Origin of the sequence: Microbacterium sp. NPDC077184 (assembly GCF_040687055.1) — a bacterium.
GTDB lineage: Bacteria > Actinomycetota > Actinomycetes > Actinomycetales > Microbacteriaceae > Microbacterium.
In genome coordinates this window covers 1-230686 of the sequence record NZ_JBFBMM010000003.1, presented here as the reverse complement: position 1 = coordinate 230686, position 230686 = coordinate 1, and the positions used below count along the sequence as shown (strand labels likewise).

Below are 230686 nucleotides of genomic sequence, written 5' to 3'. Positions count from 1 at the left end.
GCTGAGCGTCTGCGTGCACGTCACGACGTTCGTCATCGTGAAGGCGTTGGCCCCCTCCGTGAGGGTGGCGGTGTACGGCAGAGAGGCGTTGACGTCCTTCCCCGCCGCGCGCGTGAGCGCCTTCGAGGTGAGGACGCAGCCCGGGAGGGCTGTGCGGTCGATCGTGACGGTCTCATCGAGGGCGACGGTCGCGCCCGTCGTGTAGCCGGTCGAGGCGACCCCCCACTGCGCGGGCTGACCGCCGACGGTCGGCGCCGCCGACAGGCCCGCGGGCAGAGCCGCCGCGCCGGGCTCCGCCGGCTGGCGGTAGGTCCCGATCACGGCGCCCGACGAGTCCTTGACCTGCCAGACCTTGTCGATCGTGACCGACGCCTCCTTCTTCTTCTCGGTGTTGGTGAAGACGCAGGAGAGCTTCTCGGATGCCGTCGACAACCCGGTGATCGTGACGCTCTTGCCGTCGACGACCGTCTGGTCCTGGAGGGCCCCGGCGCCGATCGCGCACTGGACCTTGGTGAGCGTCCATCCGGACTGCGCCGTCTCGGTGAGCGTGACGGAGGCGGACTGTCCCGTGGGCTGGGTGAACCGCAGCGTCCAGTCGGCCGTGCCGTTGACTCCCGCGGTCGTGGTCTGGGTGGCGGTGCCCTGAAGGGTGCCGTCACCGGCGGTCTTCGCGGCGGTGAAGGCCCACCCGCCTGCCGTGGTGGTGGTCTTGCCCGCGGCGTCGACCGTGGTCTTGCTGACCTCGATCGGCAGCTGGCAGGTCGCCGCCTGCACGATCTGGGCGAGCTGCTTCTTCACGTCGTCCCAGCTGGCGGTCTGGAAGTAGTCCGACCCGAGGGTCTCCCCCGACACCGCGCGCAGGTTGGCTCCCGCGCCGGTGATGCCGTTGCCGACACCCACCGCGACGACGCGTGTGCCGGCGTTCTTGAGCGCGTTGGCCGCGTACAGCGGGGCCTCGAGAGAGCGCAGGGTCACGTCGAAGGAGCTGACGGAGGAACCGTTCAAGATGTAGTTCGGTGCGCCGTCGGTGATGAACAGCACCTGGTCGTAGTCGTGCGTGCCGTTGACGCTCTGGATCGTGGACAGCGCGGCATCCCAGTTCGTGGCGTTCTGCGATCCGCCGGGACGGCTGGTGGGGATCAAGGAGGCGTAGTTCGACGGCAGCAGCGCGGGACCCGTCGAGCCGTAGTGCCAGCCGTTGCCGTTGGTGCTCGCGTTGGTGCCGAACCCGAGGATCGACACCTCCGCGTTCGCGTTGCGGAGGAGCTCCAGGACTCCGCCGCTGCTGACCAGCGCGTTCCGGAACTGCGTCCACTGCGTGGAGGTGATGGATGCCGACTGGTCCAGGACCAGCGAGATGCGGAGGCGTTCGGGCTCGCACTTGGCCGCGACCACCGGGTTCTTCCAGGAGTTCGCGACGGCGCCGAAGGACGCGCCCTGGGACGTGGTGATGCTGTTCCCCAGCTCGCTCGAGGAGATCTGGGTTCCACCGTTGGTGGTGGTGGACGTCATCGGCAGGGTGATCGACGCGTTCGCGGCGACGGCAGTCGTGAGGCCGACGAGGTACTGACGGGAGGTCGGCCCCTGGTAGCTGCCGAGGAGGAGCTGCGGGTTGATGTACGTCTTCGCGGCGTCGGAACCGGCGACGGGCGCCTCCTCCACAACCCAGAAGCGCTTGCCCTTGTTCGCGCCGCCCGCGTCGGGGATGGTGATGGTGCATGCACCGCCGGCGGTGACGGTGCAGGTGTAGTCGGTCGAAGCCTGCGGGCCGGCCGCGTAGCTCGTGTAGGTCCACAGGCGGAACTGCGCACCGACGGTTCCCGCGTAGTCGCTGCCGATCGTCTCGGCGACGTTCCCTCCGAGAGAGGTGGGGTCGGCCAGGGCGCGCTTGCGGACGGTGACGCTCATCGAGGAGGTCGTCACGGTCATCGGCGCAACGGTCTGCGTGGTGACGCTAGACGACCGGAACGCGCGCGCCGGCGCCGTCGGCGTCGCTTCGGGTGTCGACACCGGCGTCTCGGTCGCGGTGGGAACGACCTGGTCGGTCGGCTCGGGCGTCACCGTCGCGGCATCCGTCGGCGCCGTGGTCTCCGTCGCGGAAGGCGTCGGAGTCGGCGTGACGTCCGCCGCGATCGCCGGCGCGGCGCCGACGACGACGAGCGCCGCGATCACCGCACCGGCGACCGAGGTGAGCGCCGTGCGCGTCCTCGAACGTCGACGCTTCATCGAGCGTCGGTTTTCGGCGCGCGTCGCACCATCGCTGATCTGCATGAGCCCCCCAGTGGCACAGGCATACAGAACGGCCCCATCCTGCGCCTCTCGGGTATGTGACGCAGGTCCGTTCAGGGATCACCATGCGGCCCCATCCCGCGATGCCTTCGGGTGGCGTCGCGGGTCCGCATCGCGGTGATCCAACGGGAACGCTACCGGACGATCGGACGTCGTATCCAAAGGTCCCCTGCCCTTTTCGCCTAAGGGTTTCTCAGTTTTCTCAAGATTCCGAGACCGGTTCCACAGATCAGCCCTCCCGGCACGACGAAGGCCCCCGGGGATTCCCCGGGGGCCTTCGTGCGGAACGGATCCTTACTTGAGGATCTTCGTGACCGTGCCGGCACCGACGGTGCGGCCACCCTCACGGATGGCGAAGCCGAGGCCGTCTTCCATGGCGATGGGCTGGATCAGCTCGACCGTCATGTCGGTGGTGTCGCCGGGCATGACCATCTCGGTGCCCTCGGGCAGCGAGATGACGCCGGTGACGTCGGTGGTGCGGAAGTAGAACTGCGGGCGGTAGTTCGTGAAGAACGGGTTGTGGCGACCGCCCTCCTCCTTGGACAGGATGTACGCCGTGCCCTCGAAGTTGGTGTGCGGGGTGACCGAACCGGGCTTCACAACGACCTGGCCGCGCTCGACGTCGTCGCGCTTGAGACCACGAAGGAGCAGACCACAGTTCTCGCCGGCCCACGCCTCGTCGAGCTGCTTGTGGAACATCTCGATACCGGTGACCGTGGTCTTCTGCGTCGGGCGGATGCCGACGATCTCGACCTCGGAGTTGATGGCGAGGGTTCCACGCTCGGCGCGGCCGGTGACGACGGTGCCACGACCGGTGATCGTGAAGACGTCCTCGATGGGCATGAGGAACGGCTTGTCCTTGTCACGCACCGGGTCCGGGATGGACTCGTCAGCGGCGTCCATGAGGTCCAGGATCGACTGAACCCACTTCTCGTCGCCCTCGAGAGCCTTCAGGCCCGAGACGCGGATGACCGGAGCGTCGTCGCCGGGGAAGCCCTGGCTGGACAGCAGCTCACGGACCTCGAGCTCGACGAGCTCCAGGATCTCCTCGTCGTCGACCATGTCGGCCTTGTTCAGCGCGACCATCAGGTACGGCACGCCGACCTGCTTGGCGAGCAGGACGTGCTCACGCGTCTGCGCCATCGGGCCGTCGGTGGCGGCGACCACGAGGATCGCGCCGTCCATCTGAGCGGCACCGGTGATCATGTTCTTGATGTAGTCGGCGTGACCGGGGGCGTCGACGTGTGCGTAGTGACGCTTGGGGGTCTCGTACTCGACGTGCGAGATGTTGATCGTGATGCCGCGCTGGCGCTCCTCGGGAGCCGAGTCGATCGACGCGAAGTCACGCTGCACGTTGGTGGCCGACGGGAACTTGTCGGCGAGCACCTTCGAGATCGCTGCGGTGAGCGTGGTCTTGCCGTGGTCGACGTGACCGATCGTTCCGATGTTCACGTGCGGCTTGGTCCGCTCGAACTTGGCCTTAGCCACTGGGTCCTCCTAGGACAGTCGTGTAGATCCTCCGGGCACTGGATTGCGACCGGTCTTCTACGGGATTGGTTTCCACCCTAGTGGGTGGGGGTCGTGCTGATTCTGTGAAGTTATGAGGCCCGGATGCCGGGGCTTGCGTCCCGGCATCCGGAAGTGTTACTCGCCCTTGTTCTTCTGGACGATCTCGTCGGCGACGTTACGCGGCACCTCGGCGTAGGAGTCGAACTCCATCGAGTAGACCGCACGGCCCGAGGTCTTCGAGCGCAGGTCGCCGATGTAGCCGAACATCTCCGACAGGGGGACGTTGGCCCGGACGACCTTGACGCCGGCGGCATCCTCCATCGACTGGATCTGTCCGCGGCGGCTGTTCAGGTCGCCGATGACGTCACCCATGTACTCCTCCGGAGTACGCACCTCGACGGCCATGATCGGCTCGAGGATGACGGGGTTCGCGCGGCGGATGGCCTCCTTGAAGCCCATCGAACCGGCGATCTTGAACGCCATCTCGGACGAGTCGACGTCGTGCGAGGCGCCGTCGAGCAGGATCGCCTTCACGCCCACCATGGGGTAGCCGGCGAGCACGCCGACGTTCATGGCGTCCTGGAAGCCCTGGTCGGTGGGCCCGATGTATTCGCGGGGGATGCGACCACCGGTGACCTTGTTCTCGAACTCGTAGATCTTGTCCGCCGTGACCTCGAGGGGCTCGATGGTGAACTGGATCTTCGCGAACTGGCCGGAACCACCGGTCTGCTTCTTGTGCGTGTAGTCGTGCTTCTCGACGCTCTTGCGGATCGTCTCGCGGTAGGCGACCTGGGGCTTTCCGACGTTCGCCTCGACCTTGAACTCGCGCTTCATGCGGTCGACCAGGATGTCGAGGTGGAGCTCGCCCATGCCCTTGATGACGGTCTGACCCGTCTCGGCGTTCTGCTCGACGCGGAACGTCGGGTCCTCTTCCGCGAGCTTCTGGATCGCGAGACCCAGCTTCTCCTGGTCGGCCTTGGTCTTGGGCTCGATGGCGACCTCGATGACCGGCTCGGGGAAGGTCATCGACTCCAGGACCACCTGGTTGTTGCTGTCGGACAGCGTGTCACCGGTGGTGGTGTCCTTCAGGCCGATGACGGCGTAGATGTGACCCGCCGTGACGGAGTCGACCGGCATCTCCTTGTTGGCGTGCATCTGGAAGATCTTCCCGATGCGCTCCTTCTTGCCCTTGGTCGCGTTGACGACCTGGGCGCCGGAGTCGAGGTGACCCGAGTAGACGCGGATGTAGGTGAGGCGACCGAAGAACGGGTGCGTCACGATCTTGAACGCAAGAGCCGCGAAGGGCTCCTCACGGTCGGCGTGGCGCTCGATGACGATCTCTTCGTTCTTCGGGTCCTTCGCCTCGATCGCCGGGACGTCCAGCGGGGAGGGGAGGTAGTCCACGACCGCGTCGAGCATGGGCTGCACGCCGCGGTTCTTGAACGCCGAGCCGCACAGCACGGGGTAGACCTCGCTGGCGATCGTCATCTTGCGGATGGCGCCCTTGATCTCCTCGTGGGTGAGCTCTTCGCCGCCGAAGTACTTCTCGAGGAGTGCGTCGTCGGACTCGGCGACGGTCTCGAGGAGCTTCTCGCGGTACTCGTTCGCCTTGTCGAGGAGGTCGGCCGGGATCTCCTGGATCTCGTACTTCGCCCCCATGGTGACATCACCCTTGGCGTCGCCGGGCCAGACCAGGGCGCGCATGTAGACGAGGTCGATGACGCCGACGAAGTCGTTCTCGGCGCCGATCGGGATCTGCAGCACGAGCGGCTTGGCCTTGAGACGGTTCACGATCGTGTCGACCGTGAAGTAGAAGTCCGCGCCCAGCTTGTCCATCTTGTTGACGAAGCAGATGCGGGGGACGTCGTACTTGTCCGCCTGACGCCACACGGTCTCGGACTGGGGCTCGACGCCCTCCTTGCCGTCGAAGACGGCGACGGCGCCGTCGAGCACGCGGAGCGAGCGCTCCACCTCGACGGTGAAGTCGACGTGACCGGGGGTGTCGATGATGTTGATCTGGTTCTTTTCCCAGAAGCAGGTGACGGCGGCGGAGGTGATCGTGATGCCACGCTCCTGCTCCTGCTCCATCCAGTCGGTGGTGGCGGCGCCGTCGTGGGTCTCGCCGATCTTGTGGTTGACGCCCGTGTAGAACAGGATGCGCTCGGTCGTCGTCGTCTTTCCGGCATCGATGTGCGCCATGATGCCGATGTTGCGGACCTTGTTGAGGTCGGTGAGCACTTCTTGTGCCACGGGGTGTCTTCCTTACCTTGGTGTCGGACTGTGCCGGCCGGAGGGTTCGCCTCCGGCCGGCGACAGGGGTGCTGTTACCAGCGGTAGTGCGCGAAGGCGCGGTTCGACTCGGCCATCTTGTGGGTGTCCTCGCGGCGCTTGACCGCGGCTCCCAGGCCGTTCGAGGCGTCGAGGATCTCGTTCTGCAGACGCTCGGTCATCGTCTTCTCACGACGGCCCTTGGCGTAGCTCACGAGCCAGCGCAGCGCGAGGGTGTTCGCACGGTGCGGCTTGACCTCGACCGGCACCTGGTAGGTCGAGCCACCGACGCGGCGGGACTTGACCTCGAGGGTCGGGCGGACGTTGTCGAGCGCCTTCTTGAGCGTGGCGACGGCATCCTGGCCGTTCTTCGTCTCGACGCCCTGCAGGGCGTTGTAGACGATCGACTCGGCGAGCGACTTCTTGCCGTCGACGAGGATCTTGTTCACGAGCTGGGTGACGATGGGGGCACCGTACACCGGGTCGTTGACGACGGGGCGCTTGGGCGCGGGTCCTTTACGAGGCATCTGACTCAGCCCTTCTTCGCGCCGTAGCGGCTGCGCGCCTGCTTGCGGTTCTTGACAGCCTGGGTGTCCAGGGCTCCACGGACGATCTTGTAGCGGACACCCGGGAGGTCCTTCACACGGCCGCCGCGGACGAGCACGAGCGAGTGCTCCTGCAGGTTGTGACCCTCACCGGGGATGTACGCGGTGACCTCGGTGCCGTTGCGGAGCTTCACACGGGCGACCTTGCGCATCGCCGAGTTCGGCTTCTTCGGGGTGGTGGTGTACACACGGGTGCAGACACCCGCCTGCTGCGGGTTCGCCTTCAGCGCCGGCGCCTTGGTCTTGGTGACCTTCGGCGAACGGCCCTTGCGAACCAACTGCTGAATGGTTGGCACGTTCTCTCCTTGTCGGCTGCGCGGGAATCCTCCCGCGCAGGGTGCTGCACGGTGACAGCGGTGTGGTTTCACCACAGATCCACCCGGTGCGCGACGGAATCGGCGCGCGTCGTATCGGTGGATATGCCGTGGGGGTGGCCTGTTCGCAGACCGGTCCCGGTCGTGAGGCTCTGCGGCCGGCATCCGCGCCGGTGGCACGGCGGACGGCGCGCAACGCGCACACCCGCTCAATGATACGCATCCAGCGCGGGGCGGGCAAACGCGGGCGGCGAGTACTCAGCCGAGGGTCAGCAAGACGACGGCGGCCGTCCCGGCCGCGACGACGGCCACCACCACGAGTGCGACCGCGAGGATCAGGCGGCGGCGAGCACGACGACGACGCTGCTCCGACGCCGCGGTGTCGACGACGGGTTGGAGCGGATGCCGCTCGGGCGCCGTGCGTTCGACGAACGCCGTGCGGACGGGGCGCGCGCGATAGACCTCCGCGGGGGCGTTCGACGACGGGGCCGAACCGCGGGTCGGCGCCGGCGCGGCGGGAGCGGGATCGAGGACCCGACGCGCCGACCGCGCGGTCTCCTCCGACACCGGGGCGGCTGCGGGTGCACCGCCTCGGCGGGCGGCGATCCGCGTGTCCTCCGCGGGCGGTTCCGTGGGAAGATCCGCGGCGGCCCGGCGGGACGCCACCTCGGTCCGCTCGTCGATGTCCGGAAGCGGGGCCTCGCGCCCGCGGCGGGTGGCGATCTCGGTGGCCTCGATGTCCGCCGCGGCCGACGACCGGCGGCCGGGCGCCGTCCGCTCCTCGGGCAGATCGCTCACGCGTCGCTCCATACGAGCCGGATCTCGGCGTCGCCGAGGAGGAAGCGATCACCCGCCTCGATCTCCTCGCCGGGGGTCGCCTCGACCTCGGTGCCCATGAGGGTGGCGAAGACGACGCCGTTCGTCGAGCCGAGATCGGTGATGTACCAGCGATCCTGGCGGAGGACCAGACGGGCATGGGTCTTGGAGACGGTGCCGTCGTCGATCGCGATCAGCTGGGCGCGCGGGTAGGCGGCATCCGGAGCCGGGCGCCGACCGAGCAGGACGGTGTCGGACGCGATCGTCACGGGCGTCCCACGCGGGGGCACGAGGGACCACTGCGTGCGGCGGCGCCGGGCGATGATCGTCTCGTCGGCGGGCTCGTCGGGGATCTCGGGCCGCACGTGCAGCGCCGAGACCGAGGTGCGCGCCGACCGCGGCGCACCCGCGTCGGGGGCACCGACGATCGCGGAGACCTCGCCCGACAGCTCCGGGAAGGAGTCGGATGCCGGCAGACGAGACCGCCGCGGCGCCCAGGGCTCATCGGAGCCGTCATCCGATCCACCGTCCGATGCGGCGGGCAGGCGCGTCACCGGCGGGGAGGCCGGCGGGGGGACGGGGGCGCCCGGCGCAGGGCCGGCGGGAACGGGGGCGGGGGCGTCGGTGACGGCACCCGTGACCTCCCCGGTGAACTCGTCGTTCGCGGAGATCGCGAACCCCTCCCAGGGCTTGCGGGAGACCGCCTCCGGCTCGGGCTCCGGAGCGGGCGCGGGCTCCGGCTCGAACTCCGGGTCGGGCTCCGGCGCCGGGGCGGGGACGGGCTCGGGTTCCGGAGCGGAAACGTCCACGCGGGCAGGCTCCGGCTCCGGCGCCCGCTCAGGCCGCGCCGTCGGCGCGAACGTCGGCGGCAGCGGTTCGACGGGACCGGTCAGCCATGCGATGAGGGGATCCGCCGCGGCCGGATCGACCGGCTCCTCCACGCGGGTCCGCGACACCGGGATCGCCGCGGTCGGCGCCGCCGCTTCGACGGGGTCGGGCTCCGGTTCGACGACCGGTTCCGGCTCCGGCTCCGGCTCGGGCTCGGGCTCGGGCTCGGGTTCCGGCTGCGGCTCCGGTTCCACGAACGGCTCCGGATCGAACGCGGGCTCGGGCTCGGGCGCGACCTGCGCCTCCGGTTCCGGGGTGGCCACGGGCTGCCACCACGCCGCAGCCGCGGGACGCCCGACCTCGGTCGCCCCGTCCACCGCGTCCTCTCGATCCGCGCGCTGCGGAGCCGGGAACGGCCACGGCTCGACCTCGGGGAGCGGAGCGGACGCATCCGCGTCGACTCCGCGGGAGGCGGCATCCGGAGCGGGGAAGAGCGGGCGCTCCTCGGGGCGCGGGGTACGCCGCGGCCCGACCGGAACGGCGTGCTCGGCGGCGCCGAGCCAGCGGGCCGAGCCGAAACCGACCACCGACGCCCACACCGGGAAGAGGAACGCCCCGAGGACGGTGATGCCCGCGGGGAGGCCGAAGTCGATCCCGATGCGGTAGCAGGCGACGATGATCGCGACCCAGACGAAGATCGGGCCGACCGGGAACAGCAGCCACAGCAACAGCAGCCAGCCCGACATCCCCGCCAGGCGCAGCAGCACGACCTGGTTGAGGATCGGCACCCAGGCCTGCCAGCCGGGTCGTCCGGTCTTGCGGAACACCGCCGCGAGCGCGACGGCAGTCCACACGTAGACGGCGACGCCCACGACGAGGGTGATCATGCCGAGGACGACGGCGGTGGAGTCTGCGGTGGCGTTCATGATGCCTGACGCGCGGGTATCGGGTCCCGGCGTCTCCCCCTCTCGGAATCTCGTGCACCCGCATCGGGTGAGACCTGACGCACGAATGACCTCAACGATACGGTCCGCACGATCCGGCGCCAGACGCCGCCCTCGCGCATGAGGTGTCGGCGTTCCTCGTCGACGGTCTCCCAGTACCGGGTGGTCTCGGCCGGCGTCGGCTCACCACCGGAGAAGGCGGCACGATCGGCCGCGACCGCGAGCTCGTCTCCGTGCGGAGTGCCCCAGCGGGACGCGAGCTCGGAGCGGGTCAGGATGCCGGGGGCCGAGCGACCCGCGTCGACGGCCGCGTCGACGTACTCCTCCCAGCCGCCGGCGATGCGCGCCGCTCCGTCGGGGGCGCGGCGTCGTGCGCGACGACGCGCGGCCTTGGCGCCGAGGACGAGGGCGAAGGGCCCCAGGAGCAGGAGGAGGACGAGGAGGATCAGCCCCGCCACGCGGAGCACCGGCCACAGCCACGACAGGTCGGTGCCGGTCGCCTCCTCGTCGCGATCCTCCGAGGCGGAGTCCTCCTGCACCGGGTCGGGCGGCACGACGTCTTCGACGGCGTCGGGGAGAACGTCGGTGACGACCTCCGGGTCCCGCTGCTCGGTGACGTCGAGGCTCGGCGACTGGGCGTACTGAGGGCTGGCGTCCAACGCCACCCATGCGCCACCGGCATCCTGCACCTCCACCCACGCCGCGAGGTCACCCGCACGACAGACTCCGTCCTCGCACGCGCTGAGCCCGGCGGGGGCGCTGAGGCGCGTGCCGACCACGACCCGCGACGGGAAGCCGAGCTCCTGGGCGATGAGGGCGGCGGCGACGGCGAACTGCTCGTCGTCGCCGACGGCGGCGACGAAGTTGCCCGACGCCTGCGCCCGCGGATCGTCCTCGCGCTCGAGCAGACGGGTGAACATCTGATCCACGCGGGCGAGCGAGTGTCCCGACGTGCTGGGCTGGAAGCGGTAGTCCCCCAGCTCCGCGGCCCAGGCGGGCTGCTCTTCGCCCACCGTGAGGGCGTGGCTGAGGTAGCCGCGCTCGCGGAGGAGCGTCACGAGCTGTTCCAGGGCCGCCCCGTCTTCGCCGACGCGATGCCGCTCGACCCAGGTGCGCAGGCTCTCCGGCGCCTCGACGGCAGCGGATGCCGTGCCGGGCGCGACCGCCGCGCCGGCCTCCGGTGGGGTGGGTTCGACGGCGCGGAGACGGTACCGATCTCCGTCTTCCCAGCCGCCCTCGACGGTCTGCACGGCCGCGTCCGCGTCCGAGCTGTAGTAGAACCGATCGGCGAGCGCCACCGCGCGCGGGCCCTGGAACTCGGCCTCGACCAGTCGGCCGACCGACGGCATCCAGATCCCGGGAAGTTCGCCGACGACGATCGCGGCTTCGACCTCGGCCCCCTCCCCCGCTGCGCGCACCGCGGGCACCCGGACGAAGCGCGACGGGGCGCCGGAGCCGGTGCGGAAGACTTCGCCGTCGTAGGTGTCGAGGACGGCGAGACGCACGCGTTCGGGCGCGGCGCCGCCTGTCTCGACGGTGAAGAGGACGTCGTCGATGCGCTCGTCGGCGAAGAGGGCGCGGTACTCCGCGAGCGGACTCGTCGCGGCGGTGAGGGAGATCTCCGGCCCGACCGCCCACCGGAGGGTCTGCCGTTCGGAACCTGCCGCGGTCATCGGCACGACGGCGCCGGCGATGACGACCGCTCCCGCGAGCATCGCGGCGCCGAGCGCCGTGCGGCGGCGGTCCGACCCACGGGCGCGACGCCCGACCTGCACGTCGCCGGACTCGGCGGCGCGGGCGAGGGCCCGCACCCGCTCGTGGTGCGTGCGCCACGCGAGCCAGGCGAAGCACACGAGAAGACCGGCGAGCCCCAGCGCACTCTCGCGGGGAGCACCGAGGGTGAGGGGGCCGAGCGTGAGCGGCGCGCTCACGACGGTCCGTCCGAAGAACAACCCGAAGCCGAGCATGACGAGGCCGACGGGCACGGCGAGGAGGGCCGGACGCCCCTCCCGCCACGACAGGCGGAGGAGCGCGACGGTGCCCACGAGGAAGACGACCAGTGCGGGGACGAGCAGGTTCCGATAGTCGCCCACGGGGAGGTCGACGGTGAGGAGGTCCTTCCACGCCAGGACGAGACCGGTCCCGAGCTCGCCCAGACCCCGGAGGAGCTCGGCGGGACCGCCGAGGCGTCCCGGGACGGCGAGCGGCACGCCGAGGACGAGGAGGGCACCGGCGGTGACGGCGGCCGTCGCGGCGAAGCGCCACCGCAGCAGCGCGGTCCCGATCGCGATGCCGGCGGCCGCCAGCGCGCAGACGGCCACGAGGATCGCGAAGGCGGACCCGGCGTAGATGGGCCACGCGGCGATCGCGGCGAGCACGACGATCGCCGCCGAGAAGACGGAGCCGGCCACGACGGCAGCCCGCGCCGTGGTCGTCGCGCGGCGGCTCATGAGGTCGCTCCGCGCAGGAGCAGACCCGCGAGATCGTCGAGCGTGCCGACGGTGAGGACCGTCAACCCCGTCAGGGCCCGCATGCGCGGGTGCGCGCGCTCGTCGCAGACCACCGCGACCACCGCGGTGTCGACCGGGAACGCCAGCGCCGCCTTCTGCAGCGCGGCGAGCGGCACCGTCGAGCCGGTCACGAGCACGGCGACGGACAGGCGCTCCTCGCTCTCGGCGGTGAGGCGGCAGACGTCGCCGATGGCCATCGTGCTCTCGAGCATCTCCACGCCGCTGAAGCCGTCGAGCATCGGACGGGGAGCGGATGCCGGCACGCGGCGGATCGCGCGGAGGCGCCCGCGGACGACCCGGGGGATCTCGGATCCGGTCACCACCGCGACGTCGCGCGCATCCCGGATCGCACGGAGTCCGAGCGACGCGGCGCACGACACCGCCAGCTCGTATTCGTCGGCGTCGACGTACTCGCTGCGCGCGGCGGAGAGGATGACCGCCATGCGGGAGCGGCGCGACTCCTCGTACTGGCGCACCATGAGGCGGCCGGTCTTGGCCGTGGAGGCCCAGTGGATGTGACGGCGCGAATCGCCGGGGGCGTACTCGCGGATCGCGTGGAAGGACATGTCCGCGTCGACGAGGCGTCGCGTGGGGCTCCCCTCGAGATCGCGGATGAGACCGGCACTGGTGGAGGGGAGGGCGACGGTGCGGGGGTGGACGTAGATCTCGTGGACGTCCTCGAACGCGTGCTCGCGGCGGAGGAGGGCGAGCGGGTCGGCCCGCACCGTGGTGGCGGGTCCGACGGTGACGACGCCGCGGCGGAGGCCGGGGAGCGACAGCTCCTGGGCGACCTCGTTGCCGGGGCGGAGGAACGGCACCCCGACTTCGACCAGACCCTGCCCGACGGGGACGTCGATGCGCCCGGGGAGGGCGGCACGCGCCGCGACGTTGCGCACCACGACACGGCCTGCCACCCCGGTCCCGGCGACGACCCGCTCGTGCGCGAGGTCGAGGTCGACCGCGTACGAGCGGGCGCCGAACAGGAAGGGGATCGCCACGATCAGCAGCACGAGGGCGGCGACCCCGGCGATCATCCACTCGACGTACCCGAAGCGGATGCCGAGCACGAGGCCCGCGGTCGCGGCGACGAGCATGAGCGCCCCGGCCGGGCGGACGGTGCGACCGAGCCACGCCGCGGCGCGGCGGAGTGCGCGGACGGTCGTCCGCCACGCCGCCGCCGCCCACACCGCCGCCCGCAGGAGCGCGCGATCGCGCCCGCTGACCGCGGAGGTCGCGGTCAGCTCGCCGCGACCGGTGGTGCCGGTGGCGGCCGAGGTGCGGGTGAGGCGGGACTCGGTGAGACTCATACGGCCTCTCGGCGACGGGGCGGTGCGACATCCAGCAGCACCTGCCCGACGACGGCCTCCTGCGTGACGCCGTCGAACTCGGCCTCGGCCTGGAGGATGAGGCGGTGCGAGAGCACCGCGACGGCGAGCGCCTTGACGTCGTCGGGGGTGGCGTAGGTGCGCCCCTGCGCCGCGGCACGGGTGCGGACGGCGCGAGTGAGGGCGAGGGCGCCGCGGATGCTGACCCCCAGGCGCACCTCGTCGGCGGCGCGCGTGGCGTCCACGAGACGGGCGATGTAGTCCAGCACCAGCGCGTCGACGTAGACCTCGGCGGCGAGATCGGCCATGCCCGCGAGCACCTGCGGGGTGACGATCGGGGTGAGCTCGGAGGTGTCGATCGCCGCACCGTCGAGGATCCGGACGGTGGCCGCGTGGTCGGGGTAGCCGAGGGAGGTGCGCATCATGAAGCGGTCCAGCTGCGCCTCGGGGAGTCGATAGGTTCCCGCCTGCTCGACGGGGTTCTGCGTGGCGAGGACGAGGAACGGTTCGCCGACGGGGCGCGTGACGCCGTCGATGGTGACGCGGCCCTCCTCCATGACCTCCAGCAGCGCCGACTGGGTCTTCGGGCTCGCACGGTTGATCTCGTCCGCGAGCACGATGTTGGCGAACACGGGCCCGGCGTGGAACTCGAACACGCCCTGCTTCTGGTCGTAGACGCTGATGCCCGTGATGTCGCCGGGGAGGAGGTCGGGGGTGAACTGGATGCGGGTGTTCGTGCCCTGCACCGACTGCCCCATGGCCCGCGCGAGGGAGGTCTTGCCGGTGCCGGGGACGTCTTCCAGCAGCACGTGACCGTCGCTCAGCATCGCGGTGAGCACGAGCTCGACGACGTGGCGCTTGCCCAGCACCGCCCGCTCGACGTTGTCGGCGAGCTGAGAGAAGGTCTGCGCGAACCAGGTCGCCTGCTCCTGCGTGATCGTCATGTTTCCTCGTCCTGCGTCGTGTGGGTCGTCGGGGCGGTCGGGAGGGCGGATGCCGCTCAGGGGTTCGGTGCGGGTTCGGCCGGAGGTGGGGGCGGGGGCGCCTCGGTCGGGGTGCAGTTCGCCGTCACGGTGCCGGTGGCGTTCTGCAGGCCCCAACCCTGGGCACTCCAGTCGACGGTCACGGTCGTCTCCATGCGCGTCGCGGCATACGGGACGACCCAGCTGTCGGCGGTGCGCTCGAGCCTCGCGCCGGAGGCGTCGAAGAAGCGCAGGTCGGCGTTGCTGAAGGTCACCGCGGCGCGACCGCCGCCGGGGGCGTTGGAGGAGTCCCACGTCCGCCCGAGCTCTCCGCCGCCGACGCAGGAGGAGATCCCCCACGTCGCCTGCACCTGGTAGGGCGCGCTGCCGGAGCGCGGGGTGACCCGCGCCCAGTCGCTCGCCGTGCCCCAGAACTCGTGGACGTAGCGCACCGCGATCTCGGGGTCGGCGCCGAAGCGCTGACTCGGAAAGCCGCCGAACTCGACGCGGTTGCGGTTGGGCACGCGCTCGTCGGAGGTCGGCTCCGCGCGGATCAGCCATTCCGCCCGCTGATCGGCGACATTCGGGGTCGGATCGACGGCGAAGGTGTAGCCGCGCGGGGCGCGGCCGGACTGCTGCGCGCGGACGGAGGCCGTCGCCTCGGTGCGGCCGAACTCCCGGTCGTCGAACACCGACTCAACGCAGGTGACGAAGCGGTACTCCTCGCCGTCGGTGAGGCCGGGGAAGGACGCGGTGGCGCCGTCGGATTCGGTCTCGCAGCGCTCGCCCTCGCGGACGATGCCGTAGCGGAGCGACGACCCGTCGCCGTTGAGGCGCGCGGTCGCCCGCGCGGTCACGGTCGAGGTCCCGTCGCCGTCGGAGACCGAGTCCAGCACCAGCTGGGCATCCAACGGGGCCCCGACGCCGTTGCCGGAGACCGTGATCGACCCGCCCGACGGGCTGCCGCCGAGGCCGGGCGGGAGGTCGAAGCGCGAGAACGGCGTGATGCTGATCGGCGAGGTCGTGTTCGTGCCGATCCGGTAGCTGCCGACCTCGACGCGCGTCTGGCCGCGGCGGACGTTGAGTCGCTGGGTCTCGCCCGCGGGGCTCGTGATCTCGAGGTAACCGGTCTCGTTCGGGTCGACGCCGTCGATGACGAGCGAGACGACGTTCCCCGAGCCGTCGCGGGTCTGCACGGGGGCGACCTGGACCTGACCGGGGGCATTGGGGGCGGCATACGCCCACGCGGTGGTGCGCACCCCCGAGCGCGATTCGCCGACGGCGTTGACCGCCACGGCGTCGTACTGACGCTGCTCGCCGTTCGGCGCCGGGATCGAGGGGCAGACACCGTCGCTCGAGCACTGCGCGACGACCGCGCCGCCGCTGCGGACGACGAACCCGCTGAGCCCCGGGTAGGCCGACCGCGAGGCACCGGGGTCGATGCGGAGGGTGACCGAGCCGTTCTCGAAGCCGACCTGTCCGATGCTCGCGGGCGCCTTGGGGTAGCCCTGCAGGTCCAGCAGCAGACGGCCTTCGCGGTCGCCTGCCGTGGCGCGGCCCTGGGCGTCGCGCACGGTGAAGGCCGCCGAGCAGGTGGCGCCCGGGGCATCCGCACTCCACGAGGCCGTCACCGCCGTGGCGGAGGCGACCGAGAAGCTCACGCCGATGCACTCGCCGGTCGGGCGGACACCGGTGAGCTCGAGCGGGGTGCGCGGCAGCGGGTTGACCTCGCCCGAGGCGCCTACGACCGAGATGCTGCACGACGAGCCGGCGGCCTGCGAGCACTGCTGCGCGACCGATCCGCCGCGCGGCAGGGTCGAGGGCGCCGCCCCGACGCGCAGGATGAGGCGGCCGGGCGCGGTCTCGGCGTGGCTCGGCACGGTGACGACGGCCGCCTCGTCGCGACCGGGCACGGCGTCGTCCTTGCCGGTGACGGTGACGGTGCTCCCCGCGAGCGAGACGTCGAACGAGACCCCGCCGTAGTCGAGGGCGTACCGGATGCCGTCCCAGTCCTCGCGAAGCTGCCACGTGGTGAGGGTCCGCAGGTCGAAGGTCGCCGTCTCCCCCGGGCCGACCGTGAGCGAGCCCGCGCGCAGCTCCGGCTGCGGATCGAGGGCGATGACGATGATCGGCACGGAGAGATAGGAGAAGTCCTCGGTCCCGGCGAGGCGCACCGGCACGCGGCAGGAATCCGACCACGGGGCGCCCGCCCCGGCGTCGTAGCGGATGCGGGTGCCGCCCTCGAGCGAGCAGACCGCCTCTCCGCGGGCGCCGGACGCACGGATGTCGGACCCGATCTCGACCGTGCTGCCGCGGGGACGGGCGACGAGGTCGGCCATGTCGAAGACGACCGACTCCAGCTCGTTCACCTCGGGCGGGACGGCGCCGGCCCGGAGGGCCAGGGTCAGATCGGCGTCGCCCGGGACGCGGAGGAACGCGTAGGTCTCGATCTCGCCGGACGCCCCCTCCCCCGAGACGCGGAACGGGATCAGGCGGGTGCGCTCGGGCAGCTCGCCGCGCAGGCGCGTACCGGCGACGTCGACGTCGTCGATGTCGCCCCACAGGGCCACGTCGAGGTCGCCGACGTCGCCCGACGCCCAGGTCGCCTTCCCGTCGAGGACGTCCACGCCCTCGACGAAGTCCTCGCGCGTCTCGGCCGTGAGGACCGTGTCGGACACGATCGGGTAGTCCGGCACGCTCTCGCGCACCACACGCACCACGATCCGCCCGCGCGCGGTGTTGCCCGAGCTCGACTCGAGGTCGTAGAGGAACGACATCGTGGCGGGCTCGGTCCCCGCCTCGATCTCCAGCGATGTGTCGTCGCGGGAGAGGATGCGCTCGGCCAGCCGCGTGTACTCGGCGGTGACCGCGCCGTCGGCATCCGTCTCGGGGAGATCCGGCCGCACGTCGGTGAGGGTCAGGGTGCCGAGGGTGGGATCGACGTCGTTCGCGAGCGGGGAGACGCGGATGCTGTTGCCCTCGCCCGCCTGGACCTGCACGTAGTCGGTGTAGGTGATCGGGCTGGGATTGGTCTGTCCGTCGAGGACACCCACGCGCACCGTCCCCTCGCCCGTGGCCCCGAAGGCGTCCACGACGCGATAGCGGAAGGTGACCTGGCCGCGATCGCCGGGGACGCTGGTGTAGACGATGCCCGCCCCGTCGGCGGCGATCGTGGCCGCGCCGCGCTCGGGCTGCTCGAGGATCCGGTCGAGGGTCACCCCGTCGCCGTCGGGGTCGACGCCGAAGCCGTCGAAGTCGATGCGGGTCGTCTGACCGCTGAGGACCCGGCCCTCGAGGGTGTCGGCCACCGGCGGGCGGTTCGCCTCCTCGTCGAGGACGCGCACGCGCACCGTGGCGTCGTCGGCGAGGGAGGGGGCGCCGGTCGTGTAGACGGAGTAGGTGATCGTGTAGTCGCCCGGCTCCTGCGGCGCGAGGTAGCGCACGACATCGGACGACGCGAAGGCGAGCGCGTCGGGAGACGACGAGACGACGGATGCCGGGTTCAGCGTCGGACGCCCGCCGGCCGGGGCGACGTCGTTGGCGAGGACGGGGATGTCGATCTGCGCTCCGGCCCGCACGACGACGCGGTCGTCGACCGCGATGGGTGCGAGCTCGGGCGCCGGCGGGAGGAGGTAGACCGTCGCCTCGCCCTCGACGCTCGCCCCCTGGTCCTCGGTGCCGTCGCTGACGACGTAGCGGACCGTGCCGAGCCGGCCCGGCTCGCCGGACGCCGTCGAGCCGGAGACCCGCAGCTGGTTCTGGCCGACCGCGTCGACCGAGAGCACCGCGCCCGGGTCGGCGGCGGTGGTGACGTCGCTGAGGAGGAGCACCCGGCGCGTGGGGTTGGAGACCGCCGCGAAGATGTCGAGGGTCGCGTCCTCCTGCGGGTGGACGAAGGCCACGACCGGGGAGGTCGCCAGCTCCGCCGGCGCGTCGGCGGGCAGGAGCGTGATGCGGGTCGTGCCGGTGGCCTCGGTGGAGCCGTCGGTGACGGTGAAGTCGACGCGGTACGTGCCGGGCTCGCGCGCGGTGACGTCGAAGCCGGTCGTTCCGCCCGTGACCGTCGCCGTCGCCGCGGCGTCGTCGAGGACGCGCACGGACTCCAGCGACAGCGACCCCGTCGTCCCGGAGACGTGCGGGGCGACGTCGACGTTGATCGCGCCGCCGACGACGTCGCGGACCGCGAAGGACTCCACGGCGAGGCGCGGCTGGGGCGAGACGCGGACGACGAGCTGACGCTCGGTGGTGTTGCCGGCGGTGTCCGACACGGTGACGGCGAGGTCGATGAGCTGCTCTCCGCCCGCGCCGTCGTCGGAGTGCTGGTAGACGACGTCACCCGACGGCGTCGCGGCGACGCTGCCGATGCCCGACCGGTTGACGACGGAGAGGAGGAGGAGCGGGTCGGACTCGGGGTCGACCCAGCCGGGGAGGATCGGGACGGTGACGGTGCCGCCGCGCGCGACCTCCGGCGCCGGCCACTCGACGAGGCACCGCTCCACGCCGCACCAGACGGGGGCCGAATCCGTCTCCTCGCCCACCACGGTGAGCGTGACCGTCGTCGGCTCGGAGGCGAGACCATCCGCGGTGGTGCCGTCGGTCACGCGGTAGGTGAAGGTGGCCGATCCGGTCGCGCCCGGTTCGGTGCGGACGGCGAGTCGCTGCGCGTCGTCCGTGACGGTGACGGTGCCGAATCCGGGGTCGAGGCCCGTGACGGAGGTCGGATCGATGCTGAGGACGTCCTCGTTCGGATCGTGGTCGTTCATCAGCACCGGGAGGGTCGACAGACTCCCCGCCCGCACGCCGAACGCGTCGGCTTCGGCGACCGGCGGCTTCGGGTCCAGCTGCACCGGCAGCTGCTCCTCGGCGGGCACGGCATCCGGATCCACCCGATCGTCGAGCGACCAGTTCTGACTCGACGGCACGAGCTGCCCGTCGGGGACGGTCCACGCCCACCCCGAGCGCGTCTCGTTCAGGATGATCGATCCCCCGCCGTCGACGAACACCGGCCGGCGCTCATCGCCGAGCGACTCGCCGCCGTAGTCGAGCGTGCGGGGCTCGGCATCCGATCCCCAGAGGATGCCGGTGCCCGTCCCTTCGGGAAGCCACGCGGCGTACACCTCGCCGTCCCGCTGGATGGGCCGGGCCGGGATGCCGAGGACGGTCGCCCCGGTGCCGAAGGCGATGTCGGCGCCGGACCCGTCCGGCGCGACGCGCACGAGCGCCGTTTCGGTGGCGACATAGATCTCCTCCGCCGTGGACGAGGGCTCGGCGACCGTCATCGCCCCGGTGGCGGGAAGCGGCGGCGCATCCTCGGCGTCGCGGAGCCACATGCGGCCGGACTCGCCGTCCACCACCGCCCACGTGTCGCCGGCGGCGGTGACCGCCGGGGCGGCGATCTCGTCGATCTCCAGGGCGTCGCGCCCGCGCACCTCGCTCCGGCCGATGTCGTAGCGCAGCACCGAGGCATCCGCGCGGGAGTAGGCGAACAGCACGCCGCGGTCGTCGATCGCGACGGCGTCGGCGGTGTAGGCCGCGGCATCCTCGTCGGTGGAGGGGAACGGGTCGAGCGCGCGAGGCTGCTCCCCGCCGAGGATGCCGACGTAGACGGTGCCGGAATCGGTGAGGTACGCCACCCGGTCTCCGGAGGCCGCGACGTCGATCGTGCCGGGAGGCGTGGAATCGGAGGCCCGGAGGGCCTCTTCATCGAGATCGGCGGGAAGGGCCTCGTCGATGCGGGTGATCTTGCTGAAGGAGTCGCTGAAGAGGTAGACCCCGGCGGGAGAGGAGACCACCGCATCGGGATTGCTGATGCTCCGGACGGTGTCGAGCTCGCCGACCGCGGTGTTCACGCGCGCGTAGCGGCGACCGTCACCGGTCTGCAACGCCCACACCGACGTCGACGCCTCGGGGGTCTCCTGCGCGTCGAGGCCCGGCCACACCACGGCGATCCCCAGGACGAGGGCTCCGGCGGCGACACTCGCGGCGAGGGCGGCGATCGTGCGGCGGCGCATCAGAACACCCCCACGGCCCACAGGGCCCCGATGACCGCGCCGACGGCGACGACGAACGACAGACCCGCCGCGATCCACGGCACGGCCGTGCTCGCGCGCGGCCCCCGCGCGACCGGGGAGGAGATGTCGGTGTCCTCGTCACGCGCGAGGGAGGTGACGTCCGCGCCCGGCCGGCGCTTTCGGCGGTCGTCGCGCTCGAGCTGCGAGCGCACCGGGCCGCGGAGGGAGGAGTCGGCGAAGTCCACCGGCGCCCCGGCGGGAGCCCACTCCTCGTCGGGGATCTCCAGGCGGGTGATCGACAGACCGAGCTCGGCCTGCACCCGCTGGAGCGCCTCGGCGAACGCGCGGGCCGAGTCGAACCGCTTGCCGGGGTCGCGCGCCATCGCCGTCGCGAGCGCCACCTGGAGCGAGGCCGGCACATCCGTCCGGGGGATGTCGGTGTATGCCGCCCGGGCGATCCGGCGACGCAGCTGCTCCTTGGTGTTCTGCCCGCGTTCTCGACGCTCGAACGGGCTGTGCCCCGCCAGCAGCGAGTAGACCGTCGCGCCGAGGCTCCACACCTCGCTCGAGATCGTCCCGGCGGTCTGCTCGGCGATCACCTCGGGTGCGCTCCACGGGATCGACATGGCCAGCACCTCCTCGGCCTCCCGCCGCAGGAGCGAGGAGGAGATGCCGAAGTCGGCGAGGACCGGAGCTCCGAAGGTCGTGATGAGGATGTTGCTGGGCTTCACATCGCGGTGCACGAGGCCGGCACGGTGGGCGGACTCCAGCGCACCCGCCATCCGCACTCCGGTGGAGAGGACCTCCTCGACCGGGAGCCGCTCGAGTCGGTAGCGCTGCGCGAGCGAGCCGGGGCAGTACTCCATGACGATGTAGGGACGACCGTCGGCGGAGATCCCCGCCTGGTAGACGGTGACGATCGCGGGGTGCGCCGACAGGTGGGCGAGCACGTCCGCCTCGGCGTTGAACATGCGGCGCAGTTCCGGGTCGCGGACGTCACTCGGCATGACCTTCACCGCGACGTTGCGGCGCGGCATGTCCTGCTCGTAGAGGAAGACGTCGGCGAATCCGCCGGAACCGAGGGGGCGGACGTAGGTCAGTCCCGGCAGGATCGGGGGCGCGGACGGAAGGCGTGTGGACACGTCACCTCCTCGCTCGGACGCCCGCCGGCGCGCGGAACCACTCGCCGGGGAAACCCGGACATGCTAACAAACCGCGCCCGCGGGTACGCCGACCCGATCGCGGGCCCGTCACGTGGGCGGGTCGCGCGGGTCGAAGGGCGCGTCGAGCGAGCGGGTGAGCTCGTCGAGCATCGCGGCGATCTGGGGCTCGACGTACTGCGTGACCGCCGCCTGCACGCGCACGCGGTGGTGCAGGAGGATCGTGCAGACCTCCCGCCCGACCATGTTGGCGTAATCGTCGGCGAGGGAGACCTCCTGCCGCAGCGCCGCCTTCGCCTCATCGGTGAGCGGAGGGAGGGCCGGGATGTGGGCATCCACCTCCTCCGCAAGCCCCGCGATGGTGAAGAGGAACGGGGCGCCCGGCTGCGGCTCGGGGTCCATCGGCAGCCCCTCGAACTCGGGCTCGAGCCCTTCGGAGGGGAGGTAGGTGCGCGCGCGGTTGCGGGCGGCCTGCTGGTCGAGCTCGGCCTGCAGCATCGGCAGGTTCTGTGCGGTGTATTCCGCGACGGAGCGGTCGACGATCGTCTTCACGCGTGTGGAGAGCCCGTGCTGCACCCCGTGCGGAACGTCGGCGCCGAGTCCCACGGCCGAGAGCACCGGCGAGCCGAAGCAGCGCCGACAGGGGGCGACGCGTCCACGGTGCGTGGCAGGTTCCCAGCGCGGCAACCACGCCAACCAGGCGTCCACGGCCTGGCTGACCTGCGTCTCGAGCGAGCGCTCCACCGTTCCACGGTAGCCCTTCGGGCGTGTCATCCGCGGGATTCCGGGCTTCGGCGCGCTCTCACTCCTCGTCTTGCTCCCGCTCCCACGACCATCGGGCACGTCCGCCGTGGGTGCGCACCATCGCAATGCCCGCCACAGCCGCGAGCAGGGCGGATGCCGCGACCGCGAGCCCGAACGCTCCGGTGACGTGGCGGAGGACGACCGCGGTGGCGACCCCGAGCTCGCCGCCGACGATGAGGATGCCGAGCGCCGCCCCGAGGGGGTAGGTGAGGAAGCAGGCCAAGGCCGTCCACAGCGCCGAGACGTAGCGCGGCTGGGGACGGCGGAGCCCCGGGCGAAGCGTGAGGAGGAAGGCGAGCGTCGTCCCCGCCATCGCGAGGATGCCGGGGATCTGGCCGAGCCCGGGCTCGGCGATCACACTCTCATCGAGGAGGAGGCTCGTCATCCCGAGCGCGAACACCGCCAGGGCGAAGAACGTCGCCGTCGACAGAACCAGGGCCAGCCGAGGGCTCATCGGCCCCGGCTGACCCTGGTCTCGGTCGTGTGCGGAGGTCACGCGCGGACCAGCTGCGGTCCTGCCTCGAGCGTCCGCTCGTACTCCCGCTGCGCCTCGACGTTGAGCTCCGTGACACGGCGGCCGCGCGCGGCCACCCATGCGCCGAACCAGATCGTCAGCTCGCGGCCGATGATGAACGCCGCGATCGCGCCCGGTGCGAGCAGCTGCTCCTCGACGAGGGCCGCGCCCTCGCGGGCGGTGAGCATCCAGAACGGCGCCTGGAAGAGCTGACCGAGGATGTGCCCGGCGTAGGCTGCGGCGCCGACCAGGAGTCCGAAGATGACCCACTGTCCCCAGCGACCGCGGTTGATGATCGCGCCGAGGAGCCAGAAGGCGACGAAGAAGACGACGGTGGGGACCCAGAGGGACCACGTGCCGAGCATCGCGAGCGCTTCGGTGCCGATGTTCTCTCCGCTGATCTCGCCCGCGATCGCGCGGAAGCCGATCCACGCGCCGAGGTACAGCACGGCGAAGGCGAGCGCGGCGAGGAGGCCGATCGCCCCGGCGGCAGCGCGGTTGCCCCGGGGGCGGGGCGCCTCGGGGGCCTGGACGAAGATCGGCTGCGGCGCGAACGCGGTCGTGGCGGCGCCCGCACCGATGCCGGCGGCTCCGGCTGCGGCGGCTCCGGTGCCGTAGGCCGGCTCGCTCGCGGTGACCGCGGGGGCGTCCCGGTCGGTCGCGGCCTCGTACGCGGTGGTCGCCGCGGCGGAGTCGTGCGCCGCGGAGGAGTCATGCGCGGTCGAGTCGTGGGCGGGCGCGGTGGCTGCCGGGACGTCCTCGTGCGCGGCGGGCGTCGCGGCCGGGGTGTCGTACGACAGCGACGCCGCCTCCGGCGAATCCCACGGGTCGGGCTCGGCGGCGGGCGCCGTCGCGGCGGGCTCGGCATCCGTCGAAGCGGGCGAGTGCGCGTCGGCGGGTGCGGCGTCGCCGATGGCGGGGTCCTGGTGGACGACGGGCGGAGCGGATGCCGCGGCCTCGGCTTCGGCCAGGCCTTCGTTGGCGCGACCGACGACGTCACCGTCGGCCGTGGTCGGCTCCTCGACCGGCTCGCCGTAGGACGACTTGGGGTCACTCATCGACAGCACTCCTCACGCGGGTTCGGTTCCGCCTCTGCAGGCTAGCCTCTGGTACCGCCCGACCCGGGGAGGCGTGCCGCGTCCGGGGATGTCGGCGCGCCGCGCGCGGCGGACGCATTGTTAAGGTGTGGTGATGGAGACCTCCCCCGCACGCATCGTCGCGTCCGCGGCATCCGTGCTCGTCGTGCTGACGCTCGTGGCGTGCGCACCGGAGCCCGACGACTCCGCGACGCTCGGTCCGACACCGTCGGACACGCCGACGCCCATCGTGACGCTCACCCCCGACGCGACCCCGACGCCGCTCGCGCAGATCCCCGACGACTGCCGGACCATGCTCACCGAGACCGTGCTCTCGCAGCTCGAAGACATCCCCCTGAACGACCCCGAGGCGGGCGTGTCGACCGGGCCGCGACCCGACGGGTCGCTCGTGTGCCTGTGGCGCGACCCGGGCGCCGACACGACCTTCCTGCAGACGACGATCAGCGGCCTCGCGCGCGGACCGGCGCTGGACCTCCTCAACGACCTCGCCGACGAGCAGGGCTTCACCTGCTACACGCCCGAGGGCGGCACCCGCTGCGAGAAGACGTGGGAGAACGAGACGTATCCCGTCACCGACGGCCGGACACTCTTCTGGCGCGACGGCATCCTCATCGACACGACGTTCTCGAACCTGGCGCCGTCCGGATACACCTCGGCGATCATCGCCGGAATCTGGGGCTGAGCGTCCGGTGGCCGGACGGGTCACCATCCCCAGATGTGCTTCTCCAGCCGGGCGTCGAACTCCTCGGGGTACGCCCCGTCGGCGGAGGTGACGATCCACAGGCCGTCCCGGACGATGTGGTGCTCACTCGCCCCCGCCTCGCCGGCCGCGCTCCCGCGGTCGCAGCGGAGCGCGTCGTCTGCGCGGACGCACGTGAAGCCCTGACCGCGCAGCGCGGCGTCGACGAGACCGGCGGCGTCCTCGCCCACGCGGGTGAACGCGGTCGTGATGGCCCCGGCATCCGATCTCCAGGCGCACGTGACGACGGCGTCCGGGCCGACCGCGTCGACGAGGGCGTCGGCGCCGGTCGGCGGGGCATCCGTGCTCTGGTCGAGCAGCGACCCGCCCCGCCAGGTGAGCTCGCTCCAGAGACTGTCGGGATAGGCGGCGCGGCAGTCGACACCGCCCTCGGCGAGCGCACGGCGCACCTCGCCGTCTTCGCGGTCGAGGGCAGCGGCCTGGCGGGCGCTCGCGTCGCGGAGGGTGTCTCCCACCCAGGCGATCGAGACCGGGATCATCGGCGCGGCCAGCCACACCAGGGCCCCCACCACCGCCGCGCAGAGGATGCCGACCGGCACCGCGATCCAGCGGTTGCGTCCCGCGACCCGCGCCATCATCCGCCCTCCCGAACGTCCTCCCCCACGGTACGCGCGGCACCCGGCCGAGCGACGCGCGGCACGCGCGACGAAGGCGTGGCGCACGCGCGAAGTTATCCACAGGGGGTCCGGCACCGCGTGCCGATGCGTCTAGGATCGCGTCTCATGCGCCCGTGCGCCGGTGGTTTTACCTGTTGGACACACGAGCGTAAGAATCCGTGCGTTTCGCGAGCCTACGTTCACACAATCGCGCTGATTCAGCCGTCATCGAAACCTGTGTTCTGACACCGAGGAGATCCATGTCCGTCCCACCCCGCTCCGGGAGGCGATCGCTCCTCGCGACCGTCGTCGCCGCAGCCCTCGCCGCCGCCGGCACGCTTGCGCCGCTGCCGGCCGTAGCCGCCGAGGGCTCCCGCGTCCTCATCAACGAGGTGTACTTCAAGGGAGGCAGCGCCAACGCCGCCTTCTCGAGCAAGTTCATCGAGCTCTACAACGACAGCGACGTGGCCCAGAGCCTCGACGGCTGGTCGGTGCAGTACCGGCCCGCGGATCGCGCCGACGGAACCGCACCGTCCAGCGTCGTCGCGCTCTCCGGTGAGATCGCCGCGAACGACTACTTCCTGATCGGGTTCGCGGGCAACGGTGCGAACGGCGCGGCGCTGCCGACGCCGGACCTCTCGATCTCGCTGAACCCCTCGGGCACGAACGGCGTGATCTGGCTGGCGTCGACCACGACCGGGCTCGGCCTGCCGACCGGCGACATCGCCGCCGCAGAGAACGTCGTGGACCTCCTCGGCTACGGCACCGGGAACACCTTCGAGGGCGCCGCCGCCCCCGTCACGGGAAACAACTCTGTTCCCAACTCCCTCGCCCGGACCGGCTTCGTCGACACCGGTGACAACGCCGCGGACTTCAGCCACCCGGCCACGATCACGCCCCAGGCCTCGGCATCCGTCACCCCCGACCCGGAGCCCACCCCGGATCCGACCGGCGACCCCGAGCCCACCGGAGAGCCCACGCCCACCGGTGAGCCGACGGAGCCCGGAACGCCCGTGCTGACCCCGATCCGCGAGATCCAGGGCACCGGCGCCGCGAGCCCCCTCGTCGGCTCGACCGTCACCACGCGCGGTGTCGTCACCGCCGCCTACACCACCGGCGGCTACAACGGCTTCACCATCCAGACCCCCGGCACCGGCGGCCCGCTCGACCTGTCGACGCACACCGCTTCCGAGGGCATCTACGTCTACTCCTCCGCCGCGACGGCGAAGGTGTCGATCGGTGACCACGTCGAGGTCACCGGTCCGGTCGTGGAATTCAACGGCCTGACCGAGATCTCCCCCGCCTCCGCCGCCGGCGTCACGGTGCTCGACGAGCCTGCGGAGCCGGTCCGTCCGGCCGAGGTCGTCTGGCCCGGAACGGATGCCGAGCGCGAGACGCTCGAGTCGATGCTCCTGGCCCCGCAGGGCGACTACACCGTCAGCGACGTCTACTCGACGAACTACTACGGATCCATCGGCCTCGCCTCGGGCACCACGCCCCTGCTGACCCCGACCGAGGTCGCCGCGCCCCGCTCGGCCGAGTACGACGCCGCAGTCGCCGCCAACGCCGCCCGCGCGGTCACGCTCGACGACGGTGCCTCGATCAACTTCAGCAGCAACGCCAACACGTCGGTGCCGCTGACCTACCTCTCCACCACGGACCCGGTGCGCGTGGGTGCGGCCGTCACCTTCACCGCTCCGGTGGTGCTGGACTTCCGCAACAAGCTGTGGAACTTCCAGCCCACGCAGCACCTGACGGCGGAGAACGCCGCCGACGTGCAGCCGGTGACGTTCGAGAACACCCGCACCGCGGCCCCCGCCGAGGTGGGTGGCGACATCCGCATCGCCGGGTTCAACGTGCTGAACTACTTCACCACCACCGGTGCCGACGCGGTCGCCGCCGGCGCGAGCTGCTCGTTCTACAACGACCGTGAGGGCAACCCCATCACGGTCAACGGTTGCAGCAACGGCCCCGCCCCGCGCGGTGCCGCCGACGACGCGAACCTCGAACGTCAGCAGGCCAAGATCGTCGCCGCGATCAACGGCCTCGACGCCGACGTGGTCTCGCTCGAGGAGATCGAGAACTCCCTCATCTCCGGCACCGACCGCGACGTCGCGGTGTCCACCCTGGTGGACGCCCTCAACGCCGCGCTCGGCGACGATGTGTGGGACTTCGCGCCGTCCCCGGCATCCGTTCCGGCCGGTGAAGACGTGATCCGCACGGCGTTCATCTACAAGAAGGATGTCGTCGAGCTCGTCGGAGCCTCGGCCATCGACGACGACACGGCGTTCTCGAACGCCCGCTACCCGCTCGCTCAGGCCTTCGCGCCGGTCGACGGCGGCGAGGACGACGTCTTCGTCGCGGTCGTCAACCACTTCAAGTCGAAGGGATCGGGCTCGGGAGCCGACGCCGACCAGGGCGACGGGCAGGGCGCCTCCAACGCCTCGCGCGTGGCCCAGGCCGAAGCGCTGGTGGACTTCGCCGAGGAGCTGAAGGTCGACGTCGACACCGACTACGTCTTCCTCGTCGGCGACTTCAACTCGTACACCCAGGAAGACCCGATGCAGGTCTTCTACGAGGCCGGCTACGTCAACCAGGGGGCGGAGAAGACCGACAAGTACACCTACTCGTTCTCCGGCCAGAGCGGCTCGCTCGACCACATCCTGGCCTCCCCGGCCGCGGATGCGCTCGTCACGGGTGTCGACATCTGGAACATCAACGCGGCGGAATCGATCGCGCTGGAGTACAGCCGGTTCAACTACAACGTCACGAACCTCTACGACGCCTCGCCCTACCGCTCTTCCGACCACGACCCGGTCGTCGTCGGCCTCGCCTTCCCCGAAGACGAGGAGCCGGGAACGGTCGACCTCAACCTGCTGAACATCAACGACTTCCACGGTCGTATCGACGGCAACACGGTGAAGTTCGCCGCGACCATCGAGCAGCTGCGCGCGGAGTACGGCGATGAGAGCACGCTGTTCCTCTCCGCCGGCGACAACATCGGCGCCTCGGTGTTCGCGTCGGCCAGTGCGGACGACGTTCCGACGCTGGACGTGCTGAACGCGCTGGAGATGGCCGCCTCGGCGGTCGGCAACCACGAGTTCGACCGGGGTCTGGACGACCTCACCGGCCGGGTCGCGGACGTCGCGGACTTCCCCTACCTCGGCGCGAACGTCTACGCCAAGGGCACGCAGGAGCCGGTGCTCGACGAGTACGCGCTGTTCGAGGTGGACGGCCTGACCGTCGCCGTGATCGGCACCGTCACCGAAGAGACCGAGACGCTGGTCTCCCCCGGCGGCATCGAGACGATCGACTTCGGCGACCCCGTCGAGGCGGTCAACCGCGTCGCCGCCGAGCTGGAGGGCATCGCCGACGTCATCATCGCCGAGTACCACGAGGGCGCCGGCGACGGCGTCGTCGAGGGCGCGACGCTCGAGCAGGAGGTCGCCGCCGGCGGCGCCTTCGCGAGCATCGTGACCGAGACCTCCCCCGCGGTCGACGTGATCTTCACCGGTCACACCCACAAGCAGTACGTGTGGGACGGCCCGGTGCCCGGCACCGACACCACCCGCCCGATCGTGCAGACCGGCAACTACGGTGAGCGCATCGGCCAGGTCGTGCTCGAGCTCGACGCGACGGACGGCGCGGTGATCTCGTACGAGGCCCGTAACGTCTCGCGCATCGGCGGCGAGAACGCTCCGACCGACGCGGAGCTCGCAGCGCAGTACCCTCGCGTGGCGGAGGTGTCGACGATCGTCGCGGACGCCCTGGCAGCGGCCGCGGTCATCGGGAACGAGCCGATCGGCTCGGTCACCTCCGACATCACGACGGCGTTCACGGGCGGCAGCTACGTTGACGGCGTCTACACCGGTGGTACCCGCGATGACCGCGCAAGCGAGTCGACCTTGGGCAACCTCGTGGCCGAGTCGCTGGTGTCGAGCCTGTCCTCGCCGGAGCGCGGCGGTGCCGAGATCGGGATCGTCAACCCCGGCGGTCTGCGGGCGGAGCTGTTCTACGCGCCCGACGGAGTGATCACCTACGCCGAGGCCAACGCGGTCCTGCCGTTCGTGAACAACCTGTGGACGACCACCCTCACGGGCGCGCAGTTCGTCGCGGTCCTGGAGGAGCAGTGGCAGCCGGAAGGCTCGTCGCGGTCCTACCTGCAGCTCGGGCTGTCGTCGAACGTGGCCTACACCTTCGACGCGGCGGCACCGCGCGGCGAGCGGATCACCGGCGTCTGGATCGACGGCGAGCCGATCGATCCGGCGGGCGAGTACCGCATCGGCTCGTTCAGCTTCCTCCTGCAGGGTGGCGACAACTTCGGCACCTTCCTCGACGGAACCGACACCCGCGACTCGGGCCTGATCGACCGCGACGCGTGGATCGACTACCTCACCGAGAACTCGCCGGTCACGCCGGACTACTCCTCCCGGGGTGTGTCGGTGACGGAGGTGCCGGCATCCGCCGAGCGTCTCACCGAGATCTCGTTCCAGGTGTCGGGTCTCGATCTGACGTCGCTCGGGAGCCCCGCCAACACCACGCTCGTCCCGAGCATCGAGGGCAGCGCGGCGACGTTCGCACCGGTTGCGGTGACGAACGGTGCGGCGACGGTGACGATGACCATCCCGCTGGATGCCCCCGCGGCGACCACGGTGGTGCTCACGGCGCCCGACAGCGGAACCGAGGTGCGCCTGTCGCTCGCGGTCCGCGACATCCTCGAGCCGGTCGACCCGGAGGAGCCCGGCGAGCCCGGAACCGAGCCGCCGGCGACCACGCCGACTGCTCCCGGTGTCGAGGAGCTGACCCCGGCGCTCCAGGGCCCGAGCGCCGGCATCTCCGGCGAGATCGTCCCCGGAGGCACCATCTCCGTGCTGGTGGGCGAGCAGTACGCCGGCCAGTGGGTCACCGCGTGGCTGTACTCGACGCCGCAGCAGCTCGGCGGCTGGCACCTCGTGCAGGCGGACGGCACCATCTCGGTGACGCTGCCGACCGACGTGTCGGGTCAGCACCGTCTGGTGATCCTGGATGCCGAGGGTGACGTCCTGGTCTGGTACGACCTCGACATCCCCGCCGCGGGTGGACAGCCCGCGACCGGCGGACAGAACGGCGGCCTGGCCGTCACGGGTGGCGACCCCGGCGACCTCACAGGTCTGTGGCTGGCCGTCATGCTGATGATCGGGGCGGGAGCCGCCCTCCGCATCGGCAGCATCCGACGCCAGCGGGCCTAGCCCTCACGACGAAGCGCCGGCGGATTCCGATCCGCCGGCGCTTCGTCGTTCCCGCCCCCGCCCCGCCCCCGGCCCGCCCTGCCCGGATCACCTGGCCCGGCTCCCGGCCCGGTCCCGGCCCGAACTCCTCAAAACCGGCCCCTAAGCCGCCCGAACCGGCCCCACAGGCCCCCAGCACCGCGGATCGGAGGAGTTAGGCCCGCGGGGCGGGCCGAACTCCGGGCGGGAACGACGAAAGGCCCCGGCGAAAGCCGGGGCCTTTCGGGACGTGCCTCAGGTCAGTTGTAGGTGCCCGGGGTGAAGTCGTCCGTGGAGAAGCTGTCGAAGTCGACATAGCTCAGGTCGGCGTCGCTGTACGCGCCGTCCGAGGCGAAGATGCGGTTGGGGTACCGCTCGCTCTTGGCCTCCTCCGTCGCCTCGACCGTGACGTTGCGGTACTTCGCAAGTCCGGTTCCGGCGGGGATGAGCTTTCCGATGATGACGTTCTCCTTGAGGCCGACCAGGGGGTCGCTCTTGCCCTCCATCGCGGCCTGGGTGAGCACGCGGGTCGTCTCCTGGAAGGAGGCGGCCGACAGCCACGACTCCGTCGCGAGCGACGCCTTGGTGATACCCATCAGCTCCGGACGACCCGACGCCGGGCGCTTGCCCTCGCCGACGGACTCGCGGTTGATCTGCTGGTAGCGCTTGAAGTCCACCAGCTCACCCGGGAGCAGCGTCGTGTCGCCGTGGTCGACCACGGTGACCTTCCGCAGCATCTGGCGCACGATGACCTCGATGTGCTTGTCGTGGATCGGCACACCCTGCGAGCGGTAGACGCCCTGCACGCCGCCGACGAGGTACTTCTGCACCTCGCGGGCACCCATGACACGCATGACCTCCTTGGGGTCGAGCGTGCCGACCTGGAGCGGCTGACCGACCGTGACGTGCTGGCCGTCCTCGACCAGCAGCGTCGCGCGCTTGAGCACGGGGTAGACGTGCGGCTCGTCGCCGTTGTCGGGCGTGAGGATGACCTTCTTGCTCTTGTCGGTCTCGTCGATCGAGATGCGGCCGTCGGCCTCCGCGATCGGCGATGCACCCTTGGGGGTACGCGCCTCGAACAGCTCCTGCACACGGGGAAGACCCTGCGTGATGTCATCCGCGGATGCCGAACCACCGGTGTGGAAGGTACGCATCGTCAGCTGGGTACCGGGCTCACCGATCGACTGGGCCGCGATGATGCCGACGGCCTCCCCGATGTCGACGATCTTGCCGGTGGCCAGCGAACGGCCGTAGCACTTCGCGCAGACGCCGACGGCCGAGTCGCAGGTGAGGACCGAGCGCACCTTGATGCTCTCGACACCCGACTCCACCAGACGGTTGATCAGCACGTCGCCGACGTCGTCACCGGCTTCGGCGACGACCTCGCCCGCGGGGTTGACGACATCCGCCGACAGGGTCCGCGCGAACACCGAGTTCTCGACGTTGGCGTCCTTGATGAGCTCGCCGTCGGCACCGGGCGCCGCGATCGGCAGCTCGAGGCCCTTGGTCGTGCCGCAGTCCTCCTCGCGGATGATGACATCCTGCGAGACGTCCACCAGACGACGGGTCAGGTAGCCCGAGTCGGCGGTACGGAGGGCGGTGTCGGCCAGACCCTTACGGGCACCGTGGGTGGCGATGAAGTACTCCGCGACCGACAGACCCTCGCGGTACGAGGAGATGATCGGGCGGGGGATGATCTCACCCTTGGGGTTGTTCACCAGGCCTCGCATACCGGCGATGTTCCGGATCTGCAGCCAGTTACCACGCGCACCGGAGGACACCATGCGGTTGATGGTGTTGTCCTCGGGGAAGTTGGCGCGCATCGCCTTCTGGACCTCGTCGGTGGCGGCGGTCCAGATCTTGATGAGCTCCTGACGACGCTCGGCGTCGGTGGTGAGACCCTTCTCGAACTGGCCCTGGACCTTCGCGGCCTGCTTCTCGTAGCCCGCGACGATCTCCGCCTTGTTCGGCGGGGTGAGGATGTCGCTCAGCGCCACCGTGACACCCGAACGGGTGGCCCAGTAGAAGCCGGCGTCCTTGATGCGGTCCAGCGTCGCCGCGACCTCGACCTTGGGGTACTCCTCGGCCAGCTTGTTGACGATCTGGCTGAGCTTGCCCTTGTCGGCCTGCTCGCGGACGAAGGGGTAGCCCTTCGGCAGCGCGTCGTTGAAGATCGCCTGACCGAGCGAGGCGTCCAGGAGACCGTGGCGCTCGTAGCCCTCGGGGGCGTCACCCTCGAGGAAGGTGAGACCCGGGACGCGGATGCGGACCTTGGCCTGCAGGTCGAGGGTGCCCTCGTCCTTCGCCAGGATCGCCTCCGAGACCGAACCGAACACGCGGCCCTCACCGACAGCACCCTCCTTGACCGTGGTCAGGTGGTGCAGGCCGATGATCATGTCCTGCGAGGGCAGGGTCACCGGGCGGCCGTCGGACGGCTTCAGGATGTTGTTCGAGGCGAGCATCAGGATGCGCGCCTCGGCCTGGGCCTCGACGGACAGCGGCAGGTGGACGGCCATCTGGTCACCGTCGAAGTCGGCGTTGAACGCCGCGCAGACGAGCGGGTGGAGCTGGATGGCCTTGCCCTCGACGAGCTGCGGCTCGAACGCCTGGATGCCGAGGCGGTGGAGCGTGGGCGCACGGTTCAGCAGAACCGGACGCTCGCGGATGATCTCCTCGAGCACGTCCCAGACCTCGGGGCGCGTGCGCTCGACGGCGCGCTTGGCGGCCTTGATGTTCTGCGAGTGACCGAGGTCGATCAGGCGCTTGATGACGAACGGCTTGAAGAGCTCGAGCGCCATCTGCTTGGGCAGACCGCACTGGTGCAGCTTCAGCTGGGGACCGACGACGATGACCGAACGGCCCGAGTAGTCCACGCGCTTTCCGAGCAGGTTCTGGCGGAAGCGACCCTGCTTTCCCTTGAGCATGTCGCTCAGGGACTTGAGGGCCCGGTTGCCGGTACCGGTGACGGGGCGACCGCGGCGGCCGTTGTCGAACAGCGCGTCGACGGCCTCCTGCAGCATCCGCTTCTCGTTGTTGACGATGATCTCGGGGGCGCCGAGGTCGATCAGACGACGAAGTCGGTTGTTGCGGTTGATCACGCGACGGTAGAGGTCGTTCAGGTCGCTGGTGGCGAAGCGGCCACCGTCCAGCTGCACCATCGGGCGCAGCTCCGGCGGGATGACCGGGACGACGTCCAGGACCATGGATGCCGGACTCATGCCGGTCTGCAGGAACGAGTTGACGACCTTCAGGCGCTTGATCGCGCGGATCTTGCGCTGACCCTTGCCCTCGGAGATCTGCAGGTGGAGGCTGTCGGCCTCGGCCTGCAGGTCGAACGTCTCCAGGCGACGCTTGATCGACTCCGCGCCCATGTGGGCCTCGAAGTACTGACCGAAGCGGTCCTGCAGCTCGTGGAAGATCTCATCCTCGCCCTTGAGCGAGCCGACCTCGAGCGTGCGGAATTCCTCCCACACGCGCTCGAGACGGGCGACCTGGTCGTCCGCGTTCTTGCGGATCGACGTCATCTCCTTCTCGGCGGCGTCCTTGACCTTCTTCTTCTGGTCGGCCTTGGCGCCCTCCGCCTCCAGGGCGGCGAGCTCGTCCTCCAGCTTCTGCAGGCGCGCGGCGACGCGGGCGTCGCGGCGGTCGGCGAGGGTCTTCAGCTCCAGACGGATGTTGTTCTCCTGCGTGGCGAGGTCGCGGTGACGCGCATCCTCGTCGACGGAGATGACCATGTACGCCGCGAAGTAGATGACCTTCTCGAGGTCCTTCGGCGCCATGTCCAGCAGGTACCCGAGGCGCGAGGGCACGCCCTTGAAGTACCAGATGTGGGTGACGGGCGCGGCGAGCTCGATGTGGCCCATGCGCTCGCGACGGACGGAGCTCTTGGTGACCTCCACGCCGCAGCGCTCGCAGACGATGCCCTTGAAGCGGACGCGCTTGTACTTGCCGCAGGCGCACTCCCAGTCGCGGGAGGGTCCGAAGATCTGCTCGCCGAAGAGGCCGTCCTTCTCCGGCTTCAGCGTGCGGTAGTTGATGGTCTCGGGCTTCTTGACCTCGCCGAAGGACCAACGACGGATGTCGTCAGCGGTGGCCAGGCCGATGCGAAGCTGATCGAAAGTAGTTGATTCGAGCACTAGTTCTCAGTTCTCCTGTGAAGAATTCTGTTTCGGACCCGGCGGCTTAGATCTCGTCGATCGACGAGGACTCGAAGCGGCTGGAGATGTTGATGCCGAGCTCTTCCGCAGCGCGGAACGCGTCGTCATCCGTGTCACGGAGGTTGACCGCGGTGCCGTCGGCCGAGAGGACCTCGACGTTCAGGCAGAGCGACTGCATCTCCTTCATGAGGACCTTGAACGACTCGGGGATGCCCGGCTCCTGGATGTTCTCGCCCTTGACGATCGCCTCGTAGACCTTCACGCGGCCGAGGATGTCGTCGGACTTGATCGTCAGGAGCTCCTGGAGGGCGTACGCGGCACCGTATGCCTCGAGCGCCCACACCTCCATCTCACCGAAGCGCTGTCCACCGAACTGCGCCTTACCACCGAGCGGCTGCTGGGTGATCATCGAGTAGGGACCCGTGGAGCGCGCGTGGATCTTGTCATCGACGAGGTGGTGGAGCTTCAGGATGTACATGTAGCCGACCGAGATGGGCGCCGGGAACGGCTCGCCGGAGCGGCCGTCGAACAGCAGCGTCTTGCCCGAGCGGTCGATGAGGCGCTCACCGTCGCGCGTGGGGAGCGTCGAGTCGAGCAGACCCGCGATCTCGTCCTCGTACGCACCGTCGAACACCGGGGTGGCGACCTTGGTGCCCGGCGCCGCCTCGCGGGCGACCTCGGGGAGGTTGGCAGCCCACTCGGGGGTGCCCTCGACCTTCCAGCCCTGCTGGGCGATCCAGCCGAGGTGCAGCTCGAGGACCTGGCCGAAGTTCATTCGACCCGGGATGCCGAGCGGGTTCAGGATGACCTGGACCGGGGTGCCGTCCGCGAGGAACGGCATGTCCTCGACGGGCAGGATCTTGGCGATGACACCCTTGTTGCCGTGGCGTCCGGCGAGCTTGTCGCCCTCGGTGATCTTGCGCTTCTGGGCGATGTAGACCACGACGCGGCGGTTGACGCCCGAGCCCAGCTCGTCGTCGCCGTCCTCGGCGTTGAACTCCTTGACCGCGATGATCGTGCCCTGCTCACCGTGGGGCACCTTCAGCGACGTGTCGCGGACCTCGCGGCTCTTCTCGTTGAAGATCGCGCGGAGCAGGCGCTCCTCGGCCGAGAGCTCGGTCTCGCCCTTCGGGGTGACCTTGCCGACGAGGATGTCGCCGGGACGCACCTCGGCGCCGATGCGGATGATGCCGCGCTCGTCGAGGTCCTTCAGCAGGTCGGGGCTGACGTTGGGGAGGTCACGGGTGATCTCCTCCTTGCCGAGCTTGGTGTCGCGGGCGTCGACCTCGTACTCCTCGATGTGGATCGAGGAGAGCGTGTCGTCCTTCACCAGGTCCTGGCTGAGGATGATCGCGTCTTCGAAGTTGTGACCCTCCCACGTCATGAACGCCACGAGGAGGTTCTTGCCGAGCGCGAGCTCGCCGTTCTCCGTGGCGGGGCCGTCGGCGATGACCTCGCCGGCCTCGACGCGCTCGCCGGCGGAGACGACGACGCGCTGGTTGTAGGACGTGCCCTGGTTGGAACGGTCGAACTTGCGGAGGAAGTACTCCTGCGTGCCGCCCTCGTCGAGCTGGATGGTGACGACGTCGGCCGAGACCTCCAGGACGACACCGGCCTTGTCGGCGGTGACCACGTCACCGGCGTCGATGGCCGCGTAGCCCTCCATACCGGTTCCGACCACGGGCGACTCGCTGCGCAGGAGCGGAACGGCCTGACGCTGCATGTTCGCACCCATGAGGGCGCGGTTGGCGTCGTCGTGCTCGAGGAACGGGATGAGCGAGGTCGCCACCGACACCATCTGGCGCGGCGAGACGTCCATGTAGCCGATCTCCTCGGCGGGGATGAGGTCCACCTCGCCGCCGATCTTGCGGGCGAGGACGCGGGTCTCCTGGAAGTGGCCGTCGGCCTTCAGGGGCGCGTTGGCCTGGGCGACGATGAAGTCGGCCTCTTCGCTGGCGGTCAGGTAGTCGATCTGGTCGGTGACCCGGCCGTCGACGACCTTGCGGTACGGCGTCTCGATGAACCCGAACGCGTTGATGCGCGCGAAGGACGCGAGCGAGCCGATCAGACCGATGTTCGGGCCTTCCGGGGTCTCGATCGGGCACATGCGGCCGTAGTGCGAGGGGTGGACGTCACGGACCTCGACGCCCGCGCGCTCACGCGACAGACCACCGGGGCCGAGGGCCGAGAGGCGACGCTTGTGGGTCAGGCCCGCGAGCGGGTTGTTCTGATCCATGAACTGCGACAGCTGCGAGGTGCCGAAGAACTCCTTGATCGCCGCCACGACGGGACGGACGTTGATCAGGGTCTGCGGGGTGATCGCCTCGATGTCCTGCGTGGTCATGCGCTCGCGGACGACGCGCTCCATGCGGGACAGACCGGTGCGGACCTGGTTCTGGATGAGCTCGCCGACGGCGCGGATGCGGCGGTTGCCGAAGTTGTCGATGTCGTCGACGTCCAGGCGGATCTCGGCGGGCTTGCCGGCGCGGGTGCCGTCGAACGTCGTGTCACCGCGGTGCAGACGCACGAGGTACTTGATCGTCGCGACGATGTCCTCGACGGTCAGCACCGAGTCGGACAGCGGGCCGGTGAGGCCGAGCTTCTGGTTGATCTTGTAGCGACCGACCTTCGCGAGGTCGTAGCGCTTGGCGTTGAAGTAGAAGTTGTCCAGCAGCGCGCGGGCGGCCTCGGCGGCGACCTGCTCGCCCGGACGGAGCTTGCGGTAGATGTCGCGGAGCGCGTCTTCCTTGCTCAGGATGGTGTCCTTGGACAGCGTCTCCTCGATGGAGTCGAAGCCGGCGAACTCGGCGAGGATGTCGTCGCTCGTCAGGCCCAGGGCCTTGAGGAACACGGTGACGGACTGCTTGCGCTTGCGGTCGATGCGCACGCCGACCTGGTCGCGCTTGTCGATCTCGAACTCGAGCCACGCGCCGCGGCTGGGGATGATGCGCGCCGAGACGATGTCCTTGTCGGAGGTCTTGTCGGGCGTCTTGTCGAAGTAGACACCGGGGGAGCGGACGAGCTGGGAGACGACGACACGCTCGGTGCCGTTGATGATGAAGGTTCCCTTGTCGGTCTGGAGCGGGAAGTCGCCCATGAAGACCGTCTGCGTCTTGATCTCACCGGTCTGGTGGTTCATGAACTCGGCCTCGACGTAGAGCGGGGCGGCGTAGGTCTTGCCGCGCTCCTTGCACTCCTCGATGGAGTACTTCTCGGGCTCGAGGTAGGGGTTCGTGAACGAGAGCTGCATGGTCTCGCTCAGGTCCTCGATCGGGGAGATCTCCTCGAAGATCTCCTCCAGTCCGCTGATCTCGGGGACATCGGTGCGGCCGGCGGCCTTCGCCTCTTCGACGCGAGCCTTCCAGGACTCGTTGCCGACGAGCCAGTCGAAGGACTCGGTCTGCAGCGCGAGGAGGTCGGGGACCGTCAACGTGTCGGAGATCTTGGCGAACGAGAGGCGGGAAGCTCCGCGTCCGTTCTTGAGGGTGGTGGCAGGGGTGGATGCGTTGGGCGCAGCAACCAAGGGGATTACCTCCGTGGGCCCGAGAGGGCTCGTTTCCTTGTCGTCAGGTGGAGTGCTCGATCATTCCCCGAAAACCCGCGCGTCACGCCGTACCGCGAGGCACGGGCACGCAGGCACCGCCGACCACCATATGAGGGCAGGGAGAATCCAAGAGCGCAAAGACCCACTATACGTCGCGCGACGCGCCATGTCCAGCAGGATCCTTGAAATCGGTCGGATGCTGCGGTATAACTCCGCGCGCGCCGACGGTCATCCCCCTCGCGCGTGGCGGAGGCGCACCCGGGTCCCCGGCCGCGCCTGGCCCAGCGCGTCGAGCCCGGCATCCGTCGCCACGGCGATGACGGGGTACCCGCCCGTGACCGGCCCGTCGCGTCCGAGCACCACCACGTGGCCTCCGGGCGGGACCTGCAGGGCACCGGGGACCATCGGCTCGCTCGGCAGCTCCCCGGTGACGGCGCGCGCGAGGTCGGGCCCGACGAGACGGATGCCGACGCGGTCGGTGTCGGCGGTGACGGTGAACACGTCCGCGAAGAGGGCCTCCCGCGCCGCCGCGGTGAACCAGTCCGCCCGGGGTCCGGGATGGACTTCGACGACGAGGTCGTCGCCGGCGCGCGCGTCGAACGGCATCACCTCGGCGACCGGGATGGGCGACTCCGGCTCGGCGCCGACCGCCAGCTCGTCGCCGTCGGCGAGCGCGGCGGGCCCGAGACCGGAGAGGGTGTCGGTGGCGGAGGAGCCCAGGACGGGCGGCACCGCGATGCCGCCGCGGACGGCGAGGTAGGCCCGCACCCCGGCGGTGAGCGGCGCGATCTCGAGGGTCGTCCCCGCGGGCCAGGCGTGCGCGGCGGCGGGGTCGCACGCGTGCCCGTCGATCGAGAGCGCGCGTCCGGCGCCGGTGACCGCCACCCAGACGTCGCGCGCGGCGACGGCGCGGAAGCCGCCGAGGGTCACCTCCACGCCCGCCGCGTCCGGGGGATTGCCGACGAGACGGTTCGCCAGGCGCAGCGCGCCCCGGTCGGCGGCCCCGGACACCGAGACGCCGATGCTCGCGCGGCCGGGCCGCCCGGCATCCTGGACCGTGGAGAGGATGCCGGCGCGGGTGACGCGGATGCCCGGGTGGGCCGCCGAGCCCCGCGGAACCGATGCGCCGGCCGCCTGCACGACGGGCAGCGCCTCGACCTCGCGGAATCGCACCCGCCGCCCCGGCGCGAGGAGGGCGGGCGGGTCCGCGAACGGGTCGAAGAGCGCGGCGGAGGTCCGCGCGATCAGCCGCCAGCCGCCCGGCGTCGCCCGCGGGTAGGCGCCGGTGAAGCCCGCTGCGAGGCCGACCGCTCCGGCCGGCACGCGGGTGCGCGGGGTGTCCAGGCGCGGGACGTCGAACGGCCAGTCCGGACTCTCGAGGTAGCCGAAGCCCGGCGCGAACCCGGTGAAGGCGACCCGCCATCGCGCATCGCGGTGACGGGCGACGAGCGCCTCGGTGCTCAGCCCGAGCAGCCGCGCCGTTTCGCCGAGGTCGTCGCCGTCGTACACGACCTCCAGGTCGACCGCCGGGGCATCGCTTCCCTGCTCGGGTGGGACGACGGATGCCGCGGCCGAGCGCGCCCACCGCGCGGCGTGGGCGAGCGGCAGGACGCGCGGATCGACCTGGACGAGCAGGGTCCGCGCCGCCGGGACGAGGTCGAGCACACCGTCCGGCGGCGTCGTCCGGAGCCGCGCGAGGAGCTCCCCCACGCGGTCGGGCGCGACGTCGAGGAGCACGGCGGCCTCGCCCATCGGACGGGCGGCGAGGAGGATGCCGGCATCCGTTCCGGCGGTCTCGGACGGGGTCGCGCCGCTCACCACGGCGCCCGCACGCTCACCCCGGCCGCGTCGAGGGCCGCCCGCACGGCGCGCGCCATCGCGAGGGCGGCGGGCGAATCGCCGTGGAGGCACAGCGACACGGCGCCGGTCTCGAGGACGCCGCCGTCGACGGCGATCACCGTGCCCTCCTGCGCGAGCCGGACGGCGCGCGCGGCGACCTCGGCCGGATCGTGCAGCACCGCGCCCGGCTCGCCGCGTGCGACGAGCGCGCCGTCGGGGCGGTAGGCGCGGTCGAGGAACGCCTCGGCGAGGAACGGCAGGCCGTGCGCGGCGGCGGCGTCGGACACCGCACCCGGCAGGCCGAGGAGCGGCAGCGCCCGCCCGATGCGCTCGGCGCGTTCCACGACGGCACGGGCCAGGGCGCCCGCCTGCGCGGGGTCGGCGCGCACGGCGTGGTAGAGCGCGCCGTGCGGCTTGACGTAGCGGAGGTCGGCGCCGGCGGCGAGGAGCGCGTCCAGCTGCGACCCGATGCTGCGCTCGAGCTCGTCGGCCGGGACCCGGAGGGCCACGCGACCGAAGTTCTCCGGATCGGCGTACGACGGGTGGGCCCCGACGGCGACCCCGAACCGGGTGGCGCGCTCGACGGAGGCGCGCATCGATGCGGCGTCGCCCGCATGCCCGCCGCACGCGACGCTGGCGCTGGAGACGACGGCGAACAGCGCGTCGTCGTCGGCGGTGGGCACCCCCGCGATCGTCTCGCCGAGGTCGGCGTTCAGGTCGATGACGGCCATGCGTCCACGGTATCCCCGCGGCCGGTCGGCGGTGCCGACTACCGTGGAGCCCATGGGACGCACGCGGGAGCAGCCGACGCCGTCGCGGCGTCTCGGCGACGGCACGCTCGCGCGGGTGATCCCCTCGGCCTACGCCGGCGGCTTCGAGCTCGACGTCGACGGCACCCCGCAGTCCCACGTCGACCTCGACGACCCCACCCACCTGCACTTCGAATACGTCGCGCGCATGGGGGCGGTCATCGACCAGCTCCGGATGCCGGGGCAGCCGCTCACCGCGGTGCACCTGGGCGCGGGGGCGCTGACCCTCCCGCGGTACGTCGAGGCGACCCGGCCGGGCTCGCGCCAGCAGGTCATCGAGCTGGAGGCCGAGCTCTGGGACCTCGTGCGCGAGGAGCTGCCGCTCCCCCGCGGCGCCTCGGTGCGCGTGCGGATCGGCGACGCCCGGGCGGGCCTCGCCCGCCTCCCCGCGAGCCTGCGGGGGCAGGCCGATCTGGTCGTCTCCGACGTCTACTCCGGCGCGCAGACCCCCGCGCACCTCACCACCGTCGAGTTCTACCGGGAGGCCGCCGGGCTCCTCGCCCCCGACGGCGTCCTGCTGGTCAACGTCGCCGACGGGGCGGGCCTGGAGTTCGCCCGCGGCCAGGTGGCGACGATCGCGCACGTGCTCGACCACGTCATCGTCCTCGCCGAGGTGCAGGTGCTGAAGGGCCGGCGCTTCGGCAACCTCGTGGTCGCGGCATCCGCTCGGCCGCTCCCGACCGCCTGGCTCCCGCGCCTGCTCGCGGCGGGACCGCACCCCGCGAAGATCGCCGAGGGGGCCGAAGTCGCGGAATTCGCCCGGGCCGGCCGCATCGCCACGGACGCCTCGGCGACGGCGTCGCCCAAGCCCTCGTCGTCGCTCTTCGAGCGGTGACCCGGCGTGGCACGACCGGCGTTCGACGACCGGCGTTGCACACTGGTGAGGGCCGATCGAACGGGAGGAGTGCATCGTGAGCTACATCCAGGGATACGACCCCGAGACCCTCCGTGAGATCGTCGACCCGCGCCACTGCAGCGAGCGTCTCGAGGAGATCGGGGAGCAGCGGAGCCTTCCGGCGCTGCTCGAGCGCGTGTGGCTGCTGAAGGTGCTCGGCCGGCCCGAGGACGCCCTGTCGATCTCGGACCAGTCGGTCCGCGTCGCCCGTATGGCCGGCACCCGGAAGGACCTGTTGCGCGCCCGGATCCTGCACGCGACCGTGCTGCAGGCGCTCCGCGCGTACGCGGCCGCCGAGCAGGAGCTCACCGCGTGCGCCGACGAGGCCGAGGGCCAGGGCTGGTCGGCGATCGCCGCCTTCGCCTACCAGCACCGCGGCAAGGTCCACTACGACGAGGGCGACTACGACAGCGCCCGTCGCGACTTCAAGAGCGCGCTGTTCTTGCGCCAGGAGTCCGGCGTCCCCGACGACCAGCTGGAGTCGACGCTGCTCGCCATCGACGCCGCCGACCGCCGCCGCGTGGTCGGCGCGGTCGCCGGTTCCGTCGCCAGCTGAGCCCGGTGTCCGAGGCCGGATCTAGCCTTCCTCCATGTCGGAACTGCATCGTGTGCGCGGGTGGGCGCACGCTCTGATCGCCCTCCATCTCGACGAGAGCTGGACGTTCGGGTTCGACAACGCCAAGCGCCGCGCCGGGCTCTGCGACTATCGCGCGCGCCGCATCAGCGTCTCGCGCTACCTCGCCGCCCGCTACAGCGACGACGAGAACCACCAGACCCTCCTGCACGAGGTCGCGCACGCCCTCGCCGGTCCGCAGGCGGGCCACGGACCGCAGTGGAAGAGGGTGGCGCGCGATCTCGGCTACGTCGGGGGCACGACGCACCACGGCGAGACCGCCGTGGAGCTCGCCCCCTGGGTCGGGGTGTGCCCCGCCGGCCACGTCGCGTACCGCCACCGCCGGGCGAGCCGGCCGACCTCCTGCGCGAAGTGCGCGCCGCGCTTCGACCCGGCTCACGCGTTCACGTGGACCCGGCGGGAGATCACCCGCGCAGCACGAGACGCGGCTCTCACTCCCCGCTGATCGCGGCGGCTTAGAAGGTTCCGTCGATCAGGAGCGGTGCGGCGGATGCGGCATCCACCATCGCCGCGGCGAGCGCGTCGTCGCGCGCGCCGTCCGCGATGAGCTGCTGGCCCGATCCGGCGGCCGTCAGCAGGTGCCGGACCGCCGGGCGCAGTCCCTGGAAGGCCGCGCACGCGGCGGCGGCCTCGGGCGAGGTGTGGTCGATGCCGAAGACCGCGAGGGCGTCGATGATCGCTCCGGCGCCGAGTTCGTCCTCGACGGCGAAGCGGATGCCGCCCGCAGGCGTCGCCTCACCGACCGCGATCAGCGACACACTGGTGCGCTCGTTGCGGGCCCTCTGGACGGCGGCCACGGCCTCGGCGACCGCGCGCGCCGTGCGGAGGCTCCCGAGCAGCACCCCCGCGCCGGCGTCGACGGCGGCGCGCACCACGGCCGCGGCATCCGGGAAGCGCTGATCGAGCGCGGCGTGCGCGAGGGCCGATCCGGTCTCGAGCGCGTCGGAGGCCGCGGTGCCGGCGCCGAGGACGTCGACGACGACGACGAGGTCGGCCGGAGCGAGGCGCGACAGCCCGTCCACCCCCCAGTCGAAGCGGACCTGGTAGCGATGCTGATCGAACGAAGACGACACCCCGATACCTTACGATCCCCCTCGCCGCCAGCGGGTCCTCACGATGACGCCGGATGACAGACTGAGCGCATGCGGGTGCTGCTGAAGTTCACCATCGACTGCGATCCGGATGCCGCCTGGCGGGCGCTGCACTCTCCTCGGGCAGTGTCGGAGCTGTACGGACCCATGGTCGACATGGAGCCGATGGCCCCCGAGGGCCTGCCGACGACGTTCTCCCCCGGCGACGACATCCCGGTGCAGCTGACCGCGCTCGGGGCGATCCCGCTCGGCCGACAGCTGATCCACGCCTCGGAGCGCAGCGTCGACGAGCCCGCCGGCCGCGTGCGGATCTTCCGCGACAGCGGCATCCCGCTCACGGGTCCCCTCGCGGCGCTGGATGTGTGGGACCACCAGATGGCGGTCTCGCCCGTACCCGGTCGCCCCGATCAGGCCCTGTGGCGCGATCGTCTGGTCATCGGCGGGGCCGCCGCTCCCGCCCTGTGGCCGATGCTCTGGACGGTGTGGCAGTGGCGGGGCGCACGGATCCGCGCCCTCGCCCCGACCTGGGCCCACGACCCGGCATCCGATCGGGCGAGCGACGAGGACTGACCCGCGTTCGCGTGGCGGTCGTGGCCGCCTCCCGACGGGGGACGCGGCCACGAGTGCCACACGAACGCGCGGGGATCAGCGTCCCGCCGGGCTCAGCGTGCTCCGCGCGCCGCGGCGACGGTAGCGACGGATGCCGCGCGGACGCTGCGTCTCGCGCGGCGCCGCCGCCCCACCGTCTTCGCGGAGCGCCTCGACGGGCGTCACGTTCGTGGCCAGCCGCGTCGGGGCGACCGCGGCGAGCAGGGTGAGGACGGCCGTCGCCACCACGATGACCGCCACCGGTCCCCACGGGACCGCGGGGAGGACGAAGGTGGGCGTCGACCACGCCGGCGGCATCGGGATCGCCCCGAACAGCGACTGGGCGGCGACCCAGCCGTAGAGGATGCCGAGCACGAGGCCCGTGACGGTCGCCGTCACCGTCACGTGCGCGGCCTCCAGCAGCACCAGGCGCCGCACCTGACGGTCGGTCACGCCGAGCGCGCGGAGGAGTCCGAGTTCGCGGCGACGCTGCAGGACGCCGAGGGTGAGGAGGTTCACCAGCCCGACGGCGGCGATGACGGCGGCCACCGCGACGAGTCCCATCATGATGCCGCTGAAGGTGTCGAGGAGCGCCGCCAACTCCACAGGTGCGTCCCCCTCGCCCGAGGCGGCGATGACGCTCTTGGTCGTCTCGCCCGCCACGCCGAACATCGTCACGAGCGCCACCCCCATCACGACGCCGATGGTCATGCGGCTGGAGCGCTCGGGGTGGCGGAGGGCGTTCTCGGCCGCAAGCCTCGCCATCGCCGAGCGCCCGAAGAGACGGCCGACGGCGCGGAGGAGCGGCGGCATGAACAGCGTCGAGGTACCGGCGAGCCCGGAGAACGACAGGACGCCGCCGAAGAAGGCCACGACCACACCGAACGGGGTGACGAAGCCGACGAGGATGCCGCCGGCGAGGAGCACGACGCCGCATCCGAGCAGGACGAGCGCCCCGACGGTGCGGGCCCGACTCCCTCGGGCCTCGCGGTAGGGCTGCTCGACCGCACCGCCGAGCGCCTGCAGCGGTGTGACGGTCAGCACCCGGCGAGAACCCGCCCACGCCGCGGCCCACGTCGTCAGCGTCACCGCGAGCGCGGGGAGCACGAGCACCGGCTGCACGACCGGGTAGTCCACCGACGGTACGCCGAGGATCGCCTCGGCCGCGATGATGCCGACAGCGGCGATGCCGATGCCGGCGGCGAGTCCGGTCAGCGCGCCCCAGAGGCCCGCCGACAGACCCTGCCGTCCGATCTCGGAGCGCTGCGAGCGGGCCGAGGCCCCGATCAGGCGGAGGAGCGCGATGCGGCGCGTGCGCCCCGCCACCACGGTGGCGAAGGTGTTGGCCGTCACGATCGCCGCGACATACAGCGCCACCCCGAGGAGGAGCGCCGACAGGATGCCGAGGACGAGGGCCAGCGTGTCGCTCTCGCCGAGATAGGGGTCGGCGCGGAGCACCGCCGCCAGATACCCCGTCGCGCTCAGGAGCACGACACCGAACGCGGTGGAGATCGCCGCGACGAGGATGCTCGCCCCGGTCCCGCGGCTCTCCCGGATGCCGGCGCTCACCGGAGCGCTCCGGCGGAGGCGACGGATGCGGCGGGCGCGGCATCCCTGCGGGGATCCGTCTCCGCCTCGGCGGCGAGCATGTAGGCGGAGATCTGCTCGGCGGTCTGCCGCGGCTTGTCGGCCACGAGGTGCCCGTCGGCGAGGAACAGCACGCGGTCGGCGTGCGCGGCGGCCACCGGGTCGTGGGTGACCATCGCGATCGTCTGGCCGTGCGCACGGCTCGCGTCGGCGAGGAGACGGAGGACCTCCGCGCCGCTGCGGCTGTCGAGGTTCCCGGTCGGCTCGTCGGCGAAGACGAGGTCGGGGCCGGTGGCCAGGGCGCGGGCGATCGCCACGCGCTGCTGCTGCCCGCCGGAGAGCTCGTGCGGACGGTGGTGCAGGCGCGAGGACAGGCCGAGCCGGTCGACGAGGTCGTCGATGCGGCCGCGCTCGAGGGCGCTGGGAGCGCGTCCGTCGAGGTCGAACGGCAACAGGATGTTCCCGAGCGCGGTGAGGGTGGGCACGAGGTTGAAGGACTGGAAGACGAAGCCCACCCGCCGCCGACGGAGGATCGTCAGCTCGAGGTCGCTGAGTCCGGTGATCTCGGTCTCGCCGAGCCACACCTCGCCGCCGGTCGGTGCGTCGAGGCCCGCCATGATGTGCATCAGGGTCGACTTGCCCGACCCGGACGGTCCCATGATCGCGGTGAACTCCCCGCGGCGGATCGCCACGTCCACCCCGTCGAGGGCGCGGACCTCGGCCGATCCGCCGCCGTAGGTCTTCGTCAGTCGGTACACGCGGGCCGCGAGGCTCAGCTCGTTCATCGTCGTTCGCATGCTTCGACGCTACGAATCGGCATCCGTCCGCGGCATCGCTCTCGAGTCGCATCCGTGTACCTCGGAAGGATGATCTCCGCGGGCGGACGGCCGGCGGGGCGCGACGCGGGCGGGGGGCGCGGACGCTACACCAGGGCGTGGTCGAACGCGAAGACCACCAGCTGCACGCGGTCGCGGAGGCCGAGCTTCGTGAGGATCCGACTGATGTGCGTCTTCACCGTCGCCTCGGACAGGAATTCGCGCGCGGCGATCTCCGCATTGGAGAGCCCCCGGGCGGCGAGGGCGAAGATCTCCCGCTCGCGCTCGGTGAGCTGCCGGTAGGTCTCGGGGACGGCGGGCGTCGGTCGCGCGGCGTCGGCCCCGACGTGGGCGAAGAGCTCCCGCGTCGCCGAGGCGGCGATGACGGCGGATCCGGCGTGGACCGTCCGGACGGCGGCGAGGAGGAACTCCGGATCGGCGTCCTTGAGGAGGAACCCGCTCGCGCCCTGGCGGATCGCGCGCGCGGCGGCTTCGTCGAGGTCGAACGTGGTGAGCATCACCACCCGCGGCGGCGCGTCGTCGCGCAGGAGCTCGGCGGTGGCGGCGAGACCGTCCATCACGGGCATCCGGATGTCCATCAGCACGACGTCCGGGCGCGTGGCGCGGACGACCGTGAGCGCCTCCGCGCCGTCGGACGCTTCGCCGACGACCGCGAGGTCGGGCTGGGAGTCGACGAGCATGCGGATGCCGGCGCGGAACAGGGCCTGATCGTCGACGAGGACGACGCGGATGGGTGCGGTCATGTCGCTTCCGGGGAGAGGGGGGACGCGGAGGAGTCTCCGGGGGCGGCCAGGGGGCTTCCGGGGGCAGACCGGGGCACGGGGATGACGGCCCGGACGCGGAAGACCGGTCCGTCGGCGCCGGCGTCCACCTTGCCCCCGACGAGCTGCGCGCGCTCGCGCATGCCGATGAGTCCGTGACCGCGCGGGAGGTCACCGGCGGGTGCGGCATCCGTCAGAGCGGGCGAGGACGACGCGGGCGCGGATGCCGCGGGGGCGATGACGTTCTCGATCGCGACCTCGACGCGCTCGGGCAGCCAGCGCAGACCCACCTCGACCGGGGAGGAGTGGTCGCCGTGCCGGAGCGCGTTCGTCAGCGCCTCCTGGACGATGCGGAAGACGGCCAGCTGGACGCCGGCGGGCGGGTCGCCGATCGGCATCGGGTCGACGTCCACCCGCAGGTCGACGCCGGCCTCCCGCACCTGGGCGTACAGGCCCTCGAGGTCGGCGAGGGTCGGCTGCGGCCCTTCGGACTGGGAATGACGGAGCTGGGTCAGCAGCAACCGGACGTCGGCGAGCGCGTCGCGGGCGGTCGCCGAGATCGTCGCCAACGCCGCCGGGGCGGCGGCAGGGTCGGCCGCCGCGGCGTATCGTGCACCGTCGGCCTGGGCGATCACGACGGCGAGGGAGTGCGCGACGACGTCGTGCATGTCGCGGGCGATGCGCACGCGCTCGGCCTCGGCGGCGGTCTCGGCGCGGGCGACCTCGCGCTCCTGCCGCGTCTCGCGGGCGCGGCGGGAGGTGCGGACGAGGGCGCCGATCGTCCACGACAGTCCGAGGGCGAAGACGGCGGCGACCAGCACGATCGCGGCGACGGGGAGGGTCTCCCACGACACCGCGGCGCCGCCCGAGAGCGGTCCGACGAAGAGGTACACGGTGCCGATGCCGGCTCCGGCGATCGCGGAGCCGAGCCCTGTCCAGAAGACCTGGCGCGTCCCGTACGCGGCGGCGGTGTACAGGACGGCGAACACCGCGGCATCCGAGAAGCTCGGCGGACGCCCGAAGCCCATCTGCAGCACCGCGCCCGCCCACGCGGCGCCCAGGGCGAGCCCCGGAGCGAGGCGCCGGAACGCGAGGGCACCGGCGAACACGAACGCGACGGTGATCCCCGGGACGGCGGCGAGTGCGGTGCCGACGCGCTGCTCGAGTCCCGCCCACGGCACGATCTGCACCTCGACCGGCAGCGCGATCGCGAGGAAGCCCACCGCGATGACGATGTCGATCACGACGGATCGGACGGGCAGCGCACGGAACACCCGCCCCACGCTATGCGCTCCCCCCGCTCCCCGGCATCCGTCGCGGGATGTATCCCCTGCCCGCGAGACCGGGGCGCACGGGCGGACCCATTGCCGCGGGTCCCGGGAGGCTTTACTGTCGCGACACAGGCCGAAACCGACGGGAAACGTCTTCGCGTCAGGATCAGGTTTCGGGCACGGCGGACGGAGAGACGATGACGACGGTACGTGCAGCCATCACCCAGACCACCTGGACGGGCGACAAGGCCTCCATGCTTGACCGGCACGAGGGCTTCGCCCGTGATGCCGCGGCCGAGGGCGCCCAGGTCTTGTGCTTCCAGGAGCTGTTCTACGGGCCCTACTTCGGGATCACGCAGGACAAGAAGTACTACCGCTACGCCGAGCAGGCGGACGGTCCGATCGTCCAGCGCTTCGCCGCCCTCGCGAAGGAACTCGGCACCGTCATGGTCCTGCCCATCTACGAAGAGGCCGAGACGGGCGTCTACTACAACACGTCCGTGCTGGTGGATGCTGACGGCACGGTGCTCGGGAAGTACCGCAAGCACCACCTCCCCCACCTCGACCGGTTCTGGGAGAAGTTCTACTTCCGGCCCGGCAACCTCGGCTACCCCGTCTTCGACACCGCTGTCGGACGCGTCGGGATGTACATCTGCTACGACCGCCACTTCCCCGAGGGATGGCGCGAGCTCGGCCTCGCCGACGCGCACATGGTGTTCAACCCCAACGCGACCAAGCCCGGCCTGTCGAACCGCCTGTGGGAGGTCGAGGGACCGGCCGCGGCCGTCGCCAACGGCTACTTCGTGCTCCAGCCGAACCGTGTCGGACGCGAGGACAACGAGTACGGCGAGCTCGCCGTGGACTTCTACGGCACGAGCCAGGTCATCGATCCGCGCGGGAACTTCGTCGGCGAGCGCGGGTCGGGCACCGAGACCGAGGTGCTCATCCGCGACCTCGACATGGACATGGTGCTCCAGATGCGCGACGACTGGCAGTTCTACCGGGATCGCCGCCCCGACTCCTACACCCGGATCGCGAAGCCGTGATCTCGACAGGCTCGATCACCGGAAAAATGCCATGACCACGACACTCATCACCGGCGGCACCGTCGTCTCGGCCACGGGGCGGGGACTCGCCGACGTCCTCGTCGACGGCGAGACGATCGTCGCCGTGCTCCAGCCCGGCTCCGCCCTCCTCGGAACGGATGTCGCGGCATCCGTCGACCGCGTGATCGACGCGACGGGCAAGTACGTCATCCCCGGGGGGATCGACGCCCACACCCACATGCAGCTGCCGTTCGGCGGCACCTCCGCCAGCGACACGTTCGAGACCGGGACGCGGGCGGCGGCGTGGGGCGGGACGACGACGATCGTCGACTTCGCGGTCCAGACCTACGGCGGGGACGTCTTCGAGGGCCTGGAGCGCTGGCACGAGCTCGCCGCCGGCAACTGTGCGATCGACTACGGCTTCCACCAGATCATCGGCGGTGTCGACGACGCCTCGCTCGCGGCGATGCCGAAACTCGTCGACGAGGGCATCTCGAGCTTCAAGCTCTTCATGGCCTACCCCGGCGTCTTCTACTCCGACGACGCGCAGGTGCTCCGGGCCATGCAGGTGAGCCGCGAGACGGGCCTGCTCACGATGATGCACGCCGAGAACGGCCCCGCCATCGACGTCCTCGCCGCGCAGCTGGTCGCCCAGGGCAAGACCGACCCGTACTACCACGGCATCGCCCGCGCGTGGCAGATGGAGGAGGAGGCCACCCACCGCGCGATCATGCTCGCCGACGTGACGGGCGCACCGCTGTACGTCGTCCACGTGAGCGCGAAGCAGGCCGTCGAGCAGCTGGCGTGGGCGCGCGACCGCGGCCAGAACGTCTTCGGCGAGACGTGTCCGCAGTACCTCTACCTCTCGCTCGAGGAGCAGCTCGGTGCGCAGAGCGACGAGTGGGGTGCGTTCGAGGGCGCGAAATGGGTGTGCTCCACGCCGCTGCGCTCCCGCGCCGAGGGCCATCAGGACCACATGTGGCAGGCCCTGCGCACCAACGACCTCCAGATGGTCTCCACCGACCACTGCCCGTTCTGCATGAAGGACCAGAAGGAGCTCGGCCTCGGCGACTTCCGCAAGATCCCCAACGGCATCGGCTCGGTCGAGCACCGCATGAACCTCATGTACCAGGGCGTCGTCACCGGCCGCCTCACGCTCGAACGCTGGGTCGAGCTCACCTCCACCACCCCGGCGCGCATGTTCGGCATGTACGGCCGCAAGGGCGTGATCCAGCCGGGAGCGGATGCCGACATCGTCGTCTACGACCCGAACGGCCACACCTCCATCGGGATCGACGCCACCCACCACATGAACATGGACCACTCGGCGTGGGAGGGGTACGAGATCGACGGGCACGTCGACACCGTGATCTCCCGGGGGAAGGTCATCATCGACGACGGGGCCTACCTCGGCGCCAAGGGCGACGGCCGGTTCATCAAGCGCGGACTCACGCAGTACCTCACGTAAGGGATCCCGCATGGACTTCGGAGTCGTCCTCCAGACCAACCCGCCCGCCGCCCGCACCGTGCAGCTGGCGAAGCTCGCCGAGGCGCACGGATTCAGCCACGTGTGGACGTTCGATTCGCACCTCCTGTGGCAGGAGCCGTACGTCATCCACTCGGCGATCCTCGCCGAGACGAACCGGGTGACGGTGGGGCCGTTCGTCACGAACCCCGCCACGCGCGATTGGACGGTCACGGCATCCGTCTTCGCCACCCTCAACGAGATGTACGGCAACCGCACGATCTGCGGCATCGGGCGGGGCGACTCGGCGGTGCGGGTCACCAACGGCAAGCCGGTCACGATGAGGGAGCTGCGGGAGTCGATCCACGTGATCCGCGAGCTCGGCAACTCCCGCCCCGTCGAGTACAACGGCGCGACGATCCGGTTCCCCTGGAGTCGAGGGTCGGCGCTCGACGTCTGGGTCGCCGCGTACGGTCCCCTCGCGCTGAAGCTCACCGGGGAGGTCGGCGACGGGTTCATCCTGCAGCTGGCCGACCTCGATATCGCCGCGTGGATGATCAAGACCGTGCGGGATGCCGCGGCGAACGTCGGACGCGACCCCGACTCGATCGCGTTCTGCGTCGCCGCCCCGATGTACATCGGCGAGGACCGGGAGCACATGCGCGACCAGTGCCGCTGGTTCGGCGGGATGGTCGGCAACCACGTCGCCGACATCGTGGCGAAGTACGGACACCACGGGGCCGTTCCGGACGCGCTGACCGATTACATCGCCGGCCGCCAGGGCTACGACTACAACACCCACGGGAAGGCCGACAACGACCACGTCGACTTCGTGCCCGACGAGATCGTCGAACGCTTCTGCATCCTCGGAACCGCGGACGAGCACATCGCCAAGCTCGAGGCACTCCGCGCGATCGGGGTCACGCAGTTCGCCGGCTACCTCCAGCACGACAACAAGGAGGAGACGATGCGGGTCTACGGCGAGACCGTGATCCCCGCCCTCCAGTCCCACCTGACGGCGAAGTCGTGACGACGGCCCCCGCGAGCACCCCGGCGCGCGGGTGGATCGCCGCCGGATGGGGCGCCCTCGGCATCCTTGCGGTCCTCCTCATCTGGGAGGGCTACAAGTTCCTCGGCCCTGCGGAGGGCGTGACGATCGGTGCGGTCGAGGGGGAGGCGGGGTCGGGCCTGCTGATCCTGCCGCGGACCCACGACCGCGCGATGCCGCACGTGTGGGACATGGTCGCGCGTCTCTTCCAGCCCACGAGCGGCGGCGACACACCTCCGCTGGTCGTGTCGGTGATGAGCGCGGCGCTCGTGACGCTCGGCATCGCCGCCGTCGGCTGGCTGATCGGCGTCACCGTCGGTGCGCTCCTCGGGCTGCTCATGCAGCGCTGGCGACTGGTCGAATGGGGGCTCCTCCCCTGGATCGTGATCAGCCAGATCGTGCCGCTCATCGCCTTCGCGCCGGTCGTCAACGCCATCGGCATCCAGATCGACCGGGGAGGGACGCCGTGGCCGCAGTGGCTCTCGGTGGCGATCATCGCGTCGTACCTGGCGTTCTTCCCTGTCGCGATCGGCGTCCTCAAGGGGCTCGGCTCACCCGACCGCATCCACCTCGACCTCATGCGCACCTACGCCGCCGGCTACTGGCCGACCCTGCTGAGGCTGCGGCTGCCGGCGTCGGTGCCGTACCTGTTGCCGGCGCTGCGCCTCGCCGCCGCCAACGCCGTGCTCGGCGCGGTCGTCGCGGAGGTCTCCATCGGCATGCGCGGCGGCATCGGACGGATGCTGATCCAGCTCGCCGGGCAAGCATCCAGCGACCCCGCCGCGCCGTGGGGTCCGACCTTCGGCTCGATCGCCCTCGGGCTCATCGCCGCCGGCTCGGTCGCGCTCATCGGGCTGGCGCTCGCCACCTACCGCAGAGGAGAAGCCGCGGCATGACGACTGCGCACACCCCCGCCGCCGCCGGCCCCGCCCCGGCATCCGTCGACGCCGCCGTGCGCGCGACCGATGTCGGCAAGGTCTTCCCCACCAAGACCGGCGAGGTCGTGGCCCTCACCGGCGTCGACCTCGAGGTCGCGGCGGGCGAGTTCGTCTCATTGATCGGACCGTCCGGATGCGGAAAATCGACGCTCCTGCGCCTCATCGCCGACCTCGACCAGGCCACGAGCGGCGACCTGCGGATCTTCGGCAAGCCCGCCGGCCGGGCCCGGATCGACCAGGACTACGGCATCGCGTTCCAGCAGGCGGGGCTGCTCCCCTGGCGGACCGTCGCGGCGAACATCGCTCTGCCGCTCGAGCTCCACGGCACCGGCAAGGCCGCCCGCGCCGACCGGGTCGCGGAGCTCGCGGAGCTGGTCGGTCTCACCGACTTCGTCGACCGCTACCCCGACCAGCTCTCCGGCGGGATGCAGCAGCGGGTGGCGATCGCCCGTGCGCTGGCCTCGCGCCCGAAGCTGCTGCTGATGGACGAGCCGTTCGGCGCTTTGGACGAGATGACCCGCGAGTACCTGCAGTCCGAGCTCGCCCGCATCGCGGTGGAGACCGGAGCGGCGGTGGTGTTCGTGACCCACTCGATCCCGGAGGCGGTGTTCCTCTCGGACCGCGTCGTGGTGATGAGCCCGCGCCCCGGCCGGATCACCGACGTCATCGTCACCGACCTGGGCGAGGACCGCGCCGAGGCCCTGCGCGAGTCCCCGGAGTACTTCGCGCGGGTCACGGCCGTCCGCGAAGCCCTCCACGGCGCCCCGGTGGAGAGGGCGAACGAGCGATGACCGCACCGGCACCGGCATCCGCTCCGGCATCCGACGTCGTCTCGGGGCTGGACGCGGGGAGCGCGCCGCGCCGCACGTCGCCCCGCGCCGGGCGGGACCTGCCGGGATGGGCGAAGGTCGTCGCGCCCGTCGGAGTCGGGCTGGTGATCCTCGCGGCGTGGATCTTCTGGGTCGACGTGCTCGGGACCGCGCCCCGCATGCTGCCGAGTCCGATGGCGATCGCGGCGGAGTTCGTGCTGCGGTGGAACATCATCGCCGATGACATGGCCGTCACCGCCACCAACGCCCTCGTCGGGCTCGTCGCGGGGTCGATCCTCGCGATCGTCCTGGCGGCGCTCGCGGCCACGATCCGCCCCATCGACGGGATGCTGGCACCGCTCGTCTCGGCCCTCGCCGTGATCCCGATCGTCGCGATCACCCCGATCCTCAATACGATGTACGGCGCGTCCAGCCAGTTCGGCCGGCAGGCGGTGGCGATGATCGCGGCCTTCATCCCGGTGTTCGTCACGGTGCTGCGCGGATTCCGGCAGACCCGCCCGGTGCACCGCGACCTCCTCCGTGCCTCGGCGGCCTCGCGCACCCAGACCTTCCGGTTCCTCACCCTCCCCACGGCCCTTCCGTACCTCATGACGGGCCTGCGGATCGCCAGCTCCCTCGCCGTGATCGCCGCGCTCGTCGCGGAGTACTTCGGCGGGCCCGCGGACGGCATCGGCACGGCGATCGCCACCTACGCCAAGTCCGGACGCGCCGCGCTCGCGTGGGCGTTCGTCGTGGGCGGGATGCTCATCGGACTCGCCTTCTACCTCGTCACCTCGCTCCTCGAGCGCTGGGCGACGCGGCGGTCCCCCGGCTGACAGCACCACCCGAGATCCGCACCACCCCTGCACCACCCGAGAAAGGAACAGCATGAGACACCGCATCCGCCGCACGCTCACCGCGGCATCCGTCATCACGGTCAGCGCGCTCGCCCTCTCCGCCTGCGCGGGATCGTCCGACTCCGACTCCGACTCCGGCGCCGGCGGCGACTCCGGCGAGACCGAGACGATGACCTCGGTCTCGCTGCAGCTGCAGTGGCTGCCGCAGGCACAGTTCGCCGGCTACTACGTCGCCCTCGACCAGGGCTATTTCGAGGACGAGGGCTTCACCGACGTCGAGATCCTCCCCTCGGGCGGCGACATCGTGCCGCAGGACGCGCTCCTCGCGGGCGAGGTCGACTTCGCCATCGCGTGGGTGCCGAAGGTGCTCGGAAGCCTCGAAGCCAGCGGCGCCGAGCTCACCGACATCGCCCAGGTCTTCCAGGACTCCGGAACCCTGCAGGTGTCGTGGGCCGACAGCGGCATCGAGTCGGTCGCCGACTTCGAGGGCAAGCGCATCGGATCGTGGGGCTTCGGCAACGAGTGGGAGATCTTCGCGGCGATGGCCGAGGAAGGACTCGACGCCTCGACCGTGTCGATCGTCACGCAGGACTTCAGCATGAACGCGCTGCTCGACCGCGACGTGGATGCCGCGCAGGCGATGACCTACAACGAGTGGGCGCAGATCCTTGAGGTCGTGAACCCCGACACCGGCGAGCTGTACCAGCCGGAGGACTTCGACGTCGTGTCGTACCAGGACACCGCCGGCGCCATGCTGCAGGACGCGATCTGGGCCGACACCGCGCGCCTCGAGAGCGACCCCGCCTATGCCGACGCGGCGGTGCGCTTCCTCAAGGCCGTCGTCAAGGGCTGGGTCTTCGCGCGGGACAACCCCGAGGAGGCCGCGCAGATCACGTACGACGCGGCGATCAACGCCGAGGCGGCCTTCCCGGTCGGCCCGACCCACCAGCTGTGGCAGATGAACGAGGTGAACAAGCTCATCTGGACCGGGGGCGAGTTCGGCGTCGTCGACCAGGCCGCGTGGGATCAGACGGTCGCCGGCGCGCTCGCGGCGGTCAACCAGGACGGCCTTAACCTGATCACGGCCGAGCCCCCGGCATCCGCCTTCTCGAACGAGTACATCGAGCAGGCGCTCGCCGAGCTCCAGGACGAGGGCGTCGAGGTCGCCGGCACCTACACCCCGATCGAGGTGACCCTGACCGAGGGCGGCCAGTAGCCTCCCGCCCCCTTCCCCGGACCGCGAGACTGCATCCTCCGGTCGAGACTGCACGCCGCGCACGCTGTTTCGACGGGAGGATGCAGTCTCGCGGGCAGTGGGGGCGGGGCTAGATCCAGCCCTGCTCCCAGGCGCGGTCGGCGGCCTCGTGGCGGGAGGAGGCGTCGAGCTTCATCATCGCCGCGGAGAGGTAGTTGCGCACCGTGCCGGGCGCGAGGTGCAGGCGATCGGCGATCTGCTGCACGCTGTGGGCCGAGCGGCTGTGGCGGAGGACGTCGAGCTCGCGATCGGTGAGCGGACTCCGCTCGGCCGTCAGCGCCACCGCCGCGATCTCGGGATCGATGTAGCGACGCCCGGCGGCGACGGTGCGGATGACGTCCGCGAGCTCCTCCGCAGGCGTCGACTTCGGCACGAACCCCGACACCTTGCTCGCCAGGGCACGGCGCAGCACCCCGGGCCGGGCGTGGCGGGTGACGATCACCACGCGCGACGGCACGCTGGCGAGGATCTTCGCGGCCGCCTCCAGGCCATCGGCCTCGGGCATCTCGAGATCCAGCAGACACACGTCCGGCCGGTGCTCCCGCGCCTCCTCGACGGCACGGATGCCGTTCTCCGCCGTCGCGACCACCTCGATGTCGGGTTCCAGCTGCAGCAGGGCCACGAGGGCGCCCCGGATCAGGTGCTCGTCGTCGGCGACGAGGAGACGGATGCCGCTCACCGACGAACCCCGCTCACGCGCGCACCCCGCTCGTCGACGGCCGCGCGACCGCGGGCACCACCGCGCGCAGCACGAACCGGTCTCCGTCGTGCGCGGCATCCAGGCTCCCGCCGAGGGCGACCAGGCGCTCGCGCAACCCGGCGATGCCGCTCCCCGCGTCGACGGAATCGGTCGCCGGCGGCGCCGCCGCATCGTTCGCGATCGTGAGCGTCCACCCACCGGCCGTGGCGACCACCGTGATCTCGACCTCCGTGGCCTCGCTGTGGCGCAGGATGTTCGTGGTCGCCTCGCGGACCGTCAGCGCCAGCGCACTGCGCGTCGCGTCGTCGTCGGGAAGGGCCTCCACGCGCAGCGTGCATCGCGCACCGGAGGCTCCGAGCACCTCGCGGGCGTTGTACAGCTCGTCGTCGAGCGACACCTGCCGGTACCCGGCGACGAGCGAGCGCGTCTCGGCGAGCGCCTCGTGGGCGATCGATCGGACGTCGCGGAGCTGGGCGCGCGCCGCGTCCACGTCGACGGGGAGCAGGCGCTCGGCGAGCTCGGCCTTCAGTGAGATGACCTGCAGGTGGTGCCCCTGGATGTCGTGCAGGTCGGAGGCGAACCGCAGCCGCTCGCGCGTGACGGCGAGTGCCGCGGCCGTCCGGCGGTGCCGGTCGAGCTCGAGCACCACCTCCCAGAACCACACGCTCACCAGGAGCATGAACGGGACGAACGCGGCGTAGATCACCGTCGCCCACGCGGTGCCGGCCTCGACGAGGGATTCCCCGGGCGCGGGCGGGGTGATGCGCTCGGCGAGGACGGTGTGTCCGACCAGGAGGATCGCGCCGAGCGCGATGAGCTCCCACCGGCGGCGGCGGCCGACGAGGCAGGCCACAAGGCACAGCGCCACCCAGAGGGACGCGGCTCCCACGAGCGCGACGCCCGGAGCGAAGAGGGTCAGCACCCACACCGCCGTCGCGGGGAGGAAGAGCGCCAGCGTGGGACCGAGCCCCGGCATCCCCGCCCCTCGTCCGCCGCGGAGGTACCAGCAGAAGCGGATCTGCACGATGCCCGCCACCAGCTGCAGCACGATCGCCACGGACAGCGCGGCCGTGGGGGCCACGGCGAGGGCCGCGAGCATCATCAGCGCGATGAACCCGCAGAAGAAGCCCACGAACGCCACGATCGAGCCCAGGGTGTAGAGCCACGTCGTGCGCACGTTCCGGTGATGATCGACGGTCACGTCCCCGAGGGTAGACCAGTGACATCTGTCACGGTCGGACGTGCGGGAACGCCCGGACGGCGGTGATCCGGGCGCACTGCCGCCGCGGCATCCGTTCGCGAAGGATGGTCATCGAGGCGCTCCCGGCGCCGCAGACCACCCACTCCCGACAGCCAGAGGACTTCCCCCATGATCGCCGCCCTGCAGGACTTCGCCGCCTCGTTCCCCGAGTACATCTCCTGGCTCGGGGTGATGCTCGTCTCGGCGATCCCGTTCGTGGAGTCGTACTTCGGGTCGGTCATCGGGGTGCTCATCGGCCTGCCGACGCCGATCGCGATCGCCGTCGCGGTGGTGGGCAACGTCGCCTCGATGCTCGCGTTCGTCTTCTCCGCGCACGGGGTGCGCACGAAGGTGATCGCCGGACGGGGTGGCGCGGATGCCGCGCCCGAGGAGTCGCCGCGGCGCGCGAAGCTCCGCCGCGCGTTCGACCGCTACGGCGTGGCCGGGGTGAGCCTGCTGGGGCAGACGATCCTGCCGAGCCAGATCACGTCGGCGGCGATGGTGTCGTTCGGCGCGAACCGCAACACCGTCATCTTCTGGCAGATCGTCTCGATCATCCTGTGGGGCATCGCCTTCGGCGTCCTCGCCACCCTCGGCGTCCAGCTCGCCCGCTGACCCCGCCCCGCCCCGGCGGTTCCCCTGACGCCGAGACTGCATCCTCCGGTCGAGACTGCACGCCCCGCACGCAGTCTCGACGGGAGGATGCAGTCTCGCGGCCAACGAGGGGCAACCCGGGTCAGGCGGTGACGACGGACAGGGCGGCGGGGACGCGGCGGAGGTGGAGGGTGAACCCGGACTCCGGGGCCTTCTCGAGCTCGCCGTCATGCACCCAGGCGGCCTGGTCCGCGTCGACCGGGCGGACGCGCAGCTCGAGCGTGTCCACGAGCCGCCGCTCGACGTCGCGCGCGGGCGGGAAGACTCGCAGCGCGCGCAGCACGGCCCGCGTCCGTCGCCCGAAGGCGAGGGACGCCAGCGCCCGCAGGCGCCCGCCGCGCGCGTGATGGATACGGATGTCGAGGGTGCCGGCATCCGCCTCGGAACGCTGCAGCGTCGCGACCTGGTCGGACGCGTGCAGACCCACGCCGATGAAGACCGACCAGACGCGCGCGCGGCGACCGTCCACGACGATCTCGGTGGGCTGTGCTTCGGTGATCTCGTCGGATGCCGCCACCAGCGCGCCGAGCCACTTGCCGAGGGACTGCCGCCGCTCGCGCTCGTCGATGAGCCCCGCGTACAGACCGAGCGACGCCGCATTGAGCACCGTCTGCGGGTCGCCTTCGTCGACCCGCACCTCGAGCACGTCGATCGCGCGGACCCGGCCGCCCCGGAGCGCGGCGATCGCCGCGTCCGGTCCGTCGATTCCGAGCGACCGCGAAAAATGGTTGAAGGTCCCGCCCGGCACCACCCACAGCGGCAGATCCGCCGTGCGGGCGATGTGCGCCATGGCCGAGACCGATCCGTCGCCGCCGAGCACCCCGAGCATGCGGGGCGGGTCATCGCCCGCGATCGCCTCGGCGACGACATCCGCCATGTCCTCGTCCGGCTCGAGTTCGCGGACACGCGCGGCGGGAAGCTCGCGCAGCAGCCGCCCGCCGGGATCCGCGCGCAGCGACGAGGCGCCGGCGCGACGGTTGCGGAGCACGAGGAGGCCCGCACCGTCCGGGCCGATGTGCGGTGGGTGCCCGTCTGCCTGTGCGTGCGTCATCGGTCGAGGCTACTCTCCACGGATGCCGCGGCCCGGGGGGTTGCGCATCGGTACCGCAGGCCCATGGTCCGTCAGGCGGGCAGGACCGGCCTATGCTCGAAGAAGGTCTGCAGCACGACGGTCGTCCGGGTGTTCACCGACGCGGTCTGGCGGATCTCGCGGATGAGCTCCTCGAGGTGCCGCGGCGTCGCCACCCGGACGAGCAGGATGTAGCTGGCGTCGCCCGCGATCGAGTGGCACGCCTCGATCTCGCGCAGGTGCTCCAGGAGCTCGGGGGCGTTGTCGGGCTGCCCGGGATCGAGCGGCGTGATCTCGATGAACGCCGCCAGCGGCTTCCCCACCGCCTCGGCGTCGACCACCGCGCGATATCCGGTGATGACGCCGCGGGCCTCCAGCCGACGGAGGCGCGACTGGACCGCCGAGACCGACAGCCCCACCGCCGCGGAGATGTGGGCGAGCGTCGCGCGCCCGTCCCGGGTGACCTCGGCGACGATCGCGGCGTCGGTGTCGTCCTCGAGGCGGGCCGAGGAGCGCTCCGTGGCAGGGGGATCGACCCGCTGATCAGTCATGTGGCGACGGTATCAGCCACCTCCGCCGGCGCCGACAATTCTCCTGCGCTTGTTTGATTCCGCCGGAATTCTTCCCGTAGCATGGTGCGGCGACGAGATCCGTCCCCGCCAACGTCGATCGGAGGCCTCATGCCCCTCACCACCGCACAGGCCACCCCCGCACAGGCCACCCCCGCACAGGCCACCCCCGCACAGGCCACCCCCGCGCACTCCGCCTCGGGCGTCGAGGACTCCGCGGCCTGGCTGAGCCTCAAAGCCGCCGCGACCGCCCTGCAGCCCCTGCAGGCGTCCGACGGTTCGATTCCGGATGCCGCGCACCACCCCGCCGCCGCCGCCCACGTCGACGCGATCATCGCCGCGCTCGACGAGCTGCGCCCCTCCTTCCCCCACGACGACCCGTACCTCCGCGCCTCGGCGGCGGACTTCGCCCGCTGGCGCACCGAGGGGTTCGGCATCCCGGACTTCCTCGACTCCCTCGTGGCGTTCCAGCCGCAGCAGCACCGCGTCGACGGCATCCGTCACCTGGTGATCTTCCCGATGTACACCCAGAACGGCTCGAGCGATCGTCACGTCGAGGCGGTGCTCGTCGAGGTCATCTGGCCGGAGTTCATCGCGCAGCTCGAGGCGGGCGACTACGGCAACGCCCTCTTCGTCTCGCTGCGTTTCGTCGACTTCACCCCGGGGTACGACACCAACTCCGCGGTGCTGTTCCCCGAGACCGTCGCGATGCGGGAGATCCCCACCTTCACGTGGGGCGCGATCTTCCAGGACCGCGAGGCCGCGCGCTACCGTCGCGTCGTCCGCGCTGCCGCCGAGATCACCAAGCTCGAGCTGCCCGCCGACGCCGCCGCGATGCTCGACGACCAGGAGCTCACCGAGGAGACGTTCGTGATGTGGGACATCATCCACGACCGCACCCACATGCGCGGCGACCTCCCGTTCGACCCGTTCATGATCAAGCAGCGGATGCCGTTCTTCCTGTACTCGCTCGAGGAGCTGCGCTGCGACCTGACGGCCTTCCGCGAGTGCGTCGGGATCACCGCACGCCTACGCGCGCGCGTCGACGCCGGCGAGACGCTCGACGCGACCGAGGCCGAGACCCTGCAGCACGCGATCCTCGTGCAGTACGCCGTGATCTTCGACCGCATCTTCCGCTTCGCCATCACCGGTTCGCGCGTGCGCAACTACGACGGCCTCGGCGGGCAGCTGCTGTTCGCGTGGCTGCACCAGCGGGGCGTCCTGCACTGGACCGACACCGCGCTCGCCTTCGATTGGGACGAGGTGCCGGCGGCGGTGATCGCCCTCAGTGACGCGATCGACGAGCTCTACTGGCGCTCGATCGACCGCCCGAAGGTCACCCACTGGCTCGCGGCCTACGACCTCGTCCGCGGCGTCGTCACCCCGCACCCGGCCTCGGCGTGGGCGCGCGGCCTCGGCGACGAGATCCTCGCCGGCGCCCCCAAGGGCTACACCGACGCGGTTATGCCGGACGAATTCCCCCTGTCGATGTTCTTCGAGGCGCTGGAGAAGAAGATGCGCCCGGTCATCGCCTCCACCACGGGGATCACCGGGCGGGCCCCCGCGTGAGCGAGGCCGGAGAGATCGACGCGGCGACCCCCGCCGTCCGCGGTCGCCGCGTCGTGATCGCCGGCGCCACGAGCGCCTCAGGCCTCGCCTGCGCGCGCGAGCTCGCCGCCGCGGGAGCCGAGGTGATCGTCGTCGGGCGGGATGCCGCACGCCTGGCCGCGCTCGTCGACGAGGTGCGCGCGGCGACAGGGCGCGATATCTCGGCCGAGGTGTGCGACCTCGCCGACGAATCCGCGGTCGCCGACCTCGTTGCACGCATCCACGCCGCAGATGGCGCCGTCGACGGCGTCGTCCACCTCGTGGGTGGATGGCGCGGCGGCGGCGGCCTCGCCGGTCAGACCGAGGAGGACTACCGCGCGCTGGAGACGGCGCTGACGAGCCTCCGCCACGTCTCGCGGGCCGTCGACGACGACCTGAAGGCCTCCGCGGCCGGGCGCCTGGCGATCGTCTCGAGCACCTCCGTCGAGCGTCCCCTCGCCGGATCGGCGAACTACGTCGCCCTCAAGGCGGCGGCGGAAGCCTGGACCCGCGCGGTCGGCCAGGGCTACGCCAAGGCCGCGCGGGATGCCGGCGAGGAGCCGCGGGCGGCATCCGTCATCTTCCGCGTGAAGAGCCTCGACGGCCTCGAGGACGACCTCGCCCGCGCCGTCGTCGGGCTGTGGGATGCGGCACCCGACGACCTGTCCGCGCCGATCACCCTGGGCTGATCGCACGGCGGAGCACCCGCGACGGAGCGCCCCCACACCGTCCCCCCGGCGCCGACCACCCCGACTAGATTGGACGAAGTGAGCACCCTCCACGACCGCGCCGTCCGCGGCTTCGCCTCTGACAACTATTCCGGCATCCACCCGGAGGTCCTCTCCGCGATCGCCGCGGCCAACGAGGGCCACCAGGTCGCCTACGGCGAGGACGCGTACACCGCCCGCCTCCAGGAGGTGTTCGCGTCGCACTTCGGCGACGGCGTCGAGGCCTTCCCGGTGTTCAACGGCACCGGCGCGAACGTCACGGGCCTCCAGTCGATGCTCCCCCGGTGGGGCGCGGTGATCGCGGCGGGCACCGCGCACATCAACGTCGACGAGGGCGGAGCGCCCGAGAAGGTCGGCGGCCTGAAGCTCCTCACCGTCCCGACCGAGGACGGCAAGCTCACCCCCGAGCTGATCGACCGCGAGGCGTGGGGCTGGGGCGACGAGCACCGCGCGCAGCCGCTCGTCGTGTCGATCACGCAGTCGACCGAGCTCGGCACCGTGTACACCGCCGACGAGGTCCGCGCGATCGCCGACCACGCGCACGCCCGCGGCATGCGCCTGCACATGGACGGCGCCCGCATCTCGAACGCCGCCGCCGCCCTCGATCTGCCGCTGCGTGCCTTCACCCGCGACGCCGGTGTCGACGTGCTGAGCTTCGGTGGAACCAAGAACGGCGCGATGCTCGGCGAGGCCATCGTCGTGATGGACCCCGAGGCTTCCGACGGCCTCATCTACCTGCGGAAGCTCAACATGCAGCTCGCGTCGAAGATGCGCTTCGTCTCGGCGCAGCTCGTGGCGCTGCTCAGCGACGACCTGTACCTCCGCAACGCCCGGCACGCCAACGCGATGGCCACGCGCCTCCGCGCCGGCGTCGAAGCCGGCATCGCCGACGGATCCATCCGCGGCGTCGGCTTCACCCAGGCCACCCAGGCGAACGGCGTGTTCGCGACGCTCCCCGACGGCGTGGCAGACCGCCTGCGGGAGTCCTTCCGCTTCTACGACTGGGATGCGAAGAAGAACGAGGTCCGTTGGATGTGCAGCTTCGACACCACCGAGGCCGACATCGACGCCTTCATCGCCGGGATCGCGCGCGAAACCGCCTGAGCGGCCTGACGCGTTTCACAGGTCCAGGAAGTCCCCGAGCCACACTCGGACACTCGCGAGGCACGCATCGGATACGACGCCCGCGCTCCCGGTGATCCGCGAGCGCGCGAGCGTCCGCGGCTGTTCCGTCATCACCCATGACGGTCGGTCGAGTCCACTCGGCCCCGCGACCCGAACATGATTCGGCCATCCACGGTCGGTGGTGGTGATGGGCAGGACGACCACGAGCGTCGTGACGGCCTCGAGGTATCCCGCCGAGGAGATCACCAGGATCGGTCGGTGACCGCCCTGCTCCCGACCCTGAACCGGTTCGAGCTGCGCCCACGCGATCGTGCCCGGCCCGAGCTCAGAGGCGGTCACGCGCGCCGCTCATCAGCACCGTCGATCAGTTCGGCCCGCTCCCATCGAGCAGTCTCCGCGGCATGGGCGGCCAGCACTTCCGGCGCAGACGCAACGACGGCCTCGGCCAGGTCGCGGAGTCGACGACGCCGGTCTTCGGCATCCGCCAGACGCGCGAGGTGCGCGCCGAGGGTCACGCCGTCGCGCGACGCCTGCTCCTTCAGCCGGTCGCGAAGTTCATCGCTGACCTTGATGGTCGTGGTCATACCGACAGTATGACTCACCCCGCGCGGGTCAGGTCAGGATGTCTTTGCGGGCGAAGCGCCAGAGCGCCGCTCCCACGAACACCACGATGTAGGCGCCCTGGAGCAGGGCGTTCTGGGCGAAGCCGTCCCACACGATCGGCGCACGCAGGAGGTCGCCGAAGTCGAGCCACCGGTCGGTGAACAGCCACGGATGCAGCGCTTCGAGCTGCGGGATGGCGCCCACGATCTGCGCGGCGACGGCGAGGATCGCGGTCGCGGCCATCGCGCCGATCGGCACCGAGGTGAGGGTCGAGAAGAACAGCCCGATCGCGGCGAGACCGCACAGCGACAGTGCCGCGTATCCGGCGATGAGGAGCACGCGGCCGACCCCCTCGACCACCGAGACCTCCGTGCCGGTGAGGAGGGTGACGGGGCCCACGGGGAAGAGGATCCACCCGACGATCGTGCCGACGACGACCACGAGCACCGCTGCCGTCAGACAGAACACCACCGCCCACGCGTACTTGACCGCGAGGAGCCGCGCGCGCCCGGACGGGACGAGGAGGAGGTAGCGGAGGGTTCCGGATGCCGCCTCCCCCGCGATCGCGTCGCCCGCGGCGACGCTGATAGTGAGCGGCAGGAACAGCGGGATCGCGACGGTGAGTGCGGCGAGGGCGACGAAGAGGCCGTTGCCGGTGATCTGGTCGAGGAACGCCGGCCCCCGACCCGGGGAGGAGCTGCCGGCGATCCGGATCGCGACGCCCAGGAGGATCGGGATGAGCGCGAGCGCGCCGAGCATCGCCAGGGTCCGCCCGCGTCGGAACTGGGTGGCCAGCTCGTTCGCGAACAGGCGGAGCGTGCCGCCGGGACGGACGGCGATCTCACGCGACGACATCGAATCCCTCCCCGGTGAGCTCCACGAAGCGCTGTTCGAGACTCGATCCGACCACCTCGAACCCGCGCACCCGCACACCGGCCGACACGAGCGCCGCGACGATCTCTTCGGGCGCCCGGTCCTCAGGCAGGGCGGCGACGACCACGTCGCGATCGGATGTCGCGGCCTCGGCATCCGGCGACATCGCGAGCGAAGCGAGGGCGGATCGGGCGAGATCGGTGTCGGGGGTGTGGACGTGGACGCGCGGCTGCGCGCCGGTGCGACGGAAGTCATCCAGCGTCCCCTGCGCGACCAGGCGCCCGCCGCTCATCACGCCGACGTGCGAGCACAGCTGCTCCACCTCGGCGAGGAGGTGGCTGGAGACGAACACCGTCGCACCCTCCGCCGCCAGCGCGCGGACGAGGGCGCGCACCTCGCGCGTGCCCTGCGGATCGAGGCCGTTCGTGGGCTCGTCGAGGACGAGGAGCTCCCGCGGGGCGAGCAGGGCGCCGGCGAGCCCCAGGCGCTGCTTCATGCCGAGCGAGTACGCGTGCGCCTTCTTCCGCGCCGCGTGAGCGAGCCCGACCCGCTCGAGCGCCGTGGCGACGCGGTCACCGCGGGTCGCGGGGTCGCTCCGACGGTCGGCGGCGTCGAGGCGGGCGAGGTTCTGCGCTCCGGTGAGGAACGGCGCGAACGCCGGCCCTTCGACGAGGGCGCCGACGCGCGGGAGCACGCGGTCGAGCCCCGCGGGCACGGCGGTGCCGAGGACCCGGGCATCCCCCGCGCTGGGTCGGATCAGGCCGAGCAGCATCCGAATCGTCGTGGTCTTGCCCGATCCGTTGGGTCCGAGGAAGCCGAACACCGCCCCCCGCGGGACGCGCAGGTCGAGGTCGGAGACGGCGGCCTGGGCGCCGAAGCGCTTGGTGAGACCGCGTGTGGCGATCGCGAGGTCGTCGGCGTCTGCGTCCGCGTGCGCGTCGTGCGGATTCGCGGCGTTCGAGGCGTCAGGAGCGGGGGCGCCGGCAGGCACCGCGCCGTCTGCGATCACCGGCCGGGTGCGTCCGCGGCCGCGGCGGCCACGAGCGCGTCCGCCGGCACGGCGCCGGCGAAGACGCGACCGTCGTCGGTGAGGAGCACCGTCACGAGCGCCGTCTCGAGCACCCGACCACCGTCGACCGCGGTGGTCACCGAGTCGAGCAGCGCCGCCTGGTCCGGGGCGAGCCCCGCGATCGGGTCGCGCTCCCCGGCGGGCGCCGGGATCTCGACGATCGTCGCCCAGCCCTCTCCGGTCACGCGCGGCTGCGCGGAGGCCGGAGGCGCCGGCTTCTCGGCGTGGTCACGGGCGTCGGCATCCGTCCACGCGGGGAGTTCCTTCTCCTCCACCGTGATCCCGGCGCCGGGCGCGAAGGTCAGCGCGGCGGCATCCGGAGCGGCGAAATCGACGTCGGTGAAGGTGATCTCGAACGCCGGCTCGCTCGCTCCGCGTGCGGTGACGGATGCCGCGAGCGCGGCGCCCGTCTCACCGTCGACGGCGAAGCGCACCTCGCCGACGATCGTGTCGTCCGTGCGCGGGGTGAGGACGAGCTCGTACGCGTCGCGGCCCGCGACCCGGCCGTCGGACCCGACGGACACCTTGGTCGACTCGTCGAGGTCGGCGAGTGCCCGGTCGATCATCTCCTGCGGGGTGGGAAGCTCGGCCTGCGGCGCGTCCTCGGGCTTTTCGCCGGAGCCCCCCGGGGCGACGAAGCGGGTCGCGGTCTGCGACTCGCTGTCGACGAACCACGCCTCGCCGGCGGCGCCGTCGACGTAGACGTTCCGCTCGGCGAGTTCGTCGAGCACCTGCAGGCGGGCGCGATCTCCGTCGAGGTACACCTTCGCGGTGTGCGTGCCGGTCACGAGCTCGAGGAGGTCGGCGACGTCGGCGGCGCGGGAGTCGGCATCCGTTCCCGGTGCTCCGCTCGACCCGCCGCCGAGCGCGTCGGTGACAGCGCCGAGGTCGGGGAGGCCGAGGGCGGAGCTCTGCTCGAGGGTGCCGGAGAGCTGGTCGACGTCGCTGTCGGCGGCGAGGGCGAGGAGCTGCTCGGGGGTGAGATCGGGAAGATCGACACTTCCGCTCGCGGCGAGCGGGACGAGGACGGCGGCACCGACCGCGGCGGGCACGGCGACCGCGGCGGTCCAGGCGAGAGCCCGACGGGAGGGCAGGGAACGACCGGAGGACATGCTGTCAGGCTACGCCGGTCTCGGCGCGCTGACCGGGGTCACAGCGAAGACTCAGCGGGTGGGGCCGGTGCCCGTCAGCGCGCCGAGGACCGACGGTCGCCAGTGCCGCGCGACGTAGTCGACGGCCTCGTCCACGCCGAGCGAGCGGGTGGAGTTCCCCACGCGCACCCAGAGGTCGGTCGAGCCGCCGTCCTTCGCCACCGTGAGGAAGACCGGCTTCGGCGAGGGCGGGCAGATCACCGCGCACACCGTGGCGCCCTCGACGACGGTGAACTGCAGGCGCGGGAGGGCGGCGGCGTTGCGTCCGAGGAGGGTGGAGAGCAGGTCGCGCAGCCACAGCTCGAAGCGGTCATGGTCGGGGGTGCGGAGCGTCGCGAGGTCGCGATCGAGACCGACGGCCCGCCCCTCGTCGGATGCACCGATGACGAGGACGCCGCCTGCACTGTTGAGGAACGCGGCGACGGTCTTGGCGATCGCCATCTCCATGCGCGGGTCCTTGCGGTTCTCGCGGATGTTCCACCGCGCGGTCTCCTTGAACTCCACCCGGTCGCTCTCGCCCGCCGCGAGGACGGCCGACACGTCGACGTCGACGCGTCCCCGGCGGATCCACGCCGCGATGCCGGCGACCAGGGCCGACAGGCCGACGCTGCACCCGAAGGCGAGCAGGATCGTCGTCGGCATCCACAGGCGCAGCCCGTAGAAGAAGATCCCCGACAGCAGCAGGCCGACGCTGATGCCGAGGAACGACACGATCGTCATCGTGCGCAGTTCCAGCGCGATGCGGCGCCCGAACAGGCGTCGGATCACCCGCGCGACGACATACGCGACGAGGAGGACGACGGGCAGGGCGACGGCGAATTCGACGAGGAGCGGGCTGTGCGGCATCCGGAGTCCGTGATCAGGGGCGGGGGCTGGGTGCGGGTGCGGGTCAGCGCAGGGCGCCCACGCTCGCCAGGGCGAGGCGGATCAGGGTGCCGCGGCCGCCCTCCATCTCGGCGGCGAGCGCGTCGGATGCCGCCTCCTCGGGCGAGAGCCACGTCACCTCGAGGGCATCCTGACGCGGCTCGCACGTGCCCGTGACCGGGACGACGAAAGGGAGCGACACGGCGTGCTGACGGTCGTCGTGGAAGGCGCTCACGCCGGGGATCGGGAAATACTCCGCGACGGTGAAGGGCACCGGCTGCAACGGAAGGAGGGGGAAGGCCATCGGGCCCAGATCGTTCTCGAGATGGCGGAAGAGCGCGTCGCGGACCGTCTCGCCGTAGCGGACCCGCCCCGACACGATCGTGCGGGTCATCTCGCCCACCGGCGTCGCGCGCAGAAGGATGCCGACCTGGGTCACGGCGCCCACGCCGTCGGTGCGCACCGGCACGGCCTCGACGTAGAGCATCGGCATCCGTCGCCGGGCTTCGGCGAGCTCGACGTCGCTCAGCCATCCGGGGTTGGTGGAGCCGGACGACGGCCCCGAACCGAAGCGGAGCGGATCGTTCGCGGCACCCTCGCCGCGCTCGTCGGGGTCGGGATCAGGCGTGCGGACCGGCATGAGTCCTGTATACCCCACGGGCGGCGGGGGTTCGGGGCGGGCGGCGGCGGGGCGATGTCGGCGGCGGGTGGGACACTGGACGGCATGTCCGACCCGGTCCTTGATGAGAACGCCGTGCGCTGGTCGACGGATGCCGCAGACCGCACGGATCGCCCGCTGCTGGTTCTGCTGCACGGCTACGGGTCGGACGAGGCGGATCTGTTCGGGCTCGTCCCGCACCTGCCGGAGGCGTTCACCGTCGCAGCACTGCGCGCGCCCCTCGCGCCGCCGTGGCCGGCGCCCGGGTACTCCTGGTACCCGATCGAGGGGCTGCAGAGCCGTGACCCGGCCGCCGTCACCGCGGCCGCTCGCGCCGTGCTGGCGTGGATCGACGCGCAAGGATCCGGGCATCCGCGGGTGGGGCTGCTCGGGTTCTCGCAGGGGGCGGCCGTGGCGATGCAGGCGATGCGCCTGGCCCCGGGGCGCTTCGCGTTCGGGGTCAACCTCGCCGGGTACGTCACTCCCGGCATCCTTCCCGGTGACGAGGTGCTGCGCGACGAGCGACCGCCGATCTTCTGGGGCCGGGGGACGCACGACGACGTCATCCCCGACGCGCTCGTCGCCCACACCACCGCCTGGTTGCCGGAGCACAGCGACCTCAGCGGCCGGGTCTACCCCGGGCTCACCCACAGCGTGTCGGCGGACGAGCTGGCCGACGTCCACGTGTTCTTGACCAAGCGGCTCGCCGACGACGCAAAGTGAGGAGCGGGGTGGTTCGCGGCCGCGCCTGGTCGGGGGGCTGGGCGGGGGCTGGCCGAGGACACGGGTCGCCTGGTAACGTGAGCGGCCTTGTTCCCGACCGTGAGGACGAACCGGTGAAGCTGACCGACGCATCCGCGATGTAATCGCGCTGCTCCGTCGACCCTCGACAGGCCGCGCACCTCTTCCGCGCTGAGCCGTCGACCACGCTTCCCCTCCGGAATACCCGGTGTTCGGGCGCGCTCCGGTGTCAGCGCACGACACCGGAGACCCCATGTCATCTGCCTCTCCTGTTCCTTCTTCCGCGGGCGTGGCCGCACCGGCCGTCGTGCTGGACCGCGTGAGCTTCTCGTGGCCTGACGGATCGCGAGCCGTCGACGCCGTCTCGGGGGCGTTCGGCGCCGCACGCACCGGCGTCGTCGGCCGCAACGGCGCCGGCAAGACCACGCTCTTGCGCCTCATCGCCGGAGATCTCGTGCCCGACGGCGGCGTCATCCACCGGACGGCGGATCCCGCGTTCCTCCCGCAGCGCCTGACGCTCGATGTCGACCGGCCGGTCGCCGACCTCCTCGGCGTCGGGCCGGCGCTCCGTGCGCTGCGGGCGATCGAATCCGGCGACGTCGATCCGCGCCACTTCGACGCCGTGGGCGACGACTGGGACATCGAGGCCCGCGCCGGGGTGGCGCTGGCCGAGGCCGGCCTGTCGCCCGCCATGCTCGATCGGACCGTGGGTTCCCTCTCCGGAGGCGAAGCGATCGTCGCGGCGGTCGCCGGCATCCGTCTTCGTCGCGCGGGGATCACGCTGCTCGACGAGCCGACGAACAACCTCGACGGGGAGGCACGGGAGCGGCTGTACGCCCTCGTGCGGGGGTGGCGGGGGACGCTGATCGTCGTGAGCCACGACACGACACTGCTCGACCTCATGGACGACACCGCCGAGCTCCACGACGGAACGCTCTCGGTGTTCGGCGGGCCCTACTCGGCCTGGCGGGAGTGGCTGGACGCCGAACAGGATGCCGCCCGGCAGGCCGAGCGCACGGCGGCCCAGGCGGTGCGGAGGGAGAAGCGCGATCGGATCCAGGCCGAGACGACCCTCGCCCGGCGCGCGGCGATGGGGAAGAAGGCGCAGCGGAACGCGCGCGTGCCCCCGATCGTCGCCGGCGGGAAGATGCGCGCGGCGCAGGTGTCGGCGGGGAAGCTCCGCGTCGAGAAATCCGCGCGGGAGGATGCCGCGCGCGAGGCGCTCGCCTCCGCCGAGCGACGCGTGCGCGACGACTCATCGGTGCGCATCGACCTGCCCGACCCCGCGGTGCCCACGGGCCGACGCATCGCGACCCTCGGCGACGGCGATCGCGAATGGGTGGTTCAGGGGCCCGAGCGCGTCGCGCTCGTGGGGCCCAACGGCGTCGGGAAGACGACGCTGCTCGAGGGGCTGGTCGCCTCGGCCGCCGTGCCGAACTCCTCAGAAACGCACCGAAACCCGCCCGGAGGCCCCGAAACCGGGCTGGGCGGGTCGGATCGGAGGAGTTCGGCACGGGCTGTCGCGCACACCGACCGGGTCGGATACCTCCCCCAGCGCCTCGACGGGCTGGACGAGGCGGCGTCCGTGCTCGCGAACGTCAGAGCCGCCGCGCCCGGCGTCGGTGACGTCGAGATGCGCAACAGGCTCGCGCGGTTCCTGCTGCGGGGCGCGATGGTCGAGCGCCCGGCCTCGGCGCTGTCGGGCGGCGAGCGCTTCCGCGTCGCCCTCGCCCGACTCCTCCTGGCCGATCCGCCGCCGCAGCTGCTGGTGCTCGACGAGCCGACGAACAACCTCGACCTCGACACCCTCGACCAGCTCGTCGACGCGCTCGCCGCGTACCGCGGCGCGATGCTCGTCGTGAGCCACGACGAGGGGTTCCTCGCCCGGCTGGCTCCCGACCTCACCCTGACTCTCGGTCCGGACGGGTCGCTGCGCGAGCGATGACCTCGCCGCCGGGGGCGGGGCCCGGTCACCCCGGCGGGGCGGGCCTAACTCCTCAGATACGAGCCGGAATCGGGCCTGGGGACCCGAAACCGGCCTGGACCGACCGGATCGGAGGAGTTGGGTGCGACCCGACCCGCAACCCGGGCAGACACCCGCTGGGCTGGCCTGGTCACCCGCCGGGGCGGACCGAACTCCTCAAACAGGCGCCCGGATACCTTCTGGGGATGCGGAACCGGCCCAGCGGGGCCCGGATCAGAGGAGTTGTGAACGGTCGGGTCACCAGGGCGCCGGGACAGGCCACACCGCCGGAAGGGCCCGGTGACCCCGCCGGGGCGGGCCTGACTCCTCAGAAACGCGCCGGAACCCGCCCCCAGGCCCCGAAACCGGGCCACACCGGCCGGATCGGAGGAGTTGGGGCCGGGGCGGGGCGCGCAACCCCGCCCGGATGTCGGCGGGGAGGGCGAAGATGGGGGGATGAGCGACGTGCTCGAGCGGTTCGGTCCTTCTACGCAGGACTGGTTCCGTGGCGCCTTCGCGGCCCCGACGACGGCGCAGGCGGGCGCGTGGGAAGCGATCTCTGCCGGACGCCACGCGCTGGTGGTCGCCCCGACCGGGTCGGGGAAGACCCTCTCGGCGTTCCTCTGGGCGATCGACCGGGTGTTCCGAGAGAAGCCGATCCCGGCGCCCGAAGAGGCCACCGGCCGCAAGAAGCGCCCACGGCCGGACGACACCCCCGCCACCCGCGTCCTCTACATCTCGCCGCTGAAAGCCCTCGGCGTCGACGTCGAGCGCAACCTCCGCTCCCCGCTCGTCGGCATCGAGCAGTCCGCACGGCGCCACGGCATCGCGGTCCCCCCGGTGCGGGTGGGGGTGCGCTCGGGCGACACCCCGGCGTCCGAGCGGCGGTCGCTCGTGCAGGATCCGCCCGACATCCTCATCACCACCCCCGAGTCGCTGTACCTCATGCTCACCAGCGCCGCCGGCGAGACCCTGCGCGGGGTCCACACGGTCATCGTCGACGAGGTCCACGCGGTGGCCGCCACCAAGCGCGGCGCGCACCTCGCGGTGAGTCTCGAGCGCCTCGACGCCCTGCTCGACGCCCCGGCGCAGCGGATCGGGCTGTCGGCGACGGTGCGTCCGATCGACGAGGTCGCGCGCTTCCTCGGCGGTGCCGCGCCGGTCGAGATCGTCGCCCCTCCCGCGTCGAAGGCGTTCGAGATGAAGGTCGTCGTCCCCGTCGACGACATGCTGAACCCGCCTCCCGCCCCCGGCTCGACCCCGCCCACCCCGCCGCCGCCCTCGAAGACCGCCGACACGGATGCCGCGCCCATCGACGAGGACTGGTTCGGTGACGGCTCGACGAGCGCCCCGACCACGGAGATCACCGGCTCTGTGTGGCCACACGTGGAAGAGGCGATCGTGGATCGCATCCTCCAGCAGCGGTCGACGATCGTGTTCTGCAATTCCCGCCGTCTCGCCGAGCGGCTCACCGGGCGCCTCAACGAGATCTACGCCGATCGGCTGGGCCTCGACCTCCCCGATCCGACCGTCCCTGCGCAGATGATGGCGCAGGCCGGCGCCACCGCAGGGGCCGACCCCGTCCTCGCCAAAGCGCATCACGGCTCGGTGTCGAAGGAGCAGCGGGCGATCGTCGAGGACGAGCTGAAGTCCGGCGTGCTCCGTTGCGTGGTCGCAACCTCGAGCCTCGAGCTCGGCATCGACATGGGCGCGGTCGACCTCGTCATCCAGGTCGAGGCGCCGCCGAGCGCGGCATCCGGGCTCCAGCGGATCGGCCGCGCCGGCCACCAGGTGGGCGAGGTCAGCCGCGCCGCCCTCTTCCCCAAGCACCGCAGCGACGTGCTGCACACCGCGATCGTGACCGAGCGGATGCTGGCGGGGAAGATCGAGGCGATCGCCGTCCCGCAGAACCCGCTCGACATCCTCGCCCAGCAGACGGTGGCGGCGTGCGCGCTGGCGCCGCTCGAGGTCGAGACCTGGTTCGAGACGCTCAAGCGCAGCGCCCCGTTCCGCGCCCTCCCCCGCTCGGCCTATGAGGCGACCCTCGATCTGCTCGCCGGCCGGTTCCCCTCGGACGAGTTCGCCGAACTCCGTCCGCGCCTGGTGTGGGACCGCGATCACGGCACCCTCACCGCGCGTCCGGGCGCGCAGCGCCTCGCCGTGACGAGCGGTGGGACCATCCCCGACCGGGGCCTGTTCGGCGTCTTCATCGCGGGCGAATCGCAGAACGCCCGCGTCGGCGAGCTCGACGAGGAGATGGTCTACGAGTCGCGCGTCAACGACGTGTTCACCCTCGGCACGACCAGCTGGCGGATCGTAGAGATCACTCACGATCGCGTCAACGTCCTCCCCGCCTTCGGGCAGCCCGGCAAGGTCCCGTTCTGGCACGGCGACGGCATCGGCCGCCCCGCCGAGCTCGGCGAAGCGCTCGGGAAGTTCGCGCGCGAGGTGTCCGCCGCGGGACCCGAGAAGGCGCACGAGCGCCTCATCGAGGCCGGTCTCGACGACTACGCCCGCGCGAATCTCCTGGCCTACCTCGACGAGCAGCGCGAGGCCACGGGCACGTTGCCCACCGATCGTCAGCTGACGGTCGAGCGCGGGCGCGACGAGGTCGGCGACTGGCGGGTGATCCTGCATTCCCCGTACGGCATGCAGGTGCACGCCCCGTGGGCTCTCGCCGTGAACGCCCGCATCCGGGAGCGTCTCGGCGTCGAGGGCTCGGCGGTGGCGAGCGACGACGGCATCATCGCCCGGATCCCGGATGCCGAGGCCGAACCTCCCGGTGCCGAACTCTTCGTCTTCGACCCCGACGAGCTGGAGCAGATCGTCACGGCCGAGGTCGGCGGCTCCGCCCTCTTCGCGGCCCGCTTCCGTGAGTGCGCCGCGCGGGCGCTGCTGATGCCGCGACGGAATCCCGGCAAACGCACCCCGCTCTGGCAGCAGCGCCAGCGCTCGGCGCAGCTGCTCGAGGTCGCGCGTCGGCATCCGTCGTTCCCGATCATCCTCGAGACCCTCCGCGAGGTCCTGCAGGACGTGTACGACGTCCCGTCGCTCCTCCGCCTCGCCCGAAGCATCGGCGACCGCCGCATCCGCCTCGTCGAGACCGAGCCGCCGCAGCCGTCGCCCTTCGCCCGCGACCTGCTCTTCGGATATGTCGGCGCGTTCATGTACGAGGGCGACTCGCCGCTGGCCGAGCGCCGCGCCGCCGCGCTCTCGGTCGATCCGGCGCTCCTCGGCGAGCTCCTCGGCACGATCGAGATGCGGGAGCTGCTCGATCCCGAGGTGATCGTGCAGTTCGAGCGCGAGGCGCAGCGCCTGGCGCCCGACCGCCGCGCCCGCGGTCTCGAGGGCGTCGCCGATCTGCTCCGCATCCTCGGACCGATGGATGCCGCCGAGGTCGCCCTCCGGCTGGAGCCCGCCGAGGGCGCCGACCTCGCGACCGAGGCGGAGGCCCAAACGCTCCTCGACGAGCTGATCGCCGCCCGTCGCGCGATCCCCGTCGGCATCGCCGGCGCGTCCCGCGTCGCGGTGATCGAGGACGCCGGGCGCCTCCGCGACGCGATCGGGGTCGCCCTCCCCGTCGGCATCCCGAACGCGTTCCTCGAACCGTTCCCCGACCCGCTCGGCGATCTGGTCGCGCGCCACGCCCGCACCCACGGGCCGTTCACGGCGCAGGATGTCGCCGAGCGCCTCGGGATCGGCGTCGCCGTCGCGCGACTGACGCTGCAACGTCTCGAGTCGGCCGGCCGCGTCTCGAGCGGCTACTTCCTCCCCGACGCCGCCCGCACCGCCGGCGCCGGTCGCGCCGCGAACGCCGACGAGGTGGAGTGGTGCGACGCCGAGGTGCTCCGACGACTCCGGATGCGCTCGCTCGCGGCGATCCGCGGCAGTGTCGAGCCGGTGTCGCAGCAGGCGTTCGGACGGTTCCTCCCCGTCTGGCAGCACGTCGCGCGCCCGCTCGAGGGTGTCGACGGCGTCCTCGCGGTCGTCGAGCAGCTCGCCGGCGTACCGATCCCGGCGAGCGCGTGGGAGTCGCTCGTGCTCCCCGCGCGGGTGAAGGACTACACCCCCGGCATGCTCGACGAGCTCACGGCGACGGGAGAGGTCGTGTGGTCCGGTCACGGCAGCCTGGCGGGTCGCGACGGCTGGATCGCGCTCCACCCCGCCGATGCCGCTCCGATCACGGTCACACGGGATCCGGATGCCGATGCCCCGGCGCCGGACTCGCTCGACGCCCGACTCCTGGAGGCGCTCGACGGCGGCGGCGCCTACTTCGCCGCCCAGTTGCGCACTCTCGCGGGAGCGGACAACGAGATGCAGGTCGTCGAGGCGCTGTGGCGCCTCGCGTGGGCCGGGCTCGTGACGAACGACACGTTCGCCCCCGTCCGCGCCCTCGTCTCCGGCGGCGGTCAGGCGCACCGGGTCGCCCGTCGCGCACCGCGTGCCCGCATGTACCGCGGCGCGTCGGTCGGAGCCACGCGCACACCGACGCCGGCCCGCACCCCGCCCACGGGCGGGCGCTGGTCGCGGCTGCCCGAGCCCGAGACGGATGCCGCGGTGCGCGCGACCGCCACGGCGAGCCTGCTGCTCGACCGCTACGGCGTCGTGACCCGGGGCTCCGTGCAGGCCGAGGGCGTCCCCGGCGGTTTCGCACAGGTGTACCGCGTGCTCGCCGGATTCGAGGAGGCGGGCCACTGCCGCCGCGGCTATGTGGTCGAGAAGCTCGGCGCCGCCCAGTTCGCCGCGTCGACGACCGTCGACCGTCTGCGCCAGTTCGCCGGCCTCGCCGATCCGCCTCCGCGCCGCGCGGTGACCCTCGCCGCAACCGACCCCGCGAACCCGTACGGCGCGGCGCTGTCGTGGCCGGCGTTGGAGGGCATCTCCCACCGGCCGGGCCGGAAGGCGGGCGCGCTGGTGGTCCTCGTCGACGGCGCCCTCGTGCTCTATCTCGAGCGCGGTGGCAAGACCGCTCTGGCCTTCGCCGACGACCCCGCGCTCCTCACGGCCGCGGCCGCCGACCTCGCCACCACCGCCCGCACGCGCCGCCTCGACACCTTGACGATCGAGCAGGTCAACGGCACTTTCGTCCACGGTTCCGAATGGGGCCGTGCGCTGCGCGAGGCCGGATTCGTCGAGTCCCCCCGCGGTCTGACGCTGCGCCGTCTCACTCCCGGCGAGGCCGATCGCCGCGCACGTTCCACGGCCGACGCGCCACCGGAAGACCGCGCGCGTGCCTGAGGGCGACACCGTCTTCCGGGCGGCTCATCGACTGGATGCCGCGCTGGCGGGCGCGGAGGTGACACGTTTCGAGCTGCGCGTGCCGCAGGTCGCCACGGTCGACCTCACCGGCCAGCGCGTGCACGGGGTGGTGCCGCGGGGGAAGCACCTGCTGCATCGGATCGGGGAGACCACCGTCCACTCGCACCTGAAAATGGAGGGCGAGTGGCATGTCTACCGCCGAGGGGAGCGGTGGCGGGCGGCGGGCTTCAAGGCCCGGGCCGTGATCGGCGGGCGGGCTCCGGACGGTCAGGAGTGGGAGACGGTCGGCTTCGACCTCGCTGACATCGCCGTCGTCCCGACGCGAGAGGAGGATTCTCTCGTCGGGCATCTCGGTCCCGATCCGCTCGCGGCCGACTGGGATCCGGTCGAGGCGACCCGCCGGGTGTCGGCCGATCCGCGCGAGATCCACGTGGCGCTGCTGGATCAACGCTCCGTCGCGGGATTCGGCAACGAGTACGCCAACGAGATCCTCTTCGTCCGCGGCGTCCACCCCTTCACCCCCACCGCGCAGGTCGACGTGGCCGCCGCCATCGACCTCGGTACGCGCATGATCCGCGCGAACCGTGACCGCTCGGGGCGCACCTTCACCGGAGACTCGCGTCCCGGCCGGTCCACCTGGGTGTACCGGCGCGAGGGGCGCCCCTGCCGCCGGTGCGGGACGCTGATCGAGGGCGGGACCCTCGGCGCCGACCCCACCCGCGAGCGGATCGTCTTCTGGTGCCCGCGGTGCCAGCCCGCCCCCGACGTCGCCGCGACCCTCCCCGCATCCTGAGGCCGACGGGGCCGACGATCTGTCAGGCCCTTCCCGACGCACAGCCGCCTCGGGCGGTGCACACGGCGAAACCGCGCGGTTTCCTCCCCGTTACATAACCCCGGACGATCTGTCAGACAGCCCATCCGGGACCCGCGTTTCGTCCGGTTCGCGGACCCCTCCATTGCGACCACGACAGCGCGCCCTATTGAATACCCCACACACCCACCCGTCCGCGCACCGGCGCGCGGACCGTCAGCAGGAGGAGTCCCCCAGGTGACGACGGCGACCGACGCAGACCACGCTCCGCCCACCCGTTCGGCCGACGATGAACGCGGTCGGGTGTGGCTGGACGGAATCACCAAGCGCTACGGCGACCAGGTCGCCGTCGACGATCTGTCCCTGGCGATCCAGCCCGGCGAGTTCATCTCGCTCCTCGGTCCGTCCGGCTGCGGCAAGACGACGACCCTGCGGATGATCGCCGGGTTCGAGCACCCGGACGAGGGCGACATCCTCATCTCCGGGACGTCGGTGCTGAACACCCCGCCGTACCGCCGCGACGTGAACACCGTGTTCCAGGCGTACGCGCTCTTCCCGCACCTGAGCGTGGCGGAGAACGTGGCGTACGGACTGCAGCAGCGTCGCACCCCGAAGGACCAGATCCGCGAGCGCGTGTCGCAGTCCCTGGACCTGGTGCAGATGCGCCGCTTCGCCGACCGGAAGCCCACGCAGCTCTCCGGCGGACAGCAGCAGCGCGTCGCGCTCGCGCGCGCTCTGGTGAACCGTCCCGCCGTCCTCCTCCTCGACGAGCCGCTCGGCGCGCTCGACCGCCAGTTGCGCGAAGAGATGCAGCTCGAGCTGAAGCTCCTGCAGGCGCGCCTCGGGATCACGTTCGTCTTCGTCACGCACGACCAGGGCGAGGCGCTGTCGATGAGCGACCGCATCGCGATCATGCGCGCCGGCCGCATCGAGCAGCTCGCCGACGCCGACACCGTCTACGCACGGCCTGCCTCGGCCTACGTCGCGGCGTTCGTCGGGCAGCAGAACTTCTTCCACGGCCCGGTCACCGCCGACGGTGCCGCGGTCTCGAGCCCGCACGCCACCGTCCAGTCGCCCCATGCGACTCTCGCGGGCGTCGCGCAGGGCGAGGCGGCCGTGCGTCCGGAGTACATCCGGATCGAGAAGGATGCCGGAACCCCCGTCGCCGACACCAATGTCGCCCGCGGCTCGCTCATCGGGGTCTCGCACCTCGGCGACACGATGCAGTACCTCGTCGAGCTCGGCGGCGATCAGAGCATGCTCGTCCGCCGTCCCACCCCGGACGCCCCGTCCCTCCGCGTCGGCGATCCCGTGGTCTGCACGTGGGCCCCTCACCACGTCCTCCTCTTCCCTGCCGACGACGCCGCCACGCAGGGCGGCTACGTCGCCCCGCCGACCTCCCGCTGACCTGAGCCCGACCGCACCCACCCGACACCCGCTACGCGACACCCGACACGCGACACGACTGGAGACCCGATGCCCGCCTCTCGCACCCCCATCCGCATCCTCGCCCCGGAGGCCGCAGCGCCCATCATCATGCGCGAGGTGTCCCGCCGTCGGTTCCTGAGCATCGCCGCCCTCACCGGCAGCGCCGCCTTCCTCGCCGCTTGCGCGCCCGGCGGCGGAAGCTCGCCCGCCCCGCAGGCCACGGGCGGTGCTCTGGAGAGCAACCTGTCGGTGTACACGTGGGGCGACTACGACTCCCCCGACGTGGTCTCCTCCTTCACCGCCGACCTCGGTCCGCGCGTGACCCTCGACTCGTACTCCTCCAACGAGGAGCTCATCGCGAAGCTGATCGCCGCCCGCGGCACGTCCGGGTACGACATCGTCGTTCCGACCGGCGTCTTCGTCCCGCAGATGATCGAGAACGGTCTCCTCACCCCACTGAACAAGGACCTCCTCCCGAACATCTCCAACATGGACCCGGCCTACCTCGGCCGCGCGTGGGATCCGAACAACGAGTACACGATCTGCAAGGCGTGGGGCACCACCGGCTACACCTACGACAAGACCGTCATCACGCGCGAGCTCACCACGTGGGCGGACTTCTTCGACGCGGCGCAGAACGAGGCGAGCGGACGCACCTCGATGTCGGATGACCCCGCCGCGATCATCGGCTCCTACTTCTGGGCCAACGACATGGACTGGAACACCGAGGATCCCGACGAGCTCGAGGCCTGCCGCCAGTTCCTGGTGAACGAGATCGCACCGCACATCTCGGCGTTCGACTCCTACCCGGGGACCAACGCGATCCCGCAGGGAACCCAGGTCCTCGCCCAGGGGTGGAACGGCGACTCGCGCCTCGGCATCCTCGAATCGCCCGACCCCGAGCGCTGGCAGTGGGTCCTGCCCGGCCCGCTCACCGAGCTGTGGATGGACAACTGGGCGATCGCCGAGGGGGCTCCCAACCCCGAAGCGGCGCACGCCTTCATCAACTTCTCGATGACCCCCGAGAACCTCTTCCTGAACCTCGACTACATCGGGTACCACGTGGGCGGCAAGGACATGGAGACCGAGGCGATCGACGCCGGACTCGAGTACACCGACATCATCTTCTTCACCCCCGAGCAGCTCGACACGATGCGGGAGCAGGTGCTGAACGACTCCCAGACCACGCGCGTCGAGATCTGGAACGAAGTGAAGGCCGCCGCGGGTGCGTAATCGCTCGACGGGCGCCGCGCTCGCCGTCCCGGCGTGGGCGTGGCTGCTGCTGTTCTTCGTCGCCCCCGTGGGGATGGTGATCTGGTTCAGCTTCGGCTACAAGCCCGGCGTCTTCGGCACGCACGCGAACGACATCCTCTCGTTCGACCGGTACGTCGAAGCGCTCTCGCCCACCTTCTTCGCGACGTTCACCAACACCCTGTGGGTCGGCATCCTGGGCACGATCCTCTGCTTCGCGATCGGGATGCCGGTGGCGTACTGGATGGCGTTCAAGGTCAACCCCGCGCGGCGGGGCCTGTTGATCGCGCTGGTGCTCGTGCCGTTCTGGACCAACTTCCTCGTCCGCACGATCGGCTGGCAGGTGATCCTCGCCCCCGAGGGCTGGATGTCGCAGATCCTGCAGAGCGTCGGCATCATCGACGGCCCGCTGGCCCTGCTGTACACCCGCACCGCCGTGCTCATCGGTGTTGTCTACAACTACCTGCCGCTGATGATCCTGCCGCTGTTCGTCGCATTCGACCGCGTCGGTCCCACGCTTCGGGAAGCGTCGAAGGATCTCGGGGCGGGCAAGGTCATGACCTTCCTCCGGGTGACGCTGCCGCTGTCGCAGCCCGGCATCATCGCCGGGGTGCTGCTGGTGTTCATCCCGCTCATGGGCGACTACATCACCGCCACCGTCCTCGGCGGCGCGCGAGGCAACATGGTCGGCCAGCTCGTGGCGAGCCAGTTCCAGACCGCGCAGAACTGGGCGCTCGGGTCGGCCATGGCCGTGTTGCTGATGCTCGTGATCACCCTCACGATCGGCATCGCCGCAGCGCTCATCTGGCTCGTGAGCATGCCGTTCCGCAGTCGCAACCGCCTGGTCCTCGGCGCTGCGCCCGAGCAGGCCTCTCCGGCGGCGCCGGCGCAGCCCGTCCCTGAGGAGGTGCGGTCATGACGCAGACGACCACCGAGACGATGCTCCGCGCGCAGTCGACAGCGCGCGGCCGCCGCAGCCGCACCCGCATGACCGGGTCGGACATCGCCCTGCGGGTCTGGGGCATCCTCGTGATGCTCTTCCTGTTCGCGCCGATCATCGTCATCGTCATCTACTCGTTCAACACCGGCCGCCTCCTGGTGTCGTGGGGCGGGTTCGGGTTCGACGCCTTCCTCACGATCTTCGAAAAGCCCCAGATCCAGAACGCCGTGCGCGTCTCCATCGTCACCGCCTTCATCGCGGCGATCATCGCCACGGTGCTGGGCACCCTCGCCGGCATCGCGATGTCGCGCTATCCGGGCAAGTGGGTGTGGTGGTTCCTCGCGCTGCTGCTCCTGGTGTCGGTGACCCCCGAGATCGTCGACGCGGTCGCGCTGCTGCCGTGGTTCGTCTTCCTCGGACAGGATGCCGGGATCGCGATGTTCAACGACGGCATCGTGCGCCTGTCGGTGGGGTCGTCGCTGTTCGCCACCGCGGTGGTGTCGTACATCGTCCGCGCGCGCCTGGTGGGCCAGGACGCGAACCTCGAAGAGGCCTCCGGCGACCTCTACGCGACGCCGTTCACGACCTTCCGCCGCGTCACGCTGCCGCTCGCGATGCCCGCCGTCCTCGCCGGGTTCCTCCTGGCGTTCACGCTGAGCCTCGACAACACGATCATCGCCGCGTTCGTCCAAGTTTCCGGCACGACGCCGTGGCCGGTGTACGTCCTGAGCGCCCTGCGCTCGGGCCTGCGTCCCGAGATCGCGGCGGTGTCGACGATCATGCTGCTGCTGACCCTCGTCGCCCTCGCCGTGGTCGCGCTGGTCCTGCGTCGCGCCGGCGACTCGGCGACGCAGATCGCCAGGACCATGACCGGCGGCTGAGCCCGCCCCACGCACGCACGCACGCCGACGACCGACATCCGCGGAGGAATCCGATGCACCACGCCGATCTCGTCTTCCACGGAGGACCGGTCTTCACCGCTGACACGGTGCGCTCGCGCGCGCACGCCGTCGCGGTGTCGGGCGGGCGGATCGTCGCGGTCGGGGGCGACGAGGTCCGCGACCTCATCGGTCCGCGGACGGAGGTGGTCGACCTCGGTGGTCGCCTCCTCGCCCCGGGGTTCCAGGACGCGCATGTCCATCCCGTCTGGGGCGGGCTGGACATGCTGCGGTGCGACCTGGCCGAGTACGGCGATGCTCCGGCGTATCTCGCGGCGATCGACCGCTACGTCGCCGCGCACCCGGACGACGAGTGGATCCTCGGCGGCGGCTGGCAGATGTCGGCGTTCCCGGGCGGGACACCCACGGCGGAGGCACTGGATGCCGTGACCGGTGCCCGCCCCGCGTTCTTCCCGAACCGCGACGGGCACGGCGCGTGGGTCAACTCCGCCGCACTCCGCGCCGCCGGCATCGACCGCGACACCCCCGACCCCGCCGACGGGCGCATCGAGCGGAACCCGGACGGCAGCCCGAGCGGCACCCTTCACGAGGGCGCGATGGCGCTGGTGAACCGGCTGCTGCCGGAAGAGCCGCTGGAGCGGATGACCGAGGCGCTCCTCGTCGGACAGCGGTACCTGCATTCGTTCGGCATCACCGCGTGGCAGGACGCGATCGTCGGCCCCTACGGCGACGCCGGAGATCCGGCGCCGGCGTATCTCCGCGCGGCGGCGGAGGGCACGCTCACCGCCCGGGTGGTCGGCGCCCTGTGGTGGGACCGCGCGGCGGGGCTGGAGCAGATCCCGATCCTGCAGGAGCGTCGCGAGCGCTACCGCGGCGGCCGCTTCGCCGCGACGAGCATCAAGATCATGCAGGACGGCGTCGCCGAGAACTTCACCGCGTCGATGCTGGAGCCGTACGGCGACGGGCACGGGCATCCGACGGACAACTCCGGTATCTCGTTCGTCGACCCGGAGATCCTGTCCCGGGCCGTGCCGATCCTCGACGCCGACGGGTTCCAGGTGCACTTCCACGCGATCGGCGACCGCGCCGTCCGCGAGTGCCTGGATGCCGTCGCCCGGGCCGTGGAGCAGAACGGACGCCGCGACAACCGGCACCACATCGCGCACATCCAGGTGGTCCACCCCGACGACATCCCCCGCTTCCGCGAACTCGGCGTCGCGGCGAACATGCAGTCCCTGTGGGCGACGTACGAGCCGCAGATGGTCGACCTCACCCTCCCCTTCCTCGGCGAGCCGCGGAGCGCGTGGCAGTACCCGTTCGGCGACCTGCTGCGCAGCGGCGCCGTCCTCGCCGCCGGAAGCGACTGGTCGGTGTCCTCCCCCGACCCGATGGCCGCGATCCACACCGCGGTGAACCGCAAGGCCGCCCCCGGCCACGAGGAGGGCGAGTACGACGCGTTCCTCCCCGAGCAGGCGATCGACCTCGCGACGTCGCTCGCGGCCTACACCGCAGGGTCGGCGTGGGTGAACCACCTCGAGGCCGACACCGGCACGATCGAGGTCGGCAAGTTCGCCGACCTCGCGCTGCTCGACCGCGATCCGTTCGCCGGACCCGCCGACCTCATCGGGACGACCCGCGTGCTCCAGACCTTCGTCGAGGGCGAGCGGGTCTACGCCGCCGACGACGCGTGATGCCCGGACGACCCGTGATGCCCGGACGACCCGTCCGCCGGGCACCGATCATCGCGACGGGACGACGGCGCGCGACCGCCGCCGAGCGGTCAGGATGGAAGCACTGAGAACCCGAGAAAGGGTGATACCCGTGGGCACCACGGTCTTCGAACGAACCCCGCCCGCTCCCCGCGTCATCGCGCACGCGCTCGCCGGAACCCGGCAGAGCGTCTTCTGGCTCGACGACCTCCCCGCCTCCCGTCCGCGCGCGTCGTTCGCCGGTGAGGCCACGGCTGACCTGGTCGTGATCGGCGCCGGGTACACCGGACTCTGGACGGCGCTCGCCGCGAAGCGCCGCGACCCGTCCGCGCGCGTCGTGATCCTCGAGGGCAAGCGCGTCGGCTGGGCGGCATCCGGTCGGAACGGCGGATTCTGCGAGGCGAGCCTCACGCACGGCCGCGACAACGGCCTGGCCCGGTGGCCGGATGAGATCGACCGACTCGACGAGATGGGGCTGGCGAACCTCGACGCCATGGGCGACGACATCGCGCGACTGAACATCGACGCCGACTGGGAGCGCACCGGCTCGCTCGGCGTCGCCATCGAACCGCACCAGCTCGAATGGCTCGACGAATGGGCAGAGGATGCCGCTTCCCGTGGCGAAGAGGGCGTCGTCCGCCTCGACGAGGAGCAGACCCGCGCCGAGCTGAACTCACCCACCTATCTCGGGGCCGTCTGGGAGAAGCGGTCGACGGCGATGGTCCATCCGGGCAAGCTCGCGGCGGGCCTCGCCCGCGCGGCCGAGGAGGCCGGCGTCGAGATCTTCGAGGAGTCACCCGTCCACGCCCTCGACGACGACGGCGACCGGCTCAAGGTCGTCACCCTGCGCGGTCGCATCACCGCGCCGCGCGTCGTGCTCGCCACGAACGTCTTCCCGTCGCTGCTGCGCCGCAACCGCCTGATGACGGTGCCCGTGTACGACTACGTGCTCATGACCGAGCCGCTCAGCGACGCGCAGCTCGCCGAGATCGGATGGAGCTCGCGCCAGGGCCTCAGCGACCTGGCGAACCAGTTCCACTACTACCGGCTGAGCCGCGACAACCGCATCCTCTTCGGCGGCTATGACGCGGTCTACCACTACGGCCGGCAGGTGCGTCAGCGCTACGAGGACCGCCCGGCATCCTTCGAGCGTCTGGCGAGCCACTTCTTCACGACGTTCCCGCAGCTGGAGGGCCTGCGCTTCACCCACAAGTGGGCGGGAGCGATCGACACGTCCACGCAGTTCAGCGCGTTCTACGGCACCGCGCGCGGCGGTCGCGTCGCCTACGCCGCCGGGTTCACCGGTCTCGGCGTGGCCGCGACGCGCTTCGCCGGCGACGTCATGCTCGACCTGCTGGAGGGTCAGGCGACCGAGCGCACCGAGCTGGAGATGGTCCGCAAGCGCCCGCTCCCGTTCCCGCCCGAGCCGGTCGCCGCCGTCGGCATCAACATGACGCGCTGGTCGCTCGATCGCGCCGACCACGATCGCGGACGCCGAAACATCCTGCTGAAGACGCTCGACGCGCTCGGACTGGGATTCGACTCGTGACGCGGCTCGTTCCCGGACAGGCGACGGATGCCGCATCCCTGCCGGCCCCGTTCGTCCCGCTCGATCCCGACCTCGTCGTCTCGGGCACCCCGACCACGCGCTTCGTCGACCTCGACGAGACCTCGCATCGCACCGTCGGGGTGTGGGAGCACACCCCCGGCGTCTCGACCGACGTCGAGGCGGACGAGGTCTTCGTCGTGCTCGCCGGGGACGCGACCCTGACCTTCGACGGCGAGGACGCGCCGGCGCCCCTCACCCTCGCGCCGGGTGTCATCGTGCGCCTGTCCGCGGGGATGCGCACCACCTGGACGGTCCGCGAGACACTGCGCAAGGTCTACATCTCGCCCTGAGGCGCCACGGCGCGGATGCGCGCAGCGCGAGGAGCAGCGCTCGGCATCCGTCTCGAGGATGATGCCCCCTCTCCGACGTACACCTCTCTGCCGACGCGGGACCGAGAGCGGCGTGACACGCTCGAGCGATGGAGAACACGAAGGCCGATCCGGCGCGTCCGCGCAAGACACGCAAGGCGGCCTGGACGACGTTCGCGATCACGGTCTCCGCCGCGGCCGCGGTGCTCCCTCACCTCGAGATCCGCGGTGTGGCCGCGATCCCCGTCGCGCAGGCGCTCGTTCCCGTCGGAGCGGTCGGCCTTTTCGTCCTCGCCGTCGTCTCCCTGGTGCTCCGATCGTGGACGGCAGCGGCGGCCTTCGTGCTCGGCGCGGTGATCAGCGCCATCCCTACCCTCACTCCCGTGCACGCGGGGGCGGGCGCGGGCTGCGAGGTCCGCACGTCGGCGACGATCCTGTCGTTCAACGCGAAGTTCGCGGATGCCGACCCGGCGGCCCTCTCCGATCTCATCCGCGACACGGAGCCGATCGCGGTCGTGCTGCTCGAGGTGAGCGAGCCGTTGATCGATGCGGTCCTCATCGAGCACGGACTCGCCGACGCGTTCCCCCATCGCACGCGCGAGGTCTCGTCGGGGCGCGCGAGCGGAAGCGTGATCCTGTCGGTCTATCCACTGTCCGACGAGGAGGACGTCCCCGGGAGCGCGTTCGACCAGGTCAGCGCCGTCGCGGCGGTGCCCGGTGTCGGCGACGTCCGCATCGCCGCCGTCCACCCGCCGCCCCCGGTGTGGCAGCCGAACGCATGGCGCGACGGGCTCGACGAGATCGCCGCGTGGGTGCGCGACACCCCCGATGACACGCTCCTCGTTGCCGGCGACTTCAACGCCTCGTTCGCCCACCCCGCGCTGCGCCGGTTGGCCTCGGGCCTCCGGTCCGGCGCCGAAGCGGCGGGACCGATCCCCTGGCCCACCTGGCCGGAGGAGAAGGTGGTCCCCGCGTTCACGGCGATCGACCACATCTTCGCCCGGGGCGCGACACCCCTGGAGTGGAGCACCGTCGCCATCCCCGGCAGCGACCACCGCGCCGTCATCGCCGAATGGGGCCTGTGCACTGGACAGTCCGCTCCCGCTCCGTGAGACGATCGGGAACGTGAAGCCTGCCGTCCGTGCCGAGCTGGAGGCCCTCCGCCTCCGCGCCTACGGGCCCTCGCCGGACATCGCCGACGACCCGATCGCGCTCCGTCGGCTGGCCGAGCTCGAGGGATGGGCGGAGCGACCGGAGCCGGACCTTCGCCCTGCGGAGACGGATGCCGCGGCATCCGCTCCCGAGACGGCCGACGAGGATCCCGGCGAGACCGACGCGCCTACCGCGAGTTCCCGAGATCACCCGCCTCGGCCCGGCTTCTTCCGCGGCTTTTCGTTTCGAGAGGTCCCGCGGCTGGCGTGGGTCGCGTGGGCCGCGTCCCTCGTCGCAGTGGCCGCACTCGCCGCGGTGGTGACGAACGGGGCGGTGAGCATCGCGCCGGTCGCGGTGTCTCAGGGTGCGCGCCAGATCGCGACACTCGAACCCGACCCGTCGCTGCGGGTGCCAACCGGCTGGTTCGGCGCGGGCGCGAGTTCGCACGCGTACCGGTTCTTCGGTCTCACGCTGTTCGAGACGACGATGGGGATGTACGGCGCCACGAGCGGAGAGTGTCTGACGATCGTGCTCAGCTCGGATCTTCCGCCCGACGAGGAGTCCGTGCGGGACGGCTTCTCCACCGCGGGCCCGATCTATTCGGGGTGCCGGGTCGGAAGCTTCCCCGCAACCATCTCGGTGGGCGTCGACAGCACCTCACCCCTGGAGCTGCGCACCCAGTTCCCAGGCGCCGCGCTGCAGTTCATCAAAGACGGCGACCGCATCGGCGTCTTCCTCGGCTCGGACGATGCGGAGTAGGGCGTGTCTGACAAAAGGGTCGCGAGAGGCGAAGAGGGCGAGCGGATGAACCTGAGCACCCCGCGCGTCGTCACCGTCCGCGAAGGTCTGGTGCAGCCAAGCGGATCGTGGCTGTATGTGTGGATCGACATCGACACGGGCGTGATCGCATACGTGGGCGGCACCGGCTTCGATCCGGAGCTGCGAGCATATTTGCATGTCGAGAGCCAGGATCCCCGGGTAGGACGCGTGAGATCGACCGTGCCACTGTATGACCAGCGCGGCTTCGACGTGCTTGCGTTCGCGTTGCCCGACGGCATCGATAGGCCCGCTGCGAGGGCGGCGCTGATCGCTCTGCTCGCCGAGGCTGGCCTGTACCCGGGCGAGAACGGAGCAGCGAAAGATCTCCGCGAGGTCACGGATCCGATCGTGCAGGCGATCGAACGTCGCCGACAGATGGCCGCGCGGGAATCCGATCCCTCGCAGATCACACGCGACGAATAGGTCTGTTGTCGCACACAGCGGCACCCTGACCGCGACCCGTGCGAGGTCAGAGAGAGTCGAACCGCTCTGGCACCTCGCTCGCTTCCGCAGGAAGGTCGATGTCGAAACCGATACTGGCATCTCGGTGGGCGATGAACCAGGTTCCGTCGAGACGCCGGTAACGATCCCGATAGGTGCCTCCGCTGCGTATCCAACGCCCGTTGTGAAGTCTCACGAGTACGGCGACATCGCACTCACCATCGGCAGTGTCGCCCGAGACGACAAGGGACACGTTGGTCGTCCAGTGCACGTATTGAGCGAAGGCGCGCCACTGCGCGCGAACCACCCGCTCGATGGCGTCCTTCCCACGAAAGCTGACATCAGCGCTCATCTGCCAGACGGCATCCGGGGTCCATACAGAGAGGAAGCGATCGATGTCCCTTTTGTCGGCACCGTGGCAATACTCGGCGACGAGTCGCCTGATCGATGACTCGCTCTCGAGCCGGTCCACCCGCAGATTAATGTCACCCATGACGCTCACCTTCTCACTCCGCGAAGGCGAGGGCGTGAGAGCCTCCGCATGTCGAGGCGTGATGTCCACCAAACGAGGTCAGGCGAGGTGATGTCGGAGGTCAGTGGTCTACTCTGAATTCCATCGAGCACAGGAGGATGCCATGGCACCCGTAATCGACGTCTCTCGAGACACTCTGTTAGCTCGCCGCGCGGAAATTCTGCGACACATAGACCTGAATGAGTCGGAGTTCGAGGCGGCGCGCGCCACTCGGAGCCTTTCGGCTGAGGAGTGGGAAGCGAAGGAAGAGTTGGAGGAGATCGAGTTTCTCCTCGGCGCCGACGACTGACTGGTCGACCATGATCGACCTGCGGTCCCGCGCGGCCGCTTTCGCTCAGGAACTGCAGGACACCGTAGCGGGCGTGCTGCCTGGAACCTTTCAGTTCATCTCGGTTGCGCACGGCGGGCGTTACGTCGTGAGGCCGGAGGGGGATGAGGCGGCGCACCAACGCGTACCGCTCTTCGTCGACGGAGAGCGACTCGCAACGCTGGGCGTGCAGGTCTACCTCGGGCTCGATAGCTCCAGCACCTACCTGAAAGCCTGGCGGTCGAAGGTCGCAGTTCATTCAACGCTCGACCGAACTCCCCTCGTTCGCCAAGAGTTCGACGCTCACATGTCCGAGTCCGCCCCACTCTCCCACTGGCACGTGCACGCCGATCGCGGCTCGCTCTCTCATCTCCTGGGCCGCGCTCACGCGGTAAGGGCAGATGTAGTCCGCAAGCCCCATGACATGTCATCGCTTCATTTCCCGGTCGGAGGCGAGCGGTTCCGCCCTTGCATGGAAGACGTGCTCGAGTTCCTGGTGCGCGAGTTCGGCATCGATCACAAGCCGGGATGGGAGACGGCCGTTCGGACGGGGCGAGCCAAATGGCGTCGAATGCAGTTCCGATCGACTGTTCGCGATCTCCAAGACGAGGCGGCTGACGTGCTCCGCACGCACGGATGGGCGGTCAAGGCGCCAGACGAGGACCGACAGGAAGGCTCTGGAGTTCTCTATCGATGGTGAGCGCGCGATGGCCATCTTCCGTGCATCGCCTCTCGTATCCGCACGATCGTCGAGGCAGGATGGCGGGATGTCGATCTTCTCCGGGCTGAGCGCCTTCCCCCTCACCCCCCTCGTCGACGACACGGTCGACGAGTCCGCGTTCGCCGGGCTGATCGAACGCCTCGTCGATGCCGGCGTCGACTCGGTGACCGCGTTGGGCTCGACGGGGTCCGCCGCATATCTCTCGCGGAGTGAACGCGCCCTCGTGGCGCGGCGGGCCGTCCTGACGGCGGGCACCACCCCGGTGTTCGTGGGGATCAGCGCCCTCCGGACCAGTCACGTGCTCGAGCACGCCGAGGATGCGCAGGATGCCGGAGCGCGAGGCCTGATGCTGGCCCCGGTCAGCTACCAGCCCCTGACCCCCGATGACGTCTACCACCTGTTCGAGAGCGTCACGGAGCGAAGCGACGTTCCGGTGATCGTCTACGACAATCCGACCACGACCCGCTTCTCGTTCGATGACGACCTCTACGCTGCCATCGGCGCGTTGCCGGGCATCGCGTCGCTCAAGATCCCCGGCGTTCCCGCCGACGCGGGGGCGGCGCGGGCGAGGGTCGATCGGCTCCGGGCCCTGCTCCCGGCTCACGTCACGATCGGCGTCTCAGGAGATGCCCATGCTGCCGCGGAACTGAACGCGGGGTGCGACGCCTGGTACTCGGTCATCGCGGGCACACTCCCGGCATCCGCCGTCGCGCTGGCTCGTGCCGGCTTCTCGGGCGACACGGAGGGGGCTCGGCGTCTTTCGTCGGAGCTGCAGCCGTTGTGGGACGCCTTCTCGCAACACGGCAGTCTGCGGGTCATCGCGGCGGTCGCGGAGGACCTCGGTCTCGTCCACCCGCAAAGCCTTCCGCTGCCGATCCTCGGCCTGGACGACGCGGCACGCGCGCGTCTGCAGACCGTGATCGCCGACCTCCGCCTCAGCGGGCCCGACACGGGCACGGACCGATGAGCAAGGCACTGCCGCCGCGCCCCGACGACACCGGGCGGGCCCTGACGGAGCGCGAACGCGACGTCCTGACGTTCATGGTCGATCGCGCTGTCCCGTTCGCCGGCGACCCGCCAATCCCAGACGACACGCGGCGTCGCCTGCGCGAGCAGATCTTCGCGACCCGCGCCGGAGCACGGTGCGGGTGCGGCACCTGTCCCTCGATCGAGCTTCAGGATGCCGACGGGGTGACCCCGAGCGGTGGTGCGCGGATCGTTCTGACCGCCGAGGGCCCCGGCGCCTCGCTGCTGCTGTTCATCGACGACGGCCGACTCAGCTACCTCGAGCTCGCTCCGCACGGCGATGACGTCGTCACAGACTTTCCCCCGATCGAGGACCTCGCGGTCTGAGCGCCTCGCATGGGGTAGACAATCAGCAGCGAACACAGGAAGAAGAACGCATGGCACGCGAACTCGTGTACACCGGCTTCATCACCCTCGACGGTTCCGTCGATTCGCCCGGCGGCGCGGTCGAGGGACATCCCGGAGGTGGATGGGTCTTCGACACCGAGTTCGTCGAGGACGCCTTCGCTCTCAAGGGGGAGGAACTCGCCGACACCACAGCGCTGCTGTTCGGTCGGCGCAGCTACGAAGCGTTCACGCCGTTCTGGCGGGATTCCGAGGATCACGCCGCGTACCGCGACCTGCCGAAGTTCGTCGTGTCGACGACCCTCGCCGACGACGATCTGGTCGACGGGTGGGGCGAGACCACGATCCTCCGCGGGCTCGACGACGTCGCGGCTCTCAAGGACACCGAGGGCGGCGCGATCTTCGTGCACGGCAGCGCCGACCTCGCCCGCCGACTCGGCGAAGAAGACCTGATCGACCGCTACAACCTGCTGATGTTCCCCTACCTCCTGCCGGGCGGGAAGTCGATCTTCGGCGACACCGCGACCGACGGAGCGGGAGCACGCGTCGACCGCCGCACCCTGGTCCTTCGCGAGTCCGAGGCGTACTCGAACGGCGTGGTGAAGCTCGTGTACGACGTCCGCCGGTAGCTAGCGCGCCGCTTCGTCGCGGACGGGGTTCTGGGACCGCCCGCGTGCCGGGCCGATCAAGGTCGCCGGCGCTCAGGCCCTCGAGGCTCGCCTGCTGCGCCTCCGCACGCGCGCCCGGTGCACGGCGAGCGCTCATGAGGTGCCCGCCTAGCGCCCGGCCGACCGGCGGACGAGGAGCGCGAGGTGCAGGGCGGTCTGCGTCTCACCGTCGTCGAGGTCGGCATCCAGGAGCTCCTCGATGAGTGAGATGCGCTGGTAGAACACCGAGCGCGAGAGGTGCGACGCGGATGCCGCGGCGGTGCGGTTGCCGGGATGCGCGAGCATCGCCTCCAGCACGTCGAGGAGGTCGCCGCCGCGGCCGAGGTCGTGCATCACGAGCGGGGCGAGCATCCTCTCGCCGTGCTCGAGGACTCGCGGATCGTCGCGGAGAGCCGTGACGAGCTGCACGAGCGGGCGATGTTCGGCCCGCCGCAGCTGGACCTCGCGCCCTGCCCGTCGACGCCGCCCGCGCGCGAGATCGACGGCCTCGTGCAGCGACGCGAGCGCCTGCTCGAGGTCGTCGCCGCCACGACCCACCGACACGGTGAGGCGTTCGACGTCAGCGCCCGGCCCGGCCGCGGCGCGCGCGAAACCCCGCACCGCATCGTCGTCGAGCACCGTCCGGGCGGGGAGGGAGAGGAGGATCGTCACCGACGGCGCGGGCACCCCCTCGGCGGTGGACCCGGCGACCGCACGACCGCCGATCGCCCGAGCCGCGGCATCCGCTGCCTCCGCCGTCACCGCCGCGCCCGAGATCACCAGCCCGTAGAGGTGCGCGGAATGCAGCGGCAGGCCCGCGGCCTCGAGACGCGCCGTCGCGCCCCCGAGACCCGCGAAGCGCCCCGCGAGAAGTCCGTCGACGAGGCGCCGGCGACCGACGCGCCCCCACTCGTCGTCGTCGGCTCCGGCCAGGCGTCCGACGGCGAGCGCGATCGCGCCCTGCTCGAGCACCGCGGCGCGTCCCGCGGCGTGATCGGGGCCGGGGAGCGCGATCAGATGCCCCCAACGGATGCCGCGGGCCTCGACCGGGACGATCAGCCAGTCCTCCCCCGACCCCGGGCGCCCCCGCTCGTCGCGGAGCTCCGCGCGGCGGTGGGCCGAGCGAGAACGGAGCTCCCAGTCGGTGAAGAGCTCCTCCTCGAGCGCGAGGGGCACCTCGGCGGCGACGACCTCGTGCCCGAGGTTCTCCAGCACCACCGGCGCCTGGAGCGTCTGCGCGAGCTGGTGCACGATGAAGTCGGCGGGCGAGCCGCGCAGCACGAGCGCCGTGAAGCGCTCCCGCACCTCGTCGCGGGCGCGGAGAGCATCGGTCTGGCCGGTGATGATGCGGCTGTGCACCGCCTCGGTGACCGTGACGAACTTCACTTCGCGGTGCAGCACGATCAGCGCGAGCCCGCGTTCCTGCGCCGCTTCGCGCACGACGGTCGGCGGGTAGCGGTAGTGCGTGCCGAGCTCGAGGACGATGCCGGCGGACCCGGCATCCGCGAGTCCCGCGACGAAGGCGCGGAGCTCCGCCGGCTCGGACGGCCACGACGATCCGGTCGACAGCAGCAGCTCGCCGCCGTTGAGCAGGCGGGCCACTCCGGCGCTGTCGGAGACGTGCAGCCAGCGCACGCGGGCATCCAGTGCGGCATCGCCGACGAGCACTTCCGGAACACCCTGGGCGACCGCCTCCAGCGCCAGGACTTCGCGCACCGTGGGCAGCGTCGGAGAGTCGGACCAGGATGTCGGACGATCCGTCTGGATCGCCCGATCTTCGCGACGTTCGGGCATCACAGGAGGATCTTCCGCTCTGACAGGCTGGGACGCACTCACCCTATTGCATGCCCGGTCGATCTGTCCGGAGACCCCAGGAGCTGTCGATGAGCACCGTTCGCCACCACATCAACGGAGCCGAGGCGGGCGCGGGCGCCCGCACCGGCCGCATCTACGACCCGGCCACCGGCGCCGTCGCCCGCGAGGTCGCCTTCGCCGACACCGCCGAGGTGGAAGCGGCGATCGCCGCCGCCCGCGCCGCCCTCCCCGGCTGGCGCGCGACGGGACTCGTCCGCCGCGCCGACGTGTTCTTCCGGCTCCGCCAGCTGCTCATCGAGCGCCAGGACGACCTCGCCGCGATCATCACCGCCGAGCACGGCAAGGTCCTGAGCGACGCCAAGGGCGAGATCAGCCGCGGCATCGAGAACGTCGAGTTCGCCGCGGGTCTCGTGCACCTGCTGAAGGGCGAGCGCAGCGAACAGGTGTCGCGCGGCGTCGACGTGCACTCGGTCAAGCAGCCGGTGGGCGTCGTCGGGGCGATCACCCCGTTCAACTTCCCCGTGATGGTGCCGCTGTGGATGATGAGCTCCGCCATCGCCTGCGGCAACACCGTCGTGCTGAAGCCCAGCGAGAAGGACCCGAGCGCGTCCATCTTCCTCGCGCGCCTGTTCGAGGAGGCGGGGCTCCCGGCCGGCGTCCTCAACGTCGTCCACGGGGACAAGGTCGCCGTCGACGCGCTCCTGGACTCCCCCGACGTCCGCGCGATCAGCTTCGTCGGGTCCACCCCCGTGGCCCGCTCGATCTACGAGCGGGGCACCGCGCAGGGCAAGCGCGTCCAGGCACTCGGCGGCGCGAAGAACCACATGGTCGTCATGCCGGATGCCGATCTCGACGGCGCAGCGGATGCCGCCGTCTCGGCCGCCTACGGCTCCGCCGGCGAGCGCTGCATGGCCGTCTCGGTGCTCGTGGCGGTCGGAGACGAGGTCGCGGACGCGCTCGTGGCGAAGGTCGCCGAGCGCGTGCAGGGTCTGAAGATCGGCCCCGGAACCGACCCCGAGAGCGAGATGGGCCCCCTCATCACGGACGAGCACCGCGACAAGGTCGCCTCCTACGTCACGGGCGCGACCGCCGAGGGCGCCGAGGTCGTCGTCGACGGCACGACCGCGGAGTTCGACTCGGACGGCTTCTTCATCGGCGTCTCGCTGGTCGACCGCGTCCGCCCGGGCATGCGCGTCTACGACGAGGAGATCTTCGGACCGGTCCTCTCCGTCGTCCGCGTGCAGACCTACGCCGAGGCCGTCGAGCTGATCAACGCGAACAGCTTCGCCAACGGCACCGCGATCTTCACCCGCGACGGCGGCACCGCGCGCCAGTTCGAGATCGACATCGAGGTCGGCATGGTCGGCGTCAACGTGCCGATCCCCGTGCCGATCGGCGCGTACTCGTTCGGCGGGTGGAAGAACTCCCTCTTCGGCGACTCGCACATGTACGGCCCCGAGTCGATCCACTTCTACACGCGCTCCAAGGTCGTCACCACCCGGTGGCCCGACCACACCCCCACCCAGGTCGACCTGGGATTCCCGAGCAACCACTGACGCCCCGGCATCACTGACGCCTCACCTCACGGAGACCGCCATGACCAGCATCCTCCCCTCTGATCTCGACACCGATCAGCGCGTGCGCGCCGACGACCGCGGGCACGTGTTCCATTCGTGGAGCGCGCAGGCCCTGATCGATCCGCTGCCGGTCGCCGGCGGGGAGGGCGCGACGTTCTGGGACTACGCCGGCAACGCCTACCTCGACTTCAGCTCGCAGCTGGTGAACCTGAACCTCGGGCACCAGCATCCGGATCTCGTCCAGGCGATCCAGGAGCAGGCGGGTCGGCTCGCGACGATCCAGCCGTCGATGGCGAACGACGTGCGGGGCGATCTCGCCCGTCGCATCAGCGAGGTCGCTCCCGACGGGATGTCGAAGGTGTTCTTCACCAACGGCGGTGCCGACGCGAACGAGAACGCGGTCCGCATGGCGCGGCTCGTGACCGGGCGCCGGAAGGTGCTCTCGGCGTATCGGAGCTACCACGGCAACACCACCACGGCGATCTCGCTGACCGGCGACCCGCGTCGGTGGGCGAACGAGCCGGGCGACGGATCGGTCGCGCACTTCTTCGGCCCCTACCCGTACCGCTCGGCGTTCCACTCGTCGTCCGAGGAGGAGGAGGCCGAGCGCGCGCTCGCGCACCTCGAGCAGACGATCATCCTCGAGGGCGCCTCGACGATCGCCGCGATCATCCTCGAGACCGTCGTCGGCACCAACGGCGTGCTGATCCCGCCGCCCGGGTACCTCGCCGGCGTCCGCGAGCTCTGCGACCGCTACGGCATCGTCTACATCGCCGACGAGGTCATGGTCGGCTTCGGGCGCATCGGCGAGTGGTTCGCGTTCCAGGCCTACGACGTCGTCCCCGACCTGATCACCTTCGCCAAGGGCGTGAACTCCGGCTACGTGCCGCTCGGCGGCGTGGTCATCTCCGACCGGATCGCGGCGCACTTCGACACCGTCGCCTTCCCCGGAGGCCTCACCTACTCCGGGCACCCGCTCGCCTGCGCGGCGGGAGTCGCCACGTTCGAGGTGTTCGAACGCGACGGCATCCTCGAGCGCGTCCGCGACCTCGGGTCCCGCGTCGTCGAACCGCGCCTCCGTGAGATGGCAGCGCGGCATCCGTCGGTCGGCGATGTCCGCGGCCGCGGACTCTTCTGGGCGGTCGAGCTGGTGCGCGACCGCGAGACCCGCGAGCCGCTCGTCCCGTTCAACGCCGCCGGAAAGGATGCCGCACCCATGGGCGAGGTCGCCGCCGCGTGCAAGAGCGGCGGGGTGTGGCCGTTCACGCACTTCAACCGACTGCACGTCGCGCCGCCGCTGGTGATCTCCGAGGACGAGCTCACGCGCGGCCTGGACGTCATCGACCGGGCGCTCTCGGCCGCCGACGCCTACGCGCGCTGACCTCTTCCGGGGGTTTCGCGCGGGCGTCTCGCAGGACACGGCATCCGTTCTCCCCTCCGCACCGAATATTCCTTGCATCGGGTGCATCCGAGAAGACCGATTCACCGGAATGAATAGTCACAGGGATCGGTTGTTCCTGTACTCGGTACACGATCCGTCGGAGGAGGGGCCTCGTGGGTAAGAACTACATCGACATCGAGAACGACCAGGGTGAAACCCTGCGTTACCGCAAGCACGCCAACGGCCGGGGGCTGATCGCGCACGGCGCGAAGGTCCACGCCTCGGCACTCGTCGAAGCCGGCGCCTATGTCGAACCCGGCGTGCGCGTGGCCGAGGGGGCGTTCATCGGCAAGGGGGTGTGGATCGAGTCCGGTGTGATCATCGGACCCGGCGCCCGCATCGCCCCGCACGCCCACGTCGGCCCGGACGCCGTCATCGGCGGGAACGCGAAGATCGGCATCCGGTGCGAGATCGGGGCCGGCGCGAAGGTCGCGCCCGGTTCGATCCTCCCCGACGACGAGTCCGTCGCCGCGGGGAAGACGCTCATCACGGACCGTCGCGGGCTGCGCCACATCGCCTGACGACATCCGTGGGGGTGGCGGCGGCTAGCCTGTCGCCGTGAGCCCCCTCGGACGACGACGCGTGCGCCGGCGAGTCCTCCTCGCCTCTTCCCTTGCCGGTGCTCTTACGATCGTCGTTTCGGTTCTCGTCTTCGTCGCCGACCGATCTCCTGGTTCCGCCGCGGGTGTCCCCTCCCCACCTGCGCAAGCCCGGATGATCGAGATCGTGTCGATCACCGACGGCGACACCGTGCGTGCGCGCAGCATCGACGACGGCGGTGAGCTCTCAAGCGAACGTGATGAGCCGGTGCGCCTGATCGGCGTGGACACCCCCGAGGTGCGGCCCGCGATCGAGTGCGGCGGCGCAGAAGCCACGCGTGCGCTCGAGAAGCTCCTGCCGGTCGGCTCGCGGGCCTGGGTTTCCGTGGACGCGGAGCCGCGTGACCGCTACGACCGGGTCCTGCTCTACCTCTGGACGGAGGACGGCACCTTCGTCAACCATGCTCTCGTCGCCTCGGGTGCGGGCGTCGCGCTCGAGGTCGAGCCGAACACCCGGTATGCCGACCTGTTCGCGGCGGCCGAGGCATCCGCTCGGAATGCGGATGTGGGGGTCTGGGGGTCGTGTCCCTGAGCGTTCACCCGGATCGCTAGGTGATCGGGGGTTTACCCCCTAGCGTGAGGATTAGCTCACTTCGGGCTGTGCTCCCCCGCATCTCTGGGGACGAAAAGGCGGTTCCCATGGGAACCCACACGTCCATTCGGCCGACACGCGTGAGATCCGGACGTCGGCTGACCGCCGGCCTCGGCACGCTGGCCATTACCGGGGTGACGCTGGCGTCCCTCGTCATCGGCGCACCCAGCGCTTTCGCCGCCACCTCGATCGGTCTCGGCACGGCCGACTCCTACGTCGTTCTGGCGGGATCGACCGTGACCAACACCGCGTCCCCGACGATTTTGAACGGCGACCTCGGGGTGCACCCGGGCTCAGCGATCACCGGCTTCCCGCCGGGACTCGTCATCGGAGGCACCACGCACGCGGCCGACGCGCATGCCGCGCAGGCCAAGGTCGACCTCGTCACCGCGTACAACAGCGCAGCCGGCCAGGCGGCGATCGCGACCCTCGCGACCGAGCTCGGCGGGCTCACGCTGGTGGAGGGCGCGTACACGTTCTCCTCGACGGCAGGGCTCACCGGAACGCTCACCCTCGACGGCGGCCCCGACGCCGTGTGGGTGTTCCAGATCCCCGAGACGCTGATCACCGCATCCTCCAGTCAGGTGCTGCTGCAGGGCGGGGCTCAGGCGTGCAACGTCTTCTGGCAGGTCGGGAGTTCAGCCACCCTCGGATCCGGGTCGGACTTCGTGGGCACGATCATGGCGCTCACCTCGATCACGGTGGAGTCGGGAACCACCGTCGAGGGCCGCGCTCTCGCTCGCAACGGTGCCGTGACGCTCGACGACAACGTCTTCACCGACCCGAGGTGCGATCGCGGCCCTGAGGGACCCGTGGGCCCTCCCGGTGAGCCCGGTCCTCCCGGGGAACCTGGCCCTCCGGGGGAGCCTGGGGCGCCCGGCGCACCTGGGGAGCCCGGGGAACCCGGCGTACCTGGGGAGCCCGGCGCACCTGGGGAGCCCGGCGCACCTGGGGAGCCCGGCGCACCTGGGGAGCCCGGGGAACCCGGGGAACCTGGGGAGCCCGGCGAGCCCGGGGCGCCCGGGGAGCCCGGAGAACCTGGAGCACCCGGCGAACCCGGAGCACCCGGAGAACCTGGAGCACCCGGCGAACCCGGCACACCCGGAGAACCTGGGGCACCCGGCGAGCCCGGCACACCCGGAGAACCCGGAGCACCCGGAGAACCTGGGGCACCCGGCGAGCCCGGAGCACCCGGCACACCCGGTGAACCCGGAGCACCCGGCGAACCCGGAGCACCCGGCGAACCCGGAGCACCCGGAGAACCTGGGGCACCCGGTGAGCCCGGAGAACCTGGAGCACCCGGCGAACCCGGAGAACCTGGGGCACCCGGTGAGCCCGGAGCGCCCGGGGAGCCCGGCACACCCGGTGAACCCGGCGAGCCCGGAGCACCCGGCACACCCGGCGCGCCTGGAACAACAGGCTCAGTGGTGAACGCCGGATCGCAGGCACCCGCCGTCGACCGCGACAGCGCCACCATCAGAACACTCGCGGCCACGGGTGGCGAGGTATCCACCCTCTGGGTGCTCCTCTCCGCAGCGGCGATCATCGCCGGCGGCGGCATCCTCGCACTGAGACTGTCGATGCGTCGACGCGCGGCGCAGCTGCACTGAGTCCGATGACAGAACGCCCCGACCACCGAAGATCGGCCGGGGCGTTTTGTGTCGCCCGGCAACCCTCGTCGCGCGGGGCGTCAGACGCCCGCGACGAGCACCAGGATGAGACCGATCAGCGGGAGCGTGCCCTGTATGAGCGCCGGCCGCAGATAACGCGCACCGGAGGTGACGAGGACGAGCGCGGCGGCGAGCATCGAACCGAGCGCGAAGAGCACCAGGGTGAAGCCGGCGACGGTGGTGGCGGCATCCGCTGTCCACCACAGCACGACGCCGATCGCCGCCCCGATGGCGAGGAACAGGTTGTAGAAGCCCTGGTTGTAGGCCATCGGGCGGGTGGCGTCGGCGGTGGCCTGATCGCTGACGCCGAAGCGACGCCACACGCGCGGCTTGGACCAACCGATGCTCTCCATCACGAAGATGAGGACGTGCAGTGCCGCCGCGAGCACGGCGACGACGGTGGCGAGGATCGCGATCATGGGGGAACTCTACGAGCGGGCTACGCTGTGCGTCATGGTCTCGGGCGGCGGTTCACGCAGAGGATCGGGTTCCGGCGGGAAGCCGGGGCGCCGTCCCGCGCCGGCGCGGAAGCCCGGCTCGGCGAAGAACGCCTCCGGGAAGCCCGCACCCCGGAAGCCGAAGGCCCCCGAGGTAACGGCATCCACTCCCCCTCCGCTCGGACCGATCCGTCTCGGGGCGGTGCCGGGCGCGACGCCGGGCAAGTGGATCGACATCTGGAACTCCCGCGCGCCGCACGCGCCGCTCGTGCTGATGGAGGTCACCGCCGCTGACCAGCACCGCGCCCTCGTCGACGGTCTGGTCGATGTCGCGATCGTGCGTCTTCCCATCACGGAGGCCGACGACCTGCACGTGATCCCGCTGTACGAGGAGCTGCCCGTCGCGGTGTTCGCCGCCGACTCGCACCTCGCCGCCGCGGAGGAGCTCGACCTCGCCGACCTCGAGGGCGAAGTCGTCGTCGTGCCGGCGGACGACGTGCTGCGCGCGCAGGTGCCGGGGGCGGTTGCGCCGCGCTTCGCCGCCCCGGCCGACACCGCAGAGGCGGTCGCGATCGTCGCATCCGGCGTCGGGGTGACTCTGATGCCGCTGTCGCTCGCACGCGCGAACCACCGCAAGGACGTCGACCACCGCCCGGTGCGCGACGCGCCCCGGTCTCCCGTGGGTCTCGCGTGGCTCCGCGACCGGACCACGCCCGAGATCGAGGCGTTCGTCGGCATCGTGCGCGGCCGCACCGCCCACTCGTCCCGCTCCTGACCCGCCCCTCGGCCCCGGCCAGGCCGGATGATCGTGCCGAACTCCTCAATACCGGCGCCGAACCCGACCGCAGGCCCCAAAACCGGCCTCCCGCGCCCGGGTTTGAGGAGTTCGGCACGCCCCAGCCCCGCCACCCGGCCCGGCCGACGCCCGGCAGGGAGCGCCGGCTCCGCCGGGCAGCGCGGGCCCAACTCCTCAAAAGGTCGGCCGAACCGCGCCGCAAACCCCCGAAACCGGGTCTCGGCACGGAGATCTGAGGAGTTTGGCACGCCCTACCGGCGGCACCGGGCTCGGCCGGGGCCAGGGGCAACCGGAGCCGGTGGGGCTCGGGCGGGGACCGGCCGCGCAGCGGGCCGGGCCTAACTCCTCAGAAACGACGCCGAAACCGGCCCTGGCCCCCGAAACCGGGCTCTGGCGCGCAGATTGGAGGAGTTAGGTACGGGCGGGGGCGGGGCCGACCGCAGACGCAGACGGGGGATGTCGCCGACCTGGGTCTCTGCGACATCCCCCGCGGAGCCGGCCCTCGGAAGTCCACGTCCCCCATGGTTGCTTCCGGCCCCCAGTATCCGATGCCCCCCGGCATCGGACTGCGTGAGCCGCTCCGATGTGGAAGAGCGCCCCCGGACGGCCCTGATACACCCTGTCCAGAGTTTTTTCGGAGCGCCCTCAGAACCCGGCGCCGTGCACCTGGAACGGCGCGACGATCCCCGTCCGAGCGGATGCCGCAGCCAGCGCCTCTGCCGGCGCCTGGCCCTCCGCGAGGGCGCCGTGCACCGCCCCGAGCAGCTCGCACGCGTCGTCGTCGGCGACGATCACGGGCGCGGCGATGACACTCCGCGCCCCGGCGTGGAGCCACACCCGGCTCATTCCGATCGCCTCCTCGCCCCAGCGCACGGCCGATCGCCCGCCCTCACAGGCCGACAGCACCACGAGCGACGGCACGCGCGGCATGAGGTCGATGTCGTATCCGAACAGCGTTCCGTCGCCGAGCTCGAGCCCCGAGAAGAGCGGATTGTCGGCGGCGTGCCGGCCGTGGGCGGCGATGTGGAGCGCGTCGACCTCGCCCGCGAGCGCGACCGCATCATCGACGGATGCCGCGGCCTCCACCCGCGCGTCCCCCCATGCCGCCGCGCCGACGGCGACCTCTTCCGCACCTCGCCGGGTCCGCGGCCCCACCGCGAACCCCGCGCGCACAATCCCCCGATCCGCCGCCGTCCCCACCCCCGAATCGACCCCCCGGTCCGCGACCCACCGCGACGCCGACACCGCGAGGGTCGTCACGCGCCCGCGGAACGCCGGCAGCATCGTCCACGGGATGCCGCTGAGCACACCGGGAGCGGTGAGCACGATGCGCCGCGTGCCGGCGGCTGCGACCGCGTCGTCGGCGAGCAGCGCCGACAGCCGCGCAAGCCGCGCGTCCAGCGAGCGCCGCACAACCTCGCCCATGCTCCCCCGGATGGACGCGGACATGTCGAGATCCGACCGCAGTCCGGACAGCATCCCGCGCGCCTCCTCCCACCCGGGCACGGGCCGCAGCTGCACTCCCGCCGTGGTGAGGACGAGCACGCTCATCCGGTCGCCGGTGAACACGTACGAGAGCATCGCGGTCTCGCGATCCAGCGCCGTCTGAACCTCCTCGACCGACACCCGGGCGCGCGTCGCCCCCGCCGCGACGTCCACCCACTGCCGCTCGCGCACCCGCTCCTGCAGCGCCCGCACGCGCGGATCCGCCTGCCACTCGGGACCTTCGCTGCGGAGCATCCGCAGCTCCGCGAGATCAGAAGCGAGCGCGGGGTCGGGCGGCGGCCGCAGCGGCACGACCTGGGAGGCGGCGTGCCGCGCGCGCTCGGACCACTCGAACACCACGTCCGGCCGCCCCGACCGCACGGCCGCGTCGAGCCCCACCCCCAGCAGTCCGGTTCCGTGCATGGTGGTGGACGTGTGCAGGTCGATGCTGCCGAAGCCTGCCCGCCAGCGCTCGAGCTCCGCCAGCCCTTGCGCGGCGTGCCGCCGAGCCCGGCCCAGCTCCCCGCGCGCCGCCGAACGCACTGCGCGCACCTCGTGGGCGAGCAGGCGCACGTCCAGGCTTGCCGCCGGCGGCACCCGCACCGACCGCGGCTCCCCCTCCTGCCCGGTCCCCTGCCGCGCCTGCCACAGCGCGTAGCTCAACCGCACGGATGCCGCGTCACTGCGGAACCCGTGCCGCTGAAGCTCGTCGGCCACCGCGTCGACCTCGGCACCCTCGGGAGCGTGATCGGACGCCACCACCCGCCTACCGCTCATCGTCACGGCCCCGCCCCGCAGATCGGCGAGGACACGGATGCCGTCGGCCCGCGCCGCCCACGCAACGTTGTCGAGTGTCCGAAAGCGTGCCGCGGCATCCGCAGCGACCCGTCGCGCCTCATCGGCGTCGTGCACCAGGAGCGACCTCGCCAACTGCAGCTCGGTCTCCGCGCGCGCCTGCGGCATCCCCTGCGCCGCGAAGAGCTCGGCGGCGGAGCGCAGGAGCTCCTCCGCCTCGCGGACCGAACCGGCTTCGCGCAGCGCCTCGGCGCGGTCGGCGTCCCCGACGGCCGCCGCCACAGGCGACACCGCCCCGGCGACGGGCCGCGCGAGCGCCATGTCGCGCAGGGCGCCGACGAGGTCTCCCTCCAGCAGCGAGATGTAGCCCTCGTTGTGGAGGGCCTGCGCGGCATCCACGGCCAGACCGGCGGACCGGAAGATCGCCGCCGCGGCGCGGACGTCGTCCCGCGCGTCACGCAGTGCGCGCCGGTGGATGCGCACCAGGCACCGGTTCACGAGCAGGTTCGCCGTCTCGGGGCTGTCGGCGTCGAGCACCTCGATCGCGCGGCTCAGCCACGCATCGGCGTCGTCGAACCGCCCGCGCTGCTCGGCGATGCTGCCGAGTTGTCCCGCGGCGAGCGCGTAGGTCGCGGGGTCGATGCCCTCGCATTCCAGCGCGTCACGACACAGGATGTCGGCGCGCTCGGGTTCGCCGAGGCGCGCCGCGACGTAGCCGAGGGTTCCGAACACGCGGGAGCGGAGATTCGGCTCTGCATCGGTCAGATCGATGCGGAGCAGGATCTCCTGCGCGTCGCCGTAGCGCCCATCGTTCGACAGGCGCACCGCGTCGGCGTGGAGCGCGTCCCCCGTGCTCTGCATCCCATCATCATGGCGCGCGCGGAGCGGGGCGCGGAATCCGCGAGCGGGACGCGACGTGGAATCAGCGGGCGTGACGACGACGCTTGCGCAGCTCCTTCTCGAGCGACGCCCACTCCGCATCCACGAGCGCCACGCGCTCCGCGACGTCGAGGTCGGCGTCAGCCAGCGGCCGGCAGAGTGCGGCGACGAGTCGGCCTGCCACATACGGCGCCGCAAACGACGTCCCGCTCCACATGGCGAATCCGCCGGTGAAGTCGTCGGGGTCGATGGTCTCGCGCCGCAGCCCTTCCCGGTCGTCTCGCGTGCCGGCCTGGACCCCACCGGCGATCGGCGGCGCAGACGAGACCACCCCCGCTCCCGGGGCGAAGGTGTGCACCCACGCGCCGATGTTGCTGAACAGCGCGACGGTGTCATTCGGGTTAAGGGCCCCGACCGACAGGTGCGGCGCGGCCTTCGACGGTTCGGCGACATGGAAGTCCGATCCCGGCCAGTTCCACAGCGCCGCCGGGAAGGTCGGCCGATCGGTCGCCTCGTTTCCCGCCGAGCACACCACCGCGCAGCCGAACGAGCGCGCGAGGGCGAGGAGGTCGCTCAGCGCCCGATCGAAGAGCTCGTCCTCGGGGGTCTCGTGGTAGTACCCGACCGACAGGCTCAGGACGTCGATCTTCTTCCCGCCCTCGTCTTCGGGGGTCGCCATCCACTTCACGAGCGACCGCACGGCGTAGACGAACGCGCCCTCGAGGAGCGTCCCCTGGCTGTCGGCGATGCGTACGGAGATGAGGTCGGCGTCGGGACAGACCTGGCGGACGATACCGGCGATGAACGTCCCGTGCCCCGCCGCGAGGTCGAGTTCGCCGTCGTAGGCGCCCGACACGTCACCGATGGTCTCCGGGTCGGTGGCGGGGTCGTCGATGCCGATGACGTGGCCGTCGACGACGGGGTTGCGCGTGACGATGTCGTCCGGCAGCCACGCGTGCGTGCCGCATCCGGTGTCGAGCACCGCGACGACCGGGCGCCGCCCCTTGTCGGACACGCGGACCCGCCGCTCGGGCGCGGGCCCGATGTACTGCACCGGCTGACGTCCGCCGCTCCCCGGGTCGGCGTAGCTGTCGGTGCCGGGCGCGTTCGTCTTGCCGTACGGGTTCGTTTTTCCGTACGGGTTGGTCTTCCCGTAGGGATTCGTCTTGCCGTAGGGGTTCGTCTTGCCGTACGGATCGATGCTCAGGATGTGGTCGAGGCCGACGCCGGGCACGAGGGTGCCGGTCCGGGCGCGCGCCCGCTGGAGCAGCCGCCACGCGTCGATCGGCGGCACCGGCTGGTCGTCCCGATCGGGGCTCGGCTGAGGGAAGATGTCCACGCGATACAGGGTCGGAATGCCGTAATTCTCGCGACCGCGTCGGGCGCGGTCCGCGGCCACGTCGATCTCGACCGGTGAGCCGTCGAGGTTGTGGAGGCTTACGCCCCACCCGAAGTCCTGCGCCGCCGGACGCAACACATCGAGCACGTCACCCAGCCGATCGCCGACGTTCACCAGGAGGTGGTCGAGCGCGTAGTCGGTCGGATACGCCCGCACCCCCTTGACCGGCTCGCTGTTCGGGTCGAGCGACGCTCCCCGATCGCGGGCGGCGTCGTACCGCGCCCGCCAGTTGGGGTAGCGCGCGCCGTCGGGCGGGGAAATGTCGGACATCGGTGTCTCCTCAGATCGGGGCGAGTCAGATCAGGTCGGGTCAGATCACGAAAGCGGGTCAGGTCATGAAGGCGAAAGCGGGCGGGTCAGAGCTCGAACTGCGGGGTCTGGAACTCACGGATGCCGTCGCTCGTGCGGACGACGAGGATCAGCCGCACGAGTCCCGGGGTGACGTCGTCGAACGCGAATCGGCCGTGCTCGGCGGCATCCCGCGTCCACTCCTGGTCGCCGCGGACGAGGCGGATGGCGAGCGGATCGGCGTCCACCCAGCCGTCGACGCGGCGCGCCCCGTGCTCGGTGGCGCTGATGTGCAGCAGCACACTCGTCTTGCCGTCGCTGAATTGCAGAGTGGCGGTGTCGCTCTCGCCCCGGACCGCGGCGAGGTCGGAGGCGGAGGTGAGTGTGAGCAGCGCGTACTCGCGCGACAGGTCGTGCACCGCGACGGCGGCGACCATCCGGTCGATCAGGTCGGCGGGCACGGGATCGACCGTCTCCCATACGTGCCGGAGGCGGGCGAACAGCGCCGCATCGGCGGCGACGTCGTCGTTGTCCACGTCAGTTCCCTTCCCACCCGTCGCGGTCCAGCGACGAGCGGAGCTTGGTCAGGCACCGGCCGCGGGTGGGGCCGATGGATCCGATGGGCATCGCGAGGTCTTTCGCGATGCGTGCGTAGTCGGGGCGGTCGTCGAACGCGATGATGCGCAGGAGCCGGCGGCACCGTTCGTCGAGGGCTTCGAGCGCGCGCCACAGCCGCCGCGAGCGGTCGGCGTCAACGGCGACGTCCTCGGCGGAGTCCGCCACGGGCAGTCGCTCTTCGAGCTCCGGCACGTCGGTCGCGTCTGCTCGACCGTGGGCCTTCCCGACCTTCCACGCCTCGCGCCGGGCACACATGGTGAGCCACCCCGAGATCGCCTGCGGGTCCTGGATCGACGCGTGGGTGCGCACGAGCGTCAGCCACGTCGTCTGCACGACGTCCTGCGCGAGAGCGTGGTCGAGACCGTAGGAGCGCACGACGTGCCACAGCGGCGGGGTCATGAGCCGGACGAGGTCGTCCATCGCCCGCGCATCGCCGTCCCGCCACCGCACGAACAGCGCGGCGGCACGTTGCCACCGAGCGGGTTCCGTGGGGTCGACGGACGTCTCGGCGCCGGGTTGCGTCATGACGACCATTGTGTCCACACGACCACAGAGAGCGAAAGGCGCGGGCTGATACATGACACCGCCGAGAATTCCTCGGCACCGCGCCGACCTAGACTTTCAGGCATGACCTCCGCGAAGCTCCTCTACGTGTGCGTGCGTCCGCAGGCGGATGCCGCGGCGGCGGAGTACGAGTCCTTCCGCAGCGCCATGCGCCTGCAGCCGGAGCACCTCGACCGCGTCGACCTCGTGCGCGAGCTCCTCCCCGAGGACGTCGTCGACCGGTACGCGGGATTCGTCGTCGGCGGGAGCCCCTACAACGTCGCCGATCCGGAGGAGACCAAGACCGAGCAGCAGCGCGCGGTCGAGGCGGGCCTCGAGCACCTCGCGCAGGCGGCCGCGAATGCGCGTCTGGCCGGCATGTTCACGTGCTTCGGAATCGGGGTGGTCACGCGCCTCCTCGGCGGCGACGTCACGCGCGCCTATCCGGAGGGCACGGGTCCGGTCGCGGTCGAACTGACCGACGCCGGTCGCCGCGACCCGCTGTTCGGCCCACTCGCGACCCGTTTCACCGCGCTCACCGCCCACAAAGAGGGCACGGGCGCTCCCCCGCCGGATGCCGTGCTCCTCGCCACCGGCGATGCGTGCCCCGTGCAGGCCTACCGGGTCGGCACGCACCTGTACGCGACCCAGTTCCACCCCGAGCCGACGCCGGCCGACTTCGTCGAGCGGATGAAGGTCTATCGGAACGACGGCTACTTCGACGCCGACGCGTTCGATGCGACCGCGGACCGCGTGCTCGCGGCATCCGTCACCGAACCCCTGCGGCTGCTCCACGCCTTCGCGAAGGCGTTCGGCGAGGCCTGACGCCGAGCACCGCCGGCGCCGCGGGGTCAGGCCCCGGCGTTGCTGACCTGCGCGGCGCGGTCGAGCACGGTGCCGACGAGCGGCACGGCGATGACGATGACGGCGACGATGATCGCGGCGATGCCGACGACGGTCGACTGCGGCTCCGTCAGCAGGCGTCCGACGGCGAGCCACGACAGTCCCCATGACAGCGCGAGCCCGGGGGCGATGCGCCAGCGGCTCGCCCACGCGATCCCGACGCCGATGACGGCGACGACCGCCAACACGATCACCGCGACGATCTCTCCGGCGGCCGCCCAGTCCGCGGGCCCTGTGGCGGTGAGCCATGCGGCGGTGTTGGCGACGGTGGCCAGCGACACCCATCCGAGGTGGAGCCCTGTCACGCCGTCGATGAGCAGGGAGTCGAGGACGCCGCGACCCGGCTCGGTCACGGTGCGGCGGAACGTCAGGCAGAGCGCGATGAGCAGCAGCACGATGCCGGCGACGGTGAGGGGCAGCGTCGTGAACTGCGCGAGCACCAGCCACAGGCCGTTCAGCACGGCGGTGAGCGCGACCCACCAGCCGATGGCGCGCTGGCGGTCCCGCGCGCGCTGCGAGGGCAGGGCCTGCCAGATCGCGTAGGCGATGAGGAGGATGTAGATGACGCTCCAGATCGAGAACGCCGGCGTCGCCGGGGCGAGGAGCGAGGCATCCGCGTCGAGGGCGCCGTCCTGGAGGTCCTGCACGGGCGTGCCGCCGAGGGCACCGGTTCCGACCGCCGCGGCGATCAGCATGAAGACGACCGCAGAGATCACGACGATCTGGCGGAGGAGGTCGCGAGGGGCAGTCATCCCCCGACAGTAGGAGCGGATGCCGACCACCGCGCGGGTCTTGACTTTGGGACGCGGCGCGGAATCAGACGTTCCCCGCGGCTCCCGGCGGGTCCAGGAGCAGACCGATGCGGTCGGAGAGGTAGGTCTCGAGCGGCATCCATCCGCCGGCGGCACTCCAGCGGATGCTCGGGATGCCGTCGCGCATCGCGAGCGGTCCGGGTGCCCCGCCGGCCTCCACCGCGGCCAGGTCGAGGGGCGTGTAGTCGATGTGCAGGGTGGCCCCTTCGGCGAACCCGCCCCGCGAGGCCGCGGCCTGCAGCGCGGAGCGCGCGCGCTGGGCCTCGGCGGTGAATCCGCGCCGGACCTCGGCGCGCGAGCGGAGGATGTCGCCGACGGCCGCAACCTCGCGGTCGCCGATGAGGAGCGTCCCGACGTGCCAGGCGTCGCCGCGCGGGACGATGCGCGGCGCCCTCCCCACACCGAGGAACCGCTTCGGGATGATCAGCTCGCCGAGTCCGTCCCGCGGGATCGGCGCCAGACGTTCGCGAGCACGGTCGAAGAGCTCGCCGATGGAAGCGGTCACAGGAGATCGTCCTCCACGGGCGCGGCCGAGCGTCGCACCCGCTGACCACGCACGGCCATCCCGACCAGCGGGAAGAGGAGGACGGTGAGCATGCCGGCGCCGATGAACATCGCCGCCTGCCCCGAGCTGAGGACGCCCTCGTCGACACCGATGCCCATCACGGCCACGATGATCGGCAGGCCGGTGGCGCCGAAGATGCCGACGGCCATGCGCTCGCGCCGATCGGCGTCGGCGGGGGCCGCGAGCGACGCCGGGAGCCCTCGCACGATCAGGAGCGCGAGCGCGATCGCCGGGACGCCGAGGAGCAGGATCGGCTGGTCGAGCAGGGCCTGCAGGTCGAAGGTCACGCCGGTGTAGACGAAGAACACGGGGATCAGGAGGCCGAACGCGACGGCCTCGACCTTGCTCTCCACCGCCTCGCGCGCCGGCTCCGCGGCATCCCGCATGATGAGCTGCCAGACGATGCCGGCAGTGAAGGCGCCGAGCAGGATGTCGAGGTCGAGCACGATGCTGACGGCGACGAGCGCGGCGAGGATGAGGAAGATCACCCGGATCGCGAACTGTCCCGAGGTGTGCAGCGTCGCGTCGACGAAGCGGTGCATCGCCCCGCGCGGGAGGCGGAAGGCCAGCCAGATGGCGAGCGCCGCGAGCAGGGCGAACACCGCGAGGACCACCGTCGACAGTCCCGGGTCGCGCCCGCCGAGGAAGATCGAGATGGCGATCAGCGGCCCGAACTCCCCCAGCGCGCCGATGGCCCCGATCGACCGCCCGAACGGGGTGCGCAGGTCGCCGCTGTCGCGGAGGATCGGCAGCAGCGCGCCGAGCGCCGTCGACGACAGAGCGATGCCGATGACGATCGCCGCCTCGCCGGGGTCGAGTGTCCAGCCCAGGGCGACGCCGAGTCCGAGGCTCAGGAGCCACCCGAGGCCGGCGCGGCGACCGATGCGGCCGCGGAAGGAGTCGAAGGCGATCTCGGTGCCGGCGACGAAGAAGAGCATCGCGAGGCCGAACTCCGCCAGCGCGCCGATGTAGGGGCCGGGAACGGCCCAGCCGAGCAGGCTCGGTCCGATCAGGATGCCGAGCACGAGCTCGAACACCACGATGGGGATGCTCACCCAGCGCCCGAGACCGCGCGCGACGAGCGGCGCGAGCACCGCGACCAGCGGGATCAGCAGCAACGTCGGCTCGAGGTCATCCACGGGTTCAGGGTAGCGACCGGAGGAGCGCGGTCACACCGAGTGCACGGGACCGATGCCGCCGCCGCGGATCTCGCGGTGGAGCCGCTCCATCCGCGCGTCCAGTTCCGCGGCGCTGTGGGCGGCATCCCGCAGGCTCTCGGAGAGCTCGGACGGGATCTGCGCGTCGTACTTGTAGTAGATCTTGTGCTCGAGGCTCGCCCAGAAGTCCATCGCGATGGTCCGGAACTGCACTTCCACCGGCACGTCGAGGCGCCCGGTGGAGAGGTAGACCGGCACCGAGACGATCGCGTGGAGGCTCTTGTATCCGTTGGCCTTGGGCTGGGCGATGTAGTCCTTCACCTCGACGAGATGCACGTCGTCCTGCGCGGTGAGCAGGTCGAACAGGCGGTAGGCGTCGGCGGTGAAGCTACAGGTGATCCGGACGCCGGCGATGTCGGTGATCGCCCGGCGGATCGAGTCGAAGTCGGCGTCGACGCCCTTCCGCTGCACCTTTTCGACGAGGCTGTCGGGGCTCTTCACGCGCGAGGTCACGTGCTCGATCGGGTTGTAGTCGTGGAGGAGGAGGAACTCCTCGCGGAGGATCGCGATCTTCGTCTCGATCTCGCGGAGCCCGAACTGGTACCCCATGAGGAAGCGTTGCAGCTCGTTGCGCATCTCGCGGAGCTCCGCCGCCGAGACGGTGAGGGTCGTGTGGTCGGGATCGAACGCGTTCACCGCGGAGCTCGCCATGCGTGCCACCGTACGGATGCCGGCTACGAACCGCCTGGGAGCGCCTCGCGCGCGGCCTCCGCAGCGCGGGCGGCTCGGGCGGCGGCGGCGGTCAGTTCGACGTGCGCGGCCTCGGCCTCCTCCGTCTCGGCGCGGGCGACCTCCGTCTGCGCCTCGACGTCGTCCAGGCTCCGCCGGAGCTCGTCGGCGCGCTCGCGGAGGTGCGCGAGCCGCGTGCGACGGCGCTCAAGGTCGCTGTCGGCTGCGGCGAGCCGGCGCTCGGCATCCGCCTGGGCACGGTCCGCCTCCCGCGCGGCACGCTCGGCGGCCTTCCGCGCCCGGCGCTCGGCGAGATCGTCGGGAGGCGGTGGCGCCGGCGCGACTCCCGGGAGGGATCCGCCGACCGCGTCGGCGAGGTCGGCGGGATCGAACCCGCCCGCCACCAGCGGGCGGACGAGGCGACCCGTCATCACCACGGCGGCGGCCGCGGCATCCATCACGGCGGCGTTGATCGTGGAGGCGATGTCGTCGCGGGCGCTCGCGCTCACGGTCACGCCGGCCTCTTCCGCGAGGGCCTCGGCTTCGGCGGCGAGGGCCTGGACGAGGCGGCGACGCTGACGGCCGAGTTCGGCGAGGGCGGCGGCATCCGCGTCGTCCTGCGCTTCGCGGAGCGCCGCGGACAGGGTGATCGCCTCGGCGAGGCGCCCGTCGCGGACGGCGAGGGAGACCACCCACGCGGCCACGGTGGGCTTCCGGAGCTCCCGCACGCGGGCGGCATCCGTGCGTCCGAGTCGGGCGGCGCGGTCGTTGCGGGCCGCGGTGAAGCGCTCGGGCGCGAGGGCGTAGAGCTCGGCGGCGATGGCGTCGAGATCCGCCCCGCGCGCGGCCTCGCCGGGGTCGGCGTCGGCATCGCGGGTGCGGGGCATGGTCCCATTCTGTGCGGCGGCGCCGCGTCTGACCACCCCCGCCCGGCCACCTCGCGGATGCCGGGCAGGGACGATGGTCAGTCCTGAAGGACCGCGGCGGCCTGGCGCGCGGCACCCAGCGCGACGTATTCGCCCGGCTCGGGCACCTCGACGGGCACGCCGAGCACGAGCGGGGCGATACGGCGGACGGCCTCGGACTGCGCTCCGCCGCCGACGAGCAGCGCCCGCTCGATCGGGACGCCGAGGGCGCGGAGGGCGTCCATCCCCGCCGACAGGCCCGACAGCATCCCCTCGACGGCCGCGCGCGCGAGGTTCTCCCGCGTCGTGGAGGCCAGCGTCATCCCGGTGAGCGACGCGGTCGCGTCGGGGAGGTTGGGGGTGCGCTCGCCCTCGAAGTACGGCACGAGGGTGAGGCCCCCGGCGCCCGGCTCGGCGGCGAGCGCGAGGCGCGAGAGCTCGGCGTGATCGACCGCGAGAAGACCCGCGATCGCGTCGAGCACGCGCGCCGCGTTCAGCGTCGCCACGAGCGGAAGGTAGCGGCCGGTGCAGTCGGCGAAGCCGGCGACCGTCCCCGAGGGGTCGATCGTGCGCTCCTCGCTGACGGCGAAGACCGTGCCGCTCGTTCCGATCGACACCACGGCGTCGCCGGGGCGGGCGTTCAGGCCGAGGGCCGCACCGGCGTTGTCTCCGGCTCCTCCGCCGACGCGTCGGCCGGCGGCATCCGTCACCCATTCGGTCGGTCCGAGCACGCGCGGCAGCTGCGCGTCGCGCCCGAGGGCGGCGACGAGCAGGTCGCGGTCGTACTCGTCGCCGACGGATGCCGCGGGCCGGAAGTACCCGGTGCCCGAGGCGTCCGAGCGGTCGGTGACGAGTTCGGAGAGGTCGGGGCCGCGGGGCGACTCGTCGACCGGACCGAAGCCGCGGAGGCGCCACGTCAGCCAGTCGTGCGGGAGCGCGACGGCGGCGACGCGGGCGGCGTTGTCGGGTTCGGTGTCACGGAGCCAGCGGAGCTTCGTGATCGTGAACGACGCGACCGGCACGAGGCCGGTGCGCTCGGCGAGCGCCTCGGCCCCGAACTCGGCGATCAGGTCGGTCGCGGCCTGCGCGGAGCGGGTGTCGTTCCAGAGCAGAGCGGGGCGGATGACACGCCCCTCGGCGTCGAGGACGACCATGCCGTGCTGCTGGCCCCCGATCGCCCACGCAGCGATGTCGGCGTCACCGCCGGCATCCGCGATCGCCGCTTCGAGGGCGCGCCACCAGGCGGCAGGGTCGACCTCGGTGCCGGGCGGGTGCGACGCGCGCCCTTCGCGCACGATCGCACCCGTCTCGGCATCCGTGATGACGACCTTGCATGACTGGGTCGACGAATCGACCCCCATCACAAGCGTCATGTCAGCCGCGTGCTCCCATGAGGTGCTCGGTCGCGAGCTGCTGCAGGCGGACGAACCCGAAGCCCTTGCCGCCGAGGTAGACCGACGGGTCGAAGTCCTCGTAGGCGGAGCGGTCGGCGAGGAAGTCGTCGTACGTCTCGCCCTCGTTCAGGGTCGGGACCGACAGCTCGTCGACGCGCGCGGCGGCGAGCGCCTCCTGCACCTCGGGGTCGGCGCGGAAGGCCGCGGCGCGCTCCTTGAGCAGCAGGTAGGTGCGCATGTTGGCGGCGGCCGAGTCCCAAACACCGGACTCGTCCTCGGTGCGCGAGGGCTTGTAGTCGAAGTGGCGGGGGCCGTCGTAGGCGGGGACGCCGCCGGGGCCGCCGTTCTCGAGCAAGTCGACGAGCGAGAAGGCGTTGTGCAGGTCACCGTGACCGAAGACGAGGTCCTGGTCGTACTTGATGCCGCGCTGGCCGTTGAGGTCGATGTGGAAGAGCTTGCCGTGGAACAGCGCCTGCGCGATGCCCGCGGTGAAGTTCAGGCCCGCCATCTGCTCGTGGCCGACCTCGGGGTTCAGGCCCACGAGTTCGGGACGCTCGAGCGAGTCGATGAACGCGATGGCGTGTCCGAGGGTCGGCAGCAGGATGTCGCCGCGGGGCTCGTTGGGCTTCGGCTCGATGGCGAAGCGGATGTCGTAGCCCTTGTCGGTGACGTAGTCGCCGAGCAGGTTGACGGCCTCGCGGTAGCGCTCGAGGGCCGCGCGGATGTCTTTCGCGGAGTCGTACTCGGCGCCTTCGCGGCCGCCCCACATGACGAAGGTCTTGGCGCCCAGCTCGGCGCCGAGGTCGAGCTGGCGGAAGACCTTCCGCAGCGCGAAGCGACGCACGTCGCGGTCGTTGGAGGTGAAACCGCCGTCCTTGAAGACGGGGGCGGAGAAGAGGTTGGTGGTCACCATCGGCACGGTCATGCCAGTGTCGGCGAGCGCGCCCTTCAGGCGGTCGATCTGCGTCTGACGCTCGGCGTCGGTCGAGCCGAAGGCGAAGAGGTCGTCATCGTGGAAGGTGAGTCCGTACGCGCCGAGCTCGGCGAGCTTCTCGACCGCGTGCACGACGTCGAGGGCGGGGCGCGTGGGCCCGCCGAACGGGTCGGCTCCGGTGTAGCCGACGGTCCACAGACCGAAGGTGAACTTGTCGGCGGGGGTCGGGACAGGGCCCGAAGCCTGGGTGGTCATGGCGCTCCTTCGCGGTAATTGTTGCGGTTAACAACGTATCTCACGATCGGCGTCGCGTCCATCCCTCGCCCCGCGCGGGTTCGGGGCTCGGATACGGCCCGGGCTAGCATTCGTAGATGCCCGAGAAGACGCGCGTGACCCTCGCCGCGATCGCGGCCGAGGCGGGCGTCTCGCTCGCGACGGTGTCGAAGGTGCTGAACGGGCGCGCGGACGTCTCCGCCGCCACCCGCGAACGCCTCGAGGAGCACCTGCGGCGGAACGGCTACACGCGGCGCAACGCCAGCCAGCGCTCCGAATACATCGAGCTGGTCTTCCACGAGCTCGAGCCGAGCTGGTCGGTCGCCGTCATCGAGGGCGTCGAGGAAGTCGCGGATGCCGCGGGCCTGTCGGTGGTGCTCAGCGTCAGCGGCGACCGCCACTCGCCGGCATCCGACTGGATCGATGGGGTGCTCCGCCGCCGCCCGCTCGCCGTGGTGCTGGTCTTCAGCGACATCCCCCCGCGCTATCGCGAGAAGCTGCGCTCGCGCGGGATCCCGTTCGTGATCCTCGACCCCGCCGGCGACCCGGCACCCGACGTCCCCGCGGTGGGTTCGGCGAACTGGTCGGGGGGCCTGGCCGCCACCCGGCACCTCATCGAGCTGGGGCACACCCGGATCGCCGCGATCACCGGGCCGGAAGACATGATGTGCTCCCTCGCCCGTCTCGACGGCTACCGCTCGGCGATGAACGCCGCGGGGCTCGAGATCGACCCCGACCACATCCGCTTCGGCGACTTCCTCCCCGGCGAGGGCGAGCGCCACGGCGCCGAGCTGCTCGCCGGCCCGAACCCCCCGACGGCGATCTTCGCCGGCAGTGACCTCCAGGCGCTCGGAGTGATCGCGGCTGCCGCGGCGCGCGGTCTTTCGGTGCCGCGGGATCTCTCGGTCGTCGGTTACGACGACATCGCCCTCGCGAAGTGGATGAGCCCGCAGCTCACGACCGTGCACCAGCCCCTCCGTCGCATGGGCGAGGAGGCCGCGCGCCTGGCCCTCCGCATCGCCGACGGCGAGCAGGCCGACACCATGCGCATGGACCTCGCGACGCACCTCATCGTCCGCGGCAGCACCGCCCCGCCCGCCTGATCGCCATCCTCGACACGACGAAGCCCCCGCGCGACAAGATCGGCGGGGGCTCGTTTGGGTATCTCAGCTAATTGGGCTCATAGTCTGTGTCCTTCCCTCGGGGATAGCGAATCTAGCCACCGTCGAGCGCTTTGGCAATGGGGAATCGGGGCATCGCGCCAAAGCGGGAATCCATATTCGGACGGTGCTCGGTGGATGAACGTCTGCGCGCATGTCGCGACTGCGTCGAGTTGCTACTCCTTGGCGCCGCTGCAACCATTCGCGCACCCCAGGAAGGGGGAGCTCATCGTGGTTGCCCCAACACGGAGCAACGTCGCCCGCGAGAGTCCCTCGCGCTGCGCACGCGCATGTACACACGCGCGGTGGCAAGATCGGGCCGTGAAGTACGGGGAAGCCAAAGCGCTTATCAAACGGACGATGGGCCGAGCGCGGGCGACGACAGGAAGAACCTCCGCCGACGCGCTGCAGGAGATCGGTGAGAGCGAAGCTATCCAGGCTTTTGACGCTCTGGAGCGGCAGGGAGACGGCGCGTTTGTCGGAGCCGATGACAATCTCAAGGCGTTCTTGTGGGAGTTTGCTCGCTCTCTAAGCGCCAGCACCCCGGCTCACGATCAACATCCTGACCTTCTCCTCCGAGTGATCGCCGCATACGAGGCGGCGGCTGGGATCAAAGAACCACGCGCGCACGAGTTGCGCATCGGTCTGTTGAACAGGCGGATCGCTGCTGAGCATGGCTTCCGACCAGACGCGGGATGGCCGGGTGACGATGGGCGCAAGCTGCAGGAGGAGTTTGAATCGCTGCGTGGGCTGAATCTAACGGAAGAGCAGCGGACGAAGTTGGAGCAGTCGTCAACCCTGTTCGCGGGGCGCAGAACTGACGTCTACTCGACCATCGCGTTCGAACTCCCCCACCCGCTTGTTCGCCGGCCAACCTGCGTGACGCTTGACTACGAAGGGGCGGAAGTGAGAATCGACATTCGTCCAACGAGCGCCGCGCCCGACATGATCGCTTTCGCCGAAGGCGTGCACCACTCACTTACTGTTTTGGGCGGAGGCGCCTGGCCACCTGGTGTGTCAGAAGTACTCGTCGTGTTCCGTGGTCTGATCGACTGGACGGCCTCTGTCGAAAGCTACGAAGATCCAGCCGTGTCCAGTTCGGGAGGAAGATCGCCTGCGATCCCCCAACTGGTAGCCGATGTCCTTCGGGCTGCCCTACTCGGACTGCAGGTTCGTGCCGATGATGAGCTCGACGGGTACTGGATGCCGGTGGCGAACGATGTTCGTCAGTACCAGCTTCAGATAGGCACTGCGACTGACCCCACTGCGTACTACATGCACCATTTGACTCCCGGTGGCGCGCGGGCGACAGTCCTGGATGGACCATCCTTCGAAATCGATCTGGGAACCGTAGAACTTCCGCGACCATGGCAGGCCGCGCGCGTCTACGCCCACGGCGCCCTGAGAAGCGCCCGCTACTTCGACGCCGTCGTCTGGACGAACGTTGCTATCGAGGCATACATCGACGAAGTGTTGGCGGAGATATCGGGAACACCGGGGGTCGATGCATCCGAGTTAGCAAGAGGCAGCAGCCTCTTTGCTGAGGCGGAGGAGATTGTCGCCCGCGCACACCCCCACCTCGCCGGAACAATCGAATGGCCGACCACGGAGAAGGCGCCTTCGCGCTATCGCCAGATCTCCGCAGCCGCACGGCTCGCGACGATGGGCACGAGCAAGAAGGTACTGCAGAACTTGTACTCGGCTATTGCGAGTCAACGCAACGATGCGGTCCATGGCCGATCGATCGACTCTGTGCCAGCGCAAGCGGCGCGCGCCGCCCTCGAGGCCCTCGACGCGTTCGTGGAGAAGTTCCGCGTCACCCCTCCATTGATCGACAACTAATACCGCGGTCGCGGCACAACTACCGACGGCGTGGGTGATTCTCTACGTGCCGGCGTCGATACCGAAGGGCGCCCAGCAAGAACGTCTCGGAGGCCGATCGAGTCTGCTCCCTCGCAGCGTCCTGGAGCGAATCACGCACGCGTTCCACTGTTCCGCGGCCCGATCGCTATCGGTGCGTCACGAGAGCAGAACATCGCGGGCGCGCCCCCGGCGTCCGAGAAAACAGTACCCACGGGAAAATGCTGGCCAGGCACAACGAGGGAGTCGGCGTTTCCCTGTCGGGACCAGCCGATAACCTGGTGCGCGCCATCACAGAATGAGGGGACACGTGACAGAAGGCTCCCGCGCCCGTCGGCTTAGGTTCTACGGGCCAAACGACTACGCCTCCTACTGGCAGGTGGACGATGCTGTTGAACTGATTCGGGGGTTCGACGAAGCCAGACCGTTCGCCACCGCTACCGACGCCATCGAGTCTTTCAACGCCCAGCAGTTCGTGAACGCCGGCTTCTTGCCGAGGACGTTCTCCGACGACGAACGCGCGGAGCTCGAGGGCGCAGCCGCGGGTGCACGCAGCGCAGTCGCGCGGTTCTTCACGCTTGTCGACGACTCAAACCTTGAAGAGCTAGTCAGCGACTTGCCATTCGAATACCACCTCGACCTGCTCCTGCTCCTCGGTAACAATAGGGCATACGAACGCTGCGACGCAGCACGCATGCTGCAGGTTCTGGCGGCGAATGGCGTGACCCTAGGAGAGATGCTCGCCAACAAGAAGTTGGTCACCGTCTACGACAGCGACCTTCGCAATGCGCTCCTGCGCGACGTTCGTGGCGCCGAACACGTCATCCGTCACCACTTCTCGAAAGACTCCAAGCACACCATTCACCTGCCGCGTTCACTAAATGGCCGGGACAAGCGCACCCTCTTGCAGCGCTATATCGAACACCCCGACGCGAACTTCAACTACGTCGCTCTCATCGAGACAGCCAAGATCGAAGCCGCAACAGGTGTGGACGCCCGGTTGAAACTCATCGCAAAGCGCCGCAATGAAAAGGAAACAAAGGAGTTCTTCGTAAACAACGCCGGCATGAAGTCAGGATGCGAACTCTCGATCTCTGACGAACAGGATGAGCCGGTGGTCGAAAGCGTCGACGGGATGGTGGTCAGCTACTCTTACAGCCGCGCCTGGCTGGAATCGACCACCGACGAACCCAGCGTCCTCAACAACTTCCAGCACTTGTTCCATTTCGCGAACCGGAATGTCATCCTCACCCTGCCGTCTTATCGCTCCCAACTTGGAGTGTTTGAGAGGTTCATGATGACCACTGGCCGAACCGATTACCACATCGGCGTCGACTACCGCGTGCGGGACATGAGCTCTACCATCCAGACCCAGCTCGTGCACCACTTCCTCGCACAGAAGGGCATCGATCTCGAGTCTGTCGTGGGCTGGTTTTTCGAAGACTACCTGCCGGCCGAGTTCGGAGCCTCGGGCTTTGCCTTCACACCCTCCGCGAGTGGGTCTAGTTACCTCGAGAAGGTTCGGCACCTGTTCAGCGAAATGGAGAGCGTGGTCCGTCAATTCACGTTCTTCGCTGAAGACGACGAGATCGACCGGGAGCTCCTGACGATCTCGTCCGAGGCCGTCCGCTTCAAGGACATCCCCAGCCGTGTGGCGGGGAAGTATCTCTATGCAACGGACCATTCAGAAATCCGGGGAATCTTGCATGCCTTGTTTTCTGACCAGTCAACCCTCAACTACATCAACGAAGACCTTCGCGCAGACAACGCTGCCGAACTCATCATTCGCAACAAGGTGACGTATGGCGACTTTGCTGGGCATCAGCAGCCCATCGTCGACCAACTCATCGATCTCGGGATCTTGACCAGCGACAGTTCTCGCGTCCAAGTGACAGACGCCGCGCAGTTTCTGATCTTGAGTTCACTCTTCGCCCACGAGTGCGCGAGCTACTTCCATCTGGGAGAGCGGGGCCGTGCAGCGGCCGACGAAATGGTTTCGAGGGGCTGGCTGCGTCGCGAATCATCGTTGCTGACCGAGGAAGAAGCCAGCTACTTCAACTACCACCTCAACAACGTTGAGTTCAGCAATGGACCGGCACTTCGTAACAAGTACCTCCATGGGTCTCAGGCGAATGCCGACGACGCTGACGCGCACTTCGCTGTCTACCTTGTGGCGTTGAAGCTGCTGATCGCTCTCATCATCAAGATCAATGACGACTTCTGGCTAGGTTCTGCGGACGACTCGAAGGGGGACTCGCAGGGCTGACGAAGAGGTCAGTCCGGCGAACGGTGCAAGCCGCTCAGGGTTGACGAGGCGTAACCCGCACCCGAACTTCTGCCCACGGGGACCAGCCGTCCGCCGACACAGTGGTGCATCACTGGGCGGATGCGGGTCCTCGATGGAACACACCCAGCCTGCCGACGCGGTTCAGAGCTACCGCCGGAGATCGCGCAAGGCGATGCCCGTAGAACCAGGCCGCAGTGGGGCCCGGCGAAGGCCCGACGTGCGGCACATCGACGGCGGACTCGCTCTTGCCCGATCACAAGCGCCCGACGGCGTTCGCGGAGCGGACCCACCCTCTCTGTCGAAACTTGCGGCGCGTTTTCGTAACAGTTCCGTAACGGGGTGCCGTCAACGCGCCTGCGCGGATTAGTTTGCGAAGACCACAAACTACGCGAAGGAGCGTTCTGTGAATCGACATCGGGTTCGATGGGGCGTCGCCGCCACTCTCACCACCGCCGCCCTGATCGTCGCCCCCCTCGTACCCGCCGCCGCGGAGGACACCGTCCTCTCGGCCGTGGACTTCGAGGACGGCACGATCGGGGAGTGGGTTGCGAGCGGAGGAGACGACTCCACCCTTTCCGTGATCGACCTCGACGGCAGCAAAGTGCTGCAAGTCGCCGATCGCAACGCCGACTTCGTCGGCATCCAAAGCCCCCTCGGCATCTTCGAGGCCGGCGCCACCTACGACCTGTCCGCACGTGTGAAGCTCGCCCCCGAGACGCCGGCCACCTCGGCCCGCCTCGTGATGAAGCCCGCGTACGAGTGGATCGGCAACACCCCGGTCTCGGCCGACGCGTGGACGACCATCGAGGGCATCTACACCGTGCCCGAGGGCGCTGACACGTCCCAGCTGCAGCTGTACATCGGCACGAGCGACATCACGGACGTCCCCGCCTACACCTACTACGTCGACGACCTCGAGATCGTCCACGTCGGTGCCGACACCGGGGGCGGCGACAACGGGGGCGGCGACGGCGGAACCCCGCCGGGCGACACCGCCCTGTCGAACGACTTCGAAGAAGGACTCGGCGGATGGGGCCCCCGCGACAGCGGCAGCGGCGCACCCGTCGTCACCCTCGTGAACGACCCGGTGTTCGCCGGCTCCGGCGCGGCCGCCCTCACCGGGCGCACCTCGCAGGGCTCCGGCTTCGGCCACGACATCGCGTCGCTGACGGCGGAGACGACCTACGAGGTCTCGGCGCAGGTCCGCTTCGGTGAAGGACAGCCCGCGGTCCCGGTGTGGATGACGCTCGAGCGCACCTTCGAGGGCGCGACGACGTACGCCACCCTGGCGCAGTTCACCTCGGTGACGAACTCCGGCTGGACCGAGGTGCGGGCATCCTTCCCGCTCTCCGCGTTCGACAGCGGCCGGCTCTACTTCGAGACCGACTACAACGGCACGAACACCTCCGACCTGTACTTCGACGACATCGTCGTCTCGGTGCCGGAGCCGGCGGTGATCGAAGACATCACGCCGCTGATGAACACCCTCGACATGCCGGTGGGCGTCGCGATCGACCGTCGTGAGACCACGGGCGTGGCCTCCGAGCTGCTGCTCCGTCACTTCGACCAGGTCTCGGCCGAGAACCACATGAAGCCGGATGCCTGGTACGACGCCGACGGCACCTTCCGCCCCAACCCCGAGGCGGACGCAATCATGCGCTTCGCGGTCGAGAACGACCTGGACGTCTACGGACACGTGCTCGTGTGGCACAGCCAGACCCCGGCGTTCTTCTTCCAGGCCGAGGACGGCTCGCCGCTGACCACCAGTGAGACCGACCGCCAGATCCTCCGCGACCGGATGCGCACGCACATCTTCAACATCGCCGAGTACCTCGCCGACACCTACGGCGCCTACGGCGGGGGCAACCCCATCACGGCGTGGGACGTCGTCAACGAGGTCGTCTCGGACAGCTCGGAGTTCTCCGACGGACTGCGCCGCAGCGAGTGGTACCGCATCCTCGGTGAAGAGTTCATCGAACTGTCGTTCCAGTACGCCGACGAGGCGTTCAACGAGGAGTTCGCCGCGCCCGGCAGCGACCGCCCCGTGACGCTCTTCATCAACGACTACAACACCGAGCAGTCGGGCAAGCAGACGCGCTACCTCGCTCTCATCGAGCGGATGCTGTCGCGCGGCGTCCCGATCGACGGTGTCGGTCACCAGTTCCACGTCAGCCTCGCGATGCCGGTCTCGGCACTCGAGGCCGCGCTGGAGCGCTTCACGGGCCTGGGCCTCACCCAGGCGGTCACCGAGCTCGACGTCACCACCGGCACCCCGGTGAACGAGGCGCTGCTCGTCGAGCAGGGCTACTACTACCGCGACGCGTTCCGGGTGTTCCGCGACTACACCGACGAGCTGTTCAGCGTCACGGTGTGGGGCCTCACCGACGGCCGCAGCTGGCGCTCCGGCAACGGCGCACCGCTGCTGTTCGACGACCGCTACCTCGGCAAGCCCGCCTACTACGGCGCGGTCGACGAAGAGCTCCCCGCTCGCCAGCGGAGCGCCTTCGTGTTCGGCGGCTCCGTGCCGCTGACCGACGAGGCGGCATCCGCTCTGGAGTGGTCGCTGCTGCCGCTGCTGCCGATCGAATCGATCGCGCAGTTCCAGATGCGCTGGGAGGCCGACGAGGCGACCGTGCTCGTGAAGGTCGACGACACCACGGTGCAGGATGCCGACGGCATCGACCTGCAGCTCGGCGACACCGTCTTCTCGGTCGCACGATCGGGCGAGGGCGACCGCGAGGCCGTCGTCACCGAACGCGAAGGCGGCTACGACGTGGTCACCACGGTGCCGCTCGAGGGTGCACAGGAGGGCGACACGCTCGCCTTCGACGTGCGGGTGCGCGACGGCGAAACCATGCAGGGCTGGAACACCACGGGCCAGACCGGCATCCTCACGCTGGTCGAGCCGGTGTCGTACCTGGCGATCCCCGAAGCCGCCGAGACTCCGGTCATCGACGGCGAGATCGAGGACGGATGGGATGCCGCACCGTCGGTCTCCACCGACCGTCAGGTCTCGGGCACAGGCGGGGCGACCGCCGAGGTGCGGACGCTCTGGGAGGGCAACAACCTGTTCGTCCTCGCTGAGGTCGCCGACCCGATCGTGGACGTCACGGGCTCCGACCCGTGGATCCAGGACTCGGTGGAGTTCTACCTCGACGCCGGCAACGTCAAGAACGGCTCGTACCGCTACGACGACATGCAGGTGCGCATCAACGCCGACAACACCCTGTCGTTCGGCACGGGCGACGAGCCGTTCCAGCGCGCACGCGTGGAATCGGCGGCCGTCCGGGTCGACGGCGGGTATGTCATCGAAGCGCGTCTGAGCCTGCTGGACTCCGGCGGCGAGGGCACGTTCCACGGCCTGGACTTCCAGGTGAACGACGCCTCCGAGGGCGCGCGCACCGGCATCCGCAACTGGGCCGACCCGACGGGCGCGGGCTACCAGTCCACCGCCCGCTGGGGTGTGGCGCAGCTCGTGGGCGCAGACAGCGTCGACCCGACGGACCCGACGGACCCGACCGACCCGGTCGACCCGACGGACCCGGTCGACCCGACGGACCCGACCGACCCGACGGACCCGGGCACGCCCGGCACCCCGGGTGACTCGGACGACGGCCCGACGGTCGCCGCCCCGGGATCCGGCTCCGGTTCGGGCTCGCCCCTCGCCACCACCGGCGTGGAGCTGCCCTGGGCCCTGGCCCTGCTGGCCGCGCTGTCGCTCCTCTCCGTCGGCGGCATCGCCGTCCGGCGCGGGACGACGCTCCGGCGGATGACCAGCTGAGCAGGCCATCGGGCCCGGTGAGACACGTTCTCGTCGGGCCCGATGCCTACACTGGTGCGATGAATCTCATGGGGCCGGGCGGTCGCCAGCGCAACCTCTCGTCGGTGCTGGGGCTCCTCCACCGGAACGGCCCCCTCTCCCGCGCGGCCCTGACCGACGCCACGGGCCTGAACCGCTCCACCATCGCCGACCTCGTCGGCGAGCTCTCCCGCGCCGGCATCGTCGAGGAGCGCGCCCCCGATCCGGCCCGCCGCGTCGGACGTCCCTCCCCCATCGTCGCGATCGACCCGCGCGTGGTCGCCGTCGCCGTCAACCCCGAGGTCGACGCGATCACCCTCGCCGTCGTCCGGCTCGATCAGAGCATCGTCCTGCGCGAGCGCCACGAGGTCTCCCGCGCCCCGGCGCCGGAAGAGACCGCGCGCCTCGTCGCCGATCGCGTCGCTCACTGGCGCGCGAACACCATCCCCGACGCCGTCATCGTGGGCATCGGCCTCGCGGTCCCCGGTCTCGTCCGGGCCTCCGATGGCCTCGTCCGCGACGCCCCGCACCTGCACTGGCGCGACACACCGCTGCGCGAGCTCGTGGAGGATGCCGCGGGCCTTCCCACCCGGGTCGGCAACGATGCGAGCCTCGGCGCGATGGCCGAGCACCTCTTCGGCGCCGCGCGCGACGTCGGCGACGTCGTGTACCTCAACGGCGGCGCGAGCGGAATCGGCGGCGGTCTCATCATCGGGGGTATCCCCGTGGGCGGCGCCGACGGCTACGCGGGCGAGTTCGGCCAGAACCGCCCCGGCATCGCCGACGAGAGCGATCGCCGCGCGAGCGGAGGGGTCCTCGAAGACGAGGTGAGCCGCGCCCGGCTGCTCGACGCCGTGGGCCTCGACTCCGCCGACGAACCGACGCTCGCCGCCGCCGTCGCCGCCGCGGTCGCCGGTGACGACCCCGACGACCCGATCCGCTGCGAGGTCGAGCGCCAGCGCCGCATCCTGGCGACCGCCCTCGGCAACGCGGTGAACGTGCTGAACCCCTCCGTCGTGGTGCTCGGCGGCTTCCTCGCCACCCTCGCCGAGGTCGACGTCGACGACCTGCGCGATCGCGTCCGCGCGCAGGCCATGCCCGCCTCGACCGAGACCCTCGAGCTGCGGTCGGCGTGCCTGGCCGAGGATCGCCTGCTCATCGGCGCCGCCGAGCTCGCCTTCGCCGGCATCCTCGCCGATCCCGCTCTGCCGACCACCGCCGAGGATGCCGACCGCACCCTCGTCAGCGGGGCGGCGCCGTCGTCTCCCTGACGATCAGCCGCGTCGCCAGCCCGATGTGGGTGGACTCGGGCGTCTCGCCGTTCATGAGCGCGACGAGGAGGCCGGTCGCGGTCGCCCCGAGCGCCTGCATGGGTTGACGCACGGTGGTGAGCGCGAGGGAGCCCTGCGTGGCGTCGGGGATGTCGTCGAAACCGACCACCGAGAGGTCGCGCGGCACGGCGATGCCGAGGCGCGCGGCGACCTCGATCACGGCGAGCGCGGACAGGTCGTTGGCCGCGAAGACCGCCGTCGGGCGGTCGGCGGATTCGAGCAGCAGCCGCGCCTGCTCGCGCACCGTCTCGGGGTGGTACATGCCCACGCGCACGAGCGCGGGGTCGTACGCGATGCCGGCGTCGCCGAGGGCGCGTCGGTAGCCGGCATCCCGCAGGATCGACGAGCGCAGATCCGGGCGCCCGGCGATAAACCCGATGCGGCGGTGACCGAGCTCGATAAGGTACCGGGTCGCCTCGCGCGCCCCGGTGAAGCTGTCGGACTCGACCGTGGGCAGGTCGGCGCGGCCGGTGTGCGGGTCGACCGCGACGATCGGCACCTCCGCCGTCACCCCGAGGACGGTCGGGGTGACCATGATGACGCCGTCGATGAGGGTTCCGCTCAGGCGGCTGAGCGAGCGGCGCTCCCACCCCTCGCCGTTCGGCTGACGCGAGCCGCTGTAGGCGAGGAGGTCGTAGTGGGTGTCGCGGAGGGCGCGCCCGACCCCCTTCATGATCTCGGCGCTGAACGGCTCGAAATCGGCCACGAGCACGCCGATCACGCCGGTGCGACGTGATCGCATGCTGCTCGCGACGAGGCTCGATTCGTAGCCGAGCTCGGCCACGACGCGGAGCACCCGCTCGACTGTGTCGGCGGCGACGCCGTAGCGCCCGTTGACCGCTTTGGAGACGGTCGCGGGCGAGACACCGGCCGCCTTGGCGACGTCGGTGATGGTGGGGCGCATGCTCATGAACGCTGATCGTAGCCCTTTTTGAAAATGATTTCGAAAACGTTTGACATTGTTGGAAAGCCCGCGAAAAATGAGTTCCGCCCGAGGAGTCCACCCACAGCAATTCGGGCGTTCGCAGCGCACCTCGAGGAACGAGCGTGCACCTCAACGAAGAGAACAGGTGAGTCACATGAAGGCCAGAAGATTCGCAGCGGGCGCCGTGTCCCTGCTCGCCGGCGCGCTCGTACTGAGCGCCTGCACCGGCGGCGGCGGAAACGGCGATGCCGGCGACGGCAGCGTGAACATGACCCTCTGGCAGAACTCCACGACCGGTCCCGGTCAGGCGTTCTGGCAGAACGCGATCGACACGTTCATGGAAGAGAACCCGGGCGTCACGATCGAGATGCAGTCGGTCCAGAACGAAGACATGGACGGCCTGCTCCAGACCGCCCTCAACGCCGGCGACCCGCCGGACATCTTCCTCCAGCGCGGTGGCGGCAAGCTCGCCGACATGGTCAACGCCGGCCAGCTGAAGGACCTCACGGACCTCATCTCCGACGACATCCGCGCCGAGATCCCCGAGGGCTCCTTCGCCGCCGAGACCTACCAGGACCAGATCTGGGCGATGCCGCTGTCGGTCCTGCCCGGTGGCTTCTTCTACAGCGAGGACGCGTTCGCCGCGGCCGGCATCGAGGAGACCCCCGAGACGATCGCCGACCTGGAGGACGCCGTCGAGGCCATCAAGGGCACCGGCATGGAGCCGATCGCCCTCGGTGCGCAGGACGCGTGGCCCGCCGCCCACTGGTACTACTTCTTCGCGATCCGCGAGTGCAGCCCCGAGGTGATCGAGGAGACCGGCGACAGCAAGGACTTCAGCGACGAGTGCTGGACGCGCGCCGCCGAAGACCTGCAGGAGTTCGCCGCGATCGAGCCGTTCAACCAGGGCTTCCTGACCACCCCGGCCCAGCAGGGCGCCGGCAGCTCGGCCGGCCTCATCGCGAACCGTCAGGCCGCGATGGAGCTCATGGGCGCCTGGAACCCCGGCGTGATCGCCTCGCTCACCCCCGACGAGCAGCCCCTCCCCGACCTCGCCTGGTTCCCCTTCCCCGAGATCGAGGGCGGCGATGGCCTCCCCGGCTCGATGATGGGTGGCGTCGACGGCTACTCGTGCGCCGCGCAGGCTCCGGACGAGTGCGCCGACTTCCTGAACTTCGTCGCCAGCGCCGAGCAGCAGGAGCTGTACTACGAGGCGTTCCAGTCGCCGCCGGTGAACACCGTCGCCCAGGAGGCCGTCACCGAGCCCTACCTGCAGCAGATCCTCGAGGCGTACAACAACGCCCCGTTCGTCTCGCAGTGGCTCGACACCGTCCTCGGTCAGAACGTCGGCAACGCCCTGAACGTGGCGGTCGTCGACATGCTGGCGGGCAACAGCGACCCTGAGCGCTTCATCCAGACCGTCAACGCGGCGGGCGCACAGGGCTGATCATGTCCACACGCGAGATGTCCTCCACGGACTCCGATCTCGCGCAGCACGACGGGGGCGGCGTCACGTCGCCCCCGTCCGTGCGGCGGGGTAAGAGTCGTCCACGCGGCCTGGGTTGGAACGGCCGCCTGGAAGTCCTCCTCATGGTCGGCCCCGCCGTTCTCTTCTTCGTCGGGTTCGTCATCTTCCCGGTCATCATGGCCGCCTACTACGGGTTCTTCCGCTGGTCCGGCTTCGGCCCGGCGATCGACTTCGTCGGCCTGCGCAACTACTTCGTCATCTTCAGCGACCCGAACTTCCAGGCGGCTCTCGGACACAACGTCTTCATCGTCGTCATGTCGCTGGTGATGCAGGGCCCGGTCGCGATCCTGCTCGCCCTGCTGCTGAACCGCCGAATGCGCGGTCAGTCCGTCATCCGCGTCCTGATCTTCGTCCCCTACGTCATCGCCGAGGTCGTCGTCGGCACCGGCTTCAGCCTGCTGCTCGCGACCCGCGGCGCCCTCAACGACTTCCTCGAGAACGCCGGACTCGGCTTCCTCGCCTCGGAGTGGCTGAGCGACCCCGCCATCGCCATCTGGACGCTCATGGCGATCCTCACCTGGAAGTACGTCGGCTTCGCCGTCATCCTCTTCCTCGCGGGTCTGCAGAGCGTTCCGGAGGAGCTGTACGAGGCCGCCGCGATCGACGGCGCGTCCTACTGGCAGATCCAGCGGCGGATCACCCTGCCGCTGCTCGGACCCACGATCCGCATCTGGGCGTTTCTGTCGATCATCGGCGCCCTGCAGCTGTTCGACCTCGTCTACATCATCTGGGGCCAATACGTCGCCTCCGTCGCCGGGACCAACACCATGGCCATCTACATGGTCGCCACCGGTCGCAACGCCGGCAACTTCGGCTACGGCAACGCGGTCGCCGTGGTCATCTTCCTCATCTCGCTCGTCGTCGCCCTGGTCTACCAGCGCTACGTGCTGCGACGCGACACCGCGGGCGCGATCACCGAAAGGGGTGCCGGATGAGCACCATGACCATCACCACCCATCGCGCCGCCGACAAGCGTCGGGGCGGCATCCGGCCCGCTCCCGGCCCGAAGCTGCCGTGGGGTCCGCCGAGCGTCTACTTCATCGCGCTCGTGGTCATCGGGCTCATGCTCGGCCCGGTGCTGTACATCATCATCGGCGGGTTCCGCAGCAACTCCGAGATCACCGTCAACCCGTCGGGGCTTCCGACCGAGTGGCGCTGGGAGAACTACGCCAGCGTCCTGACGGCCCCGCAGTTCTGGACGCAGGTGGGCAACTCCACGATCGTGGGCCTCGCCACCACCGCCGGCGCCGTCGCGCTCGGCCTCATGGCCAGCTACGTCATCGGCCGGTACAGCTTCCGCGGCCGCGGCGCGCTCTACGCGCTCTTCGCCGCGGGACTGATGTTCCCCATCACCGTCGCCATCACGCCGCTGTACATCGTCATCCGCAACCTCGGCCTGATGAACAGCCTCCCGGGCGTCATCCTGCCGCAGATCGCGTTCGCGCTCCCGGTCACCATCATCATCCTGGTGCCGTTCCTGCGGGCGATCCCGGATGAGATCCAGGAAGCGGCGTACATCGACGGATGCGGACGCCTGGCGTTCTTCTGGCGCATGGTGCTGCCGCTGGCGATCCCCGGCGTCATCACGGTGTCGATCCTCGCCTTCATCGGCAGCTGGAACGCCTACCTCCTCCCGCTGTTCATCCTCAACAACGAGGCGGCATTCACCCTGCCGCTCGGTGTGCAGCAGTTCTCCTCCCAGTACTCCGTCGACACCGCCCGTGTGCTCGCGTTCACCTCGCTCTCGATGCTCCCCGCGCTGATCTTCTTCAGCCTGTTCGAGCGTCGGATCGTCGGTGGACTCACCGGCGCCGTCAAGGGCTGAGCGCCGCATCCGCTGACCCAGCGCATCGGCTCGGCAAGAAAGCAGAATCGTGACAACTCCCGCCGTTCCGGCATCCCCTCGCGTCCTCGAGCTCCTCGGGCGCATGACCATCGAAGAGAAGGTGGCCCAGCTCGTGGGCTTCTGGATCGACCAGGGCGACGACGTCGTGGCGCCCATGGCCGGCGAGATGAAGACCTCGACGCGCTTCGAGGACGCCATCACGGACGGCATCGGCCACTTCACCCGCGTCTACGGGACCCGGCCCGTGGACCCGCAGGCGCGGGCGGAGTGGCTGTGGGCCGAGCAGCGGCGCCTGCAGACCGAGACGCGTCTCGGCATCCCGGCTCTCGTGCACGAGGAGTGCCTCACCGGCCTCGCGGCGTGGAAGGCCGCGACCTTCCCGACGCCGCTGGCGTGGGGAGCGGCGTTCGACCCGGACGCGGTCGAGGAGATGGGGCGCCTCATCGGGGCGTCGATGCGCCAGCTCGGCATCCACCAGGGCCTCGCCCCGGTGCTCGACGTCATCCGCGACCCCCGCTGGGGCCGGGTGGACGAGTGCATCGCCGAGGACCCCTACGTCGTCGGCACCATCGCGACCGCGTACGTGCGGGGGCTCCAGGATGAGGGCGTCCACGCCACGCTGAAGCACTTCGTCGGGTACTCCGCGACCCAGGCCGGACGCAACCACGCGCCCGTCCACGCGGGCCGGCGCGAGATCGAGGACGTCTTCCTCCCGCCGTTCGAGATGGCCGTCCGCGACGGCGGCGTCCGGTCGGTGATGAACTCCTACGCCGAGATCGACGGCGTTCCGGTCGCCGCCTCCCGCGAGTACCTGACCGAGCTCCTCCGCGAGCGCTGGGGCTTCGACGGGGTCGTGGTCTCGGACTACTTCTCCGTCGCGTTCCTGAAGAGCATGCACGCGATCGCCGCCGACCTCGGCGAGGCCGCACAGATCGCGCTCGAGGCGGGGATCGACGTCGAGCTTCCGACCGGGGACGCGTTCCTCTTCCTGGCCGATCGCGTCCGCGACGGCATCCTCGCTCCCGAGGTCCTCGACCTCGCGGTGACGCGCGTGCTCGTGCAGAAGGAAGAGCTCGGCCTCCTCGACGCCGACTTCTCCACCCCGCCGACCGACGTCGACCTCGACACCCCCGCCCACCGGGCGCTCGCGCGCCGCCTCGCCGAGGAGGGGACCGTGCTGCTTACGAACGACGGCGTCCTTCCCCTCGCCCCGGGCACGCGTCGCATCGCGGTCGTCGGTCCCAACGCCGACAGCGCCGAGGCGCTCATGGGCTGCTACTCGTTCGCCAACCACGTCCTCGCCCACCACCCCGGGACCGAAATGGGCTTCGCCATCCCGACCGTGCTCGAGGCGCTCCGCGCCGCACTGCCGGATGCCGAGATCAGCCACGCCGCCGGCTGCACGGTCGAGGGCGACGACACCTCCGGCATCACCGAGGCGGTCGAGCTCGCCCGCGGCGCGGAAGTCGCGGTCGTGGTCGTCGGCGACCGCGCGGGCCTGTTCGGGCGCGGCACCGTCGGCGAGGGCAACGACGTCGAGTCGCTCGAGCTGCCGGGCGCCCAGCGCGCCCTCGTGCAGGCGATCGCGGCCACCGGCACGCCCGTCGTGATGGTGATGCTCACCGGGCGCCCCTATGCGATCGCGTGGGCGGTGGAGGGCGACGCGCGCCCCGGCGCCGTCGTCCAGGCGTTCTTCCCCGGCGAGGAGGGCGGTACCGCCCTCGCGCGGATCCTCACCGGCGCCGTCTCGCCGTCCGGCCGGCTCCCGGTATCGCTGCCGCGGTCGGCGGGCGCGCAGCCGTACTCCTACCTGCATCCGATTCTCAGCGGTCCGTCGGAGGTCACGAGCGCGGACAGCACCCCGGTGCTCCCGTTCGGCCACGGTCTCAGCTACGCCTCCTTCCGGCACGAGGACCTCGCCGCGGATGCCGAGGTGCGGGCGGGACGGAGCTTCCGCGTCGCGGTCACCGTCCGCAACAACTCCGACGTCGCCGCCGACGACGTCGTGCAGCTTTACGGGCACGACCTCGTGGGGAGCATCACGCGGCCGACGGCGCAGCTCCTGGCCTACCGCCGGGTCGCCCTGCAGCCCGGGCAGTCGATGCGGGTGGCCTTCGAGGTCCCGACGCAGCGGCTGGCGTTCAGCGACCGCTCGTACACCCGCATCGTCGAGCCGGGCGAGGTCGACCTGTGGGTCGGGCCGTCGAGCGCGGTGCGCGAGGCCACGACACGGATCGCGATCGTCGGCGACGTGCACCACGTGCACGCCGACGACCCGCGGGTCGCGACATCCGTCATCTCGTCCCTCCCCCGTGCGGCGGCGGTCGACTCCGACGCCGTTCCCGCGGGCTCGCCGATCCCCGTCTCCGTCGGCTGACCCGCCCGTCTCTGCTCGTGGCCCCGGCGGACGGTTCGCCGGGGCCACGAGCGGAACCGGACGATCCGTCCCACCGGCGTCGCGAGCGCGCGGGTATCGTCGGGAGGAAGCGAAGGAAGGCCCACCATGTCGATCTCCACCGACCGCCGCCCCCGAACCGAAGCCGAACTCCAGCAGATGGCCAAAGACCACCTGTGGATGCACTTCGCGCGCCAGTCGGTGATGACCGACGGCCCCGGCGTCCCGATCATTGTCAAGGGCGAGGGCCACCACATCTGGGACTCGCAGGGCAAGCGCTACATCGACGGGCTCGCGGGCCTGTTCGTCGTCGCCGCCGGGCACGGGCGCAAGCGGATCGCCGAGGCGGCAGCCAAGCAGGCGGAGGAGCTCGCGTTCTTCCCCATCTGGTCGTACGCGCACCCCGCCGCGATCGAGCTCGCCGACCGCATCGCCGACTACGCCCCCGGCGACCTCAACAAGGTCTTCTTCTCCACCGGCGGCGGTGAAGCCGTCGAGACGGCCTTCAAGCTCGCCAAGTACTACTGGAAGCTGCAGGGCAAGCCCACCAAGCACAAGGTCATCTCGCGTTCCGTGGCGTACCACGGCACCCCGCAGGGCGCCCTCGCCATCACCGGCATCCCCGCGATGAAGGAGATGTTCGAACCCCTGACCCCCGGCGGCTTCCGCGTCCCGAACACCAACTTCTACCGCGCGAGCGACATGGGCGCCCCCACCGGCAGCCTCGAGGAGTTCGGCGTGTGGGCGGCGGACCGCATCGAGGAGATGATCCAGTTCGAGGGCCCCGACACCGTCGCCGCCGTCTTCCTGGAGCCGGTGCAGAACTCCGGCGGATGCTTCCCCCCTCCCCCCGGCTACTTCCAGCGCGTCCGCGAGATCTGCGATAGGTACGACGTGCTCCTGGTCTCGGACGAGGTCATCTGCGCCTTCGGCCGGATCGGGCACATGTTCGCGTGCGACGCCTACGGCTACCAGCCCGACATGATCACCTTCGCCAAGGCCGTCACCAGCGGCTACTCCCCGCTCGGCGGAACGGTGATCAGCGACCGGATCTACGAGCCCTTCGCCCACGGCGACCGCGCGTTCTACCACGGCTACACCTTCGGCGGTCACCCGGTCTCCGCCGCCGTGGCGATGGAGAACCTCGACATCTTCGAGGAGGAGGGGCTGCCCGAGCGGGTGCGCGAGAACTCCCCCCTGTTCCGGCAGACGCTGGAGAAGCTCACCGACCTCCCGATCGTGGGCGACGTCCGCGGCGACGGGTACTTCTTCGGCATCGAGCTGGTCAAGGACAAGGCGACGAAGGAGACGTTCGACGACGACGAGTCCGAGCGGCTCCTGCGCGGCTTCCTCTCCAAGGCGCTGTTCGATGCCGGCCTCTACTGCCGCGCCGATGACCGGGGCGACCCGGTGATCCAGCTGGCCCCGCCGCTGACCATCGGACCGAGCGAATTCGTCGAGATCGAGCAGATCCTCCGGAGCGTGCTCACCGAGGCCTGGACGCGTCTGTGACGCTTCGGAGACACGTGTCCAATCGCGTCTGCGGATGCCGCACACGATGCCCCCGGGGGGTTTAGAGTTCATCCGTGGGAACCATTTACTACGGCGGGTCGGACACCCCGATCCACATCGAAGACCGCGCTCTGGCACACCTGAAGGTCGTCATCGCCACGAAGCTCCGACGCGACGAGACCTTCACGCTGTCGTGGACGCATCCCGAGGATCAGCCGCGGGGCCGCAGCACGATCTGGGTGCACCCGGCGATCCCCCTGCGGTTCGTCTTCGACGACCCTGAGCCCACCGAGCTCAGCCGTGAGTGGATCGAGGTGCTCGCGAACTCGGCGAACTCGTCCGGCGGCATCACCCTCGTCGCCGAGCACTTCGACACCGGTCCCGTCCCGGTCGTCACCGGCGACGGCGCCGGCGGCGCGGGCGCGGTCCCCGGCGTGGACGGCGACGGCGCCGTGAATCTCGGAAACGTCGAGGTGGACCACCTCGAGATCGACAAGCTCAGCGTCGAGAACGTCTCGCGCGGCGAAGGTCAGATCGAGAGCTGACCCGCGTCTCGCGCGCCCCGGGCGTCAGCCGCGCTCGGGGGTGTCGTCGGCGGGCGGCTCGGGCAGGATGTGGAGCCCATGGGGCCCGCTGGCGGCGAGCATCATCGCCTCGACCCAGTGACGGTTGATGCGCGGGTTGCGGCCGCCGTAGAAGTGGAACTGCATCGGCACCGACGGGTGCATCCAGAAGCTGCGTCGCCCCGATCCGTCGCCCATCTCGGCGTCGAACATGAACGACTCCGACCGGCGCAGCTTGTTCATCACCACGATCCGCAGGTGCGCCAGCGTACGGTCGTCGATCTCCACCGACGTCGCGGTGGAGTCGTAGATGAACCTGCCCATGGGATGAGCCTACGGCGGGGATCCCCCACGGGGCGACCACGGCCTCTACCGGCCGCGCGGCGATCCGCGTAGCGTCGGATCAGGCCGATGACGCGGCCTCTCGATGACGAGGAGACCCGATGCGCGCACCGAAACCGCTGACCGCCGACACCTCCATCGCCGATTGGCTCGCCGACCCCGTGGGCAACGCGATCCTCACCGATCTGCTCGCCCAGGCGGGGCAGACGCCGGACGCCTTCAAGCCCGTCCGCCGCTTCGCCATCAAGCGCCTCGTCGCCCTCAGTCGCGGCGCCTTTACGCAGGAGATGCTCGACGAGATCGTGCAGCGCGCGCAGGCGGGCGAGATGCCGGGAAGCGCCTCGGGCGCGAACACGAGCGGCGACGGTGTGGACGCGGCGCCTGAGCCTCCCGCCCCCGCGGCCCCGGCATCCGCTCCGGCATGGACCGAGCGGGTCGACCGCGGCCGCTTCGAGGGCAAGACCGTGATCGTGACCGGAGCCGGGTCCGGCATCGGACGGGCGACGGCATCCCGCATCGCGCGCGAGGGCGGACGGGTGGTCGCGGTCGACGTGAGCGCGGAGCGGCTGGAGGCCTTCGCCGCCGCTCACCCGGACGCCGACGTCGTGCGTCTCGTCGCCGACATCACCGACGACGCCGACATCGAGGGCATCGTCGAGGCGGCCGGCGAGCGGATCGACGCCCTGGCGAACGTCGCCGGGATCATGGACGACATGACCGGGGTCGGAGAGGTGACGGATGCCGTGTGGCAGCGCGTCTTCCGCGTCAACGTCGACGGCACCATGAAGCTCATGCGCGCGGTCGTCCCGGCCATGCTCGCGCAGGGCGCCGGGTCCATCGTCAACGTCGCGTCGGAGGCGGCCCTGCGCGGCTCGGCCGCCGGCGCTGCGTACACCGCGTCGAAGCACGCGGTGGTGGGGCTTACGCGCTCGAGCGCCTTTCTCTACGGTCCGAGCGGCATCCGGGTGAACGCCGTCGCGCCCGGTCCGACGATCACGAACATCGAGGCCTCGTTCGCCTCACCCCTGGCCGCCGAGCGCATCCAGACCGCCATGGTGGTGATGCCCGACCCGGCCGTCGCCGAGGCCGTCGCGGCATCCATCACCTTCCTCCTGTCGGACGACGGCGTGAACGTCAACGGCGCCGTGCTGCCGAGCGACGGAGGGTGGTCGGCGGCCTGAGGCGCGGCCCGGCAGGTCGGAGGCGTGGGCCGGCGGGTCAGAACGGCCAGATCAGCGGCACGTAGAAGACCGCCATCAGCAGGAAGAAGATCGCCAGCGGGATGCCGAGGCGCCAGTAGTCGCCGAATCGGTAGCCGCCGGGCTCCATCACCATGAGGTTCGCCGGCGTCGCGATCGGGGTGAAGAACGCCGCGGCACCCGCGACCGTCAGCGCCATCATGAACGGCTGGATCGACAGCTCGAGGCTGGTCGACACCGCCGCGGCGATCGGCGCGACGATCAGCACCGTCGCGGCGTTGCTGATGAGCTGACCGAGCACGAGCGTGAGCACGCAGAGGGCGAAGAGCGCCACGCGCGGTCCCGAGTCGCCGAGGAGGCCGAGCAGCGCGCCGGCGACCAGATCGGCGGTGCCGGTCTCGAAGACGGCGGTGGAGAGGGGGATCATCCCGGCGATGAGGATCACCGTCGTCCACGACACCGCCTGGTACGCCTGGTTCACGCTGACCGCGCGCGTGACGACGAGGGCGCCGGCCGCGAGGAGCGCCGCAGCCGCGGGCGGGACGAGACCGGTGGCGAGGAGCGCGATCATGAGCCCGAGGATCACCAGCGACCGCCGCGCGCCCCGCCCGAGCGGCACCGAGCGCCGGAGGCGGTCCGGTGCGTCGACGGCGAGCATGCCGGGAAGCGCGGCGTGACGGACGAGATCGTCCCACTCGCCCTGCAGGAGCAGGACATCGCCGATCTGCAGCACGAGCTCCTGACCGCGCGCCGGTTCGTCGCCGCGACGCACCGCGAGGATCACCAGATCGCCGCCCGGGGTCTTCATCCCGGGGGCGATCCGTTCCCCGATCAGGGGCGAACGCGGCCCGACGACGATCTCGGTCACCCCGCTCTGCGGGCCGAGGATCGTGGCGGTGTCGAGGGTCAGGTCGTACTGCTGCCGGAGCAGCCGCGCGTGGCGGGCGAGGTCCACGGGCATGAGCGCGCCCTCGCGCACCGGCAGCAGCCGATCGCCCAAGAGGAGCAGGATCACCACGGTCCCGATGACGAGCGGGACCCCGACGAGCGCGAATTCGGCATACCCGAAGGCCCGGCCGCCGTTCTGGGCGGCGAAGTCCGACACGATGATGTTCACCGGTGTCCCGGTGAGGAGGAGGAGCGACCCCGCCGAGGCGGCGAATGCCAGCGGCATCAGCAGGCGCGAGCTCGGGATGCCCGCGCGGGCGGCGACGACCACGACCAGCGGCAGGAGAGCGGCGACGGCCCCGTTGATGCTGATGAACGCCGTCAGCACGGCGACGAGGAGCGAGATCACGCCGACGAGGATGCCGCGGCGGGTGCCCGCCCGCCCGATGACCTTCTGACCCGCCCACGCGGTGACACCCGACGAATCGAGCGCTTCGCTCACGACGAAGAGTGCGGCGATGAAGAGGACTGTGGGATCGCCGAAGCCGGCGAGCGCCTGCGGCAGGGTGAGCACCCCGGTGAAGAACAGCGCGAGCGCCACACCGACGGCGACGACGGCGAGCGGGACGCGGTTGCTGATGAAGGCCACGACCGCGACCGCCAGGATGGCGAGGGTCGCGACGACGGGGTCCATGCCCTCAGCATGCCATCGCGGCCGCGGAGGCGTGGTGGCCCGCCGCCGGGATCACCCCGGGGCGGGACACCGCGGGTTCAGAGGGTCAGGGTCTCAGAGGCCGGCGAGCGCGGCGTCGAGGTCGGCGAGGAGGTCCTCGACGCTCTCGATGCCGACCGACAGACGCACGAGGCGCTCCGGAACCGCGAGCTCGGTGCCGCGCACGGAGGCGTGGGTCATCTCGTCGGGGTAGTTCATCAGCGACTCCACGCCGCCGAGCGATTCGGCGAGCTGGAACAGCCGCGTCGATTCGGCGAAGCGGCGCGCCGCCGCGGCATCCGCCAGCTCGAGCGACACGATGCCGCCGAAACCGGACATCTGCGCGGCCGCGAGCGCGTGCCCGGGGTGGCCGGGCAGGCCGGGGTAGTGGACGGCCGCGACCCGCGGGTCGGTGGACAGCTGCTCGGCGATGCGCTGCGCACTCTCGGAGTGGCGCCGCATCCGCAGCTCGAGGGTCTTGATGCCGCGGGTCGTGAGCCACGCGTCGAGCGGGCCCGAGACGGCACCGACGGCGAACTGGAGGAACTTCGCCTTCTCGTACAGCGCATCGTCGTTGAGGACGAGCGCTCCGCCGACGACGTCGGAGTGCCCGCCGAGGTACTTCGTCGTCGAGTGCACCACGACGTCCGCGCCGAGGGCGAGCGGCTGCTGCAGTGCCGGGGAGGCGAAGGTGTTGTCCACGACGACGAGGGCGCCGGCGTCGTGTCCGAGCCGCGCGAGACCGGCGATGTCGGTGATCCGCAGCATCGGGTTGCTCGGGGTCTCGACCCAGACGATCTGAGGCGCGCGTTCGGCGATCGCGGCGGCGACGGCATCCAGATCGCTCATGTCGACCACGCGGAGCTTGACGCCCCACCCGCCGAGCACGCGCGAGATCAGGCGGTACGTGCCGCCGTAGACGTCGTTGCCGAGCAGGATCTCGTCACCCGGGACGAGGGCGGCGCGCAGCAGCGCGTCCTCGGCGGCGAGGCCGGACGAGAACGACAGAGCGTGTGCCGCGCCCTCGAGAGCGGCGAGCTGGGTCTCGAGTGCGGTGCGGGTCGGGTTGCCGCTGCGACCGTACTCGTAGCCCTGGCGAAGGCCGCCGATGCCGTCCTGCGCGTAGGTGGTGGAGAAGTGCACCGGCGGGATGACCGCGCCGGTCGTGGGGTCGAAGGCCTGGCCGGCGTGGACCGCGCGCGTGCCGAAGCCGCGCTCGCGGGAGTCGCTTCCGTGGGTGTCGCTCATGCCTGGTCTCCTGCGGTCTCGGGGGCGGGGTTCTCGGGGTGAGGGTCGCTGGGCAGCGAGGGGACGCGGCCGGGGGTGTCGGATGCCGGGATGACGGCATCCGGATCGAAGCCCTGCGCGCGCATCCAGTCGTCGTTGAAGATCTTGCTGAGATAGCCGCGGCCGTGATCGGGGAGGAGCACGACCATGACCGCGTCGGCGGAGAGCGTGCGGGCCGCGCGGAGGGCACCGACGACGGCCATGCCGCTGGAGCCGCCGACGAAGAGGCCCTCCTCGCGGGCCAGACGCCGGGTCATCGCGAACGACTCCGCGTCACCGACGCGGTGGATCTCATCGACGATCGTCGGGTCGTAGGCCTTCGGCCAGATGTCTTCCCCGACGCCCTCGACGTGGTACCCGTGGACGGGACCGCCGGAGTACAGCGACCCCTCGGGGTCGACGCCGACGATGCGGACCGAGCCGCCGGACGCCTCGCGGAGGTAGCGGCCGGTGCCGGTGATCGTGCCGCCGGTGCCGACGCTCGCGACGAAGTGCGTGATGCGTCCGTCTGTGTCGCGCCAGATCTCGGGGCCCGTGGATTCGAAGTGGCTGCGGGGGCCGTTGGGGTTGTCGTACTGGTTCGGCTTGAAGGCGCCGGGGATCTCCTCGGCGAGGCGGTCGGACACCTTGTAGTACGACTGCGGGTCGTCGGCCTCCACCGCCGTGGGCGTCACCACGACCTCGGCGCCGTAGGCCCGGAGGATCGCCCGCTTGTCTTCGGCGACCTTGTCGGGCACGACGAAGACGCAGTTGTACCCGCGCTGCTGCGCGATCAGCGCCAGCCCGACACCGGTGTTGCCGCTCGTGGCCTCGACGATCGTGCCGCCCGGCTTCAGGAGGCCGTCGCGCTCGGCGGCGTCGATGATGTTGCGGGCGATGCGGTCCTTCGCGGACCCGCCGGGGTTGGCGTGCTCGATCTTGGCGAGCACGGTGGCGGAGATCCCCTCGGTGACGCGGTTCAATCGGACGAGAGGGGTGTCACCGATGAGATCGATGACGCTGTGGGCGTAGCGCACGGTGGTTTCCTGAGGTGTCGGCGCCGAAGGGCGCGGTCATCGGGTTGCGGAAGAAGAGGGTGAAGCGAACGCTTCAGAGACAGCAACGACGACAACGACAGGTCAGCACGCGCGACAGTCTAGCCCGCCCCGCCGACCCACGCGACCGTCCCCGCCCCGCCCGGCCGCCCCGGCTCCGCTGCGGGCCGAACTCCTCAGATCCGGCGCGTGTGCCCGCGCACAGGCCCGGTTCCGGTCAACCCGGCGACGTTTGTGAGGAGTTCGGCACGCGCGACGCGCGCGATCGCGCCGCCCGGCGCCGGTTCACTTGCCCCGTCCTGCGGGTCATGGCGCCCCACACCCGCACGAGGCGACGAGTGAACGGAAGGGGTGGGGAGCCCGGCGGGGGCGCGGCGCGGCGCGGGGTCGGGCCGAACTCCTCAGATTCGGCGGGGGTGCCCGCGCACAGGGCTGGGTCCGGCCGGTGCGGCGACGTTTCTGAGGAGTTCGGTACGCGCGACGTGACGGACAGGGCGCGGGCGGGTCAGCCGGAGGCGTTGATGTCGAAGTCGACGAAGCGCTGGTCGTCGCTGGTGAGATGCGCGCGCAGGGGCACACGGATGCCGAGCGCTCGTTCGATCTCGGCGCGGACGTGTCGGCTGAGATCGCGATCAGGAGCGCCGCGCACCTCGTGGCGCGCGCTGACGCTGAGATAGGGCCACCAGTTCTCGATGGGCGGCAGTGGGAGCGGCTCTTCCATCACGACCTCCTGTCAGCCAGTGTGCGCGTGGGTCGTTCAGGGGACGGAGGGGGTTGACAGCACCTCGTGCACGCCGACCCGAACTCAGAGATGGACCTCGTGCCCGTCGCCGTCCCACATCTCGCCGCCCGAGACCTCGGGAGCATCGTCGGGAATGGGGATGAGGGCGAGCGGCACGCCCGCCGAGATCAGCAGGTAGGACGGGCGAGGCTCCCCCTCGCCGTCGTTGACCTGCAGCCAGTGGGTGCCCTGCGCCAGGCCGGTGAGGATCTCGTCCTGCAACTCGACGAGCGAGCGTCCGCCGACGCTGTAGTGCTCGCCGCCGTAGGCGATGTCAATGCGTTTCATCGGGGGTCCCCTTCGGTGCGGCGTCCATCGGCTCGGGGACGAGGTACAGCCCCGCGGGTGAATTGGCGGTGTAGGCGAGCGCATCGATCCACGCCATGTTCAGGCGCGGCTTGCGACTGCCGTAGTACTTGTACACGAGCGACGACCGCGGATGCACCCAGACCGTGGTGCGACCGTCGCCGATGCTCGAGTCGTCCTTCCAGGTGAAGTGGAAGGGTTCACCCCGGCGCAGCTTCGCACCGATGACGAGCTGGAGGTGTGCGAGGGTGCGGTCTTCGAAGTCGACTTTGATCGCCCCGTCGTAGATGAACTTGCCCATGAGGATCCCCTCGATGTGGTCGCGGCGTCGGGTTTCGCGGATTGCGAGGTGCGGCGCGAGGAACAACCCGACACTCCTCCGTCCACGCTGGCGGTTCGGGGCTGCGCGCACCACCCTGTTGACGGATGCCGTCACCCGAGCTATTCGCGCGTCCGAGCCGACCGCGCCCACCGCGTCAGGTCGCGGGGCGGCGGGTGAACGGCGGACGCGCGGGGATGGGGGCGGGCTTTCGGCCCGGCCGGATCGCCGCTCCGGTGCCGAGCTCGGCGGCATCCGTGAAGATGTCGTCGAGGCGCCGATAGTGCCGGACGATTCCCCCGGCGCGCACCCAGGCGGCGTCGTAGCCGCCGCTGTCGGGCTGTTCGATGTAGGCGACCACCTTGGCGGGGTCGCTCGCGGCCGCCGACCGGTCGCACAGACGCCACGAGCGCGCGCTCAGGGCCTCCAGCACCAGATGGCGGACGGGTTCGGTCTTCATGGGGTCCTCACGTGGGTTGGAGGACGACCTTGATGCATCCGTCGTCCTTCTTCTGGAACTTCTCGTAGAGATCCGGGGCGTCGGCAAGGCCGGCCCGGTGGGTGACGAGGTCGTCGAGACCCAGCGGGTCGTCGTCGGCCTCGGCATAGGGGCGGAGGTCGTCGATCCACCGCTTGACGTTGCACTGGCCCATCCGCAGCGTGAGCTGCTTGTCGAACATGGTCTTCATCGGCATGACATCGCTGTCGCCGACGTAGACGCCGCTGATGGAGATCGTTCCGCCGCGGCGCACCATGTCCACCGACGCGTGGAGGGCGGCGAGCCGGTCGACGCCGGTGTTCTCCATCACCGGCCGGGCGAGCGCGTCCGGCAGCGCCGCGGTCACCGCGTGCGCGGCGTGGGCGAAGGGACTGCCGTGCGCCTCGAGTCCGACCGCGTCGATGACGGCATCCGCTCCTCGTCCCTGCGTGTGGGCGATCACGCGAGAGACGTCGTCGTCGCCCTCCCAGGCCTCCACGCCGTGCCGGACCGCCATCGCTCGCCGCTCGGGGACCGGGTCGATGCCGATCACGCGGTGCCCGCGCCGGACGCCGATGCGCGCCGCCAGCTGGCCCACCGGGCCGAGTCCGAGCACCACCAGGGTGGACGGCTCATCGAGTCCGGTGTACTCCACCGCCTGCCACGCCGTGGGGAGGATGTCGCTGAGGAAGAGGTAGCGCTCGTCCGGGAGATCGGTGCCGACCGCGATGGTGTTCTCGTCGGCGAGCGGAACCCGGAGGAGCTCCGCCTGCCCACCGGGCACCTGACCGTAGAGCTTGGTGTAGCCGAAGAGCGATGCCCCCGTGCCGTACTGGTCGTTCTGCGTCGTCTCGCACTGCGATTGCAGCCCGCGGCGGCACATGAAACAGCGCCCGCACGCGATGTTGAACGGCACGACGACGCGGTCGCCCGGCCGGAGGGTGACCACATCCGAACCCACCGCCTCGACGATGCCCATGGACTCGTGCCCGAGGATGTCACCGCGGTCCAGGAACGGACCGAAGAGTTCGTAGAGGTGCAGGTCGGATCCGCAGATGGCGGTCGAGGTGATCCGCACGATTGCGTCGGTGGGTTCTTCCAACCGGGGATCGGGCTCGTCGGTGACGGCGACATGACGTCGCCCCTGCCAGGTGACTGCCTTCATGGGCGAAGCATCTCCCGCGCACCTGACAACGGTGGAGGGGGTTGACAGGCGCGAGGGAGGAGGCGTACCCGCGCGCGCCGCGCACGCGACGATGCCCGCCCCGAAACCGGGACGGGCATCGTCGATATGCGGGTCAGGAGACGTCGCCGCGCCAGGCGCCGGTCTCGCCGCCGCGCGACTCGATGAACTCCTTGAAGTTCTTGAGGTCCTTCTTGACCGCGTGGTCGTCGAGTCCCACGAGCGCGCCGACCTTCTCGGCGACACCCTCCGGCTCCCAGTCGAGCTGCACGGTGACGCGCGTCTCGTTGTCGCCGAGGCGGTGGAACGTGACGACACCCGCGTGCTTGGCCTCGCCCTCCACGGTCGTCCAGGCGACGCGCTCGTCGGGGTGCTGTTCGCTCACCTTCGCGGTGAACTCGCGCTCGGCACCGGCGATCTCAACGACCCAGCGCAGGGTCTGGTCGTCCAGCTGGGTGATCGACTTCACGAAGCTCAGGAACCGGGGGAACGTCTCGAACTGCGTCCACTGGTTGTAGGCGGTGGACACGTCGACATCGACATCGACGGTTTCGATGATCTGGGCCATTGCGTGACCTTCCTCTCGTTGGGAGTTGCCATGCTTCACCCCCGCCCGGACGCGACGCAGGGGGTTGCCTTCGCCCGCCGAGCCTGTTACCGCGCTCGAGGATTCCGGATCGGCGCTAGCGCACGGGGTCGCGGCGGGCAAGCCCCTCGGCTCGAACCCCCGCAGTGCCGAGAGTGGGCGGAGAGGAAAGGAGGGACGCATGAGCGACCCCGACACGAACGAGACCCTCACGTCCGCGCTGCGCGGGACCGATGCGACCGTCACCACCGGAGAGGATGCCGCTCAGGCGGAGTGGGAGGCGTCCGACCGCGACATCCGTGAGGCCCCCGCCGACGATGCGACGGCGACGGGCGCCGACCCGGCCGAGCTGTCGTCGCCCCTGGATGAGGTACCCGCCGAGGACCTCCCCGGCACCAGCGCGCTTCCCGAATCGCAGGGTGCCGATCCGTCTCTGATCGACCTCGGCCCCGATGGCGAGGGCGACCTGTCGCCCGGCGACGACATGCGCTGAACGCGCGCCGCGACATCCGCCCGTTCCACGAAAGGACACGACATGACGCATCATGACCGCCCCGAGGACCACACCCCGACCGACCACTCCGCCGACGGCTACGACAGCGGCACCGGAAATCCGAACACAGACCGCGCGTCGATCGCCGACCTCCCGCCCGAGGATGTCGCCGGTCACCCGAGCCAGGCCGAGGGCGAAGACCCCGACGCCACGGTCCAGGGCGAAGACCCCGACCTCGGCGTCTGACGCCGGCTGACAGAGCCCGAGCGGCCCCGCGTCTCAGGGACGTCCGGGGGCCGCTCCGGCGCTCGACGTGGTGCCGGCGTCCACCCGCACCACGAGCGAGGCGGTGTATCCGGCCGCGGTGTCGCCGGTGACCGTCGCCATCTGCAGTGCCCCACCGTCCTCGCCGAAGACGTTGTCGGACGCAAGGCTCACCCCCGACAGATTGCGCGCCGATCCGTCATACGCCGGGAGAGCGTAGACCGTCTCGAGCATGGCCTGCGGAAGAGCGAGTTGCGAGGTCGCGATGGCGTTTGCCGCGTCCGTGATCGATGCGGCATCCGGATACACCTCGAAGTGGATGTGGGGCCATCGCCCCGCGTAGCACCCGGGAACGATGGTGGTGAAGGTGACCTGTCCGTTCGCGTCGGCGATCTGGACGCCGCGCAGCCACGTCTCACCCGTCACACCGTCGGAGTACATCGAGTACCGCCCCTGCGCGTCGCAGTGCCACGCGTAGACCGCGACTCCCGCGAACGGCGCGTCGCCCGAAGCCATGTCGGTGATCCGCAGGGTCACCTCCGCCGGGACCCCCTCCACGGTCGCGGAGCTCCCGAGGCTCGTGCGCAGATCACGGCGGATGATCCCGGACTGCTCCAGCACGTCCGGGCCGTTCGAGCCGTCACCCGGGTACGGTCCGGCGGTCTCGTCGGGGATCTCCCCGGCGGGAAGTGCGGCGGATGCGGATGCCGAGGCCGAGGCCGTCGGGGTGGGCGTGCCCCCGGATGCGGGGGTCGTCGAGGCCGACGGCGTCGCGGTCGAGGTCGCGAGCGGACTGCACGCGGCGAGCGCGACCGCCCCTGCCCCCAGGCCCACGATGCCGAGGATGCCGCGGCGGCTGACCAGCGTCCCGAGGTCGAAGCCGATGCCCTGGTCGACGACCTCGTCGTCGGGTCGCGCGAGCAGTCGCCCTTCGTAGGCGGGCCCGTCGGGGGTGACGTCGGGGTCGGGGAAGCGGGTCATCTCGGTCTCCTGTCGTCGGCGAGGACTCCAGGATGCGCGGCGGGATTCTCGGCGCCATGTGACGGGCCTGTGCGCGGGCTATGGATGCGGGGCTGTGGGCGACGGCCCCCGCCGCCGCCCACAGCGGTCACCAGGTCGAGATGCGGTCCGACGGGGTCTCGCGCCCGCCGTGGGAGAGGATCGGCAGCGCCCGTTCGAGGGCGAGGTCGATGCGCTCGGAGACGCCGCCCTCTCGCAGCACGTAGCCGTCGAAGTCGGACGTGCTCGCGTACACCCCGAGCGGCAGCGTGAGCGCCTGGAAGAAGCCGAACAGCGGCCGCAGCTGGTGCTCGATGATGAGCGCGTGCCGCTCGCCCCCTCCGGTCGCCGCCAGGAGCACGGGACGCCCGACCAGGGCGTACTGCTCGACGAAGTCGAACAGGTGCTTGAAGAGGCCGGTGTACGACGCGCGGTAGACGGGCGTGCCCACGACCAGCAGATCAGCGGTCTCGATCTGCTCGAGCGCGTCTCGGGCTTCGGGCGGGAGCGCGTCGCGGGTCAGCGCACCGGCGAAGGCCGGGCCGATGGACGCCACTTCGATGAGCGAGCTCTGGACATCGAGGTGCGCGCCGACGCGGCGGAGGATCTCGGCGATCAGAGCGGTGGTCTTGCTGGGCTCGTGCAGAGAACCGGACACGCCCACCACCCGCAGGGCGCGGCGGGGCTCGAGGGCCGTCGGCGCGACCGGGGGCGCCGGCAGGGTCGGAGTCGTCGTCATGCCCCGACGGTACGTCCGGATGCCGCACCCGCGCGCGGTCGGTGACACGGAACGTCGCAGAGCGACACGCGGCGTCATCCGGAGCCCTCCGCTGGCACTCCACCGGGCCCCGTAGCGAACGCGCAATCGGCCGTCAACCCCGAGGCTCCAGACACCGTGTCCGGATATCGTCAGACCACACCGGAGAACACGGAACGGCACGGAAGGCGGGGCGCGATGAGCATCATGTCGGAGGCTTCGCCGGATCGAGTCGACACCACCCGATCGAGTTCCGCATTCTCGACTCCACGGATGCCGGAAGCACACGTGGAACGCATCGCAGACGACGTCTACGCCGTGACCCTCGTCGATGACGCCATCGGTTTCATCGAAGTGGCAGGCCGCATTTTTGTCGCTTCCGTCGGGCCGCGGCGCGACCGAGCGCTCGAGTGCGCGCAGACGCACTCGCTCGACTCTGCGGCGCAGGCGATCGCCGAGATCCACGGCACCACGGTCGCGGGTGCGGCGACCTCGCAGGCGCGGCGCGTCTCGCGCGCGCTGTATCGCCCGCTCCCCTGCTGACGGCACCGGTATCCGCCCGATCTCTCGCCGAGCGGCATCCGTTCGTGGTCCGATCAGCGCGACAGCGTGGCGAACTTCCGGATCGACAGCGGAACGAAGACCGCCAGCAGCACGACGACGCCGATGATCACCGTGGCGATCGGATTCTGCGCCGGCCACGCGTCACCGACCGGGGTTCCCGGGGGGACGTTGCCGAAGAGCTCGCGCGCGGACTGCACGAGCGCGGACACGGGGTTCCACTCCGCGAAGATGCGCAGCGGCGTCGGCAGGTTCTCGCTCGGCACGAACGCGTTGGAGATGAACGTGAGCGGGAAGAGGATGAGGAAGGAGGCGTTGTTGATGATCTCCGGGCTCTTCACCGACATCCCGAGGAACGCCATCACCCACGAGAACGCGTAAGCGAACAGCAGCAGGAGCGCGACGCCGGCCAGGAACTCCGGGAACGACGAGTTCACGCGCCACCCGACGAGCAGACCCGTCCCCATCATCACCAGCACGGACAGGGCGTTGATCACGAGGTCGCCGTTGGTCCGCCCCACAAGCACCGCCGCACCGCTCATGGGCAGCGTGCGGAAGCGGTCGATGATGCCGTCCTTGAGGTCCTGCGCCATCGCGGAGCCCGAGTAGGTCGAGCCGAACACGACCGTCTGGGCGAAGATGCCGGCCATGAGGAAGGACGTGTACCCGTCGCCCGGGATGTCGATGGCGGCGCCGAAGACGTAGGTGAACAGCAGCACGAACATGATCGGCTGGATGAGCGAGAAGAGCAGGATCTCGGGCACCCGGATGATCTTCATCAGGTTCCGCCACGTCGTCACCCACCCGTCACTGACGAACCTCGACACCGCCGAACCCGCCTCGGGGCGGAGAGTCATCGTCGCCGAGCGGCCCGGGGCGGCGTCGGTTGTGGATCGGGACTCGGACGTGCTCATGCCGCCGTCTCCTCGGTGTCGTTCTCGGCCGCGCGCCCGGTGAGCTGGAGGAACACGTCGTCCAGCGTCGGGCGACGCATACCGGCGTCGTGCAGGGCGATGCCGTCGCGGGATGCCGCGCCGACGATGGCGGCGAGCGCGGCCGGACCGTCATCGACGGGCACGACCCACGTGCGTCCACCCGTCAGCACCGGCTCGCCCGACCCGTGGGAGGCGAGGATGGCGCGCACCGCGTCGCCGTCGGACTCGTCGACCAGCGTCAGCGCGACCCGCTGACCCCCGACGGACGCCTTGAGCTCGTCGGCGGTGCCCTTGGCGATGACCTTGCCGTTGTCGATGACCGAGATGGAGTCGGCCAGCCGGTCGGCCTCCTCGAGATACTGCGTGGTCAGCAGCACCGTCGTCCCATCGGTCACCAGGGTCTGGATGACATCCCACAGGCCCAGGCGGCTGCGCGGATCGAGCCCGGTCGTCGGCTCGTCGAGGAACAGCACGGGAGGGTTGATCACGAGGGCACCGGCGAGGTCGACCCGTCGCCGCATGCCGCCGGAGTAACCCTTGACCGGGCGGTTCCGCGCCTCGGTGAGGTCGAACAGCTCGATGAGCTCCGTGGCCCGCTGTCGGGCGACGCGACCGCCGAGGTGGTAGAGCCTGCCCACCATCATGAGGTTCTCGAACCCGGTGAGGTTCTCATCCACGGCGGCGTACTGACCGCTCGCGCCGATCATCCGGCGGATGCGCTCCGGGTCGGCCAGGACGTCGACACCGTCGATCGTCGCGGTCCCGGCGTCCGGCGTGATGAGCGTGGTGAGCGCCTTGACCGTCGTGGTCTTCCCCGCCCCGTTCGGACCGAGCAGCGCCGTGACGGTTCCGCGCGGCACATCCAGGTCGAGTCCGTCGAGCGCGCGGACCACCGGCGCACCCTTCGGCGTGTAGGTCTTGACGAGCCCGCGGGCTTCGATGAACGCCATGCGCGTGATGGTACTCCCAGCCGCCGACACGGTGGTCACGCCCCGTTCCCGCGGACGTTCATAACCGGACCGGCGCGCACGACGCAAGACCCTTCCCCTCGGCATCCGTCCACGAAAGGCTGGGTCTCACGCTGCAGAGAGGAACCCCATGACCACCCACACCGTCGGGTACTTCGTCGGAAGCCTGTCGTCGACATCGATCAACCGCATTCTCTCGAAGGCGCTCATCCGCCTCGCGCCGCCGGAGCTGGAGTTCCGCGAGATCCCGATCGGCGATCTGCCGCTCTACAGCCCGGATTTCGACGCCGATTACCCGCCCGTCGCCACCGCCCTCAAGGATGCGATCGCCGATTCGGATGCCGTCCTCTTCGTCACCCCCGAGTACAACCGGTCGATCCCGGGAGCGCTGAAGAACGCGATCGACTGGGCCTCCCGACCCTGGGGGGAGAACTCGTTCGACCACATCCCGGCCGCCGTCATCGGGGCCTCCATCGGGCAGATCGGTACCGCGGTCGCGCAGCAGAGCCTCCGCGGGGTGCTGAGCTTCTGCAACGCCCGCCAGATGACGAGCCCCGAGGCGTACATCACGTTCTCGGAGGAGAAGTTCGGCCCCGACGGCGAGGTCCGCGACGAGGGACTCGAGGGGTTCCTGCGCGACTACATGGCCGAGTTCCGCGACCACATCGAGCGGGTCCTGACGGTCCTGCCCCGCGACTGAGGGAACGGATGCCGACCCCGCACGGCCCGACCGTGCACCTCGAGCGGGCGCGGGCCGCCGCCCGGGCCCGCCTCAGCGACCTCGACGCGCAGATCGCGGCGCTCCGCCGTGCGCGCAGCGGCGAGTCCGACGACGACGAGCACGACCCCGACGGCGCCCCCCTGTCGGGTGAGTGGTCGCGGCTCGAGGGTCTGCGCGCGGAGGTCGACCGCGAGCTCGCGGAGATCGACGCGGCGTTCGACCGCGTCGCCGACGGGACCTACGGCATCTGTCGCGACTGCGGCCGGGCCATTCCGGTCGGGCGTCTCGAGGTGCGCCCCACCGCCGACCGCTGCGTCACGTGCGCGAGCGCGCGAGGACGGTGAGGCCATGACCGACGAGTCGCGAACGGACTCCCCCGCCCACCCCGGTCAACTCCGCGCGGACACGTGGAGGTACCTGCTGCGCCGCACGGTGCGGGAGTTCATCCGCGACGGGTGTCCCGACGCCGCGGCGGCCCTGACCTTCTTCGCCGTCCTGTCGATCTTCCCCGCCGCGCTGGCGCTCATCGCGATCGTGGGACTCGTCGGCGACAGCGAAGACACCGTGACCCGGTTGCTCGACCTCATCGACCAGGTGGCGCCGGCGGCGGTCGCCGAGACCCTCCGGGCACCGCTCCTCGACATCTCCGGAGCCACCGGCGCGGGCCTGACCCTCATCGTCTCGATCGCGACCGCGCTGTGGTCGGCGTCGCTCTACGTCGGAGCGTTCGGCCGCCTGGTCAACCGCGTATACGAGGTCGAGGAGGGGCGCCCGTACTGGAAGCGCAAGCCCGCGCAGATCGCGGTCACCATCGCACTCCTGGTCCTCGCGCTCATCGTCATCGCCGTGATCACCCTCTCCGCCACGATCGCCCGCGCGCTCGGCGACGCGTGGGACCTCGGCGACACCGCGATCGACACCTGGAACGTGGTGCGGTGGCCGGTCCTCGCGCTGGCGGCGGTGATCATGGTGACCCTGCTGTTCACCACGACGTCGAACGTGCGGCAGTCCCGGCTCCGCTGGGTGGCTCCAGGAGCCCTGCTCGCGCTGGCTCTCATCGGCGCCTCCTCCGCCTTGTTCACGCTGTACGTGTCGACCATCGGCGATTACGGACGCACATTCGGGGCGCTCGGCGGAATCGTGGTCTTCCTGATCTGGCTCTTCCTGCTGAACCTGGCCCTGCTCATGGGCGTGGAGTTCATTGCCGAACTGGAGCGCGGAAGACAGCTGCAAGCGGGCATCGCCGCGGAAAGTCGGGTGGAGCGCGCGCTGCGGGACGACACCGCCATCGAGCGTCTGCAGGAGGAGACGCGGATCACCGTCGACCGCGGCGCGCAGCTCCGCCGGGGCGAGGACCTGGGGCCGCGGCCGGACGGACTCGTCCGCCGTGCGGCGGCCGCGGTGACCGCCTGGTGGCAGTCGCTCCGCGCGTCCTCACCGGATCGTTGAGGTTCCGGCATCCTCCCGGGGCAGGGTGTCACCGCTGCCCAGGCCGTCCATGCCGATCACACTGAGCGTCCCGTTGGGCTCGAGGACGACGGCGCCGACGCGGCCGAGCTCGCCGTAGCCCTCGCTGCGCACGGCCTGCAGCACCTGCGACCGGCTGAGCCGATGCGCCCGGACGACATCGGCGCGCAGCTCACCCCGATAGACGAGGATCGCCGGCCGGGAGGTCACGACCCGGCGGAGGGCGGGGATCCGCACCGAGGCCCACGCCACCACCAGCTGCAGCGCCGCGAGCAGAGCCAGTGCGGTCACCCCCTCGACCCACGACACGTCGGAGCTGAGGAGGATCGTCGCCAGGGTCGACCCGAGCGCGACGGTCACGACGAAGTCGAACGCGTTCATCTGACTGAGGGTGCGCTTGCCCGACACCCGAAGCACCGCCACGAGCGACACGTAGGCGGCCGCTCCCACCGCCAGGACGCGCCCGACGTCGGACCAGGAGTCGAACCACATCAGCGGTAGTAGGGGAAGGTCGGGTAGGCGTAGCCGGGACCCCACCACGCGCCATAGCCGTAGTAGTCGAGATAGTTCCCGTAGTCGTGGCGCTCCTGAACGAGCCGCGGGTCGTACTCGGGGGCACCGGCGATGGTCTCGCGGGTCGGGTCGACCCGGACCTCGTCGTCGGTGATGGCGGTGATGGCGTCGACGGGCAGCAGGGTGATCTCCCGCCCGATCCCGAGGAAACCGCCCGAGGCGACCTCGAGGAAGCGGATGCGGTTCTCCGCTTCGTCGACGAGGAGGTCCTTGACGGTCCCGATGTCCTCCCCGTGCTGATCGCGGACGCTGCGCCCACGCACGTCCTCGTCGGGGTTGGCGACGGTCTCGTCGAGGTCACCGAGCTTGCGCAGCGTCTCGTTCGTACGGTCGTTCATCTGCTCCTCCTTCGTCGAGCGGTCTGTCGGTCGTCGGCCACGGTACGGAGGAGGTCCGGACGGCCTGAACCCCCTGGCGCGGGCTCCGACGCCGTGTTAGGGCCGGAGCCGCCGCACCCGTAATCGACTCGTAAGCTCCTGCCCCACCGCGCCCGCGAGCGCCGCACTACCGTGATTCCTGTCGGGCGCACCCGCCGCCCGGGATCCGAGGTCTCCGCCATGCCGACGCGCATATCCGCCACCGCCGTCCTGCTCCTCACGGCCGGCCTCGTCCTCTCCGGCTGCGCCGCGGGAACGGATGCCGCATCCCCGAGCGGGACTCCCGCGATGTCGGACGAGGCGATGTCAACGGAACCGAGCGAGCCCATGACGGAGTCGGAGGCCCCTGCGGAACCGATGACCGAAGAGCCCATGGCCGAAGACGCGATGACCGCCGGCGCCTACGTCGATTACACCGACGGCGCGATCGAGGCGACCCCCGGCGACAAGGCACTGTTCTTCCACGCCTCCTGGTGCCCGCAGTGCCGCGCCCTCGACGAGGACCTCCGCGCGTCCGGGGCGCCCGACGGCCTCACCGTGTTCAAGGTCGACTACGACAGCCGCACCGACCTCCGCCAGAAGTACGGGGTCACCCTGCAGACCACGATCGTCTTCGTCGACGACGCGGGCGAGCCGATCTCCTCGACGGTGCTGTACGACGACCCGTCGGTGGCCTCCCTCGTCGCCGCCGCACCGTGAGCACCGGGCGATGACCGCGTCGCTCCTCGGAGCCCTCGCCGCCGGCATCCTGACCGTGGCCGCACCCTGCGTGCTGCCGCTGCTCCCCGTGATCGTCGGCGGCACGATCGTCCGCGGCGGCGACGCGCGTCGGGCGCGCTGGCGTCCCTTCGTGATCGCCGGCTCGCTCGCCGTGAGCGTGGTCGTCTTCACCCTCGCGCTCAAGGCGACGACCGCCCTTCTCGGCGTTCCACCCCAGGTGTGGCAGATCGTGTCGGGCGTCATCATCATCCTCCTCGGCATCGACCTCGTCGCCCCCTCCCTGTGGGACCGGGTGTCCACGCGCCTCCGGCTCCAGGCGCGCAGCGGGGCCGCACTCGACAAGACCGTCTCGCGGCAGAGCGTCGGCGGCGACATCCTCACCGGTGCCGCCCTCGGCCCGGTGTTCTCCAGCTGCAGCCCCACCTACGCCCTCATCGTCGCGGTGGTCCTCCCCGTCTCCTTCGCGGAGGGCGTGACGTACGTCATCGCGTACGCCGTGGGGCTCGCGGGGATGCTGCTGCTCATCGCCCTCCTCGGCCGCGGTCTCGTCCGCCGGCTCGGGTGGATGGCCGACCCGAACGGGTGGTTCCGCCGCATCATCGGTGTGCTCTTCATCCTCGTCGGCGTCGCCGTCATCACGGGCTTCGACAAGCAGATCCAGACGTGGGTGCTCGACGCCGGCCTATACGACCCGATCGCGCGATTCGAGGAGTGGATCGGTGCCGGCTGATCCGCGGGCTCCGGATCCGCGGGCGTCGACGCCGCCGGATGCCGCGCTCCTCGGTCGCACCGTCCTCCTCGTCGACGATGACCCCACAGTCCTGGAGGTCTGCCAGGCGTACCTCGAGCGGGAGGGCTGGACGGTCCTGCTCGCGACCGACGCCTTCACCGCCCTCGACCGCGCCGCCGCCCTGCATCCGGACGTCCTCGTGCTCGACCGCATGCTGCCCGGCATCGACGGCGTCGAGGTGTGCCGACGGGTGCGCGCGACGCGACCGGACGTCCCGGTGATCCTCCTCACCGCCCTCGGCAGCGAAGACGACCGCATCCACGGCCTGGAAGCGGGCGCGGACGACTACCTCGTCAAGCCCTTCTCGCCCCGCGAACTGACCCTGCGGGTGCGCACCCTGCTGCGCCGCGTCGTCGCCGCAGAGCAGACCTCCGCCCCGGCATCCGTCGACGCTCTCCTCGAGCGCGGGCCGCTCCGGATCGACACCGCGGCGCGGACCGTCGAGCGCGGCGGTGTCGCCCTGACGCTCACCTCGCGCGAGTACGACCTGCTCGTCTACCTCGCGCGGCGCCCCGGCCGGGTCTTCTCGCGCGAGGACCTGCTCGGGGCGGTCTGGGGCTGGTCGCACGGCGACTCCTCGACGGTGACGGTGCACGTGCGGCGGCTCCGCGAGAAGATCGAAACGGATGCCGCCTCCCCGACCATGCTCGTCACGGTGTGGGGGTTCGGGTACCGGTTCGACATTCCCGTGGATGCGACCGACACGGGAGGGCAGGCGTGAGCGGACAGACCCTGCTCCTGGTCGTGGCCTCCTCGGCCGCCATCGCCGCGGTCGTGGGTCTCGCCGCCTGGATCCTGCTGCGGCTGGTGACGCGCGCGCCGATCCTGGTGCATCTGGTCACCGTCGCCGCCGCGGCGGTCTCGGCTGTGGTGGGCGGGATCCTCGTCGCCTCGAACGCGATGTACCTCTCCGAGGCCGACGTGCAGCTGGCGCTCGCGATCGCCCTGTCGAGCGGGGCCGTGGCGATCCTCGTCGCCGTGCTCCTCGGGGGGCGGGTCGCGCGCGCCGCCGGCGTCCTCCGCCGCGCGGCAGCCGATCTCGGCGCCGGGGTGCCGGTCCGCACGGCGGCCGAGACCGGGCTCGCGATCGGCGAGTTCCGCGCCGTCCTCGACGAGTTGGCGGCCTCCGACGCCCGCCTGCGCGCCGCCCGATCCGAGATCGAGCGTCAGGAGAAGGCCCGGCAGGACCTCGTGGTGCGGATCACGCACGACCTGCGGGTGCCACTGGCCGGCATCCGTGCGCAGGCCGAGGCGCTGCAGGACGGGGTGGCACCGGATCCGGACCGCTTCCTCACCCGGATCGTCGGTCAGGTCGATCGCGTCGACCGCCTCGTCGACGACCTCTTCGCCGTCTCCCGCTTGGATGCGGGGGCCCTCGCGCTGCGTCTGGAGCCGACGTCGCTCGGCGACCTCGCGAGCGACGTCGTCGCCGACGTGCGCGCCGTCGCGGATGCCGCGGGCGTCGAGCTGACCGTCGAGATCCGTAGAGACGCCGTGGTGGAGGTCGATCCGCTGCAGCTCGGGCGCGCGATCGCGAACCTCGTGGCCAACGCCGTCCAGCACACGCCGGGAGGCAGCGGCGTGCGGGTCGTCATCGATGCCGGTCGGGCGCGGGTGCGGATCGCCGTTCACGACGGCGGTCCCGGCATCCGGGACGAGGATGCGGAGCTTCTGTTCGAGGCGGGCTGGCGGGGGACGGAGGCCCGGTCGCCGCACGCGGTCGACATCACCGCCGGCGCGGGTCTCGGGCTCGCGATCGCCCGCGGGATCGCGCGGGCGCACGGCGGCGACGTGACCGCGGCGAACGCCGGCGGCAGTGGCGCGATCTTCGCCCTCGAGGTGCCGACGGCGGGCGCGTCGCCTGAGCCCGCCGTCGACAACGCGTGACGAGCGGTCGCTCAGCCGCCCCGGGGGCCCCGAAACCGACCGGATATCCCGCGTTTTCGACACCGATCGCCTGCGGCGACACCGCCGAGGCTCCGTCGAGCGGTTCGTGACGGTGCGTTACGCCGCGCGTCGCCGCGTGACGTCGCCCGCGACACGGCGACCGCGGGTCGGCACGATGGCAGCATGAGCACGCACGACAGCGCCTCCGCGACCGAGACCGCCGCCGCCCCCGTGGGCGCGACGCGACAGATCCGGTTCAACGCGTTCGACATGAACTGCGTCGCGCACCAGTCCTCCGGCCTCTGGCGCCACCCCGACGACCAGTCGCAGCGCTACAAGGAGCTGACGTACTGGACGCACCTCGCGCAGCTGCTCGAGCGGGGCACCTTCGACGGAATCTTCATCGCCGACGTCCTCGGCACCTACGACGTGTACGGAGGAACGAACGAGGCCGCGATCCGTCACGGCGCGCAGGTTCCGGTGGCCGATCCGCTGCTCCTCGTCAGCGCGATGGCGCTCGTCACCGAGCACCTCGGCTTCGGCATCACCGCCGGAACCGCCTACGAGCACCCCTACCCCTTCGCCCGACGGATGTCGACCCTCGACCACCTGACGAACGGCCGCGTCGGCTGGAACGTCGTCACCGGATACCTCCCGAGCGCCGCGCGCAACATGGGGCACGACGACCAGCTCGAGCACGACGACCGCTACGACCACGCCGACGAGTACCTCGAGGTGCTCTACAAGCTGTGGGAGGGCTCGTGGGAGGACGACGCGGTCCAGCGCGACCGCGAGTCCGGTGTCTTCACCGACCCGGCGAAGGTTCACGAGATCGGTCACCACGGGAAGCACTTCACCGTTCCCGGCATCCACATCTCCGAGCCGAGCCCGCAGCGCTCCCCGGTTATCTACCAGGCGGGCGCCTCGCCGCGCGGCGTCGCGTTCGCCGCCGACAACGCCGAGGCGATCTTCGTCGCCGCCCCCACGAAGGAGGTGCTGCGCTCGACCGTCGCGCGCATCCGCGACGCCCTCGAGGCGGCCGGCCGCGACCGGTACTCCGCGCGCATCTACACGCTGCTGACGATCATCACCGACGAGACGAGCGAGAAGGCCCACGCGAAGCACCGCGACTACCTGCAGTACGCAAGCGCCGAGGGTGCCCTGGTGTTCATGAGCGGGTGGATGGGCATCGACCTGTCGCAGTACGACCTCGACGAGCCGGTCGGCAACGTGAGGTCGAACGCGATCCAGTCGGTGATCGCGAACTTCGCCGAGTCCGCTAAGAACGGCGAGGAGTTCACCGTCCGCGACATCGCCGAGCGCGGCGCGATCGGCGGACTCGGACCGCTCATCGTCGGGTCGGGTGAGGAGATCGCCGACACCCTCCAGGAATGGGTGGAGGAGACGGATGTCGACGGGTTCAACCTCGCCTACGCGATCACCCCCGGCACCTTCGAGGACGTCGTCGAGCACGTCATCCCCGTCCTCCGTGCACGCGGGATCTATCCCGACGCGTACACGCCCGGTACGCTCCGCGAGAAGCTCCACGGCCGCGGCGACCGCCTGCCCGACGAGCACCGCGGCGCCCGCTACCGGGTCGGTGCGCGCGTGGCCGCGGGGGCCTGACAACGGCTCCAGAGGACGCGACTCACACCGGAGCGTCGTACTCGCGGATCGTGATCCCGGTGAACTGGGCCGGGCCTCCGTCCGTGTAGAACGAAATGCCTGTGTCGCCGTCGAGGAAGTGCACCTGCTGCGACAACACGGTGTGCCCCGCGTTGACGAAGACCTCGACGCTCTGGCGGTCGACGAAGATGCGCAGGTGCATCGCTTGGGCGTTCGGATCGATCGGTGCGGCTGCCCTCGTGTAGGGAACGAGGCTGTACCCGCTGCGATCGGACGGGCCGCGGTCGACGTACAGATCCGCGCCGTACTTCCCGATGTTGGTGTGACGCGACCCGTCCGCCGAGCGCCCGACGGACACCCCGACGTTGGTGGCATCCGTCCAGGAGACGTCGAGCTCGAGCTCGTATGCGCGTCCGCTCCATGGCAGGACAGCGCCGCCGTCGACGGCGCGATCGGGAAGGGAGACCGTCGAGCTCGCGCGGGATGCGAGGGCAGCGATCGGGCTGCTCAGGAGGCTGTACCAGCCGCCTGGCTGACGGTCGAGGCGCAGCTCCCGCACGATGGAGTTCTGCCCGTTGTAGCCATCGGTGACGTCAGTGGGCACGTCGCGGGCAGCGTACTTCCAGTTGTTCATCCAGCCGATTGCGAGCCGACGAGTCTCGGGGTTCTCCTTCATGGGCCACGTGACCGCGCCGTACCAGTCCCATCCCCAGTCCAGCCATTGAGGGGTGAGGTCGTCTGCGACGAACCGGGTGCCATCCCATTCGCCCGTCCAATACGCGTAGGTCATCGGCAATCCGACGCCGTACGCGTCCATGCTCGCCCCCAGCACCCAGTGACGCGTACCGTCATCGGCGGTCATCTCGAAGAGATCGGGGCATTCGATGCCGCCGAGTTGCGGCGTCGGGTAGTCGAAGTTGCTGCACCAAGCCCAGTCCCGCAGGTTGGGCGAGGTGTAGAAGCCGGCGTACCGGGCGCGTCCCAACGCCATCACCCACTCGCCGCGGGGCGCGTCCCAGTGCACCTTCGGGTCCCGGCACCACTCCGCGTTGTCGATCTCGGCGGGCGTCTGCGCGGCTCGCCCATCCGTGTTCACGAGTACCGGATCCGGCAGCATCGTGAACGAGAACCCGCCATCGGTCGACCAGTAGAGGTACTGCTCCTGGTAGCGACGGATGCCGTCCGTGGGGCGGGTCGCGAGGGCGACCACGGCGCCGGCGCCGAACCCGGCGGTGTTCGCATCGTCGACGACGAGGCATCCGGACCACACGGGGACGCCGTCGGCGAGCGGCATGACGGTGCCATGGTGTGTGAAGCTCACGCCATCGGTGGTGGCGTGGTCCCATCCGCCGGGACCGTTGTTCACGTCGGAGTGCAGATAGTAGAGCTGGTACTGTCCGCCCGAGACGATGGGACGCTGCGGATCGCACAGCCAACCCGTCGGCGGCGTCATGTGGTACACGGCGCGCTGGGATGCCTGCGCGGCGGATGCCGCGACCGGCGCGTGTCCGGCGAGGGCGAACCCCAGAGCGCCGATCCCGGCTCCCTGCAGAAGCGTGCGGCGAGAGATGTCGAACGTCATGATGATCACTTCCTTGTGATGAGAGGGATGGAGCAGGGTCAGGCAGACGCGACGAGGGCCCCGGGCTTGAGCGCGCCATCGCGCACGCCGACCTCGGTGGCGCGCAGGCTCAGGGCCTCGAGGGATGCTGATTCATCGACGTGCGCCGTCAGGGTGACGGAATCGCCGCCCAGCGTGACGAGAGTCGACACGGTTGTCACACCGTCCTCGGCGAGCACCTCCAGGAGGGGGCCGTCTAGGCTCACGAATAAACGCCCCGGGCCGTCAGCTCGGTTCAGCGGGGCCACGCTGCAGGACGGGAAATCAGGGTGGACCTCGCGTGCGGCCCTGCCCGCGCGCGTTACGGATAGCTCTGCCCCCACCGTGTCGTACACGATCTCGGCGGTTGCGTCACCGACTCCTGCAAGCTGGAGACGCACTCCACCGGCGAGGGCGGACGTCCAGCTCACCTCGATGAGCGCGTGAGGCGCCAGCGTGATCGGCTCGGCGGGCGCGATCGACGTCGCCCGGGCGAGGTGGCGCTCGACGAACGCCGCGGGACGCTGCACAAGACGCAACCGGTCCCCCACGGTGCGCAATGAAAGTCGGCGCGGCAACGACATCGCACCACGCCACGTGGTCGCGGGGATTGCGTGGGCGTAGCGCCAGTTGCTCATCCACGCGAGCAGGACTCTCTCACCGTCGGGCGCGTTGTCGAAGGTGACACCCGCGTAGAAGTCACGCCCGTGGTCCAGCCGCTCCAGCTGCCCGCGATCCGCGGTGAAGGTGTCGCCGTCGAAGGAGCCGACGACATAGTGCATCATCGAGCCCTCGGGGTCGGGATCCGGGCCGACAGAGTTGGTACTGAACAGCAGGACCCATCGCGACTGCGCGGGGTCGTCGTCCTGCGGCAGGAGGACGAGATCGGGGCACTCCCACACCACCCCGTCGGGCCCGACCGGGCCGAAGGAACCGGTCTCGCGCCAGGTCCGCAGATCGTCCGAGGCGTAGAAGAGCACGCGGCGTTGCACCGCCTCGACAGCGACCATGACCCAGCGCTCGCTGCCCGGTTCGAACGACAGCCGCACGATCTTGGGATCACGGAAGTCGCTCGAGCCGCGGTCGAGCACCGGGTTGCCGTCATGCGGGATCCAGGTCTCGCCGCCGTCGTGGCTGACAGCGAGCGACTGCGCCTGAATACCCCGGGTGTAGGCGCTGGTGTAGATCGCGGTGAGGCTGCCGTGGTCATCGACCACCACCGAGCCGGAGTAGATCTGCTCGTCCTCACCGTGGCGCAGCGCGACCGGATGGGAACGCCAGTGCTCGAGGTCGACGCTGCTGGCGTGGCCCCAGCTCATGTTTCCCCAGTCGATACCCTCCGGGTTGTGCTGGAAGAAAGCGTGCCAGACCCCGTCGACGTGGACGAGTCCGTTCGGGTCGTTCATCCAATTGCGCTCGGGCGTGAGATGGAATCGCGGGCGAGGGATCACAGCGAGGCCCTCACGACCGGAGGGCACGTGACAAGCAGGCGATCGGATCCGGTGATGGTCTCGAGGCCCAGAAGGGTTCGCACACCCGCGGCACCGAGCTCGTAGTGGGGAAGGGCCACCGTCGACAGCGGCGGCCGGAGGTGCGCTGCGATGACGTCCTGATTGTCGAAGCCCATGACGGCCATGTCTTGCGGAATACGCAGGCCGCGCTCCCGGAGACCGTCGTAGAGTCCCATCGCTACGCGGTCGTTGTGACAGAAGACGCCCTCGGCGCCTGAGGCGATGACCGCGGGCGCGATGGCGTAGCCGCCTTCCTGCGCCGACTCTGCTGCGAACACGAGCGAGGAATCGTAATCGATGCCGGCTGCGGCGAGCGCCGACGCGTACCCGGCAAGCCGGCCCGTCTGTGCAGGCGAGGGCGTCGTCGTGTTCACCATGGCGATCCGACGGTGCCCGGCGGCGATGAGCTCCTCAGTGGCGGTCCGGCCGCCCTGCTGCTCGTCGGGCACGACCGCCGGGTAAGCGTCGTCCTCGGAGAAGCAGTTCACGAGCACCGTCTCGGTCTGTTTCAGTAAGGCCGGCACCTCGATCTCACGGTGGTACCAGGTGGAGTAGAGAATGCCCCGGACCTGATGTTCGAGCATCATCGCGATGGCATCGTTCTCCGCGGCGGTGTTTCCCTCCGTGTTCGCGACGAGCAGCACGTAGCCGTGTCGCCATGCCTCATCCTGCGCGCCGTGGATGATCTGGCCGGCGAACGGGGTCGTCGCGATCGCATCTGCAACGAGTCCGATGAACCGTGATCCGCCTTGCGAGAGCGTCTTGGCCAGTGCGTTGGGCCGGTATCCGAGTTCCGCGACCGCGTCGAGCACGCGCCGCCGCGCATCGTCTCCGATGCGCGCTCCCGGCTTGTCGTTGATGACGTGCGAGACGGTCGCGACCGAGACATTGGCCGCTCGCGCCACATCGCGCATTGTGATGCTCATCAGTGAGTCACCTGTTCATCCTTTGGTAGCTCCGCTTTCCAGGCCTGCGATCATCGCCTTGTTCAATACGAGGAAGACCAGCAGGAGCGGCGTGACGGTGACGCACACCGCCGCGAAGGTGGCGGTCCAGTCGGTGTTCCCCATCGCTCCGATGTAGTTTTGCAGCCCCAAGGGGATGGTCTTCAGCCCGTCCGAGAGCACGAAGGTGTTCGCGAAGATGAAATCGTTCCAGATGAAGATGCTGTTGACGAGCACCACTGTGATGATCGTGTTGACCGATAGGGGCGCCGTGATCTGCAGAAAGATGCGGTACGGACCCGCACCGTCGAGCGACGCCGCCTCGTAGAGTTCGCGGGGAATGTACTCGTAGAACGACGAGAACAGGTAGACACCCATCGGCAGGGAGAACGCCGCGAGCGGCAGGATCATCGACACGTGAGTATCGAGCAGCCCGATCTGGGCATAGTCGATGAACAGCGGCACCAGCGCGATCTGCACCGGGACGATGATTCCGAGGAGGAAGACGGAGCGCACGAGCGTGCTGAATCGGAATCCCAAGACCTGCAACGCGTAGGCGGCCATCATCCCGGCTACGACGATGAGCGCGCTCGCGCCCAGGGTGACGATCAGGCTGTTGACGATGTTGAGCCAGAGGTTCCCTGTCTCGAAGGCGCGCGCATAGTTGTCAAGCGTGAACTCCGACGGGATGGCGAAGGGATCTCCGCCGGCGAAGTCCGCCGGGGTGCGGAAGCTTGTCAGGAACAACCACGCCAGTGGGTACACCTGGACGACGACGATGAGCACGACGGTCACGGTGAGCAACGTCCGCTGCACGCGCAGTCGTTGTGAACGATGGGGCCTGATGGGACCCGCTATCTGGCTGGGGGAGGGTGTCGCCACCGGTGAAGGCAATGTCGTCGACATCACGCGTCCTTTCGACGCAGGAGCAGGAAGATCAGGCCCACGGCGACGAGGCACTCGACGACGATGAAGACCGAGATCGCACTCGCATAGCCGTAGTCGGTGTGAACGAAAGCTGTCTTGTACATATACGTCGTGAGCAGCTCGGATGACTGGCCCGGTCCTCCGTTGGTCAGGAGATACGGGATGTCGAAGCCTCGGAGAGCGAACGTCGTGGCCATGACCGTGGTGGTGATCCACACGGGACGGATGTAGGGGAACCGGATGCGCCAGAACGTCTGCCACCACGACGCCCCGTCGAGGCGGGCGGCCTCCTCGAGTTCCTTGGGTACCGCGAGGAGCGCCGCGTAGATGATCAGCATGTACAGACCGGTGAAGCGCCACCCCTCTGGGATCGACACGGCGACGAGCACCGTCTGCACGTTCGACAGCCACGCCGTCTGCAATCCTTCGAGGCCCACGAACGCCAAGAGCTGGTTGAGCAGACCGACCGGCTCGAGCGAGTAGATGCGGACGAAGAGGAAAGCGATTGCGACGGTCGAGATGACCGCGGGCAGCAGGTAGAGCGTCTTGACCAGTTCGCGGGCCCGGGGAAGCGCGGTGAGGAGCCCGGCGACGGCGAGCGCGCCCCCCAACTGCAGCACCAGGCAGATGGCGAGGTAGCCGAGGGCGTTGCCGAACGCCGTCCAGAAGACGTCGTCGCGGGTGAACATCTTGATGTAGTTGTCGACGCCCACGAAGATGAGGTCGGTGATCCCGTCCCACGAGAACAGGCTCAGGACCAGCGACTGGACGATGGGAAGCAGCACGGCCGCGCCGTACAGCAGCAGCGGGGGGACGAGGAAGACGACGACGGACAGCCCGGACCGGCGGGGAAGCATCGAGGTGCGCAGACCTCGCTTCGTCGCCGGTCGGGTGCCGGACCGGTCGGCCCGGGGCGCCGCCCCCGGCCGACCGGTCACCATGGTGGTCGCCATGTCAGCCGACGTTCTCCGTGAGCGCGGCGTCCATCGTCTCAATGAATTCGTCGGGCGTGATGTCACCCTGGACAAGCAACGTCAACTCCTGCTGGAGGCGGGTGTTGGTGGCCGGGTCGAGCTGCGTGTCCCAGGGCATCGCGATGGCAGGGCCGACGTTGTCGGCCTGCTCGATAGCGCGAGAGTAGAGCGGCGTGGCATTATCCGGAATGGTCGTGTCGACACCGACAGTAGGCGAGAGGGCGCCGCTCTCGGCCACCATGCTGGGGTATCGCTCGAGCGCGTAGCGAAGGAAGTCGCGGACGAGCGGGTCGTAGGTGCTGGAGTTGACCGCCATACCGATGCCGGACGGAGTGACGTACTCGTTGTCGGCGGTCACCGCGCCCTCGATCGTGGGGAGGGTGAAGTAGTCGATCGCATCGCGCACTCCGGCGTCGAGGTTGTCGGTCGCGAGGTTCGTCAGCTCCCACGTACCGATGTTGTAGACGGCGGCGCGTCCGGACGTGAACTGCGCCTGAGCGTCGGCGTAGCCGGTGGACGAGAATCCCTCTTGGAAGCAACCCGCCTGACCGAGGCCGTACAGCCACTCGGCGGCGGCGCGACCCGGCGCGTCGGAGAACGACGCTTCGCCGAGTTTGAGCTCCTGAACGTATTCGGGCCCGGCCTGGCGGAACGGGTAATACGCCATGTACCGCTCGAGCGGCCACCCGTCGGCACCGTCGAGGGCGATGGGGGTGATGCCGTTCGCCCGGAGAGCCTCGCACATCGGCGCGAAGTCGTCGAGTGTCGCGGGCACCTCGACACCGGCCTCGTCGAAGAGGCCGCTGTTGTACCAGAAGAACTCCAGCTGGAATTCGAACGGCACCATGTACAGGGAGCCGTCGTCGAAGCGCTGGTAGTTCAGCGCCGCCTCGCGGTAGTCGTCGGCGAAGCCGAGGTCTTCGAGCAGCAGGTCGACGTCGAGCATCCGCCCCTGCTCGGCGAGCTTCTGCGCGAAGGGCGTCGCGTCGGTGTCGAACAGCTCGGGGAGTCTGTTCGCGGCGGCAAGAGTCTCATACTTCTGGATGTACGAGGGGCGGTCCGGTGTCGTGATGAGTTCGAGCTCGAAGCCGGGGTTCTCGACGGCGTATTCTTCGGCGATCTGCTCCATGGCGGTGATGACGCCGCCGTCGGCGGGCCGCGAAAGGAGCCAGGAGATCGCACGGGGCTCGATCTCGCCCTCGGGGTCGACGTCGGTGGGGTCGCCGGCTCCGCTGGAGCTCGCGCACCCGGTGAGTACGAGAGTGACGGCAGCGGCCAGGGCGATCCCGGTCGCGATGCGCTTGGTGGTGAACATGGGTGGAATCTCCGTTGATCTCAGGGTTACGGGTGGAGGGGGTGTCAGGTGAAGGCGGATCTGGGCTCGACGAGGAGGCGCCGTGAATGGTTCAGGCTGTCGTGGCGAGAGGGACGGGCACTCGTGATCGTGCCTCGTCGGCCGCGCCAGGCGCGCTGACGACGAGATCGGTCACGATCATCGTTCCCTCTCCGACGAACGCGCCGACGTGTCCGGCGGTGCGGTCGTAGAGCCGAGTGCTGAGGCTCACGGCGTCGTCGACGGTCGCGACACAGAGGTCGCCGTCGACGATCACCTCGAGTCGGTGTTCTCCCGGCGGGAGGGCAACTGGCCGCTCGAGCTCCACCGCGAAGGGAACATCGCCCGAGATCTGCCACTGCTCTCCCCCGGTGGTTCGACGGGGCCATCGGTCGAATACGAGGCGCCCCCGCTTCGGTTCGAGCCGTAGCGCGTACGCCTGATCGCCGTCCGCGGTCGCGCGGAGCAGGAGGCCGCACTCGGTGGTGTCGGGGGCGATGTCGAACCGGGCGTCGACGCGGAACGACCGCGGAACATCCTCGGGCAGGATCAGGTCGGCGTAGCCATCGGGAGCCGAAAGAACCGCACCAGAAGTCAACGCAGCGATGCGATCGTCGAACCTCGCGGCCAGCTCGCGCGGTGGGCGGAAACGCAGCGTCCCGTCGGTGTTCTGCTCTGCCTCCAGCACGGCGAGGGTCCCGGCCCACTGCCACGCGCCGTCGTCCGTGTCGCCCTCGCGGGTGGAGATCCACCCGAAGAAGAAGCGCCTATCACCGCGCGCTGCCGACTTCGCCGCGTAATAGGCGCGGCCGTCGATCGTGTCGTTCTCGGGAACGCGCCACGGCCCGTGAATATCGCGCGAGATACGGTAACGGGTCGTGAACGAATCGCTGAACTCGGACCAGACGAGATACCACCAGCCGTTCCACTCGAACACCTCAGGGCACTCGTGGGCCAGATAGCGGCGCGGATCCCAGAACGGCTCGACCGGTTCCCACGTGCGCAGGTCGTGGGATACGCACTGCGCAATGACTCCTCGGCGCCGCACGGGGCCCTCGACGTGGCGGGCGGTCACGAGCATCCGCCACACTCCGGCATCCGCGTCGCGGAAGACGTAGGGATCGCGCCAGTCTGCTGTCTCGTAGCCCGGGGTCGCTCCGAAAGTGTGCTCCGGGTGTCGCTCCCAGGTGTTCATGCCGTCGCGGCTCGTTGCATGCAGCACGAGCTGGAGAGGGAGTCCGTCGGCACCACGACGGTCGGGATTCTGTCCTGTGTAGAAGACGTGGTGCATGCCGTCGTCGTCAACGACGATGCTGCCGGTGTAGACATTGAAGTCAGGGCTGTCCGGCCCCCCGGATTCCAGGGCGACACCCGCCGAGCGGAAGTCGACGAGGTCGTCGGAGACCACGCGGTGCCATGGCATGCCGACCTTGGGAACCTGGCGCGACTCGTGCAGATAGAAGAGATGGAACGTGCCGTCTTCCTGCCAAGGAATGACGTCACCGACCCAAGCCTGGGGCGGGCGGAAGAACCCTCGCTGGTTCATGGACTTCCTCATCATCGAGCATCGGAGCGCCGGATTGTGGCCTGCTGCGGACATGGTTAATCGGTTACGCAGTGACGTTAGCAGCGCTCGGATCGAGTGGTCAAGGGGTTAACCAAAAGAGGCGTGCGATTACGTTCGCACGGGATCTACCCGGATTCGTACGCCCCGGGCACTCTTCGCGAGAAGCTCCACGGCCGCGGCGACCGCCTGCCCGACGAGCACCGCGGCGCCCGCTACCGCGTCTGGGCAGGGGTGGCCGCGGGGGCCTGACCTCGCGGAGCGGCGATCACATCAGCGACAGCGCGGCGAGGGAGATCGCGGCGAACACCGCGATGAAGACGACGTCCGGAACCCGGACGATTCTGCGCATCAGCGGGACCGCGGCAGCGAGCAGGATCGACCCGACGATCACCCAGACAGGTCCCACGCCCGCCCCCTCGGCGATCTCGCCGCCGGCATGCAGCAGGGAAACGGCGGTGGACGCGAGCAGGCCGCAGATCACGGGCAGGATGTAGGCCGAGATGTTCCGGACGAACACCGAGTCGCGGGCCCGGTCGTAGCCGGCGAAGAGCAGCAGGGCGATGGCCGCGCAGCTTCCGACGGTGATGAGGAAGGATGCCGTCGCGAAGACGATCCCCGCCGCCACCGACCCCGTCTCCAGGCCGACGGCGTAGGACACACCGGAGGCGATCTTCACCAGTATCGGTCCGGGGAGCGCGTTCGCGACCGGCACGATCTGCCCGTAGAAGACGGTCGCGTCGACGAGTCCGGAGGCGACGAAGAACCCGTCGGCCACCCCGACATAGGCTTCGCCTCCGCCGAAGGACGACACGGTCGACACGAGGACGAGCCCGAGGAATCCGACGGTGGCCAGGCTGGGCGAGACGGCGAGTGCCACGACGAAGCCGACGCCGGCGACAGTGGCGAGCACCCCGGCCGCGGTGATGGCTCGACGGGCGCCCGGCGGACGGGTGGCGCTCGCGCCCCCGTCGACATCCGATGTCGAAGGATGACGCACGCCGCGCAGCATCTGCCACAGCGTGACCATCGCGATCACCACCAGTGACAGCAGCACGAGCCCGAGGGCCGACAGTTCCGGGAGGACCCACGGGGGCGGCGTCCCGACGACCTCGCCCCCCAACTCGATCGTGCGACCCGCCCCCGAGAGGACGAACGCCGCCACGGCGATGACGAGGGCGGACGGCCGCACGCGGCCCCCGGGCGCCACGACCTTCGCGACGTAGTGCGCGAGCAGATAGAGGATGAAGGCCGACACTCCCAGCGAGGCGAACTCGACGACCGCGACAGCACCCGGGCCGAGGAGGGAGAACACCGCCAGCAGCGCAACCGTCCCGACTGCCCCCGGGAGCGCGACGGCGAGGCCGGCCAGACAGGCCGCGACGATGCCGTTGAGCTGCAAGCCGGACAGCGACGCGATCTTCACCGGCAGGGCACCGGGGGTGATGTTGGCGATCACCGTGTCCTGAACGAACTCCGCGTCGTTCAGCCGTTCCGGAGCGACGAGCTCCTTCTCCATCACCGGGATGAGGGCGCTGCCGCCGCCGAAGCCGATGACCCCCACCTTCGTCATCGCGAGGGAGTGATGGAGGCGGGTCATCCGGCGGGATGGCCGCCTCGAGCCCTCCCCGTTCGTCTCGCTCACGCGGCGACCGTGCGGAAACCGGCGTTGCCCATCGAGGAATCCGGCGTGTTCTGCGACCGGGCGGCGTTGCGGTACCGGTTGCAGTACGAGATGTGACAGAGATAGCTCCCTCCGCGCAGCACGCGGGCCGAACCCGATTCGGGCCCCGTCGGCGATTCGCCGGGCGATCGTCCGTAGTAGTGGGGATCGAACCAGTCGGCGCACCACTCCCACACGTTCCCGACGGTCTGGAACAGGCCGTACCCGTTGGGCGCGAAGGCATCTGCCGGGGCGGTCAGCAGGTACCCGTCCTCGGATGTGTTGGTCCTCGGGAAGTCGCCCTGCCAGATGTTCGCCCGCCACCCGCCGTCATCGACCTCCTGATCACCCCAGGGGTACTTCGCGGCGTCCAGTCCGCCCCTCGAGGCGTACTCCCACTCGGCCTCGGTGGGGAGCCGGCGTCCCGCCCACGCGCAGTACGCCATCGCGTCGTTCCAGCTGATGTGCACCGCGGGATGGTCGCCGAGCCCGACGATGTCCGAGCCACGGCCCCGAGGGTGCCGCCAGTCCGCTCCGCGCACCCCGAACCACCAGGGGGTCCCCGACGGCTGCCCCACGATGTCCTCGCGCATCGCTTCGACGGCGAGGTGGAAGACCGCCGAGAAGCCGAAGGTTTCGGCCTCCGTCAGGTATCCCGTCGCTTCGACGAAGCGGGCGAAGGCGTCGTTGGTGACGGTCGTCGCGTCGATCGAGAAGCCTTTCAGTCGCACCCGATGCACCGGAACTTCGCCGTCGCCCGGGTTGCGGTCTCCCGACGAGTCCCCCATCGCGAAGGAACCCGCGGGGATCTGCGCCTGCGGAAGCTCATGCCCCGCCCCGGTGCTCGACGGGGCGCTGCCCGCCGCCCCCACGGGGATCGTTCCGAACGTGCTGCGGGAAGGCGTTCCACACCCGCATCCGCACCCTGCTGCGCCGTCGCTCACGGGCGCACCCCCTCTCGGCTCCGACCTCGTCGATCCATTCTGTGCCGGATGGCACCCGGGCCTCAGATACCGCGGCCGGGTGTCAGTATGCCGCGCGGATCCAGCGCCCGCTTGATGGCGGCCTGCACGTCCAGGGTGGCGGCGTCGAGCTGCCAGGACAGCTCATGCTTCTTCACCGAGCCCACACCGTGCTCGCCGGTGACCGTGCCTCCGAGCGACAGCGCGAGGCGCGTGATGTCGTCGATCGCCGCCTCCGCCGCGCGATGCTCCTCCGGTGTGTCGTCCGCCTCGACCGTCGGGTGCAGGTTGCCGTCGCCCGCGTGGGCGACCGTCGAGATGCGTCGTCCGTGCTGCCGCGCGATCTCGTCGATGCCGCGGAAGATCGCCGCGAGTTCGGTCACCGGCACGCCGACGTCGCACGACACCCGCAGCCCCTGGGCGGTCAGGGCGGGGTTGGCGAGGCGACGCGCTTCCAGGAGAGAGTCGGATGCCGAGATCTCGAGGTCCCCGCCCCGGTGCGCGCGGACGATCTCGAGGATCTTCTCCGCCTTCTCCTGTGCGTCGCGGCCGACGGTCTGTCCGACGAGGATCGCGGCTCCCGGAACCGGGATCCCGCTCGGCTGGAAGGACTCGATGATCTCGACGCTGAGCGCGTCCATGAGCTCGAGGACTTCCGGGGTGTTCTCGCTCGCCACGACCGCGGTGACCGCCGCACCGGCATCGCCGATGTCGTCGAAGCTGGCGCGGAAGGTACGCGGCTCCCCCGGCGGGATCGGTTTCAGGCGCACGGTCGCCGCGGTGATGACGCCGAGCGTGCCCTCGGATCCCGTGAACAGGCTCGTCAGGTCGTAACCGGTGACGTTCTTCCGGGTGCGGGAGCCCGTGTGCATGACGCGTCCGTCCGCCAGGACGACCTCGAGGCCGGCGACCGAGTCCGTGGTGACCCCATGGGAGACGCAACGGAGTCCGCCGGCGTTGACGGCGATGTTGCCGCCGATCGTGGACCACTTCGCACTCGCTGGGTCCGGCGGGAAGAACAGCCCGTGCTCCCCCGCTGCGGCATCCAGATCGGCGGTGATGACCCCGGCCTCCACCGTCGCGAGCCTGTTGCCCGCGTCGATCTCGACGATGCGGTTCATGCGGGCGAGGGAGATCACGAGGCCGCCCGGGTAGCCGACGGCACCGCCGGAGAGCCCCGTGCCCGCGCCGCGGACCGAAACCGGTACGCCACCGGCGTCGGCCCACGCGAGGGCCGCACTGACATCGGCCGTGGTCTCGGCGTGCACCAGCGCGACGGGCATGCCCTCCGGCTGGGCGCGCGAGCTGTCGCGCGCGAAGGCGTCGATCTCGGCCGCGTCGGTGCTGAGGCGATCGCCCAGCACGCTTCTCAGGCTTTCGATTTCCCGCATGTGCATCTCCGTTCGGGTCGTGACTCAGGCCTTCGACAGGCCGTAGATCGGGCTCTTCGCCTGCTCCTCCTCGAAGTCCGGGCCGAGAGGGACGCCGGTGCGATCACGCAGCACGAGCGTCGCAAGCAGTCCGAGCACGGTCATCCCGGCGAGATAGAGCGTCACGGACCACGTCGTTCCGGTCGCCTGCACGAGCGCCGTCGCGATCGTCGGCGCGAAGGCACCACCGAGGATCGCGCCGATCGCGTACGAGATCGACACACCGGAGAAGCGGATGGATGCCGGGAACAGCTCGGCGTAGTACGCCGCCTGCTGCCCGTAGGTGAACCCCAGCCCGATCGCGAGGATCGCCAGTCCGGTGAACAGGACGGCGATCTCGCCGGTGTTCACGAGGGGAAAGAGGGTGAACACGCCGATGAGCTGCAGGATCCAGCCGCCGATGTAGGTGGTGCGGCGGCCGATCCGGTCGCTGATCCATCCGGCGACCCAGGTGGAGGCCAGCCAGAAGACCGCGGAACCGGTGACGGCCAGCAGCACATCGCTGCGCTCGAGCGCGAGCGGTCCGTCGGGGTTGGTGGCGTAGTTCTGGATGTAGCCGCCGGTGGTCATGTAGCCGACGGCGTTGTTGCCCGCGAAGACGAGCGCGGCGATGATCACGAGCAGCGCGTGCTTGCGGAAGAGCTGTGCGATGGGGGTGCGGGTCTGCTCCTTGCGCTCGGCCAGCTCCACGAAGACCGGGCTCTCCTCCACCCGACGGCGGATGTAGTGGCCGACGAGGATCAGCACGATCGAGAAGAGGAACGGCACGCGCCAGCCCCACTCGAGGAAGGCGTCGCCGGGCGCGATCACCGCCATCAGCGCCATCATCCCGGAGGCGAGGAGGAGCCCGATCGGCACGCCGATCTGCGGGGACGCACCGAAGAGTCCGCGCTTGTTCTTGGGGGCGTGCTCGACGGCCATGAGCACCGCGCCGCCCCACTCGCCGCCCGCCGAGATCCCCTGCAGGATGCGGAGCACGATGAGCAGGATCGGCGCTGCGACGCCGATGGCGGCGTACGTCGGAAGCAGACCGACCAGGGTCGTGGCGACGCCCATGAGGATGAGCGTGATCACCAGGACGATGCGACGGCCGTACTTGTCGCCGAAGTGTCCGGCGAGGAAGGCGCCGAGCGGGCGGAACAGGAAGCTGATGCCCACCGTGAGGAACGACAGGATGATGCCCATCGTCTCGCCGAGCGGCGCGAAGAACAGCTGCGCGAAGACGAGGCCTGCCGCCTGGGCGTAGATGAAGAAGTCGTACCACTCCACCGTCGTGCCCACGACCGTGGCGAAGACGACGCGCCGGCGATCCTTGGGTGTGCTGATGGTGCCGGTCGGGGTGAACCCCTCGGGCGTTGTTCTGCTCATCTTCTCTGACTCCTCGATGACGACGTTGTCTCCGGCGGGCCGCAAATCGATCGCTTGCCGGGGCCGCTGTCGATAATATACGATTTGAGATATGCCGCAAGCGCAAGGATGCCCATGATCACTCACACCGCCGTGACGGATGCCGAAGACGGACGTTTCGCCGCCCTCCCGGGTCGCCCCGGGAAGATCGTGGCGATCCACCTCAGCTACGCATCCCGCGCTGACCAGCGGGGTCGTCGCCCGGCCGCGCCGTCCTACTTCTTCAAGCCGTCCAGCTCTGTCGCCCGCTCCGGCGACACGATCGAGCGCCCCGCCGGCACCGAGCTCCTCGCCTTCGAGGCGGAGGTCGCCCTCATCATCGGCACCGACGCCCGACAGATCGGCGTCGACGAGGCGTGGGCCCACGTCGGCTGGGTCACGGCATCCAACGACTTCGGTCTGTACGATCTGCGCGCGAACGACAAGGGGTCGAACGTCCGTTCCAAGGGACGCGACGGCTACACCCCGATCGGGCCCGCCCTGCTGGATGCGCGCGACCTCGACCCCGAGGCCCTGCGTGTCCGCGCGTGGGTGAACGGCGAGCCGGCGCAGGACGACACCACGGGCGGGATGATCTTCCCGTTCGCGCAGCTGATCGCCGACCTCTCCCAGCACATGACCCTCGAGCGCGGCGACGTGATCCTCACCGGCACCCCCGCGGGATCATCGGTCGTGGTGCCCGGCGACGTGGTCGAGGTCGAGGTCGACGCTCCGCGCGCTCCCGGCGCACCGTCGACCGGCCGACTGCGCACCACCGTCGTCCAGGGCGACACGGGCTTCGACGCGAGCGTCGGCTCACTCCCGGCCGTCGACGATCACCAGCGCGCCGAGGCCTGGGGCTCCCGGGAGGCGGCCGGACTTCCCGCGCAGGCCCCACCGACCCTGACACCCGACCTTCGCGAGAAGCTCGAGCGCGCGCCGGTGGCCGGACTCTCCCAGCAGCTGCGCAAGCGCGGCCTGAACAACGTCACCATCGACGGCGTCCGGCCCCTCCACCCCGGGAAGAAGCTCATCGGCCTCGCCCGCACCCTCCGCTTCGTCCCGAACCGCGAAGACCTCTTCACCAGCCACGGCGGCGGATACAACGCTCAGAAGCGGGCGTTCGACGCGGTCGGCGACGGCGAGGTGCTCGTCATCGAGGCCCGCGGCGAGACCGGCTCGGGCACGCTCGGCGACATCCTCGCGATCCGCGCCCACGCCCGGGGCGCGGCCGGGGTGGTGACCGACGGCGGCGTCCGCGACGTCGACGCCGTCACGGCGGTCGGCATCCCGGTGTACACCGCCGGTGCGCACCCCGCCGTCCTCGGACGCCGCCACGTGCCGTGGGACGCCGACCTCACGATCGCGTGCGGCGGAACGACCGTGCAGCCCGGCGACGTCCTCGTCGGCGACGCGGACGGCGTCATCGTCATCCCGCCCTCGCTCGTCGAAGAGGTCGTCGACGCGGCGCTGGAGCAGGAGATCGAGGACGGGTGGATCGCCGACCAGGTAGCGCAGGGGCATCCGGTGGACGGGCTGTTCCCGCTCACCGGCGAATGGAAGGAACGGTACCTCGCATGGCGAGCGCAGAAGTGACCGCCCCCACCTCCAGCCTCAGCAAGTCGCAGCGGGCGTATCACTGGGTGAAGGAGCGGATCGCCTCCCAGGAGTTCACCCCGGGGTATCGCCTGGTCCTCGGCGCGATCGCCGCCGAGCTCGACATGAGCGTCGTCCCCGTGCGCGAGGCCATCCGCCAGCTGGAAGCGGAGGGGCTGGTCACCTTCGAACGCAACGTCGGCGCCCGGGTGTCGATGGTCGATGACACCCAATACCGCTTCAGCATGCAGGCCCTCTCGATCCTTGAGGGCACGGCGACCGCGCTCGCGGCCCGCCGGCTGACGGTCGACGACATCCGTCACGCCCGGGAGGTCAACGAGCGCATGATCGCCTCGCTCGCCGATTTCGACCCGCGATCCTTCACGCGCCTGAACCAGGACTTCCACGCGACCCTCTACGGCAGGTGCGCCAATCCGAGGATGCTCGAACTCGTCGAGGCGGAGTGGGCGCGCCTCGGGCACCTCCGCGACTCGACGTTCAGCTTCGTGCCCGGCCGCGCGCAGGAGTCGGTGCAGGAGCACGAGAACATCCTGCAGCTGATCGAGGCGAGCGCCCCGCTCGGCGAGATCGAGAAGGCCGCTCGGCGTCATCGTTCGGCGACCCTCGACGCCTACATGATCCACGAGCACCCCGACGAGACCCTCGGTCTCCCCGCATTCTGACCCCTCCACCGCATTTCCAGAAGGAGCATCATGACCGACACCGCCACCCGCGCGACGACGCGCCACGTGCCCGCCGACCTTCCCGATCACATCCAGCACTACATCGGCGGGGAGTTCGTCGATTCGATCGACGGAGCGACCTTCGACGTCCTCGACCCGGTCTCGAACGAGACATACCTGACCGCGGCGGCGGGCAAGAAGGCCGACATCGATCGCGCCGTCGCGGCTGCGCGCACAGCCTTCACCGAAGGACCGTGGCCGCGGATGCTGCCGCGCGAGCGCTCCCGCATCCTCCACCGCATCGCCGACATCGTCGAGTCCCGCGACGCGCGTCTGGCCGAGCTGGAGTCGTTCGACTCCGGCCTGCCGATCACCCAGGCCCTCGGTCAGGCACGTCGTGCCGCGGAGAACTTCCGCTTCTTCGCCGACCTGATCGTGGCGCAGGCGGATGACACCTACAAGGTGCCCGGGCGCCAGATCAACTACGTCAACCGCAAGCCCATCGGCGTCGCGGGGCTCATCACGCCGTGGAACACGCCGTTCATGCTCGAGTCGTGGAAGCTGGGTCCGGCGCTCGCGACCGGGAACACCGTCGTGCTCAAGCCCGCCGAGTTCACGCCGCTCTCGGCCTCGCTGTGGGCGGGCATCTTCGAGGAGGCGGGACTGCCGACCGGAGTGTTCAACCTGGTCAACGGTCTCGGCGAGGACGCCGGAGATGCGCTGGTGAAGCACCCCGACGTGCCGCTGATCTCCTTCACCGGAGAGAGCCGCACGGGCCAGATCATCTTCGGCAACGCCGCCCCCTACCTCAAGGGCCTGTCGATGGAGCTCGGCGGCAAGTCGCCGGCCGTCGTCTTCGCCGACGCCGACCTCGATGCGGCGATCGACGCGACGATCTTCGGGGTGTTCTCCCTCAACGGCGAGCGCTGCACGGCGGGAAGCCGCATCCTCGTCCAGCGCGAGGTGTACGACGAGTTCGTCGAGCGGTATGCCGCGCAGGCGAAGCGCGTGCGGGTCGGCTACCCGCACGACCCCGCGACCGAGGTCGGCGCACTGGTGCACCCCGAGCACTTCGAGAAGGTGATGAGCTACGTGGAGATCGGGAAGTCCGAGGGGCGCCTGGTCGCCGGCGGTGGCCGTCCCGAGGGGTTCGACACCGGCAACTTCGTCGAGCCCACCGTGTTCGCCGACGTCGCGCCGGACGCGCGGATCTTCCAGGAGGAGATCTTCGGCCCCGTGGTCGCGATCACCCCCTTCGACACCGACGAAGAGGCGCTGGAGCTCGCGAACGGCGTGCGGTACGGTCTGGCGGCGTACATCTGGACGAACGACCTCAAGCGCGCCCACAACTTCTCGCAGGCTGTCGAGGCCGGGATGGTGTGGTTGAACTCCAACAACGTCCGCGACCTCCGCACCCCCTTCGGCGGCGTGAAGGCATCCGGCCTCGGCCATGAGGGCGGCTACCGGTCGATCGACTTCTACACCGACCAGCAGGCGGTGCACATCACCCTCGGCAAGGTGCACAACCCCACCTTCGGCAAGGGCGGCGACGCAGCCGCATCCCACTGACGAGAATCACACGCAAGGACCTGACATGAGCCACCGCGACACCATGACCCTGACCTCCTCCGGCTTCTGGGTGAGCCAGGAGGCGCCGATCCAGTCGGCGAACCCCATCCCTACCCCTACGTCGCCGGCGCCCGACATCCTGCGCTGCGCGTACATGGAACTCGTCGTCACCGATCTCGCCGCGTCGCGGGAGTTCTACGTCGACGTGCTCGGTCTGCACGTGACGGAGGAGGACGACACCGCGATCTACCTCCGTTCGACCGAGGAGTTCATCCACCACAACCTCGTCCTCCGCCAGGGGCCGATCGCGGCCGTCGCCGCGTTCTCGTACCGGGTGCGCGCGGCGGAGGACCTCGACAAGGCCGTCGCGTTCTACACCGAGCTCGGCTGCGAGGTGCGACGCGAGCCGAACGGGTACACCAAGGGCATCGGCGACTCGGTCCGCGTGATCGACCCGCTGGGCTTCCCGTACGAGTTCTTCTTCGCCACCGATCACGTCGAGCGCCTGTCGTGGCGGTACGACCTCTACAGCCCCGGCGAGCTGGTGCGTCTGGACCACTTCAACCAGGTGACCCCCGACGTGCCGCGCGCGGTGAACTTCATGCAGTCCCTCGGCTTCCGGGTCACCGAGGACATCCAGGACGAAGAGGGAACGGTCTACGCCGCGTGGATGCGCCGCAAGCCCACCGTCCACGACACGGCGATGACCGGCGGCGACGGCCCGCGCATGCACCACGTCTGCTTCGCCACGCACGAGAAGCACAACATCCTCGCCATCTGCGACAAGCTCGGTGCGCTGCGCCTGTCGGACCGCATCGAGCGCGGACCCGGTCGCCACGGCGTGTCGAACGCGTTCTACCTCTACCTGCGGGATCCCGACGGGCACCGGGTCGAGGTGTACACGCAGGACTACTACACGGGGGATCCCGACAACCCGGTCGTCACCTGGGATGTGCACGACAACCAGCGCCGCGACTGGTGGGGCAACCCCGTCGTCCCGTCCTGGTACACGGAGGCCTCGCTCGTCCTCGACCTCGACGGCAACCCGCAGCCGGTCGTGGCCCGCACCGACTCGTCCGAGATGGCCGTGACGATCGGCGCCGACGGATTCTCCTACACCCGAGCGCCCGAGCAGAGCGACGGCGAGTTCAAGCTCGGCAATCAGCTCTGACGACGAGGAGGACATCGGATGCTGCCATCTGACACCATCGCGGAGATCGCCGAAGAACTCGCCGAGGCCGACCGCACGAACGGCGTGATCCCGCGGATCACCGCGCGCTATCCCGACGCCACGGTCGAGGACTCCTATGCGATCCAGGGGGTCTGGCGCGATCGCAACATCGCCGCCGGGCGTCGCCTGGTCGGCCGCAAGATCGGCCTGACCTCGAAGGCGATGCAGGAGGCGACCGGCATCACCGAGCCGGACTACGGGGTCATGTTCGACGACACCGTCTACCGCTCCGGAGATGAGATCGACGCGTCCCGTTACTCCAACGTGCGCATCGAGGTCGAGCTCGCCTTCGTCCTGGGTCGGCCGCTGGAGGGTCCCGACTGCACCCTCGAGGACGCCCTCTCCGCGATCGACTACGCCGTGCCCGCGCTCGAGGTGCTCAACTCGCACATCGAGCTGGCAGGCCGGACGATCGTGGACACCATCTCGGACAACGCGGCCTATGGCGCAATGGTGCTCGGCGACGTGCACAAACGGCCCGACGAGATCGACCTGCGCTGGGTTCCCGGCGTCCTCTCCCGCAATGGGGAGATCGTCGAGACCGGCGTCGCTGCCGGCGTGCTCGGTCATCCCGCCACGGGCGTGGCCTGGCTCGCGAACAAGTTCGCCCAGCACGGCGCGCGTCTGGAAGCCGGCGAGATCATCCTCGCCGGCTCCTTCACCCGACCGATGTGGGTGGAGGCCGGCGACGAGGTGCTGTGCGACTACGGCCCCATGGGACAGATCACATGTCGCTTCGTCTGAGCCCGACCTTCCGCGCCGCGCTGGAGGCGGCTGAGCAGCCACTCGCGGGGATATGGGTGTGCTCGGCGAGCCCCCTCGTCGCCGAGATCGTGGCGGGCTCGGGCACCGACTGGGTGCTCATCGACATGGAGCACTCGCCGAACGGTCTCGCGTCGGTACTCGCTCAGCTGCAGGCGATCGCGGCCTACCCCGCGACACCGCTCGTGCGCGTCCCCGACGGCGATCCCGTCCGGCTCAAACAGGTGCTCGACGTCGGCGCGCAGAACATCCTGGTGCCCATGGTGTCCTCCGCCGAGCAGGCCCGCGACCTCGTTGCGGCTGTGCGGTATCCCCCTCGCGGCATCCGCGGCGTCGGCTCGGCCCTCGCCCGCTCCGCGCGCTGGAATCGCGTCGACGATTACCTCGCACAGGCGGACGAGCACGTCTCGCTCTTCGTCCAGGTGGAGAACGCCGCGGGCGTGGAAGCGGCCGGCGAGATCGCGGCGGTCGACGGCATCGACGGGGTCTTCGTGGGCCCCAGCGACCTGGCCGCGTCCCTGGGCCTTCTGGGGCAGCAGACGCACCCGGAGGTCGTGTCCGCGGTGCAGCGCGCCTTCGCCGCCGTGCGCGCGACGGGCACACCCGTCGGGGTCAACGCCTTCGACCCCGCCGCGGCCGATGCCTACGTCGAGGCCGGCGCGGACTTCCTCCTCGTCGGCGCCGACGTCGCGATCCTCGCCCGGGGCACGGAGGCTCTCGCGAAGCGCTGGGCGGCCGAAGACTCGGGTCCGCGCGCCAGCTACTGAGGTGCGGGTATGCGGCCCCTCACGGCCGCACACCCGTCTCCCAGGGTTTCCGAGCTCACCGCGCCGCGGCCCGCCCTCCGGAGCGACCGTCGAGGGCGTCGAGGATCGCGCGCGCGCCGGTGAGACCGGTTTCCACGGCACCATCGATGAACCCGCCCCACCCGTCCGCGACGTCGGAGCCCGCGAAGCGGATGCGACCATGCGTCGCACGGAGCACGGCCAGGTGCGACGTGAGGAATCCCGTGCGGTGCATCGGCCACGTCTCCTGCGCGTAGGGGTCGCTCACCCAATCGTGACCGGCGGTCTCGACCACGCGCAGCCCCAGATCCCATCGATCGAGAGCGGCCTGCACGGCGGACGTGTCGCCGGCATCGAGGGATGCGGCATCCGGACCGAAGCCGACGACGATCGTGCGGCCGTCACGGAGGTACTCGGACTGGATGAAATTCAACGGCCAGTCCGCCGAGCCCATCGCCACGAAGGGGGCGTGCTCGCCTTCGAGCGACATCCAGACCTTTGTGCCCAGCCCCAGCTGTCCGTCGACGGTCGCGGCGGCCACCGTCTCGAGCCCCGGGGCGAACTCCACCCTCGACAGCGCGTGCATCGGGATCGTGACGAGCACCTGCTCGGCCGTGACCACCTCACCCTTGTCGGAGATGACGCGCACTTGCGCGTCATCGTGTTCGATGCGACGGATGTCGACGCCGAAGCGGACGTCGGCGGTGGAATCGTCACGGATCGCCTCGGCGAGCGCGCGGGTCCCGCCGGCCACCTTGTACGACGCGCACGCTTCCCAATTGGTCTTCCAGTCACCGTCGGTCAGCGCGACCCACCGCAGCGCCTGGGTGAAGGCGGCGTGATCGAGGCGACCGTTGAAATTCAGCGCCCAGAACGAGGACAGCAGGATGTTCTGCTCTTCCGTGATCGGCAGGGCGTCGATCGCCTCCCGGACCGACCGACCATCCAGGTCGACGGCGGCGGTGGACGCCGATGCCGAGAACGGAAGGGGAAAGACCTCACGGGCGCGCTCCATCAGCGCGGTGTTCGGTCCGTCGAGCACGTCGAGCAGGTCTTGGGGATCGCCGGCGACCGTGGTGGTCCCGTTCCACCAGAACGCCCGCTCCGGTGTCGGGCTGGGAACGATGCCGATCCCGTAGCGCGCGAGCTCCGCCCACACGTACGGCTGCGACCAGTGCACCCAGGTTCCGCCCAGTTCGACCGGCATGCCGAATCGCTCCGCCAGCCAGGTCCGACCGCCGATGCGGTCCCGGGCCTCCAGAACGACGACGCGCTTGCCGGCACGTGTCAGCTCGCGTGCGGCGATGAGCCCCGCGAAGCCGGCGCCGACGACGGCGACGTCGTAAGCGTCCCTGACCTCCGACGTGCCGCTCATGAGTAGACGAAGAACTCGACGGTCGGCTCGAGGACGGTCCAGACCGCGGGAACGTCCTTGTTGAACGACGCCGAGTCTCCCGCGCCGAGCTCGAACGCGTCCTGGCCTTCCGGCTCGATCCTCACGCGGCCCTCGACGATGTACACCGACTCGTCGGCGTGACCGACGACGCGCATCGGCCCCGGGGTCTCCTCCGGGGTGATGAACCAGTACCCGCACGACAGAGCGTCGCGCTCCCCGTCCCCCGGCCGGCGCACCCACTGGACCACACCCACCTCGAACGGCTCGGCGGCCGCACGGTCGATGGCCGCGTGGATCACGAAACTCTCCTGAGACATGAACGTCCTCCTTGACGATGCCGACGTTCGGTTCGTCGGGTGGCGCCAATATAAGCACATGCTTAGTTTTGCCCGCAAGAGTGCGCCGCCTAGGATCGGCCAGATGCGCGAGCGTGTGCCGTACGGAGAGGGGCGCGATCTCCTGATCGCCGCGACGATCGCCGTGGTGGCCGAGAAGGGCCTGCGAGGCTTGACCTTCCGCGCGGTGGCCGATGTCGCAGGCGTGAACAATTCCCTGGTCGCCCACCATTTCGGCTCCCGCGACGCCCTCCTGCTCACCGCGATGGAATCCGCCGTCGAGAGGTCGATCGACTCCTCCGGCCTCACCGACATCGCGAGCGACGAGGACTTCGCCGCCACCCTCCTCGCCTCGGTGACCACGGAGCCCGAGCTGCAGGCGTTCCAGTACGAGATGATCCTGGAAGCCCGCCGGAACCCGCCGTTCCGCGAGCCGGTGCGCCGCCTGTACGACCGCTACCAGCGAGAGGTCGCCGAGGGCCTCGTGCGCCTCGGCTTCGCCGGCGACGTGGAGGGGGCGGCGCGGCGCATCTTCGCCGCCCTCGATGGACTGGTCCTTCAGACCATGGCCGGACTCGATCGACCCGAACTCCGCCGAGCGATCGACGACGTGGTGCGAGCAGCTCGCGCGGAAGCGGCCGCGCTCCCTCGCCGTCAGGGCGAAGCGACGACCTGAGAGGCCGAGGTCACCGCGATACCGAGCGCGACGACCGCTTCCTCGAACTGCTCGGCGGTGATCGATCGGCTGATGTATTGGACCATGAGGCCGTCCAGAGCGGCGAACAGGGCGAGATTGAGAGGTTCGCTCGCCGGCGCGCCGAGGCGCTCGCGCCCCGCGGCCAGCGCGGCGACATACCGCGAATAGAGCGAACGGACGGCATCCTGCAGCTCCGGGCGCCGACTGGACTCCAGGATCATCTCGAACTGGAAGACCGCGACGTCCACGTCCGAGAGCACGTTCTGCACCAACGCCGCGCGGAAGGAGTCGGCGTCGGTCGCATACTCGGCCAGATCCGCGCCCGCGATCGAGCGCTCGCCACTCCACTCCAGCGCGGCCGCCAGCAGCTTGTCGCGGGTGCCGAAATGGTGGGCGATCAGGGTGTTGTTCACGCCGGCCTCCGCCGCGACAGCACGGAACGTGAGCCCGCGCAGTCCCTTCTGCGCCACGACGTGCACGGTCGCACGCAGAAGCGCCTCCCGGCCTTCGCCGTGGTTGATCGCGCGGGACCCGTTCGCCATGCCTCTCAGCATAGGCGCGGCATCCTGTTCGGGATTCCGCATCCGCCGCCCCCGTCCACGCGCTCCCACGGAATCCGAAAACAGGTCTTGACGAGGCCCTCCCGAGGGCGTAACTTGCTCGCTAAGCAACTGCTTAGCCTTGTTGCGTCACATCCGCTGTCACGAGCCCCACCCGATCTGTTGAACCGGCTCGTCCAGCGACAGCCGGTCCAAAGGAGGACCCATGAGCAATGCGACCGAGCGCCACCTCAGCCCCCCGCAGATGGGAGAGACGAAGCTGAAGGCGAACAGCCTGGGCTTCATCGGCGTCGCCTTCTTCGTCATCTCCGCCGCCGCTCCCATGGCGGCGTTCGTGGGCGCGAGCCCCGTGATCTTCTCGATCATGGGCCCCGTCGTTCCGTTGATCTACGTGCTGGTCGCGCTCGTGATCGCGATCTTCGCGATCGGCTACCTCAAGATGAGCCGTCACGTCGTCAGCGCCGGCGGGTTCGTGTCCTACATCGCACGTGGACTCGGCCGCAACGCCGCGACCGGCGCCGCGGGCATCGTGATCGTCACCTACATCGCCCTGCAGGTGGGACTGTGGTCTCAGTTCGGGGTCTTCGCACAGCAGCTCGCGGCGAGCTATCTCGGCATCGACATGCCCGTCTGGTTCTGGGTGCTGATCTTCCTCGCCGCCACGACCGCGCTGACGATGTTCGGGGTCGACCTCAATCTCCGCATCCTCGGAGTCCTGCTCGTCCTGGAAGTCGTCGCCGTCGCGGTGCTGGTCATCGGTGTCTTCGCCAACTCCGCCGGCCGCGACCTGTCCCTGGTCAGCTTCGCGCCGTCCGGTCTCTTCCAGCCCGGGCTCGGCGTTGCGGTCCTCTTCGTGTTCGCCTGCTTCACCACCTTCGAAGCGACCACCGTGTTCAGCGAGGAGGCCCGCGAGCCGCGGCGCACCATTCCCCGCGCGCTGTTCACGGTCATCGTCTTCGTCGGCGTGTTCTACACGCTCGCCACCTGGGCCGTGAGCATCGCCGTCGGCCCCGACAACATCCAGGAAGCCGCCGGCAGCGACCTCGCGGGCATCATCTTCGCGATCTCCCGTGACTTCGTCGGTCCGTGGCTGGACATCCTCATGCAGGTCCTGGTCGTCTCGAGCTTCATCGCGATGCTGATCGGCGTGCAGAACATGTTCGCGCGCTACATGTTCGCGCTCGCCCGCGCCCGCGCCCTGCCGCGACCGCTGGCCACGGTGACCCGTCGTTCGCAGGCTCCGGCGCGTGCAGCCCTGGTCAACGGCGTGATCGTCGGCGTCATCCTCATGGCGTTCCTCCTGTCGGGAGCCGACCCGATCACCGTCGTGTACGCCTGGTTCCTCGCGCTCGGAACGATCGGCTTCGTCGTCATGATGGCCTTCGCCTCCATCGCGATCGTGGTGTTCTTCATCCGCGAGAAGCTCGAACGCGGATTCTGGACGACCCGCGTCGCCCCCTTCGCCGCCGTGGTGCTGATGGTCTCGGTCCTCGTCGTGGCCATCGCCAACTACGACGCCCTGCTCTTCGACGACGGCGTCGTGGCCCGCGCGATGCTGTGGTCGATCCCGATCGCCTTCGCTCTCGGAGCGCTGCTGCCCGTCGTCAAGAAGGACGTCGACTTCGGCACCGTCGTCAGCGCCGGCAACTGACCAACCTCCCCCTCGAAAGGAAGTCATGACTCACTCACCCACGCAACTCGCCCCGACCGAGCAGGGATACGTCCCCACCGAAGAGTGGCCGGATGTCACCACGATGCTGGACGGCTTCGGCGACCCCAGCCTCCCCAGCAGCCGACAGTTGGAAGGCGCCCCCGTCACCGTCCGCTTCGAGAACGGGTGGACGATCCGGCACGAGTTCACCGACGGCCGGATCACGTGGGAGATCGTCGACGGCGATGGCGCGGGCGCCACCGGCACCCACCCCTATCGTGCGGTCGAGGTGCGTCCCGGGATCTTCTTCATCGACTTCGTGAAGGGCGAGGGGATCCACTCGAGCGACGTGTCGATGGTCCTCAACGTCGCCGACGGTCGTGTGACCGTGGCGGAATCGGCCTTCGTCGACAAGGCGGGGCAGGTGCGGATGAAGACCGACTTCCTGTCCGGCCGCGTGGATGGCACCGGGGAGATCGAGCCCCGGGGACGCACCAGCGAGCTGGTCGGGAAGCGGATCTACTACCGCTACAGCCCGACCGAGCACTACGAGCACGTCTACCTCAACGCCGGCACCTTCGTCTGGCACTGCGTCAAGGGCGGCGAGGTGGGTCTCGCGTGCGCCGACCCGGTCCAGGTGTTCGAGCTGGCCGAAGGCATCGTGCTCCTGCACTGGAGCGAGCAGGTCATGCCGGTCGAATCGATCGTGACGATCGATCTGACGAACAAGCGATCGGTCGGGCGGATGTTCTGCTGGGACGGCCCGACGCTGGACACCGTCCACATCCCCTTCGACAGCGAGTTCACCATCCTGTCCGACGTGCCGTACCCGAACGAGTGACACCCCTGTTTCCCGAAAGGAGACTCTCATGACGACCACCACTTCCCTCCTCGACCGCATCGGCGTGGGCGAGGCCGAGGGCCGCGCCATTCCGGATGCCGCCACCCGCGAGACCATCGGCTACGCACCGGTGCACTCCGTCGATGACCTCGAAAGGGCGATCGACGCCGCGCGGGCCGCTCAGCCCGCCTGGGCTGCGCTCGGGCACGCCGAGCGCAGCCGGATCCTCCACGCGATCAGCGATGACCTCGAGGCCAACGCGGAGGAGCTGGCGCAGCTGCTCTCCCGCGAGCAGGGCAAGCCCCTCGACGGACCGAACGCGCGCTTCGAGGTCGGCGCCTGCGCGGTCTGGACGCGCAACGCCGCGGACACCGCACTGGAGCCGGAGGTGGTGTTCGAAGCGGGCACGGCGCGCTCCGAGGTCCACTACGACGCGCTGGGGGTCGTCGGCGCCATCGGGCCGTGGAACTGGCCCATGATGATCACCGTGTGGCAGATCGCGCCCTCCCTGCGGATGGGCAACACCGTCATCGTGAAGCCGAGCAGCTACACACCTCTGTCGGTGCTCGCGCTCGTCGAGATCTACAACCGCCACCTGCCGGAGGGCGTCCTGACCGTCGTCAGCGGCGACCGCACCGTGGGATCGGCCCTCGCCTCGCATCCCGGGATCGACAAGGTGATGTTCACCGGCTCCACCGCGGCCGGACGCCTGATCGTCGAGTCCTCGGCGCGCAATCTGGCTCGCCTGACGCTCGAGCTCGGCGGCAACGACCCCGGGATCGTGCTGCCCGGGACGGATGTCGCCGCAATCGCCGAGAACCTGTTCTGGGGCTGTTTCATCAACACCGGACAGACCTGCGCGGCCCTCAAGCGGCTGTACGTGCACGATTCCGTCTACGACGAGGTGGTGCAGACCCTCGCGGACATGGCTCGGTCGATGCCGATGGGCCGCGGCCTCGACGACGGCAATGTCCTCGGACCGCTGCAGAACCAGGGCCAGTTCGATATCGTCAAGGACCTCGTCGACGACGCTCGCTCGCGCGGTGCGCGCATCGTCGCGGGCGGCGAGCCGGCGTCGGAGCTCGGTCCGCTGTTCTACCGCACGACGGTGGTCGCCGACATCGAGGACGGCGCACGTCTGGTCGACGAGGAGCAGTTCGGCCCCGCCATCCCGGTGATCCGCTACACCGACGTCGATGACGCCGTGCGTCGCGCGAACGCCTCCGAGCAGGGGCTCGGCGCATCGGTGTGGTCGAACGACGTCGCCGCCGCCGTCGAGGTCGCCAAGCGCGTCCAGGCGGGAACGGTGTGGATCAACCAGCACGGTGCGTTGAACCCGAACGTGCCGTTCGGAGGGACCAAGCAGTCCGGGTACGGCCAGGAGTTCGGCGTCGCCGGGCTGAAGGCCGTGGCGGCTCCCAAAGTGATCAGTCTCTGAGCCCGGCATGGTCTTCACCGGCGCACACGTGAAAGACGACGTCGTCGTCGTGACCGGCGGCGGCACCGGCATCGGCGCGGCCATCGCGGCCCGCTACGCCGACGAGGGCGCGCGCGTGGCCATCCTCGGCCGGCGCTCCGCCCCACTGGAGGAGGTCGCCGGTGCCACCGGCGCCCTCCCGGTGGTGGCGGACGTCGGTCGCGCCGCGGATGCCCGTCGCGCACGGGACACCATCCTGGAGACGTTCGGTCGTGTGGACACCCTGGTGTGCAACGCCGGGGGCCCCGGGTTCACGACGGTCGAGGATGCCGACGACGACGAGTGGGCGGACGCGCTGCACGCGAACCTCACCACGGCATTCGTCACCGCGCGGGAGTTCCTGGGCCCCCTCGGCGCGACGCGCGGGCGGATCGTCGTCGTCTCGTCGCTGTCCGGGCTCTTCGCCGGCCCCGCGATGGCGGGCTACACCACCGCGAAGCACGCTCTGATCGGACTCACCCGCTCGCTCGCCCGGGATTACGGCGCGCGTGGGATCCGCGTCAACGCCGTGTGCCCCGGCTGGGTGCGCACACCCATGGCCGACGAGGAGATGGACGACCTGGTCTCCCGCGGCGGCGCGCCCACCCGCGACTCCGCGTACGCGAAGGTCACCGCGGACGTCCCTCTGCGCCGCATCGCGGAAGCTCGGGAGATCGCCGCGGCGGTGCGCTTCCTGGGTTCCGAGGAGTCGTCGTACATCACCGGCGCAACGCTCGTCGTGGACGGTGGGGCGCACATCGTCGACCTCCCCACGCTCGCATTCGAGAAAGCCCTCCCGCAGGGCGACGAGGTGCCGGAGGTGCCGAGATGGACATGAGACTCGCCGGTCGGGTCGTCGTGGTGACCGGAGGCGCGTCCGGCATCGGCCGCGCGTGCGTCGACGCGTTCACAGCCGAGGGCGCTCGGGTCGCCGTGTTCGACCGACAGCCCGCGGGCTCCGACGCGGGCACGTCCGCCGGGGAGCCGCTGCACGTGACGACGGACGTCACCGACGAGGACGATGTCCGCCGCGCCGTGCGCGTCGTCGAGGAGCGGCTCGGTCCCGTCGATGTGCTCGTCGGCTGCGCCGGCGTCTCGGGACCCGTCGGCACCGCGCTCTCCCACGTGGAGGCGGCCGAATGGGATCACGTCATGGCGGTGAACGTCCGGGGCAACTTCCTCGTGACCAAGCACTGTCTCGCGGATCTGGAGCGCAGCGAGGTGGGCACGATCGTCCTCGTGGCCTCGGATTCCGCGCTCGTGGCGTTCGAGGGGATGGGACCGTACACGGCGTCGAAGGCGGCGGTGGTGGGCCTGACGAAGGCGATCACCGTCGACCATCCGGCCGTGCGCGCGAACGCGCTGTGTCCGGGAGTGGTCGACACTCCGATGTCGCGGGGGGATCTCGGGATGCCCGACGGCTTCGCCGGGACGGATATGCCCGTCATGTCACCTCACCAGCTCGCCGCCCACGCGGTGTTCCTCGCTTCTCCCGTGAGTGCCCCGATCAATGCGACCACGGTCGTCGCCGACTTCGGCATGCTCGCCCGTTCGGCCCTCGGAACGCTGGATTTCACCGCGGACGCGTCCCACTGATGAGGGGCCCGCTCGCGCTGATCGCGCGAGCGGGCCCCTCTCACTCCTCGAGCCGGTAGACCGTCCGACCGCCGACGATCGTCTCCCGCACGCGCGCGGCGCCGATGTCGCCTTCGTCCACCCCGAAGAGGTCACGATCGACGATGACCAGGTCCGCACGCTTTCCGACGGCGAGGGTACCGCGCTCGTCGGATCGCCCGACCGCCTCCGCGCCCACCCGGGTCACCGCCTCGAACGCCTCGATCCGGGTGATCGGGTGGGATCCGTGCTGGATCGCCCCCTGGATCCCGGGGAGGAGGTTCGGATCGGGGGTGATGATCCAGTCGCTTCCGATGGTCATCCGGGCGCCGTGATCGAGCATCCGCCGGAAATGGAAGGCGTCGCCCAGCCCGTACTCGGGAAGGTGCCACAGCGCCGGCGACATCTCCGCGGTCACATCCAACTCGCGGAAGCGAGCGAAGTCCTCGTCCGCGACGAAGCCCGCGTGAGCGACCTCGTGGACGACGCCGGGACCATTCGCCCCGCGTACTTCGGCGATCGCGTCGAGACACGTACGGACGGCCCCGTCACCCGCGCAGTGGATCTTCACCGGACGCCCCTGCGCGTCGAAGCCGGCGACCACGCGGGCGAGTTCCTCCTTCGACACGAGGAGCCAGCTGTCGTCGATCTCTCCGGAGGCGGTCAACGGCGCGTGGGTGCTGTGCGGCGGCAGAGGTGCTCCGTCGATCCAGATCTTCACGAATCGGGGATCGACGTGCGCCGAGGCCCACCGGTCGCACTCCCGGAGGAGCTCGTCCAGGCGCTCCCCGCTGGCCATTCCGAAGCCTTCCGAGCGCCACACGAGGTGCGCGGCCACGTGAAGGTCGAGTTCGCCCGCGGCATCCAGCGCAGCGTACGCGCGGAGGGCCTGCTCGGACGCCGAGGCCTCCTGCACGGAGGTGATGCCGAAGCGGTGGCAGACCCCGACGGCCCACCGCACGGCCGCCAGGTACTCCTCGTCGGGGCGGTCGGGGATGCTCCGCAGCACCTTCCAGGTCGCCTCCTCGACCAGCTCGCCGGTGAGCCGCCCGTTCTCGTCGCGGATGTAGGCGCCGCCGTGGCCGAACTCGTCCTCCTCGCCGATGTCCGCGAGGGCGAGCGCCCGCGAGTTGGCGACACCGTGGTGGATCGAATAGTCGTAGAGGTAGACCGGTTCGTCCGGGAAAGCCGCATCCAGGTGCGCGCGTGTGAGAGCCGCCTCCCCGGTGATCGCCGGGGGGAACACCTCTCCCCCGACATGCCAGGCGCAGTGCGCGTCCCCCTCGGGGTGCGGGTGGTGCGCGCGCAGCTCCTCCACGATGCGATCGGGCCCGGCGAATGCAGGCAGACGCGTCTCGTACAGGTATTTGAGACCGCTGAACAGCAGGTGCGTGTGGGCGTCGTGCATGCCGGGCATCAGGGTGCCGCCGGCGAGGTCGACGACCCGCGCCTGCGGTCCGGCTGCCGCGCGCGCGCCCTCGTCGTCTCCGACGAAGACGATGTGCGGACCGCGTGTGACCAGCGCCTCGACGAACGGCGCGTCCGGTTCGGCTGTGAAGATGCGGCCGTTGGTGTAATGGGTGATCTGCATGCCCGTCTCCTCTGTGGTCGTCGGCGCCGTCACGGCTGCGGCACCGTTTCAGCGGACGTCTCCTGGACCGACCGGGCTCGCCAGGCCCGCCGGACCGCCTGCTGGATGGAGCGGTCGAGGGCGACCGCGAGCACGAGCGTGAGGCCGATGAACACGGTCTGCAGGAACGCGGACACTCCGGCGATCACGAGCCCGTTCTTCAGCACACCGAAGAAGAGGAGACCCGACAGCACGCCGCTGATGCGCCCCACACCGCCCTCGAAGGCGACACCGCCGAGGAGGACCACGGTGAGCGCCGCGAGCTCCATGCCCTGACCGACCGTGGGGCTCACCGCGGTGAGCTTGGCTGCGAGCATCATGCCCGACACCGCCGACAGAGCGCCCGTGACGACGAAGACACCCAGGCGCGTGCGTCGGACGCGGACCCCCATCAGATGCGCGGCGCGGCTGTTGCCGCCGATCGCCAGGATCTGCTTGCCGACGCTCGTGCGGTTGAGCAGATACCACGCGGCCACCGCCGCGACGACGAGCACGATGATCTGGATCGGCACCCCCAGGATCGAGAAGGTCCCGAAGGACGTGAAAGCGGCAGGAAGGCCGGTGATGGTCGTCCCACCCGTGAGCAGCAGCGCGAGCCCGCCCCACACGCTCAGGAATCCCAGAGTCACCACGAAGGTGTTCAGGTTCAGGTAGGCGACGAGGAACCCGTTCACCGCTCCCGCGAAGACGCCGAAGGCGAGTCCTGCTCCGACGCCGAGCAGAGCGCTCCCGGTCGCGACCATGACCAGACCGGCGATCACCGCGCCGCACGAGGCGATCGCGCCGACGGACAGGTCGGCGCATCCCATCATCACGACGAAGGCGACGGGCAGGGCGATGATGCCCAGCTCGACGATCTGCGAGAGCACCGTCACCCCGTTGCCGATGCTGAAGAAGCGCGGGTTGATGATGGTGAACACGGCGATGAGCGCGAGCAGAGCGGCGAGCACACCGTTCTGTGCGAGGACGACCTTCGCCTTGGTCGGGTCGAATCTCATGATGGGTGGACCTCGTTCTGTTCGTCGGAGTGGGAATCGCCGGCGAGGCGCAGGAGCGTGTCGAGCAGCGCCTCGTCGGTCAGGGTGGAGCCGGCGTGCAGTTCTGCGCTCCGCCGGCCGTAGAGCACGTAGGCGCGGTCGCACATGCTCGTGATCTCGTCCGATTCGGCGGAGGCGACCAGGACGGTGCTGCCCTGCTCGGCGAGCGCGCGGATCGCGCGGACGATGTCGACCTTCGCGCCGACGTCCACCCCCTGCGTCGGCTGGGCGAGGAGGAGGACCTCGGGCTGCTGGGGGAACATCCACCGGGCGAGCAGGTGCTTCTGCCGGTTGCCTCCGCTGAACTCCGACACAGGCACGTCCCCGGCGGGTCCGCGGACCTCCAGCAGCTCGCGGCTGCGCTCGTATAGATCGCCGCCGGTCTGCGGCGTGATCCACCCCGCCGCTCCCAGGTGGCCATACCAGGGGAAGAGGACGTTGTCCCGTGCGCTGAAGGTGGACAGGAGCCCATCGCGCTCGCGATCCGCGGGAACGTAGAAGACGCCCCTGCGGAGGGCATCGCTCGGGTCGGAAGGTGCGTACGGCCGGCCTTCGAGCCGGTGCCGGCTCTCGTCGGCCCGCAGCCCGTAGAGCGACTCGAGCAGATGGAACTGATCGCTGGCGGCCATGCCGAACAGCCCCACGACCTCTCCGCGGTGGGCGGTGAGATGCCGATCGCCGTACTCGATCTCCGTCGCGAGCGTTCCGCGGCGCGCGGATACGAGTGCTGCACGGACGATGCCCGGCGCCAGCGCCTCGGACAGGTCCTCGACGCGCAGACCGGCCGCGGGCTGGTCCATCACGAGCCGACCTGTGTTCATCACCGCGATGCGCGTGCAGACATCGAGGATGTCGGGCAGGCGGTGGGAGACGTAGAAGACGACCGCGCCGGCCGCGGCGAAGGAACGGATCAGTGCGTGCAGAGCAGCCGTCTCCTCCGCGCCGAGGGCCGCGGTCGGCTCGTCGAGGAACAGGACCCGGATCTCACCCTCGAGAACTCCGCGGGCGAGATCGACCGATTGACGCTCACCCAGCGACAGAGTGGCGACCGGCAGGTCGAGGGGGAGGTCGGTTCCGACTCTTTCGAGCGCCGCCTGCGCCGCGGCCGCGCGCTCCCTGCGGGATCCATGGGCAGGGCGACCCAGCTCCAGGTTGTCGAGAATGCTGAGATTGGGGACCAGCGCCGGTTCCTGATGGACGACGGTCACGCCGATCCGGGCGATGTCCCGCGGCGTGCTTCCCGCCGGGATGGGCTCGCCGTCGATGCGGATCTCGCCCGAGGTCCAGCCGATCGCCCCCGTGGCGACGTTCACCACGGTGGACTTGCCGGCGCCGTTGTGGCCGAGCAAGCCGATGATCTCGCCCGGGACAGCGCTCAGCGTGACGTGATCGACGGCACGGGAAGCGCCGAAGTCGACCGTGAGCCCTTCGAAGGAGATCCGCGGGGGTGGATTGGTTGCGTGCGTCATGTCTCTCCAGACGGATGGGCGGAGGGACCGGAGCCGGATCCGGCCCCTCCGTCACTCACTTCGAGATGAGGGAAGCGGCGTTGTCCGCGTTGACCTCGGTGACCCCGAGGGTGACGTCCTCGACCTCTCGGCCCTCCGCGGCCGCGATGAGCATCTCGAACTCGGCATCCACGAGGCTTTCGGGCGTCCAGACGAACGCCGTGCGCCACATGTCGTCGCCCGAGGCGATGAGACCGAAGGCCTCGTCGTCTCCGTCGGTGGCGCTGACGTAGTAGGACGGGTCGTTCGCGGCGACGCCGGAGTCGATGACGGCCTGACGAGCGCCGAGCACCATGTCGGCGCCGATCCCCAGCCACACGGTCGTATCGGGGTGGGCGACCAGCTGCGTCTGCGCCGCCTTGTACCCGTCGTCGCGGCTCGACGCCTCGAGGTCGTCGATGACGACGTCGGCTCCGCTGGCCTCCAGGCCCTTCTCGATGCCCTCCTTCTGAGAGCGCCCGAGATCGGCCGTGGTGTCGGCGAGGATCGCGACGCGAACCTGCTCGCCGCCGGCGTTCTCCTTGATCCACTCCCCCGCTGCCTCACCGACCTGGGAGCCGGCATCCACGGTGTCCAGAATGAGCTGGGCGGTCACTCCCTCCCACGCGCCCGCGTAGCCGAGGACCGGGATGTTCGCTGCCGTCGCCTGCGCGGTGACGGGGACCATCGCATCGGCCTGCACCGGGAAGCCCATGATCGCTTTCACGTCGCCGCGCTGCACCCACGTGGTCCAGTCGTTGACCTGGGTCTGCAGATCGAAACTCGGGTTGTCGGTGAGGAAGGTGTATCCGGCCTCCTCGATCCGCGGCTGGAGGAGATCGAGCTGCTGCTTCCAGATGTTGACATCCTGCGTCGGGAAGCTGAAGGCGATCGCTCCCTTGGACTCCTCCTCGCCTCCACCTCCCCCTGGGGCCGCGGAGCTGCATCCGGAGACGAGGAGTGCGACCGCGGCCAGGGCTGCGGCGATCGCCGATGTGTTCTTTCGCATGTGAGTGCTCATTCCTGTCGGGTGTTTCGGGGGGTGGTCAGTGATCGGACTCGTACACGAGGGCGGCGACATCGACCGCGCTCGCGCCGCCGTCCACGGGGATCACGGCGCCCGTGAGGTATCCGGCATCCGCGGACACGAGGAATCGCACGACGCCGGCGATCTCTTCGGGCGTGCCCGCGCGCCGCAGCGGGACGTTCGCAGTGGCGAGGTCGAATGCGTCGTCGAGGCCGATGCCGCGCTGGTCGGCGAGGAGGGCAAGGGATTCGGCCGACATGTCCGTGCGGACGAGGCCCGGACAGATGAGGTTCGCGCGGACGCCCCGCTTGCCGTATTCGACTGCGATCGACTGCAGCATCAGCCCGAGTCCCGCCTTCGATGCTGCGTAGCCGCTCATGAACGAGCTGGCACGCAGCGCCGCGAGCGAGGCGACGCCGACGATCGAACCACGCGTCTCGACGAGCGCCGGCAGAGCGGCGCGCGAGAGTCGGGCCGCGCCGACGAGGTTGGTGTCGGTCATCGTCCGCCAGTCATCGTCGGTGAGGTCGGCGAACCTTCCGGGGCGCGACACCGCCGCGTTGAGTACGAGCGCGTCGAGCCGCCCGAATCGTTCTCGAACCTCGGCCATCACCCGCGCGGGAGACACGGCATCCGTGACATCCGCCGCGATCGGCACGGCACCGGTCGCCTCGGCGATCTCTGCAAGGCGGTCCATGCGCCGGCCGAAGACGACGACCTCCCATCCGACGTCGCGCAGAGAGCGCGTGATGGCGGCGCCGATGCCGGTTCCGCCCCCCGAGACGAGGGCGACGCCGGAGGCGCGGGATGGATCGATGGAGCTGCTCATGGCCCTCCTTTGGACCGGCCGTCGTGACGGCTGATGGTGCGAATTCCAGCGACCTTGCGGCGCCCGACTGCTCATACTGAGCAAGTGCACAGGAGTCTAAGCAGTTGCTCAGTCTGCCGTCAAGGGTCTTAGGCTGAGTCGGTGTCGGAAAGATCCGTGCCGCACGGGAGCGGCAGAGACGTCCTCATCGCTGCGGCGATCGCCGTCGTGGCGGAATCGGGGTTGCGAGGCCTCACGTTCCGAGCTGTCTCGCAGCGCGCAGACCTCAGCAACTCGCTGATCAGCCACCATTTCGGAAGCCGCGAGGCGCTGCTCGAGGCCGCCGTGGGGTGGGCGGTGGCGAATTCGATCGCGACGACGGAGCTCTTCGCCTTCGTGGCGGGACAGATCACGGCGGAGGAGTTCCTCGCGTCCCTCGCGACGTCGGGGGACGTCCTGGCCTTCCAGTCCGAGATGATCGTCGAAGCGCGACGCAATCCGGTCTTCCGCACGCCGATCCTCGACCTCTACAAGAGCTACCAGCAGGTGACCGAGGCAGCACTGCGCGCTCGGGGACTCCAAGACGTCGCCGACGCCGGCCGATGGGTGTTCGCTTCTTTGAACGGCATCGTCATGCAGCGCATGGCCGGCATCGACGACGATCGACTACGCGGCGCCCTGGAGGACCTGCAGATCGAACTGCTCGCGCGCGCGGAGCGGCCCGCGTCCCGCTCCTAGGCCCGGATGCCGTCCAGCAGCGCATCCAGCGCGGCGAGCTGCCCGCGGTTCGTCGGCACCACGAGCCGTCCGGGGCCGCAGAAGGCTCTGGCCACAGGCGATTCACTTCGTATATGATTTCCGTGTCCGGCGCGAAGGATCGTTCCGGTGCTCGAAAAAGGGGCACGCAGCCGTGCACAGCACGCGTGAGACACATACGGTTCCCGCATCCGTACGTCGTCCTCACCGCCCGTGAGGGCCGAAAGGCTCCGTCATGCCCACCGTCTCCGCGCACGTCGCATCCACCCTCGCCCGCCACATCGATCACGTCTTCGGCGTGATGGGCAACGGCAACGCGTATTTCCTCGATGCCGTCGAGCGCGACACCCCCGCGACCTACACCGCGGTCCGTCACGAAGCCGGCGGCGTGGCCGCCGCGGACGCCTTTCACCGGGCATCCGGGCGCCTGGCCGCGGCCACCGCCACCTACGGCGCCGGATTCACCAATGCCCTCACTCCGCTCGCCGAATCGGCACAGGCCCGGATCCCCCTCGTCCTCGTCGTCGGCGACGCACCCACCACGGGACCCCGGGCGTGGGACGTGGACCAGATCGCCCTCGCCGCCGCCGTCGGCGTGCGGACGTACACGGTCGGCGCGACCGATGCCGCGACGACGACGGTCGCGGCCATCGAGCACGCCGTGAACGACCGGGTGCCGGTGATCCTGGCGATCCCCTACGACGTCGCGGCCCTCGACGCGGGTCCCGTCCCGGACGCGGGGACCCCGCGGATGAGCCCGCCGCCGGCGCCCGACGACGAAGTCGCGCGGGCTGCCATCCGTGACATCGCGACGGCGCTCCGCGACGCCGAGCACCCCCTTCTGCTGGCCGGACGCGGCGCGTGGGTCTCGCGCGCCGGATCGGCCCTGGGCGCCCTGGCCGACGCAACCGGCGCCATCACGGCCACCTCTTCCCTCGCGCGCAGCATCTTCCCCCGGTCTGAGTACGACCTCGGAGTGACGGGAGGTTTCGGCGCCGAGGGTGCGATGACACTGATCCATCGGGCCGATGTGGTTGTGGTCTTCGGCGCCTCCCTGAATCAGTTCACGATGCGCTTCGGCGATCTGTTCGCCCCCTCGACCCGTGTGTTCCAGGTCGATGTCGCCTCGGCAGCGACGCATCCGCGGGTGACGGGCTTCGTCCGCGGCGACGCGGCGATCGTCGCTCGGGAGATCTCCGCCGAACTCGACCGGCTCGCGGCTGCACCGAGCGGATGGCGGGAAGCGGTGGACATCGCTCCGCTCCGCCGCTACGACGACGGCGACGGAATGGCCCCGGACGGACGCCTCGACCCGCGTTCGGTCGCCCAGCGCATCGCAGAAATGCTTCCGGAGGACCGCGTCGTCGTCTCGGACGGGGGACACTTCATCGGCTGGGCGAACATGTACTGGCCTGTGGCGTCCCCCGACCGCATGATGATGGTCGGGACGGCGTTCCAGACCATCGGACTCGGGTGGCCGTCGCTGCCCGGTGCCGCTCTCGCGCAGCCCGACGCGACCGTCGTGCTCACCACCGGCGACGGCGGCGCCCTGATGGCGCTCGCCGATCTGGACTCCGCCGTCCGGGTCGCCGGAGGCCGCGGCATGGCGGTCATCTGGAACGACGCCGCGTACGGGGCCGAGGTCAACCTCTACGGTCTGAAGGGCCTGGCCCGCGACCCCATGCTCATCCCCCAGGTCGACTTCGCCACCCTCGCCGCCGGGGTGGGCGCCGAGGGTGTCGTCGTGGAACGGCTCGAAGATCTCGACCGCCTGTCCTCGTGGGCACGGACCCCGGTGCAGGACCGCCCCTTCCTCGTTCTCGACTGCCGCATCTCGGGCGACGTCATCGCGCCGTATCAGCGGGAGATCATCCACGTGAACGGGATCGCCCTGCCGGAACCGGCCACCACCTGACGGCCCCCGCGCGAGAGCGCGAACACCTCGGCCGGGCCCCGCCCGGATCGAGGATGAGAACGGGAGAGCGAACTGGACACCGCCAGCGCACGCGCCCAAGACCCCCTCGGCGGGGGACGGATCTACGTCCTCGGGTTCGTCTCGATGACGGCGTCGCTGTCCACCGATATGTACCTTCCGGCGTTCCCGGCCATGTCGGCCGACCTCGGCGCGTCGGCCTCCGCCGTCCAGCTCACCCTCACCGCGTTCCTGATCGGTGCCGCGCTGGGGCAGCTGACGATCGGGGCCGTCTCGGATGCGCTGGGGCGACGACGCATCCTCATCGTCGCCCTCGCCCTGTTCTCGGCGTGCGCGTTCGCCGCCGCGCTCAGTCCCACCCTCGAGGCACTCGTCGCGATACGGGGCGTCCAAGGCCTGGCGGGCGCCGGCGGGGCGGTCCTCGCCCGTGCGGTGATCGCGGACCTCGTTGCGCACGACCGCGCGGTCCGGGCGTTCAGCACCCTCTTCGTGATGATCGCACTCGGCCCCGTCCTGGCGAGCCCGCTCGGCGCCCTCCTCACGCAGTGGCAGGGATGGCGTGCGGCCCTCGGCGGATTGGCCGTCGTCTCCGTGGCGATGCTCGCCCTCGCGGTCGTCGCCGTGCCGGAGAGCCTCCCTCCCGACCGGCGCCATTCCCTGCGGGTGCGGGTGCTCGCCGGAAACCTCCTGAGCCTGCTGCGCGTGCCGGCGTACGTCGGCTATCTCCTGGCGTTCAGCGTCGGCTACGCCGCCTTCATGACGTACATCAGCTCCTCGTCGTTCATCGTCCAGGACGCATTGGATCGCTCGGCGGTGGAGTACGCCGCGGCGTTCTCGGCGGCGTCCCTGTCGGTGATGGCCGGCGCATGGCTGAACGGCAGACTCGCGTCGCGATGGGGCGGTGCGGGCACGCTCACCGTCGCTCAGGCGATCGTGCTGTGCGCCTCCCTCACGCTCGCGCTCCTGGCACTCACCGACACCCTCACGTTCGGGTGGTGGATCATCGTCGCCTGCGTGCTCTGCGCCGGGTGCGGTGGCGTGATGGCCGGCGCATCCGCGCTCGCCGTCCGTCAGGCCGGACGCGCCGCGGGAGCCGGATCCGCCCTTCTCGGATTCACCCAGTTCACCTTCGGAGCGCTGGTCTCGCCCCTCGGCGGCGCATGGGGAACCTCGAGCGCCGCCCCCGCTGCTCTGGTGATGACCTGCGCCGCCGGCCTCGCCCTGGGGACGGGCCTCTTCGCGCGCACCCGCGGAACGTGACATCGGGCCCGAGTCCCCCGCAGGGGGACCCGGGCCCGATCAGACCCTCCGGTCGAGGGATCCGCGTCATCCGATCACGGCTGGAAGTACTGTCTCGCAACCTCGAGGAACTGCTGCGTGGTCGCACCCGCTTCCGCCACAGCGGGAGAGGCCATGAGATCGGCGGTCGCCTCCTCGAAGGACGGCAGGCCCTCCGGAGACGGCGTGTCGGGGCGGATGCCGTACACGCCCGTCGTGCTGAGGGCCTCCTGCCCCTCCGGCGTGAAGAGCCAGTTGTAGAACAGCTCCGTCGCGTTGGAGTTCGGCGCACCCTCGAGCACACAGCTGTAGTGGTACTCGATGCGCGCGTTCTCCAGCGGGAAGTAGAAGTCCACCGGCAGGCCGTCGTCGATGCTCTGCTTGAACGTCACGTACTGCGTGAACGGATCGAAGGCCGCCTCGCCGGTGGCCACGGCCTGCGTTGCGAGCGCGGCATTGGTGCGGAAGAGGGAGTCCTGCGCCCCGACATCCGCGACCCACGCCTCGTCGATCAACCCGTCGGCCCACATCGCGGCCATCGTGTTGGTGGTGCCGTTGACGGTCGTCGGGTCGTTCAGCACGAACTGGCCCGAGAACGCGGGATCCGACAGATCCGTGTAGGTCTGCGGAAGGTCGGCCTCGGAGATCAGATCGGTGTTGTATCCGATGCCGAACGGGTAGCCCACGAGCGCCCGGTATGTGCCGCCCTCGCTGATCAGGTCGCTGTCGAGGTACTCGGCGGTGAAGGGCTCGTAGGCGGAGCACTGTCCGGCGCCGTTCGCGGCGTTCACCGCGGGCGGCCCCGCCGTCAGGATCGACCCGACGTTCTGCCCCGACGCCGCCTCCTGTTCGAGTCGCGTGGAGAGCTCGGCGCCGAAGATGTACTCCCCGGTGACCGAGATGTCGGGATAGCGCTGCATGAACGTCTGGTACGCAGCACCGTAAAGCTGCTCGCCGGGTCCGTACGCGATGACCGACGTCTCGCCCGCCTCCTGCGCCGCTGCGTACAACTCGTCCAGCTGCGCGGCGATCTCCTCGCCGCCGAGCGCCTCCGCGCCGGCGACGGGATCGTCGTTCGACGAGCCGTCTGCCCCGTCCCCTCCCGCGCCGCATCCCGTGAGAGCGACGGCGATGACCGCGACACCCACGGCGACCTTGCCTGTGTGCTTGAGCTTCATCAGATCTCCTCCTGCTGTTGGTGGTGCATTTCCTTGCGAGGTTCAGTTCGAGGCGGCGAGCGAGCCGATCGCGACGGTCGATGTGGACACGGCCGCTTCACCCGCGTAGATCAGGACCGCCTCGCTGCGAGGACGCAGCGCAACCCGGTCGCCGGCTCGGATGGATGTCGCAGACGGCGAGTGCACGTCGACCCGGACGCGGACCTGCTGCCCGCCGAGGTCAACGAGGAACTCCCTCTGATCTCCGAGGAACGTGGCCGCGAGCACGACCGCCTTCGCGTCCGAGCGCGCCTCCACCTCGACCGCGTTGGCGCGGAAGGCCGCCTGGGCGTGCTGACCCTCGGCGATCGACTCCATCACGCGCCCCTCGATCACGGATCCGTCACCGAGCCGAACGGCACCGCGGGAACCCGAGATGCTGACGGCCGTGGTGGTGAGGATGTTCTCGAATCCCACGAAGTCGGCGACGAAAGGGTTGGTCGGCGCCGAGTAGACCTGCTCGGGCGTCCCCACCTGCTGGATCTCGCCGCGGCTCATCACGACCACGCGATCGCTGAGGGTCATCGCCTCCGTCTGATCGTGTGTGACGTACATCGAGGTCGTCCCGAGCCGGCGGTGAAGCAGCTGCAACTCCGTGCGCATGGTGGAGCGGAGCTTGGCGTCGAGGTTCGACAGCGGCTCATCGAACAGGATCAGCTGCGGACGCCCGACGATGGCGCGGGCCAGTGCGACGCGCTGCTGCTGACCGCCGGAGAGCGTGCCCACGCTGCGGGACGCCATGTGCGCGAGTCCGACCCGCTCCAGCGCTTCCTTCACGCGTGCAGGGCGCTCGGCCCGGGGCACCCTCGCCGTGCGCAGCGGGTAGGAGACATTCCCGAAGACGGTCATGTGCGGCCAGAGCGCATAGCTCTGGAACACCATTCCGAGTTTGCGCTTGTCCGGCGGAACGAACGTCCCGCGACCGGAGACCAGCTTGTCTCCGAAGCGGATTTCTCCTCCGCTCGCCCGTTCGAGCCCGGCCACGCAGCGCAGCGTGGTCGTCTTCCCGCAGCCGGACGGGCCGAGCAGGGTGACGAACTCGCCGTCCTCGATCGTGAGATTCAGCTGCGGAAGGATCGTCGCGTCCCCGTAGGACTTGCGAAGATCACTGATGCTGACCGACACCATTGTGGTTCACCTTTCTTCGACGCCCACCGGCGTGCGCTCGGGGACGGGCGCCGCGCTCGGCGCAGTGCGCTGGGTTTCGGCCGCAGAGGCGGCACGTTCGATTTCGACAGCCGCGCTGGAGCGGTTGCGCGTCTTGAGGATCCGACCGCCGATCCACATGAGGAGAGCGCCGGCGAGAGCGACGAGGATGCCCGCGCCGATGACGAGGCAGAACAGCGCCGCAGCCGTCGTCCCCTGACCGTTGCCCCAGTACTGGTAGACGGACACCGCCATCACCCGGTTGGTCGGCAGAGCGAGGAGGATCGGCACCTCGAGATTCCCGACGATGTGGATGGCTGAGATGAACCACGCCGCGAGGACCGCCGGCGTCATCAGCCGCAGCACGATCCCCACCGCGACCCGGGTGACCCCGGCTCCGGACACGCGACCGGCCTCTTCGAGCTCTCCGCCGATCTGCGCGATCGCGCCGTCGATGGTCCGACCCGCCAGCGGCGTCGACGCGATGACGAGTCCGAGAAGGACGATCCAGATCGTTCCGAAGAATCCGCGCAACGGGGTGATGACGATGAACATCCACACGAGCCCGAGCCCGAGCAGCACGCCGTTCGCCGCCCACGGCAGCCACGTCGCGAGGTCCAGGGTCCGGCGCATCGCCGTCGCTCCGTAGCGCCCGATGAGAGCCAGGACGAAGGCGATGAGGACCGCGAGGGCACCGCCGACCACGGCCACGAAGATCGTGTTGCCGAGCGAGGACTGGATCTGCGGGTCCTGCAGCACGCGGGTGTAGTTGGCCAGGCTCAGCGCTCCGGCTCCGAAGATCGGCTGCAACGAGGCCAACGCCATCTGCGCTGCAGGAAGCAGGAGGACGACGACGGTGAACACGACGTAGGCCACGACACTGGCGACCCGCGACAGCGGAGTCGGGTCGGGCGCGTACCCCGTCGCCTTGCCGCCCACCGTTGTGAAGCTGCGACGGTCCAGGAGCATCCATCGCAGCCCCACGAGGGTGAGGACGATGGCGATGAGCACCATCGCCAGAGAACTGGCGACCGCGTAGTTGGGCGGGCTGCTGTCGGCGAGGGCGCCGTAGATCTGCGTCGAGAAGACGGTGAAGCCCTCGGGCCGGCCGAGGATCAGGGGGATGTCGAACGCCGTGACACCGATGATGAACGCGATCGAGAACCCGCCGAGAAGAGCCGGCAGCAGAGCGGGGATGGTCACCGTCAGGGCGACGCGGATCTTGCCGGCCCCGGAGACCACCGCGGCCTCCTGCTGGCGGCGGTCCATGGAGAGAAAGGGGCCGAGCAGGATGAAGAAGACCAGCGTCGACACCTTGAGCCCGAGGAAGATCGCGGTGCCCCACGCACCGCCGATGTTGATGCCCGGGATCCCGAACACATCCCAGAGGAAGCCGTTGATGAGGCCGAGCCGTGGTGTTCCCAGCAGATCCCATGAGAGCGCGAAGAAGAGGGGAGGCATCGCGAGAGCGACGACCATCGTCGGTACGACCAGTCGCGCGATCGGAGACTTCGAGGCGGCGATCGCGGCCATCATGCCCGCCACGAGCGTGCTGATGATTCCGACGACGACCGCGAGCCACAGCGACGACCCGAGAGAGCGCCAGGTGGTCGGATCCGAGAAGGCATCCACGAATCCCTGCAACGACCACGACCCGGGCTGACCCGGCGCGGAGTCGCGGAAGGCCCCGACGATGAGCATGAGGATGGGGACGAAGTACAGCAGGATGACGATCAGGAGGACCGCCCAGCCGAACAGCCGCCCCGGAGTGAAGAAGGACCGCACCGATTTCATGACCGCCCCCGGGGGATCTCGATGACGTCGAGGTCGTCGGGGACGAGGAATTCCCGCACGGAACCGGCGCCCGCCTGGATCCATTCCTCGGTCGGGCGCGCACCGGGAACGAGATGGTGGATCGCCAGAGTCCCCACCTCCGCACGCTCCGCGATGCGCAGCGCCTCCTTCACACTCGTGTGCGAGCGCCGGTGGTGATCGACGGATGCCGCGGCGAAGTCCGCCGAGTGTCCGCGATAGAGCGAATCGACCCAGTCGAAATCGATGGCTTCGTGCAGAAGGAGGTCGCTTCCGCGCGCGAGACGGACGACGTTGTCGCACGGGGCGGTGTCGCCGGAGATGGTCACCGACCCGTAGCGCGAGTCGAACCGGAACGCGAAGGCCGGGGTCATGGGCGCGTGGGCGACGAGGATGGCGCTGACCGTGACCCATTCATCCTCGAAGATGACGAAGGGCTCCATGTCCGGGAACGGGTTGTCATTGGGGTGATAGCCGACGTCGGTCGGCACATCGATCTCACGCGGATCGAAGAGGTCCGCCGGGCTGGGACGGAGAGCGTTGAGCACGCGATCGTTGATGTCCGTGGCGAACGCCTCGACGATCCGCTGCACCATCAGCTTCGTCCCCGGCGTGGGCTGGTCCGCCGCGACGGGGGCGGGCGGCGTCTTGGCCCGCGGCGACACCGGAGGCAGGATGCCGCGGTCGCCCGGTCCGATCACCGGCACCTGCCTGTCGAGATCCGTCATGACGATCGAACCGAACAGGAGGATCGAGGGCAGATCGATGACGTGATCGGAGTGCAGGTGAGTGAGGAAGATGCCGCGCAGGGCCGACATCTCGCAGCCCGACATCATCAGCTGACGTCCCGTGCCGAGACCCACATCGACGAGATAGACCTGACCGTCGACCTCGACGGCGGTGGCGATGCCGGCACGACGCCCTCGCTCCGGACCGGACCACCATCTCGGACCGCCGGCCGTGCCGAGCGTGATGACGCGCATTCCCACGGATTCTCCACATCGTCGTGTTCCAACCTGTCCCAGCAGTCTGCCTAGTGACGCTTCCTGTGCAAAACTGGATTATGTTCCGAACAACCGTGATTTTGTCGTGGTAGTCCCTTTCACCCTCCGACAGCTCGAGTACTTCGCGGCCACCGCCGAGCTGGGCTCCTTCCGCGCGGCGGCTGCGGAGTGCCGCGTGAGCGAGACCGCGCTCGCGCAGAGCGTGACGGACCTGGAGAAGACCCTGGGCCAGACGCTCTTGATCCGGCAGAGGTCCCGCGGAGTGACGCCGACCTCCGAGGGTCGCGCGCTCCTCGTGCTCTCCCGGTCCCTGCTCGACCACGCCACCGAGGTCTCCGTCGCCGCCGACGAGATGCGTTCCGAGTTGTCCGGACCGCTGAGGATCGGCTGCTACAGCACCCTGTCGCCCTTCATCGTCCCGTCGATCCTCGCGGACTTCGCCACGCCTCATCCGCGCCTGGAGGTGACCATCGTCGAAGGCGACCCGAACGATCTCCAGAATCAGCTGGTGGACGGGAAGCTCGACTGCGTCCTGCTGCAACGTCGGCAGGCAATGCCCGGCGTCATCACGAGATCGCTGCGCACGGGCGAACCCAAGCTGCTTCTGTCCGCCGAACATCCGCGGGCGGCGTCGCGGGTCGTCGCGCTGCACGATCTCGCGGACGAGCCGATGGTGCTGCTCGATCTGCCGGGCGTGCGCGCCAATCTCCTGCCGATGCTGGCCGAAGTGGGGATCGAGCCCCGCATCGGATGGCGGACCACGGTCTTCGAGACGGTCCGATCGCTCGTCGCGCGCAACCTCGGATGGGCTGTGCTCATCCACCGACCTCCCGTCGAGGTCAGCTACGAGAAGCTGCCGCTCGTCGCGGTGAAGATCGCCGAGCCGATCGCCTCGAGCGATGTCTCCCTCGGGGTGCTCCGGGGTCGCCGCCTGAACGCTCGACTGCTCGCGTTCGAGAAGCACTGCGTCGAGCATTTCCGTCGCCTGGACGCCGCCGCCCAGGACTGATCCCGGGCACTGTCTGCCGAGCGCGCGAGGACGGTATTCGGCTCGCGCATGGCGCAGCGCCGATCCGCGCATTGGATGTCTCGCTTCGCAGGGCGCACTCTGAGGACGTCTCCCGCGGCACCGTGTCGGCGGGGAAAATGAACAGGAGTACACCCAATGGAGGGAAACTCACGCTCGCGTCGACGCCTCACGCGCAGTGCTCTGGTGGTCGTCGCGGCCTGCGCGATCGCCCTGCCCGTCGGCGCAGCCTACGCGGCACCGACCGAGGGCACCGCCGCCGACGCGCTGCCCGCGCCGCCGCCTTTCGTACCGGCCGCCGACCCGATCCCCGAGGATGCCACCGAGTACGAACGCCAGATCGCCCTCGCTGAGATCGGCGTCGCCGGTGCCGACGGTGCAGGGATCATGGCGCCCAACTGGTGCTTCGGAACCCCGCGACCGCCGGAGCTCAGCGATGAGAGCGAGCTCGGTCCCGTTCCGCTCATGGACAACGCCGCCTACCTCGGGATGGTCACGGTCGGTCAGGTCACACTCGACACGGCCGACGGCGGATTCATCCTCTTCGACACGCTGTACGACGAGGAGGACGTCGAGACCCTCACCAAGCCCGGCCTGGTCGAGCTGGGGCTCGACCCCGCCGATCTCCGCGCGATCATCGTCACCCACGGCCATCTCGACCACGACGGCGGCGCGAAGGCGCTTCAGGACGAATTCGACGTCCCCGTCTACATCGGCTCTGGTGACACCGAGGGGAAGGAATACGACCCCACGCTGATCGATTCGACCGCGCTCGAGCCGGTCGACCTCACGATCGGAGGGACGACCGTCATCGCGCTCGCGTCCCCCGGGCACAGCGACGGCACCGTCAGCTTCATCCTCCCGACCACCTACCAGGGTCAGAGCCACCCGCTCGCGTTCTGGGGCGGGTCCGGGCTCTCGGCGAACGCGTCGCTGAGCAACGCCCTCGGTTACATGGAGTCCGCCGGTCGGATGTGGGAGCTGGTCCGCGAGACCGGCGCCGACGCGAGCATCAACTCGCACACCTTCTTCGACCAGTCGAAAGCGCGGATCGACGAGATCATCGCGAACGGCGGGATCAGCGAATCCAACCCCATGATCCAGGGCAACGACGTCGTGCTGCGGTCGTTCTACGTCCTCCGCCAGTGTGCGGCGGCGGCTGTCGCACAGCGCGACGAGACGGCGGAGAACCCGATCTGGCGGATGACGGAGACCGACGTCTTCGCCGCCAAGCTCGGAGCCCTCCCCGCCGGGGCACAGTCGGTGCCGCTGACGGTGGGCGCACGGCTGTCCAATGTCTTCGAGGTGCTGGAGGGGCAGCAGGTCACCTTCGCCGCCGGCGGAGCATCGTGCATCGGCACGACGGACGCGGACGGAGTCGCGACATGCACACTCGATGTCACGCCCGCGGATGAGATCACGATCGACGCATCCTTCGCCGGACGCTCGGTCGCCGCCGGTGACGAGGTCGATCTGCCCAGCGACGGCAGCCTCGCGGTCGCGGGACAGCCGACGCCGGAACCGACTCCGACTCCCACGCCCGAGCCGACGAGCCCCACGCCGGACCCGACGACGCCCGCGCCTTCACCGGAGCCCACGTCGCCGAGCCCGACGACGGCGCCCTCCGCGCCGGCGACCGGCGACCCCTCTCCGACCACGCCCGTTCCCTCGGCCGACGACGGCAGACTCGCCGCCACCGGCTCCTCGATCGATCTGACGCTCGCGGCAGCCGCCATCGGCGGGCTGCTCCTGGTCGGAGGCGCGGTCCTCCTCCGAGCTCGCCGGCGCAGCTGACGACAGGAGCGGGACGGCGGGGATGCCGGGCGGGTGTTCGCCCGGTATCCCCGCCGTCTCATGTGGGCGCGCGCTGCGACACACCTCCGCCTGCCGCATATCTGCTGGTCTCGGAGACGAATGCCGACGCCGCCGGCGTGAGGTCCTCGCTCCTCATCAGGAGGGATACCCGGCGGTAGAGCGCGGGCTTCATCGGCAGGACGATCGCCCCATGCCGCTCGGCATGGCGGGCCTGAGGCTCGGGCAGCAGCGTAGAACCCGCGTGGGCGAGGACGAGGTGCTCCATGTGGTCGCGGCGTGTGACCTCCACCGCTATCCGCGGAACCGCTCCTCGATCCAGGAGGTGATCCTCGACGAGTTGGCGGCCCGGCGTGCCCGCGGGCCCGAAGACCAGATCGCGCTCGGCGAACTCCGCCAGGGTCATCTCGTCGGCGTCGTGTTCCGTGCCCGGCGGGAGGACGGCCAGGAGCTGTTGGCGGCCTGCCGGGATCGAGGCCAGCGGCCAGTCCGACGTCGGCAGATCGGTGAAGGCGATCTCGCAGTCACCCGTCAGCACGCGCTGCCGGGCATCGCGGTCCTCCTGGGGCTGCACCAGGCGGACGGAGACACCCGGATGCCGTCCGCGCAGGAGTCCGATGATCGGCGCGACGGGGTCGATGACGAGGCTCGACAGACTGGCGATGTCGAGCCGACCCGTGCGCAGCGCCGTCACTCCGTGCACCGTCGCGAGCCCCGCCTGCATGTCACGCCGCAGCTTGCGCGCGACCGGCACCAGCGCCTCCCCGGCGGGGGTGAGCCGCACCCCCCGTGCCAGCCGGTGGAAGAGACGGACGTCCATGTCCTGCTCGAGCTGATGCACCGATCGCGACAGGGCCGGCTGGCTGATGTAGAGCGCTGCGGCGGCCGCGGTGAAGCTCCCGTGCTCCGCAACCGCCAAGAAGTTCCCGAGCTGCTTCAACTCCACGAGAAATCCTCACCTCCGCCTCGACGCCGCCGTCGAGGCCTGCATCCGGCCGAGTGTAGTGCGACGCCTCGGGCGCTAGGCTCGTTGCGGTCGGCCGACCGCGCTGTTCGCGACCGACCAGATCTCCGGGGAGGCCAGCGCGTGACAGGGATTCCACCGGTACCGGAACTCGTGGCGGCTTTCGACGTGGTCGCCGAACTCGGCGAACTCCAGGACCTCGGGATGACCCGAGCCGGTCACCGTCGCATCATCCCGGTCGTGGGCGGGTCCGTCACGGGAAGCTTCTCCGGCACGATCCTCGAGGGTGGCGCCGATTGGCAGACGGTGCGCGCCGACGGCTCGATCGAGATCGACGGGCGCTACAGCGCGCAGGGCGATGACGGGACGCTGCTCTACATCCGCGCGCAAGGCGTGCGCAGCGGCGATCCGACCACGCTGGACGCCCTGCTCCGGGGTGAGACGGTCGACCCCTCCGCCTACTACTTCCGTGCCGCCCTCACCCTCGAGTGTGCGGGGCGCCCCGATCTGGAGAGCGCCCTGTTCGTCGCCTCGTACATCCGCGAGGCGCACCGGGTGATCTACCGCGCGTACCGCGTCACCTGACCGAAGCGGCGCCGCTCGGACGGTGCGCTCCGGATGTCGGGGCGTGGGGCCCGCCTTCCGCGTACAGCACCCCACGCGCCCGCATGTCACGCGAGCTTGTCCTGGAGGACGTAGCCCTCCTCTCCGTGCTCCACGAGATCGACCCCGGCGACCTCGTCCTCGTTCGTCACCCGGAAGCCGACGATCTTCTGGATCGCGAAGCCGATGATCAGCGTGAGGACGAGCGAGTAGACGAGGACGGCGAAGGCGGCGATCGCCTGGACAGCCAGTTGACGGCCGTCCCCACCCATGAACAGTCCCGTCTCGTTGGCGAAGAACCCGAGGTAGAGGGTGCCGATGAGTCCGCCGACCAGGTGGATGCCGACCACGTCGAGCGAGTCGTCGAAGCCCCACCGGTACTTGAGCTCGACCGCGAGCGCGCAGAGGGCACCGGCGACGATGCCGAGGACGATGGCCCAGACGGGATCGAGCGCGGCGCAGGCGGGGGTGATCGCCACGAGTCCGGCGACCGCGCCGGATGCGGCGCCGACCGACGTGGGCTTGCCGTCCTTCAGCTTCTCCACGACGAGCCACGCGAGCAGCGCGGCGGCGGTGGCGGCGATGGTGTTCATGTAGACGAGTGCGGCGGTTCCGTCTGCGGCGAGTTCCGAGCCTCCGTTGAACCCGAACCAGCCGAACCACAGCATGCCCGCACCCAGGAGGACGAAGGGAGGGTTGTGGGGCACGTGGGCGCCTTTGCGGAATCCGACGCGCTTTCCGAGCACGAGGGCGAGGGCGAGAGCCGCCGCGCCGGCGTTGATGTGCACGGCGGTTCCGCCGGCGAAGTCGATGACACCGACGCCGAACACCTCCTGGAGTCCGTAGGTGATCCACCCGCCGTACGCGAAGCTGCCGTCCTCGGCGAGCCCGAAGTTGAACACCCAGCTGGCGACGGGGAAGTACACGACCGTCGCCCATACGCCGGCGAACAGCATCCATGATCCGAACTTCGCCCTGTCCGCGATCGCGCCCGAGATCAGTGCGACGGTGATGATGGCGAAGGTCGCCTGGAACGCGACGAAGGCCATCGGCGGGTACGCGGCGCCTTCCGGCACCTCGATGAGACTCTCGAGCCCGATCGCCGACCCGTCGATCGACCACGGCGCGACGAGCCCGTCCGCGCCGGGGAAGGCGATGGCGTAGCCGTAGAGCACCCACAGCACGCCGATGATCCCGGCCGCACCGAAGGTCATCATCATCATGCTGATGACGCTCTTCGCCTTGACGAGACCCCCGTAGAAGAAGGCCAATCCGGGGGCCATCAGCAGCACGAGTGCTGCCGACAGCAGGATGAATGTGGTGTTGCCCTGATCCATGATGCACGCCCTTCCGCAGGCATCTGCACGGGACCGTCGGTTGCGGTGCGCGTCCGAGCTGCGCCTGCCAGCAGATCACTGCTGTGCAACTTACTTTCCTCTCAAGCAACATTGAGCCCATTGCGCCCGCGTAAACGTGTCGTGACAGTTCCCGCTCCGCCTTTTACCTGCCGGAAACAGAGACGTCATCGGACTTGTGCGCGCAAATTGGTACTGTGCATCAACATCATTTACTCTTGGTAAACAATCCTCAGGAGAGCCCCATGACCCTGCCCGCTATCGCCGGAGGTGACGTCGTGACGCTCCCCTCGGCGCCCGCCTCGCTCCGCGACCGCGCGCTCGCCGATGGCGTCCGCTTCATCCTCGCGGTTTTCGTCGACCTCAACGGCAAGCCGTGCGCCAAGCTCGTACCCGTCTCCGCCGCCGATGAGCTGGAGGCCGGCGAGCTCGGCTTCGCCGGATTCGCCGCCGGCCTCATCGGACAGCATCCTCACGACTCCGATCTCATCGCCGTGCCGGATCTCGACTCGTACGCCCCCATCCCCTTCGTCCGCGAGGGCCTCGCGATCGTCCACTGCGACCCGCACGTCGACGGAGCGCCCTGGCCGTTCGCGCCGCGCGTCATCCTCCGGCGCGCCCTCGCCCGCCTGGCGGAGCGAGGGCTGTCGGCGAAGGTCGGGGCAGAGGTGGAGTACTTTCTCGTCGACCGCGCCGAGGACGGCAGCCTCAGCGCCGCCGACACCAGAGACGAGGGAATGCGCTCCTGCTACGACGCGCGCGGGGTGACCCGCATGTACGACCACCTCGCGGCGGTGAGCGATGCGATGAACGCCCTCGGCTGGGGCAACTACGCCAACGACCACGAAGACGCCCCGGGGCAGTTCGAGCAGAACTTCTCCTACGACGATGCGCTCGTCACCGCCGACCGAGTGATCACCCTCCGATACCTGGTCGGGATGCTCGCCGAGCAGCGGGGAATGACGGCGACATTCATGCCGAAGCCGTTCAGCGACCGCGCCGGGAACGGGCTGCACTTCCACCTCTCGCTGTGGAACGAGGACGACGCCCCCGTCTTCCCCGCGCCGGCCGACGAGCGCGGCCTCGGCCTCTCCGAGGTGGCGTACTCGTTCGTCGCCGGCATGCTCGATCACGCGCCCGGGCTGCAGCTGTTCCTCGCCCCCAGCGTCAACTCCTACAAGCGCCGCGGCGCCACCACGAGCGCATCGGGGGCGACGTGGTCGCCGAAGCACGCGACCTACGGCGGCAACGATCGCACCCACTTCATCCGCGTCCCCGATCCGAACCGCATCGAGCTGCGCGCCGGCGACGGCTCGTCCAATCCCTATCTCGCCCTCGCGGCCGTGGTTCACGCCGGCCTCGACGGCATCGAGCGCGCGGCCGACCCCGGCGCTCCGTGCGGACCGGGCGAGTTCCGCGAGACGTCCGCCGTCCTCCCCCGCACGCTTCTGCACGCCGTCCAGTCGCTGCGCGACGACGTCGTGCTGCGCGAGGCGCTGGACGCGGGCCACGGAGTGAGTGCCTACTTCGCCGACGCCAAGGAGGACGAATTCCTCGGCTGGCACAACATCGTCACCGAGTGGGAACTCGACCGCTATCTCACGGCGTACTGAACGCCGCAGCACCTGAGGAAAGGAACACCCATGTGCGGAATCGCTGCACTGCAGATTCGCAACCCCGCGCTGCGCGACGAGCTCGGCGGGCTCATGCACGGCATGCTCTGCGAGATCGTCGAGCGCGGCCCCGACTCGGCCGGTCTGGCCCTGTACGGCTCGGATCGGCTGATTCCGCGAGGATCGTCGGGGATCACGGTGATCACGGATGCCGATCCCGACGCCCTCGCCGCGGGCCTGCGTGCGAGCCTGCCGGAGGGAACGGAGCCGACCGTCGTCGCCTACGGCGAATCGGTGCTCGTCAACGCCCAGGTCCCGGCATCCGTCCTGGAGGGCGCCGTCCGCGCGGCGCTGCCGGGCGAGAGCATCATCGGCCGCGGATCGCACGTCGCCGTCCTGAAGGGTGTCGGGCACCCGGTCGAGCTCGCCGACGTGTACCGACTCGCAGAGATCAGCGGAACCCAAGCCCTCTCGCACACGCGCATGGCGACCGAGTCCGCCGTCACCGCCGCCGGCGCCCACCCCTTCACCGTCGCCGAGGATCTCTGCCTCGTGCACAACGGGTCGTTCAGCAACCACGCCTCGATCCGGCGGTGGCTGCGCTCGGAGGGCGTGGACTTCGACAGCGAGAACGACTCCGAGGTCGCGGCGCGGTTCATCGCGTGGCGGATGGGGCACGGCGACGACCTCACCACGGCCCTCGAAGCACTTCAGGGAGTGTTCGACGGCTTCTACACGCTGGTCGTCACCACCGCCGACAGCATGGCGGTGGTACGCGACCCCATCGCCTGCAAGCCGGCGATCATCGCCGAGACCGACGACTGGATCGCGATGGCGTCGGAGTACCGCGCCCTCGCCGGCTTGCCCGGCATCGCCGGCGCCCGCGTCTTCGAGCCGGCACCCGGCGTCGTCTACACGTGGACCCTCTCCACCGGCGCCCTCGCGCCCGTCCTCGAAGGAGCAACCCGATGACCCTGATCGCCCCCGTCGACCGTGACGCATCGGCGACCACCACCCGTGTGGATCTGGCCGAGCGCAGCGTGCGCGAGCTCAACCAGCTGTTGCACGACGCCGTCGACGGCGCGTCGTTCACGGTGGCCTCCCCCGTCGGCAGCCACAACATCGCCGTCGGCATCACCGCCGACATCGACGTGACGGTCGACGGCGATGTCGGATACTACTTCGCCGGCATGCACCAGACCGGTACAGCAACGGTCAACGGGAGCGCGGGGGTCGGCCTCGCCGAGAACATCATGTCGGGCACCGTCCATGTCACCGGCGACGCCTCGCAGTCGACCGGCGCGACCGGTCACGGCGGCCTCGTCATCGTCGACGGCAACACCGGAGCCCGCTGCGGCATCTCGATGAAGGGCGTCGACATCGTGGTGGGAGGCAGCATCGGCCACGCATCCGCGTTCATGGCGCAGGCCGGCCGCCTGGTCGTCTGCGGAGACGCGGGCGAAGCGCTCGGCGACTCGATCTACGAGGCGCGGATCTACGTCCGCGGCGAGGTCGCGTCCCTCGGCGCGGACTGCGTGGAGAAGGAGATGCGCCCCGAGCATCTGGCCGAGCTCGCCGAGCTGCTCGAGCGCGCCGCCCGCACCGAGCGCCCGGAGGAATTCCGCCGCTACGGCTCCGCGCGCCGCCTCTACCACTTCACCGTCGACAACTCCGGCTCGTACTGAGCACGCGACTCCCAGGGAGCAAGACATGACCACCGATCCCGCCCTCCTCGGCCTCCGCGAGTCCGCGACCTTCGACCGGGCCACCATCGCCGACATCCAGCGCGCCGCCTCGACCGGCGTCTACGACATCCGCGGATGGGGCGCCAAGCGCTCGCTGCCTCACTTCGATGATCTGCTGTTCCTCGGAGCCAGCATGTCTCGGTACCCGCTCGAGGGTTACCGCGAGAAGTGCGCGACCGACGTCACCCTCGGCGCACGCAACGCGTTGGACCCCCTGCACCTCGACATCCCCGTGACGATCGCCGGAATGAGCTTCGGCGCGCTCTCGGCGAACGCGAAGGAAGCCCTCGGCCGCGGCGCGAGCGAAGCGGGCACCTCGACCACCACCGGGGACGGCGGGATGACCCCCGAGGAGCGCGGCCAGTCCCGCACGCTCGTCTACCAGTACCTGCCGTCTCGGTACGGCATGAACCCCGACGACCTGCGCAAAGCGGATGCCATCGAGATCGTGCTCGGTCAGGGCGCGAAACCCGGCGGCGGCGGCATGCTGCTCGGCCAGAAGATCACCGAACGGGTCGCCGGCATGCGAACGCTTCCGGTGGGTATCGATCAGCGCTCGGCGAGCCGTCACCCGGACTGGACCGGACCGGACGACCTCACGATCAAGATCGCCGAGATCCGCGAGATCACCGATTGGCGCAAGCCCGTCTACGTCAAGATCGGCGCCTCCCGCCCGTACTACGACACGGCCCTCGCGGTGAAGGCGGGCGCCGACGTCGTGGTGCTCGACGGTATGCAGGGCGGCACCGCGGCGACGCAGCAGGTGTTCATCGAGCACGTGGGTATTCCGACGCTGGCGGCGATCGGCCCCGCCGTCGCGGCGCTGCAGGAGCTCGGCGTCCACCGCACCGGCGTGCAGCTGATCGTCTCGGGCGGCATCCGCACCGGTGCAGACGTCGCGAAGGCGCTGGCCTTGGGGGCGGATGCCGTGGCCATCGGCACCGCGGCTCTCATCGCCCTCGGCGACAACGACCCGCGCTATGCCGACGACTACGCGCGACTCGGCTCCGCCGCCGGGTTCTACGACGATTTCCAGGACGGTCGCGACCCCGCGGGCATCTCCACGCAGGACCCCGAGCTGTCCGCCCGCCTCGACCCGGTGGCCGCGGGTCGCCGCCTGGCGAACTACCTGCGGGTGCTGACGCTCGAGGCGCAGACGATCGCCCGCGCCTGCGGCAAGTCCCATGTGCGCAACCTCGAGCCGGAGGACCTCGTCGCGTTGACCGTGGAGTCTGCCGCGATGGCCGGCGTGCCGCTCGCCGGCACCTCGTGGATCCCCGGGCGTGGCTGAGGCGGTGACCTCGGGGCCGGCTCCGGTCGCGCCGATGGCGAGGACGCCGACGCGGATGAGGGACCTCGCCGACGCCGACGTGGTCACTCCGGCCGAGGCCGTTCCCGAGTCGTGGGCCAATGGCCTCGGTGTCACGCGCGTGCTCGCCACACGGCTGGCGTGGCGACTGAGCATCGCGGATCTGCGCGGACGGATGTCGTTCTCCTCGTATCCGGGCGTCGAACGCGTGCTGATCCCGCTGAGCGCTCCCTCCGTCGTCCTGACCGTCGACGGCGTCGACCATCGGGTGACGCGCGAGCGCGGCATCCGCTTCGCCGGGGAGGCGCGCGTCGTCGCGTCGGCGGAGCGGGGCGGGCTGTCGGTGCTGAACCTGATGGTCAAGCGCGGGCTCGCGGCGCCGACGTACCGTATCGATCGCGTCCGCGGCGGCACGGTGGTCGACACGTCGACGACGCTCGCCGTGCTGCTGGAGGGGACGGCCACCGTCGACGGGCTCCCGCTCCCGCCGGGGAGCGCCCTGCTCCCCGGTACCCGTTCCCGCAGTATCGTGTGCGAGTCCGCACTCCTCGCGCGATTCGACATCGTCCCTGCGGGATCGGACGCGCCCCTATGATGGCCAGGTGAGCGCGGCGACCACGGGAGCGGGAGACGCCCCGGGCGGGGTGCTCGAGCCGATCATCGCGCAGCAGGTGCGTCGGTACCGTGCGGAGCGGGGCATCTCCGCGGCGGACCTCGCCGCACGGACCGGCCTCTCCAAGGCGATGATCTCCAAGATCGAGTCCGCCACGACGTCGTGCTCGCTGACCACGCTGCAGAGACTGGCCGACGGTTTCGACATCCCGGTCACGGCCCTCTTCCGCGGCTCGGCCAGCGACCGCGAAGCCTCCTTCACCAAGGCGGGCGCCGGGAGCGTGAGTGTGCGCAGCGGCACGCAGCACGGACACCTCTACCAGATGCTCGGCGTTCTCAAGGACACCCCCGATGCCCTGCAGCCGACGCTGGTCACCCTGACCGATGCGTCGAACGTCTTCCCGTTGTTCCAGCACCCCGGCACGGAGTTCCTCTACATGCTGGAGGGTCGCATGAAGTACGGGCACGGCGGCTACGAGTACGATCTCGCCCCCGGCGACGCCCTTCTGCTGGACGGCGAGGCGGCGCACGGGCCTGCCGAACTCATCGAGGTACCCATCCGCTTCCTCGCCGTGCGGTCGCGCTGACCGCACCCCTGCACTCTCGTCAATGCGCGGTGCACCAGGAATCAAGACGACCGCGCGTGCGTGCTTCAGGGTGGAAACGACCCCTGGAGGAATCTGCGATGGCGAACCCCGAGCACGGCCACCCTTCCCCGCGCGAGACCGCACCGCGGCATCCGCTGGATCCGCTGACGCCGGAGGAGATCGCCGGCGCCCGGCAGATCCTCGCGGACGGCGGGCTGCTCTCGGATTCGACGCGTGTGCCCATGCTTCTCCCCCACGAGCCGGACAAGGCCGAGCTTCGCGCGTGGTCGCCCGGTGACCCGCTGGACCGCCGCGTCGACGTCACGCTCCTGGACACCGCGACGGGGGCGGTCCGCGAGGTGGTCGTCTCCGTCACCCGCGAGCAGATCGACGAGGACCGCCCGCACGATCCGTCGACCGCGCCCTACGGTCAGCCTCAGTACCTCTTCGAGGAGTACGACCGCGCGGCCGCCATCGTCAAGGCATCGCCGGAGTGGCGTGCTGCGATGAGACGGCGCGGTCTCGAAGACCGCATGGAGCTGGCCTTCTGCTCACCTCTGGCCCCCGGCTTCGTCGGCCGGGCGAACGAGGTGGGGCGGCGGGTGATCCGGTCGCTGACGTTCCTTCGCGACAGCGAAGACGACATCGCCTGGGCACATCCCGTCGAGGGACTCATCGTCCACATCGATCTCATCGACAACCGCGTCATCGGCATCGAGGACGAGGGCGATGTCCCGGTGCCCGCGGGCAGCGGGAAGTACACCCCGGACGCCGTGGGCCCGGCCCGCACGAGCCTCCTCCCGATCGAGATCACCCAGCCCCAGGGCCCCAGCTTCGCCGTCGACGGATCGCACGTGCAGTGGGAGAACTGGACCATGCGGGTGGACTTCAATGCGCGCGAGGGGCTCGTGCTCCACGACGTCGCGTTCGACGGTCGACCGGTCCTGACCCGCGCCAGCGTGCCCGAGATGGTGGTCCCGTACGGTGACACCTCGCCGACGCGGTTCTGGATCAGCTACTTCGACGCCGGCGAATACCTCCTCGGCAAGAACGCCAACCACCTCGAGCTCGGATGCGACTGCCTGGGCGTGATCCACTACTTCGACGGCTACGTCGCCGACGATCACGGCCAGCCCGTGCAGATCCCGAACGTGGTGTGCATGCACGAAGAGGACTACGGGATCCTGTGGAAGCACACCGAGCCCGGCGTCGGCGCCGAGGTGCGCCGGTCGCGTCGACTCGTGGTGTCGTACTTCTCGACCATCGGGAACTACGACTACGGCTTCTACTGGTACTTCTACCTCGACGGTTCGATCCAGGTCGAAGCCAAGGCCACCGGCATCGTCTTCGCCGGTGGAGGCATCCCCGGATCGAGCAATCCGCACGCACCCGAGATCGCCCCGGGCGTCTTCGCACCCGTGCATCAGCACCTGTTCTGCGCGCGGCTGGATGTGGCGATCGACGGCGAGGACAACCGGCTGCTCGAGATCGACGCACGCCGCATCCCGATGGGCGAGGACAATCCCTTCGGCAACGCCTTCACCTGGAGCGAGACACCCCTGAGGACCGAGTCCGAGGCGCAGCGCGAGGCGGACACGTCGGTCGCGCGCGTGTGGGAGGTGCGCAGCGCCTCCCACACGAACTACATCGGCAAGCCGACCGCGTACCACCTGATCCCCCAGCCGACGGCGCTCCTCATGGCCGATCCGGCCTCGTCGGTGGCTGCGCGTGCGACGTTCGCGACCAAGCACCTGTGGGGGACGGCCTACGACCGCGACGAACGCTGGCCGGGCGGGCGGTACCCGAACGGCCACCAGGGCGGCGCGGGTCTTCCCGCCTACACGGCCGACGACCGGTCGATCGACGGCGAGGACCTGGTGCTGTGGCACACCTTCGGCCTGACCCATGTCCCGCGGCCGGAGGATTGGCCGATCATGCCGGTGGACTACGCCGGCTTCTGGCTGAAGCCGTACGGGTTCTTCGACGTCAACCCGGCGATGGACGTGCCCGAGTCGTCGCAGGCGCACCCGCGCGCGGCGGACGGCGGGAGCGGATGCTGCGGTTCCGGCGCGTGCGCGTGCGCGCACTGACGCGCACCCGCGCGCGGTGCTGAGAGAATCGCCCCCGTGCCTCGACTCGTAGATCATGCCAGCCGCCGTGCCGAGATCATCCAGGCGACGTGGCGCAGCATCGCCGCGCACGGCATCGAGGCGACGACGATGCGGGGGCTCGCCCGCGAGCTGGGCCTGGCCAACGGCAGCGTCACCCACTACTTCCCCCACAAGAAGGCCATCCTCGCCGCGGCCTTCGAGCACGTCTTCGCCGCCACGACGGCGCGGTACGAGGCGATCGCGGCTTCGGAGAACCTCCGCGGACTCGCGGCTCTGCGGGCCTTCCTCGTGCAGACGCTCCCGATGGACGAGGAGCGTCTGCTCGAGGCGCGCATCGTCATCCCCTTCCTCGAGCACGCGGCCATCGACGCCGACATGGCCACCCTCTTCCGCACGAAGATGGACCAGTGGCAGCAGCAGCTGTCGGAGCTGATCGCGCAGGCCCGCGCCGACGGCGAGGTGCCGGCGAGCCTGGACACCACGGGCGAGATCGACCTCATCCTGCACGCGATCACGGGCGTGCAGGCGATCGGCGTGCTCCTCCCCGAGACGGCGCGCGGTCCCCGCCTGACGGCGATGCTCGACATCCTCCTGTCGACGATGGGGTCCCGCACAGCGACATGATCCTGTAACATCGGGGACACGTTGGTTCTACAAGCGTCGGATAAAAATGACGCATGGACCGACACGCTCAAGGGATACAAGGAGGTCTCCCATGACGATCCCCGCATTCACCCCGGATGCCGTCCACCACCGCGGAGCGACCGCCCATGGAATCCTGACGGCGCGCGCTCACGACCTGAGCGAGTTCCGCACCGCGGTCAACGACTCGTTCGTGCCCCTGAGCGTGACCAGCGACCACCCTGATCGTTTCCGCGGCGCGATCCGCGCCGGTCATGCCGACGGCGTCCATCTCTCCGACGTCCGCGCGAGGTCCCACGTGGTGGAGCGCACGCCCGAACTGATCGCCCGCCGGTCGCAGCCGTCGTTCAAGGTGAGCGTGATGCTCGCGGGCAGCGGCCTGCTCGTCCAGGACGGCCGCGAGGCGCTGCTGCACCCCGGCGACCTCGCCGTGTACGACACCTCCCGGCCCTACACCCTCGTCTTCGACGGCGACTTCCGGACGGTCGTGATGATGTTCTCGCACGACGCGCTCGGGCTGCCGGCGCGAGAGGTGCATCAGCTCACCGCGGTGCGGATCGCCGGAGAGACCGGCCTCGGCGCCCTGGCGGCGCCGTACATCGCCCGGCTGGGCACCCACCTGGACGAGGTCGCCGCGGTGAGCGGCCCGCGGCTCGTGCACACGGCGCTCGACCTGCTCACCACGGTCTACTCGCGCGAGACGGGACTGGACGCCGCCGCGGCGGATCCGCATCGTGCGCTGCTGCACCGCATCGCCGAGCACATCGAGGCGAACCTGGGCTCGACCGCCCTCTCCCCAGGCTCGATCGCCGCCGCCCACTACATCTCCACGCGGCATCTGCACAATCTCTTCCACGCCGAGGGGACGACCGTTTCGACCGTGATCCGCGAACGCCGCCTCGCCCACTGCCGCCGCGAACTCGCCGATCCGCTCCTGGCGGACCGTTCCGTGGCGGCGATCGGAGCGCGCTGGGGATTCCCGGATGCGGCGCACTTCAGCCGCGCGTTCAAGGCCGCCTTCGGGATGTCCCCGAGCGATTTCCGCTCCCGCTGAGGAGCACCCACGGACGCGTCGACCATCACGACGGAGGAGACCCCCGATGACCACGCCCCCGAACCTCTCCGACACCCGCACGTGGCTGCCGCTCGACGGCCTCGCGCCGGGTTTCGACGCCGCGAAGGCCGAGCCGACCGACGACCTCGCCGGGCGGACCATCACGGTCCTCGACGATCGCGGCACGCGCATCACGCACACCTTCGGCGACGGGAGCGTCGTGTGGACGTACGAGCCCGGCACCGGCGATGCCACCCGGGCCGAGTCGAAGACCGACGCGTGCGAGGTCTTCCGCGTCGACGACGACCTCTACTACGCGCAGTTCCCCCACGCGCACGACCCGAGCCGGGCGGTCAGCCTGATCCTCGACCTCCGAAGCGGCCACGCCCTGTCGATCATCTCGGTGCTCGGCGCCGCGGCCGCCGGGACCACGGCCGTGCAGCAACTGTTCGCCCCGGCACGGATCGAGGGGATCGAGGCGCGCGGCGACGCCCCCGCACCGACGACCGAGCTCATCGGACGCCGTGTGCTGTGGGTCTACTCGCCGCAGCACGCGTATGAGCACGTCTACGTGTCACCGCACTGGTACACGTGGCAGTGTCTCGCCGGCCCCGAGCGCGGCCTCGCCGACACCGACGAGAACACGGTGTGGCGCATCCGTCCCGGGATCTTCGTCTTCGCGTGGCGAGAGAAGGTGATCCCCTGCGGGTCGGTGACCATCGCCGACCACCGCAACCAGAAGGCGCTGCGCTCCTACGGCGTGCTCTTCGGAGCCGACGAGGCCGGCACCGGTCAGACCCATTTCACGTTCGGCGCGCACGGCTCGCTGCTGTCGCAGACCGTGCATCCCGCGCACTACGACCCGGCGCGGCCGTGGGAGCCGGACGCGAGCTGATCCCGGCGATTCCGCCGGCAGCCACATCCGCACCGGTGCCGGCACCGACGGCGATGCCCCCACCCGTAGCGGGGGCATCGCCGTGTCCACGCTCAGCCGTTGATCACCTGCGGCACCGCGACGGCCTTCAGACCCTCGACACCGAACTCCACGCCGTAGCCCGACCCTTTGACTCCACCGAACGGAACCATCGGGTGCACTCCCCCGTGGCTGTTGATCCACACCGTTCCCGCCTCGATGCGGCGAGCGATCTCGCGCGCCTGTTCCCGCTCGCCCCACACCGAGGCGCCGAGACCCACGTCGAGGCGGTTGGCGCTGGCGACGGCATCCTCCACATCGGAGTAGCGGATGACGGGGAGGACCGGTCCGAACTGCTCCTCGTCGACGATCGCCATGCCGTCGACGGCGTCCGCGACGAGCGTCGCCTGGAAAAAGAGGTCGCCGAGCTCGGCGGCCGGCGCGCCGCCGGTGACGACCCGTGCACCTCGCGACCTCGCGTCCTCGACCAGACGGCTGACGACGTCGAACTGGGGCTTGTTCTGGAGCGGGCCGAGCACGTTGTCCTCCCGGAGGCCGTTGCCCATCGGCGTCTTCTCGATCACCTCGGCGAGGGCGGCGACCACGTCGTCGTAGATCGAGTCATGCACGTAGAGGCGCTTGAGCGCGGCGCAGGTCTGCCCGGTGTTGATGAAGGCGCCCCAGAACACGTCCTGCGCGATCGCCTGCGGGTCGGCGCTGGGCAGCACGATGCCCGCGTCGTTGCCGCCGAGCTCCAGAGTGAGGCGCGCGAGGTTGCCCGCGCTGCTCTCGATGATCTTCCGGCCGGTCGCGGTGGAGCCGGTGAACATGACCTTGGCGACATCGGGGTGCGAGGCCAGCCGCGCGCCCACCTCGCGGTCACCTGAGACGCCGATGAGCACGTCGGCCGGCAGGACCTCGTTCATCACCGAGAGCATCGCGAGCACGCTGAGCGGGGTGTACTCGCTCGGCTTGAGGACCACGGTGTTGCCCATGCGCAGCGACGGCGCGATCTGCCAGATGCCGATCATCAAGGGCCAGTTCCACGGGCCGATCGCACCGACCACGCCGATCGCCTTGTACGTGAGCTCGGCACGGCCGCTCTCGTCGTCGATCAGCACCTCCGGCTCGAGGGTGAGCGCCGCGTTCGTGCGCAGCCACGCGGCGCACGCGCCGACCTCGAACCGCGCGTTCGGACCGTTGAGGGGCTTGCCCTGCTCGCGCGAGAGCAGGCGGGCCAGCGCTTCGGCGTGCGCTTCGATCGCATCGGCGGCGGCGCGCAGCAGGGCGCTGCGCTCCTCGTGTCCCCGTGCCTCCCACCCGGGCTGGGCGGCCTTCGCACGCGCGACGGCGTCGTCCAGTTCGGCGACGGTGTGCTCGGGCGCCCGGCCGATCACCTCGCGGGTGGCGGCATCGGGAATCTCGCGACCCTCCCCTTCCGGGGCCGCGACGCGCTCGATGAGCGCGCGCTCGTCGGTGTCGGCTGCGGTGTCAGACATCGGTGTCTCCTTCGAATCGAGGCCGCGGGACCGCGAAGACCTCTGGGTCCTCCCATCGTCCGCATCCGGCGTCCCCCCGGGTTGTCCGCGAGCGCACCGGGGGTTGCGCGCGGCGCATGATCGGCGAGGCGGGCACTGTCCGACACGGATGCTGCACCCTCGGTCATCTCCGTCTGCACGGCGCGCATCACGATGGACGGGTGAGCGGATTCCTGCATGCCGCGGCGGTCGCCGCGGCCGCCCTCGGCGTCTGCTTCCTGGCGTGCGACCGCCCACGGATGCGGGCACCCGAGTTGGCGGCATCCGTGGTGATGCTGGTCGCGATGACGGATGCCGGGCTGACACGGTACGTCCCGACCGTCTACTGGGCGGCTGTGCTGATGGCGTGCGCCATGGGGATCGTGCTGTGGCGCCGCCCCCGCCGTGCCCGCCGATCGCGCCGCCACCTCCCCGAGCAGGGCTCCACCGCGATGCTCGTCCACGGTGCCGTCGGGATGGTGCTGATGGGGGCGCTCCACCTCATGATGCGTGGGCACCACTCCGACGTCGGCCCGGCGGTGACGCCCCACGCGCACGCCGTGCCGCTCGAGACGGCGGTCGGCGCCGCCGTCGTGCTCTACGTCGTCGCGTCGCTCGCCTGGGGGGTCCGGATGCCGCGCCCGCTCCCCCGCGGGGAGATGGGCGCGATGACGCTGTCGGTCGTGCTCATGAGCGCCGGCGTCCTCGCGGTGTGACCGGCCGCCCCTGCCGCGCCGCGCGCACCGGCAGGGGGAATCAGCCCGCAGCGAGCGCCAGTCGGCGGGCCTTGTTCGCGGCGAGCCGATCGCGCAGCACGTGGGTGACCAGGCTCAGCGCGATCGCCGCGATGAGCGCCAGCCCGCTCGCGACCGCCTGCCAGAAGGTCGTGACGCCCAGGAGCACGAGGGAGTTGTTCAGCGCACTGTAGAACAGCACGCCGACGAGCACACCGAAGATCGACCCCTCACCACCGGTGAGCGCGACACCGCCCAACAGGACCGCGGTGAGCACCACGAGCTCGAATCCGGCACCGATCTGTCCCGCGGGCGCGCTGTTCAGCCGCGCCACCACGATCGTCCCGGCGAAGCCGGCGACCGCACCGGAGAGGACGAAGAGGGTGAAGGGGATCGCCCGCACCCGCACCCCCGACAGGAAGGCCGCCTCGCGGTTCACGCCGACCGCGTAGACGTGGCGCCCCGCGGGCACGAGCGTGAGGAAGACCGCGGCGATGATCAGCAGGGTGGCCGCGATCCACACCGAGAGCGGGATGCCGGCGACGGTGCCCACCCCGAGGAACCCGAACTGGTCGCCGAAGCGATTGGTCGGGGTCGGGCTGATGAGCTGCGCCACACCGCGTACCGCGGTGAGGGTGCCGAGCGTGGTGATGAACGAGTTCAATCCGAACACCGTGACGGCGACGGCGTTGAACGTCCCGACGAGGGCGCCGGCGCCGATGGCGAGGAGGACGGCGACGGCCGGGTCGCCGGTCGCATTGTTCATGACCAGGCCCGCCACCACACCTCCGAGGGCGAGCGTCGATCCGACGGAGAGGTCGATGTACCCGGCGATGAGCAGCATCGCCACCGGGATGGCGACGATCGCGATCACCGCGCTGTCCTGGAGGATGCCGCGGATGTTCTGCCACCCGAAGAAGGCGTCGGTCGCCACCTGGACACCGATCACCATGAGGATGAGCAGCACGAACAGCGGCGTGCGGATGAGGCCCGCCGTCATCGACGAGAGGAGTCTGTGGGAGGTCATCGCGAGTGTCCTTCGCTGGGGTCGATGATGTGCGTGTCGGGTGCGGTGTCGTGCACGACCGCGAGGAGCTGGTCGGCCGAGGTCGTCGCGACGTCGTATTCGGCCACGACGGTGCCCTGCTCGAAGATGAGGCAGCGGTGGGCGAGATCGATGACCTCCTCGGCCTCGTTGGTCGCGACGAGGACGCCGATGCCCCGCTCCGCCGCGAGCGCCTTCACGGCGTCGTAGATGTCGCGCCTCGCCCCGACATCCACCCCCTGAGTCGGGTCGTCGAGGAGCAGCACGCGGGTGCGGGCGATGTCGTTCATCCAGCGCCCGAGGAGGATCTTCTGCTGGTTCCCCCCGCTGAACCGGCCCGCGGGCAGCTCGGGGAGGGCCGGTCGCAGCGACAGGCGCGTGCTGACACGGTCGAAGGCCGCGCGCTCGGCGGACGCGCGACGGATCCCGAAGCGCGAGAGCACGCGGGAGATGTTGACCACGGTGTTGTCGAGGGCCGGCAGGGTGGCGAACAGTCCTTCGCGCAGACGGTCTCCGGGCACCAGCGCGAGCCCGCCCTTGAGGGCCGACACCGGTCCCGCGGCATGTCGCGGGACGCCGTCGATGCTGACGGTGCCGCTCGTACGGCGGATGCGACCGAACAGCGTGTTGAAGAACCGCGTGCGCCCCGAGCCGATCAGCCCGAAGCACGCGACGATCTCGCCCGCTGCCACGCTGACGTCGATGGGCCCGAGTCCGGGAGCTGCCAGCCCCTGCACCGTCAGCGCCGCGGGCTGGTCTTCGCGCGGCGGCAGCGGGCGATCCGACGCGCTCGGTTCTCCGTCGCTGATGGCGGCGACGAGGTTCTCGCGCGTGATGCCGTCTCGACGCGCCGACCAGACGGCCTTGCCGTTGCGGAGCACCGTGGCGGCATCCGCCAGCTTCAAGACCTCGCCGAGCAGGTGGGTGACGTAGAGGATCGCGATGCCCCGGGATGCGAGATCGCGCACGAGGTCGCCGAGCCGGTCGGACTCGGCGCGCGAGAGCGCGGCGGTCGGCTCGTCGAGGATGAGCAGCCGAGCGTCACGACGCAGCGCCTTGGCGATCTCGACCAGCTGGCGCTGACCGATGGGCAGTGCCCCGACCTTCATGTCCGGGTCGATGCCGTGCGCCCCCACGGTCGCGAGCGCTTCCTGGGCGAGTCGACGTTGCGCGCCGCGGTCGACGAATCCCGCCCGCGTGCGCTCCTGCCCGATGAAGAGGTTCTCGGCGACGGTCAGCGATTCGACGAGCGCGAGGTGCTGGTAGATGACGGCCACGCCGGCGGAGATGGATTCGCGCGGTGAGAGTCCGTCGTACGTCCGACCGTCGAGCTCGATGGTCCCCGACGTCGGCTGCACCCCACCGCCGAGGCATTTGATGAGAGTGGATTTGCCGGCGCCGTTGTGCCCGAGCAGCGCGTGCACTTCTCCGTCGGGGATGTCGAGGGTGACGTCGTCCAACGCCAACGTCGCGCCGTATCTCTTGGTCAGTCCCTGCAGTGATGCGCCCATGGCTCCTCTTCGTTCGACCGTGCCGATGCGTCGGTGCCGGGGACGGAACAGGCCGTCCCCGGCACCGGGATGCTCAACCGCCGAGTTCGGCGATGTAGTCGGGGAGGTTCGGGTCGTCCGCGGTGACGAGGGTCACGGGGATGTCGACGCTCGCGTCCTCCGCGCCCTCGCCGAGCGCGATCGGGATGTCGATGACCTGCGCCACCAGCTCCTCGAGGGAGAAGTAGGTCGCGGCGCGGAAGAAGTTGCCCTCCGCCATCTGCTGCAGGCCGAAGAGATTGGGGTCGAGTCCGCCGACGTAGGTCTGCGGATCGTCCTCGGCCCGGCCGGACGCGACCAGCGCCTGGTAGGCGCCCTGCGCGGCGTCGCCGACGGCGGTGACCACGACGTTGACGTCCGGATGCTGCGCCAGCAGCGCCGTGGTCACCGACAGGGCGTCATCGGGGGTGACCGCCTGCTGCTCGGCGACGATCTGCAGGTCGGGAGCGGTCTCGGTGAGACCGTCCATCAGACCCTGCGAACGCTCCTGACCGATCTGCCGTTCGGTCTCGTTGAGCACGATGACCTTGGCGTCCGGGCCCACGTTCTCCAGCGCCCACTCCGCGGCATCCGCTCCCAGCTGGTAGCCGGAGTCGTAGAAGCTGAACTGGAGCGTGGCGTCCTGGTTCTCCATGTCGCCGCCGTAGGTGACCCAGTACTTGCCTGCGTCCTGGTATTGCTGGGCGATCGACTCGAGACTGGCCGGGTCGACGGGGAAGGACACCACCGCGTCTATGTCGCTGCCGAGGTAGGAGTTGAGCTGGCTGACCTGCTTCTGCAGGTCCATCTCGTCGTTGGTGAAGACGACTTCGACGCCCTTCTCGGCGGCCCGGGCCTCCACGATCTGCGTGATGGCGCCGTAGACCGGAAGCGCGGTGAACGGGTAGTCGAACAGGATCTTGTCGACGGTGCCGCGCTCGACGGGGGGCTCGCCGGCTCCGCCGGCGTCGTCTTGCGCGGTGGTGCTGCAGCCGGCGAGCGCGAGCGCGGTGGCCGCGGTCAGGGCGATCAGTGTGATGCGGTGTCGCATGATGGGGGCGTCCTTCGGGTGAGGTGGTGCGCGGATACGGGTGGTGCTCTCTTCAGGTGCGGGGGGCTCCGTCAGCGGGGTGTGCGGGTCGTGCGGTTCGGCCTCACTCGTCGCGGGTGAAGACGCGTCGGCCGGCGAACCAGGTCTCCTCGGCGCGGGTGTCGATGATGCGATCGACCGGCACGGTGAACGGATCCTGGGTGAGGACGACGAAGTCGGCGGACTTGCCCTGGGCGAGCGACCCGACGGTGTCGTCGAGACCCATCGCGCGGGCGCTGTTGATGGTGAAGATCGACAGCGCCTCCTCGAGCGTCACCGCCTGCTCCGGCCAGAGCGTGCCGGGGGCGCGACCGAGGGGATCCGATCGGGTGACGAGCCCCTGGATCCCTTCCCAGGGATTGGGCGAGACGCTCACCGGCCAGTCCGAGCCACCGGTCACGTTGACCCCGAGATCGAGCAGCGAACGATTGGGCTGCATGTGCTGCGCGTCGTCGGCGCCGCGGACGGCCGCGATCGCATCCGGGATCACGCCCGGGAACCACAGGTACGGCGAGATGTCGGCGGCGACCGAGAGGGACGCGAAGCGCGGACGGTCGTCGGGATGCACGAACTGGCCGTGCGCGATCTGGTACAGGATGTCGGCGTACCCGGCCTCTCGCACCGCCTCGATCGCGTCGAGGGCGACGCGCACCGCCGCGTCGCCGGTGCAGTGGATCTTGGCGCCGAGCCCGCGGGCGGCCGTGCGCAGGAGCCAGTCTTCGAGCTCCTCGGGGGCCATGGTCGTCACGCCGCAGTGACCGTGATCGTGGCCGGGGCTGTCGAGGTAGGGGCTGAGGAAGGCCGCGGTCAGGGTCGGCGGGACGCCGTCGAGCGCCACCTTGACGAAGTCGGGACGGTGGTGTTCGGTGCGGAACTCCTCGCCCCGCTCGACCAGCTCGTCGCCGAAGGGCGTGTTGGCGAAGAGGAAGCCCGACGACAGCATGCACGACGACACCCAGGCGTGGAGCTCGCCGTCGCGGTCGAGGTCGCGCAGGGCGCCCATGATCTCGACCGTGGCGGCGGCATCCTGGAACGCGGTGATGCCGTGGGAGTGCAGGATCTCGATCGCGCGACGACTCGCCGCCCGGTAGCGCTCGGGGCTGCGGCCGACTCCGGCGTCGACGGCCGCAGTGAGGGCGATGGTGGCCGATTCGAGGAGCAGCCCGGTCGGGGCACCGGTGCGCGGATCGCGCACGATGCTCCCCCCGTCGGGATCGGGGGTGTCGTCGCCGATGCCGGCGAGCTCGAGCGCGCGCGTGTTGGCGAACCGGTTGTGGTGACTGTCGTCGGTCAGCGCGAGAGGCCGTCCGCCGGATGCCTCGTCCAGGGCCTCGCGCGCATCGATCCGCGAGAAGGCGTCGAGCAGCACGCTGCCGAACGCCTCGCCGACGATCCACGCGTCCTCGTCGAGGTCGCGCGCGTAGGCGCGGACGGCCTCGACCAGGTCGGCGAACGAGTCCGTCGGCGAGATCGACAGCTGGTACAGCTCCGCTTCGCCGGCGAGCAGATGGTGGTTGTGCACGTCGATGAGGCCGGGTACGACGGCCGCGCCCGCCAGGTCGCGCACCTCGGTGTCCGGGCCGGCGAGCGCGCGGACCTCGTCGTCGGAACCGACCAACGAGATCCGCCCGCCGGACACGGCGAACGCCGATGCGACGGGCTTCGCCGCGTCGCCGGTTCGAACGGTGCCGCCGATGACGATGAGATCCGCAGTGTCCACGTGCCCTCCCGGGTGATGTAGGGATGTGGCACCATGCTCCTCGCGGATGCGGGCGTCGTCGTTGTCACCGAGCGCATGCGGCTTGATCGCGAACGCCGGACACGTCGTCGGGTGGTGCCGGCGCCTACGTTCATGGCGGCGGATGCCGGTCACATGCGCGCGGGTCGGGTCTCGTCAGCGTTTCAGCGTCGCCGAGACCTCACGCAGGCAATCCACGAAGGCGGTGACGACCGCGCTCCTTTCGTGCCGTTCGGGCCAGGCCGCCAGCAGATGCGTGGTCGGCGATCCCGCCAAGGGGACGATCGCGATGGACGGCGGCACGAGCTGACGGACCGATTCGGGCAGGATGCTGGTTCCGACTCCGGCGGACACGAAGCCCAGTGCCGTCTCCTGATGGACGACCTCTTCGACGACCCGCCCGCCACCCGCCGCGGCCAGGACGTCGCTCACGCGGTTCACGAACCCGGGCATGAGCGAGGGCGGATACGAGATCATCGGCACCTCCACGAGCTCCGCAGCAGAGAGCTCGCGGCGAGACGAGAGCGGGTGGCCGGCAGGCAGGCAGGCGACGAGCCGCTCCTCGTAGACGACCTCGGACATGAGGGCAGCGGCAGGCGAAGGGCTCGCCGCGGTCTCGTCACGCACGATCGCGACGTCGAGCGCTCCCGCGCGCAGTCGCTCGAGCTGTTCTCCGGAGGTGAGAGGAATGAGCGTCAGGTTCACGCGGGGGCGCCGCGAACGGAACAGAGGGACGACACCCGGCAGGACCGTGTAATTCGCGGAGCTGACGAAGCCCACGGTGAGGTCGCCGGCGACACCGTCGGCGTACTCGCTCATCTCCGCCCGCAGCGCGTCGAACTCACCCAGAAGGCGTGACGCTCGCTCCTTCAGATGCCGCCCCGCTGCCGTGAGCGCCACCCTCCGGGTGCTGCGCTCGAAGAGCGAGACACCGATCTCCTGCTCCAGCCGACCGACCTGCGTGCTGAGGGGCGGCTGCGACATGTGCAGTCGCCGCGCCGCGCGGCCGAAGTGCAACTCCTCGGCGACGGCGAGGAAGTAACGCAGCTGCCGGATCTCCACCTGCCGAAACATACGCCCGTCGTATTGCCCGCTCGTTTCGGCACGATTGCGAGCGATGCGAGATGAATGCGCGTTCTCGAAAGTATTGGACACTCTCCCCGATCCGGAGGTTTCCTTGAAGTGAACGTCATCTACCTGAAGGAAATTCATCATGACTCCCAGCGCAGTGCCGGACACCCGCATCGACATGCTGTACCTCAGCGAGCCCGAGGTCATCGCCGCCGGCATGAAGGACATGGCCCGCTGCATGGAGGTGATGGAGGAGGTGCTCGTCCTCGTCGCCAAGGGCGATTACCGCATGGCGGGCAGCTCCGCGAACTCGCACGGAGCGCAGATCAGCTTCCCCGCGTCGTCGCCGTTCCCGGGCATGCCGCTGGATGCCGCCGACCGCCGCTTCATGGCGATGCCCGCCTACCTCGGCGGACGCTTCGATGCCGCCGGGGTGAAGTGGTACGGCTCGAACATCGACAACCGGGAGAAGGGCCTGCCCCGCTCGATCCACCTGATCGTGCTGAACGACAAGGACACCGGCGCGCCCTTCGCCATCATGTCCGGCAACCTCGAGAGCGCCTACCGCACCGCCGCAGTCCCCGGCGCGGCGGCGAAGAAGCTCGCGCCGATCGGCGCGGAATCCCTCGGTATCATCGGCCCCGGCGCGATGAACAAGAGCGCCCTGCACGCCATGACCACGGCACGCCCGAGCCTGCACACCATCCGCATCAACGGACGTCGCCGCGTCACCGCGGAGGCCTTCGCCGACTACGTCCGCGAACACTATCCGCAGTTCACCACGATCGAGATCGCCGAGACCGTCGAGCAGGCCGTGCGCGAGTCCGACATCGTCTCGGAGGCCGTGACGGGGCTGGTGGGGTCGGAGAACTACCCCTACATCGACGGCGACTGGATCAAGCCCGGCGCGTTCCTGAGCCTGCCCGCCAACCTCCGGATGGACAAGGAGTACACGGTCTCGGGGAAGGCCCGCCTGATCGCGGACGCCAAGAAGATCTACGAGGCCTGGGCCGAGGAGTACCCCGCCCCCTCGCACGAGACCGCGTTCGGCATGATCGGGCTGTACTGGCAGGACCTCATCGACGCCGGCGAACTGGACGAATCGCGCGTGGTCAACATCGGCGACGTGTTCGACGGCACCGCCGAGGGCCGCGAGTTCGACGACCAGCCGGTCCTGTTCAGCGTCGGCGGAATGGGCGTCGAAGACGTCGCGTGGGCCAAGACGGTGTACGAGAACGCGGTGGAACTCGGGATCGGCACGAAGCTGAACCTGTGGGACGCCCCGGACCTGGCCTGACCCGTGACGAACCCCACTTCCTCCACCGAACACGTGTCGTACCTCGTCATCGGCGCCGGCCTCAGCGGCGCTGCCGCAGCCTGGCGTCTCGCCCAGTCGGGGGCCGATGTCGTGGTCGTCGAACGCGACGTCCCGGCCTCTCATCTCGGCAGCTCGCACGGCTCCGCGCGGATCTTCCGCTACGCCTACGCCGACCCGTTCTACGTCGACCTCGTCGTCCGCGCCCGCTCCAGCTGGGACGAGCTCGAGTCCGCGAGCGGTCGTCGACTCATCACCCCGAGCGGCTCGCTCGATTTCGGCTCCGTCCGCGACCCGCGCGGCCTCGCCGACGCCCTCGGGACGGTCGGCGTGCCGCACGAGCTCCTCAGCCGGACGGATGCCGAGAACCGCTGGCCGCAGCTGCGCTTCGACACCGAGGTGCTGTGGCATGCGGATGCCGGCGTCATCGACGCCGAGTCGGCCGTGCACGCCATGCTCGATCTTGCGTGCGCAGCGGGCGCCGAGCTGCGGACGGGCTGGGAGGCCGCGTCGGTGAGGCGTGCGTCGACGGGGTACACGGTGACCTCGACGACCGGCGCCGCCGTCACGGCCGGTCAGGTCATCGTCGCCGCCGGCGGGTGGCTGCCCGCGCTGCTGGCGGACCTCGATATTCCCTCCGGCTTCCGCGCGGCCCTGCCCTCGTTCGAGGTGCGTCAGGAGAACGCGTTCCACTTCCCGTACCGCGCGGCGGAGGATGGCGGGGCGACCGCCGCAGACGAACGCACGTCCTGGCCGACGTTCATCTACAAGGGGGACGACATCCAGATGTACAGCCTGCCCGGCGGGCGCGACGCGGATTTCGCGGGGCAGAAGATCGCCGAGTACAACGGCGGCCGCACGATCGGCTCGGCCCGCGAGCAGGACGGCGTCATCGACCCGCAGAACCGCGAACGCGTGCGGGGCTTCGTCGGGGAGTTCGTGCCCGGGCTGGAGACCACGCCGTACGCCGAGGCGACGTGCCTGTTCACCAACGTGCCACGCGACGACATGATCATCGACCGCGCCGAGGGCATCACGATCCTCTCGCCGTGCTCGGGGCAGGGGGCGAAGTTCGCGCCCCTCCTGGGCGAACTCGTGTACGACCTCGTCGCCGGGTCGGGCCGGTCGGGCGAGCGGTTCCGCGCCGACGGGCAGCGCTTCGCGGAGGCGGCGCGATGACCGGCGACGCGAACGTCCTGCTCGAGGAGATCTCCGGCATCGGCGTCCACCCGGCGGGCGGCTACGCGCGACCGGCGTTCTCCGCCGCGGAACGCCAGCTGCGGGAGTGGTTCGTCACCCACGCCACCCGCCGGGGCCTCGACGTCGAGACCGACCGCAACGGCATCCTGTGGGCCTGGTGGGATGCCGAGGGCACGACCGGACGCTCCGGCGCCGTCGCGACCGGCTCGCACCTGGATTCCGTTCCGGGCGGCGGCAACTTCGACGGCCCTCTCGGCGTCGCGAGCGCCCTGGCGGCGGTCGACGTCCTGCGGGCTCGCGGCGTCACGCCCCGGCGTCCGCTGGCGGTGGCCGTCTTCCCCGAGGAGGAGGGGTCGCGCTTCGGTGTCGCGTGCCTGGGATCGCGCCTGATCACCGGCGCGGTCGCGCCCGAGCGCGTCCGCGCGCTGCGCGACACCGACGGGCGCAGCTACGCCGAGGTCTCGACCGAGGCCGGGTTCGACCCCGAGTCCATCGGTCCCGACCCCCAGCGGCTGGCCACGCTCTCGGCCTTCATCGAGCTGCACGTGGAACAGGGCCGCGGGCTCGCCGACCTCGACCGGCCGGTCGCCCTCGGCGGCGCGATCATCGCCCACGGCCGCTGGCACGTGCGGATCGAGGGGCGCGCCGATCACGCCGGCGCGACTCTCATGGAGGACCGGCAGGATCCCGTCGTCGTGGCGTCCGAGACGGTGCGCGCCCTCCGCGCCCGGGTGCTCGAGAGCCCCGACGCGCGGGGGACGGTCGGCCGCTTCGAGGTCACCCCCGGTGGCACCAACGTGATCGCCTCGTCGGTGGACGTGTGGCTCGACGTGCGCCACCGCGGCGAAGACATCGTGCGCGCGATCGTCGCCGATGTGACGGCGGCGACCGAGGCCGCCGCCCAGGCCGAGGGGTGCACCGTCTCCGTCACCGAGCACTCGTTCTCGCCGACCGTCGAGTTCGACCGGGCGCTGCGCGACACGATGGCCGAGGTGCTCCCCGAGGCCCCCGTGCTCGACACCGGCGCGGGGCACGACGCGGGCGTGCTGGCCACCCACGTGCCCACCGGCATGCTCTTCGTGCGCAACCACACCGGGGCATCGCACACTCCCGAGGAGACCGCCGAGGCGGACGACATCGATGCCGGCGTGGAGGCCCTCGCGTCCGTTCTGGAGCACCTGCTGCTCCAGCCGGACGCATCGCAGCCGTGACGCGCGTTCACGAAAAATCCGGAGCCGCGACCCCGTTCAAAAACGAGGTCGCGGCTCCGGACCATGGCGGGCACGCTGAGGGAGGGTTGGAAGAAGACCGAGTGGGATCGGGTCGCTGCCGTAATCGCGGGGGCATGACCGCGACAACAGCCCAGAACGAGATCATCCGCAGGGGACTTCGGTGCACACCTCCGGGGGGTCTGGCTTGTCGAGAGGCACTCTCGAGCTGAACACCTCAGCGATTCCCCTCCGAGCGGACCTAGCCAGCGGCGTGTCGCTACTGCCAGCCAAACACAAGGAGGCTTGACTATGCTCACGATAACGGTCATAGTCAGCGGCAGAAAGGATGGACCGATACCATGATCATCAAGCTTGGCGGCGCTGAGTTCTAGTCGCTCAGACTCACCCGGTAGCCGTACTCACGATCCACCTCGATCTCATCTAGATCGAGGTGGATTTTTGTTGTGCCGTTCGTTGCGTCGACGACGACTGTCGGCTCCGGGGTTCCATCGAGGGCTGTAATGGCGAGAGTCTTCTTCGTATAGGACTTCTCGTAGGTGTGGCTGGAGCTCAGCCGTGCCGTCGGCCGTCGAGCAGTCCAGTGCACTACATCCGTCAGTCCGTCCAGTGCGTCTCGCGCGTACTTCGGCCACTCAAGTTTGAGTTGGATGTTGACCTCGGTTGCAGGAGCCAAGGGCCGGTCGAAATGCATGTAGACGCGAAGGCGCCCCTCGTGCTCCCATGCTTTAGTAGTCACAATCCTGGAACCTGTCCGACCGTCCGCGTTCAGATAGTGGGCCGAAACGCGAACTGCGTCTCGGGTAGCGGGTGACAAGTGCGCATCGGAGTTGCGCTTCGCTAGTGTCCAGATAGCCCGAACCGGGCGCGTGTTGGTTTTCAGAATGAACTTGCGAATGATGACGGCGTCCCCACCACCGGAGATCGAGACCTCCTCATCCCAACTCGCGGTGTGGAACAGATCTTGATCCGCTTCTTGCTCTGAGCGAATGCTGTTGCCGTAGGCGCGAAGCACATCGTCCTTCTCCCGCAAGCTCCGCCTAACCGCGCGACGATCGATGGCGAGCACAACCACGCACAGACCTAGCCATAGAGCGAGAAGTCCCATGCTCAGGTAAGAGACGATCTGCACACCAAGCAGCACACCCCCGATGCTCAGAACCGTACCGACAGCCGACGGGGCGGCGATCATCCAACGCAGCTGCCGGCCTCGGACTTTATCTTCAATCCACCCTGAGACCGAGTCATAAACACTGTCCACACCAACCCCCAATCCGCGGACACTATAGCGTCGAGTTCGTGCATCGCGACTACACCTAGGGTGACGTCCCGGGTGGTGGTGGAGTTTTCGGCGGAGTCGTTGGTGTCGTTGACGCTGGCGAGCCATCGTGCGTGGTCAAGATGAGTACCGATCA

Annotated in this window: 197 protein-coding genes and 2 pseudogenes (1 of these 199 cut by a window edge); 99 read left to right on the top strand and 100 right to left on the bottom strand. The window is 70.3% G+C overall.

Features of this window, described 5'->3' with window-relative positions; all coding sequences use genetic code 11:
* The 15 genes from AB0O93_RS08080 to AB0O93_RS08010 all read right to left on the bottom strand — a co-directional run.
* Positions 1 to 2226, bottom strand: partial view of a hypothetical protein gene (locus AB0O93_RS08080; protein WP_363342247.1) — the 5' portion only. Its footprint begins 768 nt before the window's first position; 2226 of the gene's 2994 nt are visible here — the first part of the coding sequence; it begins with the start codon at positions 2224 to 2226; its stop codon lies beyond the left edge, outside the window.
* A 357-nt stretch (positions 2227 to 2583) separates the two neighbouring features.
* Positions 2584 to 3777 (bottom strand): elongation factor Tu, encoded by a 1194-nt coding sequence (tuf, locus tag AB0O93_RS08075; RefSeq protein WP_053546381.1) that lies wholly within the window; start codon positions 3775 to 3777, stop codon positions 2584 to 2586.
* Positions 3778 to 3933: 156 nt separating this feature from the next.
* Positions 3934 to 6048 (bottom strand): elongation factor G, encoded by a 2115-nt coding sequence (gene fusA, locus AB0O93_RS08070; protein WP_363342245.1) that lies wholly within the window; start codon positions 6046 to 6048, stop codon positions 3934 to 3936.
* Between the two features lie 74 nt (positions 6049 to 6122).
* Positions 6123 to 6593: a 30S ribosomal protein S7 gene (gene rpsG, locus AB0O93_RS08065; protein WP_363342243.1), complete on the bottom strand. Its 471-nt coding sequence runs from the start codon at positions 6591 to 6593 to the stop codon at positions 6123 to 6125.
* A 5-nt stretch (positions 6594 to 6598) separates the two neighbouring features.
* Complete coding sequence (rpsL, locus tag AB0O93_RS08060) at positions 6599 to 6967, bottom strand: 30S ribosomal protein S12 (protein WP_018187369.1); 369 nt, start codon at positions 6965 to 6967, stop codon at positions 6599 to 6601.
* 276 nt (positions 6968 to 7243) lie between these two features.
* Positions 7244 to 7783, bottom strand: coding sequence for a hypothetical protein (locus tag AB0O93_RS08055; protein ID WP_363342241.1), 540 nt, complete (start codon positions 7781 to 7783; stop codon positions 7244 to 7246).
* Complete coding sequence (locus tag AB0O93_RS08050; protein WP_363342239.1) at positions 7780 to 9555, bottom strand: DUF5684 domain-containing protein; 1776 nt, start codon at positions 9553 to 9555, stop codon at positions 7780 to 7782. The genes AB0O93_RS08055 and AB0O93_RS08050 overlap by 4 nt, the downstream gene beginning before the upstream one ends.
* Positions 9552 to 12023, bottom strand: a complete 2472-nt coding sequence (locus tag AB0O93_RS08045; RefSeq protein ID WP_363342237.1) for a transglutaminase domain-containing protein — start codon at positions 12021 to 12023, stop codon at positions 9552 to 9554. The genes AB0O93_RS08050 and AB0O93_RS08045 overlap by 4 nt, the downstream gene beginning before the upstream one ends.
* A complete protein-coding gene (locus AB0O93_RS08040) occupies positions 12020 to 13390 on the bottom strand; it encodes a DUF58 domain-containing protein (protein ID WP_363342235.1) in 1371 nt (456 codons plus the stop codon). Before AB0O93_RS08040 ends, AB0O93_RS08045 begins: the two co-directional genes overlap by 4 nt.
* Positions 13387 to 14352 carry a MoxR family ATPase gene (locus tag AB0O93_RS08035; RefSeq protein ID WP_363342233.1) on the bottom strand — a complete coding sequence of 322 codons (966 nt, stop codon included), beginning with the start codon at positions 14350 to 14352 and terminating at the stop codon, positions 13387 to 13389. The genes AB0O93_RS08040 and AB0O93_RS08035 overlap by 4 nt, the downstream gene beginning before the upstream one ends.
* A 56-nt stretch (positions 14353 to 14408) precedes the next feature.
* The gene (locus AB0O93_RS08030; RefSeq protein WP_363342231.1) at positions 14409 to 20381 is read right to left on the bottom strand and encodes an Ig-like domain-containing protein; all 5973 of its coding nucleotides are present in this window, start codon (positions 20379 to 20381) and stop codon (positions 14409 to 14411) included.
* Positions 20381 to 21523 carry a serine/threonine-protein kinase gene (locus AB0O93_RS08025; protein WP_363342229.1) on the bottom strand — a complete coding sequence of 381 codons (1143 nt, stop codon included), beginning with the start codon at positions 21521 to 21523 and terminating at the stop codon, positions 20381 to 20383. The genes AB0O93_RS08030 and AB0O93_RS08025 overlap by 1 nt, the downstream gene beginning before the upstream one ends.
* A gap of 108 nt (positions 21524 to 21631) precedes the next feature.
* Positions 21632 to 22285 carry a spermidine/putrescine ABC transporter substrate-binding protein gene (locus tag AB0O93_RS08020; RefSeq protein WP_363342545.1) on the bottom strand — a complete coding sequence of 218 codons (654 nt, stop codon included), beginning with the start codon at positions 22283 to 22285 and terminating at the stop codon, positions 21632 to 21634.
* 58 nt (positions 22286 to 22343) lie between these two features.
* The gene (locus AB0O93_RS08015; RefSeq protein WP_363342227.1) at positions 22344 to 22841 is read right to left on the bottom strand and encodes a hypothetical protein; all 498 of its coding nucleotides are present in this window, start codon (positions 22839 to 22841) and stop codon (positions 22344 to 22346) included.
* A complete protein-coding gene (locus AB0O93_RS08010; RefSeq protein ID WP_363342225.1) occupies positions 22838 to 23917 on the bottom strand; it encodes an ABC transporter in 1080 nt (359 codons plus the stop codon). The genes AB0O93_RS08015 and AB0O93_RS08010 overlap by 4 nt, the downstream gene beginning before the upstream one ends.
* A 133-nt stretch (positions 23918 to 24050) precedes the next feature.
* On the opposite strand from AB0O93_RS08010, the gene AB0O93_RS08005 reads away from it, so the two are divergent.
* Entirely contained in the window at positions 24051 to 24638 is a 588-nt protein-coding gene (locus AB0O93_RS08005; protein ID WP_363342223.1) for a hypothetical protein, read from the top strand.
* 20 nt (positions 24639 to 24658) lie between these two features.
* Here AB0O93_RS08005 and AB0O93_RS08000 read toward each other — a convergent pair whose 3' ends face one another.
* Positions 24659 to 25294, bottom strand: coding sequence for a hypothetical protein (locus AB0O93_RS08000; protein ID WP_363342221.1), 636 nt, complete (start codon positions 25292 to 25294; stop codon positions 24659 to 24661).
* 278 nt (positions 25295 to 25572) lie between these two features.
* Between AB0O93_RS08000 and AB0O93_RS07995 the strand changes: the two genes are divergently transcribed.
* Positions 25573 to 30540 (top strand): ExeM/NucH family extracellular endonuclease, encoded by a 4968-nt coding sequence (locus tag AB0O93_RS07995; protein ID WP_363342219.1) that lies wholly within the window; start codon positions 25573 to 25575, stop codon positions 30538 to 30540.
* Between the two features lie 278 nt (positions 30541 to 30818).
* On the opposite strand, the gene rpoC is transcribed toward AB0O93_RS07995, so the two are convergent.
* The 4 genes from rpoC to AB0O93_RS07975 form a co-directional block, all read right to left on the bottom strand.
* Entirely contained in the window at positions 30819 to 34694 is a 3876-nt protein-coding gene (gene rpoC / locus AB0O93_RS07990) for a DNA-directed RNA polymerase subunit beta' (protein WP_363342217.1), read from the bottom strand.
* A 46-nt stretch (positions 34695 to 34740) separates the two neighbouring features.
* The gene (locus tag AB0O93_RS07985; protein ID WP_363342215.1) at positions 34741 to 38238 is read right to left on the bottom strand and encodes a DNA-directed RNA polymerase subunit beta; all 3498 of its coding nucleotides are present in this window, start codon (positions 38236 to 38238) and stop codon (positions 34741 to 34743) included.
* Positions 38239 to 38487: 249 nt separating this feature from the next.
* Entirely contained in the window at positions 38488 to 40077 is a 1590-nt protein-coding gene (locus tag AB0O93_RS07980) for an urea amidolyase family protein (protein WP_363342213.1), read from the bottom strand.
* Positions 40074 to 40829: a 5-oxoprolinase subunit PxpA gene (locus AB0O93_RS07975; protein WP_363342211.1), complete on the bottom strand. Its 756-nt coding sequence runs from the start codon at positions 40827 to 40829 to the stop codon at positions 40074 to 40076. The genes AB0O93_RS07980 and AB0O93_RS07975 overlap by 4 nt, the downstream gene beginning before the upstream one ends.
* Positions 40830 to 40881: 52 nt before the next feature.
* Between AB0O93_RS07975 and AB0O93_RS07970 the strand changes: the two genes are divergently transcribed.
* From AB0O93_RS07970 to AB0O93_RS07960, 3 genes are all read left to right on the top strand, one after another.
* Positions 40882 to 41742: a fused MFS/spermidine synthase gene (locus tag AB0O93_RS07970; RefSeq protein ID WP_363342209.1), complete on the top strand. Its 861-nt coding sequence runs from the start codon at positions 40882 to 40884 to the stop codon at positions 41740 to 41742.
* Between the two features lie 76 nt (positions 41743 to 41818).
* On the top strand, positions 41819 to 42358 hold the full coding sequence (locus tag AB0O93_RS07965; protein ID WP_363342207.1) for a hypothetical protein: 540 nt from the start codon (positions 41819 to 41821) through the stop codon (positions 42356 to 42358).
* Between the two features lie 34 nt (positions 42359 to 42392).
* Entirely contained in the window at positions 42393 to 42881 is a 489-nt protein-coding gene (locus AB0O93_RS07960; protein ID WP_236967944.1) for a SprT-like domain-containing protein, read from the top strand.
* Between the two features lie 10 nt (positions 42882 to 42891).
* Here the strand turns inward: AB0O93_RS07960 and AB0O93_RS07955 are convergent, their stop codons facing one another.
* On the bottom strand, positions 42892 to 43509 hold the full coding sequence (locus AB0O93_RS07955) for a 2-phosphosulfolactate phosphatase (protein ID WP_363342205.1): 618 nt from the start codon (positions 43507 to 43509) through the stop codon (positions 42892 to 42894).
* A 69-nt stretch (positions 43510 to 43578) separates the two neighbouring features.
* On the opposite strand from AB0O93_RS07955, the gene AB0O93_RS07950 reads away from it, so the two are divergent.
* A complete protein-coding gene (locus AB0O93_RS07950) occupies positions 43579 to 44097 on the top strand; it encodes a hypothetical protein (RefSeq protein WP_363342203.1) in 519 nt (172 codons plus the stop codon).
* 75 nt (positions 44098 to 44172) lie between these two features.
* Here AB0O93_RS07950 and AB0O93_RS07945 read toward each other — a convergent pair whose 3' ends face one another.
* The 4 genes from AB0O93_RS07945 to AB0O93_RS07930 all read right to left on the bottom strand — a co-directional run bounded on the left by AB0O93_RS07945 (position 44173) and on the right by AB0O93_RS07930 (position 48573).
* Positions 44173 to 45684: an FtsX-like permease family protein gene (locus AB0O93_RS07945; protein ID WP_363342201.1), complete on the bottom strand. Its 1512-nt coding sequence runs from the start codon at positions 45682 to 45684 to the stop codon at positions 44173 to 44175.
* A complete protein-coding gene (locus tag AB0O93_RS07940; RefSeq protein WP_363342199.1) occupies positions 45681 to 46499 on the bottom strand; it encodes an ABC transporter ATP-binding protein in 819 nt (272 codons plus the stop codon). Before AB0O93_RS07940 ends, AB0O93_RS07945 begins: the two co-directional genes overlap by 4 nt.
* Positions 46500 to 46624: 125 nt before the next feature.
* Positions 46625 to 47281, bottom strand: coding sequence for a response regulator transcription factor (locus tag AB0O93_RS07935; protein ID WP_363342197.1), 657 nt, complete (start codon positions 47279 to 47281; stop codon positions 46625 to 46627).
* Positions 47278 to 48573, bottom strand: coding sequence for a histidine kinase (locus AB0O93_RS07930; RefSeq protein ID WP_363342195.1), 1296 nt, complete (start codon positions 48571 to 48573; stop codon positions 47278 to 47280). Before AB0O93_RS07930 ends, AB0O93_RS07935 begins: the two co-directional genes overlap by 4 nt.
* A 194-nt stretch (positions 48574 to 48767) precedes the next feature.
* Between AB0O93_RS07930 and AB0O93_RS07925 the strand changes: the two genes are divergently transcribed.
* The 7 genes from AB0O93_RS07925 to AB0O93_RS07895 are packed head-to-tail and all read left to right on the top strand — an operon-like array spanning position 48768 to position 55949.
* A complete protein-coding gene (locus AB0O93_RS07925) occupies positions 48768 to 49616 on the top strand; it encodes a nitrilase-related carbon-nitrogen hydrolase (protein ID WP_363342193.1) in 849 nt (282 codons plus the stop codon).
* Positions 49617 to 49647: 31 nt separating this feature from the next.
* Entirely contained in the window at positions 49648 to 51084 is a 1437-nt protein-coding gene (gene hydA / locus AB0O93_RS07920) for a dihydropyrimidinase (RefSeq protein WP_363342191.1), read from the top strand.
* 10 nt (positions 51085 to 51094) lie between these two features.
* A complete protein-coding gene (locus tag AB0O93_RS07915; protein ID WP_310890510.1) occupies positions 51095 to 52111 on the top strand; it encodes a TIGR03842 family LLM class F420-dependent oxidoreductase in 1017 nt (338 codons plus the stop codon).
* On the top strand, positions 52108 to 53025 hold the full coding sequence (locus AB0O93_RS07910; protein ID WP_363342188.1) for an ABC transporter permease subunit: 918 nt from the start codon (positions 52108 to 52110) through the stop codon (positions 53023 to 53025). The genes AB0O93_RS07915 and AB0O93_RS07910 overlap by 4 nt, the downstream gene beginning before the upstream one ends.
* Positions 53022 to 53858, top strand: a complete 837-nt coding sequence (locus AB0O93_RS07905; protein WP_363342186.1) for an ABC transporter ATP-binding protein — start codon at positions 53022 to 53024, stop codon at positions 53856 to 53858. The genes AB0O93_RS07910 and AB0O93_RS07905 overlap by 4 nt, the downstream gene beginning before the upstream one ends.
* Entirely contained in the window at positions 53855 to 54712 is an 858-nt protein-coding gene (locus AB0O93_RS07900) for an ABC transporter permease subunit (protein WP_363342184.1), read from the top strand. The genes AB0O93_RS07905 and AB0O93_RS07900 overlap by 4 nt, the downstream gene beginning before the upstream one ends.
* A gap of 52 nt (positions 54713 to 54764) precedes the next feature.
* The gene (locus AB0O93_RS07895; protein ID WP_363342182.1) at positions 54765 to 55949 is read left to right on the top strand and encodes an ABC transporter substrate-binding protein; all 1185 of its coding nucleotides are present in this window, start codon (positions 54765 to 54767) and stop codon (positions 55947 to 55949) included.
* Positions 55950 to 56058: 109 nt separating this feature from the next.
* Here the strand turns inward: AB0O93_RS07895 and AB0O93_RS07890 are convergent, their stop codons facing one another.
* Both AB0O93_RS07890 and AB0O93_RS07885 read right to left on the bottom strand, forming a co-directional pair.
* Complete coding sequence (locus AB0O93_RS07890) at positions 56059 to 56667, bottom strand: response regulator transcription factor (protein WP_363342180.1); 609 nt, start codon at positions 56665 to 56667, stop codon at positions 56059 to 56061.
* A gap of 13 nt (positions 56668 to 56680) precedes the next feature.
* Entirely contained in the window at positions 56681 to 57889 is a 1209-nt protein-coding gene (locus tag AB0O93_RS07885; RefSeq protein WP_363342178.1) for a histidine kinase, read from the bottom strand.
* Positions 57890 to 58057: 168 nt separating this feature from the next.
* Between AB0O93_RS07885 and AB0O93_RS07880 the strand changes: the two genes are divergently transcribed.
* Complete coding sequence (locus AB0O93_RS07880; protein WP_363342176.1) at positions 58058 to 58543, top strand: hypothetical protein; 486 nt, start codon at positions 58058 to 58060, stop codon at positions 58541 to 58543.
* A gap of 121 nt (positions 58544 to 58664) precedes the next feature.
* Here AB0O93_RS07880 and AB0O93_RS07875 read toward each other — a convergent pair whose 3' ends face one another.
* Both AB0O93_RS07875 and AB0O93_RS07870 read right to left on the bottom strand, forming a co-directional pair.
* Positions 58665 to 59633, bottom strand: coding sequence for a diacylglycerol kinase family protein (locus tag AB0O93_RS07875; RefSeq protein WP_363342174.1), 969 nt, complete (start codon positions 59631 to 59633; stop codon positions 58665 to 58667).
* 71 nt (positions 59634 to 59704) lie between these two features.
* Positions 59705 to 60202, bottom strand: a complete 498-nt coding sequence (locus AB0O93_RS07870; RefSeq protein ID WP_082334512.1) for an Lrp/AsnC family transcriptional regulator — start codon at positions 60200 to 60202, stop codon at positions 59705 to 59707.
* 129 nt (positions 60203 to 60331) lie between these two features.
* Between AB0O93_RS07870 and AB0O93_RS07865 the strand changes: the two genes are divergently transcribed.
* The 3 genes from AB0O93_RS07865 (at position 60332) to AB0O93_RS07855 (ending at position 63639) form a co-directional block, all read left to right on the top strand.
* Entirely contained in the window at positions 60332 to 61789 is a 1458-nt protein-coding gene (locus tag AB0O93_RS07865; RefSeq protein WP_363342172.1) for a DUF6421 family protein, read from the top strand.
* Positions 61786 to 62496 (top strand): SDR family NAD(P)-dependent oxidoreductase, encoded by a 711-nt coding sequence (locus AB0O93_RS07860; RefSeq protein ID WP_363342170.1) that lies wholly within the window; start codon positions 61786 to 61788, stop codon positions 62494 to 62496. The genes AB0O93_RS07865 and AB0O93_RS07860 overlap by 4 nt, the downstream gene beginning before the upstream one ends.
* Positions 62497 to 62574: 78 nt before the next feature.
* Positions 62575 to 63639 (top strand): low specificity L-threonine aldolase, encoded by a 1065-nt coding sequence (locus AB0O93_RS07855; RefSeq protein WP_363342168.1) that lies wholly within the window; start codon positions 62575 to 62577, stop codon positions 63637 to 63639.
* A 15-nt stretch (positions 63640 to 63654) separates the two neighbouring features.
* Here AB0O93_RS07855 and AB0O93_RS07850 read toward each other — a convergent pair whose 3' ends face one another.
* The 7 genes from AB0O93_RS07850 to AB0O93_RS07820 all read right to left on the bottom strand — a co-directional run bounded on the left by AB0O93_RS07850 (position 63655) and on the right by AB0O93_RS07820 (position 68860).
* Positions 63655 to 63999, bottom strand: a complete 345-nt coding sequence (locus AB0O93_RS07850) for a type II toxin-antitoxin system PemK/MazF family toxin (protein ID WP_363342166.1) — start codon at positions 63997 to 63999, stop codon at positions 63655 to 63657.
* On the bottom strand, positions 63996 to 64244 hold the full coding sequence (locus AB0O93_RS07845; protein WP_363342164.1) for a hypothetical protein: 249 nt from the start codon (positions 64242 to 64244) through the stop codon (positions 63996 to 63998). The genes AB0O93_RS07850 and AB0O93_RS07845 overlap by 4 nt, the downstream gene beginning before the upstream one ends.
* A gap of 28 nt (positions 64245 to 64272) precedes the next feature.
* A complete protein-coding gene (locus AB0O93_RS07840) occupies positions 64273 to 65118 on the bottom strand; it encodes an ABC transporter permease (RefSeq protein WP_363342162.1) in 846 nt (281 codons plus the stop codon).
* The gene (locus AB0O93_RS07835; protein ID WP_363342543.1) at positions 65105 to 66040 is read right to left on the bottom strand and encodes an ABC transporter ATP-binding protein; all 936 of its coding nucleotides are present in this window, start codon (positions 66038 to 66040) and stop codon (positions 65105 to 65107) included. The genes AB0O93_RS07840 and AB0O93_RS07835 overlap by 14 nt, the downstream gene beginning before the upstream one ends.
* A 101-nt stretch (positions 66041 to 66141) precedes the next feature.
* Positions 66142 to 67317 (bottom strand): DUF2092 domain-containing protein, encoded by a 1176-nt coding sequence (locus tag AB0O93_RS07830; RefSeq protein WP_363342160.1) that lies wholly within the window; start codon positions 67315 to 67317, stop codon positions 66142 to 66144.
* Between the two features lie 51 nt (positions 67318 to 67368).
* A complete protein-coding gene (locus AB0O93_RS07825; RefSeq protein ID WP_363342158.1) occupies positions 67369 to 68202 on the bottom strand; it encodes an ATP-binding protein in 834 nt (277 codons plus the stop codon).
* A gap of 43 nt (positions 68203 to 68245) precedes the next feature.
* Complete coding sequence (locus AB0O93_RS07820; protein WP_363342156.1) at positions 68246 to 68860, bottom strand: NUDIX hydrolase family protein; 615 nt, start codon at positions 68858 to 68860, stop codon at positions 68246 to 68248.
* Between the two features lie 84 nt (positions 68861 to 68944).
* On the opposite strand from AB0O93_RS07820, the gene AB0O93_RS07815 reads away from it, so the two are divergent.
* The 14 genes from AB0O93_RS07815 (at position 68945) to AB0O93_RS07750 (ending at position 88190) form a co-directional block, all read left to right on the top strand.
* Entirely contained in the window at positions 68945 to 69601 is a 657-nt protein-coding gene (locus tag AB0O93_RS07815) for an alpha/beta hydrolase-fold protein (protein ID WP_363342154.1), read from the top strand.
* Between the two features lie 271 nt (positions 69602 to 69872).
* Positions 69873 to 71564: an ABC-F family ATP-binding cassette domain-containing protein gene (locus AB0O93_RS07810; protein WP_363342152.1), complete on the top strand. Its 1692-nt coding sequence runs from the start codon at positions 69873 to 69875 to the stop codon at positions 71562 to 71564.
* Positions 71565 to 72038: 474 nt separating this feature from the next.
* A complete protein-coding gene (locus AB0O93_RS07805; protein WP_363342150.1) occupies positions 72039 to 76820 on the top strand; it encodes a DEAD/DEAH box helicase in 4782 nt (1593 codons plus the stop codon).
* Complete coding sequence (locus tag AB0O93_RS07800; protein ID WP_363342148.1) at positions 76813 to 77634, top strand: DNA-formamidopyrimidine glycosylase family protein; 822 nt, start codon at positions 76813 to 76815, stop codon at positions 77632 to 77634. Before AB0O93_RS07805 ends, AB0O93_RS07800 begins: the two co-directional genes overlap by 8 nt.
* 255 nt (positions 77635 to 77889) lie before the next feature.
* Complete coding sequence (locus tag AB0O93_RS07795) at positions 77890 to 79059, top strand: ABC transporter ATP-binding protein (RefSeq protein WP_363342146.1); 1170 nt, start codon at positions 77890 to 77892, stop codon at positions 79057 to 79059.
* Between the two features lie 69 nt (positions 79060 to 79128).
* On the top strand, positions 79129 to 80313 hold the full coding sequence (locus AB0O93_RS07790) for a spermidine/putrescine ABC transporter substrate-binding protein (protein ID WP_363342144.1): 1185 nt from the start codon (positions 79129 to 79131) through the stop codon (positions 80311 to 80313).
* A complete protein-coding gene (locus AB0O93_RS07785) occupies positions 80306 to 81250 on the top strand; it encodes an ABC transporter permease (RefSeq protein WP_363342142.1) in 945 nt (314 codons plus the stop codon). Before AB0O93_RS07790 ends, AB0O93_RS07785 begins: the two co-directional genes overlap by 8 nt.
* The gene (locus AB0O93_RS07780) at positions 81247 to 82152 is read left to right on the top strand and encodes an ABC transporter permease (protein WP_236967917.1); all 906 of its coding nucleotides are present in this window, start codon (positions 81247 to 81249) and stop codon (positions 82150 to 82152) included. The genes AB0O93_RS07785 and AB0O93_RS07780 overlap by 4 nt, the downstream gene beginning before the upstream one ends.
* Positions 82153 to 82205: 53 nt before the next feature.
* A complete protein-coding gene (locus tag AB0O93_RS07775) occupies positions 82206 to 83861 on the top strand; it encodes an amidohydrolase (protein ID WP_363342139.1) in 1656 nt (551 codons plus the stop codon).
* Between the two features lie 130 nt (positions 83862 to 83991).
* Positions 83992 to 85428 carry an FAD-dependent oxidoreductase gene (locus AB0O93_RS07770; protein ID WP_363342137.1) on the top strand — a complete coding sequence of 479 codons (1437 nt, stop codon included), beginning with the start codon at positions 83992 to 83994 and terminating at the stop codon, positions 85426 to 85428.
* Positions 85425 to 85778 (top strand): cupin domain-containing protein, encoded by a 354-nt coding sequence (locus AB0O93_RS07765; protein ID WP_363342135.1) that lies wholly within the window; start codon positions 85425 to 85427, stop codon positions 85776 to 85778. Before AB0O93_RS07770 ends, AB0O93_RS07765 begins: the two co-directional genes overlap by 4 nt.
* Before the next feature lie 128 nt (positions 85779 to 85906).
* Positions 85907 to 86908 carry an endonuclease/exonuclease/phosphatase family protein gene (locus AB0O93_RS07760; protein WP_363342133.1) on the top strand — a complete coding sequence of 334 codons (1002 nt, stop codon included), beginning with the start codon at positions 85907 to 85909 and terminating at the stop codon, positions 86906 to 86908.
* A 13-nt stretch (positions 86909 to 86921) separates the two neighbouring features.
* Positions 86922 to 87707 carry a hypothetical protein gene (locus AB0O93_RS07755; RefSeq protein ID WP_363342131.1) on the top strand — a complete coding sequence of 262 codons (786 nt, stop codon included), beginning with the start codon at positions 86922 to 86924 and terminating at the stop codon, positions 87705 to 87707.
* A 45-nt stretch (positions 87708 to 87752) separates the two neighbouring features.
* A complete protein-coding gene (locus AB0O93_RS07750) occupies positions 87753 to 88190 on the top strand; it encodes a hypothetical protein (protein WP_363342129.1) in 438 nt (145 codons plus the stop codon).
* Positions 88191 to 88236: 46 nt separating this feature from the next.
* On the opposite strand, the gene AB0O93_RS07745 is transcribed toward AB0O93_RS07750, so the two are convergent.
* Positions 88237 to 88701 carry a nuclear transport factor 2 family protein gene (locus AB0O93_RS07745; RefSeq protein ID WP_363342127.1) on the bottom strand — a complete coding sequence of 155 codons (465 nt, stop codon included), beginning with the start codon at positions 88699 to 88701 and terminating at the stop codon, positions 88237 to 88239.
* Positions 88702 to 88843: 142 nt separating this feature from the next.
* Between AB0O93_RS07745 and AB0O93_RS07740 the strand changes: the two genes are divergently transcribed.
* From AB0O93_RS07740 to AB0O93_RS07720, 5 genes are all read left to right on the top strand, one after another.
* Positions 88844 to 89029, top strand: a complete 186-nt coding sequence (locus AB0O93_RS07740) for a hypothetical protein (RefSeq protein ID WP_363342125.1) — start codon at positions 88844 to 88846, stop codon at positions 89027 to 89029.
* A gap of 10 nt (positions 89030 to 89039) precedes the next feature.
* A complete protein-coding gene (locus AB0O93_RS07735; protein WP_363342123.1) occupies positions 89040 to 89747 on the top strand; it encodes a hypothetical protein in 708 nt (235 codons plus the stop codon).
* Positions 89748 to 89820: 73 nt separating this feature from the next.
* Complete coding sequence (locus AB0O93_RS07730) at positions 89821 to 90735, top strand: dihydrodipicolinate synthase family protein (protein ID WP_363342541.1); 915 nt, start codon at positions 89821 to 89823, stop codon at positions 90733 to 90735.
* On the top strand, positions 90732 to 91121 hold the full coding sequence (locus tag AB0O93_RS07725; RefSeq protein ID WP_363342121.1) for a hypothetical protein: 390 nt from the start codon (positions 90732 to 90734) through the stop codon (positions 91119 to 91121). The genes AB0O93_RS07730 and AB0O93_RS07725 overlap by 4 nt, the downstream gene beginning before the upstream one ends.
* A gap of 50 nt (positions 91122 to 91171) precedes the next feature.
* Positions 91172 to 91768, top strand: coding sequence for a dihydrofolate reductase family protein (locus AB0O93_RS07720; protein ID WP_363342119.1), 597 nt, complete (start codon positions 91172 to 91174; stop codon positions 91766 to 91768).
* Between the two features lie 147 nt (positions 91769 to 91915).
* Here AB0O93_RS07720 and AB0O93_RS07715 read toward each other — a convergent pair whose 3' ends face one another.
* Positions 91916 to 93580: a PucR family transcriptional regulator gene (locus AB0O93_RS07715; RefSeq protein WP_363342117.1), complete on the bottom strand. Its 1665-nt coding sequence runs from the start codon at positions 93578 to 93580 to the stop codon at positions 91916 to 91918.
* A gap of 89 nt (positions 93581 to 93669) precedes the next feature.
* Here AB0O93_RS07715 and AB0O93_RS07710 point away from each other — a divergent pair, with 89 nt between their 5' ends.
* The 5 genes from AB0O93_RS07710 to AB0O93_RS07690 all read left to right on the top strand — a co-directional run bounded on the left by AB0O93_RS07710 (position 93670) and on the right by AB0O93_RS07690 (position 99420).
* A complete protein-coding gene (locus AB0O93_RS07710; protein ID WP_363342115.1) occupies positions 93670 to 95157 on the top strand; it encodes a CoA-acylating methylmalonate-semialdehyde dehydrogenase in 1488 nt (495 codons plus the stop codon).
* Positions 95158 to 95197: 40 nt separating this feature from the next.
* The gene (locus tag AB0O93_RS07705) at positions 95198 to 96559 is read left to right on the top strand and encodes an aspartate aminotransferase family protein (RefSeq protein WP_363342113.1); all 1362 of its coding nucleotides are present in this window, start codon (positions 95198 to 95200) and stop codon (positions 96557 to 96559) included.
* A gap of 173 nt (positions 96560 to 96732) precedes the next feature.
* Positions 96733 to 97140, top strand: coding sequence for a transferase (locus tag AB0O93_RS07700; RefSeq protein WP_053546441.1), 408 nt, complete (start codon positions 96733 to 96735; stop codon positions 97138 to 97140).
* Between the two features lie 205 nt (positions 97141 to 97345).
* Complete coding sequence (locus tag AB0O93_RS07695) at positions 97346 to 97750, top strand: thermonuclease family protein (protein WP_363342111.1); 405 nt, start codon at positions 97346 to 97348, stop codon at positions 97748 to 97750.
* 140 nt (positions 97751 to 97890) lie between these two features.
* Positions 97891 to 99420, top strand: a complete 1530-nt coding sequence (locus tag AB0O93_RS07690) for an ice-binding family protein (RefSeq protein ID WP_363342109.1) — start codon at positions 97891 to 97893, stop codon at positions 99418 to 99420.
* A gap of 80 nt (positions 99421 to 99500) precedes the next feature.
* Here the strand turns inward: AB0O93_RS07690 and AB0O93_RS07685 are convergent, their stop codons facing one another.
* Complete coding sequence (locus AB0O93_RS07685) at positions 99501 to 99899, bottom strand: DUF1304 domain-containing protein (RefSeq protein WP_363342107.1); 399 nt, start codon at positions 99897 to 99899, stop codon at positions 99501 to 99503.
* Here AB0O93_RS07685 and AB0O93_RS07680 point away from each other — a divergent pair.
* Entirely contained in the window at positions 99898 to 100692 is a 795-nt protein-coding gene (locus tag AB0O93_RS07680) for a LysR family substrate-binding domain-containing protein (RefSeq protein ID WP_363342105.1), read from the top strand. The genes AB0O93_RS07685 and AB0O93_RS07680 overlap by 2 nt on opposite strands.
* Before the next feature lie 666 nt (positions 100693 to 101358).
* Here AB0O93_RS07680 and AB0O93_RS07675 read toward each other — a convergent pair.
* The 4 genes from AB0O93_RS07675 to AB0O93_RS07660 form a co-directional block, all read right to left on the bottom strand.
* A complete protein-coding gene (locus AB0O93_RS07675) occupies positions 101359 to 103854 on the bottom strand; it encodes a CHAT domain-containing protein (RefSeq protein ID WP_363342103.1) in 2496 nt (831 codons plus the stop codon).
* A gap of 61 nt (positions 103855 to 103915) precedes the next feature.
* The gene (locus AB0O93_RS07670) at positions 103916 to 105541 is read right to left on the bottom strand and encodes a S8/S53 family peptidase (RefSeq protein ID WP_363342101.1); all 1626 of its coding nucleotides are present in this window, start codon (positions 105539 to 105541) and stop codon (positions 103916 to 103918) included.
* An 86-nt stretch (positions 105542 to 105627) separates the two neighbouring features.
* Positions 105628 to 106095: a hypothetical protein gene (locus AB0O93_RS07665; RefSeq protein ID WP_363342099.1), complete on the bottom strand. Its 468-nt coding sequence runs from the start codon at positions 106093 to 106095 to the stop codon at positions 105628 to 105630.
* Position 106096: 1 nt separating this feature from the next.
* Positions 106097 to 106702, bottom strand: a complete 606-nt coding sequence (locus AB0O93_RS07660; RefSeq protein WP_363342097.1) for a sigma-70 family RNA polymerase sigma factor — start codon at positions 106700 to 106702, stop codon at positions 106097 to 106099.
* 102 nt (positions 106703 to 106804) lie between these two features.
* Between AB0O93_RS07660 and AB0O93_RS07655 the strand changes: the two genes are divergently transcribed.
* Entirely contained in the window at positions 106805 to 107545 is a 741-nt protein-coding gene (locus AB0O93_RS07655; RefSeq protein ID WP_363342095.1) for a GMP synthase, read from the top strand.
* Between the two features lie 26 nt (positions 107546 to 107571).
* On the opposite strand, the gene AB0O93_RS07650 is transcribed toward AB0O93_RS07655, so the two are convergent.
* The 7 genes from AB0O93_RS07650 to xylA form a co-directional block, all read right to left on the bottom strand.
* Positions 107572 to 108375: a tryptophan-rich sensory protein gene (locus AB0O93_RS07650; protein ID WP_363342093.1), complete on the bottom strand. Its 804-nt coding sequence runs from the start codon at positions 108373 to 108375 to the stop codon at positions 107572 to 107574.
* 64 nt (positions 108376 to 108439) lie between these two features.
* Positions 108440 to 108940: a glutaminase gene (locus AB0O93_RS07645; protein ID WP_363342091.1), complete on the bottom strand. Its 501-nt coding sequence runs from the start codon at positions 108938 to 108940 to the stop codon at positions 108440 to 108442.
* The gene (locus AB0O93_RS07640) at positions 108937 to 110139 is read right to left on the bottom strand and encodes a cation:proton antiporter (protein WP_363342089.1); all 1203 of its coding nucleotides are present in this window, start codon (positions 110137 to 110139) and stop codon (positions 108937 to 108939) included. The genes AB0O93_RS07645 and AB0O93_RS07640 overlap by 4 nt, the downstream gene beginning before the upstream one ends.
* 30 nt (positions 110140 to 110169) lie before the next feature.
* Positions 110170 to 110868: a GTP pyrophosphokinase family protein gene (locus AB0O93_RS07635; RefSeq protein WP_363342087.1), complete on the bottom strand. Its 699-nt coding sequence runs from the start codon at positions 110866 to 110868 to the stop codon at positions 110170 to 110172.
* Between the two features lie 23 nt (positions 110869 to 110891).
* A complete protein-coding gene (locus AB0O93_RS07630) occupies positions 110892 to 111773 on the bottom strand; it encodes a transposase (RefSeq protein WP_363342085.1) in 882 nt (293 codons plus the stop codon).
* A gap of 77 nt (positions 111774 to 111850) precedes the next feature.
* On the bottom strand, positions 111851 to 113164 hold the full coding sequence (gene xylB / locus AB0O93_RS07625) for a xylulokinase (protein WP_363342083.1): 1314 nt from the start codon (positions 113162 to 113164) through the stop codon (positions 111851 to 111853).
* Between the two features lies 1 nt (position 113165).
* The gene (gene xylA / locus AB0O93_RS07620; protein WP_363342081.1) at positions 113166 to 114374 is read right to left on the bottom strand and encodes a xylose isomerase; all 1209 of its coding nucleotides are present in this window, start codon (positions 114372 to 114374) and stop codon (positions 113166 to 113168) included.
* 116 nt (positions 114375 to 114490) lie between these two features.
* Here xylA and AB0O93_RS07615 point away from each other — a divergent pair, with 116 nt between their 5' ends.
* From AB0O93_RS07615 to AB0O93_RS07595, 5 genes are all read left to right on the top strand, one after another.
* Positions 114491 to 115495, top strand: a complete 1005-nt coding sequence (locus tag AB0O93_RS07615) for a LacI family DNA-binding transcriptional regulator (protein WP_363342079.1) — start codon at positions 114491 to 114493, stop codon at positions 115493 to 115495.
* A gap of 378 nt (positions 115496 to 115873) precedes the next feature.
* On the top strand, positions 115874 to 117394 hold the full coding sequence (locus AB0O93_RS07610; protein WP_363342077.1) for a hypothetical protein: 1521 nt from the start codon (positions 115874 to 115876) through the stop codon (positions 117392 to 117394).
* A 328-nt stretch (positions 117395 to 117722) separates the two neighbouring features.
* Positions 117723 to 119678 (top strand): hypothetical protein, encoded by a 1956-nt coding sequence (locus AB0O93_RS07605; RefSeq protein ID WP_363342075.1) that lies wholly within the window; start codon positions 117723 to 117725, stop codon positions 119676 to 119678.
* A 424-nt stretch (positions 119679 to 120102) separates the two neighbouring features.
* Positions 120103 to 123480 carry an endo-1,4-beta-xylanase gene (locus AB0O93_RS07600; protein WP_363342073.1) on the top strand — a complete coding sequence of 1126 codons (3378 nt, stop codon included), beginning with the start codon at positions 120103 to 120105 and terminating at the stop codon, positions 123478 to 123480.
* A 59-nt stretch (positions 123481 to 123539) separates the two neighbouring features.
* A complete protein-coding gene (locus AB0O93_RS07595) occupies positions 123540 to 124769 on the top strand; it encodes an ROK family protein (RefSeq protein WP_363342071.1) in 1230 nt (409 codons plus the stop codon).
* Here the strand turns inward: AB0O93_RS07595 and AB0O93_RS07590 are convergent.
* Entirely contained in the window at positions 124741 to 125739 is a 999-nt protein-coding gene (locus tag AB0O93_RS07590; RefSeq protein ID WP_363342069.1) for a LacI family DNA-binding transcriptional regulator, read from the bottom strand. The genes AB0O93_RS07595 and AB0O93_RS07590 overlap by 29 nt on opposite strands.
* A 169-nt stretch (positions 125740 to 125908) precedes the next feature.
* Here AB0O93_RS07590 and AB0O93_RS07585 point away from each other — a divergent pair, with 169 nt between their 5' ends.
* The 6 genes and pseudogenes from AB0O93_RS07585 to AB0O93_RS07560 form a co-directional block, all read left to right on the top strand.
* Complete coding sequence (locus AB0O93_RS07585; RefSeq protein WP_363342067.1) at positions 125909 to 127201, top strand: extracellular solute-binding protein; 1293 nt, start codon at positions 125909 to 125911, stop codon at positions 127199 to 127201.
* Between the two features lie 17 nt (positions 127202 to 127218).
* A complete protein-coding gene (locus AB0O93_RS07580; protein ID WP_363342065.1) occupies positions 127219 to 128217 on the top strand; it encodes a sugar ABC transporter permease in 999 nt (332 codons plus the stop codon).
* 5 nt (positions 128218 to 128222) lie between these two features.
* Positions 128223 to 129107: a carbohydrate ABC transporter permease gene (locus tag AB0O93_RS07575; protein ID WP_363342539.1), complete on the top strand. Its 885-nt coding sequence runs from the start codon at positions 128223 to 128225 to the stop codon at positions 129105 to 129107.
* Between the two features lie 103 nt (positions 129108 to 129210).
* The gene (locus tag AB0O93_RS07570; protein WP_363342537.1) at positions 129211 to 131505 is read left to right on the top strand and encodes a glycoside hydrolase family 3 N-terminal domain-containing protein; all 2295 of its coding nucleotides are present in this window, start codon (positions 129211 to 129213) and stop codon (positions 131503 to 131505) included.
* A gap of 126 nt (positions 131506 to 131631) precedes the next feature.
* Entirely contained in the window at positions 131632 to 133035 is a 1404-nt protein-coding gene (locus AB0O93_RS07565; RefSeq protein WP_363342063.1) for an aspartate aminotransferase family protein, read from the top strand.
* Positions 133036 to 133109: 74 nt separating this feature from the next.
* A pseudogene (locus AB0O93_RS07560) lies at positions 133110 to 133400 on the top strand (hypothetical protein); the annotation flags it as partial.
* 204 nt (positions 133401 to 133604) lie between these two features.
* On the opposite strand, the gene AB0O93_RS07555 reads toward AB0O93_RS07560, so the two are convergent.
* Positions 133605 to 133922, bottom strand: a complete 318-nt coding sequence (locus AB0O93_RS07555) for a hypothetical protein (RefSeq protein ID WP_053546461.1) — start codon at positions 133920 to 133922, stop codon at positions 133605 to 133607.
* Between the two features lie 119 nt (positions 133923 to 134041).
* On the opposite strand from AB0O93_RS07555, the gene AB0O93_RS07550 reads away from it, so the two are divergent.
* A complete protein-coding gene (locus AB0O93_RS07550; RefSeq protein ID WP_363342060.1) occupies positions 134042 to 135121 on the top strand; it encodes an SDR family NAD(P)-dependent oxidoreductase in 1080 nt (359 codons plus the stop codon).
* A 37-nt stretch (positions 135122 to 135158) separates the two neighbouring features.
* Here AB0O93_RS07550 and AB0O93_RS07545 read toward each other — a convergent pair whose 3' ends face one another.
* The 9 genes and pseudogenes from AB0O93_RS07545 to AB0O93_RS07505 all read right to left on the bottom strand — a co-directional run bounded on the left by AB0O93_RS07545 (position 135159) and on the right by AB0O93_RS07505 (position 142695).
* Positions 135159 to 136721: an SLC13 family permease gene (locus tag AB0O93_RS07545; protein ID WP_363342058.1), complete on the bottom strand. Its 1563-nt coding sequence runs from the start codon at positions 136719 to 136721 to the stop codon at positions 135159 to 135161.
* A gap of 93 nt (positions 136722 to 136814) precedes the next feature.
* Positions 136815 to 137987 carry a cystathionine gamma-synthase gene (locus AB0O93_RS07540; protein ID WP_363342056.1) on the bottom strand — a complete coding sequence of 391 codons (1173 nt, stop codon included), beginning with the start codon at positions 137985 to 137987 and terminating at the stop codon, positions 136815 to 136817.
* Positions 137988 to 138094: 107 nt separating this feature from the next.
* Positions 138095 to 139042, bottom strand: a pseudogene (locus tag AB0O93_RS07535) (pyridoxal-phosphate dependent enzyme); the annotation flags it as partial.
* 523 nt (positions 139043 to 139565) lie between these two features.
* Positions 139566 to 139781, bottom strand: a complete 216-nt coding sequence (locus AB0O93_RS07530; protein ID WP_363342054.1) for a hypothetical protein — start codon at positions 139779 to 139781, stop codon at positions 139566 to 139568.
* Between the two features lie 84 nt (positions 139782 to 139865).
* The gene (locus AB0O93_RS07525; protein ID WP_363342053.1) at positions 139866 to 140129 is read right to left on the bottom strand and encodes a hypothetical protein; all 264 of its coding nucleotides are present in this window, start codon (positions 140127 to 140129) and stop codon (positions 139866 to 139868) included.
* Complete coding sequence (locus AB0O93_RS07520; protein ID WP_363342535.1) at positions 140116 to 140448, bottom strand: ATP-dependent DNA ligase; 333 nt, start codon at positions 140446 to 140448, stop codon at positions 140116 to 140118. The genes AB0O93_RS07525 and AB0O93_RS07520 overlap by 14 nt, the downstream gene beginning before the upstream one ends.
* A gap of 175 nt (positions 140449 to 140623) precedes the next feature.
* A complete protein-coding gene (locus AB0O93_RS07515; protein WP_363342051.1) occupies positions 140624 to 140926 on the bottom strand; it encodes a hypothetical protein in 303 nt (100 codons plus the stop codon).
* Positions 140927 to 140933: 7 nt separating this feature from the next.
* Positions 140934 to 142109: an alcohol dehydrogenase catalytic domain-containing protein gene (locus tag AB0O93_RS07510; RefSeq protein WP_363342049.1), complete on the bottom strand. Its 1176-nt coding sequence runs from the start codon at positions 142107 to 142109 to the stop codon at positions 140934 to 140936.
* A gap of 133 nt (positions 142110 to 142242) precedes the next feature.
* Positions 142243 to 142695 (bottom strand): SRPBCC family protein, encoded by a 453-nt coding sequence (locus tag AB0O93_RS07505; protein WP_363342047.1) that lies wholly within the window; start codon positions 142693 to 142695, stop codon positions 142243 to 142245.
* A 199-nt stretch (positions 142696 to 142894) separates the two neighbouring features.
* On the opposite strand from AB0O93_RS07505, the gene AB0O93_RS07500 reads away from it, so the two are divergent.
* Complete coding sequence (locus tag AB0O93_RS07500; protein ID WP_363342045.1) at positions 142895 to 143206, top strand: sugar ABC transporter ATPase; 312 nt, start codon at positions 142895 to 142897, stop codon at positions 143204 to 143206.
* Positions 143207 to 143248: 42 nt separating this feature from the next.
* The gene (locus AB0O93_RS07495; protein WP_363342043.1) at positions 143249 to 143452 is read left to right on the top strand and encodes a hypothetical protein; all 204 of its coding nucleotides are present in this window, start codon (positions 143249 to 143251) and stop codon (positions 143450 to 143452) included.
* A gap of 33 nt (positions 143453 to 143485) precedes the next feature.
* On the opposite strand, the gene AB0O93_RS07490 is transcribed toward AB0O93_RS07495, so the two are convergent.
* Together AB0O93_RS07490 and msuE are read right to left on the bottom strand one after the other, a co-directional pair.
* A complete protein-coding gene (locus AB0O93_RS07490; protein WP_363342041.1) occupies positions 143486 to 144451 on the bottom strand; it encodes an intradiol ring-cleavage dioxygenase in 966 nt (321 codons plus the stop codon).
* Between the two features lie 127 nt (positions 144452 to 144578).
* Positions 144579 to 145208 (bottom strand): FMN reductase, encoded by a 630-nt coding sequence (gene msuE, locus AB0O93_RS07485; protein ID WP_363342039.1) that lies wholly within the window; start codon positions 145206 to 145208, stop codon positions 144579 to 144581.
* A 291-nt stretch (positions 145209 to 145499) separates the two neighbouring features.
* Between msuE and AB0O93_RS07480 the strand changes: the two genes are divergently transcribed.
* Positions 145500 to 145769 carry a hypothetical protein gene (locus AB0O93_RS07480; protein WP_363342037.1) on the top strand — a complete coding sequence of 90 codons (270 nt, stop codon included), beginning with the start codon at positions 145500 to 145502 and terminating at the stop codon, positions 145767 to 145769.
* A 53-nt stretch (positions 145770 to 145822) separates the two neighbouring features.
* Here AB0O93_RS07480 and AB0O93_RS07475 read toward each other — a convergent pair whose 3' ends face one another.
* Positions 145823 to 146644 carry an ABC transporter permease gene (locus AB0O93_RS07475; protein WP_363342533.1) on the bottom strand — a complete coding sequence of 274 codons (822 nt, stop codon included), beginning with the start codon at positions 146642 to 146644 and terminating at the stop codon, positions 145823 to 145825.
* Positions 146645 to 146697: 53 nt separating this feature from the next.
* Positions 146698 to 147672, bottom strand: coding sequence for an ATP-binding cassette domain-containing protein (locus tag AB0O93_RS07470; protein WP_363342035.1), 975 nt, complete (start codon positions 147670 to 147672; stop codon positions 146698 to 146700).
* Positions 147673 to 147820: 148 nt separating this feature from the next.
* Here AB0O93_RS07470 and AB0O93_RS07465 point away from each other — a divergent pair, with 148 nt between their 5' ends.
* From AB0O93_RS07465 to AB0O93_RS07455, 3 genes are read left to right on the top strand one after another with little or no spacing between them, the layout of a single operon-like run.
* Positions 147821 to 148390, top strand: a complete 570-nt coding sequence (locus AB0O93_RS07465; protein WP_363342033.1) for an NADPH-dependent FMN reductase — start codon at positions 147821 to 147823, stop codon at positions 148388 to 148390.
* A gap of 8 nt (positions 148391 to 148398) precedes the next feature.
* Positions 148399 to 148755: a TraR/DksA C4-type zinc finger protein gene (locus tag AB0O93_RS07460; RefSeq protein WP_363342031.1), complete on the top strand. Its 357-nt coding sequence runs from the start codon at positions 148399 to 148401 to the stop codon at positions 148753 to 148755.
* 4 nt (positions 148756 to 148759) lie between these two features.
* A complete protein-coding gene (locus AB0O93_RS07455; protein WP_363342029.1) occupies positions 148760 to 149860 on the top strand; it encodes a YihY/virulence factor BrkB family protein in 1101 nt (366 codons plus the stop codon).
* On the opposite strand, the gene AB0O93_RS07450 is transcribed toward AB0O93_RS07455, so the two are convergent.
* On the bottom strand, positions 149846 to 150370 hold the full coding sequence (locus AB0O93_RS07450; RefSeq protein WP_363342027.1) for a YetF domain-containing protein: 525 nt from the start codon (positions 150368 to 150370) through the stop codon (positions 149846 to 149848). The two genes, AB0O93_RS07455 and AB0O93_RS07450, sit on opposite strands and share 15 nt — an antisense overlap.
* Positions 150370 to 150789 (bottom strand): PRC-barrel domain-containing protein, encoded by a 420-nt coding sequence (locus AB0O93_RS07445; RefSeq protein ID WP_363342025.1) that lies wholly within the window; start codon positions 150787 to 150789, stop codon positions 150370 to 150372. Before AB0O93_RS07445 ends, AB0O93_RS07450 begins: the two co-directional genes overlap by 1 nt.
* Positions 150790 to 151008: 219 nt before the next feature.
* On the opposite strand from AB0O93_RS07445, the gene AB0O93_RS07440 reads away from it, so the two are divergent.
* The 5 genes from AB0O93_RS07440 to AB0O93_RS07420 all read left to right on the top strand — a co-directional run bounded on the left by AB0O93_RS07440 (position 151009) and on the right by AB0O93_RS07420 (position 155851).
* Positions 151009 to 151527: a thioredoxin family protein gene (locus AB0O93_RS07440; protein WP_363342023.1), complete on the top strand. Its 519-nt coding sequence runs from the start codon at positions 151009 to 151011 to the stop codon at positions 151525 to 151527.
* A 10-nt stretch (positions 151528 to 151537) separates the two neighbouring features.
* Complete coding sequence (locus AB0O93_RS07435) at positions 151538 to 152278, top strand: cytochrome c biogenesis protein CcdA (protein ID WP_363342021.1); 741 nt, start codon at positions 151538 to 151540, stop codon at positions 152276 to 152278.
* Positions 152268 to 153059: a response regulator transcription factor gene (locus AB0O93_RS07430; protein WP_363342019.1), complete on the top strand. Its 792-nt coding sequence runs from the start codon at positions 152268 to 152270 to the stop codon at positions 153057 to 153059. The genes AB0O93_RS07435 and AB0O93_RS07430 overlap by 11 nt, the downstream gene beginning before the upstream one ends.
* Positions 153056 to 154225, top strand: coding sequence for a HAMP domain-containing sensor histidine kinase (locus AB0O93_RS07425; RefSeq protein ID WP_363342017.1), 1170 nt, complete (start codon positions 153056 to 153058; stop codon positions 154223 to 154225). Before AB0O93_RS07430 ends, AB0O93_RS07425 begins: the two co-directional genes overlap by 4 nt.
* 183 nt (positions 154226 to 154408) lie before the next feature.
* Positions 154409 to 155851: an LLM class flavin-dependent oxidoreductase gene (locus tag AB0O93_RS07420; protein ID WP_363342015.1), complete on the top strand. Its 1443-nt coding sequence runs from the start codon at positions 154409 to 154411 to the stop codon at positions 155849 to 155851.
* A 22-nt stretch (positions 155852 to 155873) separates the two neighbouring features.
* Here the strand turns inward: AB0O93_RS07420 and AB0O93_RS07415 are convergent, their stop codons facing one another.
* The 7 genes from AB0O93_RS07415 to AB0O93_RS07385 form a co-directional block, all read right to left on the bottom strand.
* Entirely contained in the window at positions 155874 to 157433 is a 1560-nt protein-coding gene (locus AB0O93_RS07415) for a glycoside hydrolase family 32 protein (RefSeq protein ID WP_363342013.1), read from the bottom strand.
* A gap of 38 nt (positions 157434 to 157471) precedes the next feature.
* The gene (locus AB0O93_RS07410) at positions 157472 to 158902 is read right to left on the bottom strand and encodes a glycoside hydrolase family 32 protein (protein ID WP_363342011.1); all 1431 of its coding nucleotides are present in this window, start codon (positions 158900 to 158902) and stop codon (positions 157472 to 157474) included.
* The gene (locus AB0O93_RS07405; protein ID WP_363342009.1) at positions 158899 to 159888 is read right to left on the bottom strand and encodes a LacI family DNA-binding transcriptional regulator; all 990 of its coding nucleotides are present in this window, start codon (positions 159886 to 159888) and stop codon (positions 158899 to 158901) included. The genes AB0O93_RS07410 and AB0O93_RS07405 overlap by 4 nt, the downstream gene beginning before the upstream one ends.
* A gap of 15 nt (positions 159889 to 159903) precedes the next feature.
* Positions 159904 to 160812, bottom strand: a complete 909-nt coding sequence (locus AB0O93_RS07400; protein ID WP_363342007.1) for a carbohydrate ABC transporter permease — start codon at positions 160810 to 160812, stop codon at positions 159904 to 159906.
* The gene (locus AB0O93_RS07395; RefSeq protein WP_363342531.1) at positions 160812 to 161690 is read right to left on the bottom strand and encodes a sugar ABC transporter permease; all 879 of its coding nucleotides are present in this window, start codon (positions 161688 to 161690) and stop codon (positions 160812 to 160814) included. The genes AB0O93_RS07400 and AB0O93_RS07395 overlap by 1 nt, the downstream gene beginning before the upstream one ends.
* A 97-nt stretch (positions 161691 to 161787) precedes the next feature.
* Positions 161788 to 163122 (bottom strand): extracellular solute-binding protein, encoded by a 1335-nt coding sequence (locus AB0O93_RS07390; protein ID WP_363342005.1) that lies wholly within the window; start codon positions 163120 to 163122, stop codon positions 161788 to 161790.
* Between the two features lie 91 nt (positions 163123 to 163213).
* Complete coding sequence (locus AB0O93_RS07385; RefSeq protein ID WP_363342003.1) at positions 163214 to 164686, bottom strand: family 43 glycosylhydrolase; 1473 nt, start codon at positions 164684 to 164686, stop codon at positions 163214 to 163216.
* A gap of 123 nt (positions 164687 to 164809) precedes the next feature.
* Between AB0O93_RS07385 and AB0O93_RS07380 the strand changes: the two genes are divergently transcribed.
* The gene (locus tag AB0O93_RS07380) at positions 164810 to 164956 is read left to right on the top strand and encodes a hypothetical protein (RefSeq protein ID WP_363342001.1); all 147 of its coding nucleotides are present in this window, start codon (positions 164810 to 164812) and stop codon (positions 164954 to 164956) included.
* A gap of 16 nt (positions 164957 to 164972) precedes the next feature.
* On the opposite strand, the gene AB0O93_RS07375 is transcribed toward AB0O93_RS07380, so the two are convergent.
* From AB0O93_RS07375 to AB0O93_RS07360, 4 genes are all read right to left on the bottom strand, one after another.
* Positions 164973 to 166304, bottom strand: coding sequence for a chromate transporter (locus AB0O93_RS07375; protein WP_363341999.1), 1332 nt, complete (start codon positions 166302 to 166304; stop codon positions 164973 to 164975).
* A 41-nt stretch (positions 166305 to 166345) separates the two neighbouring features.
* Entirely contained in the window at positions 166346 to 167239 is an 894-nt protein-coding gene (locus tag AB0O93_RS07370; protein WP_363341997.1) for a formylglycine-generating enzyme family protein, read from the bottom strand.
* Positions 167240 to 167373: 134 nt separating this feature from the next.
* Positions 167374 to 168720 (bottom strand): FAD-linked oxidase C-terminal domain-containing protein, encoded by a 1347-nt coding sequence (locus tag AB0O93_RS07365; RefSeq protein ID WP_363341995.1) that lies wholly within the window; start codon positions 168718 to 168720, stop codon positions 167374 to 167376.
* 24 nt (positions 168721 to 168744) lie between these two features.
* Entirely contained in the window at positions 168745 to 170127 is a 1383-nt protein-coding gene (locus AB0O93_RS07360) for an MFS transporter (protein ID WP_363341993.1), read from the bottom strand.
* A gap of 114 nt (positions 170128 to 170241) precedes the next feature.
* On the opposite strand from AB0O93_RS07360, the gene AB0O93_RS07355 reads away from it, so the two are divergent.
* Genes AB0O93_RS07355 through AB0O93_RS07330 form a run of 6 tightly spaced genes read left to right on the top strand, consistent with a single transcriptional unit; the run spans position 170242 to position 176753 of the window.
* Positions 170242 to 171741 (top strand): fumarylacetoacetate hydrolase family protein, encoded by a 1500-nt coding sequence (locus AB0O93_RS07355; protein ID WP_363341991.1) that lies wholly within the window; start codon positions 170242 to 170244, stop codon positions 171739 to 171741.
* Entirely contained in the window at positions 171723 to 172424 is a 702-nt protein-coding gene (locus AB0O93_RS07350) for a GntR family transcriptional regulator (protein ID WP_363341989.1), read from the top strand. The genes AB0O93_RS07355 and AB0O93_RS07350 overlap by 19 nt, the downstream gene beginning before the upstream one ends.
* Positions 172425 to 172454: 30 nt before the next feature.
* Entirely contained in the window at positions 172455 to 173993 is a 1539-nt protein-coding gene (gene hpaE, locus AB0O93_RS07345) for a 5-carboxymethyl-2-hydroxymuconate semialdehyde dehydrogenase (RefSeq protein ID WP_363341987.1), read from the top strand.
* A gap of 25 nt (positions 173994 to 174018) precedes the next feature.
* On the top strand, positions 174019 to 175164 hold the full coding sequence (gene hpaD, locus AB0O93_RS07340) for a 3,4-dihydroxyphenylacetate 2,3-dioxygenase (RefSeq protein ID WP_363341985.1): 1146 nt from the start codon (positions 174019 to 174021) through the stop codon (positions 175162 to 175164).
* A gap of 18 nt (positions 175165 to 175182) precedes the next feature.
* Complete coding sequence (locus AB0O93_RS07335) at positions 175183 to 175968, top strand: fumarylacetoacetate hydrolase family protein (RefSeq protein ID WP_363341983.1); 786 nt, start codon at positions 175183 to 175185, stop codon at positions 175966 to 175968.
* Complete coding sequence (locus AB0O93_RS07330; protein WP_363341981.1) at positions 175953 to 176753, top strand: HpcH/HpaI aldolase/citrate lyase family protein; 801 nt, start codon at positions 175953 to 175955, stop codon at positions 176751 to 176753. Before AB0O93_RS07335 ends, AB0O93_RS07330 begins: the two co-directional genes overlap by 16 nt.
* A gap of 55 nt (positions 176754 to 176808) precedes the next feature.
* Here AB0O93_RS07330 and AB0O93_RS07325 read toward each other — a convergent pair whose 3' ends face one another.
* Both AB0O93_RS07325 and AB0O93_RS07320 read right to left on the bottom strand, forming a co-directional pair.
* A complete protein-coding gene (locus AB0O93_RS07325; RefSeq protein ID WP_363341979.1) occupies positions 176809 to 178146 on the bottom strand; it encodes an NAD(P)/FAD-dependent oxidoreductase in 1338 nt (445 codons plus the stop codon).
* Positions 178143 to 178484, bottom strand: a complete 342-nt coding sequence (locus AB0O93_RS07320) for a cupin domain-containing protein (protein WP_363341977.1) — start codon at positions 178482 to 178484, stop codon at positions 178143 to 178145. The genes AB0O93_RS07325 and AB0O93_RS07320 overlap by 4 nt, the downstream gene beginning before the upstream one ends.
* Before the next feature lie 103 nt (positions 178485 to 178587).
* Between AB0O93_RS07320 and AB0O93_RS07315 the strand changes: the two genes are divergently transcribed.
* Positions 178588 to 179178: a TetR family transcriptional regulator gene (locus AB0O93_RS07315; protein WP_363341975.1), complete on the top strand. Its 591-nt coding sequence runs from the start codon at positions 178588 to 178590 to the stop codon at positions 179176 to 179178.
* On the opposite strand, the gene AB0O93_RS07310 is transcribed toward AB0O93_RS07315, so the two are convergent.
* Positions 179157 to 179741, bottom strand: a complete 585-nt coding sequence (locus AB0O93_RS07310) for a TetR family transcriptional regulator (protein ID WP_363341973.1) — start codon at positions 179739 to 179741, stop codon at positions 179157 to 179159. The two genes, AB0O93_RS07315 and AB0O93_RS07310, sit on opposite strands and share 22 nt — an antisense overlap.
* Positions 179742 to 179964: 223 nt before the next feature.
* On the opposite strand from AB0O93_RS07310, the gene AB0O93_RS07305 reads away from it, so the two are divergent.
* Genes AB0O93_RS07305 through AB0O93_RS07285 form a run of 5 tightly spaced genes read left to right on the top strand, consistent with a single transcriptional unit; the run spans position 179965 to position 185303 of the window.
* Positions 179965 to 181410: an APC family permease gene (locus tag AB0O93_RS07305; protein WP_363341971.1), complete on the top strand. Its 1446-nt coding sequence runs from the start codon at positions 179965 to 179967 to the stop codon at positions 181408 to 181410.
* A 25-nt stretch (positions 181411 to 181435) separates the two neighbouring features.
* Complete coding sequence (locus AB0O93_RS07300; RefSeq protein WP_363341969.1) at positions 181436 to 182251, top strand: MoaF C-terminal domain-containing protein; 816 nt, start codon at positions 181436 to 181438, stop codon at positions 182249 to 182251.
* A 28-nt stretch (positions 182252 to 182279) separates the two neighbouring features.
* Positions 182280 to 183689 (top strand): aldehyde dehydrogenase family protein, encoded by a 1410-nt coding sequence (locus AB0O93_RS07295; protein ID WP_363341967.1) that lies wholly within the window; start codon positions 182280 to 182282, stop codon positions 183687 to 183689.
* Positions 183690 to 183696: 7 nt separating this feature from the next.
* Entirely contained in the window at positions 183697 to 184545 is an 849-nt protein-coding gene (locus AB0O93_RS07290; RefSeq protein WP_363341965.1) for an SDR family oxidoreductase, read from the top strand.
* Positions 184536 to 185303, top strand: a complete 768-nt coding sequence (locus tag AB0O93_RS07285) for an SDR family oxidoreductase (protein WP_363341963.1) — start codon at positions 184536 to 184538, stop codon at positions 185301 to 185303. The genes AB0O93_RS07290 and AB0O93_RS07285 overlap by 10 nt, the downstream gene beginning before the upstream one ends.
* A gap of 40 nt (positions 185304 to 185343) precedes the next feature.
* On the opposite strand, the gene AB0O93_RS07280 is transcribed toward AB0O93_RS07285, so the two are convergent.
* Genes AB0O93_RS07280 through AB0O93_RS07260 form a run of 5 tightly spaced genes read right to left on the bottom strand, consistent with a single transcriptional unit; the run spans position 185344 to position 191331 of the window.
* Positions 185344 to 186912 (bottom strand): amidohydrolase, encoded by a 1569-nt coding sequence (locus tag AB0O93_RS07280; protein WP_363341961.1) that lies wholly within the window; start codon positions 186910 to 186912, stop codon positions 185344 to 185346.
* 29 nt (positions 186913 to 186941) lie between these two features.
* A complete protein-coding gene (locus tag AB0O93_RS07275) occupies positions 186942 to 187949 on the bottom strand; it encodes an ABC transporter permease (protein WP_363341959.1) in 1008 nt (335 codons plus the stop codon).
* Entirely contained in the window at positions 187946 to 189457 is a 1512-nt protein-coding gene (locus AB0O93_RS07270) for a sugar ABC transporter ATP-binding protein (RefSeq protein ID WP_363341957.1), read from the bottom strand. Before AB0O93_RS07270 ends, AB0O93_RS07275 begins: the two co-directional genes overlap by 4 nt.
* 55 nt (positions 189458 to 189512) lie before the next feature.
* Positions 189513 to 190484 carry a sugar ABC transporter substrate-binding protein gene (locus tag AB0O93_RS07265; RefSeq protein WP_363341955.1) on the bottom strand — a complete coding sequence of 324 codons (972 nt, stop codon included), beginning with the start codon at positions 190482 to 190484 and terminating at the stop codon, positions 189513 to 189515.
* A gap of 37 nt (positions 190485 to 190521) precedes the next feature.
* Entirely contained in the window at positions 190522 to 191331 is an 810-nt protein-coding gene (locus AB0O93_RS07260; RefSeq protein WP_363341953.1) for an SDR family oxidoreductase, read from the bottom strand.
* 141 nt (positions 191332 to 191472) lie between these two features.
* Here AB0O93_RS07260 and AB0O93_RS07255 point away from each other — a divergent pair, with 141 nt between their 5' ends.
* The 3 genes from AB0O93_RS07255 to AB0O93_RS07245 all read left to right on the top strand — a co-directional run bounded on the left by AB0O93_RS07255 (position 191473) and on the right by AB0O93_RS07245 (position 195259).
* Positions 191473 to 192048, top strand: coding sequence for a TetR family transcriptional regulator (locus AB0O93_RS07255; protein ID WP_363341951.1), 576 nt, complete (start codon positions 191473 to 191475; stop codon positions 192046 to 192048).
* 253 nt (positions 192049 to 192301) lie between these two features.
* Positions 192302 to 193981, top strand: a complete 1680-nt coding sequence (locus tag AB0O93_RS07250) for a thiamine pyrophosphate-binding protein (protein ID WP_363341949.1) — start codon at positions 192302 to 192304, stop codon at positions 193979 to 193981.
* A gap of 72 nt (positions 193982 to 194053) precedes the next feature.
* Positions 194054 to 195259 (top strand): Bcr/CflA family efflux MFS transporter, encoded by a 1206-nt coding sequence (locus AB0O93_RS07245; RefSeq protein ID WP_363342529.1) that lies wholly within the window; start codon positions 194054 to 194056, stop codon positions 195257 to 195259.
* Between the two features lie 74 nt (positions 195260 to 195333).
* Here the strand turns inward: AB0O93_RS07245 and AB0O93_RS07240 are convergent, their stop codons facing one another.
* The 4 genes from AB0O93_RS07240 to AB0O93_RS07225 are packed head-to-tail and all read right to left on the bottom strand — an operon-like array spanning position 195334 to position 200435.
* A complete protein-coding gene (locus tag AB0O93_RS07240) occupies positions 195334 to 196455 on the bottom strand; it encodes an extracellular solute-binding protein (protein ID WP_363341947.1) in 1122 nt (373 codons plus the stop codon).
* Positions 196456 to 196497: 42 nt separating this feature from the next.
* On the bottom strand, positions 196498 to 197622 hold the full coding sequence (locus tag AB0O93_RS07235) for an ABC transporter ATP-binding protein (protein WP_363341945.1): 1125 nt from the start codon (positions 197620 to 197622) through the stop codon (positions 196498 to 196500).
* A gap of 6 nt (positions 197623 to 197628) precedes the next feature.
* On the bottom strand, positions 197629 to 199434 hold the full coding sequence (locus AB0O93_RS07230) for an iron ABC transporter permease (RefSeq protein ID WP_363341944.1): 1806 nt from the start codon (positions 199432 to 199434) through the stop codon (positions 197629 to 197631).
* On the bottom strand, positions 199431 to 200435 hold the full coding sequence (locus AB0O93_RS07225) for an MBL fold metallo-hydrolase (RefSeq protein ID WP_363341942.1): 1005 nt from the start codon (positions 200433 to 200435) through the stop codon (positions 199431 to 199433). Before AB0O93_RS07225 ends, AB0O93_RS07230 begins: the two co-directional genes overlap by 4 nt.
* Before the next feature lie 106 nt (positions 200436 to 200541).
* On the opposite strand from AB0O93_RS07225, the gene AB0O93_RS07220 reads away from it, so the two are divergent.
* Both AB0O93_RS07220 and AB0O93_RS07215 read left to right on the top strand, forming a co-directional pair.
* Complete coding sequence (locus AB0O93_RS07220; RefSeq protein ID WP_363341940.1) at positions 200542 to 201465, top strand: LysR family transcriptional regulator; 924 nt, start codon at positions 200542 to 200544, stop codon at positions 201463 to 201465.
* A 156-nt stretch (positions 201466 to 201621) separates the two neighbouring features.
* Positions 201622 to 203277 (top strand): MBL fold metallo-hydrolase, encoded by a 1656-nt coding sequence (locus AB0O93_RS07215; protein ID WP_363341938.1) that lies wholly within the window; start codon positions 201622 to 201624, stop codon positions 203275 to 203277.
* Between the two features lie 58 nt (positions 203278 to 203335).
* Here the strand turns inward: AB0O93_RS07215 and AB0O93_RS07210 are convergent, their stop codons facing one another.
* The gene (locus AB0O93_RS07210; protein ID WP_363341935.1) at positions 203336 to 204241 is read right to left on the bottom strand and encodes a LysR family transcriptional regulator; all 906 of its coding nucleotides are present in this window, start codon (positions 204239 to 204241) and stop codon (positions 203336 to 203338) included.
* 171 nt (positions 204242 to 204412) lie between these two features.
* Here AB0O93_RS07210 and AB0O93_RS07205 point away from each other — a divergent pair, with 171 nt between their 5' ends.
* Entirely contained in the window at positions 204413 to 204844 is a 432-nt protein-coding gene (locus tag AB0O93_RS07205) for a DUF3237 domain-containing protein (protein WP_363341933.1), read from the top strand.
* An 86-nt stretch (positions 204845 to 204930) separates the two neighbouring features.
* On the opposite strand, the gene AB0O93_RS07200 is transcribed toward AB0O93_RS07205, so the two are convergent.
* On the bottom strand, positions 204931 to 206199 hold the full coding sequence (locus AB0O93_RS07200; protein ID WP_363341931.1) for an ammonium transporter: 1269 nt from the start codon (positions 206197 to 206199) through the stop codon (positions 204931 to 204933).
* Between the two features lie 263 nt (positions 206200 to 206462).
* Here AB0O93_RS07200 and glnT point away from each other — a divergent pair, with 263 nt between their 5' ends.
* The 10 genes from glnT (at position 206463) to AB0O93_RS07150 (ending at position 216785) form a co-directional block, all read left to right on the top strand.
* Entirely contained in the window at positions 206463 to 207830 is a 1368-nt protein-coding gene (gene glnT / locus AB0O93_RS07195; RefSeq protein ID WP_363341929.1) for a type III glutamate--ammonia ligase, read from the top strand.
* A gap of 30 nt (positions 207831 to 207860) precedes the next feature.
* Positions 207861 to 208802: a glutamine amidotransferase gene (locus AB0O93_RS07190; RefSeq protein ID WP_363341927.1), complete on the top strand. Its 942-nt coding sequence runs from the start codon at positions 207861 to 207863 to the stop codon at positions 208800 to 208802.
* On the top strand, positions 208799 to 209515 hold the full coding sequence (locus tag AB0O93_RS07185; protein ID WP_363341925.1) for a protein glxC: 717 nt from the start codon (positions 208799 to 208801) through the stop codon (positions 209513 to 209515). Before AB0O93_RS07190 ends, AB0O93_RS07185 begins: the two co-directional genes overlap by 4 nt.
* A 25-nt stretch (positions 209516 to 209540) precedes the next feature.
* On the top strand, positions 209541 to 210866 hold the full coding sequence (locus AB0O93_RS07180; RefSeq protein WP_363341923.1) for an FMN-binding glutamate synthase family protein: 1326 nt from the start codon (positions 209541 to 209543) through the stop codon (positions 210864 to 210866).
* Positions 210859 to 211479 carry a HutD family protein gene (locus AB0O93_RS07175; RefSeq protein ID WP_363341921.1) on the top strand — a complete coding sequence of 207 codons (621 nt, stop codon included), beginning with the start codon at positions 210859 to 210861 and terminating at the stop codon, positions 211477 to 211479. Before AB0O93_RS07180 ends, AB0O93_RS07175 begins: the two co-directional genes overlap by 8 nt.
* 7 nt (positions 211480 to 211486) lie before the next feature.
* Complete coding sequence (locus AB0O93_RS07170) at positions 211487 to 212083, top strand: XRE family transcriptional regulator (protein WP_363341919.1); 597 nt, start codon at positions 211487 to 211489, stop codon at positions 212081 to 212083.
* 98 nt (positions 212084 to 212181) lie between these two features.
* Complete coding sequence (locus tag AB0O93_RS07165; protein ID WP_363341917.1) at positions 212182 to 214173, top strand: primary-amine oxidase; 1992 nt, start codon at positions 212182 to 212184, stop codon at positions 214171 to 214173.
* 36 nt (positions 214174 to 214209) lie between these two features.
* Positions 214210 to 214818 (top strand): TetR/AcrR family transcriptional regulator, encoded by a 609-nt coding sequence (locus AB0O93_RS07160; protein ID WP_363341915.1) that lies wholly within the window; start codon positions 214210 to 214212, stop codon positions 214816 to 214818.
* 91 nt (positions 214819 to 214909) lie between these two features.
* Complete coding sequence (locus AB0O93_RS07155) at positions 214910 to 215890, top strand: helix-turn-helix domain-containing protein (protein WP_363341913.1); 981 nt, start codon at positions 214910 to 214912, stop codon at positions 215888 to 215890.
* 46 nt (positions 215891 to 215936) lie between these two features.
* A complete protein-coding gene (locus tag AB0O93_RS07150; RefSeq protein ID WP_363341911.1) occupies positions 215937 to 216785 on the top strand; it encodes a molybdenum cofactor biosynthesis F family protein in 849 nt (282 codons plus the stop codon).
* A gap of 92 nt (positions 216786 to 216877) precedes the next feature.
* Here the strand turns inward: AB0O93_RS07150 and AB0O93_RS07145 are convergent, their stop codons facing one another.
* The gene (locus AB0O93_RS07145) at positions 216878 to 218302 is read right to left on the bottom strand and encodes an aldehyde dehydrogenase family protein (protein ID WP_363341909.1); all 1425 of its coding nucleotides are present in this window, start codon (positions 218300 to 218302) and stop codon (positions 216878 to 216880) included.
* A 200-nt stretch (positions 218303 to 218502) separates the two neighbouring features.
* Here AB0O93_RS07145 and AB0O93_RS07140 point away from each other — a divergent pair, with 200 nt between their 5' ends.
* On the top strand, positions 218503 to 219036 hold the full coding sequence (locus AB0O93_RS07140) for a hypothetical protein (protein ID WP_363341907.1): 534 nt from the start codon (positions 218503 to 218505) through the stop codon (positions 219034 to 219036).
* A gap of 40 nt (positions 219037 to 219076) precedes the next feature.
* Here AB0O93_RS07140 and AB0O93_RS07135 read toward each other — a convergent pair whose 3' ends face one another.
* From AB0O93_RS07135 to AB0O93_RS07115, 5 genes are all read right to left on the bottom strand, one after another.
* Positions 219077 to 220081, bottom strand: coding sequence for an ABC transporter permease (locus AB0O93_RS07135; protein ID WP_363341905.1), 1005 nt, complete (start codon positions 220079 to 220081; stop codon positions 219077 to 219079).
* Positions 220078 to 221610 (bottom strand): sugar ABC transporter ATP-binding protein, encoded by a 1533-nt coding sequence (locus tag AB0O93_RS07130; RefSeq protein ID WP_363341903.1) that lies wholly within the window; start codon positions 221608 to 221610, stop codon positions 220078 to 220080. Before AB0O93_RS07130 ends, AB0O93_RS07135 begins: the two co-directional genes overlap by 4 nt.
* 73 nt (positions 221611 to 221683) lie before the next feature.
* Complete coding sequence (locus tag AB0O93_RS07125) at positions 221684 to 222679, bottom strand: sugar ABC transporter substrate-binding protein (protein ID WP_363341901.1); 996 nt, start codon at positions 222677 to 222679, stop codon at positions 221684 to 221686.
* Positions 222680 to 222782: 103 nt separating this feature from the next.
* Positions 222783 to 224438, bottom strand: coding sequence for an amidohydrolase (locus AB0O93_RS07120; protein ID WP_363341899.1), 1656 nt, complete (start codon positions 224436 to 224438; stop codon positions 222783 to 222785).
* A 174-nt stretch (positions 224439 to 224612) separates the two neighbouring features.
* On the bottom strand, positions 224613 to 225518 hold the full coding sequence (locus tag AB0O93_RS07115) for a LysR substrate-binding domain-containing protein (RefSeq protein ID WP_363341897.1): 906 nt from the start codon (positions 225516 to 225518) through the stop codon (positions 224613 to 224615).
* 151 nt (positions 225519 to 225669) lie between these two features.
* On the opposite strand from AB0O93_RS07115, the gene AB0O93_RS07110 reads away from it, so the two are divergent.
* From AB0O93_RS07110 to AB0O93_RS07100, 3 genes are read left to right on the top strand one after another with little or no spacing between them, the layout of a single operon-like run.
* Positions 225670 to 226824, top strand: a complete 1155-nt coding sequence (locus tag AB0O93_RS07110) for a tyramine oxidase subunit B (RefSeq protein WP_363341895.1) — start codon at positions 225670 to 225672, stop codon at positions 226822 to 226824.
* A 3-nt stretch (positions 226825 to 226827) separates the two neighbouring features.
* Positions 226828 to 228021: an FAD-dependent oxidoreductase gene (locus tag AB0O93_RS07105; protein ID WP_363341893.1), complete on the top strand. Its 1194-nt coding sequence runs from the start codon at positions 226828 to 226830 to the stop codon at positions 228019 to 228021.
* Positions 228018 to 229253, top strand: a complete 1236-nt coding sequence (locus tag AB0O93_RS07100; RefSeq protein ID WP_363341891.1) for an allantoate amidohydrolase — start codon at positions 228018 to 228020, stop codon at positions 229251 to 229253. Before AB0O93_RS07105 ends, AB0O93_RS07100 begins: the two co-directional genes overlap by 4 nt.
* 388 nt (positions 229254 to 229641) lie before the next feature.
* On the opposite strand, the gene AB0O93_RS07095 is transcribed toward AB0O93_RS07100, so the two are convergent.
* Both AB0O93_RS07095 and AB0O93_RS07090 read right to left on the bottom strand, forming a co-directional pair.
* A complete protein-coding gene (locus AB0O93_RS07095; protein ID WP_363341889.1) occupies positions 229642 to 230463 on the bottom strand; it encodes a hypothetical protein in 822 nt (273 codons plus the stop codon).
* Positions 230460 to 230686, bottom strand: a 227-nt coding sequence (locus AB0O93_RS07090) for a hypothetical protein (RefSeq protein ID WP_363341887.1), incomplete at its 5' end; no start/stop codon positions are given. The genes AB0O93_RS07090 and AB0O93_RS07095, both read right to left, overlap by 4 nt.

Bases quoted from the DNA above. Each gene is read 5' to 3' on its own strand.
- AB0O93_RS07470 (WP_363342035.1), bottom strand. From the start codon at position 147,672: ATGGCGTTCATCGAAGCCCGCGGGCTCGTCAAGACCTACACGCCGAAG.
- AB0O93_RS07580 (WP_363342065.1), top strand. From the start codon at position 127,219: ATGTCCTCCACGGACTCCGATCTCGCGCAGCACGACGGGGGCGGCGTC.
- AB0O93_RS07420 (WP_363342015.1), top strand. From the start codon at position 154,409: ATGAGCACGCACGACAGCGCCTCCGCGACCGAGACCGCCGCCGCCCCC.
- AB0O93_RS07575 (WP_363342539.1), top strand. From the start codon at position 128,223: ATGACCATCACCACCCATCGCGCCGCCGACAAGCGTCGGGGCGGCATC.
- AB0O93_RS07130 (WP_363341903.1), bottom strand. From the start codon at position 221,610: ATGGGCGCATCACTGCAGGGACTGACCAAGAGATACGGCGCGACGTTG.
- AB0O93_RS07355 (WP_363341991.1), top strand. From the start codon at position 170,242: ATGATCACTCACACCGCCGTGACGGATGCCGAAGACGGACGTTTCGCC.
- AB0O93_RS07515 (WP_363342051.1), bottom strand. From the start codon at position 140,926: ATGAAGACCGAACCCGTCCGCCATCTGGTGCTGGAGGCCCTGAGCGCG.
- xylA (WP_363342081.1), bottom strand. From the start codon at position 114,374: ATGACCACCCAGGCTTCGGGCCCTGTCCCGACCCCCGCCGACAAGTTC.
- AB0O93_RS07505 (WP_363342047.1), bottom strand. From the start codon at position 142,695: ATGGCCCAGATCATCGAAACCGTCGATGTCGATGTCGACGTGTCCACC.
- AB0O93_RS07230 (WP_363341944.1), bottom strand. From the start codon at position 199,434: ATGAAATCGGTGCGGTCCTTCTTCACTCCGGGGCGGCTGTTCGGCTGG.
- AB0O93_RS07670 (WP_363342101.1), bottom strand. From the start codon at position 105,541: ATGTCCGACATTTCCCCGCCCGACGGCGCGCGCTACCCCAACTGGCGG.
- hpaD (WP_363341985.1), top strand. From the start codon at position 174,019: ATGAGCCACCGCGACACCATGACCCTGACCTCCTCCGGCTTCTGGGTG.
- AB0O93_RS07185 (WP_363341925.1), top strand. From the start codon at position 208,799: ATGACCCTGATCGCCCCCGTCGACCGTGACGCATCGGCGACCACCACC.
- AB0O93_RS07400 (WP_363342007.1), bottom strand. From the start codon at position 160,812: ATGTCGACGACATTGCCTTCACCGGTGGCGACACCCTCCCCCAGCCAG.
- AB0O93_RS07570 (WP_363342537.1), top strand. From the start codon at position 129,211: ATGACCATCGAAGAGAAGGTGGCCCAGCTCGTGGGCTTCTGGATCGAC.
- AB0O93_RS07200 (WP_363341931.1), bottom strand. From the start codon at position 206,199: ATGGATCAGGGCAACACCACATTCATCCTGCTGTCGGCAGCACTCGTG.
- AB0O93_RS07635 (WP_363342087.1), bottom strand. From the start codon at position 110,868: ATGGCGAGCTCCGCGGTGAACGCGTTCGATCCCGACCACACGACCCTC.
- AB0O93_RS07550 (WP_363342060.1), top strand. From the start codon at position 134,042: ATGCGCGCACCGAAACCGCTGACCGCCGACACCTCCATCGCCGATTGG.
- AB0O93_RS07305 (WP_363341971.1), top strand. From the start codon at position 179,965: ATGAGCAATGCGACCGAGCGCCACCTCAGCCCCCCGCAGATGGGAGAG.
- AB0O93_RS07810 (WP_363342152.1), top strand. From the start codon at position 69,873: ATGTCATCTGCCTCTCCTGTTCCTTCTTCCGCGGGCGTGGCCGCACCG.
- AB0O93_RS07735 (WP_363342123.1), top strand. From the start codon at position 89,040: ATGATCGACCTGCGGTCCCGCGCGGCCGCTTTCGCTCAGGAACTGCAG.
- AB0O93_RS08000 (WP_363342221.1), bottom strand. From the start codon at position 25,294: ATGATGGCGCGGGTCGCGGGACGCAACCGCTGGATCGCGGTGCCGGTC.
- AB0O93_RS07240 (WP_363341947.1), bottom strand. From the start codon at position 196,455: ATGAAGCTCAAGCACACAGGCAAGGTCGCCGTGGGTGTCGCGGTCATC.
- AB0O93_RS07435 (WP_363342021.1), top strand. From the start codon at position 151,538: ATGACCGCGTCGCTCCTCGGAGCCCTCGCCGCCGGCATCCTGACCGTG.
- AB0O93_RS07125 (WP_363341901.1), bottom strand. From the start codon at position 222,679: ATGCGACACCGCATCACACTGATCGCCCTGACCGCGGCCACCGCGCTC.
- AB0O93_RS07975 (WP_363342211.1), bottom strand. From the start codon at position 40,829: ATGGCCGTCATCGACCTGAACGCCGACCTCGGCGAGACGATCGCGGGG.
- AB0O93_RS08005 (WP_363342223.1), top strand. From the start codon at position 24,051: ATGGAGACCTCCCCCGCACGCATCGTCGCGTCCGCGGCATCCGTGCTC.
- AB0O93_RS07280 (WP_363341961.1), bottom strand. From the start codon at position 186,912: ATGCAGATCACCCATTACACCAACGGCCGCATCTTCACAGCCGAACCG.
- AB0O93_RS07405 (WP_363342009.1), bottom strand. From the start codon at position 159,888: ATGAGCATCACAATGCGCGATGTGGCGCGAGCGGCCAATGTCTCGGTC.
- AB0O93_RS07465 (WP_363342033.1), top strand. From the start codon at position 147,821: ATGACCACCCACACCGTCGGGTACTTCGTCGGAAGCCTGTCGTCGACA.
- AB0O93_RS08040 (WP_363342235.1), bottom strand. From the start codon at position 13,390: ATGAGTCTCACCGAGTCCCGCCTCACCCGCACCTCGGCCGCCACCGGC.
- AB0O93_RS07900 (WP_363342184.1), top strand. From the start codon at position 53,855: ATGACCGCACCGGCACCGGCATCCGCTCCGGCATCCGACGTCGTCTCG.
- AB0O93_RS07100 (WP_363341891.1), top strand. From the start codon at position 228,018: ATGACCGGCGACGCGAACGTCCTGCTCGAGGAGATCTCCGGCATCGGC.
- AB0O93_RS07315 (WP_363341975.1), top strand. From the start codon at position 178,588: ATGCGCGAGCGTGTGCCGTACGGAGAGGGGCGCGATCTCCTGATCGCC.
- AB0O93_RS07720 (WP_363342119.1), top strand. From the start codon at position 91,172: ATGGCACGCGAACTCGTGTACACCGGCTTCATCACCCTCGACGGTTCC.
- AB0O93_RS07385 (WP_363342003.1), bottom strand. From the start codon at position 164,686: ATGAACCAGCGAGGGTTCTTCCGCCCGCCCCAGGCTTGGGTCGGTGAC.
- AB0O93_RS07705 (WP_363342113.1), top strand. From the start codon at position 95,198: ATGACCAGCATCCTCCCCTCTGATCTCGACACCGATCAGCGCGTGCGC.
- AB0O93_RS07630 (WP_363342085.1), bottom strand. From the start codon at position 111,773: ATGCCCCGCACCCGCGATGCCGACGCCGACCCCGGCGAGGCCGCGCGC.
- AB0O93_RS07260 (WP_363341953.1), bottom strand. From the start codon at position 191,331: ATGAGCAGCTCCATCGATCCATCCCGCGCCTCCGGCGTCGCCCTCGTC.
- AB0O93_RS07415 (WP_363342013.1), bottom strand. From the start codon at position 157,433: ATGACGTTCGACATCTCTCGCCGCACGCTTCTGCAGGGAGCCGGGATC.
- AB0O93_RS07815 (WP_363342154.1), top strand. From the start codon at position 68,945: ATGTCCGACCCGGTCCTTGATGAGAACGCCGTGCGCTGGTCGACGGAT.
- AB0O93_RS07775 (WP_363342139.1), top strand. From the start codon at position 82,206: ATGCACCACGCCGATCTCGTCTTCCACGGAGGACCGGTCTTCACCGCT.
- rpsG (WP_363342243.1), bottom strand. From the start codon at position 6,593: ATGCCTCGTAAAGGACCCGCGCCCAAGCGCCCCGTCGTCAACGACCCG.
- AB0O93_RS07555 (WP_053546461.1), bottom strand. From the start codon at position 133,922: ATGGGCAGGTTCATCTACGACTCCACCGCGACGTCGGTGGAGATCGAC.
- AB0O93_RS07940 (WP_363342199.1), bottom strand. From the start codon at position 46,499: ATGCGAACGACGATGAACGAGCTGAGCCTCGCGGCCCGCGTGTACCGA.
- AB0O93_RS07155 (WP_363341913.1), top strand. From the start codon at position 214,910: ATGACGATCCCCGCATTCACCCCGGATGCCGTCCACCACCGCGGAGCG.
- AB0O93_RS07935 (WP_363342197.1), bottom strand. From the start codon at position 47,281: ATGACCGCACCCATCCGCGTCGTCCTCGTCGACGATCAGGCCCTGTTC.
- AB0O93_RS07440 (WP_363342023.1), top strand. From the start codon at position 151,009: ATGCCGACGCGCATATCCGCCACCGCCGTCCTGCTCCTCACGGCCGGC.
- AB0O93_RS07095 (WP_363341889.1), bottom strand. From the start codon at position 230,463: ATGATCGCCGCCCCGTCGGCTGTCGGTACGGTTCTGAGCATCGGGGGT.
- AB0O93_RS07455 (WP_363342029.1), top strand. From the start codon at position 148,760: ATGACCGACGAGTCGCGAACGGACTCCCCCGCCCACCCCGGTCAACTC.
- AB0O93_RS07840 (WP_363342162.1), bottom strand. From the start codon at position 65,118: ATGTCGTCGCGTGAGATCGCCGTCCGTCCCGGCGGCACGCTCCGCCTG.
- AB0O93_RS07310 (WP_363341973.1), bottom strand. From the start codon at position 179,741: ATGGCGAACGGGTCCCGCGCGATCAACCACGGCGAAGGCCGGGAGGCG.
- AB0O93_RS07135 (WP_363341905.1), bottom strand. From the start codon at position 220,081: ATGACCTCCCACAGACTCCTCTCGTCGATGACGGCGGGCCTCATCCGC.
- AB0O93_RS07710 (WP_363342115.1), top strand. From the start codon at position 93,670: ATGAGCACCGTTCGCCACCACATCAACGGAGCCGAGGCGGGCGCGGGC.
- AB0O93_RS07180 (WP_363341923.1), top strand. From the start codon at position 209,541: ATGACCACCGATCCCGCCCTCCTCGGCCTCCGCGAGTCCGCGACCTTC.
- AB0O93_RS07650 (WP_363342093.1), bottom strand. From the start codon at position 108,375: ATGACTGCCCCTCGCGACCTCCTCCGCCAGATCGTCGTGATCTCTGCG.
- AB0O93_RS07870 (WP_082334512.1), bottom strand. From the start codon at position 60,202: ATGACTGATCAGCGGGTCGATCCCCCTGCCACGGAGCGCTCCTCGGCC.
- AB0O93_RS07995 (WP_363342219.1), top strand. From the start codon at position 25,573: ATGTCCGTCCCACCCCGCTCCGGGAGGCGATCGCTCCTCGCGACCGTC.
- AB0O93_RS07320 (WP_363341977.1), bottom strand. From the start codon at position 178,484: ATGTCTCAGGAGAGTTTCGTGATCCACGCGGCCATCGACCGTGCGGCC.
- AB0O93_RS07745 (WP_363342127.1), bottom strand. From the start codon at position 88,701: ATGGGTGACATTAATCTGCGGGTGGACCGGCTCGAGAGCGAGTCATCG.
- AB0O93_RS07820 (WP_363342156.1), bottom strand. From the start codon at position 68,860: ATGCCGGTCCGCACGCCTGATCCCGACCCCGACGAGCGCGGCGAGGGT.
- AB0O93_RS07500 (WP_363342045.1), top strand. From the start codon at position 142,895: ATGAGCGACCCCGACACGAACGAGACCCTCACGTCCGCGCTGCGCGGG.
- AB0O93_RS07760 (WP_363342133.1), top strand. From the start codon at position 85,907: ATGGAGAACACGAAGGCCGATCCGGCGCGTCCGCGCAAGACACGCAAG.
- msuE (WP_363342039.1), bottom strand. From the start codon at position 145,208: ATGACGACGACTCCGACCCTGCCGGCGCCCCCGGTCGCGCCGACGGCC.
- AB0O93_RS07350 (WP_363341989.1), top strand. From the start codon at position 171,723: ATGGCGAGCGCAGAAGTGACCGCCCCCACCTCCAGCCTCAGCAAGTCG.
- AB0O93_RS07190 (WP_363341927.1), top strand. From the start codon at position 207,861: ATGTGCGGAATCGCTGCACTGCAGATTCGCAACCCCGCGCTGCGCGAC.
- AB0O93_RS07165 (WP_363341917.1), top strand. From the start codon at position 212,182: ATGGCGAACCCCGAGCACGGCCACCCTTCCCCGCGCGAGACCGCACCG.
- AB0O93_RS07360 (WP_363341993.1), bottom strand. From the start codon at position 170,127: ATGAGCAGAACAACGCCCGAGGGGTTCACCCCGACCGGCACCATCAGC.
- AB0O93_RS07520 (WP_363342535.1), bottom strand. From the start codon at position 140,448: ATGGGCAAGTTCATCTACGACGGGGCGATCAAAGTCGACTTCGAAGAC.
- AB0O93_RS07275 (WP_363341959.1), bottom strand. From the start codon at position 187,949: ATGAGATTCGACCCGACCAAGGCGAAGGTCGTCCTCGCACAGAACGGT.
- AB0O93_RS07595 (WP_363342071.1), top strand. From the start codon at position 123,540: ATGAATCTCATGGGGCCGGGCGGTCGCCAGCGCAACCTCTCGTCGGTG.
- AB0O93_RS07680 (WP_363342105.1), top strand. From the start codon at position 99,898: ATGGGGGAACTCTACGAGCGGGCTACGCTGTGCGTCATGGTCTCGGGC.
- AB0O93_RS07235 (WP_363341945.1), bottom strand. From the start codon at position 197,622: ATGGTGTCGGTCAGCATCAGTGATCTTCGCAAGTCCTACGGGGACGCG.
- AB0O93_RS07915 (WP_310890510.1), top strand. From the start codon at position 51,095: ATGGACTTCGGAGTCGTCCTCCAGACCAACCCGCCCGCCGCCCGCACC.
- AB0O93_RS07475 (WP_363342533.1), bottom strand. From the start codon at position 146,644: ATGACTCTCCGCCCCGAGGCGGGTTCGGCGGTGTCGAGGTTCGTCAGT.
- AB0O93_RS07270 (WP_363341957.1), bottom strand. From the start codon at position 189,457: ATGACGCACGCAACCAATCCACCCCCGCGGATCTCCTTCGAAGGGCTC.
- AB0O93_RS07590 (WP_363342069.1), bottom strand. From the start codon at position 125,739: ATGAGCATGCGCCCCACCATCACCGACGTCGCCAAGGCGGCCGGTGTC.
- AB0O93_RS07540 (WP_363342056.1), bottom strand. From the start codon at position 137,987: ATGAGCGACACCCACGGAAGCGACTCCCGCGAGCGCGGCTTCGGCACG.
- AB0O93_RS08045 (WP_363342237.1), bottom strand. From the start codon at position 12,023: ATGAGCCGCCGCGCGACGACCACGGCGCGGGCTGCCGTCGTGGCCGGC.
- AB0O93_RS07460 (WP_363342031.1), top strand. From the start codon at position 148,399: ATGCCGACCCCGCACGGCCCGACCGTGCACCTCGAGCGGGCGCGGGCC.
- hydA (WP_363342191.1), top strand. From the start codon at position 49,648: ATGACCACGACACTCATCACCGGCGGCACCGTCGTCTCGGCCACGGGG.
- AB0O93_RS07225 (WP_363341942.1), bottom strand. From the start codon at position 200,435: ATGCGCGTCATCACGCTCGGCACGGCCGGCGGTCCGAGATGGTGGTCC.
- AB0O93_RS07110 (WP_363341895.1), top strand. From the start codon at position 225,670: ATGACTCCCAGCGCAGTGCCGGACACCCGCATCGACATGCTGTACCTC.
- AB0O93_RS07970 (WP_363342209.1), top strand. From the start codon at position 40,882: ATGGGACGCACGCGGGAGCAGCCGACGCCGTCGCGGCGTCTCGGCGAC.
- AB0O93_RS07490 (WP_363342041.1), bottom strand. From the start codon at position 144,451: ATGACCCGCTTCCCCGACCCCGACGTCACCCCCGACGGGCCCGCCTAC.
- AB0O93_RS07480 (WP_363342037.1), top strand. From the start codon at position 145,500: ATGCCGGAAGCACACGTGGAACGCATCGCAGACGACGTCTACGCCGTG.
- AB0O93_RS07660 (WP_363342097.1), bottom strand. From the start codon at position 106,702: ATGACGCAACCCGGCGCCGAGACGTCCGTCGACCCCACGGAACCCGCT.
- AB0O93_RS07750 (WP_363342129.1), top strand. From the start codon at position 87,753: ATGAACCTGAGCACCCCGCGCGTCGTCACCGTCCGCGAAGGTCTGGTG.
- AB0O93_RS07150 (WP_363341911.1), top strand. From the start codon at position 215,937: ATGACCACGCCCCCGAACCTCTCCGACACCCGCACGTGGCTGCCGCTC.
- AB0O93_RS07250 (WP_363341949.1), top strand. From the start codon at position 192,302: ATGCCCACCGTCTCCGCGCACGTCGCATCCACCCTCGCCCGCCACATC.
- AB0O93_RS07780 (WP_236967917.1), top strand. From the start codon at position 81,247: ATGACGCAGACGACCACCGAGACGATGCTCCGCGCGCAGTCGACAGCG.
- AB0O93_RS08030 (WP_363342231.1), bottom strand. From the start codon at position 20,381: ATGCGCCGCCGCACGATCGCCGCCCTCGCCGCGAGTGTCGCCGCCGGA.
- AB0O93_RS07450 (WP_363342027.1), bottom strand. From the start codon at position 150,370: ATGTGGTTCGACTCCTGGTCCGACGTCGGGCGCGTCCTGGCGGTGGGA.
- glnT (WP_363341929.1), top strand. From the start codon at position 206,463: ATGACCCTGCCCGCTATCGCCGGAGGTGACGTCGTGACGCTCCCCTCG.
- AB0O93_RS07285 (WP_363341963.1), top strand. From the start codon at position 184,536: ATGGACATGAGACTCGCCGGTCGGGTCGTCGTGGTGACCGGAGGCGCG.
- AB0O93_RS07335 (WP_363341983.1), top strand. From the start codon at position 175,183: ATGCTGCCATCTGACACCATCGCGGAGATCGCCGAAGAACTCGCCGAG.
- AB0O93_RS07960 (WP_236967944.1), top strand. From the start codon at position 42,393: ATGTCGGAACTGCATCGTGTGCGCGGGTGGGCGCACGCTCTGATCGCC.
- AB0O93_RS07585 (WP_363342067.1), top strand. From the start codon at position 125,909: ATGAAGGCCAGAAGATTCGCAGCGGGCGCCGTGTCCCTGCTCGCCGGC.
- AB0O93_RS07545 (WP_363342058.1), bottom strand. From the start codon at position 136,721: ATGGACCCCGTCGTCGCGACCCTCGCCATCCTGGCGGTCGCGGTCGTG.
- AB0O93_RS07895 (WP_363342182.1), top strand. From the start codon at position 54,765: ATGAGACACCGCATCCGCCGCACGCTCACCGCGGCATCCGTCATCACG.
- AB0O93_RS07330 (WP_363341981.1), top strand. From the start codon at position 175,953: ATGTCGCTTCGTCTGAGCCCGACCTTCCGCGCCGCGCTGGAGGCGGCT.
- AB0O93_RS07395 (WP_363342531.1), bottom strand. From the start codon at position 161,690: ATGCTTCCCCGCCGGTCCGGGCTGTCCGTCGTCGTCTTCCTCGTCCCC.
- AB0O93_RS07790 (WP_363342144.1), top strand. From the start codon at position 79,129: ATGCCCGCCTCTCGCACCCCCATCCGCATCCTCGCCCCGGAGGCCGCA.
- hpaE (WP_363341987.1), top strand. From the start codon at position 172,455: ATGACCGACACCGCCACCCGCGCGACGACGCGCCACGTGCCCGCCGAC.
- AB0O93_RS07530 (WP_363342054.1), bottom strand. From the start codon at position 139,781: ATGGAAGAGCCGCTCCCACTGCCGCCCATCGAGAACTGGTGGCCCTAT.
- AB0O93_RS07495 (WP_363342043.1), top strand. From the start codon at position 143,249: ATGACGCATCATGACCGCCCCGAGGACCACACCCCGACCGACCACTCC.
- AB0O93_RS07145 (WP_363341909.1), bottom strand. From the start codon at position 218,302: ATGTCTGACACCGCAGCCGACACCGACGAGCGCGCGCTCATCGAGCGC.
- AB0O93_RS07325 (WP_363341979.1), bottom strand. From the start codon at position 178,146: ATGAGCGGCACGTCGGAGGTCAGGGACGCTTACGACGTCGCCGTCGTC.
- AB0O93_RS07265 (WP_363341955.1), bottom strand. From the start codon at position 190,484: ATGCGAAAGAACACATCGGCGATCGCCGCAGCCCTGGCCGCGGTCGCA.
- AB0O93_RS08010 (WP_363342225.1), bottom strand. From the start codon at position 23,917: ATGAGTGACCCCAAGTCGTCCTACGGCGAGCCGGTCGAGGAGCCGACC.
- xylB (WP_363342083.1), bottom strand. From the start codon at position 113,164: ATGACGCTTGTGATGGGGGTCGATTCGTCGACCCAGTCATGCAAGGTC.
- AB0O93_RS07715 (WP_363342117.1), bottom strand. From the start codon at position 93,580: ATGCCCGAACGTCGCGAAGATCGGGCGATCCAGACGGATCGTCCGACA.
- AB0O93_RS07825 (WP_363342158.1), bottom strand. From the start codon at position 68,202: ATGCCGCACAGCCCGCTCCTCGTCGAATTCGCCGTCGCCCTGCCCGTC.
- AB0O93_RS07510 (WP_363342049.1), bottom strand. From the start codon at position 142,109: ATGAAGGCAGTCACCTGGCAGGGGCGACGTCATGTCGCCGTCACCGAC.
- AB0O93_RS07805 (WP_363342150.1), top strand. From the start codon at position 72,039: ATGAGCGACGTGCTCGAGCGGTTCGGTCCTTCTACGCAGGACTGGTTC.
- AB0O93_RS07905 (WP_363342186.1), top strand. From the start codon at position 53,022: ATGACGACTGCGCACACCCCCGCCGCCGCCGGCCCCGCCCCGGCATCC.
- AB0O93_RS07525 (WP_363342053.1), bottom strand. From the start codon at position 140,129: ATGAAACGCATTGACATCGCCTACGGCGGCGAGCACTACAGCGTCGGC.
- AB0O93_RS07740 (WP_363342125.1), top strand. From the start codon at position 88,844: ATGGCACCCGTAATCGACGTCTCTCGAGACACTCTGTTAGCTCGCCGC.
- AB0O93_RS07300 (WP_363341969.1), top strand. From the start codon at position 181,436: ATGACTCACTCACCCACGCAACTCGCCCCGACCGAGCAGGGATACGTC.
- AB0O93_RS07865 (WP_363342172.1), top strand. From the start codon at position 60,332: ATGCCCCTCACCACCGCACAGGCCACCCCCGCACAGGCCACCCCCGCA.
- AB0O93_RS08050 (WP_363342239.1), bottom strand. From the start codon at position 9,555: ATGAACGCCACCGCAGACTCCACCGCCGTCGTCCTCGGCATGATCACC.
- AB0O93_RS07950 (WP_363342203.1), top strand. From the start codon at position 43,579: ATGCGGGTGCTGCTGAAGTTCACCATCGACTGCGATCCGGATGCCGCC.
- AB0O93_RS07675 (WP_363342103.1), bottom strand. From the start codon at position 103,854: ATGCAGAGCACGGGGGACGCGCTCCACGCCGACGCGGTGCGCCTGTCG.
- AB0O93_RS07290 (WP_363341965.1), top strand. From the start codon at position 183,697: ATGGTCTTCACCGGCGCACACGTGAAAGACGACGTCGTCGTCGTGACC.
- AB0O93_RS07375 (WP_363341999.1), bottom strand. From the start codon at position 166,304: ATGACCCGCCTCCATCACTCCCTCGCGATGACGAAGGTGGGGGTCATC.
- AB0O93_RS07390 (WP_363342005.1), bottom strand. From the start codon at position 163,122: ATGTTCACCACCAAGCGCATCGCGACCGGGATCGCCCTGGCCGCTGCC.
- AB0O93_RS07565 (WP_363342063.1), top strand. From the start codon at position 131,632: ATGTCGATCTCCACCGACCGCCGCCCCCGAACCGAAGCCGAACTCCAG.
- AB0O93_RS07845 (WP_363342164.1), bottom strand. From the start codon at position 64,244: ATGACCACGACCATCAAGGTCAGCGATGAACTTCGCGACCGGCTGAAG.
- AB0O93_RS07830 (WP_363342160.1), bottom strand. From the start codon at position 67,317: ATGTCCTCCGGTCGTTCCCTGCCCTCCCGTCGGGCTCTCGCCTGGACC.
- AB0O93_RS07615 (WP_363342079.1), top strand. From the start codon at position 114,491: ATGCCCGAGAAGACGCGCGTGACCCTCGCCGCGATCGCGGCCGAGGCG.
- AB0O93_RS07295 (WP_363341967.1), top strand. From the start codon at position 182,280: ATGACGACCACCACTTCCCTCCTCGACCGCATCGGCGTGGGCGAGGCC.
- AB0O93_RS08035 (WP_363342233.1), bottom strand. From the start codon at position 14,352: ATGACGATCACGCAGGAGCAGGCGACCTGGTTCGCGCAGACCTTCTCT.
- AB0O93_RS07655 (WP_363342095.1), top strand. From the start codon at position 106,805: ATGACCTCCGCGAAGCTCCTCTACGTGTGCGTGCGTCCGCAGGCGGAT.
- AB0O93_RS07725 (WP_363342121.1), top strand. From the start codon at position 90,732: ATGAGCAAGGCACTGCCGCCGCGCCCCGACGACACCGGGCGGGCCCTG.
- AB0O93_RS07880 (WP_363342176.1), top strand. From the start codon at position 58,058: ATGATCGCCGCCCTGCAGGACTTCGCCGCCTCGTTCCCCGAGTACATC.
- AB0O93_RS07685 (WP_363342107.1), bottom strand. From the start codon at position 99,899: ATGATCGCGATCCTCGCCACCGTCGTCGCCGTGCTCGCGGCGGCACTG.
- AB0O93_RS07445 (WP_363342025.1), bottom strand. From the start codon at position 150,789: ATGAACGACCGTACGAACGAGACGCTGCGCAAGCTCGGTGACCTCGAC.
- AB0O93_RS07215 (WP_363341938.1), top strand. From the start codon at position 201,622: ATGGAGGGAAACTCACGCTCGCGTCGACGCCTCACGCGCAGTGCTCTG.
- AB0O93_RS07365 (WP_363341995.1), bottom strand. From the start codon at position 168,720: ATGCGGGAAATCGAAAGCCTGAGAAGCGTGCTGGGCGATCGCCTCAGC.
- AB0O93_RS07925 (WP_363342193.1), top strand. From the start codon at position 48,768: ATGACGACGGTACGTGCAGCCATCACCCAGACCACCTGGACGGGCGAC.
- AB0O93_RS07875 (WP_363342174.1), bottom strand. From the start codon at position 59,633: ATGACGCACGCACAGGCAGACGGGCACCCACCGCACATCGGCCCGGAC.